At 33.2% G+C, this 230,686-nt stretch carries 216 protein-coding genes, 2 tRNA genes and 2 pseudogenes (1 of these 220 only partly in view); 112 read left to right on the plus strand and 108 right to left on the minus strand.

Translation table 11 applies throughout. From position 1 onward, the window contains the following. The 6 genes from AAGU22_RS07220 to AAGU22_RS07245 form a co-directional block, all read left to right on the plus strand. Positions 1–427: the 3' portion of a cysteine hydrolase family protein gene (locus AAGU22_RS07220; protein ID WP_458721516.1), read on the plus strand. Its footprint begins 323 nt before the window's first position; 427 of the gene's 750 nt are visible here — the last part of the coding sequence; the start codon falls outside the window, past its left edge; it ends in the stop codon at positions 425–427. A gap of 856 nt (positions 428–1,283) precedes the next feature. Further along, a complete protein-coding gene (locus AAGU22_RS07225; protein ID WP_458721517.1) occupies positions 1,284–1,736 on the plus strand; it encodes a hypothetical protein in 453 nt (150 codons plus the stop codon). Between the two features lie 325 nt (positions 1,737–2,061). Beyond that, positions 2,062–3,984 (plus strand): potassium transporter TrkG, encoded by a 1,923-nt coding sequence (locus tag AAGU22_RS07230; protein WP_458721518.1) that lies wholly within the window; start codon positions 2,062–2,064, stop codon positions 3,982–3,984. Positions 3,985–4,610: 626 nt separating this feature from the next. After that, complete coding sequence (locus tag AAGU22_RS07235; RefSeq protein ID WP_458721519.1) at positions 4,611–4,784, plus strand: hypothetical protein; 174 nt, start codon at positions 4,611–4,613, stop codon at positions 4,782–4,784. Beyond that, complete coding sequence (locus AAGU22_RS07240) at positions 4,771–5,259, plus strand: hypothetical protein (protein ID WP_458721520.1); 489 nt, start codon at positions 4,771–4,773, stop codon at positions 5,257–5,259. Before AAGU22_RS07235 ends, AAGU22_RS07240 begins: the two co-directional genes overlap by 14 nt. Before the next feature lie 233 nt (positions 5,260–5,492). Then, positions 5,493–5,795 (plus strand): hypothetical protein, encoded by a 303-nt coding sequence (locus AAGU22_RS07245; RefSeq protein WP_458721521.1) that lies wholly within the window; start codon positions 5,493–5,495, stop codon positions 5,793–5,795. A 164-nt stretch (positions 5,796–5,959) separates the two neighbouring features. Here the strand turns inward: AAGU22_RS07245 and AAGU22_RS07250 are convergent, their stop codons facing one another. The 6 genes from AAGU22_RS07250 to AAGU22_RS07275 all read right to left on the minus strand — a co-directional run bounded on the left by AAGU22_RS07250 (position 5,960) and on the right by AAGU22_RS07275 (position 11,087). Beyond that, entirely contained in the window at positions 5,960–6,457 is a 498-nt protein-coding gene (locus tag AAGU22_RS07250) for a hypothetical protein (protein ID WP_458721522.1), read from the minus strand. Between the two features lie 155 nt (positions 6,458–6,612). Further along, positions 6,613–8,019, minus strand: coding sequence for a M20/M25/M40 family metallo-hydrolase (locus tag AAGU22_RS07255; RefSeq protein WP_458721523.1), 1,407 nt, complete (start codon positions 8,017–8,019; stop codon positions 6,613–6,615). Between the two features lie 179 nt (positions 8,020–8,198). Beyond that, positions 8,199–8,402: a hypothetical protein gene (locus AAGU22_RS07260; RefSeq protein ID WP_458721524.1), complete on the minus strand. Its 204-nt coding sequence runs from the start codon at positions 8,400–8,402 to the stop codon at positions 8,199–8,201. Then, on the minus strand, positions 8,384–9,442 hold the full coding sequence (locus AAGU22_RS07265) for a hypothetical protein (RefSeq protein WP_458721525.1): 1,059 nt from the start codon (positions 9,440–9,442) through the stop codon (positions 8,384–8,386). Before AAGU22_RS07265 ends, AAGU22_RS07260 begins: the two co-directional genes overlap by 19 nt. A gap of 267 nt (positions 9,443–9,709) precedes the next feature. Then, positions 9,710–10,366, minus strand: coding sequence for an HNH endonuclease (locus AAGU22_RS07270; RefSeq protein ID WP_458721526.1), 657 nt, complete (start codon positions 10,364–10,366; stop codon positions 9,710–9,712). Positions 10,367–10,424: 58 nt separating this feature from the next. Then, positions 10,425–11,087, minus strand: coding sequence for a hypothetical protein (locus tag AAGU22_RS07275; RefSeq protein WP_458721527.1), 663 nt, complete (start codon positions 11,085–11,087; stop codon positions 10,425–10,427). 163 nt (positions 11,088–11,250) lie between these two features. On the opposite strand from AAGU22_RS07275, the gene AAGU22_RS07280 reads away from it, so the two are divergent. Next, positions 11,251–11,706 carry a COX15/CtaA family protein gene (locus tag AAGU22_RS07280; RefSeq protein ID WP_458721528.1) on the plus strand — a complete coding sequence of 152 codons (456 nt, stop codon included), beginning with the start codon at positions 11,251–11,253 and terminating at the stop codon, positions 11,704–11,706. Positions 11,707–11,771: 65 nt separating this feature from the next. On the opposite strand, the gene AAGU22_RS07285 is transcribed toward AAGU22_RS07280, so the two are convergent. Continuing rightward, positions 11,772–12,845, minus strand: a complete 1,074-nt coding sequence (locus AAGU22_RS07285; RefSeq protein ID WP_458721529.1) for an NAD(P)/FAD-dependent oxidoreductase — start codon at positions 12,843–12,845, stop codon at positions 11,772–11,774. A gap of 58 nt (positions 12,846–12,903) precedes the next feature. Here AAGU22_RS07285 and AAGU22_RS07290 point away from each other — a divergent pair, with 58 nt between their 5' ends. Then, positions 12,904–13,137, plus strand: a complete 234-nt coding sequence (locus AAGU22_RS07290; RefSeq protein WP_458721530.1) for a hypothetical protein — start codon at positions 12,904–12,906, stop codon at positions 13,135–13,137. 47 nt (positions 13,138–13,184) lie between these two features. After that, the gene (locus AAGU22_RS07295; RefSeq protein WP_458721531.1) at positions 13,185–13,685 is read left to right on the plus strand and encodes a hypothetical protein; all 501 of its coding nucleotides are present in this window, start codon (positions 13,185–13,187) and stop codon (positions 13,683–13,685) included. A 142-nt stretch (positions 13,686–13,827) separates the two neighbouring features. On the opposite strand, the gene AAGU22_RS07300 is transcribed toward AAGU22_RS07295, so the two are convergent. Further along, the gene (locus tag AAGU22_RS07300; protein ID WP_458721532.1) at positions 13,828–14,556 is read right to left on the minus strand and encodes a class I tRNA ligase family protein; all 729 of its coding nucleotides are present in this window, start codon (positions 14,554–14,556) and stop codon (positions 13,828–13,830) included. Next, positions 14,556–16,985, minus strand: coding sequence for a leucine--tRNA ligase (gene leuS, locus AAGU22_RS07305; protein ID WP_458721533.1), 2,430 nt, complete (start codon positions 16,983–16,985; stop codon positions 14,556–14,558). Before leuS ends, AAGU22_RS07300 begins: the two co-directional genes overlap by 1 nt. A 345-nt stretch (positions 16,986–17,330) precedes the next feature. Between leuS and AAGU22_RS07310 the strand changes: the two genes are divergently transcribed. Beyond that, positions 17,331–18,284, plus strand: coding sequence for a hypothetical protein (locus tag AAGU22_RS07310; protein ID WP_458721534.1), 954 nt, complete (start codon positions 17,331–17,333; stop codon positions 18,282–18,284). 49 nt (positions 18,285–18,333) lie between these two features. Here the strand turns inward: AAGU22_RS07310 and AAGU22_RS07315 are convergent, their stop codons facing one another. After that, the gene (locus AAGU22_RS07315) at positions 18,334–20,538 is read right to left on the minus strand and encodes an elongation factor EF-2 (protein WP_458721535.1); all 2,205 of its coding nucleotides are present in this window, start codon (positions 20,536–20,538) and stop codon (positions 18,334–18,336) included. Positions 20,539–20,827: 289 nt separating this feature from the next. On the opposite strand from AAGU22_RS07315, the gene AAGU22_RS07320 reads away from it, so the two are divergent. Further along, on the plus strand, positions 20,828–21,661 hold the full coding sequence (locus tag AAGU22_RS07320; RefSeq protein WP_458721536.1) for a menaquinone biosynthesis family protein: 834 nt from the start codon (positions 20,828–20,830) through the stop codon (positions 21,659–21,661). Positions 21,662–21,877: 216 nt separating this feature from the next. Here AAGU22_RS07320 and AAGU22_RS07325 read toward each other — a convergent pair whose 3' ends face one another. After that, entirely contained in the window at positions 21,878–22,972 is a 1,095-nt protein-coding gene (locus tag AAGU22_RS07325) for a CofH family radical SAM protein (protein WP_458721537.1), read from the minus strand. A 130-nt stretch (positions 22,973–23,102) separates the two neighbouring features. Between AAGU22_RS07325 and AAGU22_RS07330 the strand changes: the two genes are divergently transcribed. Together AAGU22_RS07330 and AAGU22_RS07335 are read left to right on the plus strand one after the other, a co-directional pair. Beyond that, positions 23,103–24,203, plus strand: coding sequence for a CofH family radical SAM protein (locus tag AAGU22_RS07330; protein WP_458721763.1), 1,101 nt, complete (start codon positions 23,103–23,105; stop codon positions 24,201–24,203). A gap of 114 nt (positions 24,204–24,317) precedes the next feature. Then, positions 24,318–25,715 (plus strand): hydroxymethylglutaryl-CoA synthase family protein, encoded by a 1,398-nt coding sequence (locus tag AAGU22_RS07335; protein ID WP_458721538.1) that lies wholly within the window; start codon positions 24,318–24,320, stop codon positions 25,713–25,715. 59 nt (positions 25,716–25,774) lie between these two features. Here the strand turns inward: AAGU22_RS07335 and ilvA are convergent, their stop codons facing one another. Continuing rightward, positions 25,775–27,007 carry a threonine ammonia-lyase gene (ilvA, locus tag AAGU22_RS07340; protein ID WP_458721539.1) on the minus strand — a complete coding sequence of 411 codons (1,233 nt, stop codon included), beginning with the start codon at positions 27,005–27,007 and terminating at the stop codon, positions 25,775–25,777. Between the two features lie 1,925 nt (positions 27,008–28,932). After that, positions 28,933–29,829, minus strand: a complete 897-nt coding sequence (locus AAGU22_RS07345) for a hypothetical protein (protein WP_458721540.1) — start codon at positions 29,827–29,829, stop codon at positions 28,933–28,935. 90 nt (positions 29,830–29,919) lie between these two features. On the opposite strand from AAGU22_RS07345, the gene AAGU22_RS07350 reads away from it, so the two are divergent. Next, entirely contained in the window at positions 29,920–30,168 is a 249-nt protein-coding gene (locus AAGU22_RS07350; protein ID WP_144728331.1) for an Lrp/AsnC family transcriptional regulator, read from the plus strand. A 369-nt stretch (positions 30,169–30,537) separates the two neighbouring features. On the opposite strand, the gene AAGU22_RS07355 is transcribed toward AAGU22_RS07350, so the two are convergent. Next, a tRNA-Phe gene (locus AAGU22_RS07355) sits at positions 30,538–30,633 on the minus strand. A 150-nt stretch (positions 30,634–30,783) separates the two neighbouring features. Between AAGU22_RS07355 and AAGU22_RS07360 the strand changes: the two genes are divergently transcribed. Together AAGU22_RS07360 and AAGU22_RS07365 are read left to right on the plus strand one after the other, a co-directional pair. After that, a complete protein-coding gene (locus AAGU22_RS07360; RefSeq protein WP_458721541.1) occupies positions 30,784–30,969 on the plus strand; it encodes a hypothetical protein in 186 nt (61 codons plus the stop codon). 75 nt (positions 30,970–31,044) lie between these two features. Beyond that, positions 31,045–31,596, plus strand: a complete 552-nt coding sequence (locus tag AAGU22_RS07365; protein WP_458721542.1) for a cob(I)yrinic acid a,c-diamide adenosyltransferase — start codon at positions 31,045–31,047, stop codon at positions 31,594–31,596. A 443-nt stretch (positions 31,597–32,039) separates the two neighbouring features. Here the strand turns inward: AAGU22_RS07365 and AAGU22_RS07370 are convergent, their stop codons facing one another. The 6 genes from AAGU22_RS07370 to AAGU22_RS07395 all read right to left on the minus strand — a co-directional run bounded on the left by AAGU22_RS07370 (position 32,040) and on the right by AAGU22_RS07395 (position 38,346). Beyond that, positions 32,040–32,249 (minus strand): hypothetical protein, encoded by a 210-nt coding sequence (locus tag AAGU22_RS07370; RefSeq protein WP_458721543.1) that lies wholly within the window; start codon positions 32,247–32,249, stop codon positions 32,040–32,042. Positions 32,250–32,516: 267 nt separating this feature from the next. Continuing rightward, positions 32,517–32,753, minus strand: a complete 237-nt coding sequence (locus AAGU22_RS07375) for a hypothetical protein (protein ID WP_458721544.1) — start codon at positions 32,751–32,753, stop codon at positions 32,517–32,519. A gap of 583 nt (positions 32,754–33,336) precedes the next feature. Then, the gene (locus AAGU22_RS07380) at positions 33,337–34,590 is read right to left on the minus strand and encodes an ABC transporter permease (RefSeq protein WP_458721545.1); all 1,254 of its coding nucleotides are present in this window, start codon (positions 34,588–34,590) and stop codon (positions 33,337–33,339) included. A 59-nt stretch (positions 34,591–34,649) separates the two neighbouring features. After that, a complete protein-coding gene (locus AAGU22_RS07385; RefSeq protein WP_458721546.1) occupies positions 34,650–36,647 on the minus strand; it encodes a COG1361 family protein in 1,998 nt (665 codons plus the stop codon). 97 nt (positions 36,648–36,744) lie between these two features. Continuing rightward, entirely contained in the window at positions 36,745–37,368 is a 624-nt protein-coding gene (locus tag AAGU22_RS07390) for an ABC transporter ATP-binding protein (protein WP_458721547.1), read from the minus strand. A gap of 231 nt (positions 37,369–37,599) precedes the next feature. Next, entirely contained in the window at positions 37,600–38,346 is a 747-nt protein-coding gene (locus AAGU22_RS07395; RefSeq protein WP_458721548.1) for a calcium-binding protein, read from the minus strand. A 252-nt stretch (positions 38,347–38,598) separates the two neighbouring features. Between AAGU22_RS07395 and AAGU22_RS07400 the strand changes: the two genes are divergently transcribed. The 4 genes from AAGU22_RS07400 (at position 38,599) to AAGU22_RS07415 (ending at position 41,533) form a co-directional block, all read left to right on the plus strand. Beyond that, positions 38,599–39,210, plus strand: coding sequence for a calcium-binding protein (locus tag AAGU22_RS07400; RefSeq protein ID WP_458721549.1), 612 nt, complete (start codon positions 38,599–38,601; stop codon positions 39,208–39,210). Positions 39,211–39,793: 583 nt separating this feature from the next. Then, positions 39,794–40,291, plus strand: a complete 498-nt coding sequence (locus AAGU22_RS07405; protein WP_458721550.1) for a calcium-binding protein — start codon at positions 39,794–39,796, stop codon at positions 40,289–40,291. Between the two features lie 421 nt (positions 40,292–40,712). Next, positions 40,713–41,201, plus strand: a complete 489-nt coding sequence (locus AAGU22_RS07410; RefSeq protein ID WP_458721551.1) for a COG1361 family protein — start codon at positions 40,713–40,715, stop codon at positions 41,199–41,201. A gap of 89 nt (positions 41,202–41,290) precedes the next feature. Then, the gene (locus AAGU22_RS07415; protein WP_458721552.1) at positions 41,291–41,533 is read left to right on the plus strand and encodes a hypothetical protein; all 243 of its coding nucleotides are present in this window, start codon (positions 41,291–41,293) and stop codon (positions 41,531–41,533) included. A 366-nt stretch (positions 41,534–41,899) separates the two neighbouring features. Here the strand turns inward: AAGU22_RS07415 and AAGU22_RS07420 are convergent, their stop codons facing one another. Then, positions 41,900–42,604 (minus strand): hypothetical protein, encoded by a 705-nt coding sequence (locus AAGU22_RS07420; RefSeq protein ID WP_458721553.1) that lies wholly within the window; start codon positions 42,602–42,604, stop codon positions 41,900–41,902. Further along, positions 42,597–43,262, minus strand: a complete 666-nt coding sequence (locus AAGU22_RS07425) for a methyltransferase domain-containing protein (protein WP_458721554.1) — start codon at positions 43,260–43,262, stop codon at positions 42,597–42,599. The genes AAGU22_RS07420 and AAGU22_RS07425 overlap by 8 nt, the downstream gene beginning before the upstream one ends. A gap of 290 nt (positions 43,263–43,552) precedes the next feature. On the opposite strand from AAGU22_RS07425, the gene AAGU22_RS07430 reads away from it, so the two are divergent. Genes AAGU22_RS07430 through AAGU22_RS07440 form a run of 3 tightly spaced genes read left to right on the plus strand, consistent with a single transcriptional unit; the run spans position 43,553 to position 45,813 of the window. Beyond that, complete coding sequence (locus tag AAGU22_RS07430) at positions 43,553–44,185, plus strand: HD domain-containing protein (RefSeq protein WP_458721555.1); 633 nt, start codon at positions 43,553–43,555, stop codon at positions 44,183–44,185. A gap of 3 nt (positions 44,186–44,188) precedes the next feature. Continuing rightward, complete coding sequence (locus AAGU22_RS07435; RefSeq protein ID WP_458721556.1) at positions 44,189–44,521, plus strand: hypothetical protein; 333 nt, start codon at positions 44,189–44,191, stop codon at positions 44,519–44,521. A 53-nt stretch (positions 44,522–44,574) separates the two neighbouring features. Beyond that, positions 44,575–45,813, plus strand: coding sequence for an ornithine cyclodeaminase, nickel-pincer nucleotide-dependent (locus AAGU22_RS07440; protein WP_458721557.1), 1,239 nt, complete (start codon positions 44,575–44,577; stop codon positions 45,811–45,813). Between the two features lie 549 nt (positions 45,814–46,362). Here AAGU22_RS07440 and AAGU22_RS07445 read toward each other — a convergent pair. The 5 genes from AAGU22_RS07445 to aspS all read right to left on the minus strand — a co-directional run bounded on the left by AAGU22_RS07445 (position 46,363) and on the right by aspS (position 51,592). Further along, positions 46,363–46,596 carry a hypothetical protein gene (locus AAGU22_RS07445; RefSeq protein ID WP_458721558.1) on the minus strand — a complete coding sequence of 78 codons (234 nt, stop codon included), beginning with the start codon at positions 46,594–46,596 and terminating at the stop codon, positions 46,363–46,365. Between the two features lie 310 nt (positions 46,597–46,906). After that, positions 46,907–48,424 (minus strand): Asp-tRNA(Asn)/Glu-tRNA(Gln) amidotransferase subunit GatB, encoded by a 1,518-nt coding sequence (gatB, locus tag AAGU22_RS07450; RefSeq protein ID WP_458721559.1) that lies wholly within the window; start codon positions 48,422–48,424, stop codon positions 46,907–46,909. A gap of 2 nt (positions 48,425–48,426) precedes the next feature. Beyond that, positions 48,427–49,890: an Asp-tRNA(Asn)/Glu-tRNA(Gln) amidotransferase subunit GatA gene (gene gatA, locus AAGU22_RS07455; RefSeq protein WP_458721560.1), complete on the minus strand. Its 1,464-nt coding sequence runs from the start codon at positions 49,888–49,890 to the stop codon at positions 48,427–48,429. A 2-nt stretch (positions 49,891–49,892) separates the two neighbouring features. Further along, a complete protein-coding gene (locus tag AAGU22_RS07460) occupies positions 49,893–50,192 on the minus strand; it encodes an Asp-tRNA(Asn)/Glu-tRNA(Gln) amidotransferase subunit GatC (RefSeq protein ID WP_458721561.1) in 300 nt (99 codons plus the stop codon). 38 nt (positions 50,193–50,230) lie between these two features. Further along, a complete protein-coding gene (gene aspS / locus AAGU22_RS07465; RefSeq protein WP_458721562.1) occupies positions 50,231–51,592 on the minus strand; it encodes an aspartate--tRNA(Asn) ligase in 1,362 nt (453 codons plus the stop codon). A 1,748-nt stretch (positions 51,593–53,340) separates the two neighbouring features. On the opposite strand from aspS, the gene trxA reads away from it, so the two are divergent. Further along, positions 53,341–53,676, plus strand: a complete 336-nt coding sequence (gene trxA / locus AAGU22_RS07470) for a thioredoxin (protein WP_458721563.1) — start codon at positions 53,341–53,343, stop codon at positions 53,674–53,676. A 74-nt stretch (positions 53,677–53,750) separates the two neighbouring features. Beyond that, complete coding sequence (gene alaS / locus AAGU22_RS07475) at positions 53,751–56,552, plus strand: alanine--tRNA ligase (protein ID WP_458721564.1); 2,802 nt, start codon at positions 53,751–53,753, stop codon at positions 56,550–56,552. A 183-nt stretch (positions 56,553–56,735) separates the two neighbouring features. Here alaS and AAGU22_RS07480 read toward each other — a convergent pair whose 3' ends face one another. Together AAGU22_RS07480 and tatA are read right to left on the minus strand one after the other, a co-directional pair. After that, entirely contained in the window at positions 56,736–57,830 is a 1,095-nt protein-coding gene (locus tag AAGU22_RS07480; protein ID WP_458721565.1) for a DUF1297 domain-containing protein, read from the minus strand. A gap of 67 nt (positions 57,831–57,897) precedes the next feature. After that, positions 57,898–58,245 (minus strand): twin-arginine translocase TatA/TatE family subunit, encoded by a 348-nt coding sequence (gene tatA, locus AAGU22_RS07485; RefSeq protein ID WP_458721566.1) that lies wholly within the window; start codon positions 58,243–58,245, stop codon positions 57,898–57,900. Between the two features lie 99 nt (positions 58,246–58,344). Here tatA and AAGU22_RS07490 point away from each other — a divergent pair, with 99 nt between their 5' ends. After that, positions 58,345–58,665 (plus strand): hypothetical protein, encoded by a 321-nt coding sequence (locus AAGU22_RS07490; protein ID WP_458721567.1) that lies wholly within the window; start codon positions 58,345–58,347, stop codon positions 58,663–58,665. Here the strand turns inward: AAGU22_RS07490 and pyrH are convergent. The 3 genes from pyrH to tmk are packed head-to-tail and all read right to left on the minus strand — an operon-like array spanning position 58,658 to position 61,315. Beyond that, positions 58,658–59,341: a UMP kinase gene (gene pyrH, locus AAGU22_RS07495; protein ID WP_458721568.1), complete on the minus strand. Its 684-nt coding sequence runs from the start codon at positions 59,339–59,341 to the stop codon at positions 58,658–58,660. The genes AAGU22_RS07490 and pyrH overlap by 8 nt on opposite strands. Positions 59,342–59,374: 33 nt before the next feature. Then, positions 59,375–60,676, minus strand: a complete 1,302-nt coding sequence (locus AAGU22_RS07500; RefSeq protein WP_458721569.1) for an HD domain-containing protein — start codon at positions 60,674–60,676, stop codon at positions 59,375–59,377. A 39-nt stretch (positions 60,677–60,715) separates the two neighbouring features. Beyond that, the gene (gene tmk / locus AAGU22_RS07505) at positions 60,716–61,315 is read right to left on the minus strand and encodes a dTMP kinase (RefSeq protein ID WP_458721570.1); all 600 of its coding nucleotides are present in this window, start codon (positions 61,313–61,315) and stop codon (positions 60,716–60,718) included. Between the two features lie 83 nt (positions 61,316–61,398). On the opposite strand from tmk, the gene AAGU22_RS07510 reads away from it, so the two are divergent. Beyond that, positions 61,399–61,728: a hypothetical protein gene (locus tag AAGU22_RS07510; RefSeq protein ID WP_458721571.1), complete on the plus strand. Its 330-nt coding sequence runs from the start codon at positions 61,399–61,401 to the stop codon at positions 61,726–61,728. On the opposite strand, the gene AAGU22_RS07515 is transcribed toward AAGU22_RS07510, so the two are convergent. Continuing rightward, positions 61,717–62,439 (minus strand): hypothetical protein, encoded by a 723-nt coding sequence (locus AAGU22_RS07515; protein ID WP_458721572.1) that lies wholly within the window; start codon positions 62,437–62,439, stop codon positions 61,717–61,719. The genes AAGU22_RS07510 and AAGU22_RS07515 overlap by 12 nt on opposite strands. A gap of 88 nt (positions 62,440–62,527) precedes the next feature. On the opposite strand from AAGU22_RS07515, the gene AAGU22_RS07520 reads away from it, so the two are divergent. Further along, positions 62,528–63,802 (plus strand): aminotransferase class V-fold PLP-dependent enzyme, encoded by a 1,275-nt coding sequence (locus AAGU22_RS07520; RefSeq protein WP_458721573.1) that lies wholly within the window; start codon positions 62,528–62,530, stop codon positions 63,800–63,802. A 727-nt stretch (positions 63,803–64,529) separates the two neighbouring features. Here AAGU22_RS07520 and AAGU22_RS07525 read toward each other — a convergent pair. After that, on the minus strand, positions 64,530–64,772 hold the full coding sequence (locus AAGU22_RS07525) for an Lrp/AsnC family transcriptional regulator (RefSeq protein WP_458721574.1): 243 nt from the start codon (positions 64,770–64,772) through the stop codon (positions 64,530–64,532). 151 nt (positions 64,773–64,923) lie between these two features. Between AAGU22_RS07525 and AAGU22_RS07530 the strand changes: the two genes are divergently transcribed. Continuing rightward, positions 64,924–65,010, plus strand: a tRNA-Ser gene (locus tag AAGU22_RS07530). Positions 65,011–65,320: 310 nt separating this feature from the next. Here AAGU22_RS07530 and AAGU22_RS07535 read toward each other — a convergent pair. Continuing rightward, positions 65,321–66,496, minus strand: a complete 1,176-nt coding sequence (locus AAGU22_RS07535; RefSeq protein ID WP_458721575.1) for an ArsA family ATPase — start codon at positions 66,494–66,496, stop codon at positions 65,321–65,323. 346 nt (positions 66,497–66,842) lie between these two features. Here AAGU22_RS07535 and AAGU22_RS07540 point away from each other — a divergent pair, with 346 nt between their 5' ends. Next, complete coding sequence (locus tag AAGU22_RS07540) at positions 66,843–67,115, plus strand: hypothetical protein (RefSeq protein WP_458721576.1); 273 nt, start codon at positions 66,843–66,845, stop codon at positions 67,113–67,115. 590 nt (positions 67,116–67,705) lie between these two features. Here AAGU22_RS07540 and AAGU22_RS07545 read toward each other — a convergent pair. Next, the gene (locus tag AAGU22_RS07545) at positions 67,706–68,245 is read right to left on the minus strand and encodes a hypothetical protein (RefSeq protein ID WP_458721577.1); all 540 of its coding nucleotides are present in this window, start codon (positions 68,243–68,245) and stop codon (positions 67,706–67,708) included. Between the two features lie 215 nt (positions 68,246–68,460). Here AAGU22_RS07545 and AAGU22_RS07550 point away from each other — a divergent pair, with 215 nt between their 5' ends. The 4 genes and pseudogenes from AAGU22_RS07550 (at position 68,461) to AAGU22_RS07565 (ending at position 71,311) form a co-directional block, all read left to right on the plus strand. Beyond that, positions 68,461–68,760 (plus strand): hypothetical protein, encoded by a 300-nt coding sequence (locus tag AAGU22_RS07550; protein WP_458721578.1) that lies wholly within the window; start codon positions 68,461–68,463, stop codon positions 68,758–68,760. Between the two features lie 128 nt (positions 68,761–68,888). After that, complete coding sequence (locus AAGU22_RS07555; protein ID WP_458721579.1) at positions 68,889–69,338, plus strand: hypothetical protein; 450 nt, start codon at positions 68,889–68,891, stop codon at positions 69,336–69,338. A 404-nt stretch (positions 69,339–69,742) separates the two neighbouring features. Next, positions 69,743–70,144: pseudogene (locus AAGU22_RS07560) on the plus strand (DUF6920 family protein). 396 nt (positions 70,145–70,540) lie between these two features. Continuing rightward, positions 70,541–71,311: a DUF72 domain-containing protein gene (locus tag AAGU22_RS07565; protein ID WP_458721580.1), complete on the plus strand. Its 771-nt coding sequence runs from the start codon at positions 70,541–70,543 to the stop codon at positions 71,309–71,311. A 662-nt stretch (positions 71,312–71,973) separates the two neighbouring features. Here AAGU22_RS07565 and AAGU22_RS07570 read toward each other — a convergent pair. The 6 genes from AAGU22_RS07570 to AAGU22_RS07595 form a co-directional block, all read right to left on the minus strand. After that, a complete protein-coding gene (locus tag AAGU22_RS07570) occupies positions 71,974–72,198 on the minus strand; it encodes a hypothetical protein (protein ID WP_458721581.1) in 225 nt (74 codons plus the stop codon). Between the two features lie 277 nt (positions 72,199–72,475). Then, entirely contained in the window at positions 72,476–72,829 is a 354-nt protein-coding gene (locus AAGU22_RS07575) for a hypothetical protein (protein ID WP_458721582.1), read from the minus strand. Positions 72,830–73,034: 205 nt separating this feature from the next. After that, positions 73,035–73,331: a hypothetical protein gene (locus tag AAGU22_RS07580; protein WP_458719599.1), complete on the minus strand. Its 297-nt coding sequence runs from the start codon at positions 73,329–73,331 to the stop codon at positions 73,035–73,037. A 19-nt stretch (positions 73,332–73,350) separates the two neighbouring features. After that, positions 73,351–73,656: a hypothetical protein gene (locus tag AAGU22_RS07585; protein WP_458719600.1), complete on the minus strand. Its 306-nt coding sequence runs from the start codon at positions 73,654–73,656 to the stop codon at positions 73,351–73,353. Between the two features lie 771 nt (positions 73,657–74,427). Beyond that, on the minus strand, positions 74,428–74,622 hold the full coding sequence (locus tag AAGU22_RS07590; protein WP_458721583.1) for a hypothetical protein: 195 nt from the start codon (positions 74,620–74,622) through the stop codon (positions 74,428–74,430). Positions 74,623–74,985: 363 nt separating this feature from the next. Further along, entirely contained in the window at positions 74,986–75,585 is a 600-nt protein-coding gene (locus AAGU22_RS07595; protein ID WP_458721584.1) for a hypothetical protein, read from the minus strand. 547 nt (positions 75,586–76,132) lie between these two features. Between AAGU22_RS07595 and AAGU22_RS07600 the strand changes: the two genes are divergently transcribed. Next, entirely contained in the window at positions 76,133–76,273 is a 141-nt protein-coding gene (locus tag AAGU22_RS07600) for a hypothetical protein (RefSeq protein ID WP_458721585.1), read from the plus strand. A gap of 701 nt (positions 76,274–76,974) precedes the next feature. Here the strand turns inward: AAGU22_RS07600 and AAGU22_RS07605 are convergent. Continuing rightward, the gene (locus AAGU22_RS07605; RefSeq protein ID WP_458721586.1) at positions 76,975–77,925 is read right to left on the minus strand and encodes a hypothetical protein; all 951 of its coding nucleotides are present in this window, start codon (positions 77,923–77,925) and stop codon (positions 76,975–76,977) included. 8 nt (positions 77,926–77,933) lie between these two features. Then, on the minus strand, positions 77,934–78,272 hold the full coding sequence (locus AAGU22_RS07610; RefSeq protein ID WP_458721587.1) for a hypothetical protein: 339 nt from the start codon (positions 78,270–78,272) through the stop codon (positions 77,934–77,936). A gap of 1,341 nt (positions 78,273–79,613) precedes the next feature. On the opposite strand from AAGU22_RS07610, the gene AAGU22_RS07615 reads away from it, so the two are divergent. The 6 genes from AAGU22_RS07615 to AAGU22_RS07640 all read left to right on the plus strand — a co-directional run bounded on the left by AAGU22_RS07615 (position 79,614) and on the right by AAGU22_RS07640 (position 85,823). After that, on the plus strand, positions 79,614–80,324 hold the full coding sequence (locus AAGU22_RS07615) for a hypothetical protein (protein ID WP_458721588.1): 711 nt from the start codon (positions 79,614–79,616) through the stop codon (positions 80,322–80,324). 534 nt (positions 80,325–80,858) lie between these two features. After that, on the plus strand, positions 80,859–82,208 hold the full coding sequence (locus tag AAGU22_RS07620) for a hypothetical protein (RefSeq protein ID WP_458721589.1): 1,350 nt from the start codon (positions 80,859–80,861) through the stop codon (positions 82,206–82,208). A 282-nt stretch (positions 82,209–82,490) separates the two neighbouring features. Further along, positions 82,491–82,715: a hypothetical protein gene (locus AAGU22_RS07625; protein WP_458721590.1), complete on the plus strand. Its 225-nt coding sequence runs from the start codon at positions 82,491–82,493 to the stop codon at positions 82,713–82,715. 250 nt (positions 82,716–82,965) lie between these two features. Then, positions 82,966–84,246 (plus strand): alpha/beta hydrolase family protein, encoded by a 1,281-nt coding sequence (locus tag AAGU22_RS07630; protein ID WP_458721591.1) that lies wholly within the window; start codon positions 82,966–82,968, stop codon positions 84,244–84,246. 535 nt (positions 84,247–84,781) lie between these two features. After that, a complete protein-coding gene (locus AAGU22_RS07635) occupies positions 84,782–85,396 on the plus strand; it encodes an alpha/beta fold hydrolase (protein WP_458721592.1) in 615 nt (204 codons plus the stop codon). Further along, complete coding sequence (locus tag AAGU22_RS07640) at positions 85,389–85,823, plus strand: alpha/beta fold hydrolase (protein ID WP_458721593.1); 435 nt, start codon at positions 85,389–85,391, stop codon at positions 85,821–85,823. Before AAGU22_RS07635 ends, AAGU22_RS07640 begins: the two co-directional genes overlap by 8 nt. A gap of 362 nt (positions 85,824–86,185) precedes the next feature. On the opposite strand, the gene AAGU22_RS07645 is transcribed toward AAGU22_RS07640, so the two are convergent. Both AAGU22_RS07645 and AAGU22_RS07650 read right to left on the minus strand, forming a co-directional pair. Beyond that, the gene (locus tag AAGU22_RS07645; RefSeq protein ID WP_458721594.1) at positions 86,186–86,443 is read right to left on the minus strand and encodes a hypothetical protein; all 258 of its coding nucleotides are present in this window, start codon (positions 86,441–86,443) and stop codon (positions 86,186–86,188) included. Between the two features lie 419 nt (positions 86,444–86,862). Continuing rightward, positions 86,863–87,561 (minus strand): hypothetical protein, encoded by a 699-nt coding sequence (locus tag AAGU22_RS07650; RefSeq protein ID WP_458721595.1) that lies wholly within the window; start codon positions 87,559–87,561, stop codon positions 86,863–86,865. A gap of 664 nt (positions 87,562–88,225) precedes the next feature. On the opposite strand from AAGU22_RS07650, the gene AAGU22_RS07655 reads away from it, so the two are divergent. Then, positions 88,226–88,405 carry a hypothetical protein gene (locus AAGU22_RS07655; protein ID WP_458721597.1) on the plus strand — a complete coding sequence of 60 codons (180 nt, stop codon included), beginning with the start codon at positions 88,226–88,228 and terminating at the stop codon, positions 88,403–88,405. A gap of 1,376 nt (positions 88,406–89,781) precedes the next feature. Here the strand turns inward: AAGU22_RS07655 and AAGU22_RS07660 are convergent. Continuing rightward, a complete protein-coding gene (locus AAGU22_RS07660) occupies positions 89,782–90,144 on the minus strand; it encodes a hypothetical protein (protein WP_458721598.1) in 363 nt (120 codons plus the stop codon). Between the two features lie 271 nt (positions 90,145–90,415). Then, positions 90,416–90,805, minus strand: a complete 390-nt coding sequence (locus AAGU22_RS07665; RefSeq protein WP_458721599.1) for a hypothetical protein — start codon at positions 90,803–90,805, stop codon at positions 90,416–90,418. A 234-nt stretch (positions 90,806–91,039) separates the two neighbouring features. Between AAGU22_RS07665 and AAGU22_RS07670 the strand changes: the two genes are divergently transcribed. After that, positions 91,040–91,495 (plus strand): hypothetical protein, encoded by a 456-nt coding sequence (locus AAGU22_RS07670; RefSeq protein ID WP_458721600.1) that lies wholly within the window; start codon positions 91,040–91,042, stop codon positions 91,493–91,495. 223 nt (positions 91,496–91,718) lie between these two features. On the opposite strand, the gene AAGU22_RS07675 is transcribed toward AAGU22_RS07670, so the two are convergent. Next, complete coding sequence (locus tag AAGU22_RS07675) at positions 91,719–92,570, minus strand: DUF72 domain-containing protein (protein WP_458721601.1); 852 nt, start codon at positions 92,568–92,570, stop codon at positions 91,719–91,721. Positions 92,571–92,674: 104 nt separating this feature from the next. Between AAGU22_RS07675 and AAGU22_RS07680 the strand changes: the two genes are divergently transcribed. The 3 genes from AAGU22_RS07680 to AAGU22_RS07690 all read left to right on the plus strand — a co-directional run bounded on the left by AAGU22_RS07680 (position 92,675) and on the right by AAGU22_RS07690 (position 94,310). Then, entirely contained in the window at positions 92,675–92,980 is a 306-nt protein-coding gene (locus tag AAGU22_RS07680; RefSeq protein ID WP_458721602.1) for a hypothetical protein, read from the plus strand. A 19-nt stretch (positions 92,981–92,999) separates the two neighbouring features. Continuing rightward, positions 93,000–93,395 carry a hypothetical protein gene (locus tag AAGU22_RS07685; protein WP_458721603.1) on the plus strand — a complete coding sequence of 132 codons (396 nt, stop codon included), beginning with the start codon at positions 93,000–93,002 and terminating at the stop codon, positions 93,393–93,395. 582 nt (positions 93,396–93,977) lie between these two features. After that, a complete protein-coding gene (locus tag AAGU22_RS07690) occupies positions 93,978–94,310 on the plus strand; it encodes a response regulator (protein WP_458721604.1) in 333 nt (110 codons plus the stop codon). Positions 94,311–94,410: 100 nt separating this feature from the next. Here the strand turns inward: AAGU22_RS07690 and AAGU22_RS07695 are convergent, their stop codons facing one another. Further along, positions 94,411–94,962, minus strand: coding sequence for an MEDS domain-containing protein (locus AAGU22_RS07695; protein ID WP_458721605.1), 552 nt, complete (start codon positions 94,960–94,962; stop codon positions 94,411–94,413). Positions 94,963–95,624: 662 nt separating this feature from the next. Between AAGU22_RS07695 and AAGU22_RS07700 the strand changes: the two genes are divergently transcribed. Beyond that, entirely contained in the window at positions 95,625–95,855 is a 231-nt protein-coding gene (locus AAGU22_RS07700; RefSeq protein ID WP_458721606.1) for a hypothetical protein, read from the plus strand. Positions 95,856–96,238: 383 nt separating this feature from the next. Beyond that, positions 96,239–96,478 carry a nuclear transport factor 2 family protein gene (locus AAGU22_RS07705; protein WP_458721607.1) on the plus strand — a complete coding sequence of 80 codons (240 nt, stop codon included), beginning with the start codon at positions 96,239–96,241 and terminating at the stop codon, positions 96,476–96,478. Between the two features lie 161 nt (positions 96,479–96,639). Here AAGU22_RS07705 and AAGU22_RS07710 read toward each other — a convergent pair whose 3' ends face one another. Both AAGU22_RS07710 and AAGU22_RS07715 read right to left on the minus strand, forming a co-directional pair. Next, the gene (locus AAGU22_RS07710; protein ID WP_458721764.1) at positions 96,640–96,819 is read right to left on the minus strand and encodes a cupin domain-containing protein; all 180 of its coding nucleotides are present in this window, start codon (positions 96,817–96,819) and stop codon (positions 96,640–96,642) included. A gap of 205 nt (positions 96,820–97,024) precedes the next feature. Next, complete coding sequence (locus tag AAGU22_RS07715; protein ID WP_458721608.1) at positions 97,025–97,579, minus strand: cupin domain-containing protein; 555 nt, start codon at positions 97,577–97,579, stop codon at positions 97,025–97,027. A gap of 714 nt (positions 97,580–98,293) precedes the next feature. Here AAGU22_RS07715 and AAGU22_RS07720 point away from each other — a divergent pair. The 3 genes and pseudogenes from AAGU22_RS07720 (at position 98,294) to AAGU22_RS07730 (ending at position 99,846) form a co-directional block, all read left to right on the plus strand. Next, the gene (locus tag AAGU22_RS07720; RefSeq protein WP_458719600.1) at positions 98,294–98,599 is read left to right on the plus strand and encodes a hypothetical protein; all 306 of its coding nucleotides are present in this window, start codon (positions 98,294–98,296) and stop codon (positions 98,597–98,599) included. A 19-nt stretch (positions 98,600–98,618) separates the two neighbouring features. Then, positions 98,619–98,945 carry a hypothetical protein gene (locus AAGU22_RS07725; protein WP_458721609.1) on the plus strand — a complete coding sequence of 109 codons (327 nt, stop codon included), beginning with the start codon at positions 98,619–98,621 and terminating at the stop codon, positions 98,943–98,945. Between the two features lie 401 nt (positions 98,946–99,346). Then, a pseudogene (locus AAGU22_RS07730) lies at positions 99,347–99,846 on the plus strand (dihydrofolate reductase family protein). A gap of 158 nt (positions 99,847–100,004) precedes the next feature. Here the strand turns inward: AAGU22_RS07730 and AAGU22_RS07735 are convergent. Further along, on the minus strand, positions 100,005–100,577 hold the full coding sequence (locus tag AAGU22_RS07735) for a flavin reductase family protein (RefSeq protein ID WP_458721610.1): 573 nt from the start codon (positions 100,575–100,577) through the stop codon (positions 100,005–100,007). A gap of 481 nt (positions 100,578–101,058) precedes the next feature. Between AAGU22_RS07735 and AAGU22_RS07740 the strand changes: the two genes are divergently transcribed. Further along, on the plus strand, positions 101,059–101,232 hold the full coding sequence (locus AAGU22_RS07740) for a hypothetical protein (RefSeq protein ID WP_458721611.1): 174 nt from the start codon (positions 101,059–101,061) through the stop codon (positions 101,230–101,232). Between the two features lie 36 nt (positions 101,233–101,268). After that, entirely contained in the window at positions 101,269–101,604 is a 336-nt protein-coding gene (locus tag AAGU22_RS07745) for a hypothetical protein (RefSeq protein WP_458721612.1), read from the plus strand. A 796-nt stretch (positions 101,605–102,400) separates the two neighbouring features. Here AAGU22_RS07745 and AAGU22_RS07750 read toward each other — a convergent pair. Together AAGU22_RS07750 and AAGU22_RS07755 are read right to left on the minus strand one after the other, a co-directional pair. Continuing rightward, on the minus strand, positions 102,401–102,796 hold the full coding sequence (locus AAGU22_RS07750; RefSeq protein WP_458721613.1) for a hypothetical protein: 396 nt from the start codon (positions 102,794–102,796) through the stop codon (positions 102,401–102,403). A 630-nt stretch (positions 102,797–103,426) separates the two neighbouring features. Then, on the minus strand, positions 103,427–103,705 hold the full coding sequence (locus AAGU22_RS07755; RefSeq protein ID WP_458721614.1) for a hypothetical protein: 279 nt from the start codon (positions 103,703–103,705) through the stop codon (positions 103,427–103,429). A gap of 229 nt (positions 103,706–103,934) precedes the next feature. On the opposite strand from AAGU22_RS07755, the gene AAGU22_RS07760 reads away from it, so the two are divergent. After that, entirely contained in the window at positions 103,935–104,162 is a 228-nt protein-coding gene (locus tag AAGU22_RS07760) for a hypothetical protein (RefSeq protein WP_458721615.1), read from the plus strand. A gap of 1,154 nt (positions 104,163–105,316) precedes the next feature. Here AAGU22_RS07760 and AAGU22_RS07765 read toward each other — a convergent pair. The 3 genes from AAGU22_RS07765 to AAGU22_RS07775 all read right to left on the minus strand — a co-directional run bounded on the left by AAGU22_RS07765 (position 105,317) and on the right by AAGU22_RS07775 (position 108,547). Continuing rightward, positions 105,317–105,652 carry a putative quinol monooxygenase gene (locus AAGU22_RS07765; RefSeq protein ID WP_458721616.1) on the minus strand — a complete coding sequence of 112 codons (336 nt, stop codon included), beginning with the start codon at positions 105,650–105,652 and terminating at the stop codon, positions 105,317–105,319. Positions 105,653–106,996: 1,344 nt separating this feature from the next. Next, positions 106,997–107,521 carry a hypothetical protein gene (locus AAGU22_RS07770; RefSeq protein ID WP_458721617.1) on the minus strand — a complete coding sequence of 175 codons (525 nt, stop codon included), beginning with the start codon at positions 107,519–107,521 and terminating at the stop codon, positions 106,997–106,999. Between the two features lie 510 nt (positions 107,522–108,031). Continuing rightward, complete coding sequence (locus tag AAGU22_RS07775) at positions 108,032–108,547, minus strand: hypothetical protein (RefSeq protein WP_458721618.1); 516 nt, start codon at positions 108,545–108,547, stop codon at positions 108,032–108,034. A 342-nt stretch (positions 108,548–108,889) separates the two neighbouring features. Here AAGU22_RS07775 and AAGU22_RS07780 point away from each other — a divergent pair, with 342 nt between their 5' ends. The 3 genes from AAGU22_RS07780 to AAGU22_RS07790 all read left to right on the plus strand — a co-directional run bounded on the left by AAGU22_RS07780 (position 108,890) and on the right by AAGU22_RS07790 (position 111,732). Further along, positions 108,890–109,672, plus strand: a complete 783-nt coding sequence (locus AAGU22_RS07780) for a PQQ-dependent sugar dehydrogenase (RefSeq protein ID WP_458721619.1) — start codon at positions 108,890–108,892, stop codon at positions 109,670–109,672. A 35-nt stretch (positions 109,673–109,707) separates the two neighbouring features. Further along, the gene (locus tag AAGU22_RS07785) at positions 109,708–109,992 is read left to right on the plus strand and encodes a hypothetical protein (RefSeq protein WP_458721621.1); all 285 of its coding nucleotides are present in this window, start codon (positions 109,708–109,710) and stop codon (positions 109,990–109,992) included. Between the two features lie 1,386 nt (positions 109,993–111,378). Further along, positions 111,379–111,732 carry a hypothetical protein gene (locus tag AAGU22_RS07790; RefSeq protein WP_458721622.1) on the plus strand — a complete coding sequence of 118 codons (354 nt, stop codon included), beginning with the start codon at positions 111,379–111,381 and terminating at the stop codon, positions 111,730–111,732. 849 nt (positions 111,733–112,581) lie between these two features. Here AAGU22_RS07790 and AAGU22_RS07795 read toward each other — a convergent pair. Beyond that, positions 112,582–113,061, minus strand: coding sequence for a DUF2299 family protein (locus AAGU22_RS07795; protein WP_458721623.1), 480 nt, complete (start codon positions 113,059–113,061; stop codon positions 112,582–112,584). 963 nt (positions 113,062–114,024) lie between these two features. Then, on the minus strand, positions 114,025–114,225 hold the full coding sequence (locus AAGU22_RS07800) for a DUF2283 domain-containing protein (protein WP_458721624.1): 201 nt from the start codon (positions 114,223–114,225) through the stop codon (positions 114,025–114,027). Positions 114,226–115,555: 1,330 nt separating this feature from the next. Between AAGU22_RS07800 and AAGU22_RS07805 the strand changes: the two genes are divergently transcribed. After that, complete coding sequence (locus tag AAGU22_RS07805; RefSeq protein WP_458720072.1) at positions 115,556–115,861, plus strand: hypothetical protein; 306 nt, start codon at positions 115,556–115,558, stop codon at positions 115,859–115,861. Positions 115,862–115,880: 19 nt separating this feature from the next. Then, complete coding sequence (locus AAGU22_RS07810; protein WP_458721625.1) at positions 115,881–116,177, plus strand: hypothetical protein; 297 nt, start codon at positions 115,881–115,883, stop codon at positions 116,175–116,177. 723 nt (positions 116,178–116,900) lie between these two features. On the opposite strand, the gene AAGU22_RS07815 is transcribed toward AAGU22_RS07810, so the two are convergent. Both AAGU22_RS07815 and AAGU22_RS07820 read right to left on the minus strand, forming a co-directional pair. Then, positions 116,901–117,365 carry a hypothetical protein gene (locus tag AAGU22_RS07815; protein WP_458721626.1) on the minus strand — a complete coding sequence of 155 codons (465 nt, stop codon included), beginning with the start codon at positions 117,363–117,365 and terminating at the stop codon, positions 116,901–116,903. A gap of 1,035 nt (positions 117,366–118,400) precedes the next feature. Continuing rightward, the gene (locus AAGU22_RS07820; RefSeq protein ID WP_458721627.1) at positions 118,401–118,646 is read right to left on the minus strand and encodes an Lrp/AsnC family transcriptional regulator; all 246 of its coding nucleotides are present in this window, start codon (positions 118,644–118,646) and stop codon (positions 118,401–118,403) included. A gap of 1,921 nt (positions 118,647–120,567) precedes the next feature. On the opposite strand from AAGU22_RS07820, the gene AAGU22_RS07825 reads away from it, so the two are divergent. The 3 genes from AAGU22_RS07825 (at position 120,568) to AAGU22_RS07835 (ending at position 123,923) form a co-directional block, all read left to right on the plus strand. Further along, a complete protein-coding gene (locus AAGU22_RS07825; protein ID WP_458721628.1) occupies positions 120,568–121,155 on the plus strand; it encodes a DUF7482 domain-containing protein in 588 nt (195 codons plus the stop codon). Between the two features lie 283 nt (positions 121,156–121,438). Further along, complete coding sequence (locus tag AAGU22_RS07830) at positions 121,439–123,631, plus strand: ABC transporter substrate-binding protein (RefSeq protein ID WP_458721629.1); 2,193 nt, start codon at positions 121,439–121,441, stop codon at positions 123,629–123,631. A gap of 118 nt (positions 123,632–123,749) precedes the next feature. Then, positions 123,750–123,923, plus strand: coding sequence for a hypothetical protein (locus AAGU22_RS07835; RefSeq protein ID WP_458721630.1), 174 nt, complete (start codon positions 123,750–123,752; stop codon positions 123,921–123,923). 601 nt (positions 123,924–124,524) lie between these two features. On the opposite strand, the gene AAGU22_RS07840 is transcribed toward AAGU22_RS07835, so the two are convergent. The 3 genes from AAGU22_RS07840 to mce all read right to left on the minus strand — a co-directional run bounded on the left by AAGU22_RS07840 (position 124,525) and on the right by mce (position 125,591). After that, positions 124,525–124,665 (minus strand): hypothetical protein, encoded by a 141-nt coding sequence (locus AAGU22_RS07840; RefSeq protein ID WP_458721631.1) that lies wholly within the window; start codon positions 124,663–124,665, stop codon positions 124,525–124,527. Between the two features lie 103 nt (positions 124,666–124,768). Next, entirely contained in the window at positions 124,769–125,095 is a 327-nt protein-coding gene (locus AAGU22_RS07845; RefSeq protein ID WP_458721632.1) for a hypothetical protein, read from the minus strand. 97 nt (positions 125,096–125,192) lie between these two features. Beyond that, complete coding sequence (gene mce / locus AAGU22_RS07850) at positions 125,193–125,591, minus strand: methylmalonyl-CoA epimerase (RefSeq protein ID WP_458721633.1); 399 nt, start codon at positions 125,589–125,591, stop codon at positions 125,193–125,195. 600 nt (positions 125,592–126,191) lie between these two features. On the opposite strand from mce, the gene AAGU22_RS07855 reads away from it, so the two are divergent. Then, a complete protein-coding gene (locus AAGU22_RS07855; RefSeq protein ID WP_458721634.1) occupies positions 126,192–126,917 on the plus strand; it encodes a hypothetical protein in 726 nt (241 codons plus the stop codon). Positions 126,918–126,928: 11 nt separating this feature from the next. On the opposite strand, the gene AAGU22_RS07860 is transcribed toward AAGU22_RS07855, so the two are convergent. Next, positions 126,929–127,342, minus strand: coding sequence for a PPOX class F420-dependent oxidoreductase (locus tag AAGU22_RS07860; RefSeq protein WP_458721635.1), 414 nt, complete (start codon positions 127,340–127,342; stop codon positions 126,929–126,931). Between the two features lie 174 nt (positions 127,343–127,516). On the opposite strand from AAGU22_RS07860, the gene AAGU22_RS07865 reads away from it, so the two are divergent. After that, positions 127,517–127,729, plus strand: a complete 213-nt coding sequence (locus tag AAGU22_RS07865) for a hypothetical protein (protein WP_458721636.1) — start codon at positions 127,517–127,519, stop codon at positions 127,727–127,729. Positions 127,730–127,822: 93 nt separating this feature from the next. Here AAGU22_RS07865 and AAGU22_RS07870 read toward each other — a convergent pair whose 3' ends face one another. The 11 genes from AAGU22_RS07870 to AAGU22_RS07920 form a co-directional block, all read right to left on the minus strand. Next, positions 127,823–127,957: a hypothetical protein gene (locus AAGU22_RS07870; protein WP_257719982.1), complete on the minus strand. Its 135-nt coding sequence runs from the start codon at positions 127,955–127,957 to the stop codon at positions 127,823–127,825. An 85-nt stretch (positions 127,958–128,042) separates the two neighbouring features. Further along, entirely contained in the window at positions 128,043–130,064 is a 2,022-nt protein-coding gene (locus AAGU22_RS07875; protein ID WP_458721637.1) for a V-type ATP synthase subunit I, read from the minus strand. A gap of 15 nt (positions 130,065–130,079) precedes the next feature. After that, positions 130,080–130,415 (minus strand): hypothetical protein, encoded by a 336-nt coding sequence (locus AAGU22_RS07880; RefSeq protein WP_458721638.1) that lies wholly within the window; start codon positions 130,413–130,415, stop codon positions 130,080–130,082. Positions 130,416–130,566: 151 nt separating this feature from the next. Beyond that, on the minus strand, positions 130,567–131,232 hold the full coding sequence (locus AAGU22_RS07885; protein ID WP_458721639.1) for a V-type ATP synthase subunit D: 666 nt from the start codon (positions 131,230–131,232) through the stop codon (positions 130,567–130,569). Positions 131,233–131,238: 6 nt separating this feature from the next. After that, positions 131,239–132,645, minus strand: coding sequence for a V-type ATP synthase subunit B (locus AAGU22_RS07890; protein ID WP_458721640.1), 1,407 nt, complete (start codon positions 132,643–132,645; stop codon positions 131,239–131,241). Continuing rightward, positions 132,646–134,412 carry a V-type ATP synthase subunit A gene (locus AAGU22_RS07895; RefSeq protein WP_458721641.1) on the minus strand — a complete coding sequence of 589 codons (1,767 nt, stop codon included), beginning with the start codon at positions 134,410–134,412 and terminating at the stop codon, positions 132,646–132,648. Between the two features lie 18 nt (positions 134,413–134,430). Continuing rightward, entirely contained in the window at positions 134,431–134,775 is a 345-nt protein-coding gene (locus tag AAGU22_RS07900) for a V-type ATP synthase subunit F (protein ID WP_458721642.1), read from the minus strand. 8 nt (positions 134,776–134,783) lie between these two features. After that, the gene (locus AAGU22_RS07905) at positions 134,784–135,182 is read right to left on the minus strand and encodes a V-type ATPase subunit (RefSeq protein ID WP_458721643.1); all 399 of its coding nucleotides are present in this window, start codon (positions 135,180–135,182) and stop codon (positions 134,784–134,786) included. A gap of 10 nt (positions 135,183–135,192) precedes the next feature. Continuing rightward, positions 135,193–135,852 (minus strand): V-type ATPase subunit, encoded by a 660-nt coding sequence (locus AAGU22_RS07910; protein WP_458721644.1) that lies wholly within the window; start codon positions 135,850–135,852, stop codon positions 135,193–135,195. Positions 135,853–135,856: 4 nt separating this feature from the next. Then, entirely contained in the window at positions 135,857–136,417 is a 561-nt protein-coding gene (locus AAGU22_RS07915; protein ID WP_458721645.1) for a V-type ATP synthase subunit E, read from the minus strand. Between the two features lie 15 nt (positions 136,418–136,432). Continuing rightward, positions 136,433–136,774 carry a hypothetical protein gene (locus AAGU22_RS07920; protein WP_196816114.1) on the minus strand — a complete coding sequence of 114 codons (342 nt, stop codon included), beginning with the start codon at positions 136,772–136,774 and terminating at the stop codon, positions 136,433–136,435. Between the two features lie 527 nt (positions 136,775–137,301). Here AAGU22_RS07920 and AAGU22_RS07925 point away from each other — a divergent pair. After that, complete coding sequence (locus tag AAGU22_RS07925) at positions 137,302–138,219, plus strand: methyltransferase domain-containing protein (protein ID WP_458721646.1); 918 nt, start codon at positions 137,302–137,304, stop codon at positions 138,217–138,219. A 294-nt stretch (positions 138,220–138,513) separates the two neighbouring features. Beyond that, complete coding sequence (locus AAGU22_RS07930) at positions 138,514–139,458, plus strand: ABC transporter ATP-binding protein (RefSeq protein WP_458721647.1); 945 nt, start codon at positions 138,514–138,516, stop codon at positions 139,456–139,458. Between the two features lie 15 nt (positions 139,459–139,473). Here the strand turns inward: AAGU22_RS07930 and AAGU22_RS07935 are convergent, their stop codons facing one another. Further along, positions 139,474–140,268, minus strand: coding sequence for an ABC transporter permease (locus AAGU22_RS07935; RefSeq protein WP_458721648.1), 795 nt, complete (start codon positions 140,266–140,268; stop codon positions 139,474–139,476). A 277-nt stretch (positions 140,269–140,545) separates the two neighbouring features. Between AAGU22_RS07935 and AAGU22_RS07940 the strand changes: the two genes are divergently transcribed. From AAGU22_RS07940 to AAGU22_RS07960, 5 genes are all read left to right on the plus strand, one after another. Continuing rightward, the gene (locus AAGU22_RS07940; protein ID WP_458721649.1) at positions 140,546–141,178 is read left to right on the plus strand and encodes a hypothetical protein; all 633 of its coding nucleotides are present in this window, start codon (positions 140,546–140,548) and stop codon (positions 141,176–141,178) included. 325 nt (positions 141,179–141,503) lie between these two features. After that, on the plus strand, positions 141,504–141,899 hold the full coding sequence (locus tag AAGU22_RS07945; RefSeq protein WP_458721650.1) for a DnaJ domain-containing protein: 396 nt from the start codon (positions 141,504–141,506) through the stop codon (positions 141,897–141,899). A gap of 932 nt (positions 141,900–142,831) precedes the next feature. After that, positions 142,832–142,966 carry a hypothetical protein gene (locus AAGU22_RS07950; RefSeq protein WP_458721651.1) on the plus strand — a complete coding sequence of 45 codons (135 nt, stop codon included), beginning with the start codon at positions 142,832–142,834 and terminating at the stop codon, positions 142,964–142,966. A gap of 14 nt (positions 142,967–142,980) precedes the next feature. Beyond that, positions 142,981–143,238, plus strand: coding sequence for a hypothetical protein (locus AAGU22_RS07955; RefSeq protein ID WP_458721652.1), 258 nt, complete (start codon positions 142,981–142,983; stop codon positions 143,236–143,238). A 136-nt stretch (positions 143,239–143,374) separates the two neighbouring features. Beyond that, positions 143,375–143,533 (plus strand): hypothetical protein, encoded by a 159-nt coding sequence (locus AAGU22_RS07960; protein WP_458721653.1) that lies wholly within the window; start codon positions 143,375–143,377, stop codon positions 143,531–143,533. A 383-nt stretch (positions 143,534–143,916) separates the two neighbouring features. Here AAGU22_RS07960 and asnB read toward each other — a convergent pair whose 3' ends face one another. Together asnB and AAGU22_RS07970 are read right to left on the minus strand one after the other, a co-directional pair. Beyond that, on the minus strand, positions 143,917–145,620 hold the full coding sequence (asnB, locus tag AAGU22_RS07965) for an asparagine synthase (glutamine-hydrolyzing) (protein ID WP_458721654.1): 1,704 nt from the start codon (positions 145,618–145,620) through the stop codon (positions 143,917–143,919). An 86-nt stretch (positions 145,621–145,706) separates the two neighbouring features. Further along, on the minus strand, positions 145,707–146,354 hold the full coding sequence (locus AAGU22_RS07970) for an HAD family hydrolase (RefSeq protein ID WP_458721655.1): 648 nt from the start codon (positions 146,352–146,354) through the stop codon (positions 145,707–145,709). Between the two features lie 103 nt (positions 146,355–146,457). On the opposite strand from AAGU22_RS07970, the gene mpgS reads away from it, so the two are divergent. Together mpgS and AAGU22_RS07980 are read left to right on the plus strand one after the other, a co-directional pair. Beyond that, on the plus strand, positions 146,458–147,660 hold the full coding sequence (mpgS, locus tag AAGU22_RS07975; protein WP_458721656.1) for a mannosyl-3-phosphoglycerate synthase: 1,203 nt from the start codon (positions 146,458–146,460) through the stop codon (positions 147,658–147,660). A gap of 521 nt (positions 147,661–148,181) precedes the next feature. Continuing rightward, on the plus strand, positions 148,182–148,853 hold the full coding sequence (locus AAGU22_RS07980) for a hypothetical protein (protein WP_458721657.1): 672 nt from the start codon (positions 148,182–148,184) through the stop codon (positions 148,851–148,853). Between the two features lie 277 nt (positions 148,854–149,130). Here the strand turns inward: AAGU22_RS07980 and AAGU22_RS07985 are convergent, their stop codons facing one another. Then, positions 149,131–150,051, minus strand: coding sequence for a cache domain-containing protein (locus tag AAGU22_RS07985; RefSeq protein WP_458721658.1), 921 nt, complete (start codon positions 150,049–150,051; stop codon positions 149,131–149,133). Positions 150,052–150,407: 356 nt separating this feature from the next. Then, positions 150,408–151,493 (minus strand): hypothetical protein, encoded by a 1,086-nt coding sequence (locus AAGU22_RS07990; protein WP_458721659.1) that lies wholly within the window; start codon positions 151,491–151,493, stop codon positions 150,408–150,410. Positions 151,494–151,861: 368 nt separating this feature from the next. On the opposite strand from AAGU22_RS07990, the gene AAGU22_RS07995 reads away from it, so the two are divergent. After that, entirely contained in the window at positions 151,862–153,124 is a 1,263-nt protein-coding gene (locus AAGU22_RS07995; protein ID WP_458721660.1) for a patatin-like phospholipase family protein, read from the plus strand. Between the two features lie 438 nt (positions 153,125–153,562). Here the strand turns inward: AAGU22_RS07995 and AAGU22_RS08000 are convergent, their stop codons facing one another. From AAGU22_RS08000 to AAGU22_RS08010, 3 genes are all read right to left on the minus strand, one after another. After that, positions 153,563–153,781, minus strand: a complete 219-nt coding sequence (locus AAGU22_RS08000; protein ID WP_458721661.1) for a tetratricopeptide repeat protein — start codon at positions 153,779–153,781, stop codon at positions 153,563–153,565. Between the two features lie 499 nt (positions 153,782–154,280). Next, a complete protein-coding gene (locus AAGU22_RS08005) occupies positions 154,281–155,810 on the minus strand; it encodes a hypothetical protein (protein WP_458721662.1) in 1,530 nt (509 codons plus the stop codon). Positions 155,811–156,344: 534 nt separating this feature from the next. Further along, complete coding sequence (locus AAGU22_RS08010) at positions 156,345–156,845, minus strand: VOC family protein (protein ID WP_458721663.1); 501 nt, start codon at positions 156,843–156,845, stop codon at positions 156,345–156,347. A 153-nt stretch (positions 156,846–156,998) separates the two neighbouring features. Here AAGU22_RS08010 and AAGU22_RS08015 point away from each other — a divergent pair, with 153 nt between their 5' ends. Next, a complete protein-coding gene (locus AAGU22_RS08015; RefSeq protein WP_458721664.1) occupies positions 156,999–160,046 on the plus strand; it encodes an ATP-binding protein in 3,048 nt (1,015 codons plus the stop codon). Between the two features lie 16 nt (positions 160,047–160,062). Then, positions 160,063–160,440, plus strand: a complete 378-nt coding sequence (locus AAGU22_RS08020) for a response regulator (protein WP_458721665.1) — start codon at positions 160,063–160,065, stop codon at positions 160,438–160,440. A gap of 275 nt (positions 160,441–160,715) precedes the next feature. Here AAGU22_RS08020 and AAGU22_RS08025 read toward each other — a convergent pair whose 3' ends face one another. Next, complete coding sequence (locus AAGU22_RS08025) at positions 160,716–161,171, minus strand: cupredoxin domain-containing protein (RefSeq protein ID WP_458721666.1); 456 nt, start codon at positions 161,169–161,171, stop codon at positions 160,716–160,718. Between the two features lie 281 nt (positions 161,172–161,452). On the opposite strand from AAGU22_RS08025, the gene AAGU22_RS08030 reads away from it, so the two are divergent. Continuing rightward, positions 161,453–162,487 carry an EamA family transporter gene (locus AAGU22_RS08030; RefSeq protein ID WP_458721667.1) on the plus strand — a complete coding sequence of 345 codons (1,035 nt, stop codon included), beginning with the start codon at positions 161,453–161,455 and terminating at the stop codon, positions 162,485–162,487. Between the two features lie 593 nt (positions 162,488–163,080). Continuing rightward, positions 163,081–163,512: a hypothetical protein gene (locus AAGU22_RS08035; protein ID WP_458721668.1), complete on the plus strand. Its 432-nt coding sequence runs from the start codon at positions 163,081–163,083 to the stop codon at positions 163,510–163,512. A 602-nt stretch (positions 163,513–164,114) separates the two neighbouring features. Here AAGU22_RS08035 and AAGU22_RS08040 read toward each other — a convergent pair. Continuing rightward, positions 164,115–164,600, minus strand: a complete 486-nt coding sequence (locus tag AAGU22_RS08040; RefSeq protein ID WP_458721669.1) for a DUF2299 family protein — start codon at positions 164,598–164,600, stop codon at positions 164,115–164,117. Between the two features lie 919 nt (positions 164,601–165,519). Beyond that, positions 165,520–166,110 (minus strand): hypothetical protein, encoded by a 591-nt coding sequence (locus AAGU22_RS08045; protein WP_458721670.1) that lies wholly within the window; start codon positions 166,108–166,110, stop codon positions 165,520–165,522. A 201-nt stretch (positions 166,111–166,311) separates the two neighbouring features. On the opposite strand from AAGU22_RS08045, the gene AAGU22_RS08050 reads away from it, so the two are divergent. Further along, positions 166,312–167,070: an SDR family oxidoreductase gene (locus AAGU22_RS08050; protein ID WP_458721671.1), complete on the plus strand. Its 759-nt coding sequence runs from the start codon at positions 166,312–166,314 to the stop codon at positions 167,068–167,070. A gap of 984 nt (positions 167,071–168,054) precedes the next feature. Beyond that, entirely contained in the window at positions 168,055–168,651 is a 597-nt protein-coding gene (locus tag AAGU22_RS08055) for a hemerythrin domain-containing protein (protein WP_458721672.1), read from the plus strand. 237 nt (positions 168,652–168,888) lie between these two features. Here AAGU22_RS08055 and AAGU22_RS08060 read toward each other — a convergent pair whose 3' ends face one another. After that, positions 168,889–170,439: a hypothetical protein gene (locus tag AAGU22_RS08060; protein WP_458721673.1), complete on the minus strand. Its 1,551-nt coding sequence runs from the start codon at positions 170,437–170,439 to the stop codon at positions 168,889–168,891. An 850-nt stretch (positions 170,440–171,289) separates the two neighbouring features. Between AAGU22_RS08060 and AAGU22_RS08065 the strand changes: the two genes are divergently transcribed. Together AAGU22_RS08065 and AAGU22_RS08070 are read left to right on the plus strand one after the other, a co-directional pair. Beyond that, positions 171,290–171,412: a hypothetical protein gene (locus tag AAGU22_RS08065; RefSeq protein WP_458721674.1), complete on the plus strand. Its 123-nt coding sequence runs from the start codon at positions 171,290–171,292 to the stop codon at positions 171,410–171,412. 220 nt (positions 171,413–171,632) lie between these two features. Then, positions 171,633–172,091 (plus strand): DUF2299 family protein, encoded by a 459-nt coding sequence (locus tag AAGU22_RS08070; RefSeq protein ID WP_458721675.1) that lies wholly within the window; start codon positions 171,633–171,635, stop codon positions 172,089–172,091. Between the two features lie 128 nt (positions 172,092–172,219). Here the strand turns inward: AAGU22_RS08070 and AAGU22_RS08075 are convergent, their stop codons facing one another. Then, a complete protein-coding gene (locus tag AAGU22_RS08075) occupies positions 172,220–172,525 on the minus strand; it encodes a hypothetical protein (RefSeq protein ID WP_458721676.1) in 306 nt (101 codons plus the stop codon). Positions 172,526–173,278: 753 nt separating this feature from the next. Here AAGU22_RS08075 and AAGU22_RS08080 point away from each other — a divergent pair. Both AAGU22_RS08080 and AAGU22_RS08085 read left to right on the plus strand, forming a co-directional pair. Beyond that, complete coding sequence (locus tag AAGU22_RS08080) at positions 173,279–173,542, plus strand: TFIIB-type zinc ribbon-containing protein (RefSeq protein ID WP_458721677.1); 264 nt, start codon at positions 173,279–173,281, stop codon at positions 173,540–173,542. Between the two features lie 1,031 nt (positions 173,543–174,573). Then, positions 174,574–174,726, plus strand: a complete 153-nt coding sequence (locus tag AAGU22_RS08085) for a hypothetical protein (protein ID WP_458721678.1) — start codon at positions 174,574–174,576, stop codon at positions 174,724–174,726. Between the two features lie 865 nt (positions 174,727–175,591). On the opposite strand, the gene AAGU22_RS08090 is transcribed toward AAGU22_RS08085, so the two are convergent. Continuing rightward, positions 175,592–175,942: a hypothetical protein gene (locus tag AAGU22_RS08090; RefSeq protein ID WP_458721679.1), complete on the minus strand. Its 351-nt coding sequence runs from the start codon at positions 175,940–175,942 to the stop codon at positions 175,592–175,594. Positions 175,943–176,490: 548 nt separating this feature from the next. On the opposite strand from AAGU22_RS08090, the gene AAGU22_RS08095 reads away from it, so the two are divergent. The 4 genes from AAGU22_RS08095 (at position 176,491) to AAGU22_RS08110 (ending at position 178,914) form a co-directional block, all read left to right on the plus strand. After that, positions 176,491–177,315: a hypothetical protein gene (locus AAGU22_RS08095; RefSeq protein ID WP_458721680.1), complete on the plus strand. Its 825-nt coding sequence runs from the start codon at positions 176,491–176,493 to the stop codon at positions 177,313–177,315. A gap of 176 nt (positions 177,316–177,491) precedes the next feature. Next, positions 177,492–177,680: a hypothetical protein gene (locus AAGU22_RS08100; protein WP_458721681.1), complete on the plus strand. Its 189-nt coding sequence runs from the start codon at positions 177,492–177,494 to the stop codon at positions 177,678–177,680. Between the two features lie 132 nt (positions 177,681–177,812). Further along, positions 177,813–178,058: a hypothetical protein gene (locus AAGU22_RS08105; protein WP_458721682.1), complete on the plus strand. Its 246-nt coding sequence runs from the start codon at positions 177,813–177,815 to the stop codon at positions 178,056–178,058. Between the two features lie 304 nt (positions 178,059–178,362). Then, positions 178,363–178,914: a hypothetical protein gene (locus AAGU22_RS08110; protein ID WP_458721683.1), complete on the plus strand. Its 552-nt coding sequence runs from the start codon at positions 178,363–178,365 to the stop codon at positions 178,912–178,914. Between the two features lie 559 nt (positions 178,915–179,473). Here AAGU22_RS08110 and AAGU22_RS08115 read toward each other — a convergent pair. Then, the gene (locus AAGU22_RS08115; RefSeq protein WP_458721684.1) at positions 179,474–179,761 is read right to left on the minus strand and encodes a hypothetical protein; all 288 of its coding nucleotides are present in this window, start codon (positions 179,759–179,761) and stop codon (positions 179,474–179,476) included. A gap of 715 nt (positions 179,762–180,476) precedes the next feature. On the opposite strand from AAGU22_RS08115, the gene AAGU22_RS08120 reads away from it, so the two are divergent. The 3 genes from AAGU22_RS08120 to AAGU22_RS08130 all read left to right on the plus strand — a co-directional run bounded on the left by AAGU22_RS08120 (position 180,477) and on the right by AAGU22_RS08130 (position 181,711). Beyond that, positions 180,477–180,782, plus strand: a complete 306-nt coding sequence (locus tag AAGU22_RS08120) for a hypothetical protein (protein ID WP_458721685.1) — start codon at positions 180,477–180,479, stop codon at positions 180,780–180,782. Between the two features lie 108 nt (positions 180,783–180,890). Then, the gene (locus tag AAGU22_RS08125) at positions 180,891–181,100 is read left to right on the plus strand and encodes a hypothetical protein (protein ID WP_458720979.1); all 210 of its coding nucleotides are present in this window, start codon (positions 180,891–180,893) and stop codon (positions 181,098–181,100) included. 146 nt (positions 181,101–181,246) lie between these two features. Then, a complete protein-coding gene (locus AAGU22_RS08130) occupies positions 181,247–181,711 on the plus strand; it encodes an NUDIX domain-containing protein (RefSeq protein ID WP_458721686.1) in 465 nt (154 codons plus the stop codon). A gap of 485 nt (positions 181,712–182,196) precedes the next feature. On the opposite strand, the gene AAGU22_RS08135 is transcribed toward AAGU22_RS08130, so the two are convergent. Continuing rightward, positions 182,197–184,581, minus strand: a complete 2,385-nt coding sequence (locus AAGU22_RS08135; protein WP_458721687.1) for a DNA polymerase domain-containing protein — start codon at positions 184,579–184,581, stop codon at positions 182,197–182,199. A gap of 916 nt (positions 184,582–185,497) precedes the next feature. After that, positions 185,498–185,839 carry a hypothetical protein gene (locus AAGU22_RS08140; protein WP_458721688.1) on the minus strand — a complete coding sequence of 114 codons (342 nt, stop codon included), beginning with the start codon at positions 185,837–185,839 and terminating at the stop codon, positions 185,498–185,500. Between the two features lie 309 nt (positions 185,840–186,148). Between AAGU22_RS08140 and AAGU22_RS08145 the strand changes: the two genes are divergently transcribed. Beyond that, positions 186,149–186,391, plus strand: a complete 243-nt coding sequence (locus AAGU22_RS08145; RefSeq protein ID WP_458721689.1) for a hypothetical protein — start codon at positions 186,149–186,151, stop codon at positions 186,389–186,391. A 452-nt stretch (positions 186,392–186,843) separates the two neighbouring features. Continuing rightward, entirely contained in the window at positions 186,844–186,966 is a 123-nt protein-coding gene (locus AAGU22_RS08150; protein WP_458721690.1) for a hypothetical protein, read from the plus strand. Between the two features lie 91 nt (positions 186,967–187,057). Here the strand turns inward: AAGU22_RS08150 and AAGU22_RS08155 are convergent, their stop codons facing one another. Then, positions 187,058–187,621: a hypothetical protein gene (locus tag AAGU22_RS08155; RefSeq protein ID WP_458721691.1), complete on the minus strand. Its 564-nt coding sequence runs from the start codon at positions 187,619–187,621 to the stop codon at positions 187,058–187,060. A gap of 1,314 nt (positions 187,622–188,935) precedes the next feature. Between AAGU22_RS08155 and AAGU22_RS08160 the strand changes: the two genes are divergently transcribed. Then, positions 188,936–189,460, plus strand: a complete 525-nt coding sequence (locus AAGU22_RS08160; protein ID WP_458721692.1) for a hypothetical protein — start codon at positions 188,936–188,938, stop codon at positions 189,458–189,460. Between the two features lie 618 nt (positions 189,461–190,078). Then, positions 190,079–190,942 (plus strand): SDR family oxidoreductase, encoded by an 864-nt coding sequence (locus AAGU22_RS08165; RefSeq protein WP_458721693.1) that lies wholly within the window; start codon positions 190,079–190,081, stop codon positions 190,940–190,942. A 1,233-nt stretch (positions 190,943–192,175) separates the two neighbouring features. On the opposite strand, the gene AAGU22_RS08170 is transcribed toward AAGU22_RS08165, so the two are convergent. The 3 genes from AAGU22_RS08170 to AAGU22_RS08180 form a co-directional block, all read right to left on the minus strand. After that, complete coding sequence (locus tag AAGU22_RS08170; RefSeq protein ID WP_458721694.1) at positions 192,176–192,823, minus strand: mechanosensitive ion channel family protein; 648 nt, start codon at positions 192,821–192,823, stop codon at positions 192,176–192,178. A 990-nt stretch (positions 192,824–193,813) separates the two neighbouring features. After that, positions 193,814–193,978: a hypothetical protein gene (locus AAGU22_RS08175; RefSeq protein ID WP_458721695.1), complete on the minus strand. Its 165-nt coding sequence runs from the start codon at positions 193,976–193,978 to the stop codon at positions 193,814–193,816. Between the two features lie 2,495 nt (positions 193,979–196,473). Beyond that, entirely contained in the window at positions 196,474–197,460 is a 987-nt protein-coding gene (locus tag AAGU22_RS08180) for a hypothetical protein (RefSeq protein ID WP_458721696.1), read from the minus strand. A gap of 497 nt (positions 197,461–197,957) precedes the next feature. Here AAGU22_RS08180 and AAGU22_RS08185 point away from each other — a divergent pair, with 497 nt between their 5' ends. From AAGU22_RS08185 to AAGU22_RS08205, 5 genes are all read left to right on the plus strand, one after another. Next, positions 197,958–198,239 carry a SemiSWEET family sugar transporter gene (locus tag AAGU22_RS08185; RefSeq protein WP_458721697.1) on the plus strand — a complete coding sequence of 94 codons (282 nt, stop codon included), beginning with the start codon at positions 197,958–197,960 and terminating at the stop codon, positions 198,237–198,239. Between the two features lie 514 nt (positions 198,240–198,753). Next, positions 198,754–198,963, plus strand: coding sequence for a hypothetical protein (locus tag AAGU22_RS08190; RefSeq protein ID WP_458721698.1), 210 nt, complete (start codon positions 198,754–198,756; stop codon positions 198,961–198,963). A 554-nt stretch (positions 198,964–199,517) separates the two neighbouring features. After that, the gene (locus AAGU22_RS08195; RefSeq protein WP_458721699.1) at positions 199,518–199,709 is read left to right on the plus strand and encodes a hypothetical protein; all 192 of its coding nucleotides are present in this window, start codon (positions 199,518–199,520) and stop codon (positions 199,707–199,709) included. A gap of 347 nt (positions 199,710–200,056) precedes the next feature. Continuing rightward, positions 200,057–200,278: a hypothetical protein gene (locus tag AAGU22_RS08200; RefSeq protein WP_458721700.1), complete on the plus strand. Its 222-nt coding sequence runs from the start codon at positions 200,057–200,059 to the stop codon at positions 200,276–200,278. A gap of 716 nt (positions 200,279–200,994) precedes the next feature. Next, the gene (locus AAGU22_RS08205) at positions 200,995–202,278 is read left to right on the plus strand and encodes a sensor histidine kinase (protein ID WP_458721701.1); all 1,284 of its coding nucleotides are present in this window, start codon (positions 200,995–200,997) and stop codon (positions 202,276–202,278) included. Positions 202,279–202,389: 111 nt separating this feature from the next. Here the strand turns inward: AAGU22_RS08205 and AAGU22_RS08210 are convergent, their stop codons facing one another. The 3 genes from AAGU22_RS08210 to AAGU22_RS08220 all read right to left on the minus strand — a co-directional run bounded on the left by AAGU22_RS08210 (position 202,390) and on the right by AAGU22_RS08220 (position 206,147). Next, a complete protein-coding gene (locus AAGU22_RS08210) occupies positions 202,390–202,929 on the minus strand; it encodes an MEDS domain-containing protein (RefSeq protein ID WP_458721702.1) in 540 nt (179 codons plus the stop codon). A 1,969-nt stretch (positions 202,930–204,898) separates the two neighbouring features. Then, on the minus strand, positions 204,899–205,195 hold the full coding sequence (locus tag AAGU22_RS08215) for a hypothetical protein (protein ID WP_458721703.1): 297 nt from the start codon (positions 205,193–205,195) through the stop codon (positions 204,899–204,901). 736 nt (positions 205,196–205,931) lie between these two features. Then, the gene (locus tag AAGU22_RS08220) at positions 205,932–206,147 is read right to left on the minus strand and encodes a hypothetical protein (RefSeq protein WP_458721704.1); all 216 of its coding nucleotides are present in this window, start codon (positions 206,145–206,147) and stop codon (positions 205,932–205,934) included. Between the two features lie 481 nt (positions 206,148–206,628). Between AAGU22_RS08220 and AAGU22_RS08225 the strand changes: the two genes are divergently transcribed. From AAGU22_RS08225 to AAGU22_RS08235, 3 genes are all read left to right on the plus strand, one after another. Then, the gene (locus AAGU22_RS08225; protein WP_458721705.1) at positions 206,629–207,030 is read left to right on the plus strand and encodes a cyclophilin-like fold protein; all 402 of its coding nucleotides are present in this window, start codon (positions 206,629–206,631) and stop codon (positions 207,028–207,030) included. A gap of 313 nt (positions 207,031–207,343) precedes the next feature. Beyond that, on the plus strand, positions 207,344–208,201 hold the full coding sequence (locus AAGU22_RS08230; RefSeq protein WP_458721706.1) for an adenylate/guanylate cyclase domain-containing protein: 858 nt from the start codon (positions 207,344–207,346) through the stop codon (positions 208,199–208,201). A 497-nt stretch (positions 208,202–208,698) separates the two neighbouring features. Next, positions 208,699–208,992 carry a GYD domain-containing protein gene (locus tag AAGU22_RS08235; protein ID WP_458721707.1) on the plus strand — a complete coding sequence of 98 codons (294 nt, stop codon included), beginning with the start codon at positions 208,699–208,701 and terminating at the stop codon, positions 208,990–208,992. A 565-nt stretch (positions 208,993–209,557) separates the two neighbouring features. Here AAGU22_RS08235 and AAGU22_RS08240 read toward each other — a convergent pair. Together AAGU22_RS08240 and AAGU22_RS08245 are read right to left on the minus strand one after the other, a co-directional pair. Then, on the minus strand, positions 209,558–211,165 hold the full coding sequence (locus tag AAGU22_RS08240; protein ID WP_458721708.1) for a HAMP domain-containing sensor histidine kinase: 1,608 nt from the start codon (positions 211,163–211,165) through the stop codon (positions 209,558–209,560). A 2,353-nt stretch (positions 211,166–213,518) separates the two neighbouring features. Continuing rightward, positions 213,519–213,692 (minus strand): hypothetical protein, encoded by a 174-nt coding sequence (locus tag AAGU22_RS08245; protein WP_458718644.1) that lies wholly within the window; start codon positions 213,690–213,692, stop codon positions 213,519–213,521. A gap of 320 nt (positions 213,693–214,012) precedes the next feature. Between AAGU22_RS08245 and AAGU22_RS08250 the strand changes: the two genes are divergently transcribed. Continuing rightward, entirely contained in the window at positions 214,013–214,777 is a 765-nt protein-coding gene (locus AAGU22_RS08250; RefSeq protein ID WP_458718645.1) for a hypothetical protein, read from the plus strand. Between the two features lie 1,449 nt (positions 214,778–216,226). Here the strand turns inward: AAGU22_RS08250 and AAGU22_RS08255 are convergent. Next, positions 216,227–216,712 (minus strand): hypothetical protein, encoded by a 486-nt coding sequence (locus AAGU22_RS08255; RefSeq protein ID WP_458718646.1) that lies wholly within the window; start codon positions 216,710–216,712, stop codon positions 216,227–216,229. 809 nt (positions 216,713–217,521) lie between these two features. Between AAGU22_RS08255 and AAGU22_RS08260 the strand changes: the two genes are divergently transcribed. Next, positions 217,522–217,683, plus strand: a complete 162-nt coding sequence (locus AAGU22_RS08260) for a hypothetical protein (RefSeq protein ID WP_458718647.1) — start codon at positions 217,522–217,524, stop codon at positions 217,681–217,683. Between the two features lie 1,628 nt (positions 217,684–219,311). Beyond that, complete coding sequence (locus AAGU22_RS08265; protein WP_458718648.1) at positions 219,312–220,403, plus strand: YVTN family beta-propeller repeat protein; 1,092 nt, start codon at positions 219,312–219,314, stop codon at positions 220,401–220,403. 446 nt (positions 220,404–220,849) lie between these two features. Here the strand turns inward: AAGU22_RS08265 and AAGU22_RS08270 are convergent, their stop codons facing one another. Continuing rightward, positions 220,850–220,987 carry a hypothetical protein gene (locus AAGU22_RS08270; protein ID WP_458718649.1) on the minus strand — a complete coding sequence of 46 codons (138 nt, stop codon included), beginning with the start codon at positions 220,985–220,987 and terminating at the stop codon, positions 220,850–220,852. A 548-nt stretch (positions 220,988–221,535) separates the two neighbouring features. Here AAGU22_RS08270 and AAGU22_RS08275 point away from each other — a divergent pair. The 5 genes from AAGU22_RS08275 (at position 221,536) to AAGU22_RS08295 (ending at position 226,564) form a co-directional block, all read left to right on the plus strand. Next, entirely contained in the window at positions 221,536–221,799 is a 264-nt protein-coding gene (locus AAGU22_RS08275) for a hypothetical protein (RefSeq protein ID WP_458718650.1), read from the plus strand. A 494-nt stretch (positions 221,800–222,293) separates the two neighbouring features. After that, positions 222,294–222,809 carry a hypothetical protein gene (locus AAGU22_RS08280; RefSeq protein ID WP_458718651.1) on the plus strand — a complete coding sequence of 172 codons (516 nt, stop codon included), beginning with the start codon at positions 222,294–222,296 and terminating at the stop codon, positions 222,807–222,809. A 233-nt stretch (positions 222,810–223,042) separates the two neighbouring features. Then, the gene (locus AAGU22_RS08285; RefSeq protein WP_458718652.1) at positions 223,043–223,255 is read left to right on the plus strand and encodes a hypothetical protein; all 213 of its coding nucleotides are present in this window, start codon (positions 223,043–223,045) and stop codon (positions 223,253–223,255) included. Between the two features lie 956 nt (positions 223,256–224,211). Beyond that, positions 224,212–225,501, plus strand: coding sequence for a PQQ-dependent sugar dehydrogenase (locus tag AAGU22_RS08290; RefSeq protein ID WP_458718653.1), 1,290 nt, complete (start codon positions 224,212–224,214; stop codon positions 225,499–225,501). Between the two features lie 577 nt (positions 225,502–226,078). Beyond that, positions 226,079–226,564, plus strand: coding sequence for a hypothetical protein (locus AAGU22_RS08295; RefSeq protein ID WP_458718654.1), 486 nt, complete (start codon positions 226,079–226,081; stop codon positions 226,562–226,564). Between the two features lie 183 nt (positions 226,565–226,747). On the opposite strand, the gene AAGU22_RS08300 is transcribed toward AAGU22_RS08295, so the two are convergent. The 3 genes from AAGU22_RS08300 to AAGU22_RS08310 all read right to left on the minus strand — a co-directional run bounded on the left by AAGU22_RS08300 (position 226,748) and on the right by AAGU22_RS08310 (position 229,691). Beyond that, positions 226,748–227,506 carry a YsnF/AvaK domain-containing protein gene (locus tag AAGU22_RS08300; protein WP_458718655.1) on the minus strand — a complete coding sequence of 253 codons (759 nt, stop codon included), beginning with the start codon at positions 227,504–227,506 and terminating at the stop codon, positions 226,748–226,750. 619 nt (positions 227,507–228,125) lie between these two features. After that, entirely contained in the window at positions 228,126–228,905 is a 780-nt protein-coding gene (locus tag AAGU22_RS08305) for a hypothetical protein (RefSeq protein WP_458718656.1), read from the minus strand. Positions 228,906–228,947: 42 nt separating this feature from the next. After that, a complete protein-coding gene (locus AAGU22_RS08310) occupies positions 228,948–229,691 on the minus strand; it encodes a DUF2382 domain-containing protein (protein WP_458718657.1) in 744 nt (247 codons plus the stop codon). A gap of 408 nt (positions 229,692–230,099) precedes the next feature. On the opposite strand from AAGU22_RS08310, the gene AAGU22_RS08315 reads away from it, so the two are divergent. After that, entirely contained in the window at positions 230,100–230,390 is a 291-nt protein-coding gene (locus tag AAGU22_RS08315; protein WP_458718658.1) for a hypothetical protein, read from the plus strand. Positions 230,391–230,686 lie beyond the last annotated feature (296 nt).

The following is a 230,686-nucleotide window of genomic DNA, read 5'->3' on the forward strand; positions in this document are numbered from 1 at the left end:
CGTTATTGATGAAATAAAACCTACCCCTGAAGATCATGTCATCCTCAAGCGACGCGATTCAGCATTTCAGGATACGGAATTAAGGGTGTGGCTGCAAAGTATCCACGTAAATACTTTAATTTTCTGTGGTATAGATACCTCGATTTGTGTTGAGACATCCTTAAGAGATGCTTTTAATTTAGGATATGACGTCATATTGGTATCTGATGCAACAGCTTCTGGATCAAAAAAACACTATGAAACTACTATTGAAAGAGTACGCGACTACTATGGAGTTGTTATCAACATTAATGATCTAAAAAAAATGATTCAGACACTTAATGATCTGAATAAGGATGAAACGCAATCAAATGATGAAGAAAACGAAAGCATAAGCCAATTCCTTGAAAAGCATAATTTGATAAACGTAAGAAAAGAAAAGAAATAGTATCGAATTCAGTTTTGAGTATTAGTAGTCCTCCGATTTGATGAATAATAATATCACTTCTACATCTTCTTCAAACCAATTTTGGTATTCCCTCAAGCAGACAGACTCCTAGCCTAATTGACACGAAAAAACATCTGTTTAACAGGTTCATGGGTGCTCAAGCTCTTAGCTGAGCGCTGAATTGGATTTTAAGATTTCATTATCCAAAACGGAGTTACAATAGTAGTAAACTCCACTCTGATAATCATTAGATAGTATATGTTTGAACTGTTTGCTCTTTGTCACCTCAACACTTGCAAATGCTAACCCCACTTCACCTTTGATAATTATCCCCCGATGTAACTATCCGGGCTTTAGATTTGTTTTTAAGAAAAATCATAGATGATAATTCACATAGGACAATCTTAGTAGATATTGCTATAAATATTAAAGTATTGCCAAAAACGTTTGATTTTTGATTTGCCACCATGAGATCGACTTGAGATCCTCAAATGGCAAGATAAAGAGGAGTGAAGATGATTTGCATTTTGCTGCATAATTTCCCAGTTTAGTCAAATGGGTGTGCTTGCTATTGTCCTACTCCTTGAATTGGCCTCCCATTTATGATGATAAGCCTGATTGACGATTATAATCATTTTTTCAAGTTCCCGGAATTTCAATGCTGGATATAAGGTAACGACCATGTTTGCTAAGGGTTGACATCAATACATCCAATCAACTAAATGATACCAACTAAAAGATTTACAATTTTCGCTTGAAACAGACTGGCAGAATAACTTATCCAATAGTCTTTCAGAATTATATTCTAGCATAATCATTAAAAAAATTTAATTAATAATTTCACTTTAATATAGTAATGAAATTATGTTTTAATGGAACAGCTCTTAGGCGATCTCCTTCAGATAGAAACACAAACAAAAGCATAAGGATTAGATCATTATATGCATTCGCTTTATTAATCTTAATTGGATCAGTTGCCATTTTTTGGGGTCTTAAGGACGTAAATGCTCAAAGCGCACAAAGTGGTCAGTTTAGGATAATAGTTCAAGTCCAAAATACTGGCAATTTGGACGAACATGGTGCTATACATGTTGCTATAGATGGTTCACGAAATCCTCAAACTATGTCTGGTTTGATCTTTCCAGGGTTACAAACAAGCTCATACACTTTTGAATTCAGTTCTTCTGAAGTGTCGGTCGGAAAAGGCTTTACTGCAGAAGTAGTTTACGGAGATGATGAAATAAAAAGAGCATCTGGGTCTAACAGCGCCTCCAATACTCCAGAAACGGTGACATTATTAATTCCATAATTAGACCTTTTTTATTTATTAATCTAACTTCGTTCTAATGTATCTTGGATTATTTTGGGCAGATTTAGATATCCATTGCTTACAGTTAAACATACGCCTAACAAATTAAGATTCTAAAAAAGTAAATATATCCAGAGTAAGTAGCGGCATAGGGAATTTATATACATCTCTCATTAATTTATCCCTCCTAGCCGATTTTCATAATACTTTGAGACAAATTTAGATTCACAAAAAGTTGACAATGATAATGAAAATTTTCCTATTATTATGGTTTTTAAAGCTAGATGCATAGAAAAGTTTAAAATGATTTGTCATACCATCTTAGATGAATTCTGAAGAAATAATGGACACAGACCCTCTCAACCGTCCTGTATTAACGTACGCACACCATAATTATATTATCTTAGATGAAGATACAGACGCAGCAAACGCTGTTAAATTAATGCATGGAAAAAAGGCCGAAACCATTATTGTAACGAACAAAAAAGAAGAATATGTAGGGATTATAACTGATAGTGATATTTTAGATAAAATTGTCATGAGAGGAGAAGATTCTGACCAAGTCCCCATCAAATCAATAATGTCATCCCCCCTCATTACTATCTCTGCAAAGGCAAATGTAAGACAAGCCTTAGAACTAATGAGACTAAATCTTATCAAGAGAATTCCTGTAACCGATAATGTGCATATTTTGGGTATGGTAACCCAAGAAGGATTGGCAAATGCTATTAGAACTTCCGTCTTAGAACGACAATTTAGAAGCTATAGAGTGGTAATTAGGGAAAGATACAAACCCATTTGGGGAAATCTTGGATTCATACTTCAATTTTCAGGCTTACTTTTTGTTGCTCCAGCCATCTTAGCCACAGCGATGGGTGAAGTGGTTTCTGCAACTGGAATTTTCCTTGGAATTACCACAATGTCTATTACTGGATTCATCCTGAATGCCTATGGAGAAAAGACGCCAATGAACCTCAGACAGGCGTCAATTCTCATGGTCTTTAGTTTTGTATTACTAAGTTTTTTTGGAAGTATCCCATACATGTATGTAAATCCATTCGGTGAGGGAATAGACCCGGTAACTCTAGTAGTAAACAGTTTCTTTGAAAGTGCATCAGGTTTTACAACTACTGGGTTATCCATGCTAGTTTATCCCGAAGATCTCCCAGAGAGTTTTGATTTTTATAGAGCGTTTACCCAGTGGATAGGTGGTTTAAGCTTCGTATATTTGGTAATCACATTCTTCTATCCCGAAAGAAAGTTGGCTCATATGAAAGGAATGTTAGGTGGGGGAAGTCTGAGGTTAAAACAATTGATACTTACGATTGGAGTTATTTTTAGTATCTACACTGTTTCCCTATCTATTTTATTATATATTTCTGGAAACCATAATATTATATCTAATATTTCGCTAATATTTAGCGCGGTAACGGGTGGAGGTTTCGTTCCTTCTTCTACATCCTTAATTTCTGAAAACTTTTTAGAATTATTTGTCATAATGGCTGGCATGATAATTTCTGCACTTCCATTTGCTTTTCATTATGCTGTTTTTAGTAAGGAAATGCATACTACAAAGATGCGTCCAGAAGTAATCTTATATTTCGGAATTATGTTTACTGCTATTCCCATATTCACATATCTTCTTTTCATGTCTTATCCCACTGCAAATATCGTAACTGGAATTTTTCACACTGTAAGTGCTGCATCAACCACAGGCTTTCAATTTATAGATATCACACTTTTATCTGATGACGGCAAGATTTTATTAATAATTGTGATGCTAATTGGAGGAACAGCTTTCTCAACTGCGGGTGGGATTAAAGTTGGAAGAATACTACAAATAGTTCAGAAATTGACAAGTAAGAAATTTTCCGCAGATGTTACAACGAGATCAATTTCAGCAGTTTCTTCTAGGTATGACAACGCATATCACGGCTATGAAAGAAAATCCGAAATTCACAAGGAAGAAAAAACGTTTAACGAAGCAATCCTCGTTATATTCCTTTTTATCTTTATGTCTTTTTTTACTGGTACGCTTTTATCATTTCTTACAGAAAAAAATTTTTTAGATTCTCTATTTGAATCAGTATCAGCTTTAACCACTACAGGATTAACAGCTGGGATAACAAACATCAATGCTGATCTGTTTTCAAAAGTGTTACTAATAATTAACATGATTATAGGTAGGTTTGAAATAATTGCAGTAATTTATCTGTTTTTAGAAATTTCGAAAATAAAAAAGCATTGATTTTTTTATGTGTATAGAAATCCTCTGGTTCGACATCTTTTACTTCTTTTTTCGAGGGGGTAACTTCAACTACGGCCCAATGTACTTTAAAAGTTTACTCTATTTGATAAAAGCCCATTTAGATAGCCCTTAATGCAACATTCCCTGGAATTATTAGTCGGCGCTAGTTCAAATAATTCTGATGATGCATAAGGAGGAAAAGAGATATCAGACCTACCATCCGGTCACTAATATAATAACCAAAATACGCTAATAGAGATACATTGGTCCTTCTAAAACTGAAATTGAAAATTAGTTTGTCTTTTCATGACCTGATTGAATATTCTAATTTGGCAATATCACTGGGAAGGAGGGGTAGAGTACTATGGACTCTTCCTAATTGAGCATTTCAAATAGAAGGAACTATTATATTTAAGGTAACTATAACAATTAAAAGCTTAACCCTTTTTGTACAAAATCAATCATTAATTCAGCCTTAGTTATTTTAATTTGAATTGCATGCATTAAGAGGATAAACCTTAGTGAATGAAATAGAATGGCGCTCCTTTACTACAGAAAACAAGTAATAATTTTCTATTGAAATAATATAGTATATACTTTTATATTTTGAATTTCATTAAACTACAATGAATACAAAAAATTCATTGAACTTTGTGTTTCTAGCAGGATTATTGGCAGCGACAATTGGATTTCTACCATTGATGAATTCAAATACTGCCCTAGCCCAAACTAATTCAACAGGTAGTACCGAGCTCAACAAATATGACTGGTGGAGACGATATGATGATGAAGAAAGATAGTTATGCCAACCCAATGATGATGAAAGGACATGAAAAGTATGAAAAAATCAACGGAACATTGAACATGATGCAAACAATGTTTCAAGCTATTGGAGATAAATTTAATGTAACATTACCACAGGCTATCTCCACTGCCGAACAATCAGTGGGTAATGGTTCTTTTGCAATGTCAGCCAATGGTCAGGAGAAAGATGGATTCCTTGTAATTTCAGTAGTTCTAGCCTCCCCAGACATGAAATTTACTAAAGTGTTAGTTGACCCAGGAACTGGATTAGTTTTACAAACAAAGCCTCTTTCTATGATGGAATGGATGAAAATGATGCACTCTCAAGGTCATGAAGACAAGAAAATGAAAGGAATGCAAGGTGAATATGGCATGGGTATGGATAGAATGAATGGTGGAGGATATGGTGAATATGGCATGGGTATGGAAGGAATGCATGGTGGTGAAGGCGCTCAGGGATCAGGCTGGTAGGAAATCAATTTCAGTAAATCTACAACCATGACGTATTTTTTTAATTATATTTAATTATTTTTTTCTTAGATGTTTGTTTAAAAACAAATAGGAATTTTTTGAAACAAATCAACTATAGGCTTTTGAATTTATTTTTTTCATATCCAAGGCTATAATTTGATTAATCTCGCCTCGTCTCCCCAACCACAGACATTATATTATTAGTAAGATAAGATCTTGATAGAAGGATAAGAATGTCCGATCCTGGCAATAATGAATCAAACAGAGATGCTGTGACATTTTCGGAATTTGAAATTGAAAAAATTTCGAAGTTGTATCAAACAGCTCTGGATTTAACCTCCGCAAATGAACAAGGACCTTTAACTGATTTAAGTCCAGAATCTTCTGCATCAGACCTCATCAGCAAAAAACGCCAAGCTTGGCATGATGTTCAGAATTATTTGGAAGAATTAGGGAAAAAATATGATTATGATCCGGAAAAATATGTTATAAATAAGATTACTAGGAAGTTAGAACCTTACAAACCAAAATCTTAAGATATTTTTTTATACAGCGGGATCAGATCTTGCTGGTGTACCATGGAGCTGTAACTTCTAACCTCTAACTTGTATTATGTAGTTCTTGATTCAACCATGGTTAAAAAAGATAATAGATTAAGATCTGGCTTGTACCCTACTTAAAGGAGAAACAGGTTATCCTGTCACTTGCTTGAAAATATCTTATGAATATGTTCTCCGGTCTCGCAATCATCATCGGGGTCATCAGCAAAGATTTGTAAAGTGTATGCTTTTGATACATTTGAAATAACGGTTTCCTTTGGAACGTACTCAGCTACTTTACCACTGAATTTTGGCTCGCCGGTAGCGGTCTTGTGATTGACGCATTCGCCTATTTGGAATTTTTTGATATCAAAATGATCAGCACTATAATACGGTTTGTTCCCATCTTCATCTAAGGCGACCGATGCTGCAAAGATGCCATTATTGGTTACAAAAGTATATGCATAGTAACTTTCATCTCCACCATCTACTGAAAATGACCTACCAGGCTGACCTTGTAATTCCATGAATGGGACTCCATTATTGACGCCAAAGTCGGTAATAACAAAGTCCTCTCTATGAAATACTGCAAACGCGTTTGGAACACAAACTGCTGAAAGTAAACTTAGCCCTATAACGAAAATAACTAAATTTTGCACAAAAATTCTATATTTCTTTTGTATTTATCCTTTTATTTGATAATTTCTATTAGAAAGTAAAAATATCGAAATCGATTGTGTGATTGAATCTACTATCTGAGAAATAGTTATAGATTCAAGGAGATTGACAAAATGTTTCGTGCCTTCTCAAAAGTTTAACTTTTAGAAAAGTTCTTTATGATTTCAATAAAGCACCTCGTACCTTTTTTTAAGAGGTCAAGATTAGTGAATTCATTTGGTGAATGCATTTTGTTTGGTAAAATAGTGCTTCCGATGCAAATTGAATCTACGTTTAGGATATCTTTAAAAACATACATGGGCCCAGTGCCTGACGAGGAGACATTTAAAACGACGCCATTAAATATCTTTGATGCGGAATCTACAATTAATTTTACAAATTCATTATTTAATGGTGTTCTAAATGCCGGCTCACCGCTTAGATAGTGTATAGTTACATCTTTTTCTGAATATCCTTTTGATCTCAAGTATTTTACCAATTTATTGAATTGTAATTTCGGATCCATATTTGGGACTAATCTGAAATCCATCTTGACGGTAGCGGTCGAGGGAAGTATTGTTTTTACTCCTTTATTGGTATAGCCTGTAACCAGTCCTGAAATGTTGCAGGAAGGTTCTGTGGCGAGGGCTTTCTTTATCTCGTAAGAAGATTGTCCCTTTATAAAACATGATATTCCGTATTCCTTTTTGAATGCTTCCTCATTGAAAGGTTCATTGGCAATTAATTGTAATTCCTTTTCACTTAGAGACGTTACCTCGTCATACCATTCTTTAATTAGAATTTTTCCGTCATTGGGGTTATATAACAAAGACAATAAATGAACTAATCTCCAAGCAGGGCTCTCAATTGCAACTGCTAAACTTGAATGAACGTCCCGACTAGGTCCATGTACTTTTATTTCTACATTCAGGATGCCTTTTTGACCCAATGAAATTATTGCTCTGTCGTCTTTATCAATATAACCGCTTTCCCAGATTACCAAATCGGATTTGAATTCTTCCTTGTACCTTTGAACATAATTGATCAAATTTGGACTTCCAATTTCCTCCTCACCTTCTATTAGGAATTTAATGTTGCAAGGCACGTCTCCTGTCTCTTGCAAATAATATTCTACGGCCTTTATCCTAGTAATTAGTTCGCCTTTATCATCAGAGGATCCTCGACCGTATATGTGATTGCCTATTACTTTCCCACTAAAAGGATCCTCGTTCCACTTTTCTATTGGATCCACTGGTTGAACATCATAATGATTATAAAATAAAATTGTCTTTCCGCTGGGATTAGATTTTGATTTAACCTCACCATACACTATCGGAGGTATTCGGCTGATAGTTCTACTTTCTATTTGTTCTTCTAAATCCAAGAATAAAAGGTCTGTTTTAATTCCAGCATTTTTCATCATATTTGACAAAAGGATCGAACACTCCTCCAGTCCCTGATTTGTTGCAGAAATGCTAGGCTGCCTTATCAATATTTGCAAGTCGGATATTAGATCATTCATTTGATCATCGGTCAAAGAAGCAGGGAGTAATACATTATCCAACTAATTCATCTGTCTCCCAATAAACCACAATAATTAAAAAACCTTCCTTGTTCCCATATCCCGTCTGACTCATTTAACACACATTATTATCTATTAATATTTTGTTAAATGAATTAGAGGAAAATTTAACTGAACAAAAAGATAGAAAATATGAATATAACAAATATTGTAGAAAAGTTCTAAAGTAAAGGGGAATTATTTTTTGTTTTATCCCAAACATGTTGAATGATTTCGGATACTGTTTGATAAACATTCCCATTAAAATTAGATTCCCATAATCTGGTAACGTATTCTCCAGGAGAGGTCTTGTTTTCTAGTCTATTTTCAAGTATACCAATAAATTCAGGTCCAAGCCCTAAATCTTTCAATCCTTGTTTGGCCACATGCAATTGAGTCTTTGCAGTTTCTGAAATATTGAAATGAGTTTTAGAATTGTACCCGTACGGATCACGGCTAGCCTTTCTTCTCGGATAGATGATAATGGTCGTAAAGGTTTTCCCTCCAGAATAGAGCGATACAAAAACCCGATAAAAAACTCTATCATCGCCACAATTTCCTTTGGGGTTGGTTGAACAGACATTATTCTTGTTTCAACCCTGTAATAAGGTGAATTCAACCTTATCCTAAGATCATCGTGTCTATCTTTTTCAAGACCAAAATAATCATTAGTATTAGCAGAACCTGGTCTGGAGGCAATGTAGTCTACATAATCTTCAATTCGGTCTAAATATTTTGCAATGGCCGGAAACCCAGAATTTTGTTGTTCTGAATGATCATATAGATAAACACGTGGTTCATAAAGCGAAAATAGTTTGCCCGCAAATAATCTACTATTTGAACCTAGCAATATTGCTGAAGGTAATAAATTTAAAATATAATTGAACATGTATGTAGTATAAACAGGATTTAGACCTTGTAAATGAAGGTGAAATCCCTGTATCGCAGTGGCTATGTCACATGCCTTGAACTGCTGACCATCAATCTCGATTTTTGGAAACCTTTTTTGCCATTCATAGATATTCAGATAACGCTCTTTTCTTGTTATCAACTTCTTTTTGAATATCTCAGGAGAAGGATTTCCTCCAAGAAAAACTGGGATTACATTCCTATTCTTGAAGACTTTCTTAATTGCGACAGCCAGATAATCTATGAATTCTTCGAAAAAAACATTCACCATTGACAAACTGTGCATTGAAATTGGGTCAGTTTTAACTTCAAATTGACACTTGCCATATTCAAAATCTACGTCATACTTGGTACTCAATTCCTTTATCAAAGTATGTGCGTTCACAGGCAGTGATTTGTCATCAAGTAAACAAATTTCAATTTCAACCCCGACTCTGTAGATTTCGTCCAGACGTCGTAGGTCATCTTGAATTCTCTTTTTTAACCCTAGAGTTTGGTCTGCCAAGATGTTATTCAAATTTGTTAAACCTATTAATGATATATACTATAAATTTCTTTATGTAAGTATTCGCATAAAATCTAGCATAATAATTAGATGTAATCATAAAGCATATAGATCATATAGATTTCTTTCTTAAATGCAAGATAATTTATAAATCTCTGGGCCCGTCGTGCTGGCTCATCATACTATGTCAGTATTATTCTAAATATTATTCTTCAATCTGGTTACAGAAAATATTAGATCAAACCATGATTTAATAATTACAGCCTTGATTATGTTCTATCAATCATCACTGTTTATATCAATAAGTAATGACTTTGTCTTGAGGTTATTTAGTGTTACTTGTTTATGACATTTATAACACAAAGTCCTTAGATTACTATCATTATGTAGAAATTCCAATACTGTCTTAATTTTATTTTCTAAAGTGTCAAAATTATATCCTAAAAAAGTGTAGTAGGATTTAGGTATGATATGATCACACTCAAGCCAATTTCCAATTTTCTTATTGTATCTTTTCTTTTTATTCAATTTCAATCTACAAATCTGGCATGTATAATCATCCCTCTTCAAAATGCTATTTCGAATATTACGCCAATAAAAATTCTTATTATACCATCTCGTAAATTCCACGCTGCATTTTCTCGAACAATATTTTCTAAATGGTTTACAAACCAAATTTTCACAGTCGTTATTTCTGCATTTTTGTTTGCCTTCTTTGTTTATTCTATCGAATTCATTTATATAAACTATTAATTTCAGGATTTTTTTGGTTTCTTCTTTATTTTTATTCGGTACAATTGATGGAACATTTTTCTCTTGTTCTTCAAATAATACGCCATCCATGGTTGGTAACGAATTCAAGGAGATATTCGATTTTTTCTGGAGTCTCTTTGACTTTTTAGGTTTTGTCTTTCTTTTTCTCTTTTTGACTATCATATAGATTTTCCCTTTATCAATACTTTGAAGATAGTTTTTATCAACTCAAATTTTGATACTAATTAGTGGTATTGGACCAGAACCATATCGTTCTATGGGTGCTAGTATCAGAATTAGTAGTATATGCAGAATGCAGAACGAAAAGTGGTAGTGTCATAATCGATTGAAAATTTATACGATCCCAGTCGATTTTTAAGTAAAGATAATTCATCATTCTTGTTAACAGTAGGAGGAAAAAAATCATTCCTGAGTAAGGAACCTTACCAGCTGACTTGTTGATAATTTGGTAGAATTCGTCCCATTCAATAGTGCCCCCATTCTCGGTCAGGAAAATCCCAGATCCGTCGGCATAATTTGGTCCTGTTTTGGACTTGTGGTCGATGCTCAATGGTATAGAATCAGAGTTAGACCCATTCTTTTCGGAATCCTTGATATAATATCCCACTTTGTACGTTACCATTGAAGTATTGATTATTCCTCTTTCAACAAAAAATTGAGCCTCCCTATTTATTGTGTTTGATGTTTCTAGTGGGATTTTGCCTAGCATTAGAGTATCATTTGATAAATAGAGGGGATTTGAAAAAATTAATGTGCTGAAATTATTATTTTGGGTAGTGTCAGGTAATTTATTATTTTCAAGAAAACCTCGAGATTTACTGTAAAGTGTCCCATTAAATCCTCGAATGCTGGTAGGTTCACCTGACTGGGAGACAAATTGCATGAAATAAATGATTAGTAATGGTGAAATGATAATGAAATGCCAAGAAATTTTTATAGATTTCATAGATTTGAGATCACTATTTTGAATTTAGGGACTCTAATAAATTTTAGATCGCTATAAACATTTAAAAATACGATAGAAAAATGAATATTTATTTAATTTGATGAGCAAAGGCCAGGATGGCTTCCCAAGCAAATCACTATTTGTAGTTACTTTCATAATTCTGAGTTTAACCTTTTCTATAATGATTGTAGGTGTTTATCTATCATCAATTCATCAGGGATACTCTTGTAAGACATGGCCTCTATGTCCAAACGGCTTTGGATTTCCTCCAAAGGAATACTTTTATGAACACTTTCATCGATTTTTAGGACTAATTCTGGCCCTGTCATTATTTTCATTTACTGCATTTTCATTCATCAAGATTAGAAACAGGAATTTAAGCATAAAACTTTCCATAGCATCAACTCTCCTTGTTTCACAAATAATTCTTGGATGGGCAGTAATTGCAACAAAATTGCAACCTATTGTAGTTGCTAGTCATCTTTCAACCGGAATCGCGTTATTTGGGATATTAGTACTTACTTTAATCTCACTGCAGCACAAGATGAAATCATAAAGGTTAGGTTTAGGAATTTGTAAAACGATTACCAGTGAGCGGTTTAAACAAAATTAGGCGTATTATTAGATTTTTGTAAGTTTAAAGAGATTTAGCATATTTATTTCCATTCCAAACCGATCCTCATTTTTTTTCATGTACTTGTAAATTTTAATTAATTCAACAAAATCCTTTAGAATGTTAAAATTTTGAGAAATTCGCTTTTTTATAAAGTTATATACACTAGAATAAATTTTGAATGTTGACAACACTTGTGAAAAGTATCTCTCTTTGTCGTATAAATTGTCAACGAAGAGTTGAGCACAAATGGTAGATGGGATGATACCTTCACCTAAAAGAGCATACACCGTACCTATTGATTCTCCCACTCCAATTGTCTTGTTTCCATCATCAAATGGAAGGCATTTTGAGGGAGGTGTAATCCTAACTGGTCTACCTACCTTTTTGATTACTTGGCATGGATATTTTTTCATAAATGAATCCATAAAAACATGAGTTTGTTTTCTTCTAAAGTCTCCTGAGCCTATATGTGCATATCCATTGCCTAAGGGAAAGTACCAAAAATAGCCTGATAACAACGGAAAGGCCTTTAAATAAAAATCGTCGAAAGGTACTTGATCATATTTTACTTTATATTGAATACATGGTATCCACAGTTCATCGCTTAACTTGGGTAAATAGTGTCTGTGAAATCCGGTGGAATCAATAATCAGGTCAAAATCTTGTTCAAGATTTTTCTTATTTGGTACTTTTTCAAACACAATATCGGTACCACTTATCATATCTTGGATTAGTTTTAACTTATCATAGCTTATCATACCTTTTAAATTAATGTCAATTGTATTACCAGAGTTTATCGCTTCCCCAATGTCTACCCTCATCTTTTTTCCATCATGCAAAACATAGTTGTCAAAGTTTAGACCACATACTTTGGCGTAATCTCTCATTACATTATCGCAGGTAGCCCAAGCACACACGGCATCATGCTCCTTTTCAGGCATTCTTTCAAAACCCTGCACATGTATATCGTGCAGATCACTAAGTTGATTCATTAAATATGCACCTGCAACACCTATCCCAACTACAGCGATCTTCATAATATCTGACTGTACCATTAATGACAAATAAATTGATTTCATTATTTGGAATGCAAATGGATATGATTAAAAAGAAGATCCCAGGTAAGTAATCTATTAGATGGTTGCAAAAAGGGCGCCCAAACCAAAAAAAAGGAAAATGCCGGGTCCATTAAGGGTTGGCATCGCATTAATGATCCTTGGAGCAATTCTTGTGGGGTTTGGAAGTTTGTCTGATAGAGAATCTGTTTCTATTTATGGTTTTATAGTGGTAGTTAGTGGATTCTTCTTATATTTTGTGTCTTACTACTATCTGGATAGACTACAGAAACGAAAAGCTACTAATCCACGATAGTAGTCATCAGAATCTAAATTGAAAAATAACAGTAGATTTTAAAAACAATGAATGCTAGTTATTTGTCATCTAGAAAAATAATGGATGACATTTTATTCAAAAGATTTTATAGTAAAAACATGGGGATCTCATTTTTTTACAACTCGTCCCTTTTATCTCAGGATGATCCCTCAGACGGTGAGGCTAACTATAGCATTAATTTAAGAAATAAAGATTTGCAATTTAATCTAATCAAATTGTCAACTGAGGCAAACGTTGGGCTGAGAATTTTTGGTTTAGAAAAGGGGTTGAAATCATCACTTGGGGATATAGAAATTCTAATTGAGGAAGTAGGAACCCAGCCGTATGAGATAAATGGTAATAAGACCGCATACACTACCAGTATTTATCCCTCTGAATCAGGAAATATCAAAATTAAACGCTTCCTTGTTTCTCATGATGGTCAAGGATTTCTTTTGGCTTTTCAAAATACAGTCGAGCAATTTGAATCTAAAGAAAGCCAGGAAACATTTGATACGATACTCGATACTTTCAAATTCTTAAAGTGATTGGTAGTATGAAAATTGGTATTTCAACAGTTCATCTCCAAAAAAAATAGATTAATTCTATCTGGGATTATCAGATGCTTAGTCTGGAGGAACGTATTGGAAGCTTGAACATAATAATAGTCCAAACATTAGGTTAAATTTATCATTCAAGATATATTGCTGGCTTAAAGGGTCTGGAGAACTTTGCTTTAGCTTTGGGGTCATGTATTTTGGAGTCATCTTCGTAGTATACCTTGATACAAGTTTCCTGGATGCCAAATTCAGCGGATAGCAATCCAATTCCATCCATTAACGCGCTGTATTCATCAAACAAACCTAAGTTTATCCTTCTCTCTTGTGCTAAAGGGGATAGTGATAAAATATCCTCATTTATTTTCTTAATGAAATCCGGATTGCGTTTCACTAAATTCATATGTTCAGCAGAGATTGAAGAATCCGAAAGCAATGATTTCATAACAATTCCAAAATTCTTAGTTTTAGCGTTTGTTACCAGATTTAAAACTTTATCATAGAGGATTTTTTTGTCAGTTGATGATAAATATATATGGATATTTTTTAGTTGTGTATTTCTTGTCACCTTCAAGATTTTATGCAAATCATCAAGGATATTTGAAATCTCTAATTCGTTTTCATCTGTAACTGGGTTAACAAATTCACTTTTTACACTGGGCCAACTATTCTGAAAAATGGATCCTTTTTGTGGTTCTAAAAACTCCCACATCTCCTCCGCAAGAAATGGACAAAAAGGTGCCAGCATTTTGATTCTTGCTCTAAAAAAGTATGAAATGACAAAAATATCCGTATTATTTTTAGACACGCGATCAGATCTGGATTCCTTTCTTTTCTTGTACCATTCAAAATCTTTATCCATCAAATATGTACTGTATTTAGAGCATCTCTTATTCGCATTTCTTCAAATGAATTAGTAATATCTTTGATGGTAGAGTTTACACGTTGAAGTAACCATTTATCCTCCCATTCTAAATCAATAAAGAGGTCAGAAAAGTTTTCGTCTATACCATTTGGGTTTGTAGCAGTCTTTTGTTTTGTTATAAAGTCTTTACCAAATTCATAAATTTCGTTTAGTTTCGAATATATACCCTTAAGAGTTGAAAAGGAAAAATCAACATCTTGTAATAATTCTCCCAAAACTAACATGGCCACTCTTATGGAATCTGCGTTAAACTGCTTTATAGTACTTCTCAATGGTATTATATTTCCCATAGATTTTGACATTTTCTTTCCGTCCATTAAAACAGACCCGTTGACTACTATTTGTCTAGGCCATAAAGATTTTGGAAATATTATTGAGTGATTAAATATAAAAAAAGACAGGTGATTTGGTACCAAGTCTCTCCCTGAGTGTCTAGAATCCAAAGGATAATAATATTTGAATTCTTCACGAATTTGTTTTGATTGAAGTAAAAACTCAGTGAAGATCGATTTATCCAAATTAGGATCAATCGGAATGGAAACCAGATCGTCTGAGAAATTATCATTTTCGTCAAGGGCAAGGAAATGACCAGACCTGACACCCAAAAGAACATAATCAAAAAATGCATTATCTACAAAATTGGAATATTTTTCCAAATGGTACAAATTTACATATTTAGAAATGATATAATATACCATGTAGATAACAGAATCAGACAAACTCTCGATGATCCAGTCTTTGTCCCATGGTAATGGTGTACCTAACCCAGTTTTTCTCGCACAAGCTCTAACCTTAAGCCAATCAAATACGTTCTTAAATTCTTTAATTATTTCATTGGGTATTATTTCCATTCTGTTTAAACATTCAAAAGCCAAAGTTTTCCATTCAGGATTACCATAGTTCAAAAACCATTGGTTATTCAATAATTTGACAAAACATAGAGTCCCGCATCTACAGTAAACTGGTTTGTTAGTCATTTCGAAAAACGGAACAGATTCCCCTAAAGCAATTAACCGGTCTTTGACTAAATCTTTAGCCTTTGAAACCGGCATTCCAGAATATTCAAAAGTTCCTTCGTTCATTTTCCCGCTATAGAATTCTGTAGCGTATAATTCAGATGTTGCCTTCTCTAAATTAGGATCATTTTGGTGAGATATATTGTATTTTGTTAGGAAAACCCTTGATGGAATCACTTCATTTCCCTTATATTCTTTTTCTGTATCCTTAATAGAACGTCCTTTTGTATTAGTAGCAGTTTCACTACCAACATTGTCTGATATTTGATCATACTGTTCTTGAATTTTAGAATCTATAATTACGATAGGAACAATCGTGTCTGGACTCAATACGGCAGGGTAATCTGAAGATTGTTTTGTAAAATCCAATAGGGCTTGCATATCAAATGGGGCGTGAGCAGGAACCGACATTACGATTCCACTGCCTTCTTCTAAAGTAACAAATGTAGCGGGCAAAATTGGAATAAATCGGGTCGTTAATGGAGATAAAACCAACGAGCCAATCAATTCTTTGCCTAAAAGTGTCCTGGTTACTTTAATTGAATAATTCAGATACTCTAATTTCTTTGCGGCGGATCTGCTTAATATCCAATCTTCAGTTTCGTTGACAAGTACGACAACATACTCTTCGTTTGGATTTATCCAAAGATTAGTCACTCCAAAAATAGTTTCTGGTCTTAATGTAGCTACAGGTATGAATATGTTCTCATGTTTAAGCTTGAATTTGATCAGGGAATACTCTGTAAATGATGGCTCAATGTCACCCAAAGTATCATGCTGGCTAACTGGGTTTGAATCATTAGGACACCAACCAACTGGATGAGACCCTTGTTCGATCACCCCGAGCTTATGAAGAGTTTCAAATTGCCAAGATATTAGTTTCTTATATATAGGATCAATGGTTGTAAATTCCCGTCTCCAATCAATTGAATACCCCATCTCTTTCATTCCAGCCTTTATCTCATTATGAAAATATTTGGCTATTTGAAGAGGCTCCTTAAAGGTAAGTATATCTTCGTCACTGATATTGTATATTTTACTGAAATTTTCTATGATTTCTTTATCTCCTGCTTGTACCCTCCTTGCCATCCCTAGAATTGGGGTACCTGTATAATGAAAAGCCATAGGAAAGAGTACGTTATAACCCCTAAGCATCTTGTACCTGGCATGTACATCTGCTATAGTGTAGGTTCTTCCGTGTCCAATATGCTGTGGTGAGTTTGGGTATGGATAGGCAACTGTAATGAAAAATTTCTTTTGGCCCGAAATAGGATCCGATGTATTTATTGCATTTTGCTCCCAAATTTGTAACCATTTGTTTTCAATCGAATTCCAGATATTGACGTCCATTTCTCTTCCTTATCCTCATTTAAACGATTTTGCTGCTTCTATCAAAGATATGATTTGACGGAGTTAAAAATGGCATTTGATCAATATCAAGATAATTTAATTTCACAATTCTAAAAAATTTGTTCGCTGTTATATTTAGGTTGTCAAATCAAAACCAGAGAGAAAGAGGGCGGGCCAAAAAATCATTTTCAATGCCTTTTTTTTGCTGTTAAGGCGTGGTGTTAGATCTGTAAACAGCTAATATGTCAAATATTGGGAAGATTTGTAGTTTTTTCTACTCAAGATTGTTTTGGCAGGTACATTCTGAAACGCTTATTTTGAACTTGCAATGAAATTAATATGAAATTGAATAAGTACCAGAATTATTCAAAGTATAAAAACGGAATAGCAATTCCATCATTGATTGGTACAGTTTTATTCATTATTCTTTATTCTTATTCCCGCATTACTTCCCCCGGCGTAGAAGTTTTTTTGTCTGATTCATTATACTCACTTGCTGCATCAGTGCTGATAGGTTATTTATCTTGTCTTTTCCTTTTTTATTTGAGTATTTACAAATATTATTTTTCAAAATCAAAAATTGAAAACAATCCTCAGAATTTGCTGTACCACTTGCAATCTCCTTTTAAATCAACAAAGTACAAACTCATTTTTGTAATTTCTAGTCTGATTTATTTTGTATTCTTTGGGTTTCTTTCAAATATCTTTATTTATTTCGTGGATGAAAATACCGTATTTTCAATTTACCCCATTCCCCCATCTGATCATTTACCACATGAATTAAACGTGTCTCATGCGACCAATCGTCACCAAAATGCTTCGGAAACAGAAAGTCTAAATGAAGACTTCGTTAGGAGCATTGATTACCCCAGCTACAAACTCATTATTTGCTGCAATTATATTGGATATCTGCCAATGCTGATTCTTCAATTAGGTGAAAGCTTATCTATTCTAATAATACCTCTGAACTTAATAATTGGGATAACACTATCTATTTTAGTTGGTTTGAATGTTACCCTAAACATATTCATTTTATCAAAAAATCGAACAGTTAAAATGTCAAAAAAAAACCTATTTGGAGCTGTAGGAATTTCTACCGGATTATTTGTAGGATGTCCGACCTGCACTGGTAGCTTATTTTACTCTCTAGTGGGCTTTAGCTCCATGGTGCTTTTATCATCATTAAACTTCTATCAGATCTTGTTCGTGGTTATAAGTATACCAATGTTATTTGGATCTCTATTTTTTATGATGAATATGCTTCGAAAAACTTATCTTGAATCTTGTCAAATAAAATGATTTATCTAAATTCCTAAAGAAAAATTAGGGTTTGATTCCTTGTTTGCGGTTATTCTTTATCTATGAATTCATCAGGTGAAGGTGGTTCTGGATTAATGCCCTTTCTTTTTCTTATGTCGGTAATAATATTTCTTATGACTGACTGAGGAACTGCTTGCCATGTTTTAAAATAAGTACTCCACATTGCTTTTCCGGCTGTTCCCCCCCTCATCAATTCAGACAAATCAAATGTTTCGGAGGCAGGTACTTCACCCAAGATAATAGCAATCACACCCTTTTGATCTACGTTTAGCAATTTACCTCTTTTACCGGACAATATTCCGGCAACTGTACCTATCTGTTCCTGTGGACATTTTACTTCTATACCTAGGATCGGTTCTAACAACACAGGATCTGCTATCAACATCGATCCAAGCATAGCTCTTCTTGTTGCAGGCATTAATTGAGCCAAACCCCTGTGTGCCGGATCCTCGTGAGGGACAAAGTGGTGTAAAACAAAGCGCAAACCCCTGACAGATTCTTGAGCAATCGGCCCCGAATGAATTACATCCTCAAAGCCTGATTTTATTGAATCCATGGACTCTTGAATAAATTGAACTCCTTTTGTCTCATCAGAAAGCATATTGCCAGTTGGGTCAACTGTAACCACGCTCCTAGCGTCATCCGTACTCCAACCCTTTTCCCTAAGCAAGCGAGACATTTCTTTCTTGTCCATATCTTCTCGCAATTGTCCTGTCCTAATCATATCGATAACTTCCTCACTCAATGGTTCTACCCTCAAAAATATCTTGTTGTGTTTGTTTGGTGATTTGCTCATTATTGGTCCTGCTCTTCCTCTAATGGTTTCTCTGTAGTTAATCAAAGGTTGTGTCGTTTTAATATCTAAGCCTAATTCTTGCAATAAGGAAGTTGCAATTTCAAGGTGCAACACTCCCATACCAGCCATTAGTGTCTCTCCAGTTTCTTCATTAATCTTTACAATTAGGTTTGGATCCTCAACAGTAATTCTTCTCAACCCTTCAACAAGTTTTGGTAAATCTTTTGGATGCTTTGGTTCTACGGCGATGGTAACTACAGGTTCAGAAACATACTTTATGGATTCGAAAGCAGGTACTGTTTTGATCGATGAAATAGTCTCACCTGCCACAGCATAATCTAACCCCAATAAAGCCGGAATGTTACCACATGGAATAACACTTACGACTTCACGTGTGTTCCCCATATAAATATTCACAGATTGTACTTTTCCAGTTCGCTTAGCATCTATAAGAAAAACTTCGTCTCCGTCTTTGATCGTACCCGAGAATAATCTACCAGTCGCAACCCTCCCGGCCTGAGGATCAACGTTAATTGTTGTTACCATCATCAAAACCGGACCATTTTCATCACAATTTAAGAGAGCCTTTCCAATGTCAGAATCCAAATCACCTGGCCAAATTTTTGGAATTCTATATTTTTGTGCTACGTGAGGTGGAGGATGATGTTGAACCACCATACCAAGAACTGCGTCATGCAAAGGTGCTCTTTCGGATAACTTTTTGATAGATGTAGGATCGGTCGATGTGTATGCATCATAAACGTCCTTGAAGCTAATCCCTTTTTTCTGTGCCACCTTAAAATTAAAACCCCATCTATCCTTTGCAGATCCGAATGCAACTGTATTTCCCTGGATGCTTACCTTCCATTTTTCCTTCAGTTCAGGCTCGGCGTAGAGATCTACTAATCTATTAAACTCTGCGATAATGTTAGATAACCACTTTTGCATGGCAGCAGGATCCAAACGTAATTCTTTTACCAACCTGTCGATTTTATTTATATATAATACGGGCCTAACTCGTTCCTCTAATGCTTGTCTAGTTACTGTTTCGGTTTGTGTCATTATACCCTCTACCGAATCTGAAACTACGACTACCCCATCGATTGCTCTTAGGGCTCTAGTAACTCTACCAGTAAAATCAATGTGCCCAGGTGTATCTATCATATTTATGACATATTCCTTACCATCATCATTTTCGTAGAATAGAGTCACATTAGCTCCCCTAATTGTCATTTGTCTATTCTGTTCTAGTTTCATGGAATCCAAGGCCAATGCTTGTCCTGCAACACTTGGGGAGATAATTCCCGAAGCGGCCAAAAGGCTATCACTCATCGTAGTCTTACCGTGATCTACATGAGCAATAACCCCAAAATTTCTAATTTGATCTTTATTTCCAATTATTCTGATAATATCTTGAGTCGATTTAAACTTGGGCATCCTATATTTCAAAAAAGTTTTTTTAGGGTTATTAAACCTTCCTTGTGTAAGATAGTTATGAAAAACCATGTAAAAGGGGTTGAATTTTCTAACTTTCTTTTATTAGTTTCAAGTTATTAAAGGCAGATAGCGGCGGATCGGGGGAGGCTACAACAGTAATACATATTCCAATCAGGTATCCTAATCTGAAAACATACAATTTAGACCACATAGCAGGACTATCGAATGTTTAAAGTTGACCAACCCGTTAACTTATATGACAACAATTAATCAAAAAAAATGTTAACTCATGGTGTTAGAAATTAGAGTGGGACATACACCCGACGCTGATGATGCTTTCATGTTTTACGCAATAGAAGAAGAGCTCATTCCAATGGGAGACTTTAAGATTATGCACCAAGTAGATGATATCGAAAAACTAAACAAACAGGCGATTAACCATGAGTTAGAGGTAACGGCTATATCCGCACATGCACTTGCATTTCTCAAAGATTATAAAATACTAAGCAGTGGAGGCAGTTTTGGAATTAACTATGGCCCAATTATTATTTCCTACAAAAAATCCTTAGATGACATTTCAAATAACATTGTTGGAATCCCTGGATATATGACCTCTGCGTATCTTTTGATGTCGATAGCCCTTGGGAAATTAAATTGCCGTGAAATGCTTTTTAGTGAGATTCCTAAGGCGATCATTAATGGAACCGTTGACTATGGACTAGTAATACATGAATCCCAGATCACTTATTCTAAGGATGATTTTAATAAGTTGTTTGATTTGGGCGAATGGTGGAATGAAAAAACTAGCGGATTGCCTGTCCCATTAGGAATCAATGTGGCTAGTTCTAAATTGATGAATAAGAATATGATCAATGCCTTTGATAGACTGCTGCAAAGTTCGATTAAATACAGTCTAGATCATCTAGAAGAGGCCATAGAATTTTCCACCAAATATGGTAGGGGAACCGAAAAATCAACACTAACCAAATTTGTCAAAATGTATGTCAACCCCTATACCGTAGATATGGGTAAAGATGGAAGAGAGGCAATTTCTAGGATGTTTGAGATGGCACGAGATAAAGGCATAATTAAAAGTATTCCTCCACTAAACTATTCTTTTTGAATATGCAGTTCTAATTCGGACCTTTTTTTTGATTCTCATCATTTGATTTTTTTGTGAAGGTATTAATTTTGCGAGCTCCGTTATCTATTATTAGATTTTATAAAAAATAAACCAGTTATGATATGGTGAGATATCTGGAGTATTGGTAGCTTTTACCATCAGATGAATGAATTTGAAATTAAGAACGAATCATTATGCTAAGCCAAGTACATTATTTTATTTTATTATATTGAAAAATGTGTCTCGTTGTACAGGGTTTCGCTTGATTTCTCTGATCAGAAAGTTCAGCTCGTTAATAGAAATTTGGTTTGGTTTACCTGCAGCCTTAAAAATTTCCTCTGAAAAAGCTGTTCCGACCAAGTCATTACCGCCATAACATAATGCTACTTGAGCTAATTTTTTACCTAAAGCTATCCAATACACCGATACATTTTTGAGTACTTTACCGAGCAAAAGCCTTGATATCGCTATTATTCTAAGATCATAAATTGACGGACTTTCAGAAATGAGCGTGTGTTCCCTTTCCAGCTGCGTATTTTCCAAGCTAAATTTTAGTGGGATAAATGTTGTAAATCCTCCAGTTTTCTTATTTAATTCCCTTAACTTTATGATATGATCAACAATGTCCTCTGGAGTTTCTATATGACCGAAAAGCATTGTGCAATTGCCTTTCAAACCTATTTTATGGGCTTGATAGACTGTATCTAACCATTCTTCCCCTGAACATTTACCTAACACAATTTTGTCACGAGTATGCTTACTAAATATCTCCGCTCCACCGCCGGGCAACGCATCTAGGCCAGCATATTTCAGCCTCTCTAAAACTTCCTTGACTGAATTTTTAGTAACCCGCGATATAAAAAAAATCTCAGCAGGGGTGAGCGCTTTAATTATTACCTTTGGAAAACGGTTTTTTATTGACTTAAACATGTCTTCATAATATTCCAATCCCAACTTTGGGTTGAATCCTCCTACGATATGAAGTTCAGTGGCACCTAGGTCATTTAAAGCAAACTCGGCCCTTTTTACAATTTGTTCATTCGATAGTGTGTATGCATCATCATCTTTTTCCTTTCTATAAAAAGCACAAAGCTGACAACTTGCAGCACAAACATTAGTGTAATTTAAGTAATAGGATGAAACAAAACTTACGTTATCTCCGCGAATTTCTTTTCTCAGTTGATTCGCAGCATTTCCTAGCAAAAACAGATTCTCATTCTTAAGCAAATCGACACCTTCATTAAATGTCAACTCATCACCTGACATCACCTTCTCTAAGGCGGCAGTAGGTCTTACTAGAGTATTGGACAATATAGAGCATACCACATAAAAAAATATAAGTGCTTTTAATGCTCAAAAGCAATTGTCCAAAAATCAAAGAATAAATTATACCAAGATTAAGATTAAACAATCATTGCAAAATACCGAGGTTCAACATGATATTTTTAAACACTCTGAAATTGAAGATACAATAAATAGAATTCTAGAAAATCATGAAGTTAAGTTAAATGATGTAATTTACTTGTTAGAATCACAAGAGATTCAACGTTTAGGGTTGGTTGGTAACTCCATTAGAGAGAACATGTTTGGCAAAAATGTCACTTTTATCAATAATATAATATTAAATTATACGAATGTTTGCGTTACTTATTGTAAGTTTTGTGCTTTTTATAGACCTCCTGGACATGAGGAATCATACACTGTATCAAAGGAAGAAATTCTCAATAGGGTCGTTTTTGCAAAAGCTAACTACAATATAAAACAAGTCCTCTTTCAAGGGGGACATAACCCAAAATTAAATACCGAGTATTTCGAGGATATCTTCAGGACCCTCAAAGCAAAATGCCCAGACGTTGCAATCCATGGATTATCTGCTTCAGAGATAGACATGATAGCAAGAGTTGATAGGACATCGTCATTAGAAGTATTGGAGCGTTTGCAAGACGCCGGTCTTGAATCGCTACCTGGAGCAGGTGCAGAAATTCTGGTTGATGAAGTTAAGGATATTATAAGTCCACTCAAAATATCTAGTCAAACATGGTTAGACATCATGGAAAAGGCCCACAGTATCGGGATTAAATCTTCCGCCACTATGATGTATGGAACTGTAGAGTCCGTGGAACACAGGGCTCGTCATATCCTCAAGATTGCAGATTTACAAAGAAAAACCAATGGGTTTATGGCATTTATACCATGGAGTTTTGAACCCAATAAAACAGAAATTCAAGACAGTGGGATAGTACAACATCCTATGGGCGGGTTTGAATTATTAAAGATGATTTCGGTGTCAAGGATTGTCTTTAAGGGTTTGATAGATCATCTCCAATCATCATGGCTTACAAATGGGATTGGAATGGCGCAATTAGCAATTTACCACGGTTCTGACGACTTTGGAGGAACTCTCATAGGAGAAGAAGTTGTAAGTGCCACTGGTGCAAGATCTACAGAATTGTTATCTAAGAACATTATTACTGCGATAAAGGCTATGGGATACAGACCAGCAGAAAGAAACAACTCATATGATATAGTAAAACAGTATTAAAAATATTAAACGCATGAGTTTCTATAAACAAAATCTGTAGTTAGAATTTGGATGGCGATACACAAGGGCCTATTTAAATAGATTTATAAATGTATTTTCATAAACTTTACAATTGTGCCAGTTGGAATAGACGACATGGCTATCTACGTTCCGAAACTTTATATAGACTACAAAGACTTCGCTGAAGCAAGAGGAATAGACCCCCAAAAACTAGAATATGGAATAGGAATCAAAAAGATGGCTTTGGCCGACGCTAATCAAGATCCGGCAAGCATGGCTGCAAATGCTTGTATGAGATTAATGAAGAATAATGATCTTAATCCTCAAGATATAGGAAGAATTTATGTAGCTACTGAATCTGGATTGGACGAATCTAAAGCAATGAATTCATTTGTAATTGGGATGTTAGAACAGGTATATGGAGAAAGTACTCTTGAACACGCAGGTGGTATAGAGTGCAAGTTTGCATGTGTGAGTGGCTCGTACGCCTTGTATGATAACACAAATTGGATACGTGCTGGTGAGAGTAACGATAAGGCAGCCATAGTCATTGTTAGTGATATTGCAAAATATGACATTGGTTCTGCAGGTGAATATACTCAAGGTGCTGGGGCTATCGCACTACTCATTAAGGATAATCCTAGACTATTGTCTTTTGATGAGAAAGTTACTTCAACCATTATAAAAAATGAGTATGATTTTTATCGACCTTTTGGAAAAGAAACGCCACTAGTTAATGGCTTATACTCTAATTTACTTTATCTGATTCAAGTAAGGAAGGCCCTTGAGGGTTATAAGGAAAAGGCAATTAAGTCTGGCATAATTAGCCTGGGAAATGACGAATCAATCATAGACCACATTGACTACGTCAGTGTGCATTTACCATATAGAAGAATGGGAGAAAAGGCTTTGGCTTATTTACTGAGGCACGAATGGAGACATTTATCTAGATGGAGTAATATTATTTCTGAAATAGGTACGGATGAGCCCGTTCCCAAAGACCCCAGAGGTACTATTGAGTCAATCTTGGCTGACACCGACTTTATGAAGGCTGATGAAAAATTTAGAAGGGAGTTTATGAAAACAAAATATTATAAAGAGGTTTTCGACAACAAAATGTCCTCATCTTTGCAGGCATCTGCCGTTATTGGCAACCTTTATACTGCTTCTATGTATATGGGATTGCGAAGTTTATTAGAATTTGAATTTTTAAAGGGTGTAGATTTATACAATAAGCGAATAGGTTTTGGTTCTTACGGTAGTGGTTGTAGCGCCATGGTATTTTCTGGAGTTATCCAAGAAAACTATAAGGATCTTGTAAAGCGAATGGATTTAGATAAGGATATAGGACAAAGAACAAAAATATCAATTAACGATTACGAAAAATTACACAGGAATAGTCGCAAATATAATGAAGCCTTCTTAAACGCAGAAAATGAATTTATTCTTATAAATGTAGGAGGCACAACAGCTGATAGAGCAGGATTTAGAGAATATTGTTATGCATCATGATCTTTGAATTATGATGTGTAGGATCAGACTTGGTTATCTAAACTAAACATTTTTTATCGTCATCTAATGATTCTGTAATTTATTTTTTGTTTGCTGAATAGTTCAACTAACACATTTGACTGCTCTCTGTTCTCAAGTTCCAAGCTAAGATATACTCCAGCTGTCCCAGCAGGAATATTCGAACTAAGTCTGTCATGAACTACCTCAACAATATTTACGTTTGCTTGTGCAATATCATTCACTATACTTCTCAAGGCCCCCGGCTTATCTTTGAGTTCAATAAACAATTTTATTAGTCTACCTGTTTGCATCAATCCCTTTGCAACTACCTGACCTAGTAGATACATGTCCACATTGCCACCTGATAATATTGATACAATGTTCTTGTTTTTTGGAATACTCTTCTGATTTGAAATCAGATAAGCTAGGGAAGCAGCACCAGCAGGTTCCGTAACAATTTTTGAACGTTCCATCAATAAAAACATTGTCTTTACTATAGAAAGGTCATCCACTAATACAATATTATCAACCCTATCTTTTATTATCTCATAAGGTAATTTTCCAGGTGACTTTACAGAAATTCCATCTGCTATTGTATAGCCTTCTTGAACTTTACTAATTTTCCCTTTTTTGATAGCCTTTTTCATAGATGGAAAAGCTGTAGATTCTACTCCAATTATCCTAACTTTAGGATTGATTGTTTTTATGGCTAAGGACACCCCTGCTATTAAGCCACCCCCACCAACTGGGACGTACACCTCATCGATATTCTTCAAATCCTCGAGGATCTCGAGTCCCACTGTACCTTGTCCTGCAATGACATCGGGATCATCAAAGGCTGGAACAATGGTTCTACCCTCCTTAGTAGCAACTTCCTTTGCATAAACAGACGATTCATCATAGTTATTACCTTCTAAAATTACATTTGCACCATAAGATCTAGTAGCTGCGATTTTGGCCGGAGAAGCATTCTTTGGCATGACTATTGTGCATGACATCTTATTCATAGCTGATGCATAAGCCACCCCTTGGGCATGGTTACCTGCTGACGCTGCTATAACCCCTCCATGTTTTGAATCAGCGTCCAATCTATCAATCATGGTTACTGCCCCCCTAACCTTAAAAGAGCCAGTCTTTTGATAACACTCTAATTTTAGATAAATGTTATTGCCACATATATTTGAAAAAGTATTTGACCGTATTAAATCAATTTTTCTAATTGACGACTTTGCTAATACCTTTTGTGCCCCTTTTATGCTGTTTAAATCTATTCTAGAAATTTTTTTTCTCAAAGAAATGGTAATCCAGGGTTTATTTAAATTTAGTTCTACAGATAGTCTGGTTAGATATTTTTTCGCCAAAGTAATAGAAATATGGGGAATTTTTTTTTATTGACTCTACTCTACTATCTCTAATGGTTTTCCGGATCCATCACACAATACTTGCGATTTTTGTTATTTTTGTAATCAATTTAATTTGTATCCAATATGAAACCAGCAGGAAAGAAGTATGTTTTCTTTTATCAAAGGATAATTTAATCAGCAATTCTAATCTGAGCTGAAAATAGTCTGTGCGTGTGAAAGCATTACATCATTTAGAATCTCAATGTTTTCTACTTGAATTATAGGATGGTGTCTTGTGCCTCTTTCTTTTTGTTTTTTTGTTGATAGCAGTTCTATCTGGAATTTGATACTTTGTAAGGAAAAGAAATTGTTTGGGGTTTGTTACTGGACATCTTTTGATATTGACTCCAGGTCGCCAATTTTGAACATCCTCATAATTACATTATCCAAAGTCTTCATGCAGGGGACCCATCATTACAACATTTGTTTCATGGATTGTCCTAATTGAAAATATTTGAGACGATCTAGCATCAACATTCTGATCGTGTAAAGATGGAATGAGAAGTACTAGAGGAAAACTGATGTGCAAACCCCTAGTTTACTTCTCATCCATACACTATATCATAAAGCAACATTAAAGTAGACATCTTCAATTGATTTAGTGCAATATTTTTTAGAAAATAAAATATTTAGATTGTATTATGATTATTGAAATTGAGAATAAATCCTGGAAAATAAACCAGCTTGAAATGAGCGATAAAGCGAAGAGTAGTAGGTATAAATATGATAGAATCTCCTTTTATAGATAAATTTATCACTCCGAATAGTTCCAGTTCTAGATAGACACTACTTATATCATATTTTTGATATTTATTGTTATATTCCCAATCTTAGTTTCTGTCATTTCTACCTTTAAAAAAATGGACAAATCAGTTTGAACAGAAAGGATTAGTTCAACCAAGTCAAAGGTGAGGACAACCCTGCGGGGCATCAACGTCAGGCAATGATAAAAGCACTTCTCACGTTTTCACACTAACTAAATCCTTCAAGATTATCGAAAGATTCAGAAACATTTATCACGTGAATGTAGCCCTAATTTGAATCATCCTCACTCCCTTCAAGATGTTTAGTGAATATTTCATTTGCCGGTTTTGCTTTCGCTAAATACAATTGGTAAAAACGGTATATAATTTTGATCCAGATTTTCATTCTAGAAATTCAGAATCTAGAAATGGCATGAATTTTTTGCCAAATATATTGCAGATATTTCTCGAAAAATGACTTAAAGAAGTTTAAACCTTATTTATATAAGATAAACTAGTTTTGTGTTTTGTTTCAGACAAACGCAATAGTTCTACTAGTCGTATTTAGTAATCATGTTATTATTACAGTGGAAGCCTGTTGCTCTCATTGTTTTAGAATTGCATCACACCTTCGTTTTAGCTCGCCCTCACGGGGTTTTATACGCAATTTGTTTCCACAACAAGGACAGTAATTATTAGATTGCCAAATTAGATATATCTGACAAACTTGACATCTTTTCTGTCCTTCTGCGTACCTGAGCGTGTAACTTCCTCCTCCATGGAGCGCTTTATGCCTCACACAAACACCTTTACAAGCCATAAAAGATCCCATACAACTCTTGTTCTAAAAACCTGTATTATGATTTTTATTATAGATAATAACTACAAAAGGAAAAGCAGACTTTATCCAGAACAACAGATCTAATATCGGCTGGGGCATTATTGATTTTTTTATGCACAATTTCAATCTAAATAAATTAGAGGTACCTATTTTTCATGTTACCCCTGGTATCCTGATATTTACTACAGTATCATATTATTTTTTAATATTTTGTGATCAGACTTTTTAAATTATTCCAGAGTACTTTTTAATTCATTTTTCATCAAATCGTACAGAAATTCGAGCTCATTCTTTATTGCGTCAATTGATTCTTTTGGTATTTTTTCAAAATTAATTACTGAAGTTTTTTCTTTTGTTTTTTTATTCTTTATCATTTCAAAATCGACATACATAACCATCCCATTTTCACCTTGTAGCATCTTGTTTTGATCAAGGGAGGCCAAATCGATATGATAAGTTTCAATTATAAGATTTTCAAGATCCTTCTTTAATTTTGATATTTGTTCATTGTTCTTTTCTATGTCAGGGTAATTGACCTCAATGGACGAGGCTTTTTCTATTAGGCTTTTTGACAAATCGTTATGTGTAAATAATTCTTCAAATAGTTGTGTGTTATCGACATCCTTATAACCTAATTTTTCCAGTTCATCTTTTATTATTTGATCCCCTTTTATAGTAATTTCACTTTTTGCACTGTTGTTCAATTCTTGCAACTCACGGATTCGCTTAGATTTTTGTATAACCTCTTTATCAATTTGATAATACAGTAAAGAATGAAATTGGATTCCCATATATATATAAAAATAAAATTTATCAATTTCCAAGCTTACCTGGAAGTAGAGTCGTCGTATATCGTCAGATTTTGTTGATTGTACGGGTACAGTTTGCCAATTCTTTGATTTGGCACTTACCAGCCTCTCAAGGTTTTGAAAAAGAGTTACTATTTTATTTGGATCAAATGAAGAGGTTTCTATTACCGAAAAATCTGCTAACATTACCTTGGTGTCAACGGTGACAGTATTAGCTCTTATGGAATTTTCAAAAACTTCTTTAATATTTTCATAAAATTTATTTAAAAAGATGATTGTATCGGGGTTTTTTCCCTTTTCTTTCAGCGGTAATCGCATCTGTTTCTATCTTAATGATGACTATTTAAAATTTGAACTTATCTATGGAATATCAATAGATTAAAATATCATCCCAGTAACATAATGGTTATGCCTACAGCCTACATCTTGATTAATTGTATTTTAGGAAAGGAAGAAGAAATAATTAAACAAATATCTCAAATTCCACAAGTTAAGGAAGTTCGTGGAACTTACGGTGTTCATGATATGTTTGTTAAAATTCAAACAGATACGGTAGACGAAATGAATAATACAATTACCAATAGCATACGAAAAATTAACGGAATAACATCGACTGTTACATTGGTCTCCATACCCGAACAGGGTGGCAGGGGATAAGTTTCCTTATTTTTTAATGTGCAGAATTATAAGAAAACTACTAACAGCCACACTTATCCAACCTACGGCTCCAACTATCGCAAAAATATAATAGATTGGGATTAACAAAGCAACAGCTGCTAAAGCTGCGCCGAGACACCATATAAAAAGTAATATTTGTATATCTATTTCAGAAACCTTCAATTTAACCCCTTATGTCCTCGTCGTATCCACTTATTGTGTTAACAATTTTTCCACAATTCGTGCAGACATTAAATTCCATAAATTCGAAATCATCATATTTCCTGTAAGAAAATTTATCATCATGAGTACAAAAAATCCTTTTTATGTTCTTTATCAATTTTTTCGCATCTCAGATCGATATTATAGTGCCGCCGGTGAGATTTGATCTCACGACAGCTCGGTCTTCAGCTTCACCCTGTTAGTTAAACAGTCGAGTGCTCTTCCAGGCTGAGCTACGACGGCACATTCTAAAATCATTAGTTTATAGTATATATATTATTGCTTTAAATCAATCAAAAATAATATTCTTAGGTTAAAAAGATATATTTAATTATTAAATAAAATTCGACCCCAATCCTAATAAATAAATGAGTATAAAGTAAAGAATTAGCTATGACAGATAAAAATGAAATGGATAGTTCAGCTAATGAATCGTCTTCAATATTAGAAAGTCCTGAAGAAAAGAAGAGAAGATTCCTAATGGAATTTGAGAATCCATTTAAGTGTGATAAATGCAGCGAACGATTTAAAAAGAAAAAATATTTGAGAGAGCATAAAGCCGAAGTGCATGCATATTAACACTACCTTTATTATAAACTAGGCTCATTTCGACGCCAACCACACCCAAATATCATAGATAGTAATAGTGAAAAAATGAAAATATATACAAAGACTGGAGACCAAGGCAAAACAAGCCTAGCTGATGGTACTAGAGTAGAAAAGTCGAGTAGCCGTATACAATCTTACGGAGCAGTTGACGAAATTAACAGCCATATTGGAATGTTGATATCATTAATGAATTCAAAATCGAATTTGGCAGATATGATACAAGACTTGATCGTAATACAACACCAATTATTTACCTTGGGGAGTGATCTGGCTAATCCACAACAAAAGGTGGAAAATTATCCTCGCATTACTGAGGGGGATGTTACCTTTTTAGAGAATTGCATTGACAGATTTGATAAGGAAGTAGAACCTTTAAGGGCCTTCATTCTCCCCGGGGGAACTATAGAGGCCTCTCAGTGTCACGTGATACGTACTGTTACCCGCAGGAGTGAGATCAAAATAGTCGATTTATACCTAAATAATGAAATCAGTAAGAATTGCTTTGTTTATATTAATAGGCTTTCAGATCTTTTTTTTGTATTGGCGAGAGTTTGTAATCGGAGACAGGATCAGGTTGATATTATTTGGAAAAAATAGACATGTTAAAGTCTTCTATTTGATTGAACTTTATCAATTGTGTTATATTAGGATATCATCATTCAAGTTTAGGTTTGACTACTTTTTTGTTTATCCACAACTGCTGTACGTAATAGAAAGCGGCTAGCGAAATTTAAAGGTACAAGATTATCAGATTAATTCTTTCTATTATTTTCAATATTGAAAAATTAACCTCTAAATCAGACTTAAATTATTGGTACCTTTTCGTTCCTGTCGCTAGAATGTATTTGGCTGATAGGATCATTTCCAAGTTTATGCTGTTGTGGATGGATCTCCAAAGATAGCTATTCAAAATTCCCAAAAGCATCAGAAATAATTCTCAAACAGATACTTAGTTTGGAAAACAAGATAGATCCCTTTGATAACCAATATGTCTACCTGGCAATAACATCAATACATACCCAGTATTATTGACAATTAGTTTACATGGTTGTAGTTGTGGAATTTAGATTATCTGGACTGCTAGTAGTATTGATAGTAGATTGAGACCTATTATTGTTCACTGTAGTAGAAGTGTTACCATAATTGGATATCCAACTTATATTGTTAAATGTATTTATAACATTGTAATTTACTGCATTGTTTATGGAATCTGTAAAGCTTTGAGGGAGTACAACTTTTATGGTAGACAATAAGAATAAAAGTAGTAAGATGAAACAAAGAGCCAATCCCAAAATTATCCTTTTCTAGATTAATATACAAAAGGAGGAACTATACCAATCCATGATGGATTTCTACTTTCTATTCGCATATGGTGATTAGTTTTCGGTTTTAGTCATTCCATGAATTTGTTGTTTCCATATATAACTCATCTTTTTGCAGAATATTTTTTCTGTTGTGGGTTTAGTTTTGTCTTTGTCTCGATCTATTCGTCGTCATATTTTCACTTTTTCTTTTTTTTATGAAGAGCTTGCAATACATACATCCACGTTCCTGTTCAACTTGTTTGGAATTATATGCTTTGTCAACACATTGAGAAGTTGCATTTTTCTGATTCTTTTTTCTGGTTTTGGTTTATATGATGATGGTCGTGGTTTACTAACTGGATTATCAACCACATCAGTTACGAATTTAAATTTATGAGTGTTGGCAGGTGATATGACAGCAGATTTATGGATAATGTCTTTGTCTGGCAATATGTATAATTATGTTCAGCCCAGTTTGCTCCTATCAATAGAGGATTATTTTCTTCAGTTATCGCCTTCCCAAAGAAGTCTTTATTGAAAATATATCAATTGATTGCTATGTCCACTTGATAATACCAATTGCATCATCATAAATTTTCAGTAACCGAATCCAAATCTTTTGAATACATTCAGTTTATTCCATTGCTGAGATCTTTGGTAACATGAATAGACGCAGATTAAAATTCAGGGCTTCATCTTTTAAACGGACATCCTGTTCTTCGTAAGCAAGGAATACCATCAAGTACTTTTCTATATGACACAATTGGCGGACATACAGTTTTGTGTTGTTTTTATTTGGGTAAAAGAACTCTTTCTTCTTATAATTTTCCTGGAACATGAATTATGATACAAATATCATCTTTTGTTCCTCTCTCTGTATTTCTCATTCTAGATACAAGTACAGTGTAGCGAGAAAGATAAGAAGCTATACGCCTATTAAATTTTGGGATAGGTTCTTAGAATATAGATCGAGTTATATTCTCTAATATAAACAGACGTTGGTCATCAATCCATCATTGAATTGTTACTTTAATCAAGACCTTAGTGCAGCGATTGGTGTCACCCTTGATGCTTTCCAAGCGGGTAAAAAGCCTGCTACCATAGACAATATGACAGAAGTTATCCAAACCCTTACCATGTCCAGTGGCAAATAAACAGGCTCAAGCGGTGGGCCCTCGCCAGCACCAGGTCCTGCTCTAGTCAACATGTATCCTCCACCTATTCCTCCTAGAAGTCCAATAGAGCCACCTAAAATGCCTATTATGAGCGCCTCAACCAGAAAAAGAATCAAAATTGTAGTGCCCTGCGCTCCTATTGCTTTAAGAGTACCTATCTCTTTGGTTCTTTCTACAACTGAGGTAAACAGTGTAGTAATAATTCCTACTGCACCAACAATAAGGGAGATAACAGCTATTCCGAACAAAAACGACGTAATTCCAGCTGTAAATTCCTCAACTGTTTCTAAAATAGCTTTGACTGTGGTAATTCCTATGTTGTTTTTATAAACTGCCTTTATTTGTTGTTCCACTGCATCGACAGAGTCGCTATCCTCCGCTGCTACAAATAGGGAATCATATTTGCCAGCTCTCTGAAGTAACGAGTTTCCTGCCTCAAGGTTGATAACTATTGCATTATCAATAGTAGGATTACCTGTCGATTCCATTATACCTGAAACTACAAAGTTTTTAGAGTTTTCTTGAGTATTTCCTGCTTCATCTACAAAAGAGTATGTTAACCTAATAGCTTCACCAATCTGAGCGAATGGAACGTCTTCTCCCGGAGGGAATGCAACATCCTCCGCCAATATCGCTGCTGAGGGATCACCTTCTCTTATTGAAGAACCTTCCATATATCCGAGAGTCGGTGCAATAATCGTAAGGGCATTAGGATCTACAGAAAGTACCGGATTATTTTTTGAGTCACCTCTTGACGAAACTGTAACCGTTTCTTGAAACGACGGTTCCACTTCATCTACGAATGGAAGTGAACCGATTCTACTTACAACTGCTTGATTTAGAGTAATTTTGGCCGTTGGTGATGGAGAATTACCAGAGACGAGCGGGGCCCTCCCGCCATCTTCAGATTGAGGTACACTGCTTACAAATAAAATATTTGGTGCAAGATTGCTAAATTGTTTGTTAAAAAACTCTGTAAATCCAGCACTAAATCCATTTACAGCCACAAGCAAGCTACTCCCAGCCATTACCATCAATATAGTAAGAATTGACCTAACTTTTCTTTCCTTTATAGCATTGAAGGAAAGAATAAAGATCTGTTTAAAATTCATTTTATGCTGTTTTCACAACTCCATTACAATATTCGTTTTCTCGCCTATCATATACACATTTACTTTTGCTCATTACTTCTATCACTTTCTCTCGGTCCTGAATCCAAATCGTTTTCTGAATCGCTATAGTCTGCCGGAGATTCTATCACTTTATTTTTTTTCTTTTTCCGGAAACGTCTAATGACAAAATATAAAACAATGCCGATAACTATGAGCATTACAAATAATATAATAGGATATATAAACCCAAAAATTAAACCTGTGTCGTTGGAAGAATTTCCTATTTGAGGAGTATAGTTCACGGTACCGTTAACTATAAGGTTATGGCCATTACGAAGGTTATCCTTATAAGATATCTCTATAAACACAGGATAATTACCAGGGCGGGTATTGTTCGGTATTTTTAATGGAATACTAACAGGTAACGGAGAATTCTCTGCGAGATCACCCAGATATTGTAAAGGTGGATATTCCTCAACAAGGTGCTCTCTAGTGCTGCTATCATTGTCATCATACTTATTTAATGTAGAAGTTAAGTTCGATGTCTTCATCAGTGATGATGGAATCATTTTTGCAGTTGTAAAAAATGCCTCAGTATTGCCTTCATTTAAGAGATTCGCTACTAGGTTAGGCTCATCTCCTATTATATTTACCTCAAAATCATATGCGCGAACTGTTATATTACCATCAACATATAAACCCACATCAAGTTTTTCTGATTTTGCTATTCCATCCAAAAGATAATCCAAATTAAAATTCAATTGAACTGGTTTACCAATCAGTTCTTCAGATGCAAATAAAGTAGTATTAAGCAATATATCTTTGGTAATTGTATCAAATGACCATCTAGATGGACCTAAAATCTTTACAGATTCACTTGACGGTTGAAGGGGAATCACTACATCTTGTATGGCAGATTGAGAAGAGGATTTTTTAATTGCAAAAATCATATCCTCAATACTTCCTGCAGTAATCATACTATTATTTGATATTTTATTATTAAGGTCCTTTTGTGCCGAATTCATATTGGTGTCAGCTTTATCATCTCCAACATATACATTGAAATTAGATTCTGTTGGCTCTGCGTTTACTACCAAACCCAAATTATAATCGATTGTCTCTCGATTCCCTATCGAATTTCCATATGAAATTTGGATATCTAAGTTTTGGAGAGTTCCAGCAGCATTTGATGAAGAGTATATCAACGGGTTTATTGATACCATTTCCCCAGGATCTATGTTACCTACATCATACTTTAGTGTGCCAAAGGTTGTAATTGATGGGTTTGTTACTTTATCGTCTGTTTGACCATCACCAGCAGAGGAGGACAAAGTTGTATTTGAAGCATTGGCTGTTGTAGAATTACTTTGTTGTACAGATTGACCAGACGAACTTTCAGATACGGAGGCAAGGCTTTCTTCAGACTTATCTTCGTCATTTGAAATTGTAATTATTGCATTATTTGCAACTGCACTTCCTTTATTTATTATATTGATATCTACTTTGTTGGTTTTAGCAGGAGTTAAAAATTGGTTTTTAGTATCGAGGTCTAGTAGTTCTTTACCTGGAATTCTAAATGAGATGGGGATATCTTTTACCACAATATCTCCAGCAGTCAAAACTTTGGAATACACTAGATCGAGATACTTATAATAAGATCCTACTTTTGCATCATTCTTTATATATATATCAAAGTAAAGAGTAAATTCTTGGCCTGGTTTCACTATAGAATCATAGCTTGCAATAGCTACATCAGAAAGATCATTGTTATTAGTAGAAGTCATATTATTGGTAATATTTTCATGTTTTACCGCTTCGAATTCATCTGGTAAAGATAGATATCCTTTTATTGCAGAAATATCGGTTTGGGCCTTATTAACAAGTACAATAGCTAAAGTGGCAATTCCTTCCCCTGGTCCTACTTCTTTCTCTTCCAGTTTGTTAGAGTCATTTCCAGCTGCTATGGTCTTGTCAGTCCAGTAAGAATCTTGGAATCCAGGGGTCCTTTCGATTTGTTGAGCATACGAATAAAAACCATTGATAAAATTATCATGCAATATACAAACTGACACTACGATTATTATAATCGAAAATACCAATTTAAGGGAAAAAGAACGTTGTTTATCTTCAAAAAGGGATTCTAAAAATATCATTTTAGTTAATAATCTCTTTTTCAATTCTTCCGTCCCTTACATAAATTGTTTTGTCCGTATCTTTAGCCAATTCCGGATTGTGGGTCACCATCACTATTGTTCTATTATACTTGGAAGAGATCATTTTAAGCAATCTAAAAACCTCTGCCCCGGTTTTTGTGTCCAAGTTACCTGTAGGCTCATCTGCAAGTATAATTGCGGGATTGTTCATTAATGCTCTTGCAATAGCTACTCTTTGTTGTTGTCCACCGCTTAGATTAAGGGGCTTAAGGGATGCTTTTTCTTTAATGCCCAATATTTTCAGCAACCTTAAAGCTCTCTCTCTTACTTCATGACCATCCATTCCTGCAATAATTGCTGGAATTTCGACATTTGATAAAACTGTTGTCCTATTAATTAAATTGTAGGATTGAAAAATAAAACCTATCATTTTGTTTCTCATCTTCGCGATTTTTCTGTCGGAAAGAGAAAAAATATCTAAATTTTTCAAGAATATTTTTCCCATTGAAGGTCTATCAAGTGCACCTATTATGTTCAATAAAGTTGATTTTCCGCTTCCGGATGGACCTACGATTGAAACAAATTCTCCTTTTTTTACAGAAAAATTAATGTTTTTAAGTACCACGCTATCGCCCGCGGGCAACTGATATACTTTAGATATGTTTATAGCTTTAAGAATTGTATAATTGTTATTTTGTGGGAACATTATTGGTAGATATTGAATAATCATATATATCTAGAGGATCATTACCATCAACTTTTGTGATTGTGTTCAGATTCTCCATTTCAGAGTTTTTATCAAAAAAAATAATCACGGTTAAATCTTGTAGTATACTTTACTTTATTATTATGGAGCCTAAGAGAGTTCTATTAACTCTTCACAATTGCCTGCTCTATCATCATTCTGTTGTATATTAAAGTCGGCAACCACGTCCACACCTTCTCCACAATCAAAATAATCCGCCCCAGGGCCGCCAACAAGAACATCGTCACCTAAATCTCCGTACAACTTATCGTTTCCTATCTCTCCAACTATAAAGTCGTCGTCGCCTCCGCCAGCCACTATATCATTTCCTATTCCTCCATAAAATTGATCACTTCCTATACCACCTTGTAAAATATCGTCACCTGCTTCACCATATAGTTTGTCTTGTCCTTCATTTCCTTGAATTATGTCACTTCCGTTCATCCCTGATATTGTATCAGAACCAGAAAATCCTATAATGATGTCGGTTTGTTGGGTACCTGTTATTCTATCATCTCCAAATGAACCAACTACAGGATGTTGTAGCCGTTGGAATAAAGTATCAGATTCTATAGATGGTTGATCACTGTTTATGCCTGCCAAAGAGGGTTGTTGAGATCCAGTAGAATTAGGAAACGGTTGAGTCGATTGAGATGTTTCAATCGAAGGTTGATCATTGTTCTCGCTTGCATTTATTACTCTAGCTCCAGCATCACTTTGAGAAGCACTGTCTGCAGAATTACTTGATTGAGGGCCATTAAGATCACTCAATCTCTGAGCAAACGTTGAGATTGAATTTGGGAGAAAAATTAACGAAATTAATAATATTGAAATTGTTAAAATTCTAATAGAATCCATAAGTTCTAAAAGTACAAGTCAATTATTAACCTTCTGGTACTAAAGTTTTCCCATTTGTTGAAGCATTCTATATTTTTTGATCGTCTTTAATTAAATCAATAGTATTAAGGTAACTCTTTCAGTCGCTACTCATTTACCAACACCATCAAAGCTAAGATTTTATGAATCTATTAGTTTACTTGTAATGGTATATTTTCTAATATAAAAATATTAATGACTATTTATAAAGGATAGCCTTAATTTAGAGTTATCTTGGGTATTACAGTCACTAAAGCTACTTTTATTATCATTGTATTAACAATTAGTTCCCAGATATTGTTATATCAAGATACACCTAATTTGTCATTTAAAGCGTTTGCAGGTGGCGGTGGAGATGGTGACGGTAATAGATATGCAGGCCCAATCAACAATGCAGACTCAAGTGAAAAGGTTATTTATTGTACTTTTAATGAGAACGCGAAAGCTCCTCTATGCGAGGGGACGTCTCATAGCGATATCATTCTGGGAACCATCCAGGAAGACTATATAGAAGGAAAAGGTTCTGACGATGCTATTCAAGGCAGGGCGTCTAATGATGATATTTTTGGGCAGAAAGGTAACGATGATCTTCAGGGAGGTGCAGGAGCCGATAACATTTACGGGGAAAATGGGGATGATTTATTATACGGTGGCGATATGGGAGATTTTATCGTCGGTGGAAATGGTGATGATGAACTGTACGGGGGTACAGGCGAGGATATTCTAGAAGGCGGACCTGATTCCAATTACTTTGATTGTGGAGATGATTACGACATCATAATTGATTTTGATCCATCTAAAGATACTGCCTCAAATAATTGTGAAGATATCAGAACAGATCTTTAAATTATAATATTTAATCTTTATTTCAAGCCAGTAAATAACGTTATCATAAGACGCTGCTTATTAGGGTACTTCATAAGCTAAGGTTGAATATTATTATATTGCGCTTCTTTATTAATAGGATTTCATAAAAAAATAAACAGAAGAGCACAACAACCATCCTTGAAAAAATATTTTGCTAACTCAGGGGGTTGAACTATAGTACAATCCATATTTAATTAATTCAATTATATACTAATGCACGTATAATCATGTCGAAAAATCATAAATTCAGTAGGGGCAAAGTATCAACCGAGAAGACAATATGAAATCGAATTTTAAAATCAGACGGTTTGTTATCATTACCGGGAAAAATATGATGTTAAATTATATTGTAAGGGAATTTTATTGAACTCAGTATCTACCCTGTATTACCATAGTATTACCACAGCAAGATGAAATTATATCGAACATTCTTAGTGTTACAAAGTATCTCATAAAACTCACTATAAGATTTATTTTAAATCCATAAATAGAATTTTCTTTTCATATATTTGTCAAAATGCCTATATATGCTCCGACGTTTTTTGTTTCATTGTTTTTATTTATGTCTTTAATCATCTTATTTTGTAATAGTTTTAATTTTTCGAAAGCTCAAGAATCTCGAGAAAACCTAATTGTTATACCAGAACCAGGTGATTACAACATTACAGATGGTACAGATAGAAGTGACATAGTTATAGGAAATAGCATTGTTAATGTGATTGTAGGAGAAGAGTCAGATGATGTTCTTATGGGTAGACAGGCAAATGATGAATTACACGGAGATAAAGGTAATGACATCCTGCAAGGAAATTTAGGTGCAGATATCTTGTTTGGTAATGATGGTGACGACGTTTTGTTCGGAGGATCTGAGGAAGATTATATGAACGGTGACAAAGGAAATGATAGGATATATGGTGATTTGGGCGACGATGTATTGGAAGGAGGACAAGGTGCAGACTATTTCGATTGCGGGGAGGGTTACGATGTTATCGCAGACTTTAAAAAAGTAGAGAAGGATGTCGCTCAAAATAATTGCGAAGAGATACGAACAAATGTTTAAAATAGTAAATTAATAGCTTACTTCTAACTCTTCATTGTGCTTTCACTGTGGAATACTAGAAATTCTCTCAATTTACCATTCTTCATACCATTCATTGGATAGTTTTGGGTTTAGAATTATGCCAAACCCACCGGAGGCGGGTTTGAGTATATCTACCGGTGAATAAGACACTCCTGCTCTTCTTAATTCAAATACCCCGTATCAAGTACTCAGGTACTGATGGCAATTAAGTGGAAGTAGGGTTAAGTTATCTACTAGTGCTATAAAGGACCTTGAAATGGGTAGTGGGTTAGGTGATACTACATTCATGAATGCTTATCAGCCAAACAGGTTATGTCAATACAGAACTCAAAAAAACAACAGACATTCCTGACTACCTAAAATCATTTACTTAGAAAATTCTTCAAATTCTTCCCAGGTTTTGTCACCAAGTGATCCCAATTTGGATATACTTCCAGCAACCGACGAAGATACTGTATTCTTAACAGCAGGAAAAATTGATGATTTCAAATTTAATATCACCAATAATAACAATCATCCGATTCAAAACACTGCGGTAACCCTCCCTGTGAATACTGGAGCTTTAGAAATACTCGAAAATTCAAAATGGAATCTCGATATGGTAAACCCTAAAACCACCGTACAATATCCAACCAAAGTATTTGCTTCAAAAACTCTGATCAATAGTCCAATGTCTTTTAAGGTAAGTGTAGAGTACGTCAGTAATGGTCAGCTTAAATTAAATTCTTTTTTCATCGGTGCAAATGTAGTGGGAGAGATAGAAGTAAGCATAAACGAACTTTCAACAGATAATATCGGTGGAACTTTAAATGTAATAGGCTATCTCCTAAATAAGGGCAATACCGGCGGTTTGTTTACGACGATTGAGATAGTAACAGAAGGGAAATAATTGATAGGGAAATCGAAAACCGTTTAAAAACTGGACAGAATGTTAGTAACCTAAAAATAGTAACCCCAGCCTCTACAAAGTCAGAGTATTTGGGTGATCTAGAGGAAGACTCAGCACTGCCGTTCAATATTCCTCAGTCCACTAGTAATAAGTCATCTTCTGGAAGCTACCTAGTACCACTCAAACTTGAATATTATGATGATTTAAGAAATCAATATGTTATTTATGAAAGCGAATCGTATATGGCGCTTTACCCCAGCAACTTGTTAATGAAAATCAGGGCGTCGGCTTGTTATTCTCTACATCTGATCCAATGGGCTTGGTTATCCTAGTCGTCCTCATAATAGTAATCGTAATAATGAGATTTTTGCGTACAAGATCAAAAAAGAAAAAAAATGGCTAAATCGAATTCAAACAAGAATAATTCAAATTTCATAGATCAACTTGATAATGTAAAAAAAGACGATGAATTGCAGAAGAAAAAAGATAGTCAAGAGAAAACTTGACATCTTGAGCTCGAACAATGATGGTGTCATTGTCTCAGAACTCTCATAAAACATCACTTAAGCCTGACGGTTCAACCATCCACCTTTTTTAACCAAAAAAGTAGATGAATTAAAGGCTTTTTATCGGGTTATTTATTTTTCAGAACATCCTAATTCTACAAAACAGAAGAAAGTATCACTCATAATCAATTTTTACAACAGAACAGAAGAAGCAAATAGCAGAATAAAAGTCAGAGTAATGGTACCAATACTCAATAATTTGAGGAGTATCTCATAACGGTAAGTGACCATAGACTTGCTGTTATTTCTTTTATTATATTTGTAGAGTCTAGAAATTCTAATCTCTATGTAGCTTAGGATGAATGGAATTAATGAGAAAATTAGAGAGAAAGGAGTTATATTGTTTGTCTGAATTGCAAATCCCGCCAGAAATGGTAACATCCCCCATGATAATGCAAACCAATAATTCTTGTGAAACATTCCCTTAAAAAGCTCAAAGTTATAGGCAAAAAGAAAAAAGCCTTCTATAATTCCAATAAAAACTAAGATTGGAGCAAACAAGAGAGCATAATATATACCCAGTCCGTAGGAAAAGCCCAAACAGGCCAGGATGATAATCCATGACTGCCTCTTTGTAAATAGGTCTCCCCATGGCTTTATCTTTTTGGAGCCGATATTATCAGCCACATGGGCCCCTATTCCTAGGGCAATGAAATAAATTAAAACTAGAATGGCAAGTCTCTCAAAGTCAGTTGAACCGGTTATCAAGCTGCCCCAAACGACGAAGGAAATGCACATGCCTGTATATGGAAGAAAAAGCATTCCACAAAACAATCGAAATCTTTGAGGACCAAACTTGGGTACAAACCACTCATTCAGTCTAGAGTCTTCATTCATCTTTAAACGCTGATACTATTGCAGAGGTTTCAAACGTTTGATATTCCTTGTGTATATGGCCAAAATCATTTGACTTGAGGATGGAATCTATTTCTGAATCCCAATGGTTGCTAATGATTAGTTTGTCTAGTCCGTTGAAAACATTTGTCCATTTCTTATCAAGTTTCCAAAGAGTCTTGATTATTCTAAAATAAATTTTCCAAGATAATTGATTAGCAGGTTTTTTTGGATAGGTAAAATCGTGAAGAATCAGTTGCCCCTTTTGTTTCAAAACTCGTCTGCATTCACTAACTAAGATATTTAAGTTAACATATTTGGGCAAATAAGATGCTACAATACAATCAAAACATCTATTTTGAAACGGCAAAAATTCAGCTGAACCATTTATGGAATCGATCTCAATCTTTTTCTCCTCTAGTGCAATAAGATATTCAAACGTCAAATCAATCCCATATACAAAGTTGTTATTCTGTTTTAATAATGAGGTTAGAATTCCAGTACCGCAAGCCATTTCCAAAACCAGTGACCCGTTGGGTACACTCTTTACTATTTCCTTTTTCCAATTCAAGTCCTGTCCCAATGTTGCAAGTTTCACCAGCCTATCATAGCTACCAGAGTTATTCTTGTTGAAAAAGCTCTGAGCTAATCTAACTCCCATTGCCATATCCATGTCATGAATATCATGCAAATCTAATATTATTGGTGGTTAATTTTCATTTAAATGCAATTAGTAAAAGGATTAAATTATTTTGAATTAATTATCATGATATGACTCAAATTACCAATGTATTATATATCGTCATAATTACTATCGCTATGTGTGTGGGTGCTACTCTACTAACCATTTTGGTGGACCATTCTTTTGATGTACCGGCTATAGTTGACCAGATTCCCCATCTCATAATTAATCAAATTCTTCAAATGTAATGACAAATTAGAAATCTCATGGTGAAGACGAGCAAATCAAAGCAAGAAAATATATCGGATATTACAGAACACTTTTACAAATTAAAAGAATTACCCAGAGCTGGATGGAAACAGAAGCTCGAGATTGAAAATGTAGAATCTGTTGCATCCCATACCCTTTTAATGATAGTTTTGGTCTTTTTTTTCTCAGAGAAATACAGATATTCTTGTAAAAAAAAAGTCAGACTTATAGAATTGGCTTTAATCCATGATCTGGCCGAATCGATTACTGGAGACATTACTCCCGAAACTATGACTAAAAATAGAAAAAGAAAACTAGAAGACGAAGCATTTGGTAAGATAACAGATAAGATATCCGCCAAAAGTTTGAAGATAAAATATCTAGAATTATGGCATGACTATCAGACAAAAAAGTCTTTCGAATCAAAGTGTGTCCACCTCCTTGATAAACTTGAAATGGTGTTACAAGCAAATTATTACCTAAATAACAGAAAAGGAATTAGAAAAGAAAATGTTAGACCCTTTTTCCAGTCAGGCTCGTCATATGCCTCTCACGTACCAAACTCACAATTAACCAAAACCCCCAAAAAAAATTTGCGAGATATCAAGGAATTAGAAGATTTAAAAGAAATATTAGAGTACTTTAGTAATTAGATTATGCAATATTTCGTTGCCTTAAAAATCGGTGAAAAGAGGGTAAAAAATGCACAGGAATTATTATCAAACTTCTTATCCGATGGCACTCCTGCATTACCAGCACTTGCGTTGAAGGATAACAATAGTAACAATTGGGAACCAGTAGGAGAGGAGAACTATTTTGCCATAGTTCAGGAGGACCAAGGATATTTGATCGCGATTTGTGATAAGAATGGTATCGCTAAGGCAATAGCTAACTGGTTTTCACTTCAATCAAAAGACGCTATAAAAAACAAAATAGTAGAAACGGGAAACATTCAGGAATATTTTGGGAAAGTATCGTTACCAGTGTAAAATATATCCTTTTTAAGGAAAGGAATTTTAAAAAGCATAAATAATTATTACAGATGGGTAAATTCGAAAAGGAGATAGAAGTAAAGGGTCATTTGGTTGACTCCTCAATACTTACCCGTATTTTTGACAAGATTATGGATTTAAAAGGCGATTTCACAGTATTGGATTTTCAAATAGGAAAGAGAAAAGAAGATCATAGCTACGCTCGTTTGGTGATTAGAGGCGATAGCGAAAATCATTTGACAAAAATATTAGAATACTTGTTTCGTGAGGGTGCTACTAGTGTTTCAGTTGATGAGGTAAAATGTATTCCCTCCCCTAGAGATATGGTCCTACCTGATGACTTTTATAGCACCACGAATAACCCAACCCAACTATTTTACCATAAAGAATGGATAAAGGTTGAAAACATGATGATGGACAAGTGCATCGTCTTAAATCCCGACACTAAAAAGGCAGAATGCAAAACCAACCGGGATGTAAGAAAAAGTGACCTGGTGGTGACTGGTGAAAGGGGAATTAGAATTATACCCCAAGAGAGACCAAGAGAAGGAGTTGACATATTTCAGTTTATGAGTAGCTCAAGTTCCAGCGAGCGACCTACTCAGCAAATTGCAAAAAAGGTTGCCCTTGACTTGTATCGTACAAAGAAAGACCATGGGAAGATAGTTGTCGTATCGGGACCCGTGGTAGTTCATTCCGGAGCATCAGACTTATTGGCAAGACTCATAAGATTAGGGTTTGTAGATGGAATTTTAGCTGGTAACGCCTTAGCAGTCCATGATATTGAAAATGCATTACTTGGAACGTCGTTAGGAATGCATGTAGATGACGGGACACTTGCTGTGCGCGGACATCGCAATCATATGTCCATCGTAAATGAAGTGTTTAAAGCAGGATCTATAAAATCAATGGTAGAAAACAAAATCCTAAAAAACGGCATTATGTATGAATGTATCCGTAACGATATCCCATTTGTTTTGTGCGGTTCAATAAGAGATGATGGCCCCATACCAGATGTCATTACGGACATTGTTGAGGCTCAAAAAGAGTATAAATTATTGTTGAGGGGGGCTAATTTGGTAATCATGTTGTCAACTATGCTCCATTCAATCGCAGTTGGGAATATGTTGCCTGCCTCTGTGAAAGTTATAGCAGTAGATATTAACCAATCGGTGGTTACTAAATTATTAGATAGAGGAACAACTCAAGCGATAGGTGTAGTTACAGATATAGGGTCTTTTTTACCGATTGTAATGAGAAATTTAGAAGAGCTGGGAAGCATCAAATAATACACATCATGGGATGAAAATATTTCAACTCCTTCTTAATAGACTCTTTTGGAATTTGTTTAAGCAAGAAAGTATGATTTGGTTAGAATTATTGAATGGTAAAAAGGCAATCAAAAAGATATCTACCATTTCGAGTCATTTCAAGGAATTTCCAATTCGAATATGCTTACAATATTGAATCAAAGGGCTTACTTTCGAATTTATGAAAGGAGAACAAAATTTTCAAAACTTACAAGAAATCCTATAAGGGAAAATCTATTTTTAATATTGAATGATGATGATCTAGCAAAAGGGGTGTAACAAATGCATAGTTTAGGTACTTTATCTTTGCAAATCTAAAGAAAGTTAATAATACCTAATTTAAGTTGTAATCCAATAATTTTCCCATAGAAATTATATCAAAATGTATAATCACGTCGGGCTGATTCACTTGGCTTGGTACCGTTATGTCACACATCTAATTTTACAAACCTGCGATCACAAGTGTATCAAAATTAATGTTAGGCTTCTCAATCTACCGTCTGGTTATAATTGTCAATTCCAATTGAATTAGTACTCGTCATTTTTCATGACTTCGTTATCTATGAATTTTATTAATTTCTTATCAAATATCTTTGTAGTCTGGTTACAAATAACGCATCTAAAATAGACTTGAGATCTTCTTACCCTAGGTCTTGTCTTAGATTCCATATGTTTCACTATCCAATCCTTTGGGGACCTAGTCTTGCAACCAGGACAAACAATAAATGTAGATACCTCATCTAAATCGTTTGAAATGGACATGTATTACCTAATCTAATGTTAACCCGGGTATTTATTTATGATTTATTTCGCACAGGAAAAACTTGGTATCTATTTAAATGGTTTTGATTGAGCCCACAGAAATGATGGTTTAATCAATATGCTACGTCCTATACCATTCAAAGTCTCATGGTTAAGCAGCCAATCATTATGCATCTCCCTTAGGATTTGAAGGTTTTAACCACAATATAACTAACCTCCATATAGTATTGGAGAAAGAAACCCTTCACTCATCAGAATTAGTCTCATTTCTCATTTATCACAATACTAACTTGATGTCATGAAATTCAAATCAATCTTTTTCTAGACCATCCTTTATCAATTTCAAAGCAATTTGGGGATTAACTCTCCCCCTTGTCTCTTTCATAACTAGCCCCAAAACATAATTTTTGACGTTTGAATTATTTTTTGATTGTTCAATCAATTGTGGCTGAGAATTTAATATACCTTGAATAATCTTGATGATTGAATCCTCATCAGAAATTTTTTCGATTTGCAAAGTCTCTATTATCTTGAATGGACTTACCCCTGTTTCGATGCTCTTATCAAATATTTCTCTTGCTATAGTCCTGTTCAATGATTTTTCCTCAACTAATTTTGCCATTTCGGCTACCTGACTTGGTGATACAGAAAGAATGTCTAGACCCCTTGTGTTTTGATTAGTTAAACCCTGTCTATCTTTCTCATTTATTTTTGTAAGCAGCTCATTTACTATCCAATTTGATATTTCAATTGGAGATTTTTGGAATCTTAGCGATTCTTCAAAAAAATCACTTATTCTTTTATCATTAACTAAAATCTTGGCGGTGTGCTCGGTAATCTTGTAAACTTCCATATACCTATTCAACCTCTCAATTGGTATTTCAGGCATACTGCTTCTCATTCTGGAAACGAATTTGCTCCCTAAAATAATTCTAGGGATATCAGGCTCTGGAAAATACCGGTATTCCTCCTCTTCTTCTTTAGATCTTGCACCGACGGTCACCTTTCTTTTTTCATCCCAATGTCGAGTTTCTGCTTTGACATCAATTTCATGCATGATCAAAGTTTTTTGTCTAGTGATTTCATAATAGATTGATTTCTCAACCTCTTTAAATGAACTTATATTCTTAATTTCAACCTTCTTTCCACCTCCGACAGAAACATTAACATCGCATCTAACTGAACCTTCCAAACTTGGATCGGTTACTCCTAGATATTCAAATAGGTTGACTATTTCATTTAAGAAGGTCCTAACGGCGACTGGACTAGTAAAGTCAGGCTCTGTTACGATTTCAACTAACGATACACCAGCCCGATTATAATCGATAAGGGAGTAATTATTCGCAGCGGATTTATCTTCTTCATAGGTTATTTTTCCTGGATCTTCCTCTAATTGAACTCGGGTAATTCTTATTTTACTCCTCTCTTCACTAATGCTAGACTGGTCAGTTTTGGATTTTGAATCTCCCACAAATTCAATCGATCCCTCATAGCCAATACTGCTTAATTCATAGGAATTATACTGAGTCGTCTGATAATTTTTGGGCAAGTCAGGGTAAAAATAATTTTTTCTATAGAATGAAATCTCTGCAGGAATGTTACAATTAAAAGCCATACAAATCATTGATGCAAATTCGACTGCTCTTTTGTTGAGCAGGGGCAGAGTGCCTGGCAATCCCAAGCAGATAGGACAGGTATTTTCATTCGGAGGAGAATTTCGGTAATTTGAGAGACAATCGCAAAAAAGCTTTGTGTGAAGATTAGTTAGTTGACAGTGGATTTCTAACCCAATTTTCAAATCCGGGTCTATTTTCTTGCTATTGTTCATACTCATACCTTTGGAATCCAAGTCTCAAAACCTTTAACATTTTCAAGCAAAACAGCCACATCTATTAATTTTTGCTCGTCAAAAGCATTCGCCATTAATTGTACCCCGATTGGAAACCCCTTTTTAGATAAACCACCTGGAATTGATATTGCTGGTATACCTGCCAGATTAGCTAATATTGTATAAACGTCCAAATTATAGTGCTCAGTCGCTTGCAATATTTTTTCCCCTAATTTAAAAGGCATGACAGGCATAGTTGGTAAAATCAAAATGTCATATTTATTAAAAAGGATATCGAACTCTCTTTTTATCATTGATCTTAACTTTTGGGCCTTGGCATAATATTTACCAAAATAACCTGCCGATAATACATATGAACCTAGAAGAATTCGGAGTTTTACTTCATCACCAAACTTAGACCTAGATTCAGAAAAATAACTGTTCCACTCATAACCTTCTGGACTACCTTCATAACCATACCGTATATTATCGAATCTTGATAAATTACTGCTTGCTTCCGCTGTAGCTATGATATAATAAGAAGATAGAGCATAATTTGATAAAGGTATTCTGGTATCTTCTGCTTCAAGACCATGGTCTTCAAGTTCTTTCACTTTATTCCTTGTAATTTTAGCTATTTCAGTCTCTGAGTCTTCAATTAATTCATTAAGTACACCAATTTTATACTTTTTTTTCAGAATATTGTCAACACTATTAGTTTGATACTCATATTTTTTATGGACTGTGGTATTGTCTTTTGGGTCCGCTCCTGAAATAATATTGAGGAGCGGAACCAGATCATAAATAGTTCTGGCAATTGGTCCAATTTGCTCCAATGAATTAGAATAAGAAATTAATCCATTTCTACTTACACTTCCGTAAGTGGGTTTAATTCCAACGACTGAACAAAAACTGGACGGGCATCTGATGGATCCACCTGTATCTGAACCAAGAGATAATGGTATTTGTAAAGATGCAACAGAAGCCGCACTTCCTCCTGAGGAACCACCAGCGACATATTCGAGGTTCCAAGGATTTCTAACTGGGCCAAATGAAGAATACTCTGAAGTAGTCCCCATACCAAACTCATCCATATTCAATTTGCCGATAACAATACCACCTTGTTCTTCGATCTTGCCTACCACTGTCGCGTTATATGGAGAGACATATTCAGATAGCATACGAGAAGCACATGTATTTTTTAGACCTTGTACGCTAATATTGTCTTTAATTCCAACTGGAATTCCAGCCAACAAGCCGGTCTTAATTCCTTCTTTAATCTTCTTATCAATAGCCCTAGACTTTGTCAAGGCATTTTCAAAATTATGGCTAATAAAGGAGTTTATTTTAAGGTCTACATGCTTTATCCTTTCAATAATTGTCGAAATGTACTCCTCAGCAGTTATTTCTTGTTCTTTAATCTTTCGTGAAACTACGAAAGCAGGTAGTTCATAAAGGGTCTTCAAGATCAAATCCTTGGTCCGACGATAAAACCATCTTTGATATTTTTTAATTTAAATTTAGGTTGAGGTCCTTCCGACGATTCTAAAGCTGGTCTAGGATTATCATCTCGCAAGTTTTCAAAGGCCATTTCAAATTTTAGATCATCGATGATAAGACCTTCAGAACCCTCAGTAGTGAATTCATCTAATTTGTCAAACATTAATAGTACTTCTTCCACTTTCCTAGAGATTTGTGTAATATTTTGCTCAGGTATGTCTAATTTAGCTAGATCACATAATTTCTTAATGTCAATACCCTTAGCCATGGTTAGTTATGGGGATCTAACGTTATTTTATATTTATCTTATGGGGTAAGCCTATCTATGTCTCTTGGATAAAAAGTTGCGTCTCTAATATTTTCCAGTTTTAATATGGCCATCAATAGTCTTTCTAACCCGAGTCCAAAACCAGCATGTGGAGGAACTCCATAATCAAAAACCCTCAGATGATAATCAAAAGCCTTATGACTTAGGCCCTTTTTTTTCATATTATTCATCAGATCAGCCTTATTATTGATACGTGTACTACCCGATGATAACTCAAGACTTCCATACATTAGGTCAAAGGATTCGCTTAATATCCCAGGATCATCTCCATTAATTGGCTCAGTCATTTGATCCATTTTCTTTGATTTCACATAGAAAGGCTTCGTTGAAGCAGGCCAATCAGTGATAAAATAAAATTCATCTCCAAAAAGATCCTTGAGTAGTTTTGGCGCAATATCATCTCCCCAGCGAATGTACTTGTGACTATTTTGTAATTTTTCTACTAATTGCGAGTATGTAATTCGACTGAAAGGGCTACTCACATTCGGAAGCTTAATTCCCAAACTCTCAAGTTCGACTTGATTTTTGTCACCAATACTTTGAATAACATATCGAATTAAATTATCTAGATAATCCATCATATCGGAATAGTCTACATATGCTTTTTCCACATCAACTGACATTGCTTCAGATAAATGTCTGTTTGTCCTAGAAGGTTCCGCTCTAAATATAGGAGCTATTTCAAATACATTTTCAAAAGCCATGGTCAACTGCTCTTTGTATAACTGTGGGCTTTGTGCCAAAAAAGCTTCCCGATCATAATAAAAGATTGGGAATAATGCGGCACCTCCTTCTGTAGCAGTAGCAATCATTTTTGGAGTATTAACTTCAACAAAATAATTGTCATTTAAATATTGCCTAATAGAATTTAGGATAGTATTCCTTATTTTAAAAACATTTTGTAAATGATTTCTCCTTAAATCTAGAGCCCTTAGGTCTAATCTAGTGTCAATACCAATTGAAGAAATGGATTGGGTAAGGAATGGGGCAGGTTTGTTAGAAACAGATAATATTTTGATCTCTTCAGGGATAACTTCATATTCCTTGCTCGAATTTTTTTGTTCAACAACCTTTCCCCTTATAGCGATTGAAGAATGTTCTTTCAAGCTTTTTAATGATTCAAATATATTTTCACTTAACTCCTTCCGCTTCACAAGAATTTGAATATCTCCAAATCTATCTCTTATTTGGACAAAAAGTACATTTCCATGGTCTCGTTTTGAAGATATCCATCCAATAACTGTAACAACCTTATTGATTACGGAATCTGAAATTTGGAAAGAATAATGAGTCCTTCGCCAGTCCCCCAATTCAGTTTCAGCAATGATTTTGTCTTCCAATATGATACAATATTTTCAAATTTTTATAAGAATATATCTTTTTCACCTCAAAGAGGTATGCATAAAACTTGCGCCCGGATTAGACCTTTGGGCAAATTATCTCAAATTTGTCTGACGGTTGGTTGGATACCAAGCTTAGCAAGGTATTTTAGTTGGGATTCTTCCATTCGTAGAAACTATGGTAATCCTGTAATAATACCCCGCGTGCCTCAGGTCTATTTGTGCAATAGAGATTTCAAAATGTACGGCGATTGATCCTAACAGGAAGTTGGAAATATGCAATGGGGGAACAGGGAAAGATGCTGAAATTAACAGGTAATGGATCTTTTGAATTGGAACTTGTCATTATTGAGGTATTTTATGTAGTTTTTTAATGAAATGGGTGAAAAAATGTAAAATATGGTCATTAACATATCCTTTTAGAAATTTCAATGTTAGAGGTGATTAAGATCGATAAATTTATGATAAATGTTGGTTCGTGCCGCTTCGCCTAATGTACTAAACGAAGATAGGGTGAACTAATGCTATATAAGCACATACTTATAATGGACATATATAAATGGTTAATTCATTATGTTATGGTATGCTAGTGTGTCGCTTTTATATATCAAGTGAACAAATTGACTGGTAAACCTATACTCGGAATATATTCACAACCCACTCATAAGTAAGGTTCTGTGCCCCATATTATGCCGGCTGAGTTACTTTAATCCACGTCCCTGATATGTATACTTCATCGTCCTTGCCGTCCCAAATTTGATGATATCATTATAGCACAACTACACTCACCTACTTTTGCCTGTGTCCATTTTTCATAAAATATAGGATTGCCTTCGAGGCTTAGTTCGCTCAATTTACATACCTCCTTTTTGTAAATATATCCAAACAAATTCAGCCAATTCTTCACCCGATAAAGAATGCAGACCTAATGAAACATAGTAAAAATTCATCGTGGTGTACGGTTCTATCCAGGATGTATTGAATTCAACTTAATGCAGGGTTTTCTCTAAGAGGTGTTGTAATGTTCTAATTTGAGAAATCTGCACCTTGGTACCTAATGTCATCCGTTGTCTCCGGATATTGAATATATACCTTAACCTTTGGTATTTCATGATAAAGTACGCTCTAATGTCACTTCCGTGTTTTTTCCCTTGGAAATTGATAGCAAGAGAATTTACTTGCTTATTGACAATTTGATTGCAATCCAAAACCACATGTATCTCGCATTCCCAACTCTGACCATCTTTTCATCAAAGATAAACTATGATTTCCTTCTTTTCTTTGTCGACAGGCTTTGTTGATTTTATCTGCATCCCGTCCAATTTTTTTAGATGAAAGAACGTGATTTCGACTTACAAAGTGGGAAAACATTCATGAAACAAGTATAATGGACAAAGGTAACAGTACTATTGCAGGCTACGACCAATGTGAGATTGTGTCAAATTCCTTTTCTGTTATTCTCATATGGTTTAGAGCCTTAGAGCCATAAAAAATTTTGTAAATAGAGTCGACCACGTAGCTTAGTTCTTTTAGAATTGCTAACTAATCCTTTCAAACCAGTTATTTTTTTTTGCTTATTCTCTTATTAATTATGAAATGTGAATAAATACCTATTAAGATTCCAAATTTTCAATCTTTCTTTATCCACCGCTGTTATATTTCTTCTTTCTAAACGATTATCAAGTTCATCAGAACTCCAAAATTTTTTTAAACAAATATTCAAATACGGTTAGAGCTAAATAATAGTAATGGGAAACGACAATGTCACTCACGTAACAACTGGAAATTGGGATTTAGAGGTCTTAAAAGCTGACAAACCAGTTTTTGTAGATTTTTGGGCCGAATGGTGTGGTCCATGCCGAATGGTTGGCCCAGTTGTTGAACAAATAGCACAATCCTATTCAGACAAAATAAAGGTGGTAAAATTAAATGTCGATGAAAATCAAGAAATTGCAATGAAATACGGTATCCAGTCTATTCCATCACTATTGATTTTCAAAAACGGAAAGGAGATAAAAAGAACAATAGGTGCAGCCCCAAAAGATACCTACGTTAAATTCATCAATGAGGCAATCTCTTCATAAGTGAAAAGTTTTTTTTAAATATTTTGAAATGATTTAAAAGCATTAATATTCTTAATACATAAATTATTTTTAATTTGAATAAATCCGAGCTTCTTTCACTTTTCTCCTCAGATTATGAAAAATATTATAAAGTTTCACTATTTGAAAAATTAGGCTTTATTCGTCAGAGTTGTTCTATTTGTAGTAGGTTCTTTTGGGCCATTCCTCTACGATCTATTTGTCCAGATCATGAAAACTATACATTTATTGGAAATCCACCGACTTTCAGAAGATATAGTTATACTCAATCGTGGGAGAAGATTAGGGATTACTTCAAAGAAAATGGTCACAGTATAGTTAACAGGTATCCGGTAGTATGTAGATGGAGAGATGACCTTTACTACACCATTGCTTCAATTGTAGATTTTCAAAGGGTCGCCGATAATAAAGTAATGTTCGAATTGCCCGGTAATCCACTAGTAGTCCCTCAAATGTGTTTAAGGTTTAATGACATTGAGAATGTCGGGATAACTGGGAGACACTATACCTCGTTTTGCATGGTAGGGCAAACATGCGATGCAGATTCCAAGGGAGGTTACTGGAAAGATCGGTGTATAGATCTGGATTTTGGATTATTGGTAGATATTTTCGGGATATCCCCCGCTGAAATAACGTTTGTAGAGGATGTATGGATTGGTGCGGGGGCATTTGGTAGCTCACTTGAATATTTTGTAAGGGGGTTGGAATTAGGCAACGCCGTTTTCACAGAATTTGAAGGTAATGAAAAAAATCATAGGGTTCTTAAGAACAAGATAATAGATATGGGCGCAGGTTTAGAGAGACTATCGTGGATAACAAACGGAACCCCAACCAGCTACGATTGTACTTTTGAACCGATACTAAAAAGGATATACGAAACGTCTGGGATGGATAATTCATTTAACTCGAATAGAAAAAACAATTCTCAATCCAAAATCCTTTCAGATTACTTTAGTAGAATTTCAGCAAAGTTGGAATCGACCTCTGATATTTTGCAGGTAAAAAAACAAATAGCACAAGAATTAAGTATAGATTTTGAAAAATTACAAAAAATTGTAGTCCCGTACGAATCATTATATACGATTATAGATCACACAAGAACTCTAGTTTTTGCTATAAGCGATGGCTCATTACCTTCAAACGTTGGAGGTGGATACAATCTAAGAGTTATCCTTAGAAGAACACTTTCTCTATTGAAACAACTTGACATAGGGCTCAAAGTCGCAGATATAGTTGATATGCATTTGAACCAACTACAACCGTTATACCCAGAATTAATGGAGTACAGAAATGACATTCATGAAGTCTTGGATATCGAGGGCAAGAGATTTATTGAGACACAAGATAGAATTGTTACAATTTCAAATAAAATAAAAAAAGGGAAAACCAAATTGAATTTAGATGATTTGATCCGACTTTATGAATCCGATGGGGTTACTCCTGATTATCTTGTTGAAAACGGACTTCTCGAATCGGTTCCAGCAAATTTTTACACAAGACTCTCGGAATTACATTCAACCAGTCGGTCTGAAAAAGGAGATAAAAAAGAATTCAATTTTGATGATAATGTTGACATTGATAGTATCACAGGAACGAAGTTATTGTATTACGACGACCCAAGTATTTATTCTTTTGACGCAAAGATATTAAAAATAATTAACAAGAATTTAATTGTTTTAGACAAAACTTGTTTTTATCCAAGGGGTGGAGGGCAGGAACCTGATTTTGGCTATATTGGTTCTTACAAAGTTGATAACGTGGTAAAAATCAAAGACAAGGTCCTTCATCACTTGATTGGGGAATTTGAACAAAAAGAAGGAGATGTCATCAAATGTGTGATTGAGAAGGAGAGGAGACTAGCCATAACCAAAAACCATACTGCTACTCACATAATCAATCATGCATCTAAAAGTGTCCTAGGTTCATGGGTTTGGCAAAACTCTGCATACAAGGACGAAACATATGCCAGGTTGGATATTACACATCATTCCGCTTTATCCAGGGAAGAAATGCAGGAAATAGAAAGAAAAGCAAATGAAATAATTAGAAGGAATTTGCCAGTCATGATTAATTTTTACACCAGAGGAATAGCAGAACAAAACTACAGCTTTAGAATCTACCAAGGCGGTGTTGTTCCATCAAACGATGTAAGGATCGTTAACATTGGAGGATTAGATATCGAAGCTTGTGGAGGAACCCATGTTTTCAACACAGGCGAATTAGGTCTTATCAAAATAATAAAGACAGAGAGAATTCAGGATGGAGTTGTTAGAATAGAATTTGTTGCTGGGGAAAATGCACTAAAACGTGTTCAAGATCAGGACAACCAGATACAATATATTGTTAATAAGCTGGGCACTAATCGAGAAAAAATTTTAGAAACATTCTCAAAAAATATTGATGAATTAGATAAATCAAAGAAGAAAATTAAAAGCCTTTTAAGAAGAATTTCAATTGCATCTGTGGATCAAACAATAAAGGACTCCATTGTTCTCAAATCAGAATCAGATGAAAATAGATTTCTGAATTGTTATTTTAGAATAGACGAAGAATTTGATGATCAATTCCATCTTTTGGTTGGCCAAACTACAGTAGAACAAAATCCAGAACTTGTTTACATTTCAGTAATAATCATGGAAAACAAATCAGCAAAAGTCATTGTCTTTTGTGGAAAAAATGCAATAAAAATAATTAAAGCAAATGTATTGGCAAGCAATCTATCAAAGATGCTTGGTGGCTCTGGTGGAGGAACACCTAATTTTGGACAAGGCGGAGGAAATATGATAGAAAATCTCAAAGGTCTTGAGGATATAGTAAGAAAAAGTCTGATAGAAAAACTTGAAGACACAACTAAATAGATTAATCATTTAAAAAAAGAGATTAATTTACTCGCTTCTTTGCGGGTCAAGTTGAGGCATTTTTTAGATGTAGAAGAGGTAGTTCAAATCCGTTAAATATGAATCTAAAATAATCCAGGGCTCCTTTCATTTCACCATTAGTAATTTAACTTTGGTAAAAAAATAATTGTTACCAATAAATAACTAGGTAACTAATTTCTTTAAATCGTTTGGGTTATCAAGTCCACGTCTGATTTCCATTGCTATTCTTCTGCCAACACCGAAAGTTTCCCCATATTTATATTTTGTATAAGGCGTTGTGGTAGCTAGAATCGGATTTCCTGGGACTCTAAGGGATACATCATAGACTATTATGTCCAAGTCTACAGTAACAACACTTTGTAGCGAAAAGGGACCAACAATACCAGGAGGATATTCCTTTAATGTACACTGAACAAATTTTTCCCCCATTTTGAATACTTTATCCAAAAGAGATTCTCTAATACTGGCCGGTGTATGGCCGACTTCTATATTCTGCAGGTCAATTGCCATTTCAAGTTGATTTACGGCAGGTATTGAAGTAGTAAAGTCATGTATGTTCGTTTGTAGTCTTCGTTCAATGCCCAAAAAATCAACATCTCCATCGAGTGGTGAATAAAAATAATTAAAATTGAAATAAGTACCTATAAGGTATTGTTCTATGGTAGAGTTATCCTTCAAGTCTGATGCATTTATTAACCCTGCTTCGATTCGTTTCTCAGATTTTATTTTATAGTCTTGGTAAGACGTTACTATGAAAAATGCTCTCTCAAGTTTTCTTTTGGCTTCCTGAATCTTGACCAGAGAAGGGCCTTCAATCTCTTCTGGAGTTGTATATATTTTTGGCATAGAAATATGAGCTTTTCTTAGCAAGTCATATTGATTATTAGGAAGGTGTCTTTCCTCAGCCTTAAGAATATATCTGTTTCCAAATACAGGAATTTTTAGCGATTTTTCAATATTATCAATCCCTAAATAAACTACAAATGATCTGTGTGGAACCAAAATCGTGTTCAAGCCAAGTAATTTGTTTTGATTTTCTGTATACATTAAATCAGAAAAATTATCTAAAACTAATATTTCATCAGCCAGTCGACTAAACTTTTGATATGGTAACTCCCTGCCTTTTTGGCATATGCATATGGTTCTAAACCCCTCATCTTTGGCACCATCCATTATTTCTAAAGCAGAGTGGCTTCCGATAACCCCCAAAGTAATATTATCCAAATCATATTTGTCTATTAGATTACCTACATCCATTTTTTAAATTCTCATTCCGGGACGTTATAGTTGAACTTTTTTCATATTTTAGTTCTTACTTGTAAATTTATTTTGGTGTACCTTGTTTCTTTAGCTCTTCATCAATGGCGTTTTTTAAATCTTGATCATCTTTATTTGAGTAATCAACACCCAATGTCTCTGCTATCGATTCCAGTTTTTCTCTGTCAATAGATTGTTGTCCTTTTTCCTGATTGGATGTTTCGTTTGCAAGGGACTTTTTTGCCTCTACTCTGGCCTTCTGAAATTCACTGGTTGCTCTACCCATTGATCTAGCTAATTCTGGAATTTTTTTGGCACCAAAAAATATGACAACGATAACTAAAATTATTATTATCCATTCCATTCCGTTTATGAATGCCATAAAAATTAATTTGCAATCCCCATTAATAAACAAATATTCAAAATCTCCTCCAGAATATTTAGCTTTAAGAATGCACAGGTTTTAATACTGTCCAAAATGTAAATAAGGTTCTTAAATAAATTGAATCATACTATGAGGTACAACGAAGCAGCATTTATCGGACAGCAACGTTCAAGAGCCGCCCAAATGAAATTATTTGATTACGCAGGATTTGCTATGTTAACTTATACAATAAAAAAAAGCCCCAAAGATGACGGCTTTCTGCCTGTTGGAGAAGATTTGTTCGTTAGTAAGGCGATTTATGATAACAACATAATCATATATCTTACAGACGAAGAAGGATATGCCAAGGCACAAACCAAACCCATGGGTATCACCGAGGGCGAAAAGATATTAGATAAGATTTCATCAGACGGAATGAAATTTTTTGAAGGAGATTTAAAAACTATATAATAATTTCTGTCCCCATTTTGACATTTTCAAGTATCAATTTTTCAATGTTGTTTATGGTTGATTTGAATACTACTGTTGGTAAATTGGATCTTTCTATCACTTTTAAGCTTATCAGATCCATCAAGTCATATGTACCTGCCATAGATTTTTCTGATTTTAAAATGTTAACACAATCTTGGACTTTTATCTTGTCGTATTTATTGGCTTCTGGATTTGTTCTAGGATCAGAATCATATATTCCATCAACATCTGTAGCGTTGTAAAACTTTGTTGCACCTACACGTTCGGCTATCAGAGCTGAAGTTGCGTTCGTGCTCTGACCAGGATAAATCCCACCTGTTACTATAACTAAACCGGATAAGAGAGCTACAGAGATTTCTTCTAGATTCTTAGGCGGTAGGGGATAACAATATCCTGCCAGACCTGAGATCAAAAGTCTCGCATTCAAATGTGAGACCTGGATTCCAATCAAATCAAGTCCGGATTCATCCATTCCCAAGCTTCGTGATAAATTAATATAAAATCTCGCTATCTTTCCCCCACCGGTAATAATGAGTGGTTGATAAACTTGGCTTAATTTTTTTATCAACTGTACATAGTCATTTAATTGAGAAGAGGTTGTGTCAAAATTAAATAAACTCCCACTTAATTTTATCACTATCCTTGGTTTATCCATAGAATTTCATTTGGCAAGTGATTATAAAAATCGTTAGAAATTTTGGTTTTCAGAATCTTCAAGTATAGATTCAAAGTATTTCCTTTTTTCTGGGGTGGTATATACTCTCATCATATCAAGATATCCAGTGATGACATTAATCAAAGGTAATTGATCAAAAGACTTTTCATATTCTGCCTGCTCACTTATTATCATGATGGAAGTAACCTCTTCCTTCTTTGGTGCCAATGGGATCGAAGGAGCTCTGGAAATATCCAAAAAAACTGGTTCCCCATAATTTTGATTTTGTCCAATAAGCCTTTTTACTATAGAGATTTGTTTTTCAAAATCAATAGTCCTACTAAGAAGGCTTCTCGATTGTATATTGTTACGCTCATCTTCGTATCTCTGATTAGTCAACGAAAAATATTCATAAATGCATTTTAGTAAATTTCGTCTTTTGTAGTCTCTTGCAAGCTTCACAGCAAAAGTATCCATAGTTTGTGAATTTGATGGTCGAAAATTGCACAATAATTCTAGGATCATCTCGTCATGCAAATTAAAAAAATCCTCAAGGGAATCAAAATCAGTCAAGTGCAGAGACTTGTTGAGATGTTTCATCGAATGTAAGATCATGACTTCGCCGGACCTAACTGTTTTGTGAAAATACACTGATTTGAACATTTGATATCTTGATATCAGCATTGACTCGTATGAATATAATGCGGATTTGTTTATCCCCAATACTTTTGAAGACGCAACTTCCAGAGAATTAATAATTCTAAAATAATCTATTTTTCCATATTCAGTACCGGAAAAATAACTATCCCGTGGTAAGTAATCCATCAAATCTACAGATAAACCGCCAGAAATAACTTCATTTAAAAAGCCTGAATTATGTTTTCCAAAGCTTAAGGAAGATATAGTAGCAGGATTATATCCATTTTGTATAATAATATCAGATATCTTGGTTTCCAAGATAATCCTCTCTCCGAGGTTTTCGTGAGAGCTGTTTTTAGAATCTTTAAGAATTTCCTCAAATAAATGAGAATATGGACCGTGTCCTACATCATGTAAAAGGGCTGCCAACCTTAGCTGCTGGATTAAATCGTTATCTGTAAAGTATCCCTTATCATATAACGTTTGACCGGCCATCCCAGCTAGGAACATTGAACCAAGGGAATGCTCGAATCTGGAATGAAGTGCACCAGGATAAACAAGATGCGCACCAGCTAACTGACGAATTCTCCGGAGTCTTTGAAAAATATGGGTATCTATTATCTCTTTTTCTACCTGGGTAAATTTTATGTTTTTATGTATTGGATCAGTAATTTCTCCTACGTATTTTAGAGCCATATTTGTTCTCCACTCTCTTTATCCATGTTTTAAAAAATGCTATTGTTCTCCTACTATGTTAAGGATTGATTTAAAAATAATATCCTTAGAATTATCCGATTGTAAAACATTCCAATTAAATACTTTGGCCAGTTCTAGATAATTAGTTCTTACTTTTTCTAAGAACTCATGATTTTTCTCAAAATCGTCTAGGACAAAATTATTTGCAATACTTCGTAAATATGAAACACGAGGGCTCACATCTAGAACTATAGTAACGTCTTCTTTTGGCATGCCTTTATCTAGGATAGACAACCATTCGAAGTTTAAGCCGCTGGCAAGGCCATATACTAAATTGGATTGATAGTATCTGTTTAAGATAATTGTTTTTCCAGACCTTAAGGCGTTTAGAATATTTTCTTTTTTCTCCCATCGATTTGCTGAAAGAAGTATGTGCTTAGTTTCAGCATTGTATTGGACTTTGCCATCTAAGAAGGATCGTATTTCTTTTCCTATTTTGGTAGAGTAATCTGGAAAGCTAAATAATTCTGTTAGACCGGGATATCTATCATTGAAGTAATCTTGTAGCAAATGAGCTTGAGTTGTTTTGCCTGATTTGTCAAGGCCTTCTAAAACAATGATTTTTCCCACGTGTTCCATGATTATATTTTTTCCCTAGACTTTATCATACGTAATAAGGGAAAAAGTTTTAATTTATAAATCCTTTAGATTAAACTACAGCATTGAAACTTGGATTTATCAAACCTGTGCTCATTCTTGCTAGTATTTTTGTATTGATATACTTTGCATTTGCCGCTGGATTAATAAATGCAATCATAGAAGGCCATGATTACAATCAGGCTGTTTTTCTACCTTCTCGAGCAGTACAAAACAACTATGAGACGATGATAGGCATTACTTTGTTGGTATTCGGATTTGTTGGTGCCCTGATAGCTGTCAAAGCATTTAATGTAGAAAAATTATATGAAAAATATGCCCTATTGGGTTCAGGCTTTTTGATAATGATGGTATCTTTAATTTTCATGTACAAGATAATGGAATTAAAGGCCTAAAGAAACCGAGTTAAAATCTGCTGAAGGTTTTTTGATCATTTTCCGAGTATGCGGAAAATTAGGAAAATCAGGCGAGGTTTTGTAAGCGGAACTAGGAGTTTTCTTTAAGATAGTAATAAACAAGTCATCCTTATCTTGAAAATATTCAAGTAAAGAAACTAAATTTGAAATCCTTCTGAAATGATTATTTTCGTGGTATGGAAATGCATCATCTGAAATAGTTTCAGATATTAATCGATCGATGCTACTTTGTGACTGATAGGATGTGATTATTACTGGTATTTCCTTATTAGGATGACACTCAAATAGTATTTTTATCAAGTTTAAGCTCTTATATCCTGCGTCTTTTGCAGGAGCATGATGCAACCTAGCGATGCGGTGGGGGGCCTTCATATTTTTGTCATTGTTGGTAATCTCATTAATCCCATAAAAGCTAAAGTAATCTAACAACCCATTTAGTGAATCTATTACTATGAGTGAATTGCATTTATCATATTCAATAACCTTGTCGACCATCGCACTGTGGGTAATTTGATAAGGAAGAAATATCTCAATATCACGATAAGGATCACACTTTGAACATAATGCCTGATTATTTTTTAGCGAGGTCAATTGAGTGTCAAAATCCATTATCAAAATATTCCAACCCCTAAATTCAGTGATTAATTTCTCAATTAAGGTTATTTTAGCATTAATATCATAATAATACATTAAATTTATTCCACTTGAGATTATGGGATATAGAAATGAAGGTAGTATTTCAGCTCACCTTAAATAATAATGCCTAATCTGATATATATTGAGTAACCAAGGAAATATGACTATTTTTGATAAAGAAATGTTAGACAGTATCAACTCAGATTTTTATATAACCAAAAGAAGAATCTATTTGAATAATGGTTCGATTAGCCCTCTCCCCATTTCTTCCATTAAATCAATGACAGATTTTAATATACGATATTCCGAAGTTGGTCCAGATTCTAAAGAGTTTGCAGATTATATGGACGAACTTAAATTGGAGACTCGAAAACGGGTTGCAGATCTACTAAATGGGCGCGAGGATGAAGTTATTTTCACCCAAAGTACCACAGAAGGAATCAACATGATTGCTAATGGACTGGCTTGGAAAGGTAATGATAGATTATTAATTAGGAATTCGTTAAACGAGCACTTTTCAAATTATTTGCCTTGGATAAGACTCTCTGCAGAAAAAAACCTACAAGTCAGGAGTTTCCCAGAAGAAAAGGTCGAGAGTTATGGAAATTCACTGATTGAGAAATTTGCCAGTATTTATAATAAAGAGACTTTTAAATTGGTTTCTACAAGCCATGTAATTTATAATGATGGATCAATCACTCCAGTTGACAAAATTGGAAACATTATAAAAAAAAGGAACAAAGATACTCTATTTTCCATTGATGGAGCTCAAAGTGTTGGTGCCATGATAACCGACGTAAGGAAAATGAAATGCGATTTTCTAACTTTTCCTGGCTTTAAGTGGCTGTGTGGGCCTTTAGGAGTTGGAATACTCTATGTCAAAAAGCAGGTGATGGAAGATTTGAATCCTGTGTCCATAGGATCAGGAACTGCAGAGCTTGTATTTCCTAAAAATAAGAACTCAAAGGCAAATAAGAGCAAGAACTCAATGGAATCCACTAAATACCACAAGTATCCAGAAAAGTATCATGCTAATTTTAGGAACTTCCCCGGGTTGGCAGGACTTGAAGCCTCACTGCGATATCTGCTAAGAGTGGGAATACAAAATATTTTCCAACGCAACAAATATCTTGCTTCAATATTGAGGCAGGAATTAATGAAAATCAATGATTTAGTATTGCATGAAGCAACCCAGGAAGAATTCAGATCATCACTTGTTTCATTTTCTTTTAGAAAACAAAATAATGCCAGAATCCAAAAATTAAATGCCAGGTTACAGTTGGAAGGGGTGATTTTGGCAGAAAGGGAAATAGGTACAAGAAAAATCTTGAGAGCATCACCACATTTTTACAATTCCGAAGATGAAATGGTAAGGACAGCCAACTCAATAAGATCATTGATAAAAGTTATAGATTAGAATAAGCAGGAGGAATAGAAGGTAGAAACTCTTACTATCATCGTTACAACTATTACTTTAGCTCGCTCATATCAATACTCTATTATCTACTATCCAATTTAGATAAATTATTTGAAAAATAATATTATAGGACTAGGGATCAATTAAGTAACAGAAAATCATTAAGCTAGTTGCAATGTTGGTATGGATGGTTGGTTGGACGGATATGGAGTCATTCATATCGCTATTGTGAAAAATTATTACCGGTTCATGATTATGTCTCAAAAAAGATACTGAAGTCACTATGAGAGTTGACCAATAATTCTGATTATCACGATACTCAATACCCTTATTGCAAAAACGTTGAATTTGTAAATTTATTGTTTTGATAAATTGGCCTGGGGTAATGTTGGAAACTAAGATAATAACTCAAATTCTCTAGAATGTTCAATAGTCCTTTGTATTTTAAATTTAGATACAATATACCATAAACAAGATTTATCTAAATTCCTAATTTCATAATTGAACCGTTTGATTTTAGATTAATATGATGTACTTTTTTATCCTGATTTGTTAGTAAGTTAGATTTACCTACATTATCAGATTCATGAAAAAAACAATATTGGAGTTGAAAAAATAGATAGTCATCACCCTGATATTATCTCAAATTAAGGGAACGATCTTAAGTTACCACTTTTTTTCTATCAAGTTATCAAATAGAAAAGGGATATAGAAAACGATATTCAAATCAACGTGATTGCCCTTCAATAACTATCATAGTCAAAGTAGAGCGAACCTTATCTATTTTTCGGATTCGCCATGTAATAATTTCCCTCAATTTATCCATATTATCAGATGATATTCTTACTATAATATCATAGACTCCAAACACTCCGTTTACTTCATTAACTTCTGGAACCTCCTTTATTTTCTTAATAATCTCGGCTTCGGAACCTAGATCACAATTTAACAATACATAAGCAGTCGGCATACCTATTAAAAGATGGATAAAGTATTAAATCTTTATTAACCAACAATTGCGAAAAATATCAAGACACTAATTCCATTAAACTCATATTTCTTCGCTCAGACATTTTTGATTGCAAATAATTAATATACCCATGCCAAAAAAGAATGGTAAAGCGGGGGTCGCCTAGCCTGGTAGGGCGTGGGATTGCTAATCCCATGTTCGCAAGAACTCGTGGGTTCGAATCCCACTCCCCGCGCCATAATCATGGATTCATACAATGGCTTTATTAGTTCAGCAAATGACAAAGGTAATGTTAAAGATTTGCAAGATGCAGCTAACATACAGATATGAAATCCCTTATCAAATTTAAGAATAGACAGATTGAAAAAATCTATTGACATGATTTGCAAATGTCAAAAACCATTTGTCAAAAAGTCTCAAGAAGCTTCTAGAATATTTAGTAGAGAATATTGATACTATAGGCAATTTTATCTTGAGTATTTAAATCATTTAATGGTTTTACTGTGTAGCTGACGTTCCTTTGATTAGTGTATGAATACGGTTAGAATTTATTCTTTGAATGTTACTTCAATTATGCCTTTATGTATCTTCACTTCAAAAAGTTTCATGGTTATAGTAGCTGCAGGTAAAGGAATAACATTCACAATATAACCTGTTGCGCCTAAAAGTTTAATGGCTAGATAGTCGCCATATCGATTTACATTAAAATTGTCTTTGTCTGTGAATGGGGCCTTTACCTTCAAAATTAATATCGAACCATCTTTTACGAATTCAAAAACCTTATCCGAATAAAAGACTCTTGATGGATCTTCATTATTAAAAATTGCCTCTGCATTCTCCCTTAACATCTCGATTCCTTTTAGTTCTTTCTCATAAAATCTTTCTTCTATAATATGCAATGGATAAAAACTGGTTTTTGCCTCTTCAATTTTTGTACTTTGATACTCTACCCACTTTGTAAAATAGCTATTATGGACTTCACGGGGAAATATTTTATTAATTATTAACGCATCAACATTAATGCCATAAAGGTTTGCAGACATAAGAGCTCTTTTTGCATTCTCGATACTAAATGTATCTGGGTTAATTATTAGTCTCAAACTTGTAATTTTGGGATCAATTATTGTTTTTGATAAGAGTTCAAGTCGCTTTAGTAAATTCATCTCAATTTGAATTACATCAGTAGGAATCGGTGCAAAAGAAGAAAAAGGTTGAAACATTTTTACAAATCCACTAAAAACTCCTGAAAACCCGGAGAGCTTTTCTCCAATATTTCCAGCAAGTTTGGGAAAATACAAATATCTCAAAGCTTCTCCAGAAGCTGGCATATCCATAATTATACAATCAAAGTCTTGATGACGTATAAATTCTTCAATTTTTAACAATGAAAATAGTTGAGTCATTCCAGGAAGCATTGCAATCTCATAGGATAATGTTTCATCTAATCCTCTTCTAGAGAATATCGATGCAACATAGGACAAAATAGAACCATAATTTTCTGCTAATTCAAGTACTGGGTCTATTTGTAATGCATAAAGATTATCCAATACCTTGACAGGCTTATTTCCTACGACGGATGTCATAAATGCATCTTTTAAAGTATGCGCAGGATCGGATGATATTATCAAAGTTTTATTATTTAGATCCGCAAGTTTTATAGCAGTAGAACATGAATTAACTGTCTTTCCCGTTCCACCCTTTCCGGTATAAATTATTAATCTCACAATCTATTTATTTTCAAAATGCTTTAAAAGTGTGCTCAAGGAAGTAAGATTCAGCGTATTTGGAAACATTTTACCTATTGGATAAAGTGTATCAAAAAACCTGCACATTGACAAATAATTAATAGAATAATTCGCTTTAAACTTTATCACACATATTCATTTATGTGATATTCACCTGACAATAAGGTTTCTTTATCAAGTAAATGTTTAATTTATTTTGAAAGCATTGTAATTAAAGTCTACAGGATCGTAATTAAGTCCCTTACTTATATTAATCAATACCCATTGTATGTTACCATTAAATGCGACTATATTGTATGCTTCATATGTAAAGAATCATTGTTAAATGCTTTTTCAAAAACACTTCTATTCTATAATCACATTTGTATTGGTTTCAGCCTTATCCAACCAATCATCTTTGAGGTGCGGATCAAGAATTTTACCTACAACATTCGCAGGAGAATACGCCAATATCTTGCCATCTTTACTTATGGGTGTTGGACCTAAGAATAAACATATGGCTTTCCCTTCAGGCCAATACGCTACTACATCAATCGTCGGATTGGGTATTACCGCCTTAAAACCATTTTATTTTATAAATAAATTACAACATATATAGAATATATTTGGGTAATTACGGATAGTTTTGTGTATAAAGAGACACACTTCACCTCTTTTAAGAAATTTCAAATATCTAATTCGCCAATGTCACTTCATCGCTATATTATGTACCAACTTAATGTTTAAAGGTAAACTAGAAGAAATCCTTAACTATATGGCTAAGATGACTTAATAGATAATGGTATATTCACGGATTGGCTAATGAGTATGAAGGAGTTTGTGATAAACAAATAATTATTAAATTAACAGAGCCTATATATCACATGGATTCTAATCCCAAACCTCGCCTGGTTTGAGGAAATAAAATATAATCACACTTTCGATTCTCTTGATATTTACTAACTTTGAAGAATTATCAAGTTTTGGACATTTTGTTATTGAACAAAATGTCGATCAAAATACTAACACTTGACAAGTGTTTCAAGCTCATAGGAGTGATTGATTCTTACATAATTAGCATATTCAAATGATTACCAAAAAATCAGCATAAATTCTACGGAATTCAAACCAATGTTGTTATTTATAAATAAAGAGATAACTTGCCGACAAAATGTTAAAGACGGCTTATTACGCAAGAAATCTGTTGGATTACGGATGAGGCACACCAATCATGTTTAGAGTTGCACCTGGGGCTGTTATTACTGTTATAAATACTGTTACTCTGGCTCCAAAAGCATTTGAGATGGTAATAGTTTCCCCTGTATCAGCACCAATACATCCCAAGTCCATGCCGGTTTGCGCAGGTACGTCAAGAACCAATCCATCTACCGTATGTCCAGCTTTTCCTCCGCACTGAAACTGGGTAGCAGGAGTAATTATTTGAATACCCCCATGAAAAACTTCAACATTTCTGGCCCAAATGCAAGTCTGAAAACCTGAGATACTTGACACATGAACACTTTGTTCCCAATCCCCAACGCTAAAATAGCCGCGGACTATTTTGTCCCCAAGAGACAGAAAATTCCTATATACCGAGGATGACACTATCGAATCATTTGTTTTATTTTCACTTAGGATGGTTTCGTTAGATGAGGATATACCATCACGTGGTTCGATGTTGGTTCCAAACAACTGTAGCAAATTCGCCTGATTTACCACTTTTGTAGAATTATCTGTAGATAAAGCCACGGAATTTGTTACATTTGTTAAACTTAGAAAAGAGATTTAGTACTTGGTAATATGTGTCAGCGACAGAATCGTTAAGAAGGGATCATACTCTAATTGAATAAATGATAAATGCGTTAAAGACTATTTCGTTATTGTTAAAGAATGCAAAACAAATACCCGCCCAATCATTCTAGGGATTACATGATACTTTTCTAATTGCTCCTTCTTTGAATATCATGCCAGAATCAACAAGAGAAGACAAAGAATACAAGGGTCTTGATCCTTGGAGGGTGTCTGACACCTGGTTTTCCAGCTATGACAAACCATTAGACAAGTTAAAATTCTTTCTGTGTTATGCTATTTTGGTCCCATCAGGTCACAATACTCAACCATGGACATTTAGAATATCCGATGATAGTATTATCGAAATGTACGCTGACAGAACAAGAGCATTGCCTGTGGTAGACCCTGACGATAGAGAATTGACCATTAGTTGCGGCTCTGCCTTGTTTAATATGCAGTTGGCAATATCATAATTTGGCTACAGATTTGAAACATCCTTGTTACCACAAGAAGAAGAGGGTGACCATGATTTGTTGGCTAAGTTAGGGCAATAGACATCAATCAAAAACCAGAGAAAAGTAAGGATGAAGGACTGAAAAGATTGTTTAACTCGATTACGATGAGAAGAACAAACAGATTTGGATTTGACGGTGATAAGGAAATCTCAAAAGAGATTCTCTCCAACCTTCAATCTATCGATCAAAAATATGAGGATGTCTGGTTTCATATCGAGAAGAACATGGAGGATAAAGAGCAACTTGCTAAACTGATTACTGAAGGAGATAGGATTCAAATGTCAGACAAAAAGTTTAGGAGAGAATTGGCTTTGTGGGTTCACACAAATAGGAGTCATCTCAGGGATGGGATACCCGGTTATGCGTTTGGATTTGGTGATATCATGTCTTTAGTCGGCCCGTTTATAATACGAACATTTGACTTTGGTAAAGGACAAGCAGCCAAGGACAAGGAACTTGCTATAGGTTCTCCAGCTCTGTTAGTAATAGGTACAAGCGCAGATGACACGCTTTCATGGCTGAATGCGGGTCTATAATTATCGAACATACTTCTGTACCTAAGGTCTGAAAATATATGGTGTTCTTACTTAAACCAATCTATTGAAGTTCCCCATTTGAGAAAAAGGCTTAACAGTTTACTACCTGGTCATAGTGACCCAAATTCGCAATTACTACTACGAATAGGCTATTCTGATAGAGAAGTATTGCCAACGCCAAGAAGATCAATCGAACAAGTTATACTTAGTGGAGAACGCAATGTTCACTCGTAAGATTCTTCAAGAAGAAAATCTTGATATTAGTAATACTAATACATTCTGTTGCAACTGATACATACTTCGTTATAATTGGTTTTAGTGATCTGATTTTTAACCAACAAATAGAGAGAGAGGTCAACACACTTTATTCTGCATTAAAAGACGTCTCAACCAAAACTTTTTCATTGGAACAAATAAAGAACCCTCGAGAACCTGTTCAGAGATACTTTACATTTTCCTTGGAGAAGGACCAACAGTATGTCAGCTATATTAAACTTAAGTATACAGAGGAGTTTCATCAAGACGAAAATCAAAAATGGATGCCAGTAGAAGGAGAAGAATACCTTACCACCAAGAGGCCAGGTTTCATTTGGATTGGGAAAATATCGTTATTACCTTTAGTATTGATTAACGGCATTGACAAGTATTAAGAGGAAAAGGGCACATTCCAAATAAAGATACTTTCTAATTTTACAATACCTGATGCTCCACGAGGAAAGGAATGGGATGAGAGTGACCTAATGAGATGGCTTGCAGAAGAAGCCTTGTTTCCGACTATGTTATTGCCAAGCAGTTATATACATTAGCAACCAGGGGATTCTGTTTCTGAAATTTTCAGATCCAGACTGCAAGAAAGAATATTTTATACCTTTTTCTAAAATATCAAAATCTAAAATTGTGTCTAAGTATACCGAATTGGTAGGTCGATATAAGTCAATTTATCAGAAAATTTGGATTGATCCAGCATAAAGCACCCTTTTTTTACATTTATTTGTTAAAGGGCTGTCTTAAGATATTATTTTAAGAAACACAGTTAATTACACATATTAAAGATCTTCAATTCTAAAGGAGACCAAGGAAGTGATACGGTAAATAAAAGAAAATCTACTGAAGTGGAAGAATAAAACGGAGATAGTTAATAGAATCCTAAGCGAAAATTGAACTATATATTTTTAAAACTAGGTAATTAATCATATTTAATAGTGAATCTTTATGTTGGATGCTCTGGATGGACGTATTCTGGATGGAAGGGTACATTTTATCCCAAGAACCTTGAGAATTGGCGGAGACTATCATATTATTCAAGGTTTTTTAATTTTATAGAAGTTGATTCAACTTTTTATTATGTTCCTTCAAGATATATCATCCAAGGGTGGAAAAACAAAACTCCCTATGATTTTAAATTCACATTTAAGTTTCCACAGGTAATAACACATGTAAACAAGCTTGAAAGAGTCCTCAAATACCTTGCATACTTTTTTTATGTATTGGAACCAATATTAGATAAAACACTGATGCTTCTGATTCAGCTTCCGTCGTACATGTCAGCAAAGGTAGGTTTGGAATCACTAGCTCCCTTTTTAGATAAATTAGATAAGAGATACAGATACGCTTTGGAGGTACGAGAATCCTCATGGTTTGATGCCAGTGTATATGATTTTCTGAATGAAAATGATATTACATTAGTCTGGCGAGTGAGAGTAGATTTAAAAACTCCAACCTTTGTAACAACCGACACTGTTTATCTAAGATTCATTGGCGATAGAATTGCTGACCAGAGGAACTTTGGATTGAACATAAAAGACAAGGAAGACGAACTGAGAGAGTATGTTATACACATCAAAGATGCAGTAAAAGCCAATAATATTAATGACGTCATCGTTACTTTCAATAACAATTACGCAGGATTTAGTCCTCAGTTAGCTAATGATTTTCTGAGATTGATGTATGAACCTCGGGAACCGGTTGGTTAATGTATAAAACAAGAAAGTTCATCAACAACTTCATCATTATTCCTTACTTCTCACACTCTCTTTGGTTAAACGCTAATCCAAGTGGAATATAATATTCGAAAACTGAATTTATGATATACATTCCTCTTTAAATTACTTGTTATTCATTACTTTCATGTTTGTTAGGTGATTGTTGTCGATGAGGAAGACGTTGCTGTTTTAAAATCGCCATCCTTGTTACCTATTTTGAGTTTATTACATTTGTATTTTATCTAATTAATTGCCTTCGTTTTTGTGGATTTAAATAAATAGTCTAGGATGCTATTTAGATGACAATTGATTTAGAAATTGATCATATAGAGCCTAGAAAAACTAAATAAAAAACATTTATTCATGATTAAAATTCATTTTTCAAATGATTAGAATTGAGTTGTAACGGAATCTGTACAAGATACAAGGAGAAAAGGAATCACCTTGTTACATCCCGGTATAAAGAAGGACAGAAAAGATGTCGTGTCTGCGAAATTTTTATTAAATGGGACGAAAATTCCTATTGTCCGTGCTGTAACTATAAATTAAGAACGAGGTCCTTTCGAGGCTAGGCAATGAGGAAGAAATATAGAGAATTAACTATAACACGATATTAATCATTTTGAGATTTTTTCAGCTATTATTCTATTAACTTAATTAGTATATTGAACCAATGAAATTCTTTTAACATCCTTAGATGGTTTGAGAGGAGTCATAATTCCAGATGATGTATACATATTTGGAGACACATTCAGAATTGTTGACTCATGATCATTTTTGGTGCTTTTTTTAGATGCATTTCTACTCGCACCAAATCCGCTCAATAGGTTTATCGAATAATCTAGTGCCTTCAGTGAATGTTCAGAACCGTCAACCAATGCCAACAGTCTCATATGTTATGAATCCGGATACCTGTTTACGTCCTTGTTCTCGGAAGCTTCTTTCGATATTACTTTTCCAAATAATATTGAATTGAGAATTCCCGGTACTCGTGACGAACCTAGAATGTAGTTGTTTGGTTGGTGATTAAACCTTTAGTAGAAATTTTGTTATCGAAAAATTTTGGGAGCCTTGACATTTCAGCAAAGCGCGATACAGCATTCGGTAATAATTTTCATATCAATTCGGGTTGGATGAACCTTTTTCCTTCAATTACTACGACTTGAAGTAAGAAGCATCTAAACGATAAGATTTAAACTCGGTCCACTCCATATCGAGGACTAAATTATTGTTAAATTCCCTGGCTATTGATATCGGTACGTCAAATCTTTGATCATAATCCCCAAATATCGTTATCTGAGTATCTGTTTTGCCCATCATAAAATCCACAAAGTCTTCATTCAATAAACTTACTTTTTTATTAAAAAGAGAACTAGGAAATCTATCTATAGCAGATTCGGTTGTTTCGTTGTTAAATATTTCCTCTTCATTACTTAAATTTGTAGATACCAAAATATCATTTCTATCTAACAAGTACCTTCTTAATTCGTTATTGCCGGTTATTTGCATTATTTAGTTATCAATTACGTTTTGAATTTTTGAAGTGATCTCAGACATTTTATTACTTATTAAAGTAGCCAATTGTTTATTTTTCATTTTGCTTGGCTGCAATAGCCTTATGGAGAGAATGTAAAGACATCATTATAGGATTAGAATTTTTTTCGCTAGTCATATCATATATATACATTTAGTATCTATTTAGGGCGCTGTTAACTTAGGCGTCTGGCACCTCCTTGTTGTGTATTTTTACAAATAGATTCAACCAGTTTTTGACATGATCTAGTTTACACTTCTCTTTACTACATGGAAAGTAATCGTCAAATCCTTCAGTTCGATCCTTGATGTACTGCATAGTTCTTTCAATCAGACTTTTCTCAAACGAAGAATTGATATGGTGTTTTAGTTTTAGGAATCTACAAGCCATTGGGTACCAGGTTCCACCGTCTGTTGATACGACATGTTTTCCGTGAATCTTGATCAGACCTGAAATAAATCTCTCTGCGATAAGCATGTTCCTCTCCTTGGATTTATTAGCTAAGAAAGAGTGCGAGAATTTGCCTATTTTCTGGTTCGATTGCTGCCCATAACCAAGAGTATTCTGAGCCGACTTTTATTAATGTCTCATCAATGAGGTATTCTGATATTTTTGTTCTTCTTGTTGAAACCTTTCGAGGTTTATACCTTTGAATCCAATTCCAAATTGCAACGTGACTTCTATTGATAATATGTAAAAAGGACAATGCCTTGGCAGTATTTCTAAGCGATAAGCCAAGAAAGTACAAATACAGACCATAGTAAATATGCTCTGAAGATGTTTTATTTCTTTTACTTAACATAACAGAAATAGAGCGTCTTTAAGCTAAAGATTTATCGTTAAGTTAACAGGGCCATTATAGCTAGGAGAAAAGATAAATAGCCTCGGAAATTCATGCATATCTTCTACGCTGTTTTATTATCTTTCTTCATGTATAGATTATTAAGCCAATAAAATACTCTGACTAATTAATAATATATTCTGATTCAACACATTTAGATACATGTCCACAGCTAGGACAACTTTCAAGATTTGAAAAATTCTTACCGAAATTGTGATCACCTAATCGGTAGATATTTGAAATATGGTTAAAATCACATAGTTGACATTTTATTCTTAGAGTCATGGTATTTTATGCAAGTGCATAGTATTTTAGTCTTTTATATTAAAACTGGAATATGGAAATAACATTAAATATTACATGTTATCAATGACCGGCACATGATATGAAATTCTGAAATTAAACTAATCTTAATGGCCCAGGTTAGAGTAACGAGAAGGAATGTGAGTTATAGAAAGATAGAGTTTATCTTTAATATTTGTAATTAACCAATTCGACTGAATCATTATAATGATTTGAGAATTAGTCTATTTTGGATACTGAAAAACCTAATCTGTCCAACATTAAAAAGTTTGAAGAAAATAGATATCAATTCATTTTATACAAAAGATGATTGTTGACAAGTTGATCAGATTTCAGCTTTATATTCAAAAACGTAATCTACTAACGTTTTTGCAACCTTTTTATCGATTGTTATGGCGTTATTATTTAAGGATATCAAACCATTTGAATTTAGCCCTCAATATAACTTTTAAAACTATTAAATTCTAATCTACCATCTTTACCAAAGATTTCATGATACAATGCACCTATCGACAACCCATATTCTTTAATACTCCTATCATGGTAAGAATATAATTGAATACAAACTCTCAGTATTTCAGTTTTATTTGGCAGTGGTAACTTTTCTTTATTACCTTTAATCATACATTCTTTCCTTATACTAACTGTCTAATTATGTATCTCCCATGTTATTCATAGACAATTAGCAATTCGATAAAAGATCACAAAAACTGATACTAACGTAAATTTCAAGAGAATTACAATTTTCGTAGGACCTAACAATTCAGGAAAAGGCGTTTTACTAAAGGAAATTGAGGAGGACTTTAACATACAAGATCCTTAAATCCTTGTTTCAAAATTTTCGAAAACTTAGAGATTTCGATTTCTCAAGATGTTGATGGGTATGAGAAATTTGTGAAAGATATTCTTAAATTTAAGATAAACAAATAAGAAAATTCATGGTTGATGAATTCTGATTTTTTGATAAATGAATGAAATTAGCAATCATTATTGTTGAGTTGCCATCTGAGAATGTTGTAATTCTTGGAACGATTTTTGTTTTGGTATAAAGGATTCTATTCCAGATACCACAACAGAATAAGGACCATTGAGTTCTATGCTTCCTTCACCAACATATTTAAGTGCCAAATCTGAAATCGGATCTCCGAATCCAAATTGACCGTGAAATACACACATTGATGATGATGAAATATTCTGAATATATCCTAATGGTACACTAAATAGGTCAGGAGCCCTACCGGACAGAATCTGAAATAATGGTTTAGATGGATTTTCTTCATTACAAGGGAAAGTCACTGCTACATGGCCTTTACTTGCAAATGGTGTAGAATCATAGAATAATAAAAATTGATTTTGACTAAAATTCATTCCATTAAGCAAAACGGGTTGGACCGATTTACCGACATCAGTTTGATAGATATAATTAGTACCCGTAGCGATTTGGTTATATCGTTCAGAATCTAATTCTAAAGATTGATCGAATGGATTTTTTGAACCAATAAATACAACGTTGTATGTTAACACTGATGCTATATACACGAGAATTACAAAGCAAGATATAATTAAAGGAGTTTGAACATTTGCCATATGTAATAAAGGCTAAAATATATACTAATAAATCTTTAGAAAAACTATATCTATTGCTATATCTATTATTGCTAAATTTGAAAAACTTTCAAATAAAAACAAACAATTTGTTATAAAAAAGCCATTTTGTGCTCTGTTGCATAATTCCTTATTCTCGGACTATTGCAGTACACATTGTACGGCTCTTCACATAAGGAATTCTACTAGATTGAAGAAGCTCTATTTCATATGGGTTTAGTAAACAAAACAGAACACCTTTGGAGTACATTGGCTGTGGTTTGTACCTGTATTTTTCAGGTTGATCATTAAGAAGTACATCGCAGAGACTTTCTTGTTTTATCAATCGAAACCATGTTTCGGCCTGGAATTGGATTCAAAAGGACAGACCTCAAAAGATATCAGCACGAAGGAGAATGATATCAGATTACATTGTGCATGAGATGTTAATCAAGGTTGGGTCAGAATACGTATGGCTCTGGGTTGCGAGTGAACCAAACAACAGGCAGATTCTCGCACTTTTCTAACTAATAAATCCAAGGAAAGAAACATGTTTGCCGCAGAACATTTTCTCTCAAACATCGTTAGAGGCTATGGAAAGTATCCAGTCTCAACAGATGGTGACACATGGTACCCAATGGCCTGTAGATTTCTTAGATTAAAGTATCATATTCATTCCTCTCTGGAGTAAAGCCTGATAGAAACGAATATACAGTATATCAAGGATAGAATGGAGAATTTCGATGACTACTTTCCCTATAGAGCAAAGATTTGTAAGTTAAAGCATGTACGGAATTGGCTGCGGCTTTTTGTTGACTATCACAACAGAGAGATAAAACCAGTTAAATGAACAGAGCTCATTGTACTATATTCTTCTAAACAGGTTATACAATGATACTTTTATCATCAACTCTTTTACCATAGTTTGAAAATAGCAAAATCATAATCAATGTGTCTTTTTAACATATCATCTTCAGGATCCATGAAGAGTAATCTAAATTGTACGTTGCTGTTTCCAATATCTGATGAATTATTATTTGAATACTCCAAAATAACCTTTAAACATTTATTGTTTGTATAGTTACTTATTTTAACGGTATCACTAATATTCGTTGATGCATATATTAAAGAAAAAATGATAAAATAAGTGAAATTATCCATCCGGAAGGAAGATTATTTAAAAACGATGATAAGGCATTTAGAAGCAATTGATTTGCAACAGTATACATCCGGGAAAACAGATATTTAATTTATAATGTCTTTAACACTAAGTAAAGGAGAAACCTAAATTCATTGTTCGACTATTATCGACTGTATACCTAAAATTAGTAATAGAACTAAATTCTGAGATAGTATTACACAAATCTCTTCTCGTTATGCATATGAGACACTCTATGTGCTTGAAAGAAGCTTTATGTCAAAAGCTCCTATAAGATTTGGATGAATCTGCGAATGAACAATCATCATTATGTCCATTGGTGAAGCCTTATCCTTAATTGAACTGTTAAGTTGTATTAAGCCACTTTCAAGGTTATTACGATAATCAGAAGTTTCATAGTTAGACATCATATGATTTAGATAGTTATCAAATACTTCCAATGATTTTGCAGCTAAGCCTTGAGCGCTTTGATAGTCTCCGATATTTATCAAAGAGTTGGTTTCACTCGTCTTGTTGTCCATGTGCATCATTGCCATGTTAGACATATCCGTTATATCAAAGTCAACTCCATAAGCATATCCATAATTTCGAAGTACACTATCCAATAGTTCTACAAATCTCATAGGATGGATTAATCCGTTGCTATTATCCTCTTTGGGGCTAAATACATTTGATATGGACATTATAACTTGATTTAGATAGTTAGAGTCCTCTGATTTTTTTTGTGTTTCCGTTATGGCTATGATTTTGTCTACATTTGTATCAATACCCGCAATTAATTGATTTGATTGCTCTAGTTTTTGTTTTTCAACTTGAACCGATGATGGGGTATCCGAAAATGATGATGTCAGGTTGCGCAAATTTTCTACTGCTATTTTAAGATCATCTCTAATTTTTTTATCTCGGTCTGTAATTTTTACCATCAGATCCCAGTAAAAAATATTGACAGCTTTATCAGCATGATTCTGTGCTAGAGATAGATTATTATTGACAAGGTTTGTATTAACTAAATTTGATTCTGTCTGAAATTGATCCAGGTACGCCACAAACAATGCATTACTATTTTGAGGAAAATTATGACCAAATACATTTTGAACTGATGAGTCATAATTAATATTATTTAAATGGGCTCCGTTAAATAAAATATACAAAATTATTATTAGAGATAAGGACCTTTTCCTCATTATTATCTTCATGGCGAAATCACGTTTGAAGATAATAAAAACTCATCATTATCAATGGTTGCTTCACAGGAATGATAAAAAGTATATTTGTAACCTATTACTTTAAATTGGTTCATTAGCCAATTACCAGCATCATTCAATAAATGTGACTTTGAATGTCTGGTATGGAAACCAGATAAATTAGTCAGATTTTGTCTTAAGTTATCTATAGAAACTCTATCTAATATCGATTGAGTGTTTGGGTTAACCCTACGAAAATTTCCCATTTGACTATTGTGAAAATTAGTCTTACCCAGTATGATCTTGCTTTCTTCTGAAATAGAATTAATATTTGTGTTTTTACACAATTCAAAAGCCACCTTTAGAATTATTACATATATGTTCCAATATAAGAGCAAAGGCTTTAGATAGGTATTTTTGATGAAACTTCAACTTACATATCTCTTGGATAAGTTTATTTGTCTGGATTTTGGAATTACTTGCCAATCCCATACCATAATCTATTAAGTATCAAACATATAAGTCTTCTTTGATTAGATCTGTGGTTTAGTGCTTTAATCTTTTGTCTGTGTAGCCATTTTAATGAAATCTTGATAGTGAACTAATCCCGCTAAAGAATTCTGAGTATATATCTCAAGGAGTACGATGTTTACATTTGTAAGATGATAATGTAAATCATCTGTATTATTACAAAATAGTGATATTCCGATATGCAATTTTTTAGATAATCAAATTTACATATTTGAAAAAATCATGAGAAAACAAGTAATCATAAAACAAACGTGACATACAGAAATTGTCCTACTTAGTGAATTCGATCTATATTACCACTTAGTGGAAATACCCTTTATATGCTTAAAACATCTTTTAAATAATACAATCCCCAAGATAACCTAATGGATTCGAATCCCACTCCCCGTGCATCAAACAGGGAATGTAACGTTATCGTTATATAATTTGACGAATACCATATTCTTATCCAATATATGCCTATGTCATAGAGCAAATCACAATTGGATTATCTAAGCCATATTTTAAAAAAATACTAAAAAATCGATATAATAGTCGTAAGGAAAATGCCGAAACAATATGTGAATATATTTTGGTCTAACAAGCAGATACTAATATTAAAAATAGAACCAAGGAGGGTAAGATAAAAGTTCTCGTCTGGCTTTCCAACTATTTTCAGAATAAAAAGGGATTTCAAGAAATGAGGAAGGAAGACATTAGGTATAATCAAATACTTCCCAAATGGTAGGCATAGAGGGGTTTTCGTTACTGATTTATTAAAAAAGCGTAATGGTAAAGAAATACTTTGAGGGTTTTTACCTTGTTAGGAAACGAATCTATCAGGATGGATTGGTAATAGCGTCTGAAAATATTGATTTGGATATAGCTTTGGTAGGTGGATAAAATCGATGCCACTATCATTGTCTATCCTTATAATAGATGATTAGTCAGGTTTAAAGTTTAATTAGTCAGACAAGTTATCACCATTCTAATTATGACCATTTTGAAGATCCTTGTTTTACTCATCTGCTCGGAACAATCAGTGAATGTATTATTAACACCGTGGTCATTTGCCATCATGTTTACTTATGACTGAATCTAAAATCTACAAAGAGACCCAATAGAAAATCTTCGATACAAATTTCAGATTTAAATAGTATTTCACGTTTACAATTACAATGTCAGAAGAACCTATTAACAGAAACGATGACGTTCAAGGAGATGGTCGGGATGCAGCCGAAATCGTAGGAGATAGTTTAAACGAAGGAGTAGATAAAATTAAAGCAGGTGCCAAAGCAGTGGCAAAAAAAATAGATGACCCAGATAAAGACATTGGGACAGAATACAATAAGGAAAAACCTATTCATGTACACCATGACGTTCAAGGAGATGGTCGGGATGCAGCCGAAATCGTAGGAGATAGTTTAAACGAAGGAGTAGATAAAATTAAAGCAGGTGCCAAAGCAGTGGCAAAAAAAATAGATGACCCAGATAAAGACATTGGGACAGAATACAATAAGGAAAAACCTATTCATGTACACCATGACGTTCAAGGAGATGGTCGGGATGCAGCCGAAATCGTAGGAGATAGTTTAAACGAAGGAGTAGATAAAATTAAAGCAGGTGCCAAAGCAGTGGCAAAAAAAATAGATGACCCAGATAAAGACATTGGGACAGAATACAATAAGGAAAAACCTATTCATGTACACCATGACGTTCAAGGAGATGGTCTGGATGCAGCCGAAATCGTAGGAGATAGTTTAAACGAAGGAGTAGATAAAATTAAAGCAGGTGCCAAAGCAGTGGCAAAAAAAATAGATGACCCAGATAAAGACATTGGGACAGAATACAATAAGGAAAAGCTAGAGGAACAAGCAAAAGACATTTAGAATAATTTATCACTTTTATATAGGCCTTATTTGTTATTAAATTTACTAAAGAATAGTATATTGATTAATTTGTCATAGCAACATCAGACAACGACATACATTTCTTGTCTGTCAAGTAGCAGATGCCAAGGTCAATGGAACTTGAAAAAAGCTATCCTTTAGAAAATTTGCGTCACTTTCGAAATTATATGTAGAAAAATATCATAAATCTAAATTGGTCTAATTACTTGGTAGAAAGGATGCTTGACTTCACGTTCATTAAAAAAATATATGATTTTCAAATGACGGTACTATGAGGCGCATTTTTACCCTATCAATGCTTAAATGTGATATTTTTGGTCATAAATTGGAAATACTATTTGGATTTATTTAGGATTCATTTCATATACCATACCGTATGGAAAACCTTTTTTTGAAGAATTTATTATACATTTGCTTCTGATGCACCAACTAATTCCATCAAGATCTTGAGTTTAATATTAATACTAATTTACAATTCCTTAAATTCCATAACATTATCTAAGGATCATCGTCATGAACTTTAGAAACTATGTCGATGGTGTATCATCTTTTCTAAAGTCCAAAAACAACGGATTTTTAATAGTCTTTATAGCCATTGTTATTACAGTTTTAGTAGATTCTCAAATCGGACTTGTTGCCGATTTTATACCAGAATATTTGACTTCTTCTTTTGGTATATCATTATTTGTTGGTTTGACAGTATTTTCTATCTTCGCTTCTTTCTTTATGATAAATTATGCGAGACGTATCAATAGTTTAACTGCGGGAAAATATGCTCACTTCAAACCGATCTATTATCTTGTATTCATATCACAAGGTTTGATTTCATCGATTCTTATTTTTGTTGTTACTCAAATGGCGATATATCAAGAATATAGTATTATTCCTTTATTCATGATTAACATTATTAGTTATGGGATTTGGATTAGTATTTTGGCACTATTGACAAGGGCTTTTATTTTATGGTATAAGAATTTTAACAAAAATATCATGATACTGATTTTTGCCATTGCTATGATCCTGTATGTTATCAATGGAGTATTTGGACTCATTACTCAAATTGATACGCTGACTCAACAAGATCCGATTATAACTTCTAATCATGTTGCATATTTTCCAGAATTTAGTAATTTCTCTATGAGTGATCAATTTAATGCGGTGTATCAGACCGCTTCTATAGTAGCATTTTTGTTGACATGGATAGGTAGCATAAGGTTGCTCTATCAGAATTTAAAAAGAATTGGGAAGTTCAAGTTTTGGACAATGATGATCATATCTCTAATTTATTATCCTTTATCCTATCCTCTTTTTGTCCTAGGATATTTCAATCCCCTTGGTAATGAAAATGCGATGCTTAATATTCTAATATTCTCTTTTGGAGGTATTATTGCAGGAATTCTTTTTGGTATCTCATTTTTATCAATAGCAAGGACTTTGAAGACAAATTCTATTGTCCGAAATCAGTTGATGCTAACTGCGTATGGATTCTTACTTTTCTATATTGCGGGTTCAGCATATGCCTCTCAGGCTGCATACCCTCCATATGGACTAATTTCGGTTTCTCTTATTGGGTTCTCATGCTACCTAATTTATTCAGGATTATATTCGGCCGCTCAAACTATTTCTCAGGATAATGCACTCTTAAGATCAATTAGGAAATCAGTCACTGAACAAGCCAATTTTCTAGGTGGTATTGGTACTGCTCAAAGAAATAAAGAGTTAGAATCCAGAGTTTTGAAGATTGCTAAGAATCTTGAAGAGGAAATCGAAGAAAAATCTGGAGTTGAAACGGCATTGACTGAGAATGAAGTGGTCGATTATGTACAATATGTTATCAATGAACTTCATGGAAATAAAAAATAACAAATGATCTCTTAAATCGACTGATTATTCGCTGAAATTGAGAAAACTTCACTATATAAGTGGATTGTTTTCAACCTTGAACCGTATCCCCTTTTCCACATCAATCTTGTCCCTTTATTTAGGCCCACCTTCAACAAAAAATCGTTAACCAAATAAAATGGACGCTAGGGAACCAGTAATCCATAGTAAGCCTAGGATAATACGGGGGAAAATTCTATATATCCCATTGCGATTAGGATACGACTAACTAACCCTTAAAACTTAGATGCATCAAATCAACTTTTGTCAAGTCCAGAAGAGAGTCAATCAGAGCTAGACGATCTTATTAAGGTGACAGATAAATATTTAGATAGGGATAAAGCCAGAGAAAAGGCTCGTTTAGTTGAGATTTTTAAGAATGAAGTGGCTTTGAGTAAACGATTTGCAAGCCTAGGGGATTCCGACATGGCGTGGTTTCATAGAAGATTGGAGGAGTCTATAGCCATTTATTTAGACTTATGGAAGTAGAGTAGGGATGGTACTAGTCAGATGGTAACAAACTCCTGAGTTAGCTCCCTCATGCTATTGGTTTGGATGTAGAATTTGTACTTGTGGACGAAGGTGAGGGTAAAGTTGTAACTGTTCCACATGTTTCTGAGATAGGCAGGTATACTTTTGACCCTTCTATCTTCCATTTTTTGATATTTTGGATTGCATCTTAAATATGCGAAAATCGCTCCAATAACTATATTACGGAGCTCGAGTTATTCAAGAAAATATGGATGTCAATCCCGGTTACAGCTGGAAGAATCGTGACGTCTTATATGTATCAATAACAATCACTGCAGTATTTTTGATTGCTATGTCAGTTTCAATTCTCAGTGAATCCACTTTACATCATAACACAGCAATTGCTGAAGCGTACGCTCAACCCTATGTAGAGACTGTAAAGAATAGAAATCTAACTATTGATCTTGAGAATGGATTAAAGACTAACGCTCAATTAACTTTTCCTGCTATTGGAAAAGGACCATACCCTGGTGTAATTATCTTTCCGGGCGCTGGTGCTGGTTCAGTAATTACACCGTCATATGGCAAGGTAATATTCTATGGACATCTAGCTGAGTATCTCGCAGAGAGAGGATTTGCCGTTCTTAAATATGACAAGAGGGGTGTGGGACCCAACCTCACGATATCAGATAGTAATGCATGGGGCAATCTTACATTTGACAATCTGAAGCATGATGCTGAGAAGGCATTATCAGTACTATTACAACAACCTGAAGTAAATGCAACTAAAAAGGCCACTTTGATTGGACACAGTGAAGGTACTAACTTCCCTCCAAGAATTGCCGCCGATAACCCTGATAAAGTCAGAAATATAGTCCTAATGGCTCCAGTAGCTGAAAAATTTACTGATATTATATATTTCCAGGAAGTTGCAAAACCGATTCTTTATGCTGAAAACGTATTGGGTAAAGATCATCCTGGACAGTTATCAGTGGCGGAAGCATCAAAAGATCCTATCTTTCAGAAGTTGGTTGGTGGGAACCTAACTCAACTTCTTCTTAACCCGACTAACGTTACTGATAATAATCTCACCGGTATATTGCCTGAACAAAAAAACATCACGAATAATGACTTGATTAGTATTGCAGGTGTGCTTAAACCTGCACTTGTAAGAGGATATGAAAATGATACATCCATAAACGCCTCCCAGCTGTCGGAGAAATGTATATCCCTCTACGGTTGCCCTAGTCTTGGAAAATCTTTTTCTGCTCTCCCTAGCGTCATCGGCATGATAGGGAACGTATCTTCAAATATTGGTGTCCTTATACTAGAAGGACAAAATGATAGCCAAACCCCTCTTCAACAAGCATTGTTATTACAACAAAGATTAACAGAAGCAAATCATCCTGACCATCAAATTATTGTCTATCCAGATCTTGGACATAATTTTGTCCCTAGCAATCAATGGGTATCTTCAGGTGGTCAAATAGAAGAATATGTATTACAGGATATGTATGAATGGCTTTCCTCTCCATCGAGACAGAAATAGTCTTCTCTATTGCCTACAGTAGGCATTAATAATGTGGCAGGTATAAACCAAATTCAAAATGGTTTTATAAACTGAAACCTATTTTGATTAGCATATCTTTCCTAAATGTACTGTGTCTCTTTGTCTAATGGAATCTTACCCTTTGGGCCCACCTTTTCAAAAAGGTTATCTCTATGTTTGAATCTAGAATAGCGAAACCTGTTTTAAGACCAGTATCGGCGCGGATGTCCAAGCGCTCAAACTAAATGATACTTTATATAGTAAAGATATTAGGATTAGCATAAAATTAACCCTTCCTCCAAACACTCCGTTCAATAGAGGAGGAGTATTAAAACAATAAATTAATAATATCGAAGAGTAACTGCAAAACGAATTCGAATGAATTAATCTTGCGCGGGGATCAGGTATGAATCGCTCTATTTGAACCCGATCCCTCTATCTCAAATTTATCAACCAAGGTTACGGATTGATAGACCAAGTTAATTTTCACACAAGATTACACCCTCTTTATACACTTCCTCACGTGAAATTGGTTATGTATATTGATAGTAAGATTAGAAAAGATTATCTTTTCATTGTAGCAGTTATATCGACTCTAATTTTCTCAAGTATGACTATGGTCAATGGCTTTACTAATGTTACATATGGTCAAACAAATACTACTCATCCCATTCCAACAAGCAATGTTACTATAAACCTGGTAAACCTACAGGATATCCCATTACAAAAAGTCCGTGTTGGAGATATTGAAATGGCATACAAGATGTTTGGTAAAGGTGACCCCATTATACTTCATAATGGTATTAATGATGGCATGAATGCATGGGACCCTTCTTTTCTAAAAGGTCTTTCATCAAATCACACAGTAATTATATTTGATAGTCGTGGAATAGGAAATACAACTGCTGGTAGCGAACCATATTCTATAAAGTTACTTGGTAATGATACTGCGGGTTTAATGGATGCTTTGAAAATACAGGAAGCAAATGTTCTTGGATATTCTATGGGTTCATACATAACTCAACAATTTGCAATCACACATCCTGATAAGGTTAGCAGTATTACGCTAATTGCTGGAACTTGTGGTGGAAAAGAATCATGTACCTCCATCAGAGGAGTTTATCCAATTACAAGAGGGTATTATGAATAAATCTCTAAATAATATACCTCTTTCTCAGGATGAAATGAAATCTCTTGTAAATGCCTCAGAAGGATCAGGATGGATAAAACTGCATCCTGAATCTCTTGATGTTCCAAAAAACATGACATTCCAACAAATGAAACCTGGTCTTTCATCTGAAACAATGAACAATCAATATAAAGGTGCAAAGGCTTGGGTGGCTTCCGACTGGAATGGTGCTTGTGACGACCTTGCAAAGATAGACAAACCCATGTTGGTCATAGCAGGTACAGACGATAATGAATTAGTGCCTCATGAAAATTCTTTAGTCATTGCAAGTAAAGTTCCAGGAGCATGGCTTGTACAGATAAAAGACGCTGGTCATGCTATAATGATTCAATATCCAGATGAAGTTGGTATGGTATTGCAAACATTCCTATCTACTATAAAACAATAGGTGACCAAGCAGGAAAGAAGAATTCAATATTAATTTTATATGCAACGTAGGTATGTGGGATCGAACCAATCTCAAAAAAAAGTGCGAAGTGCGGGATTTGGATCCTTCTCTATTGGTTAGTGTCAAAATTAACTTTGGATTCTATTCACTCTTGAACCATATCCCCCCGCGCCCAAACTCACTGTTTTGTTATCTGGTAATGATTATCAATTCAAATCGTATTTTGCATAGGCTTATTATCATCCACTTCTCAGAAAGAATATGATAATCAATAAAAAACCATTATACTTCTAGAATTTGAGAGGCATCACAATAATCGTTAAAGATAAATAAAATACTTTATAGATTTTGATATGAGTATTCTATTTTAAGAATGCACTTAATGCATCGGTTGCTCTCTGTTTTAATGAGGAGTCAGATGAGGTAGAATTATCGGTTGCTGATTCTGACATATTATTTGTTCTCTGACTATTGTCATTTCCCGTGAGTAACTTTGTTGCATGATCTTTAAGACTGGATAGGTCCTGGGCTAATGCCATTTGGCCCAATGAAACGCTTGCTAACGAGGCTGTCAACACAAATGACAGCACAAAACTTGTAAAAACAAAAATTTTCTTCATTTTTTTCAAATTGATATGTTCATAATATTATATAATGGGCATATGATTGTGGCTCATTGGCAGCAAGGAACATTCGATCCTAATGGATTTCAATATTTTATTTATCGAATCATATTCAACCTTGAACTATATCCCCACGGGCCCGAACCCAGTATGGCAAACATATACAAGATTACTATGAATGCTTTAATTGGTTGGAACCCCCTTCCGAAAGACGTAGATTCTAATCCCAAACAACGTCAGATCTAATTTTTGAATATTGTTATTAGGACGATTTATTATATGTACTAATAACATTCAATCAAATATCTCGATAAAAAAATTGACAAAATGTTTAACCAACCAAAAATTCTTCATGTAACTAGAAATCTATGCTTTTAGATAAGTTCTATTTGGCGATGATAAAAATAAAATAAAAATTATGATGTTGTTGTTGTTGCATCTGTGCTATTGGCCATTTTGAGACCATCCAAGTCAACAAAATCCATAGGCTGTATGACATCCGCAGAAACCTCATAAACAGCAACGAACGGTTCACCCTCGCTAGCCATTGTGCTTAGGAATAGAGAACTGCCAACGAACGGAATTGAAGCCGAGAAATAAGGAGGGTTAACTCCGTAGTCAGGTGTAATTCTAGAAGGAGCGCTTATGATGTCAGGTACCCCTAATTCTCCTTTGTCATTGTGTTTAACAGTAAACAATTCGCTTATTTCTTTGGATTCCATCTGTGAATCGGTAGAATTATTCAAAGGCACTCTGTGACCAAATCCAACCTCTACAGGTTCTGTTGCTGTAAATGTTAGAATTCCTCTGTATGACGCACCATCGTCTCTATGTGGCAATATGTTTATGGACTGCTGTTGACTTTCTTGTTGTGGAAAATTCAGATGTAAAGGTTGTTTGGATGCCTCCATTCCACGGAGATAGATGGTCTGTCCAGGAGAAGCAGCCGAGAGATAGGATATCTTTCCATTAACGGATGAAGAATTTGAATCGTTAGATACCGTAGTGACTGGTTGCGCTGATGCTTGTAGTAGATTGAAATCTTTACCACTGCTATATATGGTTATTAATAGCGTAATCACAATAATCAATCCTATACTTGAAATGATATTCATCGTTATGAGGATCATTAGAGAGAATATAAGTATAGCGACAAGGCGTTTGCCGACAATAATTTTGATAAATTAGTTTAGTACATATAATAATAGATTTATTGACTTCTCATTCGCAATCACAATTCCTTTCCTTGACTAGTAAGGGATGGAAAACAGGAAAATTACACAAGATAGAAATTTGATGTCTAGTTTATCCATTTGGATTATATCAAGTGATTCAGACTTATGTTTCATACAGAAACAACGTACTCAATATGTCTTTCTTGAGATTCTTGCGTCATTATTCTAGATTCACTAAGACCAGTTGTCAGATAATTTTCCTTTGACAAAAGCGACTGTTGCCTTTTTAATTCAGCCTCTTTATTAATAATATTCAATAATTCACATTTTATGCACATAAACACAATATCACGATTGTAGTATAAAGGTTTTATTTATATTTAGAGAAAAACTACACCAGATCTTAATATTTAGTAAAAATTAGCACATTAAAGTAAATTTCTTAAATTATCGATATTAGTTATATTTCTATTAGGAATATTATTTGCTTAATATAATGAGTAAATTTTTTGCATTTTATGATAACTTGGGGACATTTAATTGTGTTCCTTTGACCCACTCTAAAGCGATTTAATTATGCTCCTACTTTAAGAATTCTATATACATGATGCTCTTAGCTATCCTACCTACGAAACAAACCATATTTGTGATAATGATAATAGCAACGATCGTAACAGCAGGTCTCTTACCTAGTCTAATTTCTGGTTCCCTGAACCAAGTGATGGCACAAGGACAAAATTCCACAGCAGGCAATTCCACAGCAGGTAATTTGACAGAAACATAAAGTTTACCTTCCGCAAACGAAACTGGAGTATGCCAGCCTTGTTGTATTGGACCTCACCCCGGTTGCTAGGGGAACATATGGAATATCTTTAATTGCTTATTTTCGGATAGACCTGACAGAAAAGTAGGATTTGCTAACACAACCGGTTTTATCGGCAACTGGAGGTGGGGGCCAAACAACTTTGCCCTAGATCCACCTAATGCCGTCCTGATTCTAGATGAGGAGATAGAAGGAGAACAAAGACAAGATTATGCCCTAACCAAAGTTACCAAATATTAGGCATCAGATGTTCCTTTGACACGAGCTTTACCGCAAACGTAGTGAGAAGAAGACTAACTTTGGACAAATACATAAAATCGTTCAAAGTACTCTCTGTATGAAGGTAAAATATTAATACTTGTTATCGTCCAATTCAATAAGTATGGTTTATCAAAATCCTTAAATTTGACAATACCATCTAAAATAATAGAACCTCTTAGAGAACCGAAGTCGGTATTAATCCCCACCGCCACAGACCATAACATTATTACTGTTTTAAGATTTGGTTATGACATTTGAATCCAATTATGTAAATAAATTCTTGGCATCATGTTCAAATCCCTCATTAAAATATATAAATCGAATCCGCGATTATGTGGTATGGATTCGAATCCCACCGCGCGCGCTTATATTGGGGATTTATACAGCAATTTTAAAAGCAAGAAAAGAAAGTTTCTCTAAAACAAAGAATTTGAAATATCTTGGAAATAAATGAGTGTAACAATGTAGGGAGAATAAAGATATAATAAATAATAAAATAATCTCGACAACAAAATCATAATCAAAACCATATTTAAAAAGTATTCTCTACAACCTTGCTACAGAAAATCGTCCATGGAGTCAAGGTAAGAAAGAACTCTATTGTTCTTCCTAAAAATAATAGGCTGAGGAATAAGGAATAAAGGTTACAGTTAACAAAATGTTCATATATATGATTACCAATCGAGAGAACTTTTTAGATATGATTATGGTTCTTCATCAATAGTTATTAATAGTTTCCTCATTGTTTCTTGAGAAGGATCTTTACTATTGACTAATAGCAAAAGAGGATTACATAACTATAGAGAAAAAGATGATGATTAGACTTTTTAAAGCAAGTTTCTGCAACCTTAGCGAAGGTCATAATGATTTTTGGACAAAATAAGATAGGAAGGTGTTACTACATATCTGTAGAAAATAATATTATTCAGATGCATGCAGCAAATGTATCCAATTTTATATCAGAATCAGATTATGGGATTCACACAAATCTAAAAAATCGGAAAATTCATTTTATGAATAAATCTAAAGGGGTAGGGGTTCAAAATACTAAAGGACGTAATAAAAACACTAGTAGACTAATTTTGTATATTATCCAACATGTTGATAAATCTAATATGTTCACATTCATGTTCTGCATTGCGTGTATCATGAAAAGAACAATATAGAGTTTGTTTACCGGTCATAACTTCAACATTAAGCTTTAACTTATTATCACCAATTACAAAAACATGATCATAATGGTATTTGAGATAATAATAATCCATAATCTTCTGCTGAGTAATGAATTCTAGTTCCTTTTTCTCCTGCTTCAAATTGGCTTTTACCTGATTATCAACACTCTCCTTCTTACTAATGGCACTGGTATGTTCTACAATTTCAGAGAGGACTCCAAAGTCTCCCATGGTTCCTAATACCCCTGTTTTTGTTTGAATTTGCATTCAATTGAAAATAGAGAAGTCTTACTATATAATCTTATTGAACATTCTACTATTCGAAGAAAAAACAATTATTTCTGAAATTCTTAAACATGAATTTAAATAGATTTGTTTCGTCACTACATAGTAGACATGTACTTTTGTGTTTTCTTATTGGTGTCTCCGCCCCTGTATTTTTGAGCATATTTCTAGCATCTTTTTCTCCCTTGGTGATTAAATGTCCTATTGTAGCAGGTGAAAGACCAAATGCTCTGTTTGAAATCCCGTTGATGTCTTATCTCATCTCGATTCGCACAACCTCCCCCTCGATCTTAAACCTTCCATTTAAAAGTGATGCAAATGTTCGTTGGTTTCCATCTCGAGTTTTGCTCTGAGCCTTCTCCTTCTTCAAAAGGGCTTTTAGATCCTTTGTAAATGCATCTTTCTTTTCTATATTCATATAATTAGCGGCAAAATCGCTTATCTTTTCTACTATCTTAACATAATCTGATACCATGATAGACACTTTCTCATCATAGGCTGTCCTATCTGAAAGGCCTATGTCATAGAGTTTAGCCTTTAATCCGTCAAAATCATCTGGAACATGCTCAACATTTTTGACATCGCCGTTATCTTCATCATTATTGTCTTTAGAAGGCCGTACACTAATGATGTAAACTTCCAAATTTGGAACTTTGTTCTTAGGTTTTCCCCTTCATCATTATTGAGCCCTCTCACGGGTTTCAAAGAAAATTTATAATGAAGCGATATTTGGTAAAAATTACAATGAAATTTAAGATGCTTTTTTGTTGGTGTTTGTGATATTTATTAAATAATAATAACAATAATAAAAATTAATAATCATCACACATTCATTTACGTATTGTATAAAGATTTTGGGAAACCATGTCCTTGGTGTATGTCTTGGGTTAATAGTGAGATGAAAATAGTAGTATCACAAGTAAATTGGAATAATCGAAATGGACTATTTACGGTGTATGGCAGGGCCACATGCCGCTATTGTCAAAAAACAATGAATGGGAAGAATAGATTCAATAAATTCAGTCCGGATAATAATCCATCGAATTGGTGGACGGAATGGAAAATAATTCCTTTGGCTCTCATGGAGCATGCTGAATGCCCCAAATGTGGTTCGAAAAATATTACCACAGAAAATATTGAGAATATTAATACGAATGAGGGTATAGACATTTTAGTCTCCTTTATATGTAAAAATTGCAATAATACCAAATCTCAAATTATTAGAGAATTTCAAAGTTTATGGAATAAAATTGAATCTTTCAAAATAAGTTCAGACAATATAGAAATAGTTAAGGATCATTCAGATGAAATAAATCAATCTTTTAATGATTAAATATCTTAGCATGAAATCAAACATATAAGGTATGATAATTTCATATTAGAATATCTTTCATTTAAACTCATTAGTGTTATCCGTCCTTTCTGACTTGATATTTCGGATTTAGACCTCTTAGTCGACTACCTAAACATCTTATTACGCTTTAATTAGATTAAAGATCCTTAGTTGGACTGATCATATCTACAGGAACTGACTCAAGATATAGATTATGGTATACCTATTTGGTAAAATCAGACATATTAGATTGATGTCGGCCATCGAATTGAGTAGAATTGTTTTCATAACGCTCCAATTCACTCTTCCAGTCTATCTCGGACATATTCATCAAGTTTAAGAAATCATTCACTGATTGAGGACCAAATCCCGCAAAATGATTGTTAAATGCAATTAATACATCCTGGATCCTTGAATTCTCATCTTGCGTTTCTCTAACCTTTTTAACATATTCAAGCATATCTTTATTTCTGTCTCTTACTATCTTTCCAAAGTCCATCTCTGAAATGCTTCTATCACCTATAAATCTGATATAAACCTGATCAGAAGTTATTATGGATGGAGATACTAGTTTATCCCTTACACTCCAAACCAATGAGATGTCGTTCTCTTTTAATAAATCATATACATTATCATTAAACCATGATGAATGTCGCACCTCTAAAGAATATCTAAATCTTTTGTCTAGATAACGAAACATACTTTGCAAGGGATTAAAGCCTTTTTTCTCTGAAAGAAAAGGCGGAAGTTGTATTAACAACGTTAGAGTTTTATCAATCAAAGGCTCTAATGAGTAAAATAATATTGAAAGAGGTTTAACAACATCTTCTAATTTCTTTTCATGGGTTATTACTTTGGGAAATTTCAATGAAAATTTGAAGTCTTCAGGAGTTTTGTCCTTCCAACCTCTAACTGAAGATCTGGAAGGAATGCGATAATATGTAGAATCGACCTCGACAAATCTAAAAAATTTCGAGTAATAAGACAAATAGTCTTTATTTTCCATATCCTTTGGATAAAAATTGCCTTTCCAACCTTCATAACTCCAGCCAGAGCAGCCTATATTCAAAGTCAAGTTTCTTGTAAATAGATCAAGAAAGTAGAAAAACTTTCAATGTGGTAAAAAGGCCCTGTTAACTTAACGATAAATCTTTAGCTTAAAGACGCTCTATTTCTGTTATGTTAAGTAAAAGAAATAAAACATCTTCAGAGCATATTTACTATGGTCTGTATTTGTACTTTCTTGGCTTATCGCTTAGAAATACTGCCAAGGCATTGTCCTTTTTACATATTATCAATAGAAGTCACATTGCAATTTGGAATTGGATTCAAAGGTATAAACCTCGAAAGGTTTCAACAAGAAGAACAAAAATATCAGAATACCTCATTGATGAGACATTAATAAAAGTCGGCTCAGAATACTCCTGGTTATGGGCAGCAATCGAACCAGAAAATAGGCAAATTCTCGCACTCTTTCTTAGCTAATAAATCCAAGGAGAGGAACATGCTTATCGCAGAGAGATTTATTTCAGGTCTGATCAAGATTCACGGAAAACATGTCGTATCAACAGACGGTGGAACCTGGTACCCAATGGCTAGTAGATTCCTAAAACTAAAACACCATATCAATTCTTCGTTTGAGAAAAGTCTGATTGAAAGAACTATGCAGTACATCAAGGATCGAACTGAAGGATTTGACGATTACTTTCCATGTAGTAAAGAGAAGTGTAAACTAGATCATGTCAAAAACTGGTTGAATCTATTTGTAAAATACACAACAAGGAGGTGCCAAACGCCTAAGTTAACAGCGCCGGTAAAAATAGTGTCAACTATATATCAGATAAATATTATAAGTGAAGTCTCACCTATCGATCCGGTATATTTTTATTATGTTTCCTAATTCTTGTCCATATTAGGACTCTACATGTCTAATTTGATAATACATACAATCCCTTTAAAAACCGCTATGGATATAGCATAATTTACTATATTGTATCTTGGCACCAAAATACTCTTTTTTTACTCTAGAGATTCTTAAAAAGAGGTAGTTATCAGACTCGTTGATGGTTTAACAACAATTTTACAAAGTAATCTATTTCATCTTTTCCATTAATTCCAACGTCTTTAGCCATTTTATTATCCACGGGATAGCACTTTTAGTAGCCCTGTCGTGAGGGTAGACCATTCTGGCAATTTGATGAATTTTTTGAAAATTAATTCTATCTTTTTGTATTAAACTTATCTTTTTTCTTCCATTTTCATGTATTTTTTTGTTATTTTCTTGTTTTAATGGTACAATATCATAACTAAAGCATCATTACTTATAAATTAAACAAAATTAGAGTCTGAACCAGACCTGGGATAGTATGATTTTGACCGTCATTTTATTTTTAATTTGACTATATTCAGGAATGTTTTTCCCTATGCACTTTCTCGACCTAGTGTAGACAAATTTAGATATTTTAAAAAAAAGCAATAACTATTGTCATCGCTATCCACTCATCCGATCATTGTAGTAGATGACGAACTGGAACTTGCAACTCTTTTCAAAACAATTTTAAAAAATCGAGGACATAATGTGGTCTCTTTTACCGACCCGGTATTGGCTCTCGAATATTTTAAGGAAACTGCGGAAAAACATTCATTGATAATAACAGACATTAGAATGTCAGCTATATGTGAAATAGATCTAGCAAAGACTATAAGAGAAATTAATAGTAAAATAAAAATTTTCTTGATGACTGTTTTTGATACAACGGATTTTAAAGATAACGAGAATTTTCAAAAGGCAAAAATCGATAGAATACTGCAATAACACATCCATTTCACTGATTTAAGACAAAAGATCAATGAATCTTTATAGTTACTCGATACAGAATAATAAAGATAAAAGCCATAGTATAGGTTAACTATGTTTAAATCGTTATAGTCATTGCATGACTATCTACTATTCTTTGTTGAAGGTCTTTGGATATGTTATTAAAATCCTTTTGATGATACATGCAAATGCCCTTAAGATTATTCTCAAATTTTAAGGGTAGATAGGATTCATAATCTAAAAGACTTTGTAGTTTATGTTTAAAGAGAAATGCACCAGCATCGCCTAATATAGAAACTCCCTTCTTACCTAATTCTTTGGCATAGTTGACCCTTTCTTCCATATTTTTCCAAATAGATTTAACATTATCATGATCAAGATATCCTCTTAAAGAATCAACAATGATCAATGATTTCTCTTCCGTTTTGAGCAGATTGCGGTCAGCGGTCCAATTACTAGATAGTATTTCTCTAACAGAGGTCTCTGTTTCGTAGAATGGCATGATTTGAATCATTTCATTGTCATTGATTTGTTTTTGAACATAATTAGAATAAAATTCTCTTTGGGTAGTAAGATCACGATATATAAGCAAACAATGCAGTCCATATTCACTTTGTGAAATTGTCTCTGCTGCTTCTCTCGGATTCATTAATTGACCATAATTATTAGGTGAAATTAGATTTCCTCACCACTGAGTTAATTGTTTATGATTGCTTATTAATAGTATGTATATAATCAATTAATAATAAAAATATGATATATTTCATTACGATTTGGAATGAATGTATATATCAGAATTTCATTCTGTATTATCACATTACCCCTGGCTTTATATTATATGTCCAAATTTAAAATCTGAAAAAACTACTTTATTTGTTTATAAAAGAATTGCCTGATATAAAAAACCGTTACAATTATTTCATCAGTGAATAAGATTTAAAATCAATTTCATTATTTATTGAAAAATATAAGCCTAATTGCCCTATCGTCCATTATTACTATTTAGAGGATCACAACTACCTTAAATTGATCAAAATATTCAATATTTAAAAGGGGCGATCCTATATCTGTTCAAATCAGATTATCTAATGGCCAAAGCAAATAATATTTAATCAAGAAAAACAGTAAGACAGCATGTCTCTTTCTGAATCATTTGCAAAAAAACATGTGAAAAAAATGGATTGATGGCTGGAATAACCATGATATAAAAACTGTGTTGTCTATGTATTCGGAAAATATTGAATTCTCTAGCCTTAAATCAAAATAGTATTTCCAGATCGTAACGTATCAAAAATAAATAGTAAAAAAGGCTTGGAAGAGTATTGGTCAAAAGCGTTAAAAAATAACTTCCCCAGTCTAAAGTTTACGGATAAGGAAGTATTAGGGCATAATAATAAAATTATCTTAGAATACTACGCTACCTTGGATTGCATGCATAAAACTTCTGCTATAGAGAAGTTTGAACGTGATAGAGGAATGATAACGAAATCTGACGTGTTTTATGGTGCGGAAGAAAAGATGAAAAGGGCATTACCTACTTAGTGTTATTTCCTCTCCCCCCAATGCATAATTTATTTGATTTTTTTGTACAATTCATCCATTCTCAATCTCGTTTCAATATTTTTTGCAAACCCAATACTTCAGGAAGTCATGTAGAATTCCTTAAATGAGAACTACAAATATTCAGAAAATTCTAAATATTCCACATAAATTCTTTTTTTATGACAATTCTTATATGAACGATTACGCTAGAGAACTTGATAAATCACAGATCATTCAAACTAACAAATAATTAGTTAAACAATTCTATGATTCATTGGAAAATAAAAACCAAGACTTTCGCAACTTTTGTAAAAACATGGTCGAATAGATTACATCGGAGGGTATGCCTAGGGGAGGTAGATACTTAGGACTAGAATCAGTTTTTGGAGAACATTTTCCCCGATATCCTATCAAACTTTAACGAATTCCATGCTCATCCAACTGAGTTTCTAGAAATTGATGACGATGAGGTCATTATTTTTGGTGCCTATCATGGTAAGTCAAAGCTAAACAAATACTTTACTGCACCCTTCTGTAATGTGTATAAAATCCAAGACAACAAAATCTTACAATTCAGGCAATTTACAGATAATGAAAAAATTCAAGAACTTCTTAAATTTTGATAAAAATTAATGTTTATTGTTCTCTAAGAAAACCTGACCATATATTGTTCTGATATGTTCGATTCAGTTTTATAGCATACTACAGCTTTAGTGAGCAAATCACCTACTTTGAAAAAATACATCTCAAGATCTGGAGGACTAATAACTACTGCGTGCCCCCCTTAGTCTCCAACAGTGATTCTATGAGTAATTCTTTTTGGAACAAATATTACGTCTCCAGACTTACCTGTTACTACTTTTTTATCTAAGAGGAATTTATAATCGCCTTCAAATATATAAAAGGCCTCTGAACCTTTAGGGTGCAAATGGGATGTGGGAACTACATTAGGTGGGTGGATCACATCCAAAATAGTCTATTGACCATTTGTCTCAGAAGTAATAACTTTAACAGTAAAAGTCGCACCGTGAAAATCAAAGTTTTATCCTTTAATATGGAAATTTCCTAGTATAAGGATTCATGTTCTTCAACCCACATTATTGAAAATAACTATTATTGATAGCAAATATTTAATTGTGTTTATAATTTGTAGATCACAAATCGCATAGTCAAGGCTCATCAAATTGAACCCTGGCACCATAATTTTTTTCCAGTAACTGAATCAAAATAGGATCCTCAATCCCATCGTTAGTAAAATCATCAATATTTGACGATGTTATATCTTTGAAAAAGTTTTCGAATCCTGCTGGAATATAAATTACCAATAACTTTCCATTTAGATTTCCCTTTTTTTGGAACGACCTAGAGATACCTTTTTCTAGTTTTAATACTGTTCCTTCGGAACCGACAATGTCTTGTTGACCATATCTAATTTTGAAGTTACCCTTAATCACATAAACTATTACAATTTCCTTGCTCTGAATATGTAAAGGAATTTCATTCTCTACTTCGCCTTCTGGGAATTGTATTTCTAACATTGAATATTCACCTCTTGTTTTTTCTCCAGAGATTATCGTCTTGAATATAATTCCATTTAGGTCACATTTTGGGAACGCGTTTTCATTATTTATATTAAAAGTATTGTTTTTAGATGGTTTATTGGAATTATTTGCAACCAATATCATTATCTTGCAATCATAGAATTTATTCTTTTGGGTAGACATTTACAATTTTAACCCCAACTCCTTAATTTACCAATTTCAGAACTAAAATTAGGCAGAACCATGGTTTCCATTGCTAAAAGTGGGAGTATTAATTAGAATGGATGGAGTATACATATCCAATATTACATCAAGTTATGCTTTACTATTTTGAATGATAGTATTATTTTTTTTAGCAGTATTATCTATGCCCATATAAGACCTCTATCTTGTGGGGGTTAGAAATATTATCGGTTATGGGCAATATTTATTATTTTTAGATACGGTATTTAAGCCTCCTCACAGTAAACCCTTTTAGATAAATTTTAAGTTAATTGTTAATGGATTTATTTTTAAAAAAAAACAAATGCTTTAGAATGAAGCAAAAAACAGGTTTAGATTTTCTCACGCTCGTTTGGAACCTTGATAATACATTGTACTCGTAAAGGTGGAACTTTTAGTATTGTCGCCTACCATGAAAAAGACATACTCAATAGAAAGATAAGTTGTAACACCAGGTTCATGGTATACATGTATCAAAAATAAATTAATTTAATTTTATTTTCTATAAACAACAATTTGACTCGATGGACTCATCTATAGCCCAAAGGTTCAAATCACTAAATTTGTTTCTTATCGGTGTTATCATGATTTACTGATGTAAAAACATTTAAAGCAATGTGGAGACCCTGTTAACTTAACGATAAATCTTTAGCTTAAAGACGCTCTATTTCTGTTATGTTAAGTAAAAGAAATAAAACATCTTCAGAGCATATTTACTATGGTCTGTATTTGTACTTTCTAGGCTTATCGCTTAGAAATACTGCCAAGGCATTGTCCTTTTTACATATTATCAATAGAAGTCACGTTGCAATTTGGAATTGGATTCAAAGGTATAAACCTCGAAAGGTTTCAACAAGAAGAACAAAAATATCAGAATACCTCATTGATGAGACATTAATAAAAGTCGGCTCAGAATACTCCTGGTTATGGGCAGCAATCGAACCAGAAAATAGGCAAATTCTCGCACTCTTTCTTAGCTAATAAATCCAAGGAGAGGAACATGCTTATCGCAGAGAGATTTATTTCAGGTCTGATCAAGATTCACGGAAAACATGTCGTATCAACAGACGGTGGAACCTGGTACCCAATGGCTTGTAGATTCCTAAAACTAAAACACCATATCAATTCTTCGTTTGAGAAAAGTCTGATTGAAAGAACTATGCAGTACATCAAGGATCGAACTGAAGGATTTGACGATTACTTTCCATGTAGTAAAGAGAAGTGTAAACTAGATCATGTCAAAAACTGGTTGAATCTATTTGTAAAATACACAACAAGGAGGTGCCAAACGCCTAAGTTAACAGCGCCGAATCGAATAATCTCTTGATATCTATCTAAATGTAATTCAAGGAATTTTTCTATACATAATTTGAATGAGTTAGTTTGATCATCATCACTTAATCAAAGCGGATGAGACTACCTCAACCAAGGAGTTAAAATCAAAGAAAAATAATATTTAAACAAAATTAAAAGAACATTATGTAATTCTAATATACTTTCGATCCCTTGTATACTTATTAGGCATTTGTATGTCTCATTCCTCATGACTAATCCTAATTTTCAAGAATGTTTTTTAGACTCGATAAAATTAAGCAGGAAGAAAAAAGGATCTTTGCAATAAGTATTGTAGGGGAGAGAATAGATGAACGATAACAAAAAAGTAATGAGAAAATTAAAACTACAGGTAAGTATTTCGGTTAATGGTTGTATAGCAGGACCCAAAAATGAATGGACTGGTTAATTTGCTGTGATGATTGCGTGAAGTATATAGACGATATAGCAGAATCAGTTGATACCATTCTCCTGGGAAGGAAAATGACTGATGAATTTATTTCACATTGGTCTAATAGGATGAACAAACCTGATGATCCTTGGAATACATTCGCTAAAAAAATGATGAAAACACCAAAAATTGTTTTTTCGAAAACACTAACCAAGTCAAACTGGATAAATACAGAAATTGTAAAAGGTGATCTCAAAGACGAAATTACAAAGTTAAAGAGCAAGAATGGTAAGGATATACTCGTTTATGGGGGGCTTCATTCGATTCTTCCTTGATTAAAGAAAAACTAATAGATGAATTTTATTTGTTAGTTAATCCTATTGTATTCGGAAACGGAAAAACTATCTTTAAAGATTTAAAAGAGATCCAAAAACTTACAATAATTGAATCCAAGGTGTTTGACTGTGGTCTGGTTTTGCTCCACTATGAGGTAAAGAAAAATTGAAAAATTATTGCTATTCGTAGACAGGGTTCTAGAGATATTTTTAAACTGGATTGTTGACGAAATAGATAAAAGATATTTTAAAAAGTTAAAATGATACCATGTTGGGTTATCACAAAGAGTCAAGATCTTGAATGATTATATTTTACAAAAATTCATAGTCATTGTGGGGAGTATTTCCTATGTTTCTCTAAAATATCTTTTATACTTTGACGCGTCTCTCGATTAGAGTTTGCTATGGATTCCAAGGACCAATATTTTCCATTATTGTATATTAATGATTCTTTTTCAGAATTATGTATTGCGGTCGATACCTCTCCAATTAGCATCACATGATCTCCAAATGTGACCTCTTTGAATAACTTACATTCAGCGCTTAACGAAGACCCTTTTACCATCAGAACATCTATGCTGTCCCCCTTATAGAACTGAAATCCCAACTCTTCTAAAGCGCCAATTTTGTCATAGTGTCTACCATCGTATCCTCCAGCCACGCTAGCGAGAATTGTTTGATCAGTCGCACATAGACTAATTCCAAATTCTTTTGACATTCTTATATTTTCAACTGTTGTCTTTGTCGGTCCCAAAGAAACCGCTATAAGCCCAGGTCTATAAGATAGATGATGGGTCCATTCACATGCCATAATATTATGACTATGAGGACCATTCGATGTTATCAAGCCTATTGATGTAGCAAATTTGTTTGAACGGGGATCACCCCAAGGTAAATCCATAAGATGTAATTACAAAGCAGATTTAATAAATCATAATCAGCATCGGATTTATTGTTTATCTATTATTAAACCCCTTGGAGCTGCTAATGACGGCGGGGAAACATTAATTCTAATCATATTGGACACATAAAAAGGTAAATGTTAAATCAAAAATATTTCTATGACATTGTTAGGTGTTAGGTCATTAAGATAAATTATTATCAATAAACTACAATCTCGATAAAATATGTTAAGTGTCTAACCACACATCTGTTAACTTTCATAGTTTTATAATTCTGGGTATAGGGTTGTATTCAATCCTGAATCATATCCCCACGGATGTATCCAATAGATATGACATATAAATTATCAATCGGATCGATTTTCTACATAATTCCTGTAGTTAGTATCTAAAACAAAGATTGGATGAACTTTGAAGGAGATAATAAATTAAGAAATTAAAACTAAACCATTATAAAAGAAAATGAGCGTTTAGTAATATATGTCAGCAACAGAATCGTTAAGAAGGGATCATGCTTTAATTGAAAAAATGATAAATGCTTTAAAAACCGTTTCTCTATTGTTAAACAATGGAAAACAAATACCTGAATCAATTTTAAAACAAGCAATTGATTTCGCAATCAATTTTACAAATACTTGTCATCATGGAAAGTAGGAAGAATCACTGTTTCCAACCTTGGAAAAAAAAGGTATGCCTAGACAAGGAGGTCCCATAGCAAGGATGATATATGAACACGAGATAACTAAAGAACTTGCAAACTCCATTGTTAATTCAACTAAAATCTATATCGCTACAGGAAAACATAATGAACTTGTAAAAAACATTGATGATTATGTTCAATATGTTTCCCTTCATCAATCAAAGGAAAACCAAAAACTTTTTGTTATGGCTGATATGTTACTTAATGAACAAGAAAACCTAGTAAATGATAATTTAACCAAGCTGGAGAAAGAAAAATTAGATAAAATAGGAAACTCCCGGGAATACTATGAAAAATTAATAGATAACATCAATTTAGATGAGTGATAACTCTTGTTATTTAGATTCTATTAAAGTATGCTAGAAATACAAATTTGGTATTCGGACCCCTTTATCTACTAAACTCAAACCCTCTTTGGGCCCGCTTCTTTGTTTTTATAATTAATTGTAAAAAATTGGTTGGAATTTGCATGCTTATTAATATAAATTCATAACAGGAGCTTTAGATCCCCTTGTCGCCCGATATTTGATAATTGGGTATAGAAACAAACTCCCTGTTTTTGCAACAAGGCTACGAACCTCACTCCTATTTAACATCAGAAAGAAATGAATTCTAGAAAATAATTTCACTTTTTGTCAAGACTATCTCATAGTATCATAAGGCAATAATTTAGAGACACGATTTAATTTAATGCTCTTCTATTCACCTAGGTAAACTAAACATAAGAGTAAATCCAATACTGTCGTTATCATTAAAAATTATAAACCCAGATTCTACACCATAAGCCACAAGTCATTTTCTAGAATTAAATGATCCCAGACCAGTTCCAAAATTAGCGATATTTCTTAAGAATTAACGACATAGACAATATTGATGAAATGTTTATGGGAATGATAATATCCTATTCGATATGGATCTGAACAAGGCAGTTGGACAATCAACCTGATTAGATGTCAAACCCACTAATTAAAATATAGTTTCAATTGGGTATTGGATGAATTTGAAAAATAATAAAGTTGTTTATAAGTGAAAGTCAATACATCAAAAAGTCTCACTATTTTCATTGAGCCTGTTAAAAAGCCGCAGAGTGGATGGAGAAGCAAATCATTCAACTAGTATTATTTATTCAGATTTCTCTTTTATTCCCACTGAACCATCATAATTGGGCATAAACTTATCAATGTTAGGCATCTTATTGTATTCTTCCTTTATTCTAATAGCATTAGATAGAAAATTATCTTTAATGAGGTCTAACTGATTTATCATCGATTTTTTTGATTCCTCATTTAGGGTTAAAAAATTTGATTCAACCTTTTCAATATTGCTTACTATTTCGTTATTTCCAAACATGTTAGAATAGTTTTTCATTATAGATGCATTTGTTTCTATCATCTGTTTCTGTTGAAGATATGCATTTTCAATCATATTTTTGAATTGAGCATAATTTAACTCGATCATCTGTTTCTGTTGAAGATATGCATTTTCAATCATATTTTTGAACTTCTCATTGTTAGTCATTATATATTCTGGTTTTATTTTTAAAAATAATTATATAAATATTGTTATTTCTTAAATTACTAATCAATTTATTTTTAATAAACTATAAAAAATTGATATAATTGTTTAACCAATGATAAGAAATACACTGAAATTCTTTTACTAATTTTATTGTTATGAAAATATTCCAATCAATAATTGGGGTTTACGTTTATTCCGTTTTTAATTCTAGATCTATTAAGCTGATAATGCATTTGATCGTACTACAATTACTCTTCTTGAGTGACCTTCCGGTTGTTTCACATATTTTGGAGTCAAGTATCATTTTCATCTACTTTTTGATTTAAATCCTTAAACTTAACCTACTCAATCATTTGTTTTGGCTTTTGTAAATAGTGTATTCTAAATGAAACCTGAATATAGTAACCATAAATAATAATATTAGGAGAAGAGAAATCCCCATCATTGTGAGTAATATAATATCATTAATACTGGGTTTCGATTACACGCTGGTGGCTAGCTTGAAAAGAGATAGCAAAGTTGCCATAGTTGCTGCAATTTTGAATAGTAGTGGTAATCACTAGTTACCAATAAATGTACAGATGGAAACTAGTACCAGGAAGAAGGAATGGCATTATACTTCTTGCTCCTTCATTGTATTACATATACTTGCAAGGATGCCTGATCTTCCGATCGTGCTAGTTTCTGTTGTTGCACTTTTCGTTTTAATATATTATTAAATTGTCTTTTTAGCCGTGCATTCTTTGGTTTTAGTCTTAATCTATGTCCACAGCATGGACAGTAATTGTCAAGATCCCATGTTAAGAATAATTCGCATGTTCCACATCTTTTTTGACCGATAGCATACCTTGTATGGGTGGAATCACCGTTAATGGCTATATATTTCTGACATTCTCTTCTACAAGCCATTGGGTAGAATGTTCTTTGACAAGGTAGATAAGGATATGGTTCAATTAATGGTTTATTTTAGATGTTAATTTGAATCTAACAAAAATAGTTTTAGGTGTCAAGGATAAATATGACTAAAGAAGATAAATTACCCTTATGATTCGCAGAAATGACATAAATAGTTCAGAACTAGTATAAAACAGACATACTTACAATTCAATTTAGTTTTATCTATAGCAAATTTGCATACTTGTGTGGTCTGTCCCCTACTTGTGTAAATCAAAAAGTAAACCTTTTCTATCCAAATAATGAACTTGCTTCGTTTCATGATGACAAATTTGATGCAAATAAACTTGGATTTTATTTAGGCATGGGTTTGATTACGACTACTAACTTTGGTCAGCAAATTGTATTGTACGGTGGTTCAACCGCGCATGGTTATGATGCCCTTTTAACCTTTAAACCCCCGAAGTGGTAGGGTTACAAATTGCCTGGAAAATAAAATCCTTTGAATTACGATGAGTCAGTGACCATCAGGTTATAGAATTCCAACTGGAGAAAAAATAAGAACGTTGTGTGGATATCCTGAAATAAGATTAAAGCCCACTAGGAACAGACAAACCAAGATGCTATTTAGGATTGAACGTTACTATTTGATGAAGTCATTAGTTTACCCAAAGTAGTAATATTATTTATTAATTGATGACATCTATTCTTGCTACCTATTAAAATATTACAGAATTATAACAAAACAAGTATATGATAATTCATGCGTTACCATTACAACAAAATGTCTTTTCTTATCTCATAAATATACTGAATCTATGCTAGAAAAATTTTCTTGAAGACATGAAACCCTTTTGAATAATTAGTAGACTTAGAACCAAATTGAATTCGTGTGGGACGTGCGGAACTAAATTAAATTAGTTAGATTTGATGACAGACTTTTTCAGTGTCCAATAAAACCGTATCCTTAATTTGTCTCTATCATGAAAGGGACTCTCCAAAAAAAACATAATCAGGGCAAATAATTCCTATTCAGTAACTAATTTAGTGTGGATCCCCATATAATATAATACTTTTATAAAAGCTTGTAGGCTTTGGCGCAAGCCAATAAAGGTCTTGAGATAGCGTAACAGATCTCAATACCAAGACCCAATACCTACAAATACAAATTGTGTTTACGTTTTCATAATAGCCTTTTAGTTAACGGTCAAATTGTGTGTAAATTACATTCAATTCATGATAGAGAAAAAAGACGCTATACAAACTTGGTCATTTTTTGGTATAGGTAACAATAGATAATACACCCGGAAATCACAAATCGATCACTAGGGTTATCACTGTTTTTACACTGATAGAATCTATCCTGAATAATATCACTTATACGAAGAAAGTGGTTTGTGAATTTTGGCTTGAATTTTGTACCCTTTTGATAAGACATATAGAGAAATCGATTGGGAAGAAATAGCATCATAATGTGCCAAGCAGAATTCGACCTGATATCTACAAAAACATAATGGAAATATGATGTCCTTGAACTAAACAAAATTTAGATATAACATTGAAAATAAGGGTTGTAAACTTAAATATGTAAAATCCAAGGTATTTAAAAGGAGGATAGATTCTTATTTATTGACCAGTAATTTCTTTGAATTGTTTAAATTCTATCGGTCTAGACACCAAATCTTTCATTTTAGATCTCAGTGCTACTGATTCTTGACTCTGATAATGTTTGTCGTAAGATTCTTTGCTATCCCAGACTTCATCAAATAATAGTTCATTTGGATTTTCAATTGATGAATTAAATGTATAGATTAAGCTACCTTCCCTTTTTCTTGGCGGATCAACAAGGGGAACTAGAAGGTTTAATAACTCTTGTTTCTTTCCTTCCTTTGCATAAATCAATACTAGTACTCTTATCTGAGACCTTTCACTGTTAGACTGCATTTGCATAAAATATTTCATATTAAGTATTAAACTTTCCTGAAAATTTCGATTAGATATATTAAAAATGCGCTCATACTGCACTCTGATGCATCTTAACAAACACTATGAATTAAGTCGACTCTCTTGGAAGAGAATGTCATGATCAACCGGCTAACATCTAAATTTGAGCTTCTATTATGCAACTATTAATCAAAAACCAAATACGAAAAACCATCGTTGGATGAAACTAACCACATAACTTGACCATCAATATGTTACCAATCATTACTTTACAGCTATATAATGATAATTCTTTAATTTGGTATTTAAAAATTTATCTGTTAGTCAAAAAAATTCTCGATTCGTTTTATTGCTCATATTACTAACTTTAGTGACTTATATAAATAGTAATTATTATCCAAAAGAATGAAATATCTATTTATTGAATTATTGAATTATCTGAGGTTTTTTGGACTCCATGAGAGGCTTATTCACAAAACCATTCATAATGTTTTTTTTATCTTATTTAATAAATTGAACAGTCAATTGTATTATTTATCAACAGTTTCCTATGAAATACGTCAACTTTCTATTTTACCTTTTCTATCATTTCAGACATTTTGATTTAATGAGAAGAGAATGTCAATAATAAAATTATTAAGTTGTTTACTGGATCCACGAATCAAAAAAAATCCACAAAATAGTTTTGATCTAGGTACATCTAATGTCAAGTGTTAATCTTGTTTGCCCTTACATTCTTCTATATCCACAGTGTAAGGTTAGGTGAATGATAGTTTCCCAATGATTAAATCAAAAATAGAATATCAAAATGTTTTTTAATTTGTTCAAAGTATATTTGTCTACCATTGCCGAAACACTTCCATTAAGGTCTTACGCTATCTCTTGTGTAAGACCTTAGTAGAATTTAATTTTATTCAAACAAATGCCCATACGAGCTTTATAGTCGACTTCTCACAGGCGTGAGATATCTTATGAAATACATCAAAAATTACCTATTGTGTTAGGAATTTTGTTTTATGTAAACAAATTAATGCTTAATGACAATGAGGAGAGTAATACCATATTAGATCTCAATATGCTAGTGTTACCCTGAATTTCCTCTGGAAATAAAATTTTACTTAAAATACTTTCAAGGTTTTTATACTTTTCCCCAGTATGTTATTAACAGCTACCAATTTGCCATATTTATTTGAAGGTTTCCTGTATCCTTAGTTAATGCAATCATTAATTGACTTCTTTTTAACATGAATCTATTTATTTACATAAATATTATATAATTTGGTCTGACTGTCGACATTCATTGTCTAATGCAAAGATCGAACAAGTCTAAAAATATGGTAGAGATCATTATTATTATTGTTGCTAATCTTGTGTAGTCATCAACTTCTTTTTACGTCGACGATTATTTACTATCATATTATGATTTTCATTATGGATTTCTTGATTCTCTAATTCTCCTTTCAATTTAACATCATTGCTATTTTTTTGTCTTTTTTTTAAAACTTTGGTAATATCAGTAGATTTTTCGAGATATTGTTGTTCAGAAACTTCCTTCAAAGTATCATTTGAATAAACTGGAGAAGGAGAATTCATCACATAGTGTTTATGCCGCCTTTCTACATCTTTATTGTCTCCTTTAAGGACCTTTTCAATTTCTTTTGCCAAAATCCTCTTGACAAGTTCTTTGAGTCTATCTGTATCTGGACCCGGTGGATAAGTGGCTAATAAATATTCAAATATTTTCATGTACTCAACTACTTTGTTGCGATAGTCCTCCTCAGAGGGTTTGTGATTTCTTGTTATCTTAAACCAAGTAGTTGCACATTGAGCAGGATAAACTTTTGCAAGTTCTTCTATTACACGCTCCATTTCAAAGTAATCTAGCATAAAGACAAACTCCTATAGAAAAGAATAATTGGAATACTTTCCTTTCTTCTCAATTTACATAATATGTGTTCTTGTACTATTTATCCTCTCATTTTGTGCTCTTAATATAAATTGCCAATCTAATAGGCTTTAAAGGTAAAGGGTATCTTATCTCAAATAGATGTGAATCAAATGTGATACAGAAAAAAATAATACGTGCTGTTTTGGTCCTATTCTTGATCCAAGACAGGATATATGAAAAGAAAAGACAGTTAATTTTGAGATTTATCAAAAACCTGGAAAAGTATACCATTTATTCATACTAAAAGAAATCAACGTCGATTATGACACATTAATGAAGATAATTTTGGAGTTACTAAGAGAAGGACAGTTATGGCCTAAGACAGACTTGATTTAGAATAGGTATTTTAAATTAGAACAGTGGAGGATGGTCGCTAAGAAGAATTTGGCACATCGAAATTACCGATATTAGGATAAATCTCTTTCCAAACCGATTGTATCTAACAAAAGCTAATTAGCAAATGAATTTTGATTTATTACTGGTATATCCAAAAAGACTTCCTCAGGTATTTTTGAAGGGCTATTGGTACCCAACACGCACTTAAAATTAAAATTGTTTGAAGTTTCAACACATGCATTGAAATTTTCATTTACATCAATAACGCCAGAATCAAATTCAAAAGTTAAATGTTTTTCTTGTCCGTCCAATCCAACAGGTTCTGGATTGATCTTTGTTATGGCACATTCTCCATTCGATGAGATAATGAAAATAGTAAGAGGACCTACACTATCGATATTTTGATTAGACAAATTGACATCGATTTTTAGACCCTTAGGGCCATCTCCTCCATTACCATTATCATTCTCATTAGTTGAAATCACGTTTACCGATACTTCGGGAAAACTCAAGCATTGAGTTTGAAGTGGGGATTGGGCCGCAGATCCAAACGAATTCTGGGCATAAGAGGGCAGAAATAAAAATGTAAAGCAACAAATGATCAAAGCAATAGGGTAGTTCTTATTCAAAACCATGTTATTCTATCTATCATAAATTATATAATCTTTCATATTTCATTCGGCAGAAGCGGATCTTAGGTTTCCTAAAACTGCTTATTAACAATCAATTACATAGTACATCAGATATTTCAAATACCTTAAATAGTAAAATAAACATCCCAAAAGAGGTTTGTTATAATTATATTGAGGCAAAAACCAAATTGCCATATTGTACATGCTTAATTTCGCTTTGATTTTTTTTTCTGTGCTTTCTCAACCATATTTACACAGTTCATCAATGCAGAACCTTCTATTGAAGACCCCTTAACGAAGGTCGATCTGGTAGTAAGTGGCCTATTATCTCCAACTAGTATGGCTTTTGTTGATTCTCAAAACATACTAGTATTGTATAAAAATATTGGAGAGGTAAAACTGGTCTCGAATGGTGAGTTAAAAAAAGACCCTATTTTGAAATTGGAAGTAGATTCCACTACCTTTACCTGTTGTAAAGGACTACTTGGAATAGACAATGATTATCAAAATGCTACTAATAGTAGAGACGTATTTATTTACCTTACTGCAACGGGTAAGGACAACATGCCGATTCTAAATAAGGTTATCAAATACATATGGGATGGAGGGGAGCTCATAAACCCTCAAATTATATTGGAATTGCCTGCCACGCCTGGACCGAATCATCCAGGTGGCAAACTAGCACTAGATGCTGAGGGTAATTTATATACTGTAATTGGAGATCTCAATAATGAAGGTATACTACAAAATTTAAAAGATGGTAAAGAACTATCAGACAGCTCCGTCATATTAAAAGTCAATAGGATTGATGGTTCACCTCTACTTGATAATCCTTTTGTAAGTACTAAAAATGAATTTCCCTCAAGTCAAGTGGAAAAATATTATGGTTATGGAATCAGAAATAGTTTTGGTTTGGCAGTAGACCCGGTAACTGGAAATTTATGGGATACAGAAAATGGGGATAAAGACTATGACGAAATAAATTTGGTATATCCGGGTTTTGATAGCGGCTGGAAAAAGTTAATGGGACCCATTTCTAATAGCGATGTTACTGAAAACGACTTGGCGGTACTACGGGCTCGTATTATGGAGATCCTATTTTTAGTTGAGAACCTTCCTTAGGAGTTACCGACTTAGAATTTTTTAATTCCAAGAATTTGGGAGACAAATATGAAAACAACCTTTTTGTAGGCGATATTAATAATGGCAACATATATTATTTCAAATTAAACAGTAGTAGAAAGGGCTTTGAATATAAAAGTCCTGAAATTGATGTTGATCGGATAGCAAATGAGGAAGAAAAGGATAGTTTAGCATGGGGTAAGGGATTTGATGGAATTACTGATTTAGAAACGGGCCCGGATGGAAACTTGTATGTATTATCCTTTGATAAATCCAGTAATGGTGATGGTAAAATATATAGAATCACAAGCAAAGGATAAGATCCCTTCATTATGTGAAAGATCATTATTTCGCCTGCCCTCACCTCCCCTGATAACACTACTCTTTCCAAATCTACTTTTCCACTTTATATTTTAGAATTACGTCAGAAATTAGGTACCTGATTCTTATACCAATGCTTTGCAACCCAATACCCTATGTGACTTATTCTAAATGATCATTGTATCTCTTTCATGAAGTTAATATAATACGATTTTGTCATAATAGTCCAGTTCTAATTCAAAAGGACCAAAATTGTAAATACAGCACCCTTAAGAGACGATATTAGAAATTCAGTTTACCGTACATTCGAATAACTGTAGAGAATTGTAAATATTTCTCAATATAACAAATTACTAATGTAATTATTTAAGGCCGACATTTCAAAAACACTCGAAGTCATGATTGAAACCATATTTCTTAAAGCCCATCGCGTAATGGAAATTGCCTATCTTGTCCAGAGATCAACATAAGGTTGTACCGAGGAGGACCTTCAGAATAATCTACCGGTACTTGGGGGCCTTCCCTGTTCTCCAATCAAATCTACATTTCAGTAAGACGAAAAACCTAATAATAAGATATGTTTTAAGCACTGTAAAATGGGAAGAATCAAAAGGTATGATTAGTAATCTTCCTTTCAAATACAGATGGGAGGTTAGATCGCGGGTTTGAGGTCCGGTCCAGTGTTTAATAACTATTGATCAATTGTTCTCCATAGTCTTTCTCATTTCAAAACCTCTGAATGATCTGAATGACCTTGTTCTTAATTTATGGTTACAACAGAGACAGTAAGTTGCATTCCATCTTTTAAAAATCCCACAGACGCTGCATCTTTTCTGTCCTTACTTATAACTAGATGGGACAGAAGGATTTCTTTTTGCCTTGAATCTTTTGAATGTTTCATTGCAACTCATGATTCAAACATCAAATTTCTATTACGGAAATAAATTCTTTTCCTGGTTAATGGAATCAGATGTATGTATAAAAGAGAAAACAAAATATGACGTTACTAATTTCTCTTCTTTAAACATTTTGACGGTCAACAATCTGGAAGTTCCAAACAAAACTACTATTAGCCAAACAAAAACAAAATTATTGAAATAGATATAATATTGTACATTTATTGGAAGGAGATATCATGGATTTCATGGTTCCTCAAAAAGTGATTTGTCAAATATTATTGTAAATTAGCATTATAAAATACGGTAAAAATATTCATACCATGGTATCTTATAAAGTTGATAAATTCTTTATGATAACTAATTATTAAGACTGTATCTTCAAAATTATACTCGAATCTTATTATAGAATTGGATTATAGATTCTCAGTATAGAATTATAGGTTAAAAACCTCAAATAAATGATTATACTACGTAGTCCTAATCAAAATGAAAGTAAATTTTTCTACATATAAGATACTCAGAATGGTCGTGATTGCAGGCCTTATCCCGGTTAGCGCAATCCAAGGTACCTCATTAATAAGTAGTGTGTTTGCCAACAATCTCTGTTTGGGACCATTAGCCTGCAGCGCTGTGGGTGGTAGTGGTGGACATGGTGGAAACACTGGGGACGCCATAAGTGGAGATATAGGTCCTGGTGGCTCTTGTTTTGCAAAAAATCATGTGACTATAGGAGATGAGTGTGGTGGAAGTACAGGTAGTAGTGAACCCAGAAGTGGAAGCGGTGATCACAGTATGAACGGAGGTAGAGGTGGAGAAGCACATAATACTATTCGTAGCTAGATTTAGTTCTTGCTACTTCAAGAATTTCAGTAGTTTTTCTATACCAGTTAATCACAAATTTAACTTGTTTTAAACCCATTGTATGGTTTAGAGTTCTATCATCTTTATAGGAAATGGAAAATGTTTCTTATACAATTCGAGCATTGCGTAGCACAATCAAGTGACTATTTAACATCTATACAAATCCTAGGATTTTGCTAATTCTTATTTTCAAACTTACCCGTTCTAAATGATCTTATCAAAAGTCCTAAAGATGAGTTAATTATGATACGTGTAGGATTAAGAGGATATTCTATCCCCCTGTTCTGAATTTATGTTGAATCAGACCGTGAAAATCTAATTTTCTAACAAGAAAAATATCTCATAGTATATATCGTAATCATTTGATTTTGAGTATTCATGGTAGTCCCAACTATATTGGCTTTGTTACTTGTTGTATCAATACTTACTTTTGTTATGCACAATACAATAATAAAGTAACAATAGTCTAAGATGCTCCAGAATTATATGATAAAACGTTTGACTCAATCCCGCGATGATAAACCAGGGCAATACTGTGACTTACAAATAAACACTCTGGAATTCATACTCTAACAGAGGACCAGGATTTATTAAGCTCAAAAGATTTGAGACCAGCTCAGACATTTGATAATACATTTGACTAAATAGGTACATTTGTTTATCATTGCATGTTACATCCTTTTATGATAGGAAAAATAATTGTAAACTGATATAATAGGATTATTTTAGTTCATATTCTCAAAAAACTTTACCAATTTCTCTTGAAATTTTACTTGTAATTACCTCATCAATTCTTGTTGATTAAAACAGCAATAAGTATTGATACAATCAGTCTATAGTACCATCATTGGAAATTAAAGATAACCTATTAAAATATTGCTGAAGTGTGTCTATACCCAACAACATTGTGAACAATGAATCAAAAAATTTATCTTTAGTTAAGCCATCAAAATATATTAGTTTTTCCATAATAAATTTTTCTATTTTGTCTTTTGATGAATTGCTGTGACGAGCCAACAAACCCAATTGGTATAATGCCATCAATAGATCTGGAATAAAGCGATTCTTTTCTTTCGATGGTAATAGAGACAATGAATTTTTCTGTTGTTTTGAGAAATTCATTGATGTAATTAACGTTACCTTATCATGTAAATCATCAACAATAATATTGACATTCCTATTATTAGATTTTGCTACAAGATTCATAATAACCGTAGGGTCTTCGATTTCATCAAATCTCCAAATATCACTTTCTTCTACAAGCCATCGTTTAATTCTCAGCGATATTTCGTGTTGAGATAATGACATCTAAATTAATTTAAAAACGCCTCTATATAATCATATAATAGTAAAAATAATAAAGAGAATTAGATTTTATCGAATCCTCAAGCATAGTGAAATAGAAGATCAAATTTCATGATAAGGAAGTCAACTAGCAGTCTAATCTTGAATAGACATGAGTGATAAAGATCGGCAGTTAATCATTTACCTAAAAATTGAGATTACCATCTGATAATTCTTGATTTTTAGGTTTGATGAAATATTCAATAGAACTAAGCACAGGATCCAATTTCAATCAACCAGATTAAGGATTTATCCATTGCTAGTCTATTAGCCTAAAATCCGCTTGTATAATTATTGTTCATGACCTCGGTCCGCAGAATCTGTCATTGCTAGGTGTTTTACCCTTTATAGTAAATGTATCAGGACAGAACCCCTAAAATATCCATAGTCTTATTAATACAAAATTTAAATTTCACAGACTATACACCTTAGAGCCATCAGCCTTTTTCAAGTTCCTAAACAAATAAGAAATGAAAAAAAGATAAACAAATTTACATTGAAAATAGATGCGATTTATGGATTAATATATAGTAACCATAATTTCTAGGGTATTGGTGGACGGCTTCTCCCCTCCTCTTCGGTTGCCTCTTCAAAAAACTTAGTACGAATATCTCTATCTCTATCTCTATCTCCATAAACATCCCCAACTTTCAAATAAATTGAATTACTATTATTCGATACGTTATTTAATCTGACAATTATGTCAATATGAACTGGAGAAATAGTTGGTAATAATTAAGTTATGTCGTTTAGTATGTCATCATTTTCATAGTACGTACAATTTTAGGGATTTAAAGTAAAGTTTCTAGAACCAATTTTACCTAATTCTAGAACTTTTGGTTCGAAGTCTATATCATTATTTTCTTGTAGGCAGTACCGATTATTTTATTACTACTGCTATACTTGTGAAACAATTGTCTATGCATATCATAAAAACAATGATTCTATCTCCTTAATTGTTTCAGGATTCTTTTCAGTCAAGACGTATTTGATACCTACGGGTTTATTATCATCACTAATGTCGATAAATACTACGTCCCCAAGTGGGATGGTGCTAACTATTTTCTTGTCAGTTATTTTAACATAGAGAATATTATCCTCTGGATCATACTCAACGATCGAATTCACTAGATTTTTCCCCCTTCTTTATTACTTCTTCTGATTACCAATAATTCCAATTTATGGATATACTTATAATTCATGACCAAGTATTTAGGTTCTTTCTGCATGTGACAAATCTACAGAGGACACAGAATCTGTAGTTAGAACTGTAGAACCTTTGTGTGAGTATTAGATTTCCCTAGAAAAAAATATATTTCTTGCTTGATCACTTTACTCTTCATTTTTGAGTATCCTGATAAATTAAAATATGTATATTCTAAAAATTTCCCTGAAAATCATGATAAAGAAATTATCCAACATTTCGTATTATTACATTTATGGTCAAGGGACTAACCTCTGAGGATGAAACCGTTATGCTCAGAAAAATTGAGGGCTGGATACTAGACATATTGTTGGAAACACATAACGCTGGACCAAATCATTGAATTATTGAGAGATAACTGATTAAATTAGTTACCCACATTCCGATGATATAGATACTGTCGTTGAAGTCATGATCCTTCACGCACTGATTTATTCTCCTGATGTTGAAAAATTTCTACATATCAGTGATGAAATCATAGATCATAACAAGAGAAAGATAGAGGGAAAGTTATTTTAGGTACTTTAGAAGACCTACCATGGAGAATAAGCTATTAGAAAGTTAACTGGGAATATCTGTTGCTATTATACAATACACTTAACTTGAAATTTAGTATTAACGATAATTAGAACTATCGAATCAATCAAGCAGAGTGAGGAGACTCAAAGGTATTTCATAGGTCCAAAAGATGTAAATTCATGAAATATCATGATAAACCACCGGTGAGGGAATAGGGTTGGTAGGGGATCAATATCTATTAACCAATTTTTAGTATCATCTATTTAACCCTCCCGTCTAGTGCTATTTACCGATCTGCGTAGCATAAAGAATGCATTGTACATATCTAGAAATGGGGAAATTGTTCTTTGTATCCCGGTACGTTTTTGTCACTAATTACCTCACTACTAGTTCAATTATCATCAGTTAATAAAGGATTCTGGCTTTTATCACCGGTAAATCCTGTTTTGTGCATTCCTCTTTCCCAGTCCGTTACATAGAATCAAATTTACGTTGTACTTCATGACAACTTGTAACACTTACCAAATAGGGATCTCCTAAAACGAAACGTCCTTATTTTATTATCATTCGCTAAATAGTGTATCTCTGTGAATCGTATACGCTGTATATGACACATGTATTGATAAAAGACTATCAACAAAATTTGCCTTTTTAATTTCTAGGCAACCAGATAACCCCAAACGGCTCTGTTAACTTAATGATAAATCTATAGCTTAAAGATGGTCTATTTCCAGTATGTCCAGTACAAGAAATAAAACATCTTCATCATATATTGGTCGTGCATTGTATTTGTACTTTCTAGGTTTGTCGACAAGAAACGTTGCTAAAGCCATGTTTTGTTTCCGCAAGGTCAAGAGAAGTCATGTTGCAATCTGGAAGTGGATTCAAAAGTATCATCCTAAAAAGATATTATCAAAGAGAAAAAGGATTTCAGAATTTATCATCGACGAGACATTGCTTAAAGTTGGATTTGAATTCATCTGGTTATGGGTAGCAATAGAGCCAGAAAATAGGCAAATTCTCGCACTCTTTCTTAGCTAATAAATCCAAGGAAAGAAACATGTTTGTTGCTGAGAGGTTCATCTCAGATGTAATAAAGAATCATCGAAAACATCCAGTTTCCACAGATGGTGGCACATGGTATCCACAAGCATGTGGGTTCCTAAAACTAAAACACCGCATCCATTCTTCGTTTGAGAAAAGTCTAATTGAAAGAACTATGCAGTATATCAAAGATCGAACTGAAAGTTTTGATGATTACTTTCCATGCAAAATAAAGAATTGCAAACTAAATCATGTACGGAACTGGTTGAATCTGTTTGTCAATTACCATAACGAGGAGAAGATTCATCCTTAAGTTAACAGAGCGCCCCAAACTATCTGTACTATTAAATATCAGTTCAAACATGATTCATATACAATACTGTATATTTCGCAGTCATCAAGATGAAACAACCTTTGGACTGGACTCTAGTCATATTTTTCAAGTATTTTCTGACTCACTTTTCCAAACACAAATAAAGATACATCAAATACCCATATATCAAATACCAAGAATTTTATTGCAAGGTCCGATAATTTGGAATCTAAATAGATTATATGCAAATAAAGATATTTGTGTTTTTTGTTGTTTAGATAATTTTTTTCATAGATAAAGGTTTGATAAATTTGGAAAATTCAGGCTCTGACCAACAGATTGAGTATGGGTTATATCATGAATACTTCTCGTTAGAGTCATCATAAAAACTATATTCAAAATTATTACCAGTATCTTTTAAACAATCAATTGAAAGAATCTTTTGTTCGTGATTATGACAATGATGTTTCCAAGTCCATGATCCAAATCATTACCATCCTGTGATTATTTGGTAAGGATTTGAACAGAAATTTACACTATTTGAAATAAGGAATAAAATAGTACGATCTTAAGTATAGCATCATAATACTAAAATTAGATAAATATTTTGTTTATCCTTTTTTAATTGTGCGACCCATATGATATTACTCGAGTAGGTTAGCTGATAAACCCGTAAATGAAGAAAATCTTATTGCTGACTTGTTTGATAATTATTACTATTTCTTATTTTTGAACAAAACAAAATTTTAACAAATCCAAAATTTTTTCCTTAACAAATTCTGTAGTTATTTCATCTAATGTAAATGTTCCTTCGCGACCTGCTGTACCTTCCTCTTGCATCATCTTTTGCATATAAAGGGTTACCTTATTTGGTTCTTCCATAAAGAAGGTCAAAGATGGATGCCTGTCCTGTGCCGATGATATGTCATCGTAGGGATATATATCTAATTTCATCTCAGTCACGAATCTACCTTGAATCTTGTCTATGATATCACACCTGATATCATGTAAAATGAGCTTATTCTTGATTTCCTTAAAAACAGGAAAAATAACTGTATGTACTTTTTTTGAAAATTCTTCGGTAAATTCATCGAGATTTTCTCTGGATTCATTTTCTGAAGAGTGGTTTCCTCTAGTTAAAGTGATATAATTATCAATAACCTTGTCGATTTCATCGTCAATATTCATTTTTATCTGATATTCTCCTTGCATATGAGTAGGACCATATATAAATTTGAAGAAAATTATCCCAAGTGCATATAAAATCTTGTCTTCTCAAAGCATCCTTCTGCCAGATAGAACCATTAATGATAATCATCCAATAGAATTATACATCAATTTATTTTCATATTAACAACATTTGTTGCCCCGTTCATCTTAATTCATGCTTATGTTGATTATGGTGACAAAGTACCTCAACTATCGAAAGCATGAATGGCTCAAGGGATATTGTCTGCACATACAAAAGCAAATTTGATGAACTGGTGACCCAAATGTTTGTTATCTGAAAGTCTTACAATTAATCATCTTTCATAACTAATTAGTCTTTTCCTAGAGTATTGTAGTCCGTTTATCAGTTTTCCTTTTTATGAGGTGAATAACTTGAGTCAAAAATATAAAAACCAACTGAGAGAATTCAAAGTTTTCCGTATTAATGGAGGGTTATAGGAAAAAGACTTCAACCCAACCTCGAAATGCAAATTCAGTTTAGGATTAATTTAGAACCTGACTTTTCAATCTCCAATCAAATATATTTCTATACCTTCAATTAATATTCAAATTGGCCGGGCCTGAAACAGGCCACAAAGAGTAATGTGATCCGGGAATTATTAGTTTCTGGACTAAATGAAAGGAAATTGCTTGTTAATAGCAATCAAACACCTGTATTTCCCCTTCTCTCGGGTAACTCCCTAGTCGCAATTGCATTGTGATACGAAATGCTCTTACTAAAATTCAGACCTTTCCTTTTATCCAATTCCAGCTATTATCAGCTTTTTTTAGCATTAGTTTCAATATTTTTAATTCAATAATAATGAGAGACTAACTCTTTTTGTTTTCACATGACTCCATTGGATTATAAGAAAATGATGAAAATACTAGTCAGGCCATAAGTACATTTTAATCCAATATGCTAATGGCCCGTCATCAATGCTAGTTTTTTATCACCCGACCTTGTTTGAAATATTCACTATTAAGGTTATTGAGAGAATTACGCCATTGAAATTAACCTTTGTCTAAATTTTCTGTCACGATCAAGGTCAAAGCAGACCGGAGTTTGTCCAAATTCTTAATCTTCCAAGCAATAATTTCCTTTAGTGTTTCCATCTCGCTTGTAGAAATTCTCACAATAATGTCATAAACTCCAAACACTCTATAAACTTCAACTACTTCAGGAACTTTTCTTATTTTCTCTATTATTTCATTCTCCGATCCCAATTCGCAGTTTATGAGTACATAGGCTGAGGGCATATAGTAATAGAACCATACAAAAATAAAAAACATTTCTGCATGGTCAACTGTTAAATTCATTCTAAGATTTGAGCGGAAGTAGGTAGCATGTTGGTAAAGATAGAAGGTTAAATTCTCAGTAGAGATTAAAACAGCTGCGTGTCAAATTGATGAACATGCAAGCTATGACAAGGTTTTATTCAATATGAGGAAATCAACCTTATATTGTGAAATGTTAGAATAATTATTGTTTAACAAGATCGTGCGAGGTGGATTAGGAACTATGGTAATTCTATATTTGTACTAATGATTAGTAGTTGTGACTCATCTAATGAAGAGTATTTAACTAGATTACTGCTCAATAAATTAATATTAACTTGGAAAAAAATTAGATAGAATTTGGTTTCCTTTGTTCCCCGGTTACCCGACTGAAATTATCGTAAAGTTGTTATTAACAGGTTTATTCTAATCATCATGTCAGCTAAGGCAAGACCTATATCAGTATAAACAGGTAAGACGATCGCATAAACTTTTGGGGGGGCCCTGTATCTACACTAATTTTTTTTGACCACCCTTTGATCTATTTGATTCATTCCGAGAATTAAGCTAGAAATTCCGTCTGCAAATAAAGCAATACCCAAGAGTAACCACAAATAAACGTGCTTCGACTGAATATGTCCGTGTAATTAAAGTAATGATTGTAACACTGATTGTAAACTGTTGCTTAAATATCGAAACATGTCAGAGAATACTATGCCTTTGGTTATTTTTTTCGGTTCCTGCAAATAACTACAAGATGTCAAGAAAGAACACATTAGATATTGACCTGTAAGAGAATTTGTCGGTATATTGATTTATTAATATAAAATAATAACCCTTCGTCCAATTTGGACCATCCTAACCCAGGTGGTCGATTTCTCAAGAATCAATATACCACATGCAAAATCTGCCCTAAATAAATATCATGAAACATCAATGTGATAACAACATTTTTTTATTTGAAACACATCTTCTCCAAGTGAAAGGCATTTCGTGCTTATCAAATTGTTTAATTATGCATGTCATATTAAATCATTAAGGTTAGATCTTGATTCTGTATTGTGACAATTACAATATCTTTTTATATATCAAGATTATCCTTCAAAACATTATTAACCATTTTACTGCAAACCAAAGGTGGATCCGATGTTTTTTTTCAAAATCCTTACATAATACCCCAACAATTAACCAGTGTCTAAATATTAGTATAAAATAGAGAATAGGTAAACCATAAACAATATCTTCCTATCTCTGATATATGGGTAGTAAAAATGAACAAGCTATTTTTATTCAAAAGAATACCTTGCCAGATTCACATTATTCCTAACAGGTCTTGCTTTGAAAATTTCAAGCGTACAATAATGCCTAGTAAAATTATCAAACTAATTTGAAGAACTTTTATGTTCACTGCTGTCTCACTTATAGGACCGTCTCATCCAGCAGTTGGTAAAATAGGGGTCATTGTTATTGTCCAAACCAATGAGAATGACATAGGTCTAATAATACCCACTAAATCCTATGTTTTACATTAGTTTCTAATGATAGAAACGATCCAGTAGACCAGAGTCAAGTCAACTATCAGAAAAAGGATTGCAGAATGGGTAAAATTGAAGGTAACATGTATGGGTGATAGACCCACAGCCAGATCTGTGCTGATAGTGGCCTCATTCGATAGTATGGTAACTAGCTTTATGTGTTCCTAAATCAAAAATTATAATAAGAAGGTGCATATCCTCAAAGTGCATATCCTCAAAGACTTTTAATATTTCTACGCCATATGACTGATAGGGGCTGATCCAAAATAAAAGCAATTAAACCGAGATCAGTTCATCTTTGACTCACTCGAAACAAATCCTATAGTCTTCAAGAAATTCTTTTATAGGACAATAAACACTAATTGACGATGAAACAAGCTTTCTTATATACTAAGTCCTTTTTGGCTCTTGTAGTTGGTTTGGGCGCCATTATTACTCTGTTATCATCTGGAGTAGCTCAAGGCCAGGATAGTAATTTATCTCAGAATGAACCATTCAAATCAACCGATAATACAACAAGCGGAGGGAATGAGTCCATGTTCATTAGTATTCCTGTTGAAAAAGGATATGTTAATGGAAATTTATCATATTTTATAAGTACAGATGCATCTGAAGAAAGGATTGTTTCCTCAGTAACAAATACGACCAAATTTGACGTTAATTATGCACCGACTCTCAGCAATACATCGGAAATTGCTAGGCAACAGGGTTATGTATTTACAAATGGAATATTAGGGAACGGTACTTTTGAGCATCAATTACCAGTTGCATCAGCAACTTCCGGAGATGAAGGATATAGTCCCTTATTTGAAATAAATTATGTGAAATGGAATAACGAATCTCAAGCAAGAATCTTAAAATCTACCGCTGATATAATAGATTCACAGTCAAAGGGTGAAATCTCTATAGAAAAATCAAACGTAATCATAAATAGTCCGGCCGTGAAGATTAATTAATTACATAATTTTTTTTAATTTTGAGGTATAGTTTGGAACTTTAACCTATGGGTTAAAAAAATAGATCTATCTATTCAATTCCCGATCAAATAATTTTTCTGAATATTGCTCTATTATTAGGCGAACAACCAGTAGAGAAGTTTAAGGTTTTTCAAAGACATATTATCGTACTATGATTCAAACTACAATCAAGTTTAGGATCACGTAAGAGTAATGAGGTTTATTAGCCTGAATAATTTCCATATGATGATCTGAAAATTCATTTAAAAGTTTAATAGGCCTTTTGAATATCCTAAGAAAAAGAGAATCATTGCGGCCTTTGTATTTTTTTGTGGCACTGCTATCGGTAATAGCAATTGCAAATCTCGCAATAATTCTTGCAGATTCAGACAGCAGAATAATTTATTCTAGTTGGATGTTGATTATTAATTCATCGATCGCTGCGGGATTATCCTTGATAGCCCTAATAAAGGATAGGTCCAACATAAAAAAAGACAAGACGGCAATACATCTTACCATAGGGCTTGTATTTTGGTTCATAGCAAATATAATTTGGGGATATTATGAAATAGCCCTTGATATAGTATCCCCTGTACCATCATTAGCTGATTTATTCTTATTGTCTGCTTATGGTTTTTTGATCTACAGATTACTAGTGACTTATAAAAAACTTGGAGAAATAACTAACAAGAAAATAATTTACCTTGTGTCTTTTGGGACAGGCTTATTTCTTGTTTATATTCTAAACTTAATGCTTAGTCTAACAGAAATTTCCAATTTTAGGGGCTTAATGCTATTCATAGTTACTATAGCTTATCCAATTTTGAACTCGATTCTTACAGTTCTAGCGCTAACTATCCTTCTCAATCTCAAAAATGAAAAACATCATTTCATACCTTGGATATGCGAGTTAGTCGGCCTATTAGCCATAGTTATTGGAGATAGTTGGTTTGCTATTATAGTATTGACGGCTTTTGTAGAACAGATTTGGATATCAGCTATCTTGCTCTCTGCTCACTATTTACTGATTGCTGGAGGCCTAGTTTGGTTTCTGCGCCACTACAGCACTTGGGATCTGCATATATCAGATAACCCTGTAACTAAAAAAATTACAAAAATATTTTCAATTAAGGCTATCTTTTTATTCATCTTACCGGCAGCCTGTGTTGTTTTGATTATTTTATTTTTGCCAATGAATTTTACATTTTTAGCAAATCAAGTAGGAGTTTCATGGATTTATCCAACATTTCATGAACCTATCCAAACGAATAGGACCTATGAAGAGTACATAGTTGGAGCAATCATCCCACAATCAGGTTCATTGTCTTCTATAGGAAAACCTGTTCTTTCTTCACTTAAACAGGCCGAAAACGACGTTAATGGTTATTTTGAATCCCACAATTCATCATCCAGAGTCAAATTAATGGTAGCAGACTCAAAAACTAGTCCAGAAGAATCCCTCTCGGCAATTAAGAAGCTATATTCATCTGGAGCGAGAGTGATTGTTGGTCCCGCTACGAGCACAGCCGTTTCTGCAGTCCTTGATTTCGCAAATGAAAAAAATATTACACTCCTGAGCTATGCTAGCACCTCCCCAAAGCTTTCAATAGCCGGAGATAGTCTTTTTAGATTAGTACCAGACGATAAAAGCCAAGGTAAAGTTATTGCTGAGAAGATGAGGGATGATGGTATCAAAGTTATCGTTCCTTTCTGGAGAGCAGATATTTACGGTAACGAGTTGGCCAACGCCACCAAATATTATTTTGAAAAATTAGGAGGCATAGCAGAAGAAGGGGTCAATTACAAACCACATACCGGAAAATTTGCTACTAGCTTACACAGGATCAACTTTATCATGTGGAATCAAGAACTCAAAAAGATGAATACTATGGTATCTGATGCCATAACAAAATACGGTAAGGAATCCGTTGGTGTTTATATCATTTCTTACGATGAAATTACACCGATATTGATCCAAGCCCAATTGTTTGATAATCTCGGTAAGATAAGGTGGTATGGAAGTGATAGTGTCGCCGAGAACCACCATCTCACGAAAAATATAGACTCTGCGAACTTCGCTACACAAACTGGATTCATAAATCCATTATTTTCAGTTGGCACAAATAATCAAAAAGCACATGACTTTGAGAGAGAATCTGGTGGAGGTGAAGGCGGGGAACATGATAGCTCTATGACCTATGCAGCCACTGCATATGACTCGTTTTGGATTGCCTCAAAAAGTTTGGAAAAAAATTCTACTATGGATATGGGTAGTGGAGATTTGAACAAGAAAGACTTTGAAAAGATATTAATAGAAACTGCCGAGTCATACGATGGTACTACTGGTAAAATAGATTTAAACTTGGCAGGGGATAGAATAAGCGAAAATTATGATTTTTGGCACGTTGTCATAGACAATTCAACTGGTGGATTCAAGTGGGAGGCTGAATCTAATGAATTAGATCCTAAACACTAATCAGACTATTAAAATTCAAAATGACTTGATAGGTCAAATAATGAAAGAATTAGGTATTTTTGGAATAAAGTCCTTGACACTGTGTTCTTATATATTTGAATCTTGTATATATCCAGTTATGATGTCAAATATTATGAAATGCAAATGCGGTACTAGAGACATTATAAAAGCAAAAAATAATGAATCGGTAGAACATTTCATGCTTAATAAGAAATGCCCGAGATGTGGGACGGTAGGTGCGTGGAGACAACTATCTCAGGATGAATATATGTGGGAGAAAGCCAAGAGTTAGACGAATTTAGCAATAGTCATCACATCCCTAATTCCAACATTATCGAATTTGTTAATTGGAAAATCCAATTGATCCCAAGGAATATGTTTGGGATTATGTTAATAGGAAAAGAACATTGGTTTGCATAATTGTTATTTTTTATATGAGTGATTTTTTCGTATGTGATCCTTTAGTTTATCCATATCTGAGAACTTTTCTCCACAGTTTGAGCAATCATAAGACTGGTTATTAGAATGATATAAAAGCTGATGATGCATTGCATCCTCGATTTTTCGATATCTTCTTCCACAGGTATCACACCTGTGCTTCTTAAACAATGACAAAAAATCCATAAGTTACCTTAAAGTTTACTATCTAATTATTTAACAATTATTTTCCTTATACCACATTAGATATGTTTCGTTTTAACTGCATTATTTACATCATCACCAGAAGGCCGTGCTGAAATGATGATGTATTTTTATTCGAGAGAGCAATCAGGTTCTGATAGAATTCCATCTTTAGTAGTTTCAAGGATGATAAATCTGTCAATAAATTGAGAAAATTAATTTATCTAATAATAGAGATTTGTTATGTCTAGTTGATATTACTAAAAGTTAAATCATTTTTTGTCCAAAGACAAAACGATTTCCTCAATGGCCTGGCTAGAGTTTAACATTCCATTCTTCTTGGCATATGCTTCTAGTAATTTTATTTGTCCGGGAGTAAAACATATTGGCATAGAACGTCTTTCATTATTCATATAATTTTAAGATAATTGACCTGATATTAAAATTTTATTGCATACTGGTCAAGCTGTTTCACCAAGATAATCATCGTTTTCCTGTAAAATTAGATAACAATATTTACCTTTTGAGGATATTAATTATTAAAGCCTCCCCCACTTGAGGTTTTCCATACGTCTCGTAATTACGTTTAGGCATCGTTATAATAATGCTAGTTTGAGGGTAAGATTGAATCAAAGTCTGTGGTTGTGCTCTTAACATGGCTTCCATTATTGGTTGTAACTGCTCCTTCATCTCCTTATCAGGGATTGCTCGGTTTATGGCTTCTAGCATCATCTGTTGCTGTGAAACCGGCTCAAGTTCGATATCCTCCACTAATGTAAGAGTAACAGAAACGCCATTATCACTCAAATTTTTAATTTTATAAACATTCTCACGAATTTCCATTTAAGATCAGTAAATATCCTTTTTATTTAATCTTAATCATGACCTATTATCAAACTATTTATTAAATAAAACAAGAGGGTAATGAATTTACAATGATTTAATGAGGAGGTGCTTGACAAAACTCTACAAGTACGCCATTAAGAGATTTAGGATGAATGAATGTGATTTTGCGTCCATAGGACCCGGTTCTCAATTCCCCCAAAAATCGCATACCATTCGCTTTAGCTTGATTAACATCATTCTCTATCTCATCTGCAGTAATCGCTATGTGGTGAATTCCTTCCCCTCTTTCCTTTAAGAATTTACTGATCGGGCTAGTATCTTCTAAAGGTTCAATCAATTCTAGTCGAGTGTCTTCCAAATTCAACATTACTACTTTTACCTTCTCATTTGGGACTTCTTCTACATCAATATTGTCAATTTTTAAGATTTTTTTGTAATTCTCGAGAGCTCTATCTGCATCATTCACAGCTATCGCTATATGATCCACACGCATAATAGGATATAAAAAAAGTAGTATATATTATAAGCAATAAATTTTATTAATTGATCCAACAGAAAAGACTTATCCCTTGATAATGTGATTTAGAATCTACAGATCATGGCTTGCATCCACTCAGAATTATCTACTTTATTTTGATGAATATTACTTTCAAGATTCCAAAGCAAAAAATATACCTGATAAATTGCATTTTACTAATGATAATGCGAATTAAGGAAAAGTGACTCCAAGTCATTTTCAATGAAATATCCAAATGGATTGAGCATAGACAGGTTGTTTTCTAAACAATAACAAAGGCAACAATTATTATTTTTTCAACCATCATATTGTAGAAACCAATCGATTTGAAAGCAAAAATCCAATCTAAATTCTCTTTTGACAGGGTTCTAGGTTTTCGCTCTATTCAAGACAGTAAAGTAGTCTGATAGCGTTAAAGGTACGATGTAATATCTATTGTTATTTATGGTAGCTAAAAAAATTCAAATTTTGATAAAGGAAATAAGATAAAGGTTATTGCCAGTAGCCAATTGGCGTACAACAATGTAAGTTTTGATAAAAAACAAATTTATCTAATAATTAATAGAAACTAATTATATGAACAGAGGAGCGATCCATTTACTGGTATTTACGCTATTTACTTTAATTCTATTGACTTTGTCTGTAGCCCAAACTAGTCACTCTACAGGTAACGTCTCAAAGCCTTTTATGGCAAATTCAACAATTCTTCCCGGATACATTAACTGTTTGATATCGTATACAACGAATCAGTGTAGTGAATGTCCACCTAACTGTATTACATACAAGGCCAGTAATTTTATCATAGATAATAAGGATTTGGCTTCCAATGTGGACAAGGTATTTGAAAAATCCTTAAGACAAATATCAATTATTAAATCCGCAGACATAAATACCAATCATACAAAGACAGCAATTATTTATTTGCAAAGTCTTTTGCTAAAAAACAATATTAAACCGTCCGAACTAACTCTAATTACCGACATTTTTAATGATATTAATCAGACAAATTCAACTACAACCCTAGGAAAAACCCTTCATGATAAAATTAAAGAATTAGAAATGAAAAAGGATTCTAGCCCAATCGCCATTTCCATTGTAAATATTACTTCAAAGGGTGTCGATTTATTAGTAGACTCAGATAGCATTATACACAGAATTCAAGAATATCCGGATCTTCCATACGACCTCAATGAGCAAAAGGAATGGATTAACGGTATCCTCTCCAGTACTATTGTAGGATGTGAGATCTCTGGTGTGTTGGGTTGCCTAATGGCATCTATAATAACTTCAGGAATAGTTTAGGCAGGATCAGTTCATAGGTATGTAGACAAGGGTATTGAAACGTAAACTATTTTTTTTGGTCTGATCTTTAATATTACTCTTCTTTCCTCTGGTTTAGTTATCGGATATTTATCTAGGTTCAAGTATTTTTTTGACAGTTTGTTGAAATGATGGTCCGCCCCTTCGGTTGTCTTATCGACCACATTCCCTATAATTGATGCAGTTTCATATGGGTTTGCCATGCTAAAGATCGACAAGCCTATCCTATCATTGATTATTGTATTTTTTTCCTTTGACCTTCCCAAGGCCGTGTTTATTAATAAATCATGATTCTCATCATAATCAATCCAAATTGGAGTGACTTGAGGATAACCATTAGGCATTATAGTAGCAAGAGATGCAAAATTCCTTCCATTTAAGAGGGCTAATACTTCATTACTAAACACAATTTTCTGTATTATAATAATAATATAACTTTTGCAATTAAGAGATTGTAAACCCTATGCTACTTTCAGTAAAGCTTAAAAAATGGCGGATCCGATGGGTGTACTCATAATAAATAAGATATTTTGGGTTTAGAAAAAAACTTAATATTTCTGATTTACTTAATTAAAATATAATTGGGGATTATTGTAACTCTAATCCTGATAGTAATGATAGGGCTCGTAATTTTGGGAATAGGATGGACAAATTTTTTTTCTGCTATTCTGAAAGGTGCTGACAAGGTAACAGAAATCCCAGTGGTTAAAAATATAACCGATACTGCCCATTTTGAGTTGAAAAAGATTCTGAAGAATGTTTCAAACGATGTGGTACGTAATATTGGAAATTAGAATTTCCTTGTAGGTTTTCACATTGAAATAGAAAATATATGACTATTAAGCCTGTAAACTAATGTATTTTTATAATAAATCTAAAAAAATTATTTAATGGCTATGACCACATCCACAACCTGCATGGCCACCACCGCTGGTATTCTGTTGTTGTTGCTCTACACAAGTAGGGCATTTAGATTGCTGAGTTTCTGACATAAACGTAGTTCCACATGAAGAACATTTCATTTTTTGAATTCCTTCCATAACATAATTCGGTTCTCAAACTAATTAATAGTTATCTATGAACAATCAGGTTTGGGTATAAAAAAAATTATTTCTGTATTTGGGTGGAATATTGATTATGGGTATATCTACGTCTAAATCCAAAAGGCTTAAACGGCTTTCCGTTTCCGTGATAGAATTTTGAGAAAAATTCCACATACAGCAACCTAACTCCCTGAATGCCCGGTTCAAATACACCTAATATGATATTGAACAAATGTCCTACTACCAGGATTATGATTCCTATTATCAACCATATTATTCCATTATCAGAGACCCTGATGAATACATGATCTATTACGTCAGCCAAGATGATCGAAGCCATCATTATGCCGATAAGCCTAGTAAAAGACAATATGTGGCTTATTATTGATGGTAATTCCATCATGGCTCTAGTTCCTTCGCCATAAAACATTAGCCCAATACCGCCAAATATCAGTGCAAAATACACCGCTCCTTGTACACTGGCAGTAGGATTGATGTTTTCATGGCCTATTAACGCTAAACCAATTAACGCAACACCCCATCCAAACATCAGCCAACCGACTTTTCCAATTGCATGTCTCTTATTTCCGTGATTAATGTTATTTATGATACCAAGAATGAATCCAAAAGAGACCATACCCAATCCGATGTATCCGCTTAAAAGCAATAATTTGCGTAGTCCCCATGTTGATAAAGCATCAAATATAGTGCCATCTTCTGGCAAGTGAAAACCGCCAATACTATTAAGGAAATCAAATAAATATTGATTCAAATGGAACCCGAAATAAAGGTTAAAGCAGAAGCCTAGCACAATTGCTACTATACACCCAGGAGTAATAGCCTTCGCAATTTTGACCATTTGAACGGGTTTCAGGATTGTCAAACCGAATTTCCTAATAGGTTTAGGCATAATAGTAAAGCCTTTATGTCCTCCCTCAATTCGCCAGATTACCCATCTTGAAACTAATAGAATCACAATTGCGTAACCTACGTCAGCAAACATCATCCCGTAAAAAACTGGAAAGACAAGAGCAAACACAAGTGTAGGATCAAATTCATTGCCCGATGGCAGGGAGTAAAATCTTATGAAGGATTCGTACACCTTTGTGCGCTTTGGGTTATTCTGCAGAGTAGGCGGAACTTCATTTGTTTTTAATACAAACATTACGGTTCCTTTGCTGTGCTTCTCAATCGTAGCCTTCGTCTCGTCAATCAAAGATTGGGGAATCCAACCTTCTAAAGTAAAAGTGTCATGGGTGACCCCTATATTATCGATTACTTCCAGTTTTTTATTTTCAATATCTAGTTGTTCCTCTAATCCTTTTAGCAAAGAATAATTCGTTTGAGAAATTGCCAATAATTGATTGTCTATTCCTTCTAATTTCTTTTCGAGAGCCTCAAGATCATGTTTTAGATTTTCTATAACTTCACTAGGTTTACCTTTTAATGGGGGAACAGCTTCCATGTGAACGTTATAAATATTAATAATTGATGCCAATGCATTTGAGGGATAATGGGGTAAAACAACCAAAACAAATTCAGTAATTTTTTCACCCTCTTTTGAATATAATATTATATCCTGGTTATTAGATTCAAGTTTTTTCTTAAATTCAGAATATTTTTCACTAGCAATACGCCCGAAGAACGAACGGGCAGATTTGAGATGTAAGACATCTAAATCGGCTGGAAAAAATGAAAATTCTCCTATTAATTTGATATTATTTTGTGCATTTCTTATCTCAGTTAGTATATTTTCTTTATCTCTTTCAAGTGTGGCTACATCATTATCAATATCAAGACGTAATAACGCATTTTCCATTTCATTTATGGATGGAAATCTAATCTTTTCCCCTAAGGATGTGGGAGGAAGTGTACTGAGCAATCCTCTTATTCGAATTAATTGATCACCAATATGTCTGTGAGATTCACTTTCCTTCTCAGGCCTCAAGTAAGCCGATATTTCTTTGGAAATTTGTTCAATTTGAATAACACTCATTTCCTGCAAAATTGATACAACCTGCTGTCTATATTTTTTCAAACCCAAGACAGCTATCTTTGACATAGCTTCTGGTCTTAATAAAGTCAAGGCAAAGGCTCCATATTACTTAATTCCTGATAGTAAAATTTCCATTATTTCTTTCATCATTGTTTGATAGTAATGAAAAGAAATGTTCTTTGCCTTGGTTTCGGCCTCAGAAATAGTTTTTTGTGCTTCTGCGTTTGCTTTCATTCTAGCCTTTTCTATGCTAGATTCAACCAGCAATCTTCCTTCATTTTCAGCATTTGCAATAGTATCTTCCAGATCGGCTTCAATAGTTTTGATCTGATTTTGCACCTCTACTTTACGCTCGTCTATTTCCTTTTGGACTTTATCTTCAATCAGCTTAATTTGTTCTAATGATTTAATATATTGTTCCTGATCTTGAATATTTGACATTTTCTAGTTTACTCCAATTAAATATCGGATAATAAATACCAACAAAATAACTGTTGCAATAACATTTCCAATTTTTATTGCCCTAGTAATTCGATAAAATTTTCTCTGTTTATCATTTGAAAAACCTCTAAAATCATTCCCATTCATATCTTTATACATTTAACTCTGGTTCAACCTCTCTCAATTCTTGCATCTCTCTTTCACCCATCTTTCTTTTTACTGTTTTTAACATTATAAATGTGTCACGCTCTATTTCTTCTAATCTAAACGTAATAAATTTCACGGCATCCATCAATCTTGGAATAAAAACGTTCTCTATGGCATTTGATTTCCGTTTTGTCCTCTCTATTTCATAAAGGAGTTTCCTTAATGCAGTTTCTTTTTCTGCAACATCCAAGACAATTTTATGAACTCTATTGAAGGAACTGATTGCTTCATTAATGGAAGTAGGTAATTCCAACAAATATTCCTCATATACCCTATTTTGACCACCTTCAAGTCTAGGAATATGAACACCCATTATACTTTTGGATTTCACATATAGTTTGCCCATCATAGGTAACTTCATTGACTCATTTTCTAATCTCATAGACCCAGCCAAAATTTCCGCCATCCTTATTGACTCGTATCCCTTGATGAGCTCGGTTTGTAAATTTTCTCGTAAAGCTGCAGCAGTTTTACTTGTATTAAAAAATTCCAATATAAGCGCTTGACGTTTTAATTTTAACAATTTAAGCCCCTTTCTTGCTATTAGAATCCTACGTTTTGTGCGTATGTACTCTAATCTTGTGGGCCTAATATCTGCAATAGAGGGCATTTCCTTCTATTGCTCCTCTTCTTCTTCTTCTAGAGTTATGGATTTTTTCCTATATTTTGCAATAAACTCTGGCTTTATACGCTTCATTTCAGATTCTGGAAGATCAGACAATAGTTCCCAACCAATAGAGAGGGTTTGCTCAATGGATCTATTTTCATCGATACCTTGATTAACGAACTTTCTCTCAAAATTATTTGCAATTGCCAGGAATTTTCTATCTATCTCACTTAATGCCTCTTCTCCTACAATTGCAGAGAGGGCTCGAGCATCCTTACCCTGAGCATATGCCGCATACAACTGATCGGCAAGATTTCTGTGATCTTCTCGAGTTCTTCCACTTCCTATTCCCTGGTTCATCAACCTGGATAAGCTGGTAAGAACATCCACTGGAGGTTGTATATTTAATCTATGCAGCTCTCTGCTCATAACTATTTGGCCCTCCGTGATGTACCCAGTCAAGTCAGGGATCGGATGAGTAATATCATCAGCGGGCATAGCCAAAATCGGAATTTGGGTCACTGAACCCTTTCTTCCTTTTATTTTTCCGGCCCTTTCATAGATTGAAGCAAGATCGGTATACATGTACCCTGGGTATCCCCTTCGACCAGGGACTTCTTCTCTGGCCGCGGATATTTCCCTTAAAGCTTCGCAATAGTTAGTCATATCAGTCAAGATTACAAGTACATGCATTTCCCGTTCGTAGGCAAGAAATTCAGCGGTAGTCAAGGCCAATCGAGGTGTGAGAATACGCTCCATAGATGGATCAGAGGACAAATTAAGGAATAATACACTCCTTCCCAATGCGCCACTTTCCTCAAATTGCTTTACAAAGAAATTGGACTCCTCACTTGTGATACCTATTGCAGCAAATACAACAGAGAAAGATTCTGAAGAACCAAGAACTTTGGCTTGTCTAGCTATTTGAGAGGCCAAAAGATTATGAGGCAAGCCGGCACCTGAGAAAATTGGGAGCTTTTGACCTCGTACTAGAGTGTTCATACCGTCAATGTTAGACATGCCGGTTTGAATGAATTCAGATGGTTCTTCTCTAGAATAAGGATTAATTCCTGATCCCACAAGATCATATCTTTCCTTAGATATAATTTTTGGACCATTATCTCTAGGGTTACCCAACCCATCAAAAGTCCTTCCTAACATTTCATCAGAAACAGAAATCATAGCAGTTTCCCCTGTAAATCTAGTAGATGTATTATCAGTTCCAAGTCCATAAGTTTGGCCAAATACTTGGACAACTGCAAGTCCTTCCTTTGTATCTAACACTTGTCCCAAACGTCTCTCTCCGTTGGCTAATTTTATCTCAACCATTTCACCATAAGCAGCATCTTTGACTCCCTCAACGAAGATCAAAGGTCCAGCTATCTTTGAAAGGTTCTTATATGCTATCTTAGACATTTAACGAGAAGCCTCCATCAACAATTCTTTAAACTGGTTCTTCATATTTATCTTGATTTCTTCTACTTGTTGTTCAACCCCGTCTTCCTTGGTCCATTTGATCATAGACAAGTCTTTTCGTGTTCCAATAGAACTTATTTTCGTGGACGTTACGCCTTTCTTAATAGCATCTGCTTCTAATTGGCCAAATTCCAATATGGTTGACAACATCAAAAACTGCTTTTTTATCGATGTATACGTGTCAACCTCATCGTACGCACTTTGTTGCAGATAATCTTCTCTAATAGAACGAGCTGTATCTAAAATACCTTTTTCAGGTTCAGGGAGGGCATCATATCCTATCAGTTGAACGATTTCCTGCAACTCTGATTCTCGTTGCAAAATACCTAGAGCTTCTTTCCTCAAAGTGGTCCATTGGGGTGAAATATTATTCTTGTACCATTCATCCATATCGTCGGCGTATAATGAGTAGCTTGTTAACCAATTTATAGATGGAAAGTGCCTCCTTGACGCCAAATTAGCGTCTAATCCCCAAAACACACGTGTAACTCTTAGAGTATTTTGGGATACAGGTTCAGAAAAATCTCCACCTGGCGGTGAAACTGCACCAACTAAGGTTAAAGATCCCACTCTTTTTTCTGGGGAAATAACAACTGCCTTTCCGCCTCTTTCATAAAATTCAGCCAGACGCCTACCAAGGTAAGCTGGATATCCCTCCTCGCCTGGCATTTCCTCAAGTCTACCTGAAATCTCTCTCAATGCTTCAGCCCATCTAGATGTACTGTCTGCCATCAAAGCAACATCGTATCCCATGTCTCGATAATATTCCCCCATGGTTATCCCAGTGTAGATACTAGCCTCCCGTGCAGCCACCGGCATGTTAGAAGTATTAGCAACCAAAATTGTTCTTTCCATTAGAGGCCTCTTTGATTTTGGGTCTTCGAGTTCAGGGAAGGTAGTAAGTATTTCAGTCATTTCATTCCCTCTTTCTCCGCAACCAATGTAAACAATAACGCTACTGTCAGCCCATTTGGCAAGTTGCTGTTGTGTGACCGTTTTTCCGCTCCCGAATGGTCCTGGAATGGCAGCTGTCCCCCCCTTAGCAACAGGGAAGAAAGTATCTAAGACCCGTTGTCCTGTAATCAATGGTGATTCGGGTGGCAGCTTTCTAAAAACTGGTCTAGGAGTTCTAACCATCCACCAGCTAGACAATCCCACATCTGATTTCCCGTTTGGTGTTTTTATTTCAGCCACATTTTCGTTCACAGTATATTTACCCTCACTTATTTCAGATAATTTGCCGTTAATTCCAAAAGGCACCATTATTTTATGATTAATTAATGGTGTTTCTTGGACCTCACCTATTATTTCTCCCTCTTGGACTTCCTCATTCTTGTTTTTCCTTGGGATGAATTCCCATTTAATGTGTTGATCTAACGCAGGAATTGTAACACCTCTTCCTATGAAATCTCCACTCTTTTCCCTTAAAATATCTAGAGGGCGTTGAATCCCGTCATAAATAGACTTTAGTAATCCTGGTCCTAATTGCATGGACAAAGCTCTTTTAGTATTGATTACTTTTTCGCCTGGCCTAATTCCTGTAGTATCTTCATAAACCTGGATAGTCGCCTTATTTCCTTCCAAACGAATAATCTCTCCTAATAATCCTAAATCTCCAATGCGTACAACATGATACATCTCTGCATCTTCTACATCAGTAGCCACAACTACTGACCCTGAAATACGTGACACAATTGAATTTGACATATTTCCCTACTTTCCCTTTTATTTTCCCGTTTTAATACTTATCCCAAGCACTCGTTTTGCCAGAGCCGCAATGGATTCCTCATGAATAGTGCCCTGCAACGCAGGCATAAAAATAACCAATGGATCTATCGATGATTCAATTTTTGATCTCGTCAGTTGAGAAAGTGATTCCTGTACGAATTGGCTTGCTATTATTAGATTATATTTGTGAGAGGCAAATAGATTTTCCATTTTTTTTGCGGCTTCATTTTTGTCATTAACTGTAAATGTATCTTCAACACCCAACAACCTATACCCCATAACGATTTCTCTTTCTCCTATTACTGCAATAGCTTTAATATTTTCTTTTTTCTTGCTTGACATTTTTTATTTTACTCCAAAACCAATAAAGAGTTAATGCGTTCTGGGGTCAAATTATATCGCTTACCATATGCAATCCTTTTGATATTGTCCCATTCAAATTCAGCAGTTATTATAAAGTAAAAAATTGTGCCAATTGACAATGCAATATTCTTTAATTTTCTTACATAATGTTTGTTTATGTATTTATCCATTGCAACTTCAAAATCAATAAGGTTATGTGATTTCAAATAATTATCTAAAAGATCATCAAATTTTATATGCTCATTAATCCTGTTTACAAAATCTTCGACGCTGTTTGATGAAAAGATTTCCAATAATTTTTCAATCGGAACTTTTCCAGCTTCGATGAGATGTTTTTTGACTATATCTCTATCTAAATTCGAATCCTTCCCCTTAAGTAAGGTCAATATATTCTTCTTATCTATTTGAGTACGAAACAGAATCTCTTGTTAATCCCTCATCACCTTGGAAAAATTTGATACTTTCCAGCAGGTTTATGTAATAAAATGACAAAAGTTCAGTCATCATAGGGCTAATATCAGATGTCTTTTGGTATGTATCTAGATTTTGAATCAATATAGTCCCATACTTGTACTTTACTAATTGATTAACAACGCCTTCTACCGTTGGCTGAGATAATATGATTTTCATCTCGTCATGTGGAATATTACCTGCAGTGATTCCAGCCGGAAAATTACGACTGGATACTAAGAATGGTTCTGTTTCTGTGATTGTGCGCCCTATGACTTTGGATGATAGAATGAGTTCAATGTTATGTATATCCCACTTTGAGAAATAGGCCCGGATAGCTTGCTTCCCACTAAAAGGAGTAGATTCAAGCGCAATCTTATTTACTTCCACTAAATGTCGATTAATTGCAACTTCCAACAGTTCGGGTGGGGAGTAAAGAGCAGCGGCCCTGTCAATTTCAGGTCCATACCATGTTGATTCCAGCATCCTTGCAACCTCTGCAACATCCTCTGCCTTTACTAGACTCTGAATAAAATCAAATGATAGGAAATTGGTTGAAATTGCCTGCAACCTTCCAAAAGAAGAGGAGTACGGTGATGTAGTCATTTTATCAAATCATTTTTTCATAAAGAAAGTTCTTAATTTCGTCTTCATGATTTTCAAATAGCTCTTCAAAAGTAAGATCTATTTCCCTACTCTCTGATTTGTCTACGGCTATAAACCCTCCCATGGTAGATATGCTTGATCCTATAGTAACCTTCTTCTCCTTCAAATAAGGAACGTCAGATTCCCTACATCTTATGATAATGTCATCACCTAGGTATCTTTTTGCATATAGTACCATGTCCTCTAATGTTTTTTTGTAATCGGCCTTTTTGGTATTATTCTTTAACTCCTGTTTTATGGAGGCCAATGCAGTATTCATAGTCAAATTAATTGCATCAAATAGAATTTTTTTTGCATCCAATCGTGCACTTTCAGTGATTCTCGCAAATTCTCTCTTAGCTTTGTTATCAGATTCACTATCATATTTTTCTTTTATTTCTGTTAGTCTTTCGTTTTTTATTTGTGCAACTCTATCTTTTTTTTCATCCAATAAAGAATTAAGGATAGCTAATTCTTTCCTTTTTCTATCCTGTATTTCTTCTTCAAACGTATTGAGGGCAGACATTTGATTTATCTTAACCTATAGTATTCCTAGTAAAAGGATAATACCAAGGACGAAACCAATGATCCATAGAGTTTCAGGGATTACGAAGAAGAATAAAACCTGACCAAATTTTTCAGGTTTTTCTGCAATTATACCCATACCGGCTGCGCCGATTCCTTGTTGGGCATTTCCAGTTCCTATTAATCCTCCTGCTATAGCTATTGCAGCAGCGATAGCTACTAAGGATTTATTTAAGCCGGCATCTCCAGTCGTGTTTTCCTGTGCAAAGGCTTGTGGTGTCAAGAGCGTAAAAGCCAACAATGCAGCGCCTGCGATTACAGGTATCATAAACAACTTTGAATAACGAGATTGTTTCATTAATAATTAAAGACCTGCGGTGGCATATTAATAGGTTTTTTTAAAATAATCCAAAATTCTTTGAGTTTTATTAGATTATGTAATTATGCATACAAAATTTCTAAAATTTGTGAATTTAATGGTTCTAATATTTAGATAGAAATGAGATCAAAATGTAAGGAAAAGTAAAATTAGACTAAATTGATCTCATTTGCCAGAAAATACCAATATTCTTGTTAAAATCTTTCAGCGAAGCAATTTCCTGACATGAATATCGGCTGAAATTAAAATGCCAATCCCACGAGGATATTTGCACTGTAGGTCACAAATCAATAGATTTGGAAAAGTCCTTATTGAGATTTTCAGGTATTAAACTGAGTTACGCCAAGACGTCTCTATTTAACCCAGACTCGGTGAAAAATAATCAATCTTAGTTTGAAACAAATTATCCTCGGCTTTTAGAGTCAGACACAATATTAATACATAAATTGATTTATACAAAATAATCTTTTATTAAAGAACTTGACTTTATGGTTTATGGAACGATCTTGTTAAGAAGTATCCTAGGGCTAATCATCCTATCAATTCTTAGACGTAATGAACATGACATTGTGAATGTATATGATACGTTCTCAAATCTGATGAGCATTGCTACTGGAGGGAGGCTACTAAATTTTGGATATTGGACAAAAGATATAACAAGCCCCCTCCAAGCACAGATACTACTTACAAAACTATTTGGAATTTACGGATCTTTTGATACCGCTCAAACATTATTAGATGTAGGAAGTGGTTTTTCCATTCCAGCCCTACATTGGATTCATAGTTATCCTAACCTCAAAATTTATTGCCTAAACATTAGTTTAAGACAACTAAAAAGTGCAAATTCTGATATAGGCAGAATTCAACATTCGAAAGATGATAAGATAAATCTATCCTCGACTGGAAATATTGACACTAGAATATTTCACATTAATTCTACTTCAACATCAATGCCGATCAGAAATGAAAGTGTAGACAGGATCGCTGCTTTTGAATCAGCGCAGCATTTTAAGCCGATCGCCAAATTTATACATGAATCAAAACGCATCCTGAAGAATTCAGGGCAGCTCATAATGGCCATGCCGGTCATAACCAATAAATCGGATCTAATACCATTTTCCAAAAGTTATAACCTCGGAATACTTGCAGTAACTTGGGCCTCTGAACATTATAGTGTTAGCATGGTGGAATCTTTGTTGCATAAGGATAACTTTGAATTATCAAATGTAGAGTATATTGGAGGAAAGATCTACGGACCTTTGGCCGACTTTTATATCCAAAATCGTGATAGATTAAAATCTGAAATAACCAAGGAATACCCCAAATTACTCGAAATAATTCTATATAAATCCATGATAAAGATGAAGATAGAGTCTGATAGAAATTTCATTAATTATGTTTTAATAAAGGCCACAAAGAGATAAAGGATTTCAGTAATATTATTGTAATTAACAAATTGACATTTGATTAGAGAAAAATCGGATTGAAAAAAACAAAATTATCTTTCTAGAATTGATTAATAGAAGCCAGTAGTTGGCAAATACCCATGAGATAAAAGTGCTATATAAAGACAAGGTAAGCCAAGACTAAATTGAAATGGCATCTTGATATCACATTTCGCCCTTAGTAGTCAATAGCAATAACCAGACGCTTATGTTAAATTCCCAGCAAGAATAACTACAAATAAACTTGGAAGTAATATCAAATAGAAGTTAATTTTGGCTCATTCAAGATCTGATTCATGTATCTCTGTTTCACAGTTAAAAAAAAAATACGGTGACAAGACCGCGCTCGATGGGCTATCTTTTGAGGTTAATTACGGGAAGGTCTTTGGATTCCTCGGTCCAAATGGTGCGGGTAAAAGTACAACTATAAACATCCTCACAACTCTACTATTACCATCATCTGGTAATGTAGAGATTTTTGGCTTGGATGTTAACAAATCTTCCTCAACAATCAGGAAGAGAATAGGAGTGGTATCTCAACAGCCAAGCTCTGAGGCAAACCTAACCGTGGAAAGGGCTATGGACCTGTATGGATTAATGTGGGGAATAGGACGAACGAAGAGGAAAGAAAAAATTACTGAAATAATAACTTCATTTGATCTACAAGAAATTAGAAATGTTAAAAATGACGAATTATCAATTGGCCAAAAAAGACGAGTACAAGTTGCTAGAGAATTCATTCATGAAATGGATCTATTGTTTCTCGACGAACCTACGGTTGGGTTGGACCCTACAGCTCGTCGAGTGTTACTAGATTATATAAAGAGCCAAGTGAAATCAGGACTTACCGTATTTTTTACCACTCACATTATGGAGGAGGCAGAATATTTGTGTGACGATATAGCTATCATTAATAGAGGCAAAATAGTCGCCTTTGATACCCCTTTAGGTCTGAAAAAAAAATATGGTAAAGAAAACATAATCCAAATCCAGATAAAAGAAAAGATTTCTGAGATAATTTTGAAACTGGCAGGCACTGTCTCACCCAATTCTCAAATAATTAGAGATGGGGAAAACAGCTTGAAAATAACTTCAATCGATCCCCAAAACACTTTAACAAAACTAATTGAAACCTTTACTTTAAAAGGGATAAAAATAATTAATGTATCGATCAGTTCGCCTTCGTTGGAAGATGTGTTTTTGACAATGGTAAAATAAAGAGGATGTTATTGGCTAGACCTTAATCCTCAACATAGAAACTGCAGCAACAGAGAAAGCAATTATTGCTAGAATAGTAATTATGATTACTTCAAGGAGTACAAAGTCTGATACTTGAGCGTAGACTCCGGCACGGGTTATGTCGACTATATAGGTCAACGGATTCATGTAGAAAGCTGTTTTCAGGGGTTCAGGAATGCCCTCTGCCGGGTAAAAGGTCGTACTAGCAAAAGCGAAAAAAAGGAAAATGCCGTTGCTTATCACATTAAATCCTTCACTACTCTTCAACCTTGTTGAAATTATGACTGTAAATGATCCAAAAAAGATCGCGCCTATAATAATGGCATACAGGGCATACGGTATGCTCCATAAAGTAGGGTGAGCACTCCCAAGTACAGTAGGAAGTCCAATTATCAAGATTAATACTGCACTTGTCAACCCCATTAGCATGATCGTTACCAAATTACTAAATATGTATTGGACCTTGGTAAATGGCATTACCAATATCTGTTGAAACATACCATTCCTCTTATCGGTCCAAATAATACTTCCAGCTACTGTACTACTATTCATTACATTGAACCCAATCATACCGACAGCTAAAAATGACGGATAACTAACCAATATTTCTCCCACTCGTATCCCTTGATTTCCCAGCAACGCAGAATAAGCATATCCAGATATGAAAATATAAAAAATTGGAAATATAATCTGCCAGATTAGGAAGACTTTATCAATAGATGCGATTAAATTTCTATAGGTTAATACGAGAATTTCAGTGATCATCATCAATAGACCGGGGTGTTTCATTTATAATCCTAATTCAAGGTTAAATCCAAACCAGGTAGAGTATTGAAAAATAATGATAAGTCATTAGTTTAATTCTTTTGAACATATATTGATGATTGCTGATCGAGATTTTTCATGTTTTCTAGCCCCAAAAACCATAAAACATTTGCAATACTTAAAGGTGAATATAAGGTTAAAAAAATAAATCATACTCAATTTATTCCCCAAAGGAATAAATTGAATTTCGTCATTGAGAGTAAAATCATTATTTAAATAACCTCTAATTTTATTTTAGACTATGTCTACATCGACACAAAATGAATCACCAAAAGATATTGCAATCCCTGAAAACAAAGATGAACAAAAACAGTTAACAAATTTAAAACAATCTAAATTTACAGAGTTATCAAGTTGGCTTCAAAGTTGGGGGTATAAGGTCGTAGACAAATCTGATAATGTTAATATCGAAGGGATAGAATTTCAAGCAGAGATAACACCACAAGTTCCATACTCCTCCGGATTAAGTACCCCTTTTTATTTAGAATTTCAGGACGACTTAAGCGATGGATTAATCTTAAGAACAACATTTGAACTCGACAAGAACATAGAAATACATTTAAACACCCAATCCAGGGCAAGAGAAATTGAACTAACCTATATTGAAATTAGTCAAATGATACTACCTATGAAGGTTTCTATTATAAGGGATCATCCTTTTATTAAATTATACAAGGTGGTTTTTACCAATGGGCTAGATAAACAATATTTTCTGGATTGCGTAACTGATTTGATGAATTCGATGTCGTTAATAATCGGCAAGTGGGATGAAAAGTATTACAGTGTTCCTCCTAAGGAAACCCAAAAGAAAACCCAAAAGAAAAATGGGGAAAAAATTGATGACTTAGAATTAGAGGAAATCCTGAATGGCTGAAATGTCAACAACCTCAATCTCCGTGTTATTTAGATAATTCCAAATTTGGAGTTCATATTTTGTTAAATAGTCCTTCCATTTGAAGCTATCCAACTTATGATTAGTTGAAAATGGATAGATGAGTATTTTGAAAATCAGGGCACCACTCATGTATTTATTTCTCCATGGAACCTAACAACAAGTTTTAATTATTATGTGGCTATCCGTGGAAGCCAACGAATGGTGTTGGGTGTCAGTTAGAATTTATTTATAGACCTGATTGCGTTAAATAACAAGTTTAATAAATAATGGTACAGAGATAATTCTAATAAGCTGATTTGGAAAAATGGATCATTATGAAATATTAGGGATTGCTAGTAACGCTTCATCAAGAGAAATAACGTTTGCTTATAGAAGGTTAGCTTTGCAATACCATCCAGATCGAAATAAAACTCCTCTTGCAAATGATATGATGTTAAGGATTAACACTTCATATAGTATACTTTCCGACCCAAACAAGAGAAGAGAATATGATGCGTCTAGAAATAGAACTGAAATTCAATACGCAAAGAACGACTCCAAAGATAAAAAGGATATTTTCAATGAATCAAATGCTAAAAAAAATGAAAAAGAACCATTTAACTCGTTTGGAAGAAAATACATCAAATATGGGCTTATTGCACTATTAACCCTAAAATTTATACTTTTAGAGCTAAGAAAATTGATGCGACGAATAATCTGAAGTTAATGACACGATATCAAAAGTTTATGCTTTGGCCCTAGATAGGATAGTCGAGAAGTGGGTATATTTTGCATGAAGGTCTAATTAAAGCTCAGGTTGACTCTCGCTTTAGACGGTCAACAATATAGTTTACAATCTTTATCAGCGTTTATCAGAACCCTTACTTATTTTCAAACCAATTTATTGACTTGATAAGATATTAACGCGTCTACGATCATATCTCATGTACTCACCAACGATACTAGATCTCGTGCATAATTAGTCCAAACATCTTTATGAAAAGATGTGTGAAAATATCGCAATTTCTAAATTATTTTAAAAAGATACAAGAAGAAAAATCAAACGATATTTGTATTGCAGATGAGGTTGAAAATGTTGTTGACCGTTTATTTACTTATAAATGTGAGCTGGTATAGATATATTAAGGAAAATTAATTGAGAATGTGTCTCAAGTGACACAGGTTAATCTTTCTCGAAATACAAAATTTTCCTGCTACCGATAATAAAATTCAATCCAATAACCAGATTGTGACTATACTAGATAATATATTAACCAAGTAATATAAAAGATAAAAGATAAAAGATAAAAGGGAATCTGCATTAGTTGCAGGGTTTTTATAATATTAAAAATTAAATCGATGTTTTATAATTATTTGACCAATATTTAACACGGCTCATAATGTTGCTGGTTTTTATTAAAAATCCTAATTATCTTACAACATTAATTATTAGATCTTACATAGTTAGCCAAACGACTTTGTATCCTCTATCTTTTAGATAAGCCTCTGTCATTCCTTTCGTCCTTTCTTTACTATCGTAGGTGTGGAAGGTTATCTACAAAACCATTACTTCCTTTTCAAATCGTTCACTGGTCTTTTAATCAAACAGTTTGATGACATCTATCAAACGATGGAATCAAAATACCAAACATTATGAACGTCTTCTGTCTCGGTGAAAAGATAGAGAAAGAGAGGAAGAAAAAAAGAGGAGGAGCAGGAGGAAGACAGTATAAGCCAGACATAAAAAACTGGTTTGTCATGATTTTGGTTTACTTTAACTATACGTAACCTATACCTTGACCTTGACCTTGACCGGATACCTGTTTGATTTAGACCAGAGTAACGTATGTAGAGACATTCAAAAGATTGATGGCTTGATAAGACAGTACCCATTCTTCAAAAACTATCAGATGACCAAAAGATTGAACAGACCAGAGGAAGAAGTTGAGCAGTACTTTCCAGGCTTTATGGCTTTTAGACTGTACAGAGCGAGAAATACCAAGACCCAAGGACAGGATGAGAAGAAAAATACACTACTCGGGCAAGAAGAAAAAACATGAAGTAAAGAATCTATACACAAAGTAAACGAACTCGGTCTTAATCTACAAATCAAAACATAAGCAGGTAGGTAGGTAGGGAAGTAGGTAGGTAGGTAGGAGACCTGATTACAAAATATACAAGAAGAATCATCCTGTTATGCCAAAAGATGTTATCAATGCATTTGATCTAGGAATCCTGGGCTGGGAGTACAAAAAGACTATCCAAAATAAAAGTTCCTCTTTACCGACAAAAAAGAAAGAAAAGAATCTAAAGGATCTAACGGAAGAGGAAAAGGAATACAACAAAGATCTCTAAAATAAGGATAATAGTTGAAGATGCCAGCTGCAGGATAAAAAAGTACAGGATGATAAATGATGTGTTTAGGAATAGATTAAGAAAGTACGATAAGACATAGGACATAGTATCTGGACTGATAAACTATGGGATGATGTATTCGTTAGGCTGGTTGGATGATATTGGATAGGAGACGGAACTAGCCATTTCTAATTACGCAAGAGATTGACTATCTCTTAGATTGGGATAAAATATCACCTTCAGTTTTCGATTAGTAAACTGTTTTTAAGTTACATAGTGGAAAAATATTTTTAGAATTTATAAAATCAAAGTGCGCTCAATTATTTAATTTGCTTAGTCGTAAATATTACAAAATGTTGTTTATTGAGCAATTAAAAAGAGGTTTATTGTTTAGATATAGTGGGTAAAATATTAGTTGCAATATCCTCCAAGTACATCTGTATATGGGGTTCTATATTCCAGATTTTCTCACTCTCAAACAAATGCCCGTAACGTTGAGAACTCCCCATCAATTCCCTTTTCCCTAATTTATCTAAGTAGCTACTCTTGACACTAGTCTCGCTGAATCCATTCTTCCTAGCGAGAGAATCCAAGACATTGTGGATCCCTGAGCCATGTTGAGCCGCCTCTTTAATCCTATAAGCAATTTCCTTCGGAATCCCCAATTTTTCAGCTAGTCTACGATGAACTCTTTTTCCAAAATTGTCATATGTATCAGTACCCCCATTTTGGATATTTAATCTCGGGTCGATTCTCAATACAGTATCAATTAGCTGGGGATCAAGAAACGGTTCTCGCAATTCTACGCTCTGTGACATAGTTATCTTATCTTCCCTTTCAAGTGTTTCCTTGTATAATAACTTCACATCCTTAATCATATACTCTAATATCTTGTCGTATCCATATTTTTGTACAATCTTAGAATACCATGAATAGCCACCAAAAATCTCATCGGCGCCCTGACCTGTAAGCATGACCCTTATTCCTTGCTCACGTGCTAGTTTTACTGCAGCATAAATTGGGATTGCAACCTCAACTTGACCCATATTATCATCTTCAATCACATTTATGATCTCAGGTATCATTTTTTCAACGTCATTTTCGGACAATTGATTAATCTCCAAATGAAGATCCAGTTTTTCTGCTATATCTATAGAATTTGTAATATCATTTGAATTCTTAATTCCAGATGTATAACAAATGACATCAGGAACCATTTGTTTTGCCAAGTATGCAACGATAACACTATCAATTCCACCAGAAAAGACAATACCTATTCGGCTGAAATCCCTTACCCGTTTTTCAACAGATTGGATTAGAGCGTCATTGTAGGCATCCAGAGCAGAATCAATATCTTTATAGGTTATTGGATATTTAGTCCGAATTGACTTACTGGTATTGACCGTTATAGGGTGCAAAGATGTATCATAAGTATGCTCGTTTCCTGTTTTAGAAATAGCCAATGCATATCCCGGTAATAGCCTTTCTATCTTGCTAAACATATTGATATTCCATAAGGCTTTCTTTTCTGATCCAAATGCGATAAATCGGTCATTTTCACCATAATAAATTTGCCTTACCCCGATACCATCTCTCACTAAGATGATATTTCCAGTTGATTGTTCTCGTATGGCTAAAACATAAATTCCGTCAAGTTGAAAAACAGTCCTTTTTACTGCCTCTAACAAATTACCTTTTGTTTTCTCATAATGATCCTCTATCAGATGTATGACAACTTCACTGTCAGTAGAGGTGGTAAATTTATGACGGCCTTCAAGACTTTTCCTCAGTTCTCTATAATTATAAATCTCCCCATTGTGTTCCAAAACCAGTTTTTTGTCACAGCTTATAAAAGGCTGTGAACCACATGACCCACCAACTATTGCTAATCGAGAGTGTCCGAGTACGTTGTATGCATTGGCCTGTGAAAAAAATAATTTATCAAATGTATTTGAGTATACTATCTCATCTTCGGTAGCCAATCCAACTCCGTCAGGTCCTCTATTTTTCATGCATGTTAACATTTTTTCAATTAACGGTGCTACATTCTCTCCTTTCTTACTTAATATTCCTACAATCCCACACATTTTAAAAAATTCCTAAACAATTACTATTGTATAACAAGATATAATAATAACCTCAATACTCAAATTTAAGTATTACACTTTATATACTACATATAATTTAGCACTTCAATAAGATCAGGGTTGTGAATAATGTTTTTACTTTGTTTGATGATATCTTGGTCTTTTGGCATAAAAACAATGCCCAAGCCAGCTTGCTTTATCATGCATATATCTCCCCTCGTGTCCCCGATGGCAATTGTATCTCTAATTTGAACACCATACTTTGTAGCATAATGATTCAAGTGAAATTGTTTGCAAATGGATATGTTACACGGACATCCAATTTTCTCCCACCCAAGAGGCATGACAATTTCACCGGTGATAATCCCGTCTTTAACAACTAATTCATTGGCCGAACAAAAATCCAAATCAAGTTTATTCGCAACAACTTGAGCCGCAATGCTGTAACTATCGGTTATAATGCCTGTCTTATACCCATTTTTCCTAAACCATGTCACAATTTTATCTGCGTTGTGCATTATTGGGATAGAATTAATTGAATCAACCATCTCACTTTCTTTGATACCCTTGAGAAGGGAGGCTATTAATCGGGTTTTCTGATACCCCAAAAGGGAGGGGTCAGATTGAATTGAACTTACTTTTTCGGTTAACTTAAATTTTCTAGAAATTACTTCTATTAATCTTCCTTGAATCAAAGTGCCATCCATGTCGAATGCTACAAGTTTTGGTTTCACAGTCATAGTCGGTAATAGATAATATAATGAGAAGGGTATTATTATGTGCTCACCCATAAGTTTTGTGGAATAGGTATTATTATAAGCTAAATTATAATTATGTATGAAACTTGATTTCCCCCCTAGATTTTCTGAGAGGATAGGAGCTATTAGTCTCCACGCGGTGCAGAAAATTTATGAATTGGATTCAGGAAAGTCTCCCGAGTTTCACGGTGGACATAGGACTATCCGTGCCTTTGACCATGATGAGCTTTCCAGCATCTTTAGAGACCTCGCGATTGTCATTCCAATAAAAAATGAAAGATTAAGGTTAATAGAAGGGGTTTTGAGTGGCATTCCTAATGAATGCATGGTTGTTATTGTATCGAATAGTCAGATTTCCCCTGTAAATAGATTTTCAATGGAGGTTGAAATGATCAAGCAATATTCTCAATTTGCAGATAAGAAAATAATAATAATTCATCAAGGTGATCCGGATCTTGCAAAGATATTTGAGGAAGTAAAATATACATCGATTTTAGACTCAAAAAAACAGATTCGCGATGGAAAAGCTGAAGGTATGATAGTAGGCATTTTAATGGCTAAGATGCATAATAAAAAGTATGTCGGCTTTATAGATAGTGACAATTATTTTCCAGGAGCGGTAAATGAATATTGTAAGATATATGCCGTCGGATTTGGGATGGCATCTACCCCTTACAGCAATATCAGGATTTCGTGGCTATACAAACCAAAAATAAGGAATAACATATTGAAATTCCCTAAATGGGGACGAACATCAGAAGTGACTAATAAGTATTTGAACGCATTGTTATCTTATATTACCGGATTTGAAACTGATATTATAAAGACTGGAAATTCAGGGGAGCATGCCCTATCGATGTCACTAGCAGAAAATTTGAATTATTCAAGTGGCTACTCTATTGAACCATATGAATTTATTAATATATTAGAAAAATTTGGGGGATTGCTTCCTACAGATTCACACGATATCGTTGAAAAAGGTGTAGAGATATTTCAGATAGAAACTAGGAACCCACATTTTCACGAAGAGAAAGGTAAGGATCATTTGACTGAAATGCTTCAGGCATCGCTACTATCAATTAGTAATAGTAAAGTTTGTAATATGGAACTCGCAAAAGAAATAAAAGAACATTTACTCAGATTAGAAACTTTATATAAAAAAGATAAGAGCGGTAAGACGGATGCAAAAAAATATTTCATTATGGATCCGATAAAAATAATTCCTATTGATAAATTCGGGGAATTGGTAAAAAAGAATGTAAAGACATTCCACAAAATTTAGAATAGAAATTTTGGATATCCTATTATAACCTTGCTATACTACGATAATCATAAATTCAATGACGGTTCCTCTAGTTTAACATTTTTGTTAAAAAACCTAAAGACTAACCAGTGTGTCAATAGAATTTAGTGTCACTTATCCTTCTAGTACGCAATTTTATAAGAAACATTACTCATATTTCATATGACTAGATGAGATTAGTAAGCCAGTTGTTTTAAAAAAAATAAATTCCATCGAAAATTGTAGTTATTTTTGAAGATATCCCCTCGTGCGTGGGTATGAGGAAATGACAAAATGTTATCATATGATACAGATTAATCATCAAGTTAAAATTTGGTTTTTAGGCCAAGTAGAAATTCGGATTTGATCAATTTCCATTAGTGCCACCTGTTTGCAGGAGGTTAGTATGACATTCAAAATGATTTTAGTTTAGCTTGACTGTCTCTAAACATACAAGAATGAATTTTCCTTTCCTCTTCATTTCGAAACTAAAATGGTCTTAATGATGAAGTAAGATTTGAATGAAAGATAAAGGAAAGATTATTTTGGTATCCCGATTATCGACTTCAGGAGTAAGAAAGGGTCTGAGAAATTTACAATTTGTCATAGTGCCTGGAATAGTAATAGGCATAATTGGTGGAATTCTACTTTTTTTTGCCGCATATAATTATTATCCTCAGAAGAATGTGAATATCAATTTAAACGGCAAATGCTATGAATTTTTGGATGAGGCTTTTCAAAAGTACCAAGATTTAGTATCTAACAGAGAAAGGGAATTGTTAAAGTTGCAGATAGCGTCCCTAGAGGGGTCAAATTCATTTGTTCCTATTATATTCAGTGGTTCAAGTGATGACGTAGACTATATAATAGACAAATTTGACATCAAAGTAACAGAAATACAGACATTAGGTGACCAGAACACACAAGTCGATAAGATGATCATAAAGGGTGTAATCAACAATACGATTCTTGAACAAATATTGGATAATATTTCTGATAATTTTACTGATACTGCTGCGAACTCGATGCCCAAAATTGGCATCTTACCCAATAGCGGAATTACAGTGTCCGAGAGTGCAAAAATTAGCGATAATATGGATCAATTTATGATTAACGGGCTAAAGAAAATTATATCTGAGAAAAATGGGGTAAAGGAAACAGAATGCAGAAGTACAATAATCTATAATGATTGATGAATTCCAAAATGCAAATTCCTGCGTTTATTCTTTCAACCATGAATAAAACCCAACTCTCTCTAATACAATAGAGTATATGAGATTACAAGATTTGTCAATATTTCGGAAATTAAGACGCGGGCCATTTTACTTTTTTTATGTAAATGAAAATGCTGTGTGTTACAGGTCAACATGTCAGTGATTGGAAAAGATCCATTAGAATGCCCTCCCTTACTTATTCAAGAAAATTTGATGTAATGAATCTTGGATTTATTCAGATATGCAAAAAAAAGATCTATGAATCATTCATGGTTATTAAAACTACATGCCAATTGGAGTCCTTTATTTTAATAGACTTCCAAAACATCAACTTCTGATCATCCAAATTATCTTTGAGAAATACGGGTCTAGGTTCATTTGCGAATTCATTAATTAGATTAAAATGATCAAATGTCTCAAGTTTTACCTGATAGGTCATATTACTAACTGAACTCAACGATAATGTATTATCAAGGCTACTAGAATAATATGGTCCACTCTTTGTTTTATTGGTATTTAAAAGTTCAGACCCATTATGATCGATCAGGATGAACCGATTTTCATTGTTTAGAGGCAGACCCTCCAACAAATCTACTAAAGATTTCAAATTTATTATCCCGACCCAGTATCCACTCAGAGAGCTTGAACCGGTTTGGATATTTGAATCGCTCTTCTGAGAGTAAACTGGGACCGCAACTGCTATTGCAGGAGCATTTATAGAAGCAGACAAGAAAATTGAACTCATGCAGGTTTGATCATTTTTGACAACTCCTTTATACCATTCTCGATCAGCAAAATTAATTCTTGGAAGCTGCTCTTGATCCCTATATGGTTCTCCCATATAGATATCTCCATTTGGTAGCACAAAGAAAATGCTTGCAATATCTTTGTTTCGTTGGAGGATATCTTTAGCTAGATTTCTTTTGTTCAAGTCTAAAGTAGAATGAATACCGTTATGATCACTGCTAACATTCTTTATAAATGGCACATTCTTAAGTGACTCATCTCTGCTTGAAATTTCAAGAGTTTCAACGGTATTAGATATTTTGTCGTGTATCAAATCGGCAAACAGGATAAGCATTGTAAACTTATCAGTTAGGTTTACTGGTAGTCTTTGAAAATAATTTGAAAGTTGGGTGCTGTTATCAAATTCTAGAGCGTTAATAGGATTGGCCATAAAAGAGGAAAGGTAGATGGCAGTGATAAACGTCGTAATGATAAAAAATATGGTCTAACGATGAGAGTTAGAAGAGGAATTTGTTGAGTCATTTGCTACAATCAGTGAGGACAATGTCAAAGTTGATATTATTTGTTATGTTCGAATTTTAAGAAATTTTAAAAGATTTTGTAACCTTTCATGAAATGTTGTGATAATGGCATAATCAACTGATTTCTCGATTTGCAAAGTAATTCAAACTATTTACATATATGATAAAACTAAATCTGCAGCACTTTCTTTATGTATCAGGATTTGTTCCTAATGAAATAAAACGTTTAAGCATACATGCAAAAGGAAGTAAACCAAGAAAAAAATTATTGTGGATTTGACTCTAAGTATGTAGCCGAATCGTCAAGTAGCTTGTTGATATCAGCGATATTTTGCTTTATCTCATCTATGGATGCATTTTCGTCGATCTGTTCACGAAGCTTCTCCCTCAGTAAAGCCTCGCCCTTATCGGCTAGTGCTTTGCCAATTGGTGCTTCTAAATACTCAAAGTTATCCAAGTATGCAGCGGTGGCCAATTCTTTGGCTTTAATTTTATCATTAGACTCATATGCAGAGACAGTTTCATTTAGCAATCCTCTGATTTTGTCTATATAGTCCTGTGATGTTGGATTGTAGCTGGCATTAGCGCTTGTAGAATTGTTACTAGTATCCAAATCATTGTTTATCCTCTCAATTATTTGGTTAACAATAGATTGGTCTCTAAGGTTCTGGAAAGAGTCTGTCAAATTTGCAAAATCAGACAACAACGTCGTAATTGCATGAGTATCATTTGAAATGTTTTCAGTGTTATTGAACAATGCACTAGCCCTATCTACAAATGCTGAACCATCCTGATATTCCAATTCCAATGTAATATTACCCCCTGTGACTCCCTCTTTGTATTCAGAAGCAGCAGTTTTTAATAGATCTTTTATAACGCTAATTTTGTGCTCTGCAGTATTTAGTACGACTGCTGGTATAACCTTTGTAACCACATTATTGGACAAGTCTATTGAAGACTTGCCCTTGTCCTCAAATTCTGCTAATGTAGTACCATTATTGGAAGCCAACCCGGCCAATTGATTCAAATCATTAAAATAGGTATCATTTAGATTCCTGTCGGCCATAGATAATGGAATAGTTACAAGTGACAATACTTCTTCGATGGGATGAAGAGTATGAGATAAAGTTAATTCAGTATCATTGTGGAATTTATTTAACTCGGCCTTTTCAATATGGCCTATAATCTGTTCAATATTTGAATGAAAACTAGTATAATCCGTCTGGTTTTGTTGTTCAGTACCATTGTTCTGACCCATTACCTGATTTGGTAAGGCGGAACCAAATATCGCGATCGTAACTACTGCAGTAATTAATCCTAGTGTTAATTTATTGCTTTTATATGTATTCACAATGAGAACCTTCCTTATAATATATTTATATGATTATTCAATTCTCAAAAATGAGAATGAAGATGTGCTTTTGTTTCTTCTATAATTAATCATACAAATATCGTGCCCTTAACTATGTTTTATCATTAGTTTTCTTTTTCAGCTCCTGTAGAAGTAGAGGAAATTTGTGATTGTGCTAACGAGAATCAGCTCTGGAATGCAAAACCAGGAAGATTAATTACTCTGAGTCTTCAAGGCCCAACCCTTTTTCTTTCTTTCTAGATTTTAGCACTTCTAAATATTTTATCATAAAGCATGTAAGGTATAATGAAAGGTCGAATTATATCCATATAATATTTTGAAGATTTTCCATATACAATAATATCCAAATGTCAAACCTTTTTAGAATTATGATTCTATTGTACTTGGATTTGTCTGGAGAAAAAATAACAACTATTGAGAACGTGCTGGTACTTCAAGGTGGTGGATCACTTGGTGCTTTTGGATGTGGAGTGTACAAAGCATTAGTAAAACATCATCTTGATTTGGATTTGATTGCGGGGACTTCAATTGGTGGGATTAATGCGGCCATTATAGCAGGTAGTCGAAATAAAGATAGGACAGATCAAATATTAGAAGAATTCTGGATCGAACTTTCTGAAAGTTTTGTTCATAAAGATAAATTTTTTGGTTTTTCAAGTTCAAACCTAATGAAGCAGTTTTATAAAAATTTTGTCTATCCACTTCATAAGAATGACACGATCGCAAGTTATGTAGAAATGAAGAAGGATCAACAGATTAAAATCAAACAACTTGAATCTTTCTACAGCTCTGCAGCGTTCGGAAATGAAAAATTTTTCAAACCTAGGTGGTTTCCGGAATATGCGATTTCAGACCCAGAGTACTTTACACCAATGAAATGGACCTATCTCTATGATCATCAACCACTGATCAAGACTTTGGAACGATATATTGATTATGATAAGTTAAGACCGGGAGAAAATAGCAATCCTCGTCTAATACTGACCGCTGTTAGTATTCTCGATTCCAAAGCATTAATATTTGATAGTTTCAAGCAACAAATAGAGCCCAAGCATATCTTGGCTACCTCTGCTTATCCACTTTACAATTTCCCATGGATAGAAGTTGACAAAGGTGTTTTTGCCTGGGATGGCGGCCTTTTGAGTAACACTCCACTTAGAGAAGTGCTTGACGCATCGCCGATCATGGATAAGAAGATATTTCTAGTAGAAAATTATCCAAAGGAGGTTGACTCGTTGCCTGGTAATATAGCCGAAGTGCATCACAGGGCCAGAGACATTATGTTTTCAGACAAAACTGAACACAATATCAAAATGTCCGGGGTAATTACGCGTTATTTGGACTTTATTGAAGAACTTTATCAAATCTTTGAAAATAATGCAGACAAATTACAATTAGACAAGAATACTTTAAACAAAATTCGTCGTAAATATAAGAAATACCATGAGGATCATGGGGCGGAAATTAAAGAAATCTATTATTTTTCACGCGATGAAATGTACCCTCATATCTTTGAAAATGCCGATTTCTCTCCTGATACCATCAAGGAATTAATAAGAGCAGGAGAGGACACAGCAAATAAGGTCATACAAGATCATAGGCAGAAGTAAATACTTAAAGTGCTGTATGGTTTAAAAAGGATATTTGGTTCACTCAAAAGTATCGGTAGACTAATAGTAATAAATATCATAAAAGAATAATTAAAGGACCAAATTTGACGGTCAACACATAGGCTCATCGTCCCAAGATAAAGTCATCTACCCTCGTCTTGCTCTACTCCTGATCATCCTAAACAAAATCCAATCATCGGATGTTTGAAATAATTAAGTCGTCCTGATTGGTATCCAGAACCATTCCAAACCCAAAAGTTTTTTGTAATAAAGATTTTAGTTGTTGATGGGATATCTAAGGCGAGCATGATCCACCATTGGGGATAACCCTATAATCATTGATTTCATTGGATTTATCTAGCACATGAATGGAAAAAGTAATCATCAATTACAGGCCTTTTATTTTACTTGTATCGAATTACACCTGTCAACAAAGTATCATAATGACACTGATCTATCAAAGCATTTGATAGCTTCCTCGAATTCATTCATCTGATATAAAGAATTTCCTTTCATATACCATGAATTATAGCTTTTCAATGAAGATAGAGCCAGAGATCTATCAAAGCATTTGATAGCTACCTCATATGATTTCCTTTTGTATAATGATAATCCCATTATATACCAGTGATCTGCTAAACCACATCCTTCTGACATAATCAATATTACATTCAAACTAGTCTTTTATAAAGCTTTTGATGAATATTGATTAATACTTGCTTTTATTGCATGAGAATCGCAAAACCTCTTTGATTGTTTAAAAGTGTATTCCGATATAAAAGAATTAGATTTATTTAATAAACAGAAATACCGGTGCAAAAAATAGCCATATTAGGACTATATCATTGCTGTGCTAATTAAGGGTGAATTAATGTTTACAATTGTAAATAACAGGACGAGTGATTTTATCACTTTCCATTTTTGTTAACCATTGTAATACAATCTGAAAAATCTTCTTTGTATATTTCGCTTTGAAATCAAAAATCCTAAAAGTCTTGAATTCTCATTCCCAAACATATTTCGCTTATCGCCAGCCAATTTTTCGAAAAAAATAGGTTTTGGCATACTCGCGACTTCCCAATAAATATCAGAATATCAGACACCGGCCCATGGTTTTGTATTTCGTGAATGTGCTAACAAGAGTCGCAGGTCTTTTTTAGCAAACTATGTCATAAGCATCAGTAACTATTCTTTGATAGATTGAATTGTTCAGATCTATCCGGTAATAATCTAATTTATCAGGATCATACTTTTGTACAATTTCAATAATTTCGCTTTTCTTTTTTCGTTGAAATATTACATCCCTGTGAGCATAACCAGTGACATAACTGTACTTATTCTTGATGGCTTCGCCTAAAAACTTTATCCTTAAGTAATGACCACCGGTTCCCCCCCAATAACCTTCAAGGATGCTGACCCCTTCAAGATAAACGGTATTCATTGACCCCTTATTCACATCGACAGTACCTGGGCGCAATTCATAATTTTCCAATGGACCGCCTTTTGCATAACCTATTATATCACCATTCCTGTTGTTCATCCTTAGTGTTACCAAGATAGAAGATTCATCTGCGATTGTTTTTCTGAAATATTCTTCACTTTGCCTCATCAATGTGGAAACCCGACTGTTAATATCTAAAAGGATTTTCATAGTATCCTCATTCACTTTGCCATTTTGGCCTTCGGTAACAAATATCAATCTTGTACCTCTTTTGGAATCTTTTAATCCTAATTCTTTATTCCATGATTCCTTAAAGTACGCTACGTTATCATAGAAATTTTTCCTAAATTCAGTAGGTATATTTGACATAATATAATCAAACATCTCCTTTTCTTCTACCATAAGGTTATCAAAAAATTTCACAGAGTTCTTATTAATCACAGAAGGATGCCATCCCAACGCATGAGCATTACGTCTTGCGATATCTCTTGCATGTTCATAATTCCCCAACGCGTATCCGGCTATTCGCTCAGACACTGAAAGAAACCATCCTAAACTTCGAAAACGCTCCCTTGTTTTAATATCGTGTTGGAAAATTCCAGCTTCATCAAATAATTCATCAATCTTCCTAGTCGCATATTGCTCAATCTCCCCTTTGAACGGATAAGCAGTTCTATGAATCAGTATCATGACTAAATCGATATTCAGATTTGCACTAGCAATAAATTCTTTAATTTTAGGATCGTTTCTAATGAAAAATTCGACAGAATCCTCATTGGGTTTATCAAATTCCTTAAGAGGATCATAGTCATGAAACAGCGCAGCTACAAATAAATAAGTAGTTTCTTCTTGAGATATTTTGAAATTTTCCATTTTGTTAATCCCAGAAATCGATAAAAGCGTGAAGTAAACAGCTTCTAGTTCGTGTTGAATATTATGATAACCATAATAATCAGTGCCCAAACCTTTCTTTGAAAATTCAGATATTGTGTGACGTAGTATATCTTTTATCCATCTATCCTCAAAGCCCAACGTTTTGCCCAAGTCTATAATATTATCATTGAGGCTTGATTCGGCGGTTTGTCCTTTGTGAAATTGTAGCCACCAAGGAAATAATTTTATCCTATTATAGAATTCAAATCCAAATAGGGTTAGCCGCCCGGGCAACTTATCTGTCGACAATCCATTCTTATTGTTTAGATCATCCTTTTCACTATCAGATGTAAATATCGATGATCTACCCACATCTCTAGAATTAGAAATCCATGATATAAAATTTGCTTTTATACATGATGATTTTTGCAATTAATCAAATAAATGATGGTTTTTAGCTCAAAGTATGAAATATTTAATTCGAGAGTGCAAAATTTAATATCAACAATACTACTCCCAAGGAATTTCCCACTAAAAAAAAATGAGTCAGGGTAGTGTATCGACGGAACGGGAACTTTGACATTCAAATTGAGGAGTAGCTTTTACATAAGCTTTCTTTCCCCGCTGATCTATAAAGCATAGCAAATTTATCTGAGAAGATGTTTTATTCCAAAAAAAAGAACGTAAGTTTCAGGCATGCGAGGTAATCAAATTTGGAATAAGTCACCTGAATAATACCTCTTGATATCCTACGGTTGTTTTGAATATAAAATTGTCACCTCAATCAATAGGTCACACGAAAAACAGCTCAGGTATTTGGCCATCTCCAATAGCAGTAAAGGTTGTAGATAATCAATACTATTAAGGAGAAATCTTGGCTTCATTGATCAATAATAACAAAATAATTTAGGTATTGGTATTAAATGTTGCAATAAGCCACATAATTCCAAACTGATCCACTACTTTAGCCAATTTATCCAATGCGTACTCGTATGTTGGGGCTTGAATTGATTTGCAACCTGCTTTCAATGCTTTATCGTAAGTAGCATCGACATCTCTAACGTAGACCCACAATGAAAGTGAACAAGAGTGACTAATTTTATAATCTTCCTCCATCATAATACAAGTATCACCGATTTTAATTTCAGCGTACAAACCTTTTTCTTCTTTAAATCGTTTGATAACAACTGCATCAAAGACTAATTCTGAAAATTTAATGAATTCTAATACATTTCCAATTACCAAATATGGATTTACCGTATGGTAACCCTGGGGAAATGAGTCCGATTCTATCATGGAGTTGTCATTAATTGACCAATTATTTTTACCTATCGATTGGAACTGTATTAATGATAAATCCAGTATACCAATTTTCATAACTCTAATAACCAGATTGTAGTAATTCATTACTTTTTCTCGTAGAATAATAATGTTGTTGTATGGTAAAAAGTGGAAAAATCGTCACGTTTATTAGCATTTTTTACAACATTTCGGTATAGACTAAATATATAGAAATTAAAATGATAAAGGCCTAATACGAGCTCCTTCTTAGCACGACTATTGAACCTGAGGTGGACTAATCCAATACCTGAACTGCTTGGCAACACTCAACTACCGATTGCCATGGGAATATCGATAATAGTATTAGTAATCATTGCTTTGTTAATGACGCGCCAATTATTGGATTATACCCACATATCCGGTAATATCATGATGATTATGACTATCGTCATTTCTTATGGGATTGGTTCTTTTGTTCTCCTGAGCTTTGCTCATAGGGTAAGCAGAGAATTGAGAAGTAAATCACTTTTAAGCAACCTAATGCACTGGACAGTAATTATTGTACAATTCGGAATTTTGATTACATTGTTAATCATGTTATTTTTTGGAAATCCAGAATACATTTTATCAAAGTCAATATTCGCAGTGAGTTCATTGCTTGCCACGGTGATCATGTTAGTTATAGCTTTTAAATTTTTTTCATGGTATAGGGCCAGCAAGTATAAAAGTCCCATAGTCCTGTTCTATGCCCTTGCTGCATTGACTCTAGCTTGTTCTATTTTTGAAGACGCGAGTACAAAATTGCTAATGGTCCAAATCATATATGAAGAGCCTGTGCCTGAAAATCAAGTCATAGGATCATCATTTCAATATAAAGGATCTGAGAAATATGATGGACAAGTTGTATTTGTCGATACGAAAACAGATGAAACGGCGCTCTTCATAATCCCAGAGTCATATCTAGAATTGTATAACTATCTCAACTCTATAATTCTGCCAATTGGATTTATTTTCAGATGGATAGCCTCTACAATGCTATTGCGGAGTGTTTATAAGAAAATTGGCCCATTTCCAATATATCTTTGGATTATAATGTCTCTACCACTTGTACTCTATTTAATTGGTAAGATGCCTGGCTTCTTTTCAGGTGAAAGTCTAGCTGGGATTGACGAAGCATATAGATACTATTTTAGAGTACTATTTAGAGTAGGAACGATAGCTGGAAATATCTTATTTGGTCTAGCGTTCTTCATCGTTGCGAAGAAATTGAAATCATCAAAAGTTAGAGATTATCTTATCTTAGCGGGTCTTGGTAATACAATAGTTGGGATTGCTCTTTCTACTTCAGCGATAGAACCAACCTTCGGTGTTGCTGCACATTCATTAGTTCTTCTTTCTACTTATCTATTTACACTTGGCCTTTATTCTTCCGCTATCACAATTTCACAGGAAATGAAGTTACGACAATCAATAAGAGACTCTGCCATTGAAGAGTCAAAACTTCTAGTTAGCATAGGTTCTGCACAGATGGTACAAGAAATAGAAAAAAAGGTCTTTGCAGTAGTCGAAAAGGAAAAAGCAGAATTGACTAATCGCACTGGATTACAGCCATCATTCACGGAAGTAGACACAAGAGAGTATCTGGATACGGTACTTAAAGAGATTAAAATAATTCAAAATATTGACGATATTATTTTAAAGAGCAAAAGTATCCTATCTGACTCTATGGAGTTTATTCTGTGTACTAGACCTTCTGGATTAAGATTAGCATACAATAACTATTTTGAAATTTATCAGCAAATTTGCAGAAGTGGAAGAATCCACGGGCACAACGGAATTAAGATTATAACATCTATTACAGATAGTAACGATATCGAGGTAGTAAACAAGTTTTTGGCATTAGGAATAAATATCAAGCATGTAAAAAATCTACCACCAATCAACTTTGCCGCTTCAGAAAAAGAAATGATAGCAACGATACAAAAAACAGAAGGCGGGCAAATCCTTCAAAACCTACTTACAACCAATGAGCCAGCGTATATCGAGCATTTTAATTCAATCTTTGATGAATTATGGGAAAATGGAATTGACATGAAAAATAGGATTAATGATATCGAGGCTGGAGTAGATAATGAAGGGATAGAAATAATTCAAAATCCTGAAACATTCGAGAATTTATTCTACAGCCTCATCGTATCTGCGAAGGAAGATATTGTTGGAATTTTTTCAACTCCGAATGCATTTAGACGTCAAAAGTATGCTGGGACATTTGATATAATAAGGGAAAGACTGGAAACTAAATCCTTAAATATAAGAATTTTGGTCCCGGAGGACAAGTTGATTTATCAGACTATAGACGAGTTCGAAGATCAAGGTATTTCAGACAGAATTAAAATTAGACTAATGGAGCCAAGCATGCAAACCAAAGTATCAATAGTAGTGATTGATAAGAAATACTCACTGGCAGTGGAACTAAAAGATGATTCTAAGAATACCGTATCTGAGGCCATTGGATTAGTAACGTATTCTAATAGTAAATCAACGGTATTATCCTATTATTCGATTTTTGAAAGTTTATGGAAACAAACAGAATTATACAAACAGTTAAAATTAAACGAGAGAATGCATAAGGAATTTATTAATACAGCTGCACATGAACTAAGGACACCAATTCAGCCAATCCTTGGGGCGGTAGATATACTTAGAAATAACGCACATAGTTCCAGGGAAAAGGAGCTTGTTGAAATCGTCAGTCGTAATTCCAGAAGGTTGAAAAAACTTGCTGAGGATATACTTGATGTCACCAAAATGGAGGGATATTCCTTAAACTTATATCTGGAAAAATTCAGAATTAGAGATATTATACTAGAGAATATTCACAATTATGAAACAAATTTTGAAAAAAGTAAGATTGAAATTAAATATAATGAAGTAGACGACGTACAAATTTTTGCAGACAAAGGTGGCATTAGCCGAGTTGTCTCCAATTTGATTAACAATTCAATAAAATTTTTGCCCAGCCCAGGAGGCTTGATCACTATTACGGTTAAACTAACGAAACTCCAAAATGATGACAAATCCGATTCCATGGTGGAAGTAAGCATAATGGACAACGGGACGGGAATAGATAGTGAGATACTACCAAAGCTATTTACAAAGTTTGCGACTAAATCTTTTCACGGCATCGGCCTTGGGTTGTTTATTTCAAAGAGCATTATAGAGGCACATGGTGGTAGGATATGGGCCGAGAACAACCTGGTGGGACAAGGAGCAACATTTTCATTTGTATTACCCCTTAAGAATTCTGAACAGGGTAACAACAAATAATCGTAGTTGGGCTATTATGATGACCAGAAGAAAAATATTGATAGTCGATGATGAATATGATATCACTTTTGTCTTTAAGATAATACTTGAAGAAAGAGGATTTGAAGCAGATATTTACAATGATCCAATCGTTGCGTTATCAATGTACAAGACATGCTATTATGACTTAGTAATGATCGATCTAAAGTTACCTGGAATGACGGGGTTTGAGTTATATAATCAAATCAGGATGTTTGACAAAAAAACCAAAGTATGCTTTTTGACTTCTAGTGAACAGTTTCATCAACAATATCGCAGCAATGAATTTCAAGATTTTGACCCAGAACTTTTCATTCAAAAGCCAGTTGAGAATGAAGTATTGATCAGTAGAATCAACAAAATTATCGAAATGTGATCTACTGATAGTTTATCCACTCGAGTTCTTTGATTAAGTCGAAAATTTTTTGACTTTAATGAGGTGAATAGGACAAGATTTCAAATTCCGATATGTTACAAATCTATATTGTTAATACACCCATCTAAACAAACAATGGTCAAAGAATGTCAACTATTACAGACTTGATTAATCCGTAATCCGGTTCTAACTAAATCTATATACAATAACAAATTCCATCCTACTAGTCATAATTTTAGTGTGAAATTCAATTAGATAAAGCATATTGATTTTATCTAGATGACAATCACTTTTCCCACCATGCCCGGATGTAAGATACAAAAATATGGATATTCACCTGCTAATTCAAATGTGTATTCATAAGTCTTACCAGTGCTTGCTAATGCTGTTGGACCTGCCAACCCTGAATCGAAAATACGATCTGGGTTGGTATCTCCCACTTCCCCTGAAGTAACAGTATGAAATGAAAAATCGTCATTTATCCATATGACAGTCTGCCCAACGTTCACCTCTATAGGATTTGGATTATAAGCAGTGTCGGTTAGAAATGTCGCTCCAGGTACAATGGATACCTGAATTTTATCAGATGTTGGGATCGTGTCATTTCTGGGCATTGGAGCAATAACATCACCAACTTTTTGAGCATTTACGTGTTGAATATATATTCCATTAGGAACTAAAGCTGCAACCAAAGTTAAACCAGTCACTAAAAAAAGTGGGTTGATTTTCATTAGGGATATGAATAAATTGATCCTTAATATTTCATGTTAAATCAAGGTTCAGCCAAAAGTATTATGATAACATTCAATTATCATGCTCAGATTCTTTTCCCTGAGATCTCTGGGCAATTGAGGCGTTTGCCCTCATTATTTTTTTTAGAAAATTAAGCATGTCTTGAAGGTTTATAGGGTTGAGACCGATTTCAAACCAGTCTCAACCCATAATTATTATTCAGATATTTAAATAAACTTTTATTTCCGTACTTTGAGCATCCAACTGATATTAGAAGAAAATGAATTTGAATCACCAGACCAAGATATGGTTAATTTTGATTTCACTATGGGTAATTAATGGTTCCAGCTTCCTTGCTATTAAAGTGGCTATCGATACGATTCCACCTCTTTTGAGTGCCGGTTTACGGTTTATTATAGCCGGTGCGATATTGTTCACAGTTTATTTTCTTCAAGTCAATAGATATAGATTGTGGGAACATCACGACCCCGAGCATTCACAAGAGATGCCTGAAGCGGGACAAAAGATTCGAGCACTAGTACAGGTACCTAGGGAACGAATTTCACTCCAGCAATGGAAGGACAGTCTCATTCTAGGTGTTACTCTATTCTTGGGGGGACAAGGGTTGTTAACTTGGGGAGCCCAATACTTAACCTCAGGGATGACAGGATTGTTAAACTCTACCATTCCTTTATGGGTAGCGATTATAGGCTATCTGATCTATAGATGGTTTAAGAAAGATACTATCGGTAAGAAAATGTCAAGAGGAACTATCCTAGGGTTGGTCGCTGGTTTTGGTGGATTGATGCTCCTGGTTGGCCCTTCTATTGGTTCAGGAGACCTAAATCCAATTGGAACTGTAGCGCTAATAATTAGTTCGATTTCATGGGCTATCGGGTCAATCTATTCAACCAGAGCTCAACTCCCAGTTAGTATATTGGCTTCTGCAAGCATGATAATGATTACTGGAGGCTTGATGCTTACGGGTGTGAGTTTCATATTTGGCGAGTATAGGGATTTGGATTTGATGCAGGTTTCTATTCAGTCTGTAGTAGCCCAAATATACTTGATAGGAATAATTACGGTTGTAGGGTTTACCGATTTTTACTGGCTTCTAAGGGTGACCTCCGCCTCTCTTGCTAATACATTTGCCTACTTTAGTCCAGTGATAGCAGTGCTTCTAGGGGTGGCAGTTTTGCATGAGACTTTAACTCTGATTACTGTAATAGCGATGGTTATAATCCTCGCAGGAGTCGCATTGATGGTGACAAAAAAGAAAGCTCCGAGCAAATCAAAACAGATGCAGTCTAGTTGATTAATAGTCAAAACTGCTCTGTTTTGAAAGTACATCCCTGTGGTGTAATATGGACGAACCACAGTATGAACCAGATTTTATACTCTATGTTTAAGTAATTTTATCCTGCCTCTTGTATTTCCGTTGGGTTCGATGACATCCGGTCTGGACAAATCAATGCCTTTATCGTTCATCTCTCCAGCGAAATTTGCTTACAGGTATGCCTTAATCCGATATTTTAAATAAAAAAGCTAGCCAATTTCGTGATTTTGCATAAACTCTATATACAATGTTGTTTGGGTCCTCAGTATTAAAGACAAGTTAAACCAGCAATAAATTCCAGATTTGAAAGCATAATACACCAGAAAAAATGTTAGGACAAGACGTGTCCCTTAGGTATTCAACTAGATTTAGATTTGTTAAGAAGGGTAATTAGGGCAAAAAATGGACTAGGACTAGTTAAACATATGATTGAAAAGTTTAATTTTGAAAACCTATTCGATTCAAATTCATTAATCTGGGCTGTCAAATAGTCATCATATTTCGGTTAGAACCAGGTTTCGTTTGAGGGTAGGAAAAGAATAGTTAAAAAGAGCTCATCCAAATAACTTCTATTGTCTGTTTATATAGACTTGGAAAATATTGATGTTAATACGAGGTCCGTCTTATTAAGAGCCCTTGAGTTAGAGTTTTTCCCAAATGATAATAATCTTACACGTTACTACACTATTATAAACACTGAAAACATTGAGAAAGGAGACATTCAAGGTAGGCCCACCTATGACCCAGCCACAGTTAAAGGGGTAGAACTAAACGATAATTTAGATCATATAAATGATATCAAACATAAAATTAGAGACATTATCCTAAGAAATTCAATCGCTGAATATGTTGTAACCCGAGATAGAAATTCTACCAATACGATAATCGTAATGAAACGGACAAGCGGCGAATCTATGGGGATATTTCATTGTAGACATTGTGCAATGGAATTTGATGACGAAATCCAACTCAGTAGTCATTTACGGATGCATTTTTTTATTTGATACACCATAAGTCGTGTGTTACATTGTAATGTAGTACGGACAGTGGCTGCATGCATCGGAAATAAGAGATTTGATGTGAAATTTTTAGACATTTATTTATAAACATCCTACAACTTCGGTTCCGATAAAAAAGAATGAATGAATAACAAACATTGCATGATTCGGTATTTTACATCATGATGGTACAAGGACATTCATTCTGTTCCTTCTAGCAGACAATATCTAAATTACATTTTATTAGAAGATAATAGAATATACGGGTTAATTAAAAAGATAATACCTCTATATCCTGCAAGACTTTAAAAACGAAATCAAAAAAATGAGAATTAAGTAGCGCCCAAATTAAATACAAAATTGATTTCACCGGTTTGTATACCAGGACTGTAACCAAAAAAGGTTACCTCGTTTGACATATCAAATCACTAGAGTCACCGAATCAGACTGTTACCCTACCCAAATTAAATACTAGCCGTAAAACCCAGCATTCTCCTATGCAAATCAAAGATTTTTAGCCCATAGCCAAGATTTATGAGTAGTCAATTGTCACACCATCTTGAAAAGTAGTACTTGTTAATCACAGTAAATTTAATTGATCCCCATTATTACTTATCCCTTCTTGGAAATAGATCTCCAATGAATTCATAAAATGTAAGTTCAATTAGATACATCGCGTTTGACATTTCAATTACGCTATCCCACAAATATTGTTTGCATCCTATAGAATTTACATCAACAAACAAGTACTTCTCTACACTGATCACTGAATTTTCAATTTTGCAGAGTAATCTGATTGGCGATAGTATCTTGTGCAATCGTATAAAAAGACTATTTTGAACCTCCTCTTTTAGATGTTCAAAGTCGCTTCTATCCTTGGGGTTAAATGCTACGCTCATACGGAGTAAAAACCCATCCTTAAGATCAACGTCAGAAACTATTTCAAAAAATTTTATATCCTGGTTTGGTGGAAATACCTTGGCATAGTACTCTGATGAACTAGTTCTGGTGTTTTCCTCCTTTATGGTATAATTATAATCCTTCAACCACTGAAGAATAGTGCTATATACTAGATCCTTGTTACTATCAGGCAATGTGTTCTGTTACCAGATCAAATATTTAAAGAGATTGAATCTATCATCATCCCCCCCCCCTGAAATGTGGTTCTGTTAACTAAATCTCCTATTGCGTCAATGACAAAATATGAGAACTATTCATCGTCATAACGAAAAAAGGAACAAATGCTACTTTGGCAATTACCATATGGTGAGCCTCAACTTTTAAGCTGTAGTCAACAATTGAAAACCGGTAATCAAAATATCCTAGCCTGCCAATTTTCCATGCAAAAGTTTTATAAAACAAGAAAAGAATGAATGAATAACAAACATTGCATGATTCGGTATTTTACATCATGATGGTACAAGGACATTCATTCTGTTCCTTCTAGCAGACAATATCTAAATTACATTTTATTAGAAGATAATAGAATATACGGGTTAATTAAAAAGATAATACCTCTATATCCTGCAAGAATTCATAATAGAAATAAAACCAAATGCATCTTGCTTTCAAGTTTAAAAATAAAAATGGAAATTCGGCCAACCACATTTTTTAAATTTTGTCGGATTATTACAAACTAGTAGGTAATTTTTTTCTTGTTCGCTAAACCAAACTATGTTTATAATTAACTTAATTTAAGGTATACCAGAAATGACAAGATTAATTCTCAAACCAGGTAGATGGTTAATCATAGTCGGAACCTTATTGATAATTATGGGAATCATATTTCAGTTTCAGAGTATTTCTTTGATTGGACCTTCTTCTTCTTTTATGTACTCAAATCAAGATTGGACCTACAATGGCCTTATAATTATGGTGGTAGGTATAGCTTTTTTAGTAATAGGACTTTACGTGAAAACAAAAAATGATAGAAATCCCTCAATTTCTTGAAATTGTTATTTTAAAATCTAAATTTTGATTCTTGTAGTTAGAAAAAAGCTATTGGGGCTAATTTCAATGTTTAGTCAGGTATATAGTAAGTATTTTGATTCTCTCTTGATCGTTACTAAATAAATCTATAAATTTAGATGTATAATTATAAGGTACGCCTTCAATAATATTTCCTACATAAAACCCTAAATCGGTAAAAGTCTCAACAATCCACTCTTTCCAATTCATATATTCATCATAAATAACGGGTGAAAAAAACTCGTCTGTAAATTCGGTTATTAACAGAAGATGACCATTTTTCTTAATTTTGTGTAATATGGTTTTGTATATTGGTTTCCAAAATCTCATATTTTCACGATCAATATATTTGGGATGCGGTAGTATAGACAAAATTTCATCCGCTGAACAATCCGGCAATTGGTCAATCACCCCCTCAAACTGACTATTTACAAATAACAAATTAGATTTCCTATTTGGAAGTAAAAGACAAGATTTCCTGTACTGAGAAGCATCTATTTCTATTCCAAGATAAAAAGTAGTCGTTTCTTCTTCTTTGTTCGATAATCGATATAACAATTTTCCATCGCCGCTGCCGAGTTCAACTATCAGTTTATCATACTTGGTCAAAAATGACATGTCCATGCAGTGATCCATTTGGCAAAGAACTACATTGGATTTAAACAAACTCGATCGCCTCTTTTGGGATGTTTCTATGTTATGACTGGCTTATCTACTCAGATATTTTGACAGAAAGTGATCATAATAATCATACCCAAATAACATGTGCAATCTAGTATTATTTATAGCGAAGTAGGAAAAGGAAAAGTAAATTCATAACTAGGTATAATGTAAACTATGGATCGTGCTTTTTTTGATCAAGTTATCTTGGTTACTGGTGGTACAGGTGCATTGGGCTCCAAAGTATCAGAAGCATTTATGAAATTATCCCCAAGAGCACTTATTATAACGTTTAGATCTGAAACCGAAATGCAAGAATTGAGGGAAAAGATTCTTGAAAAAAGTAATAGTGTACAAAATGATAATCATGATACAGTAGTCGAATTCATGAAGGTAGATATTACTCATGAGAATGAGGTCAAAATACTAATCTCGAATATACTTGAGAAATTTGGACAAATCCATGTTTTAACAAATATAGTTGGAGGGTATATTGGTGGCAAAAGTGTAACTGAAACAAGTGAAGAGGAATGGGATAAAATGATGTCTATTAATTTAAAATCTGCATTTCTTATAAGTAAACACGTGTTGACAACTATGAAAAAGAAAGAGTTTGGAAAGATTGTTCATGTATCTTCTGCAACAGGAGCAAAAGCAAATGGTAATGATTCTGCCTATGCAGCATCGAAAGCAGGATTAATAAGATTAGTTGAATCTATGGCGCAGGAGATAAGGGGTCTAAACATAAATATCAATTGTGTACTCCCAACTATAATCGATACAGAATCAAACAGGGCATCTATGCCTAATTCCAATTATTCAACTTGGATACCACCCCAGGATTTGGCTAAGGTGATTTGCTTCTTAAGTTCGGAGGAATCCAAAGTTATCAATGGGGTGGCTCTTCCAACCCCGGGAACTTCAAAAGGCTCGTAACCTTTTTCCTAATTTAGTGAAGGGCCATCACAGATTTCCTTATATTAATGGGCAAGAATCAATCCAGGCTCATCGATAATGGGCGAGATTAAAGCATGATTATCATGAAAATCCGTGTAACGAGGTCGACTATCGGTCAATTTGTAATTTCTATGAAGAAAATTTCAAAATTGATTGAATTGAATTTTACTGAGTGGGCAACATTCATTAACAAGTTTTATTTTGAGAATCTTTAATTATTTAATAAAGTTGTTAATCTACCGATAAATCTATAGATCAAAACTGTCTTCTTTTTAATACATTACAATAAAAGAAACAGAATACATTCACCAAATATTGGCTATGGATTAAATTTGTATTTTCTTGTATTTTCAACTTAAAGTTTTTCAAAGGCATTTCTTATTTATGTCAAGGAGAAATCACATAACTATATGAAAACAAACTCAATTGTAATATCCCGAGAAGATATCCATCCCTAAAAGGGATCGTAGAATACCTCGATTATGAGACTAATCAGGCTGATTCAACATTAACCTGCCTATGAGTCGCAATTGAACTAAAAAGCATGGAAATTCTCGCTCTCCATATTAAGAGAGAAACATGTTTGTGGCTGAAAGGTTTCTGTCGTGTTTAATCAATGGGTATAGAAATTATCCACTTAATATCAATTATTGTACTGGTACCCATTGGCCCATAGATTCTTGAGATCGAAACACCAGAATCATTCCATACATGCGTACAGATTCATTGATAGGACAATTCAACATTTCACGAGTAGGATCGAAGGTTTTGGTGACTATTGTTTCTGTATCAAGGCACATTGTAATCTGTTTTAATTATGTGGCTCAACCTATTTGAACGCATAGATACCAAGGTGGTTCTAACCACTAAACTTAACAACCCAATCAATAATTAAAGTAACTTTATCCTTTAGATTTAGAAAATGAGTTGGAGGATTTATTTAACGAAAATCATACTAACTAATTGTCGAAATTGAAATCAACCCAGGATCTTAAGGATGATCATATTACTATAAGAAGAATTAAAGAAGTTGCTTTAAAATGTTCAAATAGGTTATATAAAAACCAACCTGTTCCTATAGAAGATATAGAAATTATTTCGGTCGTAATAGAGGAATTTGTTGATCATTTTCACCACGGAAAAGAAGAAAAAGCATACTTTCCCGAGACTAAAGAAAAAGGCGAATTTTCAAAAGACATTCGGAAATTTCTGATTGAGCATGAGTTTGGAAGAAGAATAGCCATTATGCTCAGGAGGGCAGTGAACAACTGGAAATCGAAAATTAAAGAAGCTAATCAGAATGAAGAGCAAACAAAAGCGCTACTAGAACCTATTGCAAGATTCTTGAAAGCGTATGCCATTTTTATAGAGGACCATACCAAAAAGGAAGACAAATTTTTTGATAGCATTGAAGAAGGTAAAATTATTTCAAAGAGCGATGATGAATTATTACTAATCCATTATAAATCATGTATGAATCAAGCAGGTGGGAAAATAAGAATAGAACAAATGGTTAAATTAATAAATTATCTTGAGAATACTGATTGGATGGCAGATTGATTCAACCCATTCGAGGAACATATTAGAGATGAATCTAAAATCCATATCCTCTCCCGTGTAAGCATCAGTAGGATCTTTTAGTTGGTTTTTCAATTGCATTGAGGTAAATTTCAGTCTTTTTAATGCGGTTTGTAGCCGTTCCTTTAATCTGATTACCACATAAGAAGGAATTCAACTGAGTATCTCTGCAAAAGGTGGGTTAAAGAAATTAGTTTACCCAAATCAATAATAGGATTATCAGCTAAAGCTGAAGTCGATTCCTACAGATCTCATTGTATCTTCTACGTCATTTAATATTCCACCCACACCAGAGCCAGAATCATCTGAACCGTCATTGTTGTTGTTGTCAAAATTAAATCCTAAGTCAGAATCATCTGAACCGTCATTGTTGTTGTTGTCAAAATTAAATCCTAAGTCAGAATCATCATCGTCGTCATTGCTACTGGTACTGCTAATGCTTGAGTCATCATCGTCGTCATTGCTACTGGTACTGCTAATGCTTGAGTCATCATCGTCGTCATTGCTACTGGTACTGCTAATGCTTGAGTCATCATCGTCGTCATTGCTACTGGTACTGCTAATGCTTGAGTCATCATCGTCGTCATTGCTACTGGTACTGCTAATGCTTGAGTCATCATCGTCGTCATTGCTACTGGTACTGCTAATGCTTGAGTCATCATCGTCGTCATTGCTACTGGTACTGCTAATGCTTGAGTCATCATCGTCGTCATTGCTACTGGTACTGCTAATGCTTGAGTCATCATCGTCGTCATTGCTACTGGTACTGCTAATGCTTGAGTCATCATCGTCGTCATTGCTACTGGTACTGCTAATGCTTGAGTCATCATCGTCGTCATTGCTACTGGTACTGCTAATGCTTGAGTCATCATCGTCGTCATTGCTACTGGTACTGCTAATGCTTGAGTCATCATCGTCGTCATTGCTACTGGTACTGCTAATGCTTGAGTCATCATCGTCGTCATTGCTACTGGTACTGCTAATGCTTGAGTCATCATCGTCGTCATTGCTACTGGTACTGCTAATGCTTGAGTCATCATCGTCGTCATTGCTACTGGTACTACTAGTTGACCCTCCAATTCCTGATCCTGGAGAACTGCTTGCGGTGGTCTTACAACATATTGGACCATTTCCTGTATCTTGATTGAATTGTTGAATTTGTGCAAAAGGTTGTAATCCACCTGATGCTGCCTGACTCATATTACCACTATTTGTCGTTGAATTTGAAGACTCTAACATCATGTTATAGCTAGATAACTGTGCTTGTGTAAAGTTAGTAGCTGTAATATTTACAGAGTAAAATGCTTGTAATGTTTGTGGACCATCTAAACAAAGAATCTTAGATGTTATTTTGTTGTTTCCTTCATTGATGTTTGTATAATTGCTTGCTACTGTGTATTGCCAGTTAGAATAATCATTGTCTCCTTGAACACCTGTAGGATTAACATTCTGATAGGGTTTTACATTATTTATGATGACAGAAACATCACAATCTGATGTTACATTATCCTTTGAAACTCCTTTGATTACTAGTGAATTGTTTGAATTTAATGGGACTAGATCTCCTTTATCTGGAGAAATTATCTTTACACCGCCTGAAAGCTTTGTAATATTTGATACTGTGTCAGAAACAGTGGGAACAGAAGAGTTTGTCGTACTTGCCGAAGTATTTTGCTGTGCTAATACTTGGATGTTTGCATTATAGTTGATGTTTGATAATAATAATACTATCAATAGTCCTGCAAAAATAATACCAAGCCTTTTTACCATAATTGATTTTGTAATTTATATGTATATTAAAGTTTGATTAGATTTTTCTATATGATAAAACCAGTTATATGTTCCTGCCAAACTTGATCGATATCCGATACACCCTTCAACTGGAAATGAGTTTTGGATTTATGTGGACACCTAGAAATATCAAATATGTAAAACCTGAAGATTCTTTTAGATTAATTCTGTTATGTTCCCCCATATTGAATTATTCTTTTGAATCATCTTAGAAGCTGAATGCTAAAGCCAAATTACCCATTTTGAATAGTTGAAGAAATAGCTTTTCGACTATGTGGATTTCTCTAGAAATTTTTGACTTGAATCGCATTAAGTTTGGATTTGATTTCCGCTGAATTAAAAAATTAACATATAATCAAATTTATTTTTGAATATATTGACTGATATTCCCTTATCCAAATCATTGGGTTTATAGAATGTTGAGTATCAGTGTTTTATATAGAACTGAAGAAATAGAGCACCAATCAAAGGAATTGGAATAAAATACGAGTGGGCCCAATTATCGCTCTTCAGTATTCATTTGTAATAAGTTTATTACCTGTCGTCTGATTTCGCCACTAGGATATTGCCCTGTAGGGATATTTGGACAGGAATTGTCTTCCTCAAATACTTCGATAAAATCTGAGAATTGTATGTCTATGCGTGGACCTGTAAGATTATTAGATGTAAGAGGCCCAGCTTCAGATACTTGGTGTTGAGAAGTGTCGTCTTTAAATAGGTAACTATAACTGATCCGTTTTCCCCTTTGATACCATAATAAATGTTCCCTGCTGTAGATCCCTCTATTCTGATGGCATTAACAGTGCATTAAACACTGTTTTCAGAAGGCGTGGAATCAGCAATTTCTACTACTGGGGTATCCACTGGTGGAGATATTTCGTCTGAGAAAACCGTACTATACGGAGTATCACTTCCATGTGCATTTGGGATGGCAAATAACTTTGATAAATAGCTGAATGAACTTATTCTAAAATCATGGATATACCAACCAAAAGCCCAGCACGGATCATTTTTTCATAAAACCGAATTACTAATTCGCGCTATTTAGGTAATATATTAAGAAATAAGCATACGTTTTCCACTACCCATTCAACTAATCTTAATTATGATCACAACAAGATTATTCTAATAAAACAATTAGATTAAATAATTCCATAAATATATTTATGAAAATGACTGACGAAAATAGGGAATTTATCTTTAACAATATTACCCGATGGTTGAGAGACTCTAATTTTGTGATCAGCGAAGAAAAGATTACAGTTGTTACTTCAGAATTTTATGCCAAAGCTCATCTACAGTCAGATCATGAACATATTCTTGAAATAATTTCCTCCTCTGGCATTGAAGCACGTTTCGTGCTGCGGACCAGATTACAAGTATCCGAACAACAATTAGCGGTTATTGAGAAACTCGGGCCGAAGGAAAAACGAACATTCAATGATAAAATGAATAATATAATAATTGCCCAACACCAATCGATCATCTTTAGAGATAAATCAGCCGCATTGGAGAAAATAATCTCGATTGATCCAAAATCAATTGATTCTAAACAAGAAGTCATTCAGAATGTTTCAAGTTTGTTAGAATCAGCAAAAAAATTAGATATTATTTTTAATGAATTTTTTTAAACAAAAGGATATAAAAAATAACTAAATAGAAGTTGGCATGATGTATGTATAGAATACCTTATTTACCGCTCGAATATCCTACGATTTTTTTAAGTATTCTTACATTCTTTAACCTACCTGAGTATAGTCTAATAATCCAAGAGATCTAAAGGGTCATCCATTACATCAGTTTTTGGATCTAATAGATATTCATCACCTAAATTACACTTCAAGTCCGTGCAGAGCATAGGATTGGATTCATCCTCAGTTGTTGTTGAGGAAGAGGTAGAGGTTGCGGTATTAGAGTGACTATTATACTGCTCATGACATGAAATATTTGGATCATCTAATTCGCTACAAATAGCATATGCTGCTCCATTATTGTTGAGCGTCATAAATAATGTAGACACACTCAAAATTGAAAATATAGCAACTATTCTTAATAATGTTCTCATATTGAAGTATATTATTGCAAATAATATTAGAATTTTTCATCTATATACTGCAAGAATTTTTGGTATTTTTCTACTGATATTCTTAAGAGAACATCTCTATCTAGTGTATTTTTCATAGCACTTTACGTAATTCTATTGTATTCCAGAGTAATTGGAAAATATCCCTCTGCCTCCTTAATTTGATTTCTTAAAGATTGGAGCATTTCGGATGGATTAGACATTTACTTATATATTCTAACTAACATAGGTGATTTCAATTGGAGAGGATTGATGAAAAATATAGCGTAATTCCTGTTGACAAGTTTTTCTCTATCCATCTTGCCACTTTTAATCCTTGTCTATCACTTCTTATAGATCCGATGATTATAGCGATCTTTGTCAATAAGACTGTTATATTTGATTACACAAATGCATAAATCTATCGTGAAAATGGTTATTAAAGTCTTCAGCCGACAAAAGTAACTTCAGATATTGTTGATTTCCTAATCGATTTTATATTATATCCATTCTGAATTGAGTTCGTTTAAAAGATTCAAACTTAAAAAAATTCAAAAGAAAAAGAAGGATGGACAACATTCTATGCTGAATTTAAATATGCCCATAAATTGTGTAATAGTAAAATATATTTGGCATTCCTTATTTCCCAACCAGGAGGGTTTCGGTGATCTTATATTTCATACAGATGCAATCTATTCAATCCGGCAATATTTTAAGTCTAATAATTATAAATAGTTTTAATTAGATAATAAGGCAATGAGCTTAAGATGTCCTAATTGCGAATCGGAAATGAGGTTAAGCAACAAATATGGGGTTGAGATTGATCACTGCCCACGATGTCGTGGAGTTTGGCTTGATAGAGGAGAGCTGGAAAAAGTTGCCAATATGCAGAATCAATATGAAGACGACCATTATCAAAAATATCACCATGGTAAAGATCATGATGATGATGATGATTATTACCAGAGAAGAAAACACAAGAAGAAAGGCTTTTTCGGTGACATGTTTGATTTTGACTAAATAGTACCCCGCTATTTGGCCCTGTAAATGAGTAATATGATTCTTTATTTTTTCATCTGTTGATCTGATCGTTGCTCATGCTATATCTTAATTAGCTAATCATTCTAGTGGTCTAACAAATCTTAATTGCTAATTCCAAGTCTATTTATCAATTTTTAAGTATTTGACAACTCGCGTATCACTTCATTCGGATTATCCCAAAATAATTGTGGAGACGTGGTCTTCTTTAATTGGTCCAAGGTGTATATAAGTAAAGTATCCTTTTTAAAACGAATAATAAACAAAAACTTAATCTTTGTCGTAGCCAAAGAATCCTGTGCATGAACATATGTAGCAGTGGTGATCATTTGATTGTTTTGAAATGTATTTATGAGAAATCCTCAGGTGACCACAGTCTCTGCAAATATGATATTTACGAGAATCCATCGTGCAATAGTATTATCATTTTGGGATATAAGAATTATTTCATAATATTAATTGTTTATTGGTATCAGATCGAGGTAGATCTGATTGAATTCATACTTTCATGATGTGCATCAAGTCCTCTACTAGAGACCAGTAGTAAAAGCGGGAAGTTGGAGTGGATCAAACCAAGTTTCCTTTTCGAATTAACATTGAGACTGGAAAAATGTTTGATTTTTTATGAACCAAATAAGTCTTACCAGATAATTCATAAGAAAATTACCAAGACAATCGTCTAATATTATATAAATCCTGGGGTTAGGAAGGTGGAACTCAGGATGTTTTCCAATTGCATCTCCGAATCTATGTTAGATTTTGATATTAACCATCCTAACGATTCATCTCATTGCTTCCATTTCTAAAATAGGGAACTAGATATGGTATTAAGCCGGTGGTTTTTATATGTAGTTACATTTTTAGTCTTATCCGAATCAGAGGGCTATTTCGGTTATCATTAATTTATCATTGGATTTACCCATCCCTGCCATTTACGTCAAAACCAATATAAAGAATATCAAACATTATCATGTATCCCGCATCTTAAAAGGAAGCAACCAAAATTTTAAATCGTGACAGTTTTAAGTGTTCTTATTATAATTAAATACTTTGTTATACATTCTATTTTGATGTCAGAAGAAAATAAAAAGAAATTCGACTGTAGGTGCGGCGCCGCTTTTGATACCGTTGAAGAATTAGATAAACATAATCACGAGGCGCATTAGACCAGCCTTAATACAAGGCAATAGACGCGGTTTGTAATTCAACCGCCAATTTGAAATCATTTTTCTTATCAAGCTTTGATCCTGTTCAAATGATAATTACCTTGCTACACAATGAACTTGCCAAGCCTTCAAATTCCCACTACGTTTAATCAATTGCATAGTTAATTCACACTGGCAGTCCCTGAGCGGGCATTCAATCTTCAGTTCAAATTACAAATATGCAAGCTAAATTTTTTGTAGTCACCAAACATCTACTATTGACATAATTGTAGGGTATCATTATTGGTATTGTTTCTTCCCTATGGGATGTTAAATGATAATCAAAAAAAGGACAACTTGAACATCAGAAGGAGTCAAACCTTTAAGCATATTATTGTTCTAGAATATAGTTAATAGTTAAGCTGATAAATTCCACAAGAAAATATGGCTAAATCAGAACCGTCAATATAGTATCCTAATTCGTTTCATATTGATAAGGTTTTTTCAATCAGCCTATTTCCCTACAATTAGAAAGGAATATATCCGAAAGTCTGAAACAATTATTTGGATTTTGTAATCTAATCCGTATAATCGCGGCATTTCGCTAAGGATTATGATTGACATTTGATAAAATGTATATGCCCACGCTATTATGATTTGATCTGAAACCGTATCTCTAGCAAATTCATTTCTTAAAGACAGTTATTCAAATTAGGAGATGTTTTTGTCAACTAGTAACCGTTACCTATATTTATTGAGTTAGCCTTACTTTTTTTCCCCAGTAATTATTATAATTACCAAATTTAGGAATCATATAATGCAAAAGGGTCCCAAAAACACGCTGATCTTTGGTCTAGTAACAACATTTGATTGACTTTGAATCATGCTAATAAAAATAGTGGGCCCTTTCGTGTAGATACTTCCCTTCTTCAGTATTGAAAAATGCCCCACAAAAATCGCAAAAATAAATACCCAATTGTCCTAAATCACCAGATTTTAACAAAGTGAATGTGTTTTCTTTTTGAGAGTCTTGTGCTACCACATAATCAACAATAAAATTCCTTTTCAGTGATAAGTGCAAAGCATCTTCAAAATCAGTTATGGAGCCTGAAAATTCAAACTCTACATATTGTGAAAGTGCTTCTGAGTTAACTTCCTGAGATTTAATGGGACGTTGTGGGATCAGGTTGATAGCCTTAAAGATTTCATTGAGATGCTGTCCAGACACAAAAGACAAATCCAAGTAAAATCTCATTAACTAAATTAGATTACACAAAGCCGGTCTAATAAATAAAGCATTCCAGGTGATAAAGATCTAGTAAAAACGTTGGAAGAAGGATTTAATTCATTGTCGAGGATTAATTATTATAGATACTATCACGTTTCCAATAATAATTATATCGAACCGCTCAGATTTATATCAAGACGGTTCCTACTAGAAAATTCGCTAAATGAGAAATATCAACAACAATTATCTCGCATGAACAAAATCATGAGATGGATTTGAAAGTCGTTATCGGAATGAAATAACTTGCATCATCATCCTAACAATGGGTTTGTAATTACCAAAGTTAAAATTTCTTGTGCCCCATAAATCTTAAAAAAACATTTAATGTAAGAATACAAAAAGATAATTGTAAACATTTGTTGAGCATATCCAAGTTGAGTGATTAAGTGTGGTCAAGCTGGCCTGCGATTAAATACAAGTTAAGATAAAGTTGAATTTTTGTATTCAATTGAATATTTCCACTTTGCTTAATAGTTAAGAAATTGGTAGGGACTTTTTTGTCACATATTATCGCAGAACTGTCTCTAAAAAGAGTTGGTGTTAAGCGATCGAAAATAGGATGGTTTTGGCTTATTGAAATTCTCCTATCCATAATAATAATAAAATACATTGAAAATATTATAGATGCGGTTATACATTTGGCGACTGGGACTTGGTCACCTGGCCAGGCATTTGAAGGGGTTACTGGGATGCTTGCGATTGCTAGCGCAGTTATAGTAGGATTGATTCTATTTCTTTTATACTCTGGCAAGATCAAAGTTGAAGATAGGCATACCGATCTAAAGTATTTTGAGATTGTAGATATACAGGAGTTAGAAAAGGAATCATTACATGACGGTCTTAGAAAAGAAATAATAATAATTTGTGAACCTTCAACCAAGTTCGTTATCACAATTATGGAATGCATTTTGAGATCAAAAGAGATGAATTCCATAGAGAAACTAAGTATACTCGGACAAGACTTTAAAGACTCATCCCATTTCGAAGGTTTAGAGATGCCAAAGGATGAAGTAATCAAAGAAATTTGGACGTCACTTTCAAAGAAATTGAAGGAAGAATTTAATGGATTTGATCCTTTTTCGAATCATCGCTCCAAGTTATTCTCATATGTGAATGAAACTTTCAGACAAGAGTATTCAGATATTATCGAATTCCGGATAACAAGTCAACCTATTTACAAGTCGATGGTTTTTATCATCTCTTCTGATCCCAATACACCTAACAGAAATACAGAATTATACATCGAGCCTTTTGTTTTGACGACGATGGACCACCAACATACAGCTTACAGATTTAGATCCCCCCAAAATCAAAAAAAATAGTGAGATAATAGGATATGATCTTTTTGAAGTAGAATATTCAAATTTTCTTAAATGTTGGGAATCGGCCACTACTAGCGGAAATTACACGACATTAAGAGATCGAAAAGATGGAAGATCATTTAATTAAAATTTATACTAATGATGATATCAATTAAGACTTTTTCATTGAAGACTAAATGAGTTTTAGTACGAAAGCGTTTGCTGTATTATGCATGGAATATATGGATCTAATGAGTAGAGTGGACAACATAGAACTACTTGGTGGGATGATTAAATTTTTGGTTACTAATCTTGGTAAATTAAATACGGTCTTTGATCATAAAGGCGGTTTCCGGGATACGATTTGGATGAAGAAACTGTATTGAAAGATTACGAGAAGATCCTAAATCCGCAAGGATGTTCGAAGAATGTTACATGGGACCAAAATATGAACTGGATGAGATGCTTAAATTACGATAGGGTTCGTTAGGCTATACAGATGCATTTTGATGAAGACGATGAGTTTTAAACCTCATTTTTATGACTCAAGAGACAAAAAATTTTTGGATAATGATACTGATTATGAAACAATTGGGGTTAGAAAAACGTATGATATGTATCACACAATTAGTGGGTTTGATATGCAAATTGGAGAAATTAGAGTAATAGCATTATATATGACTCAATATATTTATCCTGCTTTCATGTTAATTGAATTGGTTGCAGTAGGACCAGCCTTTTGCGGGGTTAGCAAGCATTCCTAATTCTGAATAATTCATTCTTCTCCAATTTTTGGACCTTTGTATAAAGGGATCAAGATTGCACAGGAATGTAAGCCTTTTTTTGCTGCAAAATATGGAGAAAATGCTTGAAAGGCCACTTGATGATGTTAGGATTGAGTTGACCATCACTCTGATCAAAGAGGGTCAAAGTTGGTATCAATTTCCAATCATAAAGGAGGCTGGAATTTATTAGGATTTTTGGTACTACCGCATAATTTTTGGATGTTGGCCAACATTGATCTAAGCTTTTATTTGTTTTTCTATCATAAATTAGAATGTAATCCGTATGAACAGGGAAGAGATGGCTCTAAACATAATTTCCAAAGCTATAATGCATGTACAAAGTAATCCTCAAGTTGTAAGAGAAAATGGATGCGCGGCTTGCCATGTTTTGTTTGTATTGGCTGAAAAAATGAATGTAAGCGAGCAAGATGCTTCAGATTTGCTTTCAGAAGTTTTAGCCAAATTTCCGGAACTAGACAATGAATTTATCGTAATGGTAGAAAACATTCACATGAAAAATAGAATGATGGGAAATGTATTCGCGATTAAAACCAGAGAGGCCAAGGACAAATATATATATTCTAATTTTAAGAACACTATCGCTGAATTACATTCTGACGTGATAAATTATGGTCCAGATGTTACCCTCCGAAAATTATTGATGTCATTGATATCATTAGAAATAGCAAAGAATATAGGAGTTGACTATCATGCATCAACAGAAGAACTCCATCACTATATGAGAAGAAATCATCAAGAAACAAACAAAGAACTGTTGATATTTATTAATCAACTTTATCAAAGAATAAATAACAAGAAAATCAACTACGAATAAGAACATTATTGGTATATGTTACTATACAAATAGTTGAACCAGGTCCTAAATAGAGGACAAATTTTGAAACTTTCTCTATTTTATCATTACACATCCCATCGAAGACATTCGCCTTTTGTAGAACACTAATGCGATCTAAAAGGATCATCATTATACTAGAACTTGGAGGGACTATTAATAGAAAGAATTTGGGTTTAAACTTTAATCAAGGATGTTGTAAATATTTTAGATGAATATTCGATTAATATTTTTAATGTATTGTAGATGGATGTCGAAAAATATGATATCATCTCATGAACTTTATTGGCTTTACACCTTGGTCAGAAGACTCATAATAATAAAATTGCATTTAGTAAACGTTTCTAAATTACCACTTTATATCGAATAACCAAAAAATTTTCAGATTGTATGGAATTTACTTTATGAATATTACATTTAGTAACATTGTGTGTTGAGATTCTCCCATATAATCCTAATTAATAAACCACAATAGTAAAATAATATATGAACCTGGCATTTTAATAAACAGCAAACTGCTGCCTAACTCATTAATCTTGAACTAGAAGAGTACATCTGCGTTAGTTCGTCTTGAGTGCTCATCAATACCGTTCATTGTAATTTGGTATTCGTTATCCCCTATTCGGGAAACAAAACCACCTACTATAAGATTTTGAAGGGCGATATCAAAATTTGAAGAACCCATATTATCTGTAAATATTTTACGTAATTCATTATCATTTGTCAATGGAGTTTGTTTATTTGATAGTATGAATAATTTTTCTAATATCCTGTCCTCAATCTTATTAATTGACGAGTAGGTATCCTCAGCATTTTGAAACTTAGCCATGAATGTAAATATCTATTCTATTTATATAATTGCTTTTAACTATTAAACTATTTTTTGAATCATTAATAATGATGCTGCCAAAAATTCAATTATTGCACTTTTGATCTCATAAGGGTATAGTGTAATGCGTCATGTCGAGTGGATTACAGATAAGGTATTAATGAATGTCGAATAAACCAAAAGATATAACAACGTGAAAGCTAACAAAAGGGTTTATCGCGCACTCGTACTGCCGCATTAAAATTAGAATTCCGAGATAAAAATCAATAAAGTATGAGAGTCTAGATTGATCTTTTTCAAAACATGTTTATGATTATCTTGAGTTGAAAGGTTTGTTTTCAGATAGGGTTTGTTAATGATCTAGCAATTAAGATGTCGGCTTGATAACTGCTTAAACCTATCCATAAGGACCGATAATACAAGATAGAAAAAATTTCGGATATAATGAAAATTTTATGGTTCATAAATATCATTTTCTTGGCCATACAATTTACAATTTCTAAACTGATATGATAGAATCATCACATTTAGCAAAGTAATCCTTAGGATTATTTGCAATTTTTAGACAATAATAGAGTAATTTATCTGACAAATCCTATTTACAGCGTTAATTTTTTCATAAGTTTATCTCATTATTGGCCTTAAGATTTAATTGTAAATTAGGCTCTGTTAACTTAACGATAAATCTTTAGCTTAAAGACGCTCTATTTCTGTTATGTTAAGTACAAGAAAGAGAACATCTTCAGAGCATATTTACTATGGTCTGTATTTGTACTTTCTTGGCTTATCGCTTAGAAATACTGCCAAGGCATTGTCCTTTTTACACATTATCAATAGAAGTCACGTTGCAATTTGGAATTGGATTCAAAGGTATAAACCTCGAAAGGTTTCAACAAGAAGAATAAAAATATCAGAATACCTCATTGATGAGACATTAATAAAAGTCGGCTCAGAATACTCTTGGTTATGGGCAGCAATCGAACCAGAAAATAGGCAAATTCTCGCACTCTTTCTTAGCTAATAAATCCAAGGAGAAGAACATGCTTATCGCAGAGAGAGATTTATTTCAGGTCTGATCAAGATTCACGGAAAACATGTCGTATCAACAGACGGTGGAACCTGGTACCCAATGGCTTGTAGATTCCTAAAACTAAAACACCATATCAATTCTTCGTTTGAGAAAAGTCTGATTGAAAGAACTATGCAGTACATCAAGGATCGAACTGAAGGATTTGACGATTACTTTCCATGTAGTAAAGAGAAGTGTAAACTAGATCATGTCAAAAACTGGTTGAATCTATTTGTAAAAATACACAACAAGGAGGTGCCAAACGCCTAAGTTAACAGCGCCGTAAATTAGGAAAGAAAATTTAAATAGGTCGATAGTTTGAGAAGCAAGTTTTGTTGATCAAGATTTTACCAAGGAAACATTCATCTATTCTTGTTACCCATGCACTTTAAATCGTTGGATGTAATGTTATCCGTGTGAACGTAGGAAAACAACAGCATAAAAATCCAACCCCTACTGTAGATACCATAATTCAAAAAGATTCCAAAATCCTGTTAGTCAAAAGAAAAAAGGATCCATTTAAACAAAGGATGGTTTTACCTGGTGGATTTGTAAATGAAGGCGAAAGGGTGGAAGATGCAGCAATACGTGAAGTAAAAGAAGAGACTTCTTTAGATGTAGAAATCGACAACATATTAGGAGTGTATTCTGATCCCTCCAGAGACCCAAGAGGTCACATCATGTCTACAGTATTTATTGGAAAAATATCTGATAAGAGCGATAGAAAAGAGCCCATGGCAGGAGACGATGCAGCTGCAGTAAAGTGGGTAGATCTAGCATCCATAGAAGAAGAAAGTTTCGGGTTTGATCATAAGAAAATTTTGAACGATTATAAAAAATGGAAACGGTCTGGACAAACTTTTTGGTCTTCAAAAACTTAAAACAAAAATTGATTTCATAGTAGAACCTATCGAATGTATCACCACCTATTTCTTTAAACAAGATTTTAAAGCCAAGATGAAAATCTAAAATAACTGAAATATGTTAGCTTTCATAACCCCTTCTGTTTTTGTTTCGCTACAATTTGAAGTCGTGTTTGCAATCAAGGAATAATATACTTTTGAAGAGAACAAGAATATCTAAGATGCCTAATAGGAAATCTTAAGATAGTTGGGACAGGGCTATGGATACACAGAATTAGAATCCACGATATCAAAGCTCCAACAAATGTATGGTAAAATAACGCTTTGACCCGAAGTTTCTTATTTTGTATAACCCATTAATTGAACTATTGTAATCCAGTGTATACCATATCCCAATAGAAATGTCCTTTATTTTCCACTAAATTGATTAATAATCAAGTTTACTTTCCAGTAGTAATAGATTTGTAATTCTATTTTATAAATCAAATTAGTTTATAAACCCATTAATCAAATATAGGATTTTGAGAATAGAAAAATTTAGTTATGGAGTCATAAGTTTCTTTTAATAATTCTAAATATCTTTTCGTATCGTACCTAAAATTGTTTTCATCAATTAGTTCAATTGGTACTGCCCTTTCCAAGAAATTCTCACCATAAAAATTCGTAATTATGTATTTAATTTCTTCTCCAGCATTCAAGGATTTCCCATTGCTAGTAAGTCGTTTTAAAACACAATTTTCAATTGTCTTTCTATCTGCATATTCATTACTTGCTTTTGATATCCTTTTGATAAATATCAGATCGGTGTATGAAATTTTTTTAGAGCATATTAAATTTATATATTTTTTATATACGCTCTCTAAAATTGGCAAGCATTTCGTGATTTCATGAATGTTGCTATGGGCAGACATTATTTTCATTAACTCCTCTTGAAAATAGACAAAGAGCTCAGGAGTATCATGTCTTCTTGTTTCAATCCCCCTCATCTTTATTGTCCCATCTTCAAAAACGCCAAAGTATCTATTTAGGGCAGGTAAGTCAGGATTGATCTTAGATGAATCGAAAACGATCCATTTGTATACTCCTTCAAAAGATATGGAAAAACCTGTTTGCTCCTCTATGTCTTTTTTTAAATTAATATATCGATATGCAGAATCGGCTGCCGATAATGAATATTTCATATTATCTATTTCTCTTATCCAGATAGAATCCACAATACCATGAATTACATCAAATCCGTGTTTCTCTACTATTTTAGACGTTTTCATTAATATATCTCTAGCAAAGGCGCATACAGTGATGTGAGCATCTATCCTGCCAAACTTTGAGTTACTAAATCCAAGATATCCAAAGGAAGTAACTAGGATCCATTTTAAAGCAGTTTGTCTGTTGTCATAGCAATTTTTTAAATACTCATCATTCTTAGATATACACAGGTTTTTTCTCTTTTTGTATTCTAACCGTCTATCTAGAACTGTTTTAAGAGATAAAGGTACTATTCCCATCTTTTTTTTGCATAAGTGATAAAGATGTTCGAGTTCTGGCACTTTGTTATCCGTTTCTGATCTACAGCATGCACAATTGATTGTGTCTGAAGAAACATTTTTCCTTAGCATTATATTTGGATAAAGAGATATAAAATCAAATTCTGCTACTTTGTTATATGCTCCAGGTTTTGACTCAAAAACAAAGCCCCCTTTATCTGCCTTTAATAAATCAGAAAATGACTTGAAGATTTCCGACATTATAGGCTTCCAGGGTATCAATATATCCTTTTTATGAGCATTATAAAAATACAAGCTGCTTAGACACTTCCCTATAGTAGATCTTGATGCTAGTTGTAATGGAATTCTGCAAACTCTGGATAATTCTGCTAATCCCTCCAATCCATTGTCCCTGTAAATAAATGAATTGTTAACATCGATGTGAATTCGGCCGTATAGAAAAAACGGTCGTGGTTTGAAATACACTTTTCCGTAAGAGAGGTATGATGTTGAGGACAAGTCATTAGATCTAATATTTTTATTTGGAAACAACTTGTTTTTCTTTAGTAAATATTCTAGATTTGATTCGCGATTCAAATTGATCAATAACTGATTTTCAACCTTGTTGGCCTTGGCTCTATAAAGTAAATGTGGAAACAAAAATTGGTCTCCACCTTTAGTTAAAATAATATCAGGATCGATTCTATTAATTTCATAAGCGAATTCTAATATTGTTTCAAGTTCATTTTCTTCAGATATCGAAAATTTTTCCTTGATCACGTTATCCTTTTCAAAAAAGATAATTCTGATCTTTAGAATCCTATCCTCTAAATCATATCCTATTGATTTTCTCTCCGAAATTAATTCAAATGACAGAAATTTAAAATTTGGAATAATGTAATCAAATGAGTCAATATCGTCGTTCTCATCGTTAATTATTTGATACATATTAGTTCGTACTGATTCCGTGGATCTTGTTTTTTCTAGGCTGAATAATCCAAGTGGATAGAGATCCTTTTCGTATAAGAAAGACTGTTCAGGTGATATATCTACATTGTATAGTCGATAGTGTCCAAATCTATTAGAGAGTTTTTCAATTTGTCTTGCTAAATTTAATATCTGCAGTGAATCAGACAGAGTTAATCTCAGAGTTACATCCATTTTACGCTTATCAACAGCAGTGGAAGAAGGATACTCAAATTTGTATTCAAATTGATATTCCTTGATTGATGAAATAATTTTACCATTCCTTATCAAGTCTACTAACTCGGATTTTAGGTCTGACGCTACATATATTGAAGGAGACCATAAATACTCTAGTCTTTTTACATTCCCATTTCTTTCTTTTATCCATAAAATCATTCTATCTTTTAGATGATAAATATCAAATAGCCAACCATTCATGGTTATCAGCAAATCAACGATAAACTGATGAGGCTAATAGAAAAATTTTGAATATATTTAATCAAATTAGTTTGTATTTGGTGAGGTAAGTATTGATCCATGTTTAATGAAATAATTTTACTCAAACGAGAATAGAATTCTATTTTACTATTAGGATGAATATACAAATGAGAAGACATATCTGAGACATTCGTCATATTAATAAATGTTAGAACATGTTTATATCTATTACGCTGCGTATACTATAATTACGCTATGTCTACTTAATTACTAGTATTGATCAACATTGTATTTTAAGTACTGACGCATTGTTGGTCAGATGAGTTGGATTTAAGGGGCCAGTCAAAATAAGGCGGTGTTTTTGAATGGATCCAAAATTTATCATTTTTAGGAATTGGATCATAGGTTTGAGATCCTCTACAATATCTCAAACCCGCTATCGGTTTGTAATAAGGATGTACTCTTTTATATGAGTAATCAATTGATGTACAAAACGATCAGCGGTTAATTATTTAAGAGGATTTTTTACCGTGATTTGCTTATATTGGTATCCCTTACCTAATTATGACAAATTAAGGATTTGTTTTGCTTTAGAAAGGAAGGCCATGAATCAGATAATTAGCAACTGGTAAATATGCCAACATTCAGAATTTTGAGGCTAGAATCTTGAAATAAAGATTGCAAAAACAGCCTCAATTAAATGATTCAGCCATTCACATTAGTTATTTTATTTTGAGGATTAATGATAAGAAAAGATAAATAGTGTACGAATACAGCGAAAATAAACAAAATAATTATCTTATTGGTAGTTTGTTTTTATTCAAAATATCAAAAATTTATAATTTATAGGTGGGGAAATAACTAAAACGATGAAGGGACAAAAAAGGACAAGGATTCAATAAAAATATAGGTGTATTTATCTTCCAAAGTACGCCTTCACATTTGGTTTGAATAGATAGTAAATGATAATAGCATTGATTATTACCGGAATAACTGCTCCTACATTTCCGACGATGATTGATCCCAGGCCCGAGATAAAAGCTATTACAGTAACTATCAACGTGATAATCCAAGCCCATTTTAGCCCTTGCCATAATCCATAAGCAACAACAAAATAAGCTAATCCGATTATAATGAGAACTGCACCTAGGAATGGTATTAACGCTACTAGAGCAATACCGCCTACTAAGGAACCAATACCTCCAAGAATAGCAAGAATAGCAATAATTGTAACACCTAAAGGTCTATTGTTTTGCATTTACTATGTCTAATGAGAATAACTTATTAAACTTACATCAAAATAGAGTAGTTTCATTTAATACTAGTATTTTATTTAATGAATGTTGTATCTCATTCGTGAATTTTGAAATATATTCCCAATTAAAAGTTTTCAAGGTTGTCCTTACCAAGTGCAAATTTAATTCGAACAGATCTTCAAAATTGGATTTTGTAATACATGATTTAGACTGCAGCAATGCTTAGTCTAATTTCAATTATAGAAATATTGTAAGTCAAAAAATACAATCATTTCTATTATTAAAATATTGCAGTTTGAAGTGTCTAAACTATGATATGTATAATTTTAGATATACATCGCAATAAAATGGACGGTCTAATAAAAACTCACAAATTTGGAATATTCGCAATTATATTCGTTGCAACAGCCCTAATTGGTTCAGTAGTCGCAATTGCAGGAGACAGCAACGCAGCATTTGCAACCAAAAAAAATCAAATGTCTCATTACAAGATATCATTCAAGAGAGTTCTACAGGAGAAAGTGCAGAATGTTTTTCAAATAATAATACTTTAGCATCATGTAACAACGTTGCTTTGTCATTTAACTTAAATGACGGCAACAACGCAGAAGACCAACAATAAACCACCTCCTCTCTTCAATTTTATTTGTGTTATTCCTTATCATTAGTTTCTAGCCAGATATTCAAAAATAATAATATCTAATTACTCCCATTCCATAAACTTGCATTTATCTGGTTTCTTATCAGTCAGATTTTTGATTTGAAAAAAGAGTCATAGGGGTATCTCGAATCTCTAATTGAACTCTTTCCAGGGATCGACCAATAGCTTTGCTATGCACCTAATTTTTAGACTAGTGTTGCTATTAAGTATAAGGAACTGCGAGGGTGTCCCTCGTGATGAGTGCAACCATACCCATGCATTAAGATTTGATGAATAAAGTTTACCAAAAATTATCATCAAAAGCTAATAAAATAATCCAGAATTTAGGAGGTAAGAAAAGGATTGATGGTCTATATACAAATTGCAATCCCTAAGAAAGTTGATTACTCCATGGATGACTTTATCGTTGAACTTTCCAATAGAGACATTCAACCATCAAGGATCAAAGAAGTTCAAAATGACGGTTGAGGAACTGCATTGTTAACATTGGAATGAAAATACTATACAAGATATTTTCAGTAATTATGCATTAGTAATATCGATAATCTACCCCTCTTGTTCAACCCGTAAACCCAAATAGGGAATTAAATTTTTCAATATCACTAAGTTCTGAATTATCGATTGATGATTGTTCATGAGATTGTGCATCAGAATTATCGATTGATGATTGTGCATGAGATTGTGCATCAGAATTATCGATTGATGATTGTGCATGAGATTGTGCATCAGAATTATCGATTGATGATTGTGCATGAGATTGTGCATCAGAATTATCGATTGATGATTGTGCATGAGATTGTGCATCAGAATTATCGATTGATGATTGTGCATCAGAATTATAAGTAAATACTTCGTTGTAGCAACTAGTTACCTCATGTTTGGTTGGTTCTTTTTCAAAATACGGATCTACTTCAACACCTTTACTCTCGTCTATTTTTTTATCGATGCAATCATAAAATCCTGGAAGGCCCTGGTCTAGAGTGGCATTTCCAGTTCGAATTGGTATCAAATCTACTGCCTGACCAAACGATATTTTTCCTTGAACAAAAGTCGTTAACATCATTATGGCAAGAGTAATGAAGAGTAGTGAAAAGATTAATGAATTTTTTGGTTCATAATTCATGCAGTATTATTATGCAGAAATAATTTAACCTATTCTATAATTTCAATAATTTATTTTTTACATAACAAATTCGAGATACAATTCTAGTTCATTATATAATTGGAGATTATACCGTAATATTGATATCCTATTCCATTTTAAATTTTAATTTCTCACCAGACGACAAAATATTTCATAATATGGTTTTGTAAAGCTTTAATATCAGAGAAAATTCGATATCAAATGTAGATAAACCTTCGACTATTTTTTTGTATATTCTTAATCAGCTTAATAAGGCGGCTCAATTATGTCGGCAATATTAATAATGCATTCAAGAGACTTTATCCCATCATATGTTCTTTGGAACAGAATCTAGAATTTATCAACCGATCGAAAATACGATAATATCATTACCATACGACAAAAATAACACTTTTGAAATCAAACTTATGTAATTGATTTGAGTTACCCAATCAACCACTTGCTGTGAAAATTTACCGGTATTATGGGATGTGGATGCTAAATAAAAATCAGAAAATATAAGAATACTTATCATAAATGACTATATAATTGACTCCAGCGGCTCCTGGATCAATATCTTTTACCAAGTGAATATTAATTATTTTTCTGTTATCTCTTTGCAGAAAATTATTGGTTTCATTCTTTATTGTATAGTTCAATAGAAATGTTTACTGTTTCATCACAAATATTTTGAGAATTTATTTTTATAAAACTGCATCGCAATTGCTTTCAGTTTTTAGTACTTGTATTCTGAAATGGCTTCATGCTAGCATACTTCACACTTTTTTACAACTATTACCTAAATCAAAGACACGATATTCAATGATTAATTGATGGTCAATATTCAATTAATATTTTCTGACTTTCAGCCACTACATTTTAGGTAATAAGGACATTTCCTAATATTGTGAAGGAATTAAGAACTAAGAATGTTTGTGATATCCATATTAGAAATATTGTGGTTTTGATTATTGGTTATTGTGGGCTACAGTAAACATATTGCTACATTTCACGAAGATCAATCCTCAATAAAAAGTCAATGAACCCAGACAAAACCACGATATCCTTTGGTATGCACATATCCACTGTTGAATATTGATTGAATTCAATAAAGTTAAACGAATTACGAATTCTTGTTACATTTAGAATTAATCAAGACTCCAATTCATCGTAAAATTTATCAAATTCTAGCGGGGTTTGTATTATATATTAAGAGCACAAAATGAGAGGATAAATAGTACAAGAACACATATTATGTAAATTGAGAAGAAAGGAAAGTATTCCAATTATTCTTTTCTATAGGAGTTTGTCTTTATGCTAGATTACTTTGAAATGGAGCGTGTAATAGAAGAACTTGCAAAAGCCTATCCTGCTCAATGTGCAACTACTTGGTTTAAGATAACAAGAAATCACAAACCCTCTGAGGAGGACTATCGCAACAAAGTAGTTGAGTACATGAAAATATTTGAATATTTATTAGCCACTTATCCACCGGGTCCAGATACAGATAGACTCAAAGAACTTGTCAAGAGGATTTTGGCAAAAGAAATTGAAAAGGTCCTTAAAGGAGACAATAAAGATGTAGAAAGGCGGCATAAACACTATGTGATGAATTCTCCTTCTCCAGTTTATTCAAATGATACTTTGAAGGAAGTTTCTGAACAACAATATCTCGAAAAATCTACTGATATTACCAAAGTTTTAAAAAAAAGACAAAAAAATAGCAATGATGTTAAATTGAAAGGAGAATTAGAGAATCAAGAAATCCATAATGAAAATCATAATATGATAGTAAATAATCGTCGACGTAAAAAGAAGTTGATGACTACACAAGATTAGCAACAATAATAATAATGATCTCTACCATATTTTTAGACTTGTTCGATCTTTGCATTAGACAATGAATGTCGACAGTCAGACCAAATTATATAATATTTATGTAAATAAATAGATTCATGTTAAAAAGAAGTCAATTAATGATTGCATTAACTAAGGATACAAGTAACATGTGTAAAAGTATTAAGTATAAAATCAATCGAAATATCAATTTCACATAGGTATTGGGTCTTGGTATTGAGATCTGTTATGCTATCTCAAGACCTTTATTGGCTCTCTTAATCAAGACAAATTAAGGTATGTTAGTACCGATGATTGTAATAAACCCGAAGCGCATTCACATAATTCAAATATTTTCGGATGCAAGCTCATTTTACTTATTCCTAATAACGTGAAAGAGCGGCTCAGGACTTTTTCCATACCTTATTTGTATAACGTAAATTCGAAGATTAAAAATTAATAGGGTAATCAAAGACAATATAAAATCTATGCCCAAGGTCTAGGGTTTTTGCAAAACATGGAAGTTATTAATTTTTAAAAATTGTCTTTTTGGAATTATTTAAGCATATTTTCACCAAATTTGAGACTACCAATTTATAGACATGTTTTCTTAACCTAAATATGAAAGTAAACGAGAGGAAAGTTGCTATTGTGACAGGAAGTTCAAGTGGAATAGGATTTCAAACTGCACTCATTTTGGCCAGAAATGGCTATTCCACATATGCATCTATGCGAAATATTGAAAAATCTAAAACCATCATGGAAATTGCAAAGAAAGAAAAACTACCATTACAGGTTATTCAGCTTGATGTCAATGATAATGTCATAGTTAATAATGCGATAGACAAAATAGTTAAAGACAACAAGAGAATCGATATATTAGTAAACAATGCAGGATATGGCCTTTTTGGAGCATTAGAGGAATTGTCCATTGAAGAGTTAAAAGCACAATTTGAAACAAATTTTTTTGGGGCCGTACGTGTAACACAGGCCGTTCTTCCCACAATGAGAAATCAGGATGGTGGAGGCACGATAGTAAATATAAGTTCAGTTGGAGGACTAGTAGGTGTACCAATCCTATCTGCATATAATAGCACAAAGTTCGCGTTAGAAGGCCTCAGTGAATCAATGTCATATGAATTAGAACCGTTTGGAATTAGGGTAATTGTAATCGAACCAGGGTTTATAAAAACCAACATTATGAATTCTAGTGTCTTGGCTAAAAAAGCCTCAGAGGAAAAATCGCCTTATCATTCCTTTACCCAAAGAATAGAAAGTTATTTTAAATCTATGATGGACAATCCAGAATCATCACCCCCAGAAGAGGTGGCAAAAGTAATACTACATGCAGTAACATCCGAAAATCCGCAACTAAGACTTACGGTAGGTAATGATGCAGCGGCCATAGTCCAAGCAAAAAGAAAAATGTCAGAATTAGAATTTACCAAATTGATCAAACAACAAATCATACAAGAATCACAATGAGTAGTGTGATAAGTTATTGTAATTTTAGAATCAACTCTAATTCAAAAATACCAATGAATTCTTTTCGAAATCCATTTTAAAGACTGAAAGACATGATAAGATGTATGATAGCACAAGTCTCGAGAATATGAGAAATGAAATATATCGATAAATGAATACAAAAGAATATTATCTGAAACATCGAATGTTCGTTTGGAACTAATTATTACCTATATAGGGGATCAATAAATAGGTTTTAACAAGTATAGAAATCTTATTAAACCGACAAAGTAAGAGTGAACATATTTGATATAATTTCAGGATTCAATTCTAAGCTCAGTTTCCTCCATTTTTTTAATCTAGTTTAAGAAAGATTTTTAATCTTATCCCAATTGAATCATCTTGTAAATGAGTGATTTAATATACTCTTGCAGATATCTAAATTAATGACTATGAGATTCATTTGAATGCAGAATGGAAACATGTTCTCGATACGGATTTATTTGTAAATTAGTACATCTTGTACCATCTAATTAATCCTAGAATATGACAAAATTTATTCCCAACTATAAACCTGTATTGGTTCAATTTGGGTTTTGAATAAAATAGGCCAAAGAGTTAGATGGATTCTTACTGATATCAGAAAAGCTTCCTGACAGGGCCCTGTCAGATTAATAGAATTTATTAAATTGGTGAAAATGGTATGAATTCCTTCCAATTGCTTGGGAACATTTCAGAAATATGTCTTTGTATTAAGCATTATCTAGAGTTAATGTATTCGATCAATTTTTTGGCAGTAATTATTTTTTCACTGATAATTATAAAACCATTCTAGACATTGAACATGAGAGCATATCATGAACTTCTAATATCGTCATATAGAAATCCTGAAGGTATTTCTGTCAGGTATCGATTCGGACATTTCTTTGTTCCATCCTGAGCTCACCTAAAATCGGCCTTGATCTACCCAATTTGAGAGCTGAAATGCGATGATGGTATAAAACAATGCTACTGCATATGTCAATGCGGCAATAATTCGAATATGACATTAAGAAACACCCATGAATGGACTGATGAACCTAGGTTGTTTTAGATTTAGCTTGTTCTACTATTTCAATGAAGCGTAGACAGTGTTGACTAACCTACTGCTTGTAGTAAGGACGATGAATACTTGTGGTATTTGTTTTTTTTAGATTGTTTTGGTGACCATTATACCGATCGTACTCGTCACCTTATGTCCAAAATATGACAACTTTATTTACAATCCTCTTGAGTGTTCTCACTCCTTATTATTACCGGCGATGTCAATAACGATGAGCTGGGTGCTCTCATAATATCGCCATTTGACATCAATAGCTCACAGTTTAACAGTCCAATGTCACGAACCTTTCCACTATTTCCGAATACGGTAATCACATCGTCTATCTTAAATGGCCTCGTCAGCGACAAATACATACCTGCTATCATATTTCCTAAAAGATTCTGTGAAGCAAAACCGATTACAAGTGCCGATAGGGTGCCGATTGATGCCGCTACTGCAGCGTTTTGGCTAAGAAATGACAACACAATGGCAACAACCGTGATAGCTCCAAGAATCCTTATGAGGCTCCTCAATGAGTTGGCTGTCTGACCAGAATGCTGGGCCGTAATCACCAGTCGATACGCGGAATTGGCTACTATTTCTATAACAAGGCATCCCGCAATACTCACCTGTAGGCTTTGGAAATAAATTAAATATTCGACTGGAACCAACCATATGGTTAGGCTCATTGTTACCGCCAAAATAGCGACTAAAATGACTATTCTCTTTACAACTGACCGTTTGGCATTATTAATTATTTGACTATTTCTTGTTTTATCAAATTCAGACATATTTACAATATATTGTACAGGTTTATACATCGATTGGTATTGTCCTGATGATGATAATAAAATATTAAATCATGATAAACATATTCTGACAAAAATATTCAAACATATGAAAAAGGTATGGTGTTAACTATGAGAAGGTAATTTAGAACCAAGTAATGAAACCAATAGAAACGGGATTAACAAATAAATAAAATTCGTTAATTCAGTTTTCCTAAATCAAGGAAGAATCGAATGAGCATCATCAATATAAAATAACGCAAGTAGATAAAATAGTAATGGAGCGATTAAACAACAATAATTTTGTATAATTTAATTTCCAAAGTATAGGAACGCAACCGAACGTTTTTATATTAAGACAATGATCATGGATATTTTTTAATGGAACACCCAGGTATAAAGTCTAAGTGATGTAATCACAATTAGAAAAAATTTTTTTGCAATGTATCAAACCATTCTATCGGATTCCTCCACTATTGACTCCTATCATAATAAAGAATCCAACAAATGCAATCAATGATGTAGTTCCTATTATTGTTATTGCCCAATCTGTTTTAGACAATACTTGTTTTCCTCTCTCTTACACTTCTTTTCTAATTCAAACATTGTTTTTTTAAAACACTCGTTAACAATGAGTCGCTTTAACGCCTTTTTCTTCATTTCGACGTCATCTTTTATGGTCACCAATTAATATAATTTTTCTTCAATTCCTTATTAACATTGACTCGGAACTTGCGTTAATCATTTATGGATTCTATTTTTTTTCTGTTACTCGATATAATTAATTTTTTTGAGAATCAAAAATCAAAAATCAAGTACATTTCATGTTTAAAAATGATGTTGATTTAAATATTTTAACCAAAATTGAATCTAATCTTTAATTTTGCTCAGCCTAGACACTGGTTCTTATTCAAGGAGATTAAGTTCCTTGTGGTAGTAGAGTTGTAATGTTATTATATTAAATTTGATATATGCTGAAAATAAAATCTATTCGTATTGTTCCAATTTTACATTCGAAAGAATTTAGTCAGCACCCATGTTTCCACCGCAAGCACAAAAATAAAATTCATCTATACGAGAATTACAAAAAGGACACAGTCCAACACCATCATAATCAACATCAACAGCATCTTTGCCATAGATCACAAAGTGATCGTTTATTTCATCAGCTATGTCTTTGATGCTCATTAATACATAGTATAGGATCAAACTTTCTTTAATAGGTTTATATTATTGATTAATTTAATTATTGTTTTTCTTTTTTTGATCAAAAAATTATAAGTTTTATTTAAATAAATATAAAATTATTACCACATGCAGCAATGAGTTGTAAATTCTTAAAGATGAGATACAAGACCTGCCACCGTGCGAATCAAAAAAAGTAAAATCTGAGCTAAACCACCTTGAAAAACAAATCTGTGAGCAGAGAATGCGAACACAATTTAGCATATGCAGGCATTGGATCTTGGTATTGAGATCTGTTATGCTATCTCAAGACCTTTATTGGCTTGCGCCAAAGCCTACATCCTCTTGCAGAAGGAATATATTTATACATCAAATCATGATAAATTATTTACTAAAGAGGAAATATTTACCTAGATTTTCCCTTTATTGATGAATCTCTTTCATGATCATGACAAATTAAGGATATTTTTCTTGAACAATAAGAGAGGTTTGTCAATATTACCTATTGTTATGAAATTTCTCTGACAGGGAGAGCGACTGCTGAGCTTTCTAGACAGACAAGTCCAAACATCAGATAATAAATCCTCATACCCGTAGGATCCAATTAGTGATATAAGGTACTAAAAAGTCAAAGGAATTCCTATAGTTAGTAGCTTGATCCTTAAAAAGATGATATGATTCTTAATTATACTGTTCACACATCAATTGCAAAATATCCAAAGCATTAAGCTGATAATCTATATTTTTGCGTTGCGAAAATATCTCAAATAATGATGGGATTAATTCAAAAAATATATTTATCAATATTCTAATTCTATAATAGACAAAGAACGATGATGATAACAATACCGACAAACATTCACTTCCGGTTACTGTAATCATTAAACGTATTGCTAAAAAAAATAAAATCAAAGAATTTGAAGAATGGCTTTCAGGAATTTCTAAGGAAGTCTCCCGACAAGATGGAAGTACGGGTATTGATATAATTAGACCAACTAATAATAGTAAATCTAAATCTGAATACGTTATAATATTTAGGTTCAATAAGTATGATAATCTTGAGAAATGGGAAAAATCATCTGTACGAAATGAATGGTTACAAAAAGGTAGGGGATTAGCAGAACCCGATTACAATCTACAAAAACTGACAGGCCTAGAGTTTTGGTTTACTCCATTTTTGAACGAAGAATCTTCATCTTTGATTCCACTAAACCCTCCACCACGATACAAAATGGCAATTGTTACCATTCCTGATATATCTATTCTGCTGTTAACTTTAGTTCCTCAAATTCATAATTTAACAGAAATACTTTTAATTCCTTATGCAATAAGACTTGTTATCGCTATTACTATAACAGTTCTGCTAATGACTTATATAATAATGCCTCTATTAACAAAAATACTAAGATCTTGGTTATTCAAGATTTGGCAAAAATATTGATATTATTGTAGTAAATTATTATAATCATTAAATAACAGAAGCTACTTTCCTTCTTAAAATCTTGGAATCCCAAATGGGTTAACTATGTTTTTAGTAATATATTTTTGAATCTACGGAATATGGTACAAATTTTCAACTTCAAAGCTATATAAGCACCACCGAAACCTTGACTACATGAATCTGGTCTATTTTCAATACAATTACAACATTGTACTCAACTATCTTTGCAGGATTAAACTCCATTGGTAATGAAAGTCCAATAGGTTATTTACAATAACGTTGGAATAATTGTAATGGCTTTCCATGTATAAATATGAAGTCGATTTAAAACCATTTACGATAAGTATTGACAATTTCTACATACACTAGTTCTTAAGTCCATATTGTATGAAGAAAATATATTTTTTGCAGATCTTGAACTTTTAATATGAGTAAATTTCAAATAATCTATGTTTATTATTAAACATCTTGAACCTGAGAGAGGAGATGGACTAACAAGAGGGGTTAGTAATATCGATAAGATGTACTCATTTAATTTTTTAAGACATTGATTACGTCAAACTTTATTCTAGTCTTGTTAAAAAGAGAATACAAGATATGGTGACATAATCGCATATTAATCAAAAACTAATTTTACTCAACTATTTTTGCATTTGAGAATGACACCCGCAAATATACATTTGTACATTGATAGTATGAATGATTTTCTAAATATTTAGATAGACTTCTTGTTTAAAATGGTTCTTCTATTCATAATATTCTTAAGGGGTTACTCATTACAAATAGACCTTTAGAAATGAAATCGAAAGACGGTTAATACTGCCGAGTACAGATGCAAGTAAAGTACTAGTAGATATATCTTGACAGTTAGATATTGTTTCAATTTCGATAATCATTACTTCAGCAAGCAAACATGACAGAACGGTATAGAGTATCGACAATCAGGATAACATTCTTAAAAGATGATGCTATCAATACAGTACAGATAGTATATTTTTCGTAATCCAGAATTAATACTGGTCTTATTTCTTAAAAAAGTGAAAAAAATTTCAAAGATTTACTTTGAAAAAATAGACGGAAAATTCGAGGGAAAAGGCCCAAGTCCCATGGAAGGTACAACCAATACTGTGACAAATTCATTTGGAGATGTTGAGAATGATGATACCAAACCGCCTGGTGTTTGCACGGATATTTTTTGAGAATAATCCAAACTGCTTAAAGTTGCACTAGCCACACCTGTTTGCAAATTCTTTATTAAATCTAGTGAGTTTAGTGCGATATTTAGCGTTTCTGGCGTTAACTGGGTTTTTTCTATTAAAGTATTCATTGAACCTGAACCACCTGTTAATGTTGAGGCTATTTTTGAAGATTCGGTAGCCAAAATTACCAATTTAGTAAGATTTTCAACAGGCAATTTTGTTACGATAACAGTTACTGGTAAAGAATTATCTTCAGAGTCATTTTGATGAGGCTGATAATTCAATGTAGCTGTTACATTATTTTCTCCAATGGCTACTTCATTAACTTTGACCCCATTGACCATACTCATTCCTACCGTATTGGTAAGAGAATATACGCTCTCCAATTTTTTAACTGCAGCTTGATCAATTAGTTCCATAGAGTTGTTTCTGGCCTGGTTAGTTTTATTTTTGAGTGCATTATTAGCCTGATCGATTATATTCAAAGGAGAGTTTTTGAGTGCATTATTAGCCTGATCGATTATATTCAAAGGAGAGTTTTTGAGTGCATTATTAGCCTGATCGATTATATTCAAAGGAGAGTTTTTGAGTGCATTATTAGCCTGATCGATTATATTCAAAGGAGAGTTTTTGAGTGCATTATTAGCCTGATCGATTAGGTTAATAGAGTTGTTTCTGACCTGGTTAGTTTTGTTTACAAGCGTATCTGTTAACCCTAATCCGACTCCATCATTACTCAAAGATGGAAGTAATTGTGCAAAAATCTGATTTGTTAACGAAATAGATGCGATACCAAAAGATAGAATTGATAACGTAGAAAATAGGACAAATAATTTCTTATTCATTAGTCATTTTACCACTGGGTCATTTATTAACATATTTAAGATACACTTAATAAAAATAAATGTTCCTTAACTAGTTTAAGCAGATAGAAATGAAGTGCTTCTTGTCAAATGTCAATTATTTTCATAAATTAATAAGTAATTATCCTAAACCTTACTTTCATATTATTATTATATATTAAGTTTTTACAGAAGGATATTCTACACACTTTTTTTCTATGTTAAGTATCTTGAAATTTTTTTTATAAATATTTAACCTTACCTAAATGAGAGGTTATTTTTCTACCGAGTAATTCGAATAGTTTTGCAGATTTATCAAATGGATTCATATTTTCTATTAGATGGACATGATCAAAAGTATTTGGAGAATCGACTGTATAATATTGAATCTCGTAGTAATGTAGTAAGAAGATAGTGAATAAAAGTTGATCTCTGTGGGGTCTCAAGATATTTTTACAAAATTATAGTCATTAAAAGACATAGTAAACATTGTAAGATGGATGACAGATATTCTTTTAACATTCATAGGACTTTTGGCCACTGCATTTTCGGTTGCCAGTACTTTACCTCAGATCAGAAAGGCACTAAGAACTAAGGACACCGAGGACGTTTCTATTCGATTTCTTGTTGTTCTGATCGTAGGTCTTTCTCTGTGGGCCATATACGGACTCGGTAGAGCAGATATTGTGATACTTATTGGCAACTCTATTGGTGTATCATTAAACATTTGTATGTTAGTTCTTAAGGTTAGATATTCAAGAAAACCATTGGACGAAGAATGAAACCAAGGTTTGAGACTTAATTATAGTCATTTCTAGTACTATATTATTTTTGAAATTTATCATGAATTAACACAAATAAAAACCACGGACATATATTGTTCCTTAGTATTTTGAAAGGTTGCGTTGATTCCGTTTAAATATTTCATTTTCCTTGCAGTTTATGTAACCGACTAGGGACCAGGTTTGGCACGTTAATATGATGACGGGCGAGAATATGACTGGTATCCAAAAACAACTTTTAACATTTCTTTTCTTTCTATAACTTGAGCACTAGTGTTTCAAAATTCTCCCTATATGATCTAATTAATTTATTCGAAGGCAAGGGACATCAATTCAAAGTAAGCCTATCTGTAATACCTTATCAAAAAGCTATGAATGATACTGGTGTACCACCTAATATGATGAAGTCTCAAAAATATTATTCTATTGAGAATAATAAAGAACCATGCTCATTACTTAAGGAAAGGATCAGTTGCAATCATATTGAAATCATATTGAAATAATTCAACATGGAGTGTCTCATAGTTTAATTGATGGGACAGGAGAGTTTAGTAAATCCATAGATGGAAATAACGAAAAAATAAACAGAATTATTAATGACACATTTACTCGTTATTACAGGTTATTAATTAATGAGTATGATATAAAAAACAATAAAATAGACGTTGAATCCTATGTAGATATTGGAAGGAATATATTAAAAAATCCCTTGATGTTTATCTAGTTTTTATTTGCTCCCCCATTTGATGACATTTATACGAGCAATTTAAATTTAATCTCAAATTTAGGTATGCTCCCCATCCGTGGACAATCTTCCACAGATTTTTTGATCACCATATATTCCCAATTCTTTTAAATAACATTTGGGAAATAGACTTAAAAAAATTTACTGAGGTAAGATCCATTATTCCATTTATAATTTCTAATGCCGATTATTATTATATCAAAAATTATCGAGGAATAATACTAAATTTTCCTAGAAGTCTAAAGATAACCCAAATTCAAATGATAATAAAAAAGTAGTAAGAGAAGAAGAAACTTCACAAACATTTTGTAAGATGAATATCCAACACCATCTCCTCTTGCATGATTCAAAGAACACCTTTATGTTTTCTAAACCACTTTCATCGTTATTTTTATGATTGGAATTAAGATTGCATTACGAGGAAATACCCGTATGAACAATGGAATCAAATTATAGATCTACTTGATAAAATACCTTTTTCATGGAGGACAACTTTCATTGATTCATATCAAAGAATAAAAAAAACAAGACAGATGAATATTGCGATAACAGGTCAAAAGATAACCATAATATCAAGTGATCAATTGCTTGAAGATATCTCCTTTAAAGTTAATAAAAGACTGCATATGGAAAAGGAAAACACAGTTTATGATGAGCGAGATAAAACAATTATTTCCATTAATCAATTAAAGCCTAATTCAAAAACTGTCTTTTATGTTAAATAATTGGACACAATACCTGTTTCATCATGCCGGGATAATTGCTCTTCATAATGATCAATTTTGCTAAAATTATTGTTTTTAAATGGAATCTAATTAATGTTCGTTCTTGTATTTTTATTTATCATAATCTTCAATTGTATTAATCACTTTTAGATAAGGATTAAAGTGCGCTAAATTTTGGGACTAGATTTCGATTTTTTATGAAATAAGTTCTGAGTAATTGTAAGACTAAAAAATAGAAGGGTTTATCAAAAAGAATCATTCGTTATACCCATCTTTTTATACTATAAAATGTAACTGATTCTATGAACTATAGTTTCATCTTTTTAGCGCTGTTTCTATTCCCCGTCATGCAAGTTGCACACGCTCAAGGTCTTACAGATTCAATAAATAATGCAGTTGAAAATAATATTGAGAATACGTTTGACTCGATAAATCAGGCCTCAAACAGCAGTAATTCTTCTCCTGGAACTGAAAATGGCTCACAGTCTACCACCACCACTACCACCACTACAAGCGGACCTGGCAATTCAAATTCCACTTCTACAACAATGAAAACAAATAGTCAATAATAGATTAAACGTCTATTTCTAATTGTTATGGCATAAGTACATCCATTTTTTGAATATTTCATTGATTTTTTATGTTTATATCCTGTAGCATTTTCTATAATCCTTGGGAATTTTTTATTAACCATATAATGTAAATCCACCACTATTTACATGTAAATGACAACATTTAGGTTGGGCGGAATGGTGCTTGAACAATACGGGCAATGGGTTTAATGCATAGTAAAGTATAGCAATATTCAATTTGACTTTAAGAAACCGGAGGGCAGTTTATTAAATTATAGAATCGAGATGTTTGCAAGTTTTTACGTCACAAAATATATTTTTAAGTAAACAGATCTATTCAAACAAGAGGCAAAACCGTTGGTATCGGTTATTTCTGGTTCAAAACAAAACTGACTTCATTTTATGGTCCAATACGATCTATCATTATCAGGAAATAGCATTCTAATCACTACTCTGTTACTGGGAATTCACTTGATAACTAAAAGGTGTTTCAGCGTGATGGGGCGACATTTACCCTCTATTCTAAAGATAAAGACACCGTAAATCTAACCAGGGATAATTACTTCAACAATAAACTGAGTTTTGTATGATGGATAGAAAATACAAAAAATATACCACAAGTTATGCTTGTACACAGATAATTTTATAGGTATGATAGCTTTAGAATCCACTATATTGGTATACATTTGCAATATTCAATGGTAAAATAAAAAATGTATGATCATAATGAACGCGCAGGAAAATGTAACAATAATCATAATCAATCAAAAATGGACAAAATATTTCTTGGTAAATTATCCAAATTTATACAATCAGTTGAATCCGAAATGGATATACTGTTGCCTGGACCTGCATCCTTACAATTCATGTCATATTACAAGATAATTGATAATATAGTATCCCAGAAGTTGGCCAAGAATATCATTATCAGACTACTGTGCACAATTGACGAAGATAGTACCCGGCTAGCCAAACACTTAGTCCCATTTATAGGATATAGATCAATAAAACCATCATTACCTAAATCCTTGTCAAATTCCCTGCTGCTTATAAAAGACAAGCAGGATATGTTATCTTTTTCAGTAAATATGAAAAATCAATCGTACCGACATGATACTGAGGGTAGCAATCCAATTTTTTCCCTCAATAATTGGTCCTATTCCAAAGAAATTCCCATAGTGAGAAATGCTGTTTATTGTTTTGATCTCATTTGGGAAGAAAAAGAAAATAATGATAAAACTATAAAGGAAAAAATGCATTCTGAACTCTTGTTTGATATACTCTCACATGATTTAGGAAATTATCATCAGATAATACGCAATAGCTTGGAGATTGTAACTTTTATTGTAGAAAGAAATAGGAATGACACAAACAACTTATTCCAGAACAACGGAGAAATCTTTTCATTTCTTACAACTGCAAAAAAAGCAATAGATAAAAGTCAATCGCTTTTAGACAACTTACGTAGATTAGAACGGCTATATACACAAAAGGATCTAAAATTAGTATTAAAGAATCTTCCAAATGCTATCAATAATGCATATACAACATTGGAACAAACACTAACTGATAATAACCCACAAGGCAAAAGGATCAGACTTTCTTTAAATGTAGTTGATGAACTTAAAGATACCACAAATATAACTATAATTGCAGAAGATCTGGTGGAGGAAATTTTTGTTAATTTATTTTCCAACAGTGTAAAATACACAGAATCTTCAGAGGTTAAAATTGAAGTTCTAATAAGAGAATATTTTATTGCTGAGGTAAAATATTGGATGGTAACTGTATCTGATTATGGTAAAGGAATACCCGACTCAATGAAACAAGAATTGTTCAGTAGATTTTATTCTAAGGCTGAGGGGAGTGGATTGGGTTTATCTATAGTAAAAACACTTGTCGAAAGATATAAAGGCAAAATTTGGGTAGGAGACAGAGTGTATGAGGACTACAAACAAGGTACTGTATTTGGAATGATTTTTCCTGCATCACAGTAACAATTGTATTGTATATGACGCTAACGTTAAAGTTTTAGATCCTATCCAGCTCAATACTCTGGTGACAGCCCTCTATCACCGATCCGTTGACCATTAAAATATTCATTAACATTACATCCAGATAGTATCGTGGCATTGCTGCAGCTGTCTTATCTGGTTTAATTTAAAATTATTATCGATATCTTTGGAATCGTATGCACAAATACCAATAATAGGCAAGTTAAACCTTTGTTCCAAGCATGATTCATATTCAAGTAATTCCTTTGTAAAACCGCTTCTGAAAAATGCGCTCATATCCCCAAAAACTCGGATTCCTCTTTTACCTTTGCTAAGACAGTTTTCAACTAGTGTAGACCATAATGCAATTGTTCGCTGAATATTAGGTATCCCATCGGGGAAATATGTTTCCTCAGTGGTTCTGATAATAACATCTCCTCGGGTTTCGAGTTCATCAACATTTAATTGCCAATCATTTTCCATCCTTGCACGGATCTCATATTTTGGGAGATCTGTGGTTGTTATAACAGCAACCTCATTTCTTTCAAGACCATCCTTTAGAAAGACAAAGGCTTCATTGAATTTATCCTGTTTACTAGGATAGACTGCAATTATGTGATTTCCTTTCTCGATAGTCTGTATCCTCCCTGCCAATAGATTTCATATACGTAGATCCAAAATATAAGAATTTTGTTTCTGAAAGGGCAATAATGAGGATAATATATAATAATTTTGCATATGAGATACGTTATCACAAATGTTACCATATATCGATTATCTAACTACCCTGACTATTTATGTTAAATAGACGGCAGAAGATTAGTAAAGAATCTTAGAGTTTATTGCGATCCATTTTCATTATTTTCTTGACCTTCTTTTGACTGATATTTCCACTAATCCCAAATATTCTCATGGTACTTTATTGTGAGAAGAATTTAACTTCATAAGTAGCCCTTCAGATATTATTCAGGCTTTAATGGGTTGAACAAAATCCCTCATCTGTTTAGTAATAGCTTTAATGTCATTCACCAAAGATAGCTCCTTGATTCATCAGCCAGTGGGCGTTGTTGTTGTAAGAAATGTTTGTAATACTCGATTTAGTATTTCTAGATATTATTTGGGTAACGCATGACCAGAGTTTTTTATTTGTACAGACTGAGCTCCAAGGATCTTTTCGGTAAAAATTAAAGAATTTTGGCTAATTTACAATGATAAATAGTTTACAACAATGGGACCAAAAAAATAAACTGATTATTATTGTTGAATACCAAATCATCTTGTTTGGTTTATAACTACTAATTTAATGTAATATGGTGATCATATGAGAAGTTCAAAACGGATAGCAAATCATATAAAATAGGTGCGGATCATTAAAGCATGTCAAACCCAAAACTTATGTATCTTCATATTTGATTATTTTGTTTATTACAACTATTAGCTAAACTGCCTTCCCAACTCAAATTCAAGGACAACCAATTACTTCATGAATCTACTTGTTTTCCTGTTGAACCTAATGCAGTGACACTAATTTGTCCAGAAAGCTCAGAAGGTGGTACAGATGTAAATTCAACTTTAATTGAGGACCAATTTTGTCAGCATACTAGAATGAGATTATGTCATTTTCTGGTCATCATTCAATTTGTTTTGGCCTAAAAATTAGTAGAAAGATTAAGAGAGAACTTTGTCTCCCTTGCTACAATATTTACAAATTATTTCTTGACCTATTCTATAATCATCTAAACTTAAGAATTTGAAACACCTAGAGCAAAAACCAAAGTCAATCCGATGACCTTTTGTGTCAAAGTGGTTTCTCAGTTTTTGGGTCATTCTTACCATACAAATTTAATTAGGAATCTACAACATAAAAGATTCTCAACATACTACTGCGTTAAGAAACCACGCTGTCATATCTTAAGATTATGCCCTTTGATGATAATAGTTGTTAACGCTGCATCAAATATACCTCTTACTATGTAAAATTCTCGTAAGATATTGTAAACTATAGTTGTTACTCCATTAGGTAGCGAAAGTGACGGGCCGAAAGGTATGTAGTACAAATTTGGGAAGAATTTTGGATTCTGCTTCAAAAAAGTTTGCAAAATTTTGAAAATAGAAGATACTGTTAATGCCTTTCAATGAAAGACAGGACTTCTCCCCGAAGTCTTTATAGATATATTCAACCAAAATTAATTTCTATTGATTAATCTTACTAAGGGGCTTAATTCCAATATCGGTTCCTTAACATTGGTCCTATTATGGATTTAAGTTCATACATGATAAAGAATACTAGATGTCCTGTATTAGACCTATCTAATATTCAATCTTAGACTTTACCATTTCCGTATTATTATTCTCTCTGTATAATCTATGCACAATACACTCTTATCTTTTTATCCAACCCATATTTTTTGAATTCGGCATTACTATATTGAATATATTTTAAATCTACTCCTCACTTAATTGACTAAGTGGCTCAGATGAGATCCTTTTCCCTAATCCATCTCTCTATTATACTATATAATCAATCCTAATCGAAGAATACCGACTAATAAAATATTGAGATAACCATGCCATTTGTCAACATGATATTCGGTAGGAATGGTTTTTACTATAAAATCATTTCTCATCTATAATTTTTGGATAATTCCAAGTTAAAAGTAAAATGACTTAGATACTCAAAATTTATGAATTCAATCCCCTTTCTGTATACGATGATTTGTTTTTTATTAGGTTCGTGTTTTATCTCTATATCATCAACTTGATTATCTTTTGATATAATTACATCAGGCCTAGAAGCATTTTGACCATATAACGAAAGATATTCTCTACCTGAATTTAGATGCAGATTATAGTGAACACTTTCAAAGGTAAAGTATGTATCCGGTGATTTGTCAATGAAATCTTTGATTTTTGTTTTCATAATTGCTCAATATGATTACCAAATATTAAGTATTTTAAATTAAATATAATTATCTATCAACCAACTTGTTTACGAGGTTAAGAGAGGTAATATAGAGTGGAAATTAAAATTTACTCCAATTTTGAAAAATAATAGTGTCAGATAAAAAATAACAAGATTGCAAATATATAACAAATAGCAGAATGTAGGTTTTGAGTCTTGGTGTTGAGATCTGTTCTGCTACCTCATGACCTTTATTGGCTTGCACCAAAGCCTACAATATTTTATAAAAGTAAAATTTAATATGTGAAATGAACTTTAATTTTCGGACAAGGAATTATTTACCTAAATTTTTAAATCGTTTAAGAGGCCCATTCCATAATGTGGACAAATTAAGGCCACACTATTTTTAAACATTTAGAAAATTAGTTATCAATTTATCTAGTACGGTATAATTTCACTGATAAGAAGAGAGCGGTTGACCCTATTGCTAGACAAAGAAGACCTCCAGCAAGGAAATATAGCAGATTACCCCAATAACTATTGGTTCCAATTGCTGCGGAATAGACATATTCCAATCCAAAAACAATCATGAAAAGAGAAAAAACAGTTCCCATGAAAACAATTATGATTTTAATAGTTTTGTTCATAGAGAATTAAAGAATGGCGATTGGTAATCACATAATGATGTCAGTCTTTTTATTTCTATTTGTGAAAAATTTACTCTCATTGTAAAATTTGAATGCAACATTGAAAATTAAAATGTAAAATCAACACCCTCATCATAAAAGACTATATAATTTACTCCAGTGACTCCAGCATCGAAATCTTTCACCACTTGAATATTAATTATCTTTTTATTTCCTCTCTGAAGAAAATTATTGATCTCATCCATTATAGTATCATTCCATTGAAATATTTCCTGTTTTATCATATGTATTTTGAGAATTTTGTATATAAAACTGGATCGCAAACAAATCTCATAACAAACTTGGGAATTTTTGGATTCCAGAAGATACTAAAGACTATTTGAAGGTAATATAAAAAACGAAACGCTCTTTTTACGAGCCGCTTTTCTTAGAATGTTTAATTACTGGATGTAAAGAAATATGATCTTAAACTCATCAATCACATCGCAAAAATTTTTAAATCTGCTTATTGAAGATAACTAACATAATTAAAATTCATCTTAGAAAAATAAAGATTAATTTCTAACCAACATTGTACTGGGGTTTTTCTTGACCAATCATATAGTACTGTCTATGGAGACCGTCATGGTTACAATGGTTTTAACGATAGTATTGATAATCTAAACACCATTTTAGGCACTAATATTTACAAAGTAAAAATGATCTGAGTTAATATTTTTAATTTTTTAAAAAATATTTTCGTCAAATGAAGAATTAATAAAGATGGATATTTGAATATAACTCAAGCGTTAGTTAATTTAGTATATGAAAAAGATCATTACTGCTGTATTCTCCGACCTTGATAATAAAAATATGAGACTAGAATTGGACAGTTCACCTTCTCCAATGACTTTTCAGGCAATACTGGACCATCTACCAGTCAAAGTCAAAATTAACAGGTGGGGGGATGAGCTCTATACCGATCCAACAGAAATAAATGCTAAAGAAGAAAATGCAAAGACGGAAGTTAATGAACTGGATGTAGCATATTGGCCTGAAGGTAAAGCATTATGTTTATTCTTCGGTCCAACACCCATAAGCAAAGATGGGAAAATATTGGCATATTCTCCTGTTAATATAGTAGGTAAAATCATAGATGATTTTTCAAATAAATATGATATCTTAAATCAAATTAAAGTCAAAACAAATGTGATCATAAAACAATGAAAAGATAATTCAAGGTCTCGCGTAGTGCAATACATCCAAATGAGAACTTTAAATTCCCATATATTACACAAACCCAAGGAGGGTTAGTCTTTGCAGGTGGGATGGATTCGATTAATGTCATTATCAGATTCAGTATTATCTAGTTCTTATTATAATCCAGTCAGTTGAATGGAAGTCGAGGAGATTTTGATTCCTAACCGATTATCGCCTATTTTACGTACATCAATTCAAATGACCAGAAATAAATTTCGGATCTAAAAAATTAGTTAAAAAGATAATCTAAAATCTAAAATCCTTTAACTAAGCAAAACCCATGATAATATTATTATATAATATTAGGGTATGTAACACTCTGAAATCAGTCAATTATAGTAATCATGGCAAGGATGACAATTCGGTTGAAAAATTCAAAATTAACAAAAGATCAGACGAAATCGCCAATGAAAACATGACTAATATTCAAGAAAACAGTATCTTAGATTTTAAAACACTTTGTAATTTGAGACAAGGTCGCTTGGAAGATGTCTTAAGTAAAAGATACGAATACAATACATCCATTGAGAAAGGTCAAAGTTTTTTACTTCAACATGTTAATTCCAAAATTGATCTGGTCATAATGTATGCCGATATAGCAGCGTCTACTCAAATGAGCATGACATTGCCAACCGAAACATTCGTTACTATCGTAAAAGCATTTTCTCACGAGTTATCCTCATTAATAGAAAGTTATGGCGGCTTTGTTTTAAAATATGTTGGCGATGCCATCATATCGTTTTTCCCTTCAGGATTCAATAAATATCTTATTTGTGATCGAACCTATCGTTGCGCTAATTCAATGTTAGCAGCAGTAAGAAATGATATTAATCCCGTTTTTCGTAGACATGGCTACCCTGATTTAAAGATCAAAATAGGCATGGCCGGAGGAGAAAATGTGGTGATCCAGTATGGAAAAGATAAAAGTTCTCAAATAGATTTAATAGGATATCTTATGAACGTTACAGCCAAAATAACATCACTTGCTCGCCCTGACAGGATTTCTGTAGGAGGAACCTTTTATACGCTATTACACCCTAAATCACAGTCCGACTTTGAAAAGATTTCTTTGGAAAATAAGGATTGGAAATATATGGACAAACACAATGAGAAGCCTTACAAAGTATATACTACTTAATATGCAATTGAATAGGTTATTGATGGTCACAGTTAACTTATAATCAATTTTTATTACCAAATGTTAGAAATCATACTGTTAATTTTGTTTTAACAATAACTGGTTCTTCATTTTTACATTTGAATAACACTTTAGTTAATACCCTCTATTCATAGAACCGAATAAAAGAACTACTATAGTAAGGGGCCCAAGGAGGTTTGAGCAAGGTAAGTAAAAGGGTTCAATGAGTACTTTAATAATTCTCAAGTTTATTTACATTTGATAAATTGGATTTAATGTTCTTACAATTATGGGCTAAAGGAGTTGATTAATATAGTAAAGGGTCTAAACTAATTTTTCCATATCACAATATAGGTACGGTTTAAATCTAACACAAATTCCAATAGATATTATCCTAATTGAATTGTCTGTACAATCATCAAATACCGCATTATCAAAGATTTGTCTCTAAACAATTATGACACATAAATAGAAGCTTGAGTATCTATCTGTTACATTTGTCACACTACATTTTACTCATAAATTGGACGCATCAAGGGATTAGCAAGGTTAAGGAATCTTATGATCGATATAGCTCATTTAGAGCATCGGTCGAAAAAGCAGGTGGAAAATTGATTGGAGGCTACCTTACTTTTGGAGAATACGATTATGTTATAATTATAGAAGCTCCAAATGATGAGGCAGTAATGTCTCTGGTGCTCAAAGTTGGTTCATATGGGAATGTTAAGACCAAAACCCTAAAAGCATTTACAGCTGAGGAGGGAAGGGAGATTATAAAGGACCTTCCATGACCTTTTCAGTACAAAAATATTGAGCGTCATAATGGATTTCAAATAATAAGACAAAAACTAATTAAATAATTGTAATGAATTAATTATATTGATATTATAAAAAGTACACCCACTTCAAGGTATAAATTTTAATATTATTGAAATATATGACATGAGTGAGAAATAACTTTTAAAGCAAAGGTGCTATCTGGTATAACTAGAGGTACTAAAACTAGTGATGTCATGCAGAAGATAAAGAAATATTTTATTCTAGAGGTCAGGTCATTTCGTAACATTTTATGAAAAAACCAATACCTATCAAATTCAAATACATTGGGTAAACACATTTCATATATTACCATTCTGCTGACATTTTATTAGTACTAATACTAATGATAGCATGCGTTATGCTTTTAATTGGTAAAATATGAAGGAAATAGGTGGCCATCTACTTGGTAAAGAGTTTATTGCAGTTAATTAATATAAAAAGAATTCAACGTCTGAATTCTTAGGAGTATTCACCATGTCGACATGTATTTTGATTCTGACTAAATCAATATGTAACAAGACATCCGATTTCTCTAGATTATTCGTGGAACCGTAGAGGAAGGGTGAATGAAAATGTAGCGCCTTTTCCATCTTTATTATTGTGAGCCCAGATTTTTCCTCCATGTGCATCAATAATCTCTTTACAAATTGCCAAACCCAATCCAGTTCCCCCGTATTTTCTGGACGCCTTCACATCAACTTGATAGAATTTCTCAAACAGATTGTCAATTTTATCTTCTGGTATTCCTTCTCCATTGTCTTTTACAGTGAATAAGAGATGCTTTTTGTTAATATATGCAGCATCAAACTCCTCTTTTTTATCTTCTCCTAACTCTTCTACTTTTAATAATATTCTTCCTTCTTCGCAGGGAACAAAGTCAACAGAGTTCTTTATTAAATTAGATAATACCTGCTCTATTCTTCTATCATCACAAATAATCGTGGATGATGTTTTTGTGTTAACCTCTGTTACTATAGTAACGCCTTTTTCTTCCAATATAATTTTTAAATCATTTACTACATTAGTAAAAAGATTTAATATGGGTATCTCTTTTTTTAATAGATGTATTTTACCCATACTGAACTTATATATATCCGATATATCTTTCACCAGAGATTCTAGTTTTTGTTCATTTCTTTGAATACATTCAACAGCCCCTTTTTGTTCTTCATTTAGTTCTCCTAGATCTTTGGGTTTTAACAACAAATCTGAAAAACATTTGATCGGAACCAAAGGATTTATAAGCTCGTGACTTATCATGGACATGAATTCATCTTTGGCTTTATCTTCATATCTTAATCGTTCGTTTAATTGCTTTAATTGATTTGTCAATTCTGTTTGCCTTTTAGTATCATTTCTTATGGTGGCTACCATTGAGTTAAATGATTCAATTAATGTCGAAAGTTCATCTTTACCGTTATAATCAACTGATATATTGAAATTTCCTTTTTTGATCTCAGAGGTTGCCTTGGTTAGTGAAGAGATAGGCTTAAGCAAATGTCTAACTAAAAACAATATAAATAGAATCATTAGTATAATTAACACACCAAAGATAATCTGTAATAGAACCAGATTATTCTGATTGTTTTTTACTTGTTGGCCTAGTTGTGTAACCAAAGCATCAGATGAATTAATAAGACCAAAAGCTATTGGAACAAGTTGTTGCCTTAACGAATAATTTAGACTATTATCAAAATTAGATTGTTTTTGTGTGACTGCATCATTATATATCTTGTCAACCAATAGAGTTTTAAAGTCATTCCAAGTCGAATTTACTATATTCCAACTGTCCAAGAAGCTAGTTGGCAGTGATTGTGTATCTACACCGGAAATTTTTCCACCATCTTTTAATACCATAATATTAGACTCTAGCTGCTGTTCTGCACTTTTTATTTGTGAAATATCAGTATTGTAATTATTTGTTGGTGACCGGATATTCAAATAGTCTATTGCCTCATAAAGGACATTTAATGTAAGAAAACGGTTTTTTCCTGCGATATTGATAGTATTTCCCAATAATGTTTGTTGTGACTGGATATATGTTAAGACACTAAAAATAATGATAATAAATATAATTTGCACAAGGGACAATATCCCAATTTTTACAACTATTTTGGAGAAAGATCCTTTAAGAATCTTTTCCATATAAAACATATCCGTATTTGTAGGGCGAAACATATAAGCATTGCAAATTATCAGCATTTAATTTCAAATTCGCATCGGTGACACAATTAAAGGAATTATACAGAATTCACTAGCGCAACCAACTCCGTTGAATCCTCGAATGAATTATTGGTATTTTAGTAGATGTAACTCATGACATCGACCACAATGCATGGGAATTTTTGCACATTTCTATTCAGGACAGGTAAAACGGTCAAGTGAAGCACCGAATGGTAAAATTCTTATGATAAGGCGATACTATTGAAATGATTTAACTTCTGGGTTAGGCAATCCAGCCATTTACAAAAGAAGATTCGGTAGAAAAAATACCACATATTAGAGACTAAAGTTAGATGTTATAGAATAAGTTGACCCTATGTATAATAAGGATTCATCCTTTGGGATTAAGTTCTCTGCGATAACAGGGTTGTAATACATTGACTAGATTGGATCAAAAATCAATAAAGCAAATAATCACAGCACAGGTGGCCTCGAATCCATTAGGTTATCTTGGGGATTGTAATATAAAAAAATCGTATAAGCGATCGGTAAGACATTGAAACAAGTAGTAATTTTCGAAAAGACAAGCGAATCCCTATTTTGCTAGACATGACTATTTGCCGACCATAATCAAATAGCCAACCAAATTATATAATTTGATTCAATGAATAGACAGCGAATATAGTTTGATCCTCAACCTGGGTTGGGACGCTAAGTCTTTAAGATGGGGATTCCTACAAAAACAAAGTTAGTAAAAAAATTTATTGTTCTGATGGAGAGACTTAACTTTATTACTTTATCTTGAAGTATTTTTATATAAATTCCAAATTTTTCTAAGTGGAAATATAACCGAACTCCTAGAGAGGGATCGACGGTTACGTAATGACATTCAAAAATATAAGAAATTAATAAAAGCATAAGCAAAATCATATTTTCATTGCTTATTGAAATTACAAAATATTATTTTCTTAATTCCTTCTTTAATATATGTGAGTGATTCGATAATCATTATTATTCGACAATTGTTTTAACAATACAAAAATATTCAAATAAGTGAGAAAAACAAAAAATATATTCATTGTATCAAGCAAACACAATTCTTAAAAGAAATATAATTTATATAAATGATTCAAAAAATTATCTTTGATGTGATAATTTTTATTAAATATTAAGATCAGATATAGATTTTCTCTAAATAATAATAAAACCTTTATACTACAATCTTGATATTGTGTTTATGTGCATAAAATGTGAATTATTGAATATTATTTGTAAAGAGGCTGAATTAAAAAGGCAAAAGATGCTTTTATCCAAGGAAAATTATCTGAAGACAGGGCTTCTTAGTGATTCTAGAATAATGATGCAAGAATCTGAAGAAAGAGATACTGAGTACCTTGTTTCTGTCTGAATACATATGTCTGTGAGATTCACTTGAAATAACCCAAATTGATAAACTAGACACAGATTTCGTTAATTTTAAAATATTTTGTCACTTTCTTAATCGAGATATTTAATTGAATGTCATTAGTACATATACTATTGTATTGATAACAATATTCAAAAATTAGATCGGACGTTGTTTGGGATTCAAAGCCTTATTATAAAAATAGGGAGTCTATTTCTATATGCAAATGCAAATATCAAATATAGGACGACAACTGAATCTGATGTATATATCAGAAATTCGGGGAAATAAAAACGCAATTGCTAACCATCCTTCCTGCAAATAGTAATGTAATTCAAAGGTTCAGGCCCTTGGGGGTTTGAGTTTGATAGGTAAAGCGGGTTCAATTAAATTTTTTAGTGAATATTACTTTATTAACGTTTTTTGAAATTATATCCTTATAACAGTAATGGGCTCAAGGGCTTGATACCGATAAGGGTTCATTAAAGTATATTCTAAAATGAAATAAGAGTACGGAATTATAAAGATTATGTCATAGTTCAAATGATTCTATTAACTTAAGGTGATTTTTCTATTGCTCACCAATATTGCAACCTCGGTTGGTAGATTCTTATTAGAACTTCGTTTGATATATCATACTCAAATTGCAAGAAATTTTGTCAAAGGAAATAGGTGATTTAACATGGGTTCGAATTGTATTTCAGTCAAATTTCTAAATTAATATCATTTTTATTATTTTGTAAGAATACGAGAAGTTTAGATCAACTTCTCTTACAACTTCCACCTCCACCAGAAAGTTCAATAGTATTTTTTTACACAGTACCGCAAAATCTTTGTAATCCTAATCGCTAGTACAAACACACGTTTTTTCATCACACTTTATACCCTCGCCGCTTGTGTTGGAGATCGTTTTTTAAAATCTTGATTTGATCAAAGAAGCAAGGATAAACTATTATCATAAGATAAATCGCGTAAGAATAAAACTAAAATAGGATGATTATTTGCCATTGATGAAATTGTTTGTTTTCCATTTTTATTACAACTGATATCTCCTACAGCAGCAACATTAAATGAATTATCTTGCCTTGCAAAAGCATTATTCATAATCGATAAGGATAGAAGGAAAATAAGAGAAAATCCAATTGTCATTAGGCGCATCATATTACAAATCCTCACAAAAATTCTTTATTTTTTACACATTTATAACTTAAGAGAGTTTGTAGATTCGATTTCGAATTTCCTATTTTAGTTTTATTCTGATCATTCTTTATCTGATGAATATTGTCCTTTTAAGTCGACTAAGTGCAGTCTTAATGAACATCCATCAATAAATATTGAAAATACCTTTAAATGAGCATACTCGATTCAAAAAAAATTCATAGTGTAAAATGCTTATATAGTTTCTTAATAATTTTTTTATATCAATGCAGGAATTAATATTATTATCCGTTCTCATAATTAGTGGTGCTATTTTAGGAACTACTATGATAATGACGCCATTCGCCCTTGTCCAAGCAACAACAAATCAATCGGTTACCGTTCAATGTATTACAGCACCTTGTGATTTCCCTTCTAGCCAGGCAACAACAAATCAATCGGGTACCGTTCAATGTATTACAGCACCTTGTGATTTCCCTTCTAGCCAGGCAACAACAAATCAATCGGGTACCGTTCAATGTATTACAGCACCTTGTGATTTCCCTTCTAGCCAGGCAACAACAAATCAATCGGGTACCGTTCAATGTATTACAGCACCTTGTGATTTCCCTTCTAGCCAGGCAACAACAAATCAATCGGGTACCGTTCAATGTATTACAGCACCTTGTGACTATCATTCTCCTCCACCATTATCGTCGTCACCAAAATTAAATGGTAACAACGATACCGTAACAGCACCTAAAAGCGGGATAGAAACATCCGGTGAAGGTCAAGATAGCAGTGATAAAAAGGAACCATGTCTTTCTCCGTGTCCACCAGGAACAGAGATGTGTATCCAAATGTGCAAACCAACGGGTCAACAAGATATAGTAAACGAAGAACCACAAAGTGATTCACAACAAGAAACTAATTTCTCGCCACAGGCAGACGAAGATTTATCTGACACAACAGCAGGGGAATCCACTACAAATGATGAAGGCACATCCGAATCTGAGTCCGGTGGTAGTGAGTCTGAAATGTCGTCGCATTGACAGCATAATAAGAAAAAAAGTATAAAGGTAGAGCAGGATACGAGAACAAGTACTCTGTGGCTAAACACCTTTACATGGATGATGGAGAGGTATTGGGTAACGATACTTTGACTCTTTCAATTGTCGGAACGTTATGTGGTCCACTATATTGAAGTATAAGCCCATTTTATTAAGTTCTCATCTTCATAGGATAATATTGCAGGATTTAGGAATAAGGAGATTAACAATGAAAATTTCTAGTTTTCACTTGAGTTATAATATGAACAAGATTGGATTGAATTCTACTCTCTCGAGTTCAACTAGAGTAATTCATCCTCGATACCGAGCAAAGGTCAGTCCTGTCCTGACTTTCAGCATTCTAAAGCCTTTGTCAATATAAAATGTGAATTTAAGAATATGACCTTGCGATATTCGTAAAAATAATAAATTGTAATTTAAAAAATGGGAATTTTGAGAGCGATTAAAGATTTAGTCTTTACCAGTACAATCACTTTCCCCTTCTACGATGAACTTAGTGAGGACATGTCTGTCCCTCTGAAAATATCCAATATCAATCAAAAATAATTCTTATATGAGCCAGTACTTGATACAACTTAGAACAAGCAAGATGCGATTAGAATTAACAGGTGTTCTTGAATGGGTTAAAAAATACGATGTATTATGAGTAATATTTATAAGATAGTTCACTTATAATACTTTATATGGTAACACTATTCTAAGAAAATATAGATAAGACATGAAAACTGCACTAAGCCATACACAGGTTAATGAGCAATTTTCTACTTTGTTCAAATTTGTTTTAAGAATTATGGTAACAGTATTTAAGATGTATATCAGTTTCAAATATTTTAAAAAAGACTTTAAATTAAAATATTTGATTTAGGGCTGTTATACTAATCGACTTATTTAGAATTTATCGATTTCTTTCTATTATATGCTATACACACTAACTGTATTATTTCAGTTGCGGTGCGGGAAGCGAAAAAAGACAGATAAAACAGAACACCTTTCTTATCCCCCACCACTATTGTGTTTACGCTCTTCTTCATTATGGTATTGTTTGTTCCTCAGTTCCATGATACTAATTTTGTATTTGCCAAGCAAGGCCATTTTGTAAATGTCCATAGACCGGTGAATCTTTGTGATAATACACTAGATACAATTAAAATTCTAAGTCAGTTTTGGCAATACTTGTGTAAATAATTGACTAAATATGATATCGCCTTCCAACGCATGAATCCATGATTCTCGGTTATGTCAATGATACGATATTTCTGTCTAGACCTGTAGATCCAATCAGTGCGATAATCTAATAATATTTTGAAAATTGAAGAACAAGGATTCAACTACTCCTCCTCCGCTAAGGCTAATACCTATCATAGATGCTAAGATGGTTGAATTATCATTATTTTTTCCAGGTTTTCAAAATTGTTAGTATACAGCATTTTGCTATTCTGGTAAGGGATTATAATTATCCACTTCATAAGTTACAAATTCTTTCATATTCATGTTTAGGAAAATATTACTTCCAACCTCATATGTTTTTGATTTTGGAATATCATACCTTTGTACGTAATTCCCAAATACAACGATCTTATCCTTTGTTTCCTTCATGATAAAGCCTACAATCTCTTCATTTAATATTTTAACTCCTTTGCTAAACAATGAATCAGGATACTTGCTCGTGAAGCTATGTTCACTGTTTGTGGTGAGATATCGTGCATCAATTTTATCATCAATATATGACAAACTATTTCTATATGCTAGATATTTCCTCGATATTTTTTTTATTATTAGATTTTTTAACATATTTCTGCCTGTTGTTTTAATCTCAGAAAAAGGAATATTATTTCGCCCATTTTGTTCTTCAAATACGACCAAATTGTCAATTGTCTCTTTATTTGTATAACCTATATATGGAGAATTTAAACTCATCCCACCTCGATTAAATATTTAACAATTGTCATAATTACATATACCCATTGAATCTATTAAGGGTATCAATCAATATCTCGTTATTAATGTATTCTAATCACTATTATAACATAAATTTTGAATGATTCCTTCGATAGAAACTATTAAATTGACATTAAACACTATTGATCAAGAATTAGAACAAGTAATTTAGGATTTCTAATAAAAAGAATCTGGTATCTTAGTTTATTCAAATTTAATTAGAAACATACATTAATAACTGGTTGTCAATCGTCGAATCAATTAATATTCTATCTGCTGGTATATGCTTATTGCTTTCTTTTTTTCTCAATTGGTCGATTTCTTTGGGAAAGTCAATTTAGTAGGTTGTCTAATGGGTTTAGCAATGAACATATCGTTTTCCAAAACCAACTAGAAATCAATATTCGTTAATTAAGGCCTATCAATGAATAAAAATTCTAACAAACCGTTGACTGATCTACCAATTAATAGAATTAAGACGTAAGAAGTAGTCATTATTCACAATTTACTATTTGTAGGTATTGGGTCTTGGTATTGAGATGTGTTATGCTATCTCAAGACCTTTATTGGTTTACACCAAATCCTACAACCTTTTACAAAAGGCATACAATATTAGGCTAAATAAATTTGAATCATTTCCTGATTAGGAATTTTACCTTAATTTTTTTGATTAATAAGTATTTTCATTCGTAATGAAGACAAATTAGAGACACCCTGTAATAAGGTCAAATGGTCTATACCACATCAAAACAAAAAAAGTTACTAAACTCTTTCAATATTACTTATTAATGAATGATAGAGTATATGAAAAGAAAAAGCAGACTATTCTAAGATTTATCAAAAAACACAGAAAAGTAGATTACTCATTTATTCTAAATGAAGTTAACATTGATTATGACACTTTAATGAAGATACTTTCGGAATTACGTAAAGAAGGACGTTTGGATTAGAAATCGAGTAACTATGTTTTAAACTTTGATTTTAGTACAATCATATCTTAAATAATACATTAATAGGGTTTTGAGAAGATAGATGTCATAATGACATAATTAAGACAATCTTCTGTCTCGAATTAGTTAAATTTATGTAGTTAAACTATGGAATAAGTATTTCATCAAAACACATCTGGAGATAGAGCGAAAATTTAGTTTGGGTGCATTGGGATTTGAGTTAGGTAGGTAAAGGGGTTCAATAGATGAAAAAATCTATCTTATATATACTAAAAAAACAAAAACCTTATTTGAGCTTTTGACATTATTCGCATACTAAACCTAGAATATTCTATTGGGATATTAAAATTGGATGAAAATAAATACCTGAATTTTAGCTAAATGTCAATTCAATAATGTAGACTAATTAATATATTGAATTAATTCCAAATCGTAGAGAAAAATCTCAGATTTTATTATGTGTTAACAATAAAAAGTGGTTGTTCATATAATGACTATCATTATATTAGTTTGTATTCAATTGAGCACTTAGCATTTTCTGTTTGTATTTATTTTTTCGCTCGGTGTGAATATTCTCTTGCAGTCCCCATCGCTACATACTGCCGCACCCTGTTGTTTTGAACCTTTGTAAGGGCAAAAACTAGCATTACCCGAAGCATCTTGGGATATTTGTGTGACAAGAGACATAAAGCCAGCAAGTATTGTTATAATTACGATTGTGGCAATGAGTTTGGTTTCCTTTAAAAATTTCACAATAACATCATATTAAAATATTTTGAATTTTAAATAATGAATTTAACAAAATAATAAATAATTTGAATTAAAAGTGAAAATTTTAATAAAAAAATTCCTTGAATATTTGATTGTTTTTCACAAGGGCACAACGGTAGACATGTCTATACCGGTTCTTGAAAATGGGTTTATCATATTAAATAATTAGGTAAATATTGAGATTATTTGGAATGGAATGATCTGAAAAAGATTTGTAGAAATATATTATCATTAAGGCTTATCTAGCCTATTACTATACTGGTCATTGTTCAGCAATAAGAATGATTTTTGGATAAAAAATGTAATGGCAATAATTCTATATAGCATTATGATTTAGCAGTAAGATTTTACCAACACCTTATTGATTTCTAATAGAAACTATGATCATGCCTGGAACTCTTGATAAATATATTAAAATATTACCCGACGGCTCACACAAATCTATACATAGAATTATAGTAAAGAGAGATTAAAATTTTACTTGGGTATTAACTGGCATTGCTGTTATTAATAATGAAACAAAAGAGTTAATTGCTTTTGTAGATTTAAGATGGGAAACAGAGACTTATAATAGATAACTTTCTAACGTTTTACCTTTTATTCTTCTAAATCTTCGGTTTGATTCCAAAAGTAAATTAATTTAGCACAATCAGGGTCTGAACTGTTACTACTATCCAATTCTAGTGGAACTCCTAGAGCCATTTTAGATACTTTAGTAAGCTGACTCTCGCATCGAGAAAACAAAAAAGTCCACAAATAGCACAAACTTATTGGTTCATGGATTAAGCCAACTCACCAGAGCCAGAAACTTCTGTGAAATTGTTATATATATCACGTGTAATAATACAACATAAGACATGTTCTCAATAGTTTTTGCAGGATTAATTTTTACGCTTATTATCCTAACTTCATCAAAAGGAGTGGACCATGTCTTTGGAGACAGTGTAATTTCGACCATTTCGGTAGAAAAATTCCCTCAAGCAATAGTATTTAATCCAGCTAACAACAACATTTACGTAGCTAATCGTGATTCAGGAACAGTTTCAATTATTGAAAGTACTAATAATACTGTAATCAACAATATTGAAGTGGGCATGTCACCACAAGCAATAGTATTTAATCCATCTAACGAAAATATCTATGTAGCAAATACGATTTCTAACTCTATTTCAATAATTGACAGCAATACTAATGCAGTTATAAAGGAAGTTGATGTTGGTCGTGATCCTGTTGCATTGGAATTTAATCCATCTAACGAAAATATCTATGTAGCAAATACGATTTCTAACTCTATTTCAATAATTGACAGCAATACTAATGCAGTTATAAAGGAAGTTGATGTTGGTCGTGATCCTGTTGCATTGGAATTTAATCCATCTAACGAAAATATCTATGTAGCAAATTACGGTTCCGGAACTGTTTCAGTAATTGGAGGATCAAATCAAACGTTACTGGGCAATACGGTGGTTGGTACCGAACCTGTTGCATTGGAATTTAATCCAGCTAACAACAACATTTACGTAGCTAATCGTGATTCAGGAACAGTTTCAATTATTGAAAGTACTAATAATACTGTAATCAACAATATTGAAGTGGGCATGTCACCACAAGCAATAGTATTTAATCCATCTAACGAAAATATCTATGTAGCAAATTACGGTTCCGGAACTGTTTCAGTAATTGGAGGATCAAATCAAACGTTACTGGGCAATACGGTGGTTGGTACCGAACCTGTTGCATTGGAATTTAATCCAGCTAACAACAACATTTACGTAGCTAACCTGGTATCAAATTCTGTATCTATTATAGACAGTATTAATAATGATGTATCAGAAACACTAAATGTCAATAATGTGCCCTTAGCACTGACGTATAATCCTTCAAACAATGGTACTTATGTAACGGGTACGCTCACTGGTACGGAAGGCCTAGTGACCGTAATTCACTAATTTGTATGCATTTGAGAATGCACTTTTAGAATTATGTATTTACGATTCAAGATCGTATTGAAATCTCATCCAATTTTTTCCTTTATTCAGAGCTAATAAACTAAAAAACTTAATTGTGCTTATATGGCTTCGTTGATTTAACGATAGATCTATAGTTTGAAGATACTCTATTTCAATCATGATTGGTAAAAAAACAGAACATCTTCATTGTACCTAGAATCTAGTTTATACTTGTACATTCTTATTTTGTCAACCAGAGGTTTCCAAAGTAGTGTTCTTTTTGAACAAGGTCAAAAGAAGCCATGTCTTCTTAGCTAAAAAATGGAATTGGATTCTGTAAACAGAATTCTTGAAATAAATTTATATCCAATCACCTCGAAATGTTTCTGCTCACAAGAATCGAAATTATAGGGCTCAAAACTATGAAATTTGAAGAGTTTGCGATTTTAGCCAAAGAAAATTATATGTCTTTCCGATGTTCCATTTTCCTTTATGAATTCATGGAATTCCATAATAATATGAGAATTATCCCTATTTGAAAGCAACCTTATCTTGTAAACTGTGGTATTGAGTTTGGTTGGCACTTTTCCATACCTCCAGATAGTTTTGATAATTTCTCATTCTGCCTGTCTTTAACCGATTAAAGTTAAGACATTCAAGTATATGAGCCCATGTAGTTAATGGGCCCAAGGGGTTAAGTAATAGATATATTATGAGTCCAAAACCTCGTCTTAATATTATTTGATACCCAAATCCAGATAAACTCTGAGTCAACCTTTAACAATGTTTCATCTACAATGTATTCTGATATCTTTTTCATCTTTTCGATGGTATCCTTTGAGGACTAAACTTCTGAATCCATTTCCGGATTGCAACGACTTTTTTTGACTATATGTAGATTCGACAATGCCTTGACAACGTTCCTTAATGATTAGCCTAGAAAATACAAATACAGACCATAGCCAATGTACTGTGAGGCGGTTCTCTTTCTTCTGATTAACATATAAGAAATAGTGCTTCTTCAAGCTATATCATTTTCTTAAGTTAACAGGTCCGAATTAACATAGTAAATAATTTTATATCTAATTATTATAGAAATCTGTTTATATATTTTTATGAATACCAAAATTTGATGAATAAAGTCATCAATGTAAATAAAGCATTAGTTACATCAACAGTCCTAGCAGTATCATTCATTCTATTAGTAGGTCCTATTTCAATAACCATTAATGTTGCTCAAGGTAATACTGCCAATAGTACACAATCGCAGAACAATACAGGAAATGACGCAGCAGCAAAAAGCGGTGGTGGAAACCAGGCTAGTCTAAGTGTAACGGATAATGGTCCTAGGCTTCCTGATATCAAAACTGGTGAAAATTCAGGTAATACACCTTAAATAGGTAACAACATAAACGTTCAAAGCCTATATAACGAATGAAATAGCGCGATAGGAATTGGATTTGGGTTTTGCTTATTCTATTATAACGGTTTTGATGAGGATAAGGTCCTGTTGGAATTCAGATTCTTCAAAGTTCATAACCATTTCATTCACCTTAGACTACAAAGATATAATCAACGTAGCTTAAATATACTGTATAGATTATTTAATCTCGAATTTTTTAGTATTTACTAATAGCAAAAAACCTCCTGGTGGAAATAAAATAAAATATACTAAACTTAATACTGGTTAAGTTAAGTTGTACTTAACCTCTCAATATTCCATATTATTTTTTTGATATGTCTCAATATACAAGAATTTCGACAAATACCAATTTACAATAATGGGATTGGAAAATTAATAAATTTGCTAATATTAGCTGCACCCTGCATAATTAATTCATCTAGAGGGTATTTGTTGTCATATTTATAATATGTTTAACAAATTATATCATGAGCTCAGATATTGATTGGACGGATGTCATCAAAAAGGAAGCAAGAGGTAATAACGATTTTGACTTGGGAGAGGTTCAAGAGGTTTCTAACGGTTTAATCTTGACTCAGAGAGGTGTAGGAAACAAGGAAATTTTTAGCATCACACAATCCAAAGTAGAAAGCTACGATGGCAAAGTCTTAAGATTTGCTGTTTCAGAGGATGAAGCCATTAACAAGTTCATGAAAAGATTTGAGGCGGATCCCTCTAAAGAAAAAATGACAAAGGAAGAAATCGACTGGGATGATGTCATCAAAAAGGAAGCAAGAGGTAATAACGATTTTGACTTGGGAGAGGTTCAAGAGGTTTCTAACGGTTTAATCTTGACTCAGAGAGGTGTAGGAAACAAGGAAATTTTTAGCATCACACAATCCAAAGTAGAAAGCTACGATGGCAAAGTCTTAAGATTTGCTGTTTCAGAGGATGAAGCCATTAACAAGTTCATGAAAAGATTTGAGGCGGATTCAAAAAGATAATGAAATTGACCAAATGTAGATACTATCTTAAAGCACTCATGACTTCTCTCTATTTATTTTGATTTCCTAAGAATTCTTAACATGAAAGATGTTTATAACTTTTGTAAAAATAACATTTTACCATCTGAATCATCTTGAACTTCTGAGTTAGATGACCCTGTTAATGGACACTAATGATGGTGCAAAAACATATCATCTAAATAACACAGATGTGCTGCCTCGTGTAATTAGAGATGGATAGTCACACTATTTGTGTTGGCTTCACTCCTCAATCAATACTCACCTCGGAATTTATTCCTGTTAATGCTATTCTAACCGATTTATCAATAGATGAAAAAGACAATGTTTGGTTAACTTTTGGTACTTATCCTGATATTATTGAACCTGGGGAGAATCTAACAAAAACAATTAATGTGGTCGTAATGGGTAAAGAGGGAAGATTATAATCAAAGAATCTTTCAAATCTCGTCAATCAATACCTCAATTCCCAGTCTGGGCTGACATATATCAAACACTTGGTTAACTTGTCCGGATGGTGAGAATGTGAGGATCCTATCTCTATCTTTATCTTTGGCTTTATAAGTTTCATCTTGGCAATAAATTGTCCATTCTGCTTTTAAACTTCAATTCAAAGTCAAATCAAAACAAACGGACAGATAGGACCTCGAACCCATTAGTTAAATGGGAACTGTTCCGATATAGATAAATGCCGCTAAATTTGGTTATTTCGGGGTTTCATAATAGTTATATTACAAGTCGATTTTGGATCGTTTTTCGCTAAAGCAATCTCCAGGAATGTTATTGTTTAATAAACGTGTTATAAGCACAAAAATCTGTCCTGATATATGGATTAATTGGCAAAGATAAGAGTAGACTAACCATTTTTTTTAAGCATACTAGGATCATTCAACTATTTGTATTAATTTCATAGTAAGAACTCTTTTATGCTTAAGACGGCTATATACTGTTAGCAGTGAGTTAATATTGACTGCTTCAATGATTAAACGCTGTTAGAAGAATCAAAGTGTGTCTCTATACACAAAACTATCCATAATTGCCCAAATATATTCTATGTATGGTAAAATATCCTTATAAAGACTAAATGAAGAATAATGTGCTGATTTGGCTTTTTCAAATTATTAATGTTATTTGTTAAGTTAATAAAATAAACATACAGATCCAAAAATATAATGCCGGGTGTGGGACTCAAATCCAAACCGGGTAATCGTGGAGTCATCAAATATATCTTTTAACTAATTAAAGGGATGGGGTTTGAACACCGAAGCAATGCTTGAGGAATCAAATTTAAAATGATAGTGCAAGACTCTGATTGGATTTTAACATTTTTTCAGTTATCGTAAGACTACGACTTATTTAATCTATCACGTATACTATAATTACGGTGATAATTAGAAAAAATTTTGATAATGAGACGTGTGTCTCCATCAAAACATCAAATAAGATTTTCATATTGTATTTTATTTTAGTTCTAGCAACTGGATCACTACTTTATCATCAATTACCTATTGCATTATCACAGTCCGTTAACGATCCAAGTTTAAATGTTGAATCATTAGTTGAGGGTCTAAATTCTCCTACCAGTATGGCCTTTTTAAATAGTAACAATATAATGGTTTTAGAAAAAGATGGACAAGTAAGGTTAGTTTCAAATGGCCAATTGCAATCTCAACCCGTCTTAGAAATCCCTGTAGATACCCAAAGCGAAAGAGGTTTACTTGGTATTGCAGTAGAGAAGAATATGAGCATTGGTGGCGACTCCGATCCCGATGATAACGGAAGGGATATTTTTCTTTATTATACTGAATCTGCAGGAGATGAAGGTGAAGGCGAATTAAAAAATAGAGTATACAAATACACCTGGAATGGCCAGACATTAGAAAATCCAACTCTCATCTTAGATCTCCCAGCAATACCCGGTCCCAATCATGATGGTGGAAAATTGACAATTGGACCTGATAATTATCTTTATGGAGTTATAGGAGATCTGAATCATGATGGTATGCTACAAAACTTTCCTGATGGCCCGCCTCCTGATGATACTGGTGTGTTATTCAGAATAAATCCTATTGACGGAACACCAGCACCAGATAATCCATTTTCCAAGGACCCTGCTGATCCACTAAGTAAATATTTTGCATATGGTGTTAGAAATTCCTTTGGAATTGCATTCGATCCTGTCACTAATGTTCTATGGAATACGGAAAATGGACCCGCTTCAAATGACGAAATCAATGTAGTTGAACCGGGATTCAACAGCGGTTGGCAAACAATTATGGGTCCTATTTCATCTTCTGGTAATACTGAAGAGGATTTAGTTAACTTTGAGGGTTCTCATTATAGAGATCCTGTTCTAACTTGGCTAGCTCCACCAGCCCTCACTGACATAGAAATTCTAAACTCTACTAATTTGGGTGAATCCTATTCCAATAATGTATTTGTGGGTGATAACAATAACGGAAACTTGTATTATTTTAAGATGAATCCTGAAAGAAATGGATTTTTACTTGACACTGTTCCAGACTTAGTTATAGACAATGAAGAAGAACAATCTTCAGTTGTCTTTGGAAGTGGTTTTGGAAGTATAACAGATTTAGTAACAGGACCTGACGATGGATTATTGTATATCTTATCACATGATAATGGAATTATCTATAGGGTTACACCGGCATAAGATTTCTATTTTTTATTCTTCAAATATTGAGGAATATTGTGATTTCTCTTTGCCTTTTATCTTACACATACACCATTACAACTCACTATAAATCAAACTTTAAAGATTAATTTAGAGAGAAATAAAAGTTTAATTTTTATCCTTGAATTTAAGAATCAAGTAATCCGTTTATTAGAACAACTGCTATAAACTAACTTTTGTAAATTGAAATGTTTCATATTCTACAAATGAATGGAACTGTATAGGCTAAATAAAATTTGGAACCATCATTGCTAATAATTTCATTATTAAATGATAGATTAGGCTGGGTGTCCATAAAAACAAAATACATTGCAGTAATTATCAATAAATCAAGTTAAAATTCAGCAAAATATTAGAGATCGATAAATAAGTTGAATAATCATCCTTAAGGTAATCATTATAGTATGAAAAATAGGATCAATTCCATAATAATTCCAATGAATTCATCTTTAATTTGGAAAAACAGTACAATATTGTGAAGAAATAGTTAGTTAAACAATGTTTTTTCAATATATTATGATAGAATATATATAAATAATTTCTTGTCTATCTATATATGATGAACCACAACGGTCTCATCAATAATTTTTATAGTAAATATAGAGATATAATCCACTTTAACAAGAATTTTCTGATTGCGAGTATCGTAACTGCTCTTTTAGATGTTGCAATTGTAACTTATGCCTCAATAACTTATGCAGGTAATAATCTTTTAATTTCGATTATATCTTTGACTGCTGATTTTGCGATATTTAATCTCATTTTTATTATTTTGTTTTATGTTGAGAACAAGCAAAGATATTTAAAATCTGATGGAACAAAAGATAAACAACAATTAAGGCAAGATTCTATAAAGTTAGTAACTACTCTGGGTTTATCTGAAATAGTATATTTATTTACAAAGTTTGTATCTACATACCTCTTTTTCGAGTTTACTCAAATTAACTCCTCAGAGATATCAATAATAACTACAGTAATAGGTTGGATATTATATGCCACAACTGCTAATATTATGATAAAGAAAACAAAATTTTTTAAATAAACAATTATCTTTTTCCGATGTTTGGAAATACGATATTAGAGAAGTATGTCAAACCTCATCAATTAAAAAAGATCCCTGTTAAAGGTCCTTTTGGCTATTAGTAATCGAGACAATTCAAATACTTGATAACCCGGGTTGTGTATAAGAAATGATTCTATTTAACAATACAAAATAATAATTATGCTATAGAGGTATTCCATCTTTAGTTTTTTCTATCACTTGATTGTCGTACTTAACTTCTTCTTTTGTTATTTCTTCTGCTATTGTTTTAGTTTCAGTTATTGGTTTTTTGTTTATTACTAGTTCCTCTCTAACAAATGATTTTTTTGTAATTAATGGTTCTTCTTTTTTGATTGGAATTAAAAATTCAGTCTTTGCAAACATTGAGACGTCGTTATCCGATTCCTGGTAAGGTTCTAGGTTAGAGGTCTTACTATTATTTAAATTAATATTTGCTACTTTGTTAAGCCTATCGTCATTTATGCTGACATCTCTTCTTTGAATTGTTACTTTTTCATGCATCAACTCAATTTTCACAGTTTTCGTTTCCTTTATGGGTTCTTTTACAATTCTTATATTATCTTCAATAATGGTCTTGGTTACATTTAGGTTTTCACTGATCAAAGGAATTAACATTTCTTTTTTTGCTGGCATATCCTGTGATCCGGAGAGAGAATCATCATTAAAGGCACCTTCTCCAATTTTTTGTTCATAAGTTGAAAGGTCTGATTCATTTAGCGAGAAGTTTAGGAAAACTCCATTAAAGTATTTTACAGAACTCTTTGGTAGGTGGTATATTTTCTTCTTAAACATACCTACTTCGGTAACGATATAGTCACCTGATATATCTTTAATCGTACCAAAATCTAAGCCATTCTCCCCGAGTGCTTCTTTTCCTACAACTTCATTCCAATTAACTTCATTGTCATTTTCAGACGACATATTGAATGTATTTATTTAACAAATTATATATGGTTGATAAAATTCTTTCGCGTATCTATATTCTTGTGTTTTATAACCATCTAGATACTTTGAAATATAGTTTTCTGACAAATACGGACAATTATTTGTCTTCACTTTTTTTATGTTTAAAATATTAGATTGTATTTCATTAGAAGACGTTATATCATTTTAGTCTAATCTAATTAAGCAAGAATTTTGCAGATTCAGCCTGAATATTATGCCCAATGCATAGGAAATCGACATTGTGATAATAATTAAATTTATTGTGATTTTAAATTAATATCTATAATGACAATACTTCTAACAATCAAGAAAGGTACATGGAGCAAATAGACAAAAAACTATTCTAAAATGAGAATTAAAATAGTATTTGAGAAATAAGGAAATTGAAGAAGACTATGGTATTATATCAATGAAATATGCAATAATGTAAGAAAAACCATAATATCTTTTGCAGTATGAAATAACGACCTAATTAAAAAATACTGATCAATTATGCCATGTAAAGATGTTCTAAAATATATCGGACTACAATGCCTATATTCTACCATTAGACTTATCAAACTACGATTTAAATGCAGTAGCATCCAGTTGTTGGCTAATTTGATGTATTCCTCTCTTTTACTCTTGTAGGTTCGATATTACTAGATTTCATATGTTCATGAATTAGTTCTTCTGTTATTGTCTTTGTTTCAAACAAAGTTTGTTTCTTTACTATTACTTCTTCCTTGACATGGGATCTTTTAACTATAATGGGTTCTTCTCTTTCGAGTGTCATAATTATTTCAGTTTTGTCATCATAGTTCCTCAAGCCCTCTCCTTCTTCTTTCTTTTTGTCTTTCTGGCTATCTGAAGAATTACTTTCTAATTTATGACTGTGGGATTCGATTTTTTTTGCATTATTATTTTCTTTAAATGGTCTTTTAGTTATTGTAACTTTATCGTGTATTAGGTCGATCTCCACAATTTTCGTTTCCTTTATGGGTTCTTTTGTTATTTCCATGTTTTCTTCGATAGTCTTTTTAGTTACTTCTAATTTCTCGTCTATTAATGGAATAGTTGTCTGTACTTCATGTGACATGTCTGAAGATTTAAAAGAAGAATATCCTTCGAATAAATTATCCTCAGTTTGTTCATAACTTTTTAAATCAGTCTCATTAATCTTCAAATTCAAAAATTCCCCGTCAAAACTTTCTATCGATGAAATTGGGAGATGATATTTTTTCTTATCTATTAAACCTCTTTGGGTGACAATATAAGTCTCCCCTATCTCTATTACTTTTCCTAAATCAAGCCCATCAATTCCTATGACTTCTTTCTTTATGATATCGTCAAGATTAATATTCTTAGATTTTAATAATTCATCCTTAGTAGTCACAAATTTTTTTATATAACATATTATATATTCATGTTCTAAATATTAGGTAATTTCTTGCTTCTTCCCATCAGGATATTTGACAGTAATTTTTTCCTTTCTGACTTCTACATCTACTTTGCGCTTTTCGGATATTCGAGATTTTTTAATAACTATTTCGCCGAGCTTTACCATTTTTTTATCTATTATTATTTGTTCTCCCCAAATAGGAATAACTTGTTCTTCTTGAGAGTCATTATTGTTATTAACAGAAACTTGAATCTCGTTATTATTTATATTGGCTTCAGAATTGGGTAGTGGTGGCCTTTTTTCACTCTGACCAGATTCTAACTCGGTCTGGCTCATTTTTGCTTTTATTGTTTCCTCGTTTTTGGGCATCTTTATGTCCAAATCATTTGGATAATTGCGATCATCCCTATTCTCTGTCTTATTGGGTTGATCCTCATCTCCTTCAGTTTGGCTAGGATGAAACACTTCTGAAATTTTTTCCTTTACCTTTGAAAAAATCTCAATTAATTCATTATTGCTGTAGGAGTCAAATTCTTTTCCATTGATAAACATCTCCTCATAATTGATGGGTACTTCAATCTTTTTTGTTGATTTTATCCACCTTTTTTCTAAATATAATTGTGTCTTTGTAGTCTCTTTAGTAATTTCAAATTCTTCTTCATAGATTGGAATCTTTTCTACAATTAGTTCTTTCTGTTGGGATATAGTGTCTAGGGAAGGAGGACTATCATTAACAGGTGTAATTTTATTGTCATGCGGGACTACAGACTCGTTATTCACAGATACTTTATATTATTAATATTTATAATGGTATACAATACTTGTGGGTATTTTCTGTTGATTTTTGTACTTGTTTTTCTTGAATACACTAAAGCAACACTTGTTTAATCCTTAATAAAAGTAAGATAGTGTATTTACTAATTACCATATTTAGTGGTTAGTAGGTGAAGTATCATATTAAATACCTTGTATTAATTTTTGATGAGAATTTAAAGTTAGTTTATGACAAAGGGTATTTCAATATTCTCCAGCATAATAGTGACGAATCCATATTTATCAACACATCGTGATGCTCAATATATATTAATGAGAATCTATATTATTTCCAAAAAAAACATACCCATCCATCTTTTATATATCGCATCTTGTTTTTATCATATTTATTAACTGTGATATACACCTAAATTATTGATCAAAATTAAAGAAGAAAATACCGATCAAATAAAAAAGGGAATAGGTAAGATTGAGATCAGGCTAGAAAATAATGAGGTAGCGACATTTGAGAGATATCCGGTTTTCGTTAACTCCAAAGATATGAAATACATACAATATGAGGTACAAAAGAAGCAAAATGATCTTAAAAATTACGGTAATGAGAAACATGGAATATTGGAACAGGCTAAACAAAAAGCTTTAGAAGTTAAAGATACTGTTGTAGATACCGCGAAAGAGTTTTCAAATGAACAAAAGAATCAATAATAAATTTAAGTATTAATTGTTCTTAATTATGCATTAATAACTAGAAGTAATATATTGTTGATGGTTAAATAACATATTAAACAATTCGAAACATCTACTGTGACAGCATATTTCAGATCATCACTTTCATTTCGTATAACACTAATTTGCCCATTATTATTCAACCCTGTTATTTCTATCTAATCTATATTTCGTATTTTAGTCAATTGCATAAAAGATATACCTTTTATCCTATGATTACCTTCATCATAACAAGTATATCCTTCTTCCATCATTGACCGCATTCTTAACTTCCA

It is taken from the genome of Candidatus Nitrosocosmicus sp. R, assembly GCF_054408505.1.

Bases quoted from the DNA above. Each gene is read 5' to 3' on its own strand.
- AAGU22_RS08250 (WP_458718645.1), top strand. From the start codon at position 214,013: ATGCAGGAATTAATATTATTATCCGTTCTCATAATTAGTGGTGCTATT.
- AAGU22_RS07795 (WP_458721623.1), bottom strand. From the start codon at position 113,061: ATGTCATTATCTCAACACGAAATATCGCTGAGAATTAAACGATGGCTT.
- AAGU22_RS07650 (WP_458721595.1), bottom strand. From the start codon at position 87,561: ATGAATATCATTTCAAGTATAGGATTGATTATTGTGATTACGCTATTA.
- AAGU22_RS08045 (WP_458721670.1), bottom strand. From the start codon at position 166,110: ATGGATCACTGCATGGACATGTCATTTTTGACCAAGTATGATAAACTG.
- AAGU22_RS07575 (WP_458721582.1), bottom strand. From the start codon at position 72,829: ATGCAAATAACCGGCAATAACGAATTAAGAAGGTACTTGTTAGATAGA.
- AAGU22_RS08160 (WP_458721692.1), top strand. From the start codon at position 188,936: ATGCTAGATTACTTTGAAATGGAGCGTGTAATAGAAGAACTTGCAAAA.
- AAGU22_RS07920 (WP_196816114.1), bottom strand. From the start codon at position 136,774: ATGAAACAATCTCGTTATTCAAAGTTGTTTATGATACCTGTAATCGCA.
- AAGU22_RS07360 (WP_458721541.1), top strand. From the start codon at position 30,784: ATGACAGATAAAAATGAAATGGATAGTTCAGCTAATGAATCGTCTTCA.
- AAGU22_RS08105 (WP_458721682.1), top strand. From the start codon at position 177,813: ATGAGTTTTAAACCTCATTTTTATGACTCAAGAGACAAAAAATTTTTG.
- AAGU22_RS07345 (WP_458721540.1), bottom strand. From the start codon at position 29,829: ATGCGATTACCGCTGAAAGAAAAGGGAAAAAACCCCGATACAATCATC.
- AAGU22_RS08180 (WP_458721696.1), bottom strand. From the start codon at position 197,460: ATGAATAAGAAATTATTTGTCCTATTTTCTACGTTATCAATTCTATCT.
- AAGU22_RS07935 (WP_458721648.1), bottom strand. From the start codon at position 140,268: ATGAAACACCCCGGTCTATTGATGATGATCACTGAAATTCTCGTATTA.
- AAGU22_RS08155 (WP_458721691.1), bottom strand. From the start codon at position 187,621: ATGAATTATGAACCAAAAAATTCATTAATCTTTTCACTACTCTTCATT.
- AAGU22_RS07900 (WP_458721642.1), bottom strand. From the start codon at position 134,775: ATGTCAAGCAAGAAAAAAGAAAATATTAAAGCTATTGCAGTAATAGGA.
- AAGU22_RS08200 (WP_458721700.1), top strand. From the start codon at position 200,057: ATGCAAGTTGCACACGCTCAAGGTCTTACAGATTCAATAAATAATGCA.
- AAGU22_RS07440 (WP_458721557.1), top strand. From the start codon at position 44,575: ATGGGTAAATTCGAAAAGGAGATAGAAGTAAAGGGTCATTTGGTTGAC.
- AAGU22_RS07595 (WP_458721584.1), bottom strand. From the start codon at position 75,585: ATGGCAAATGTTCAAACTCCTTTAATTATATCTTGCTTTGTAATTCTC.
- AAGU22_RS07405 (WP_458721550.1), top strand. From the start codon at position 39,794: ATGTCTTTAATCATCTTATTTTGTAATAGTTTTAATTTTTCGAAAGCT.
- AAGU22_RS07245 (WP_458721521.1), top strand. From the start codon at position 5,493: ATGTCCGATCCTGGCAATAATGAATCAAACAGAGATGCTGTGACATTT.
- AAGU22_RS08265 (WP_458718648.1), top strand. From the start codon at position 219,312: ATGTTCTCAATAGTTTTTGCAGGATTAATTTTTACGCTTATTATCCTA.
- AAGU22_RS07515 (WP_458721572.1), bottom strand. From the start codon at position 62,439: ATGTATTATTATGATATTAATGCTAAAATAACCTTAATTGAGAAATTA.
- mpgS (WP_458721656.1), top strand. From the start codon at position 146,458: ATGAAACTTGATTTCCCCCCTAGATTTTCTGAGAGGATAGGAGCTATT.
- asnB (WP_458721654.1), bottom strand. From the start codon at position 145,620: ATGTGTGGGATTGTAGGAATATTAAGTAAGAAAGGAGAGAATGTAGCA.
- pyrH (WP_458721568.1), bottom strand. From the start codon at position 59,341: ATGGATAAACCAAGGATAGTGATAAAATTAAGTGGGAGTTTATTTAAT.
- leuS (WP_458721533.1), bottom strand. From the start codon at position 16,985: ATGGACGTCAATATCTGGAATTCGATTGAAAACAAATGGTTACAAATT.
- AAGU22_RS08150 (WP_458721690.1), top strand. From the start codon at position 186,844: ATGGTCTATATACAAATTGCAATCCCTAAGAAAGTTGATTACTCCATG.
- AAGU22_RS07880 (WP_458721638.1), bottom strand. From the start codon at position 130,415: ATGTCAAATATTCAAGATCAGGAACAATATATTAAATCATTAGAACAA.
- AAGU22_RS07275 (WP_458721527.1), bottom strand. From the start codon at position 11,087: ATGCAATTTGTCTCCCAGTCAGGTGAACCTACCAGCATTCGAGGATTT.
- AAGU22_RS08165 (WP_458721693.1), top strand. From the start codon at position 190,079: ATGAAAGTAAACGAGAGGAAAGTTGCTATTGTGACAGGAAGTTCAAGT.
- AAGU22_RS07820 (WP_458721627.1), bottom strand. From the start codon at position 118,646: ATGCCCTCAGCCTATGTACTCATAAACTGCGAATTGGGATCGGAGAAT.
- AAGU22_RS07660 (WP_458721598.1), bottom strand. From the start codon at position 90,144: ATGCAAATTCAAACAAAAACAGGGGTATTAGGAACCATGGGAGACTTT.
- AAGU22_RS07640 (WP_458721593.1), top strand. From the start codon at position 85,389: ATGAATAAATCTCTAAATAATATACCTCTTTCTCAGGATGAAATGAAA.
- AAGU22_RS07300 (WP_458721532.1), bottom strand. From the start codon at position 14,556: ATGGATAAAGATTTTGAATGGTACAAGAAAAGAAAGGAATCCAGATCT.
- AAGU22_RS07225 (WP_458721517.1), top strand. From the start codon at position 1,284: ATGAAATTATGTTTTAATGGAACAGCTCTTAGGCGATCTCCTTCAGAT.
- AAGU22_RS08075 (WP_458721676.1), bottom strand. From the start codon at position 172,525: ATGAGAACATTATTAAGAATAGTTGCTATATTTTCAATTTTGAGTGTG.
- AAGU22_RS07670 (WP_458721600.1), top strand. From the start codon at position 91,040: ATGTCTTGGGTTAATAGTGAGATGAAAATAGTAGTATCACAAGTAAAT.
- AAGU22_RS08020 (WP_458721665.1), top strand. From the start codon at position 160,063: ATGATGACCAGAAGAAAAATATTGATAGTCGATGATGAATATGATATC.
- AAGU22_RS07235 (WP_458721519.1), top strand. From the start codon at position 4,611: ATGAATACAAAAAATTCATTGAACTTTGTGTTTCTAGCAGGATTATTG.
- AAGU22_RS07550 (WP_458721578.1), top strand. From the start codon at position 68,461: ATGCCAGAATCAACAAGAGAAGACAAAGAATACAAGGGTCTTGATCCT.
- AAGU22_RS08225 (WP_458721705.1), top strand. From the start codon at position 206,629: ATGAAAAAGATCATTACTGCTGTATTCTCCGACCTTGATAATAAAAAT.
- AAGU22_RS07790 (WP_458721622.1), top strand. From the start codon at position 111,379: ATGAAAGTAAATTTTTCTACATATAAGATACTCAGAATGGTCGTGATT.
- AAGU22_RS08140 (WP_458721688.1), bottom strand. From the start codon at position 185,839: ATGCAAAACAATAGACCTTTAGGTGTTACAATTATTGCTATTCTTGCT.
- AAGU22_RS07240 (WP_458721520.1), top strand. From the start codon at position 4,771: ATGAAGAAAGATAGTTATGCCAACCCAATGATGATGAAAGGACATGAA.
- AAGU22_RS08125 (WP_458720979.1), top strand. From the start codon at position 180,891: ATGGCTTGTAGATTCCTAAAACTAAAACACCATATCAATTCTTCGTTT.
- AAGU22_RS08135 (WP_458721687.1), bottom strand. From the start codon at position 184,581: ATGAATGGTTGGCTATTTGATATTTATCATCTAAAAGATAGAATGATT.
- AAGU22_RS07950 (WP_458721651.1), top strand. From the start codon at position 142,832: ATGAACGTCTTCTGTCTCGGTGAAAAGATAGAGAAAGAGAGGAAGAAA.
- AAGU22_RS07315 (WP_458721535.1), bottom strand. From the start codon at position 20,538: ATGCCCAAGTTTAAATCGACTCAAGATATTATCAGAATAATTGGAAAT.
- AAGU22_RS08230 (WP_458721706.1), top strand. From the start codon at position 207,344: ATGATAATATTATTATATAATATTAGGGTATGTAACACTCTGAAATCA.
- AAGU22_RS07870 (WP_257719982.1), bottom strand. From the start codon at position 127,957: ATGAAATGTTCTTCATGTGGAACTACGTTTATGTCAGAAACTCAGCAA.
- AAGU22_RS07720 (WP_458719600.1), top strand. From the start codon at position 98,294: ATGTTAAGTAAAAGAAATAAAACATCTTCAGAGCATATTTACTATGGT.
- AAGU22_RS07825 (WP_458721628.1), top strand. From the start codon at position 120,568: ATGAAACAAGCTTTCTTATATACTAAGTCCTTTTTGGCTCTTGTAGTT.
- AAGU22_RS07435 (WP_458721556.1), top strand. From the start codon at position 44,189: ATGCAATATTTCGTTGCCTTAAAAATCGGTGAAAAGAGGGTAAAAAAT.
- AAGU22_RS08295 (WP_458718654.1), top strand. From the start codon at position 226,079: ATGATGAACCACAACGGTCTCATCAATAATTTTTATAGTAAATATAGA.
- AAGU22_RS08070 (WP_458721675.1), top strand. From the start codon at position 171,633: ATGACTGACGAAAATAGGGAATTTATCTTTAACAATATTACCCGATGG.
- AAGU22_RS07915 (WP_458721645.1), bottom strand. From the start codon at position 136,417: ATGTCTGCCCTCAATACGTTTGAAGAAGAAATACAGGATAGAAAAAGG.
- AAGU22_RS08100 (WP_458721681.1), top strand. From the start codon at position 177,492: ATGAGTTTTAGTACGAAAGCGTTTGCTGTATTATGCATGGAATATATG.
- AAGU22_RS07605 (WP_458721586.1), bottom strand. From the start codon at position 77,925: ATGAGGAAAAGGTCCTTATCTCTAATAATAATTTTGTATATTTTATTT.
- AAGU22_RS07910 (WP_458721644.1), bottom strand. From the start codon at position 135,852: ATGACTACATCACCGTACTCCTCTTCTTTTGGAAGGTTGCAGGCAATT.
- AAGU22_RS07645 (WP_458721594.1), bottom strand. From the start codon at position 86,443: ATGAAGAAAATTTTTGTTTTTACAAGTTTTGTGCTGTCATTTGTGTTG.
- AAGU22_RS07620 (WP_458721589.1), top strand. From the start codon at position 80,859: ATGAACTTTAGAAACTATGTCGATGGTGTATCATCTTTTCTAAAGTCC.
- AAGU22_RS07685 (WP_458721603.1), top strand. From the start codon at position 93,000: ATGCTTATCGCAGAGAGATTTATTTCAGGTCTGATCAAGATTCACGGA.
- AAGU22_RS07715 (WP_458721608.1), bottom strand. From the start codon at position 97,579: ATGTCTACCCAAAAGAATAAATTCTATGATTGCAAGATAATGATATTG.
- AAGU22_RS08115 (WP_458721684.1), bottom strand. From the start codon at position 179,761: ATGGCTAAGTTTCAAAATGCTGAGGATACCTACTCGTCAATTAATAAG.
- AAGU22_RS07885 (WP_458721639.1), bottom strand. From the start codon at position 131,232: ATGCCCTCTATTGCAGATATTAGGCCCACAAGATTAGAGTACATACGC.
- mce (WP_458721633.1), bottom strand. From the start codon at position 125,591: ATGCGTGTGGATCATATAGCGATAGCTGTGAATGATGCAGATAGAGCT.
- AAGU22_RS07500 (WP_458721569.1), bottom strand. From the start codon at position 60,676: ATGGCTCTAAAATACGTAGGAGAAATTACTGATCCAATACATAAAAAC.
- AAGU22_RS08145 (WP_458721689.1), top strand. From the start codon at position 186,149: ATGATATGTATAATTTTAGATATACATCGCAATAAAATGGACGGTCTA.
- AAGU22_RS08025 (WP_458721666.1), bottom strand. From the start codon at position 161,171: ATGAAAATCAACCCACTTTTTTTAGTGACTGGTTTAACTTTGGTTGCA.
- AAGU22_RS07295 (WP_458721531.1), top strand. From the start codon at position 13,185: ATGAATGCTAGTTATTTGTCATCTAGAAAAATAATGGATGACATTTTA.
- AAGU22_RS07980 (WP_458721657.1), top strand. From the start codon at position 148,182: ATGAAAGATAAAGGAAAGATTATTTTGGTATCCCGATTATCGACTTCA.
- AAGU22_RS07425 (WP_458721554.1), bottom strand. From the start codon at position 43,262: ATGGGAGTTAGATTAGCTCAGAGCTTTTTCAACAAGAATAACTCTGGT.
- AAGU22_RS07320 (WP_458721536.1), top strand. From the start codon at position 20,828: ATGGTGTTAGAAATTAGAGTGGGACATACACCCGACGCTGATGATGCT.
- AAGU22_RS08245 (WP_458718644.1), bottom strand. From the start codon at position 213,692: ATGAATAATGCTTTTGCAAGGCAAGATAATTCATTTAATGTTGCTGCT.
- AAGU22_RS07655 (WP_458721597.1), top strand. From the start codon at position 88,226: ATGATGCTCTTAGCTATCCTACCTACGAAACAAACCATATTTGTGATA.
- AAGU22_RS07745 (WP_458721612.1), top strand. From the start codon at position 101,269: ATGCCTAGACAAGGAGGTCCCATAGCAAGGATGATATATGAACACGAG.
- tmk (WP_458721570.1), bottom strand. From the start codon at position 61,315: ATGGAACACGTGGGAAAAATCATTGTTTTAGAAGGCCTTGACAAATCA.
- AAGU22_RS07600 (WP_458721585.1), top strand. From the start codon at position 76,133: ATGTTTGCCGCAGAACATTTTCTCTCAAACATCGTTAGAGGCTATGGA.
- AAGU22_RS07615 (WP_458721588.1), top strand. From the start codon at position 79,614: ATGTCAGAAGAACCTATTAACAGAAACGATGACGTTCAAGGAGATGGT.
- AAGU22_RS08120 (WP_458721685.1), top strand. From the start codon at position 180,477: ATGTTAAGTACAAGAAAGAGAACATCTTCAGAGCATATTTACTATGGT.
- trxA (WP_458721563.1), top strand. From the start codon at position 53,341: ATGGGAAACGACAATGTCACTCACGTAACAACTGGAAATTGGGATTTA.
- AAGU22_RS08260 (WP_458718647.1), top strand. From the start codon at position 217,522: ATGAATGATAGAGTATATGAAAAGAAAAAGCAGACTATTCTAAGATTT.
- AAGU22_RS07350 (WP_144728331.1), top strand. From the start codon at position 29,920: ATGCCTACAGCCTACATCTTGATTAATTGTATTTTAGGAAAGGAAGAA.
- gatB (WP_458721559.1), bottom strand. From the start codon at position 48,424: ATGAACAATAGCAAGAAAATAGACCCGGATTTGAAAATTGGGTTAGAA.
- AAGU22_RS07815 (WP_458721626.1), bottom strand. From the start codon at position 117,365: ATGAATATTGACGATGAAATCGACAAGGTTATTGATAATTATATCACT.
- AAGU22_RS07855 (WP_458721634.1), top strand. From the start codon at position 126,192: ATGAACAGAGGAGCGATCCATTTACTGGTATTTACGCTATTTACTTTA.
- AAGU22_RS07840 (WP_458721631.1), bottom strand. From the start codon at position 124,665: ATGAATAATGAAAGACGTTCTATGCCAATATGTTTTACTCCCGGACAA.
- AAGU22_RS07630 (WP_458721591.1), top strand. From the start codon at position 82,966: ATGGATGTCAATCCCGGTTACAGCTGGAAGAATCGTGACGTCTTATAT.
- AAGU22_RS07380 (WP_458721545.1), bottom strand. From the start codon at position 34,590: ATGAATTTTAAACAGATCTTTATTCTTTCCTTCAATGCTATAAAGGAA.
- AAGU22_RS07835 (WP_458721630.1), top strand. From the start codon at position 123,750: ATGATGTCAAATATTATGAAATGCAAATGCGGTACTAGAGACATTATA.
- AAGU22_RS07365 (WP_458721542.1), top strand. From the start codon at position 31,045: ATGAAAATATATACAAAGACTGGAGACCAAGGCAAAACAAGCCTAGCT.
- AAGU22_RS08215 (WP_458721703.1), bottom strand. From the start codon at position 205,195: ATGAAAACAAAAATCAAAGATTTCATTGACAAATCACCGGATACATAC.
- AAGU22_RS08185 (WP_458721697.1), top strand. From the start codon at position 197,958: ATGACAGATATTCTTTTAACATTCATAGGACTTTTGGCCACTGCATTT.
- AAGU22_RS07480 (WP_458721565.1), bottom strand. From the start codon at position 57,830: ATGGATGTAGGTAATCTAATAGACAAATATGATTTGGATAATATTACT.
- AAGU22_RS07445 (WP_458721558.1), bottom strand. From the start codon at position 46,596: ATGTCCATTTCAAACGATTTAGATGAGGTATCTACATTTATTGTTTGT.
- AAGU22_RS07890 (WP_458721640.1), bottom strand. From the start codon at position 132,645: ATGTCTAAGATAGCATATAAGAACCTTTCAAAGATAGCTGGACCTTTG.
- AAGU22_RS07960 (WP_458721653.1), top strand. From the start codon at position 143,375: ATGCCAAAAGATGTTATCAATGCATTTGATCTAGGAATCCTGGGCTGG.
- AAGU22_RS07985 (WP_458721658.1), bottom strand. From the start codon at position 150,051: ATGGCCAATCCTATTAACGCTCTAGAATTTGATAACAGCACCCAACTT.
- AAGU22_RS07945 (WP_458721650.1), top strand. From the start codon at position 141,504: ATGGATCATTATGAAATATTAGGGATTGCTAGTAACGCTTCATCAAGA.
- AAGU22_RS07995 (WP_458721660.1), top strand. From the start codon at position 151,862: ATGTCAAACCTTTTTAGAATTATGATTCTATTGTACTTGGATTTGTCT.
- AAGU22_RS07460 (WP_458721561.1), bottom strand. From the start codon at position 50,192: ATGGCTAAGGGTATTGACATTAAGAAATTATGTGATCTAGCTAAATTA.
- AAGU22_RS08030 (WP_458721667.1), top strand. From the start codon at position 161,453: ATGAATTTGAATCACCAGACCAAGATATGGTTAATTTTGATTTCACTA.
- AAGU22_RS08280 (WP_458718651.1), top strand. From the start codon at position 222,294: ATGAGCTCAGATATTGATTGGACGGATGTCATCAAAAAGGAAGCAAGA.
- AAGU22_RS07540 (WP_458721576.1), top strand. From the start codon at position 66,843: ATGCTTTTTCAAAAACACTTCTATTCTATAATCACATTTGTATTGGTT.
- AAGU22_RS08110 (WP_458721683.1), top strand. From the start codon at position 178,363: ATGAACAGGGAAGAGATGGCTCTAAACATAATTTCCAAAGCTATAATG.
- AAGU22_RS07585 (WP_458719600.1), bottom strand. From the start codon at position 73,656: ATGTTAAGTAAAAGAAATAAAACATCTTCAGAGCATATTTACTATGGT.
- AAGU22_RS08175 (WP_458721695.1), bottom strand. From the start codon at position 193,978: ATGAGCATCAAAGACATAGCTGATGAAATAAACGATCACTTTGTGATC.
- AAGU22_RS07635 (WP_458721592.1), top strand. From the start codon at position 84,782: ATGTATATTGATAGTAAGATTAGAAAAGATTATCTTTTCATTGTAGCA.
- AAGU22_RS07750 (WP_458721613.1), bottom strand. From the start codon at position 102,796: ATGACTAACAATGAGAAGTTCAAAAATATGATTGAAAATGCATATCTT.
- AAGU22_RS07755 (WP_458721614.1), bottom strand. From the start codon at position 103,705: ATGGCTTGTAGAAGAGAATGTCAGAAATATATAGCCATTAACGGTGAT.
- AAGU22_RS07270 (WP_458721526.1), bottom strand. From the start codon at position 10,366: ATGATAGTCAAAAAGAGAAAAAGAAAGACAAAACCTAAAAAGTCAAAG.
- AAGU22_RS08195 (WP_458721699.1), top strand. From the start codon at position 199,518: ATGAATATTGCGATAACAGGTCAAAAGATAACCATAATATCAAGTGAT.
- AAGU22_RS07725 (WP_458721609.1), top strand. From the start codon at position 98,619: ATGCTTATCGCAGAGAGATTTATTTCAGGTCTGATCAAGATTCACGGA.
- AAGU22_RS08000 (WP_458721661.1), bottom strand. From the start codon at position 153,781: ATGTCAGAAGGATGTGGTTTAGCAGATCACTGGTATATAATGGGATTA.
- AAGU22_RS07285 (WP_458721529.1), bottom strand. From the start codon at position 12,845: ATGAAATCAATTTATTTGTCATTAATGGTACAGTCAGATATTATGAAG.
- AAGU22_RS07395 (WP_458721548.1), bottom strand. From the start codon at position 38,346: ATGGATTCTATTAGAATTTTAACAATTTCAATATTATTAATTTCGTTA.
- AAGU22_RS08170 (WP_458721694.1), bottom strand. From the start codon at position 192,823: ATGTATAAACCTGTACAATATATTGTAAATATGTCTGAATTTGATAAA.
- AAGU22_RS07695 (WP_458721605.1), bottom strand. From the start codon at position 94,962: ATGAATCCGAGAGAAGCAGCAGAGACAATTTCACAAAGTGAATATGGA.
- AAGU22_RS07805 (WP_458720072.1), top strand. From the start codon at position 115,556: ATGTCCAGTACAAGAAATAAAACATCTTCATCATATATTGGTCGTGCA.
- AAGU22_RS07740 (WP_458721611.1), top strand. From the start codon at position 101,059: ATGTCAGCAACAGAATCGTTAAGAAGGGATCATGCTTTAATTGAAAAA.
- AAGU22_RS07525 (WP_458721574.1), bottom strand. From the start codon at position 64,772: ATGCCGACTGCTTATGTATTGTTAAATTGTGATCTAGGTTCCGAAGCC.
- AAGU22_RS08285 (WP_458718652.1), top strand. From the start codon at position 223,043: ATGGATAGTCACACTATTTGTGTTGGCTTCACTCCTCAATCAATACTC.
- AAGU22_RS07580 (WP_458719599.1), bottom strand. From the start codon at position 73,331: ATGCTTATCGCAGAGAGATTTATTTCAGGTCTGATCAAGATTCACGGA.
- AAGU22_RS07590 (WP_458721583.1), bottom strand. From the start codon at position 74,622: ATGATTAAAGGTAATAAAGAAAAGTTACCACTGCCAAATAAAACTGAA.
- AAGU22_RS08050 (WP_458721671.1), top strand. From the start codon at position 166,312: ATGGATCGTGCTTTTTTTGATCAAGTTATCTTGGTTACTGGTGGTACA.
- AAGU22_RS08255 (WP_458718646.1), bottom strand. From the start codon at position 216,712: ATGAGTTTAAATTCTCCATATATAGGTTATACAAATAAAGAGACAATT.
- AAGU22_RS07810 (WP_458721625.1), top strand. From the start codon at position 115,881: ATGTTTGTTGCTGAGAGGTTCATCTCAGATGTAATAAAGAATCATCGA.
- AAGU22_RS07680 (WP_458721602.1), top strand. From the start codon at position 92,675: ATGTTAAGTAAAAGAAATAAAACATCTTCAGAGCATATTTACTATGGT.
- AAGU22_RS07280 (WP_458721528.1), top strand. From the start codon at position 11,251: ATGAGCAAAGGCCAGGATGGCTTCCCAAGCAAATCACTATTTGTAGTT.
- AAGU22_RS08060 (WP_458721673.1), bottom strand. From the start codon at position 170,439: ATGGTAAAAAGGCTTGGTATTATTTTTGCAGGACTATTGATAGTATTA.
- AAGU22_RS07490 (WP_458721567.1), top strand. From the start codon at position 58,345: ATGAGGTACAACGAAGCAGCATTTATCGGACAGCAACGTTCAAGAGCC.
- AAGU22_RS07845 (WP_458721632.1), bottom strand. From the start codon at position 125,095: ATGGAAATTCGTGAGAATGTTTATAAAATTAAAAATTTGAGTGATAAT.
- AAGU22_RS08240 (WP_458721708.1), bottom strand. From the start codon at position 211,165: ATGGAAAAGATTCTTAAAGGATCTTTCTCCAAAATAGTTGTAAAAATT.
- AAGU22_RS07765 (WP_458721616.1), bottom strand. From the start codon at position 105,652: ATGAAATATTTTATGCAAATGCAGTCTAACAGTGAAAGGTCTCAGATA.
- AAGU22_RS07770 (WP_458721617.1), bottom strand. From the start codon at position 107,521: ATGCTAGATTACTTTGAAATGGAGCGTGTAATAGAAGAACTTGCAAAA.
- AAGU22_RS08205 (WP_458721701.1), top strand. From the start codon at position 200,995: ATGTATGATCATAATGAACGCGCAGGAAAATGTAACAATAATCATAAT.
- AAGU22_RS08300 (WP_458718655.1), bottom strand. From the start codon at position 227,506: ATGTCGTCTGAAAATGACAATGAAGTTAATTGGAATGAAGTTGTAGGA.
- AAGU22_RS07420 (WP_458721553.1), bottom strand. From the start codon at position 42,604: ATGAATGAAGACTCTAGACTGAATGAGTGGTTTGTACCCAAGTTTGGT.
- AAGU22_RS07290 (WP_458721530.1), top strand. From the start codon at position 12,904: ATGGTTGCAAAAAGGGCGCCCAAACCAAAAAAAAGGAAAATGCCGGGT.
- AAGU22_RS08010 (WP_458721663.1), bottom strand. From the start codon at position 156,845: ATGAATTACTACAATCTGGTTATTAGAGTTATGAAAATTGGTATACTG.
- AAGU22_RS07230 (WP_458721518.1), top strand. From the start codon at position 2,062: ATGAATTCTGAAGAAATAATGGACACAGACCCTCTCAACCGTCCTGTA.
- AAGU22_RS07780 (WP_458721619.1), top strand. From the start codon at position 108,890: ATGGCTTTTGTTGATTCTCAAAACATACTAGTATTGTATAAAAATATT.
- AAGU22_RS08080 (WP_458721677.1), top strand. From the start codon at position 173,279: ATGAGCTTAAGATGTCCTAATTGCGAATCGGAAATGAGGTTAAGCAAC.
- AAGU22_RS07735 (WP_458721610.1), bottom strand. From the start codon at position 100,577: ATGGATTTACCTTGGGGTGATCCCCGTTCAAACAAATTTGCTACATCA.
- AAGU22_RS08275 (WP_458718650.1), top strand. From the start codon at position 221,536: ATGAATAAAGTCATCAATGTAAATAAAGCATTAGTTACATCAACAGTC.
- AAGU22_RS07940 (WP_458721649.1), top strand. From the start codon at position 140,546: ATGTCTACATCGACACAAAATGAATCACCAAAAGATATTGCAATCCCT.
- AAGU22_RS07895 (WP_458721641.1), bottom strand. From the start codon at position 134,412: ATGTCAAATTCAATTGTGTCACGTATTTCAGGGTCAGTAGTTGTGGCT.